Origin of the sequence: Arthrobacter sp. NPDC089319 (assembly GCF_040684925.1) — a bacterium.
In the GTDB taxonomy this organism is placed as follows: Bacteria; Actinomycetota; Actinomycetes; order Actinomycetales; family Micrococcaceae; genus Crystallibacter.
This window is the reverse complement of the sequence record NZ_JBFBGZ010000001.1, coordinates 1-226,653: the sequence shown is the minus strand read 5'-3', so window position 1 is coordinate 226,653 and position 226,653 is coordinate 1. Positions and strand designations below refer to the sequence as shown.

Sequence of the window (226,653 nt, the reverse complement as noted above, 5' to 3'; positions counted from 1 at the left end):
GGGAAGCTGCGCCGGGTCTATGACCTGCGCGACAACGGCTGACGGACCCAAGCAACATCCACGAACGACGGCGGGTGCCCGGCTTGGCCAGGCACCCGCCGGCCGCATTACCGACCTAACGGTCGTGGGAGAATAGAACAATGGTGAAGACAAAGGACCAGGAGACAGTCCGCCGCGGTCGCCCCGGTTATGACCAGCAGTCGGTGCTGAACGTCGCCGTCGGCGTCTTCAACAAGCACGGCTACGAGGCCACGTCGATGGGCATCCTCGCCGAGAACCTGGGCATCTCCAAGAGCGCCATCTACCACCATGTCCCGTCCAAGGGCGACCTGCTGCGGTTGGCCCTCGAGGAAGCCTTGGGCAGCTTGGAAGCCGTCCTGGAAAACCCGTCCGCTTCGGTTGGCCGGGCCGATGCACGGTTGGAGTTCGTGCTGCGCGGAACGGTCCAGGTCCTGTGCGACAAACTCCCGTATGTCACCCTGCTGCTGCGGCTGCGGGGCAACACCGAGATCGAGCGTGACGCGCTGGAGCGCCGCCGCACGTTCGACCATACGGTCGCCGAGTTGGTCGACGCCGCCCGCGCGGAAGGGTCCCTCCGCGGAGACATCGACCCGCGGACCACGGCGCGGCTGCTCTTCGGCACCATCAACTCCATCGTCGAGTGGTACAAACCGGGCGGTCCGCTGACGCCGCAGAAGCTTGCCGACGACCTGATCGCCATGATGTTCGACGGCCTCCACCTGCCCGCCGCCGCCCGGGTCATCGCCTGAGAAGAGCCGCCCTGCTCCCTCGCGGCAGCCGGCCCGGCGGGTCCGCTGCGGGCACTTCCGCTGGGCCCTAAGTTCCTGCTGATTTCCCGGTCCCAGCCTGCTAGGCTGGCGTCAACCAGTCGGCGTTATGGGGACGTGATCGATGTGGATGGGGTGTCCTGGTGGGTGTCGGCGCTTTATATGGCGCTCACCATTGCGGCCATTGTTTTGTTCGCCTACCGTGCGCCCTGGGCCTGGCTGCTGCCGGTGACCGCCACAGCCGTCCTGCTGGCCACCGGTGTCCCCAACGGGCGCTTGAACACCAGCACGGTTTTCGTGCTGGCGGCCGCGCTCTACGGCCTGTGGAAGTGGACCCGGTACCGGCGCGAAGGCATCCACGTACCGCTCCGCTCGGCGCACGGCCGTGAGTGGGGAATCGGTGCCGGCCTGCTGCTGCTGTTGTACCTGCTCAACGCATTCGCCGGTGTGACGCCGGTAGCGGAGATCGGGCCGCTGTATCTGTTCAACGCGCTGTTGGCCGCGCTTCCGGCGGTGATGTACTTGGGCTTCGCGCACGGGATCACGCAGTCTTGGTGGCTGGGCGTGGCGCTCTCGCTGGCCACTATGTTCCTCTCCAGCATCCAGAACGCACCGGTGTGGTTCTCCCTGTATGGCGCGATCGCGGCAGGACTCCAGGTTTTCGGTTACCTGACGTGGCAGCACGCGATGCGGCGGCCGGTGCGGAGCAAACATCGGCGGGCTCCAGCGCATCCCGGCCGTCCCGCCACGCCCGGCACCGGCGCATCGGGCCGGACCGTTTAGACCGCGGCGCGGAGGTCGGCAGCATGGACTGGATCATGGCGTTGAAGGTCCCGGACGGTTCTGCCGGCGCGCTGGTTTCCGTGGGTCATCTGCAGGCACTGATCGGGCTGCTCGTGGTCTTCCTGTTCGGGCTCCGCACACGCTGGGCCTGGCCCGTGCTGCTGGTCCAGCAGGCGATGGTCTTCCTGCTGCTGGTCATCCCGACTTTCGACGGCGGAGCAGCCTTCTTCGTCAACGCCTCCATAGCCGTGGCGCTCCTGCTGCCCTGCTACGGCGCCTGGCGCTGGCGCGCTGCGGCCCTCCCCGCCGCCCCGGACGACCCCGGCGCCGCACTGGCCGCGGTGCAGGTCCGCCGAGCACGCGGCCGGCACTGGGGTGTGGCCCTGCTGGTGCTGGCGGTCGGAACTTTGTTGTTCATGGCCAGCGACGTCCAAGCAGGCTTTCCCCTGCAAGGCGGCCTGGTGACCGTCCTGGTGCTGCAGGCGTTCTACGCGGCCGTGGTCGTGGTGGTGTATCTGGGCCTGGCCCACCGCATCTACGAGGCGTGGTGGCTGTGGCTGGCTTTCGCCGTGGTGCAGCTGGCCACCTCGCTGGTGTTTCCCAGTCCGCCGACCTCGCAACTGCTGAACGGCGCCACGGTGCTGCTGGTGCTGTTCGCGTTCTGGCGCTGGCACACCGTGGTCTACTACCCGCCCGTCCCCGGGGCCGAAGCCGCCGGGGACGCGGCAGATGGAGCTCCCGCTACTTCTCCACCAGCGTGAGCACGTCGTAGGTCGCCACGATCTCATCGTTCTGGTTGGCCAGCACGGCGTCCCAGGCGACCTCTCCGTACTCGTCCGTCTCCCGCGGCGTGATGCGCTTGGCGGTGAGCGTGACACGGATCGAGTCTCCAGCGGCCACCGGCGTGATGAAGCGCAGGTTCTCCAGGCCATAGTTCGCCAGCACCGGTCCCGGCGCGGGTTCCACGAACAGCCCGGCGCCCCAGGCGAGCAGCAAGTAGCCATGCGCCACGATGCCGGGGAAGAACGGGTTGGCGGCCGCGGCTTCTTGGTTGGTATGTGCGTAGAAGGTGTCGCCGGTTTCGTTGGCGAAGGCCGTGATGTCCTCCAGCGTGACCTGGCGGAGTTCTGAGCGCAGCGCATCGCCGATCTTCAGTTCGGCCAGGTTCTTGCGGAACGGGTGGACGTCGTCGAAATGCTGGTCGGCGCCGGTATGCCACACACCGGTCACGGCGGTGAGCATGTTCGGGGAGCCCTGGAGCGCGGTGCGCTGCATGTGGTGCAGCACGGAGCGGATGCCGCCCAATTCCTCGCCGCCGCCGGCGCGGCCCGGGCCGCCGTGCACCAGGTGCGGCACCGGCGAACCGTGTCCGGTGGACGTCTTGGCGTCCTCGCGGTTGAGGACCAGCACGCGGCCGTGGTGGGCGGCGATTCCGGTCACCAGCACGCGCGCGGCTTCCGGGTCGTTCGTTGCCACGGTCGCTACCAGCGAGCCCGCGCCCATGGCGGCCAACCGCACGGCGTCGTCCAGATCCTCGTAGCCGATCACGGAGGAGACCGGTCCGAAGGCTTCGAGCGAATGCACGGCCTCGGCTTCCGCGTCCGCCCAGGTCAGCAGCACCGGAGACATGAACGCCCCTTCGGAGTCGCCCACGGTCCCGTCGGCGCGGGTGACCTGCGGGGCGTCGAGCGTGCCGTAGGCGAGTTCGCCGCCGGCGTCGACCATGGCCTGGACCGCGGCGCGGACGTCGTTGAGCTGCTCCAGCGAGGCGAGCGCGCCCATGGTGACGCCCTCGGCCCGCGGATCTCCAACCACGATGCGCTGGTCAATCCGGGCGCGGACTGCATCGGCTACATCCTGGATGCGGTCCTTGGGGACGATGGCACGGCGGATGGAGGTGCATTTCTGGCCGGCCTTAGCGGTCATTTCGGTGACCAGCGACTTAATGTACGCGTCGAACTCCGGAGTGCCCGGCACCGCATCGGGGCCGAGGATCGCCGCGTTGAGCGAATCCGCCTCGGCGGTGAAGCGGATGCCACCCTGCGCCACGTTCGGGTGGGACTTCAGCAGGTTCGCGGTGGAGGCGGACCCGGTGAAAGCCACAGCATCGCGGTAGTCCAGGTGGTCCAGCAGGTCACGGGCAGAACCGGAGATCAGCTGGAGCGAACCGGCCGGCAGGATGTTGGACTCGATGATCATTTTCACCGCGGCGGCTGCAACGTAGCCGGTGGGAGTCGCCGGCTTGACGATGGTCGGCACACCGGCGATGAAGGCTGGCGCAAACTTTTCCAGCATGCCCCACACCGGGAAGTTGAAGGCGTTGATCTGCACCGCCACGCCCGGAATCCTGGTGTAGATGTGCTGTCCCATGAACGAGCCGTCTCTGGCCAGCACCTCGGCCGGGCCGTCCACCACGATCTGGGAGTTCGGCAGTTCACGCCGGCCCTTGGAGCCGAAAGTGAACAGGACGCCGATGCCGCCATCGATGTCGATCATGTTGTCGATCTTGGTGGCGCCCGTGCGGTGCGAGACTTCATACAGCGCGTCGCGCCGCGCGTTCAGGTACTGCGCCAGCTCCTTGAGCTTGAGCGCGCGCTGGTGGAACGTGAGCTTGCCCAGCGAGGCCTGGCCGACCGCGCGGCCGTGCTCGACGGCGGCGGCCAGGTCCAGCCCGTCGGTGCTGACCCGGGCCAGCAGATCGCCGGTGCTGGCATCGCGGACCTCGGTGCCGGAAACATCACCGGCGGGTGTCCACCAGGCATCCTGGATGTAGCTGGGAACAATCTCGACATCAACGGCGGTAGAGGTCATCGTTGACAGCCCTTTCTCTTCCCGGGCCGGACGCTGAGGAGCGGATGCCGGCGGGAACTTAAAATACTGAACGGTCGGTCGGTAACGTACCTAGCCTACATGACCGTGCTGCCGCGCACAGCCCCCGGGCCGGCGGACCCTAGGGCCACGGCAGCCCCTGCAAAGCAGCCGGACACGGACCAACGGCGGACCCCGCCCGGCTGGATGTTCTGCCGGGCGGGGTCCAATGGCCGCCGGATGCCGAGTGCTCGTCAGCAGCGGGCAGCCATCACCTTGTTATTGGTGCGGGTTGTTATTCGTGCGGGTTCCCGATCTGTTCGCCCCGCTCCCGGAGGTTTTCGACCGGCTCCAGACTGGCGGTCTCCCACGACCCATCGGCAACAGCCTCCAGCACCGCCTTGCCGGCCACCTCAGCGGTTTTGGCAATGTATCCATTGGACTTGGCATCGATCCCGCCGCGCATTTCGAACAGCACGGAGGCCGAGCCCAGCAATCCGTAGGCGTTGCGTGCGATGCCCGGCGTGCTGGTGCTCGGATAACGGGTGATGTTGGCGTAGCCGTACTGGTCCAGTTCGCCGAGCATCACCGACACGGCCCGTTGCGACCGCTCGATGGTCGCGGCGAACTCGTCGGCGATGCCGAGTGCCTCGGCCTCCTCAACCGCATTCGGCCACATCGTCGATCCGGTGATCATCCGACCGTCGTCATCCACGTACGTACCCTGGTGGTGGAAGTCCAGTACCAGATCCGGCCGGCGTTCCTCCCAGAGCAGGCGCATGGCGATTGCCTCGGGAACCGGGTTCAGGTTGTCATCGCCTGCCAGGTAGGGATGGTCGTAGGCATTCTCGCTGTAGGAGTGATAGCGGTTCATGTCATAGCCGCGGCCCACCGCGTAGAACGGATCGCACGGCGCCGCGGTGCAGCTCGGGTCGTAGTTCTGCCGCCACGGGGTGGTGTTTCCGGCCAGGTCCGTGACATCGGCGTCGAACCCGTCCACATTGACGCGGGGCACGATCGTCACGGTCAGCGCCTGACGAATGGCGCGGGCGTCGGGGTTGTTGCCGGAGATGCTCCGGACGAGATTGATCATCGCCTCGGAGACCACGTATTCGTCGCCATGCTGGTTGGCGATATACATAACATCCGTCGGCCCGTCGCCAATGGTGACCACCGGGATTTCCCGGCCGGTGTTGCTTGTCAGCGGCGCCGCCGAGAGGTCGAACGCCCCCTTGGCCCGGCCCTCTATGGTCTCCAGCGTGGACCACAGTTCTTCGTAACTGTGAATGGCGGCCAGACTGGAAGGGTTTTCGCCCGGCCAAGGACCGTTAGGTTTGCTCTGCGGTTCAGCCACCGCACTCGCTGCGAACCCCAGGGGCAGCACCGCGCCCAGTGCAACCGCAGTTATTACACGTTTTAGCCTCACATCAACCTCCGGATAACCGTTTAAGACTTGCTTGGCTCCATGAGTGTCGGACAGCGGGTTCGGCAAGGCAAGAGGTCAATGCTCCCGGCGGGAGCGGACCGGCAAATCAGCAGTCAGCAGGCCATCCGGACGCGCAGCGCCTCGACATCGGTTCGGGCCAGGCCGTGGCGCAGCAGGAACGGCTCCACCTCCAGTTGGGACAACACCTGCAACAGCGATCCGCGCATGTCCGCCACCCGCGCTTCCAGTTCGTGGCCGCTGATGTAGCTCTCCACCGGATGACGGTAGGGGCTGATCCGATGCCAGTCGTTGATCCCGCGGATGCCCAGCTCATGGGCGTCCGCGATCTGCTCGGCGGGAACTCCGGCCAGCTGCAACAGCATCATGGAGACCATACCGGTGCGGTCCCGTCCCGCGGAGCAATGGACGACGACGGCGCCCTCCGCGTGCGCCAGCGTGCGGAATACCTCGGCGATCAGGTGCGGGAAGATCCGCACGTTGTCCAGGTAGAAGCGCGGGTGGTTCATGTACGGCGCATCGGCCGCGAGTTGCGGGTGGCCGGGCTCTTCGGTGGGCCGGTTCAGCACCGTGAATCGCTCCAGCGCCGCCGGCGGAACCACCGGATCCGTCGGACGGCGCGAACGTTCACTCGGGTTGCGAAGATCCACAATGGTGCGCACCCCGTCGTCGTACGCCTGCTGCCAGCCGGCGGTCGTCAGCCATTCCGCGCGCCCCATTCGGAAAATATCCCCCGCCACGCGGCGTGCGTTGACCGCACCTTCCCAGGCGACGGCGCCGGAACCGGGCGTGCCCCACGTCGGTGTGGGTGCGGCGTCGCCTGCCTGCGGCGGGCCGGAGCCGGCGGGGTTGGAGTCCGTGGCCCGGCCGCTCACGGCGTGCGCGCCTTGTCCACCCGTTTCAGTAGCCGGGCCTTGACGTCCGGCCACTCGGAGTCCAGGACGGAGTAGACCACGGTGTCGCGGATCCGCCCGTCGGGCATCTTGGTATGTCGGCGCAGCATGCCGTCCTGCCGGGCGCCCAGCCGTTCGATGGCGTCACGGGACTGGCTGTTCAGCCGGTCCGTGCGGAACTCCACCGCACAGCAGCCGAGCGTTTCGAAGGCGTGGCCCATCAGCTGCAGCTTGCTGTCCGGGTTGGTGCCGGTCCCCTGCGTGCTGGCGCGGTTCCAGGTGTAGCCGATCTCCACCCGCGGCGCGGCCTCGTCGATATGGCAGAAGCTGGTCATGCCCAGCACCTTGTCATCGGAGAGCCGGCGAACGGTGAAGGGGAGCATCTGGCCTTGGTCCTGGAGTTCCAGCCGCCGCCGGATCTCCAGTTCCATGGTGTGCGGTGACGGAATCCGGGTATACCAGAGCTTCCACAGTTCACCGTCGCGCACCGCATCCTGGAGCTCAGGCAAGTGCCGCACGCGCAGGGGCTGCAGCTTCACCAAGCTGCCGGTCAGCGTCAGCGGTTCAAAGAGGGCCATTCCAGCAGCCTACAACCGAGCCCCGCTGAGGTGCTGCCCGGGTTAAACGGGCGCAGCCCGGCCGGAGGCCGGGATGCACCCGATGATCCCGGCGTGGGCTCCGGTTACTTTTCCCAGTCGAAGAATCCCTTGCCGGACTTGCGGCCGAGTTCCCCGCGGGCCACCTTGTCCCGCAGGATCTGCGGCGGAGCAAACCGGTCGCCGAGGGTCGAGTGCAGGTACTCGGCGATGCCCAGGCGGACGTCCAGCCCCACGATGTCGGTGGTCTTGAGCGGGCCCACCGGGTGCTTGTAGCCCAGCACCATGGCGGCGTCGATGTCCTCCGCCGATGCCACGCCTTCTTCCACCATCCGCATGGCTTCCAGCGCAATGGCCACGCCCAGCCGCGAGGAGGCGAAGCCCGGCGCGTCATTCACGACGACGGCGGTTTTCTTCAGCGCCTCGACCCAGCTTCGGGAGGCGGCGGCGAGCTCGTCCGAAGTCTTCGGAGCCAGCACTACTTCCACCAGCTGCGACGCCGGCACCGGATTGAAGAAGTGCAGGCCGCAGAAGTTGGCCGGCCGCTGCAGTTGGTCGGCGAGCTTGGTGATGGACAGCGAGGACGTGTTCGTCGCCAGCCACGCCGTCGGGGAAAGCTGGGCTTCCACGGCCTTCAGCGCGGTGGACTTGAGGTCGAAGTCCTCCGGCACGGCCTCCACTACCAGGCCGCAGGTGGCGAACGATCCGTAGTCGACGGACACGGACAGCCGTGACGTCAGTGCTTCCAGCGACTCGTCGGTGGTGCCGCGCTCCACGCTCTTGGCCAGCGCGCCGGCCACCCGCTCGTGGGCAGCCTGGGCGGCAGCGTCGTCGCGCTCCACCACCACGACGTCGGCTCCGGCGGTCAGGAACGCGTGGGCAATGCCGGCGCCCATGCGGCCGCCGCCGAGGACACCTACGTTGTTGGGAATACTCTGCACAGGGTTCATCTCGCTCACTTGGATTCGTTCTGCTTGGCGGCACTGCGGGCGGCGCTTTTGGCAGCGCTTTTGTCGAGAAACGACTGCATCCGGTCGAATTTGGCCTGGGATTCGAACAGAATGCCCTGGGCGACAGTGTCGATCACCGGGTGCGCTTCGCGCGGGGTGTGGAACACGGTCTTGGTGAGACGGACGGCCAGCGGGTCCTGCTTGCCGATCCGGTCCGCCAGCGCATGCGCGGCGGCGATCAGTTCGGCGGGCTCGTGGACTTCGGTGACCAGCCGCGCGGCCAGCGCTTCGTCGGCGTCCAGGATGCGGCCGGCCAGCAAGATCTCCTTGGCCAGCGGCTCCCCCACCAGTTCCTTCAGCCGCCAGGTGGCTCCCGCCGCGGCCATGATGCCCAGACCTGTTTCCGGCTGGCCGATCTTTACCGACGGCGTGGCGATGCGGAAATCCGCGGCGTACGCCAGTTCCGCTCCCCCGCCGAGGGCGAAACCGTCCAGGGCGGCGATAACCGGCAGCGGCAGTCGGGCAATGCGGTGGAAAACGGTGGAGTTGATGCCCGCCAGCGCGTCGTCGCGGCGCCGTTCACGCAGCTGGGAGATATCCGCGCCGGAGGCGAAGATCCCCTTGCCGTTGACCTCGGTGCCGGACAGAATCAGGATCCGCGGCTCGCGCTCCAGCACGGCGCACACGGAGTGCAGTTCGTCCACCATGGCCTGGTCGATGGCGTTGCGGACTTCCGGCCTGTTCAACGTCACGTGGACGCGGTCATCCCGCTCATCCACCCGCAGCGTACTGAAGGAGTAGTCGGCGAACAGCATCAGACCCGCTCGACGATCATCGACGTGCCCTGGCCGACGCCCACGCACATGGTGGCCAGGCCGCGCTGTGCGCCCTCGCGCTCCATCCGGCCCAGCAGGGTCACCACCAGACGGGAGCCGCTGGAACCGAGCGGGTGCCCCAAAGCGATGGCACCGCCGTCGTTGTTCACAATGCCCTGGTCCAGCTTCAGATCCCGCAGCACCGCGAGCGACTGGGTGGCGAACGCTTCGTTAAGCTCCACCGCGCCCAGGTCATCGATGCTCCAGCCCGCGCGGTCCAGCACCTTGCGCGTGGCGGGCACCGGTCCGATGCCCATGATTTCCGGCGCGACGCCGGCCGACGCGCCGTCCACAATGCGGGCACGGGGCGTGAGGCCGAACTTGTTGACGGCGGCCTCGGACGCAATCACGATCGCCGAGGCGCCGTCATTGAGCGAACTGGAGTTGCCCGCGGTGACCACGCCGTCCGGCTTGATGATGGGCCGGAGCCCGGCCAGGACCTCGAGCGTGGTTCCGGGGCGCGGGCCCTCATCGGTGTCGACGACGGTGTCGCCCTTCCGGCCCTTGACCGTCACCGGGACGATTTCCTCCTTGAGCCGGCCCGCCTCGATGGCTGCGATGGCACGCTCGTGCGACTGGACGGCGAACGCGTCCGCGTCCTCGCGGGAAATGCCGTACACGTCGGCCACTTCCTCCGCGGTCTGCGGCATGGAGTAGGTCATCTTGCCGCCGCGGCTGAGGTCGCCCTTGGCGAAACGCTGGTTGACGAAGCGCCAGCCGATGGAGGTATCGAAAATTTCGCCCGGCTTGGCGAAGGCCTTGGCCGGCTTCTCCTGGACCCACGGGGCCCGGCTCATCGATTCCACGCCGCCGGCGATGACGATGTCCGCCGCGCCGGCCTTGATCATGTGCGAGGCCTGGATGATGGCGCTGAGGCCGGAGGCGCACAGGCGGTTGACCGTGATGCCGGGGACGTGGTCGGCGTAGCCGGCCAGCAGCCAGGCCATGCGGGCCACGTTGCGGTTTTCCTCACCCGCGCCGTTGGCGTTGCCGAGGATGACTTCTTCGACCGCATCCGGATCGATGCCGGCCCGGATGACGGCTTCCTTGACGACCAGCGCCGCCAGATCGTCGGGACGGACTGCGGACAGTGCGCCTCCGTAGCGGCCAACCGGGGTCCGCGCCCCGCCAATCAGGAATGCCTCAGCCATAGAAATAATCCCTCGCTTGATCGATCAACGATAACGGTGAGCGGCCGCTCCGGCTGCCTGACAGCAGGGAAATTACCGACCGACCGTTCTATAAAGAATCCCACGCCGCTCTGGGCCGGTCAACTGGTGTGACGGCCAGCGGCGGAGTTGCAGCAGCCCGTCGGCAGACCCCGGGCTACACCAGCCGGCCATACTCTTCCACCAGTTCTTCGATGGACCGGCCGGGCGCGAGGCCCGCGGGCTTACCGTCAAGCAACGATCCCAACTGCTCAAGGCACTGGTGCCAGCCCGCTGCCACCCTCGCCGTGCACGCAGAATCCTGCAGCGAATTCGCCAGGGACAGCGTGCTGTGGCCCGGTTCCGCCTGCTCCACCGTCCACCGCAGGACCTCCTGGTCCCAGCTAAACGCCAGGGTCTGCCCCGGCATCACCTCCAGCACCTGGCCGGCGTCCGGGTCTTCGCCGGGGAACAAGAACTGGATGGTTCCGCCGACCCTGAGGTCCAGCCTGACACCGCAGGGGAACCAGGCCGAGAGCTCGTCGTCGTCAGTGAGCGCGCGCCACAGCCGGTCGGCGCCGTGGTCGAATTGTTGGCGGATCAGCAGGACCGGCTGCCCGGGTCTGCTGCGGTCCACGCTGACCTGAGGGTCACTGCCTGCGGTCATGGTCTCCTCCCGATCCGGCATCACGCGGCGGCTTGGTCCCGGCCCTCGGCCTTGGCCGCGATCTCCTACAGGTCCCTGGCCATCTGCTTGCGCGTGATGCCCATTGCGAGCTTCCCGAAAACCGCCAGCATCACTTTCGCAAGAGCCCCGGGGCTCTCCATCTCGGCGCCGAAGAACATGGTGAGCCGGGTGCCGCCCTCTGCAGGCGCGAGCGTGAACCGGGTGGTGTAGTCGGCGCCGTTCGACTTCGCCTTGACCGTGGTGGAGGTCGGCGCAACCACCTCCGCCACCCACATCTCCTCGGTGGCTTCCTTGCCCATCATCTTCCGGGTCTCACGCCACCGGTAGCCCTCGGCGTAGTCGCCAGGCGTCATGATCTCTATGCGGGATATGGAGCTCAGGGTCCGGGCGGAACCAGGGATGTCGGTGAGGACGCGCCAGACGGCTTCGGCCGGCGCGTTGACGTGCTGGACTAGTTCAAGGTGATGGCCCACAGTGGCTCTTTCGGCAGGAGTCGTTGGTCTGCCAACAGCCTAATGGAGTGGGTCTTCGAGGGCCTAGCGCCCGCTCGAGGGCTGTCGCCTGCCCAGTCAGCCCTGATCCCGCTCGTTGCGGGGCAGAGAACGGTAAACCTGCCGGGGAGATCCTTCCGCTATCGGGGACAGATACCGTCCGCGTCCCTCTACCGCAAGCGGGCCGGAGCCCCTACGCTCTACGCCATGACGTACAACATCCAGATGGCGGTTGACTGCAAGGACGCGCATGCCCAAGCCGATTGGTGGGCCGAAACGCTGGGCTGGGCGGTGGAACCCACCAATCAGGACTTCGTCACCAGCATGATCGAGCAAGGCTACGCCACCGACGCCGACACGATCGTCCACAACAACGTTCGAGTATGGAAGGACGGGGCGGCGATCTGCCCGCCTGATCAGGTGGAGAGCAAAGCCCGGCAGCGGATCCTGTTCCAGCCTGTCCCGGAGTCCAAGTCGGTCAAGAACCGGGTCCATTGGGACGTCCGCCTGGCTGGGGAAGACAAGGACGAGGTCCGGGCACGCTTGGAAGCCCGGGGTGCCACCTTTCTGTACTCGGAAACGCAGGGTCCGCAGGGCTGGCACACCATGGCCGACCCGGAAGGCAACGAGTTCTGCATTGCCTAGGGGTTCTGCCTTTCCCAGGACCGCGGACCTGCGGGAGGCCCCGGGGATAAATTCCCCGGGGCCTCCCGCAGAGACCAACACCTAGCGATCAGTGGCGATTGCCGCCCCTGACATCATCATCGGCCTCAACTTCTTCCTTGCGCACGTCCGTGGAAACGGTCTCCTGGTCGGTGACCGTATCTTTATCGAGCCGAACCCGTTCAACCGGGACGGTTTCCTTGTCCACCACCGGCTTTTCCGCGTGCAGAGTCACTTCGTGCTCAGCCTCGCTGATCTCTGGGCCGGCGAGCGCCTCGCCACGGTTGGCGTCAGTAATCGGTTCACGCTCGAGGCGCACCTCTTCATGCTGAACGGGGACCGTGCGGGTGACGTTCTCGGTGACCACGTACTTGCGCAGCCTGGCCTTCCCGACTTCCTGGGATTCGGTACCCACCCGCACCCGCTCTTCCGAACGGGTCATAGCGTCGTCGGCCCCTGCACGGGAGGTGTCATAGTCCGTTCCGCGCCGGCCGGCGGTTTCGTCAACTCCGCGTGTGCCGGCGGTTTCGCGGGAGGTGTCCCTGTCCCTCAGGCCGGTTGTCCCGGCTGTGCCAGTGGTCCCGGCGGTTCCGGTGCGGGCCTGGCCGGCGTTTCCGCCGTAGGCTGCGTTGCCTGCGTTGCCTGTATGTCCAGCGTTGCCTGCGGACAGGCCGTAGTGGCTGTAGAGACGGTCCTCTTCGGCCACGTCCAGATGTCCCTCGGGATCCACCCGCGGGGCGTCCTTGATTTGGTCCTTGGTATAGGGCACGCGGAGGTCGCCGCCCTCGGTGGTGGCGTTGTCCAGCGGGACGAAGCTCTCGGACAGGCCGAACAGGCCGGTCTTGACCGTGGCCCAACTCGGCTCATTCGTCCGGTCGTCGAGGTAGAGTTCCCCGAGCGATCCGATCTTGCTACCTTCGGAATCGATCACATTGGCGTTGCTGCCGACCAGACGGTCGATTTTATCCTTGGCGATCATTTCATCTCCTTATTTGTTTCCACCTGCCACGGTTTGACCGCGGCGAGTACGCTCCGGAGGCACGGTTGTGCACCGGGCATGATGATGGCTTTGATGGTTCTGCCGCACCGCGAGGCGGTCGGGCCAGCGAGGCTGCCGGCCGTGGTTCCCAATCCTCAGCGGGCTGCGGCCCCAATCTGATGGGAGGCCGTGAAGGGTTCACCGTGGTTCTGGTGACCTCTTCGGGAAGGTTGCTTACGTTGTAAGCAAAGCATGCTTAGCATTCACCTGCAACCCCCACGGCCGAAAAATTTTGGTGCAGCCTGCTCGCGCCGGCGGCCTCCGCGGCAATCCGGTCACGCCGCGCGGGATGCCGCGGCGAGCAGCCTTTGAGGTGGCGCGGGGCCGGCATGGCCGGAGTGGACCGGAGCCGGCGTCCCGGCCGGAGTCGCAGCCGGGGTCCCGGCCGGATCCCGGCCGGGATCCGGGCAGAAGACCCCGGCAGAAAGTCCGGCAGAAGACCCCGGCAGAAGACTCGGCAGAAGGTCCCCGCAACCGCAACGATAAACTCGAGTGGTGACTTCCGAGACCCCCATCCCAGCCCGCACCACCTCCGCCAGCAGCACCGGCCAGGCGCAGCCTGACCTACCGGAGAAGGTTTCCGACCTCTTCGACCCGCAGCGCTGGCGGGTAGTGGAAGGCTTCGACTTCCAGGACATGACCTACCACCGCCAGGTGGAGCGCGACGCCGACGGCGCCGTGGTCCGCGATCTGCCCGCCGTGCGCATCGCGTTCAATCGACCAGAGGTCCGCAACGCCTTCCGCCCCGGCACAGTGGACGAGCTTTACCGGGCGATGGATCATGCTCGGATGACGCCGGACGTCGCCACGGTACTGCTGACCGGCAACGGCCCCTCCGCCAAGGACGGCGGCCACTCCTTCTGCTCCGGCGGCGACCAGCGCATCCGCGGCCGCGACGGCTACCGGTATGCCGCTGGCGAGACGAAGGAGACCATCGACCCGGCCCGCGCCGGCCGGCTGCACATTCTGGAAGTCCAGCGGCTGATGCGCACCATGCCCAAGGTGGTCATCGCCGTCGTCAACGGCTGGGCAGCCGGCGGCGGGCACTCGCTGCACGTGGTCTCCGACCTGACCATCGCCTCCAGGCAGCACGGCAAGTTCAAGCAGACCGATGCCACCGTGGGCAGTTTCGACGCGGGCTACGGCTCGGCCCTGCTGGCCCGGCAGATCGGCCAGAAGGCGGCGCGGGAGATTTTCTTCCTGGCCCGCGAATACTCCGCCGAGGACATGGTCCGCATGGGCGCGGTGAACGAGGCGGTCGACCACGAGCGTCTCGAAGAGGTGGCGCTGGAGTACGCCGCGGACATCGCGCGGCAATCGCCGCAGGCCATCCGGATGCTCAAGTTCGCCTTCAACCTGGCCGACGACGGGTTGGCCGGCCAGCAGGTCTTCGCCGGTGAAGCCACTCGGCTGGCGTATATGACGGACGAAGCCGTCGAAGGCAAGGAAGCGTTCCTGGCCAAACGCGACCCGGACTGGTCTTCGTTCCCCTACTACTTCTAAGGCTGCCGGAATGGACATCGAGCCGGCCCTGTCCGCGCTGACAGCGGCGCTGGGCGGCGAGGGCCCCGCCGTCGAAATCGCGGCCGACGGGACGCCGCGGCCGGTGACTTCGCCCGGGCTGGCTCCGGAAACCGCCGCGATTGTCCGGACCTCGGGTTCCACTGGCACACCCAAGGCCACCATGCTGGGGATCGACGCGCTGGCTGCGTCGTCGATGGGCACTGCGCTGCGGCTGGGCGGCGAGGGTCAGTGGCTGCTGACGCTGGCACCGAATTACGTCGCCGGCCTGCAGGTGCTGGTCCGCTCGCTCTACGCCGGCACCCGGCCGTGGGCCATGGACCTGTCCAATGGCTTTACCGCGCAGGCGTTCACCGACGCCGCCGCCGCACTGACCGACCGGTTCCGCATCACCTCGCTGGTACCGACCCAACTGCACCGGTTGCTCACTTCCTCGGCGCCGGAAACGGTCAAGGCGCTGCGCCGCTTCGACGCGATCCTGCTGGGCGGGGCCCGGCTGCCGGCGGCGCTGCGGACGGAGGCGGCCAAACATTCACTGAAGATCGTGCGCACCTACGGCATGAGTGAGACCTGCGGCGGCTGCGTGTACGACGGCGTGCCGCTTCAGGGCGTTACGCTGCAGATCCAAGAGGGCCGGGTGCTGATCGGCGGCGACGTGGTCGCCGGCGGCTATCTGGCGAATCCGGAGCTGACCGCGGCGCACTTCAGCGAGTCAGGCGGCACCCGGTGGTTCCGCACCGAAGATCTGGGCGAGGTCGACGACGACGGTGCGCTCACCGTGACCGGGCGCGCTGACGACGTGCTGATCACCGGCGGCGTCAAGGTATCCGCGGCTGCCGTCGCCGAGGCCATCGAAGGGCTCCCGGAGGTGCGGGCGGCTCTGGTGGCCGGAATCTCGGATCCGGAGTGGGGCACCAGGGTGTGCGCCGCCGTCGTTGGTTCCGCCACCGTGGATCAGATCCGGGCGCGCGTCCGCGCGGCCTTGGGAAGTCCGGCCGTCCCGCGCCACATTGTGCACTTGGATACCCTGCCGCTGCTGTCCAATGGCAAACCGGACCGTCTGGCCGTGGCGGACATCCTGCGCCGGTCGGCGGCGGAGTCCGCGCCGCACGGCGACGGGCAGCCGGGAGCGGAACCGCCGCAACCGTGACATCCGGCACTCCTGCTCCGCCAACTGCACGGCCCACCGGCCCCCATGGGCGAGAATAGAACCTTGCTGCGGATGCCCGCAGCCCATGATGTACCAGTCCCCCACAGGTAAGGATCTTCCACAGTGGCTACAGCCGGGCAATGGCTCGAAGGGGCACGGCCCCGCACGCTTCCGATGTCGATCGCGCCGGTGATCATCGGCAGCGCGGCCGCCTACGAACTGGGTTCCTTCCGGCCGCTGCTTGCCGTGCTGGCCGCGCTGGTCGCGATCCTGTTCCAGGTGGGGGTGAACTACGCGAACGACTATTCGGACGGCGTCCGCGGCACCGACGACGTGCGCGTCGGCCCGCTGCGGCTGACCGGCTCCGGGCTGGCCACGCCGCAAGCGGTCAAGGCCGCTGCGTTCGGCAGCTTCGGGCTGGCCATGGTCGCCGGGCTTGCACTGATCATCCTGTCCCAGACCTGGCCGCTGCTGCTGGTGGGCGTCGGCTGCGTGATCGCGGCCTGGGGATATACCGGCGGCAACAACCCGTACGGCTACCGCGGGCTGGGCGAGGTCTACGTGTTCCTGTTCTTCGGCATCGTCGCCACCATGGGAACCACCTACACCCAGGCCCTGCAGGTCAGCTGGCAGTCCTTCATCGGCGCGGTCGGTACCGGCTTGATCGCCACCGCCTTGCTGATGGCCAACAACGTGCGGGATATCCCCACAGACCGTGAGGTGGGGAAAATGACGCTGGCGGTCCGCCTGGGCGACGAGGTTGCGCGCATCAGCTACGTCATGATGCTGGCGGTGGCCATCCTGCTGCCGCTGCTGCTGGTCTACGACTACCCGTGGATCCTCTTGGTCCTGCTGCTGGTGCCGGCGTGCCTCACCCCGAGCTGGCTGATGCTCAAGGGCAAAAAGCGCGAGAGCCTGATTCCGGTGCTGAAGCAGACCGGCCTGATCAACCTGGGGTTCGCCGTGGCCTTCGGCCTGGGCCTGGTGCTCAGCGAGATCATGTAGGCAGCTGCCGTGGGCCGCAAACGGGCCGGTTGCCGGAACGGGTCAGCGCTGCTGGTCCTCGGACCGCGGTTCGTTAGGTTGCTGCGGTGCCGACTGCTGCTGGGCAGGCTTGGGCTTGCGGTCCGAATCCACCCGAAGTTCGCCGTGCTGCTCGACGGCGGAGTCCTCGGCCAACGCATCGGAGATCTCCGTGGAGGTCCGCGGCGCCGCCACTCCCTTGTTGAAACGGCTGGCTAGCGCCCTGCCGGCTTCGTCCCTCATCTTGCGGAAGAACAGGTACGTAATGCACCAGCCCATGACCGCGGCCGCTAAGGCGGAGTAGACGATGCCCAGCCTCAGGAACAGGCAAATAACAAAGATGACGGCCATGATGCCGAGCCGCAGGGCACTGAATTTCCAAAAAGCCACGCCTCAAGTTTACGCTGCCCGCGAGATCACCCGGGCAGTCCAAGGTTTCCGCAGTCCCCAGGGCAGCGCTCACCTACAATTAAGTCATGGTCCGTCTCTATATCCTGCTCGCGGTACTGGCTCTATCGGTGGTGATCTATGCCCTGATCGAGTGCATCCGGTCCGGGTCCCACGAGGTGCGCAGTATCTCCAAACCGGGATGGATCGTCACCATCATCTTGGTCCCGCTGATCGGGGCCCTCATGTGGTTCATGTGGGGCCGCCCCCGCGCGGCCGGCCGGCAACCCCAGCAGGCACCCCGCCCGGCGGCTCCCGACGATGACATTGCCTTCCTGCGCACGCTCGATGCAAAGCGCCGCGCCAAACAGCGCGAAGAGGAATTGCACCGGCGTGAGCAAGAGCTGAAGAAGACCGAAGACCCGCAGCACGGGAACAAGGACAAACCCGCCACCCATGACGGCCGGCAGTTGAGCGAAGACGACCCGGACAACGGGCCGCACTAATTCAAGCCGAGACCCTCTTTCGAAGAAGGCCCGCAGCCCTGAGTGATTCCAGAGCTGCGGGCCTTCTCTCGTTATGGAGGCGGGGAACGATGCCTGTCGGCGAGCCCCCGTCCTTTGAGTCCTAGACTCCGGCGTAGCTGTGCAGGCCGGCGAAGAAGACGTTGACGATCGTGAAGTTGAAGACCACGCAGAGGTAGCCCACGATCGACAGCCAGGCGGCGCGGGTGCCGGTCCAGCCACGGGTGGCGCGGGCGTGCAGGTAGCCGGCGTAGACCACCCAGATCACGAAGGTCCAGACTTCCTTGGTGTCCCAGCCCCAGTAGCGGCCCCAGGCCTCCTCGGCCCAGATGGCGCCGAGCACCAGGGTGAAGGTCCACAAGACAAACGAGACCGCATTGATCCGGTATGCGGCGTTCTCCAGCGACAGTGCCGAGGGGACCAGCCGCATGAAGCCCAGCTTGTCCGCCTTGCCGGCCCGGCCGCGGGCTTCGCGGTTTCCCTGGATCAGCTGCAGCACGGACATGGCGAAGGTCAGCGTGAACAGTGCGGACGCCAGCACCGCCACCGAGACGTGGATGATGATCCAGTAGCTCTGCAGGGCGGGAATCAGGTGGGCCACCGGCGTCGGGAATCCAATGGTGGCAGCGATCAGCATGATCACCACGAGCCCAATGACGAACGAGCCGAGGAACCGCAGGTCCTTTCGGGTCAGGGCAATCAGGTAGACCACCGCTACCATCAGCGCGCCGGTGGTGCAGAATTCGTACATGTTGCCCCACGGCACACGGTGCGCGGCCATCCCCCGGGTCACCACACCAGCGGCCAGGATGACTGTTGCCAGCACGGTGAGGGCCACGCCGATGCGCGCGGCCGCGCGGCGTTCCTTGCCGTAGTTCATCGAGTCCGAGGCCATTTCGACCGCGTGCGCCTGGTTTCCGTTGCCCCCGGCGTTGCTGACGGCTGCGGAGCCGGAGGTGGCTCCGGCCGCGCCGACCAGCACCGCCGCGTCCGCAGGGGCGTGCTCGGCGGCCAGCCGGTCTTCGACAGCCTTGATGGTCTTGCTGGATTTCGCCAAATCCCAGCAGAAGGCGATGAAGGCGACGGTGAACGCCATCGCGCCGAGCAAGATAAACAGCTCGCTGTACTGGGCCAGTGTTTGGTCAATCGTGGGCATGGGAAGAGGTGTCCTTAGGAGTTGTCAACGCCGGCGGCGCTCTTGCTATTGTGCGCCTGTGGGCCGGCATCCGTCAGCCATTGGTCGCGGAGAAGTTTACTGATGGTCGCTGCTTCAGGGGCCAGCCGGTGGTCTTCGCCGCGGGCCAGCAAGCCCCACTCCACCATCGTGCGTCCGTCGTCGTGCGTGCCGGCGCGCACCCACACGCGGCGTCGACCGATGAACAACGAGGCGCCCAAGCCGGCCATCGCCAGCGAGGAGAAGACGAGCGCCCCGAGCTTGCCCGGATCGTGGTGGATGTCGAGCGCGGCATAACGCACCAACCCGTCGAAGGTGATGCTGCCCATTCCGTTGGGCAGTTCCTTCGTCTCGTACGCGGCGAGCTCGATGCCGCCGCTGTCCTGGTTGCGGTCGTTGAGCACGTTGAGGTTGCTGGTGTCCAGGACAAAGACATTTTTCGGATCGCCGTTGTCCAGGCCCAAATCGCCGTAGTAGGAGTTCAAGTACAGCCGCGGATTCATTGGGTCCGGGTCGCTGCCGTAGGCCACGCCGTCCTCGCCTTCCATCGCCGTCGGCAGGAAGAAGCCCACGAAGCCCAGCTGCTCCGGCTTGGCGTCCGGCACCTTGATCACCATTGTGGAGGTGTAGGCGCCGTCGTTGGGAATGGCGACGACGGGGCCCTGGTGGGCAATGTTGCCGTCGCCGTCCCGGATGGTCACCACGGGCGCGTAGCCGTTGCCCATCAGGTAGACGTTGCTGCCGCCGATGGTCAGCGGGTGGTTGACCTTCAGGACCTGCTGCTCGGCGGGCGCCCCCGGCTCATCCCGCACGGACATGGTGGCGGTGAAGTCCAGCGGCTGCCCGTAGTGGGTGGTCGATTCGCGGTCGAACACCACCTCGAACTTGTCCAGGGTCAGGGAGAACGGGTCCAGCCGGTCCTCGGTGAAGCCGGTCCCCGGGTTGAAACTGTCGTAGCCGATCAGCGAATTCACGAATGTTTCGCCCTCGACCAGGACCCGCTGGCCGGTGTAGCCGAACTGGCCGCCGACCGCCACGGAGACCAGCACGCCGATCAGCGAGGTGTGGAAGATCAGGTTTCCGATTTCCTTGGCGAAGCCGCGTTCGGCGCCGACCGAGGGCCGGTCGGTGTCCGCGTCGCGCACATTGACCCGGTAGCCCCGGCGCTTCAGCAGCCGGGCGGCCTCTTCGACAGCGGAGCGTGCGGAGACGCCGGCTTCGGCCGGGACCGCCATGGAACCGTATTCGGGCAGCCGGGACAGCCGGCGCGGAGTCCGCGGCGGCTGCGACCGCATGGCCTTGTAGTGCTGGATGGCGCGCGGGATAACGCAGCCAATCAGCGACAGGAACAGCAGCAGGTAGATGGCGGAGAACCACACCGAGGAGTACACGTCGAAGAGCTGGAAGCGGTCCAGCCACGGCCCGACCTCCGGATTGTCCGTGAGGTACTGGGTCACCACCGCCGGGTTGGCCGGGCGCTGCGGGAACAGCGAGCCGGGGACCGCGGCCACCGCCAACAGCAGCAGCAGGAACAGCGCGGTCCGCATGCTGGTCAGCTGGGTCCACGCCCAGCGCAGCATGCCCAGGAAGCCCAGTGCGGGAACGGCGACGTCGTCCCGCTTGCGGTTGGGCTTGCGGTCGGTGCCGGCACGGCCCTTGCCGCCACCGGTGCCCGGTCCGCCCGGTGCGGGTGCACCGGCGTCGTCATGGCGCTGTGCGCCGTCGGGGGTCTGACTCATCAGATCGGGAGCCTCACTTCATTTGCAAACCAATCCTGCAATTGCGTCACCCAGTCCCCCCAAAGCCCGGTGGCCATCAGCAGGCCCAAAACTACCAACATGGCTCCGCCCGACCGCTGCAGGAACAGCCGGTGCTTGCGGAAGAACGCCATGGCGCCCATCCCCCGCCGGACACCGAGCGCGATCAGCAGGAACGGGATGCCCAGGCCCAGGCAGTACACGAAAGCCAGGAAGGCGCCCTTGGCCGCGTCAGCACCGCCGGAGTACGCCAGCGCCTGGACCGCGGAGAAGGTGGGGCCGATACACGGCGCCCAGCCCAGCCCGAACGTCATGCCGAGCACCGGGGCACCCCACAGCCCCGCGGGCGGGCGGGAGTGGATTTTGCGGTCCCGCTGGAAGAAGGACAGTCCGCCCATGAAAATGATGCCCATGACCACGACGACGACGCCGAGCAGCTGGGTGATCCAGTCCGCGTCGCTGCCCTTCAGCCAGGCGCCCAGCTGGCCGAAGACCGCCCCGATGAACACGAAGACGATGGAAAAACCGAGCACGAACAGGCCGATGCCGGCGAACATCCGGCCGCGGCGCTGGCGTTCCAGGTCCACGCCGGTCAGGCCGGTGACATAGCCCATGTAGCCGGGCACCAGCGGCAGCACACACGGGGACAGGAAGGAGACCAGCCCGGCCAGCATGGCCACGGGGATGGCGAGCAGCACGGAGCCGTTCAGCACCGTGTCGCCGAAGGCGCCCCCCAAGGTCATCGGCAGCGAGGCCGTCGCCCATCCCACGGCTACGCGGCCACTGCGTCTTTGATCAAGGCCTTGAGTGTGCCCTTGTCCGCCACGCCCAGGATCCGGGCGGCAACTCGGCCGTCCTTGTCCAGCACCAGCGTGGTGGGGACAGCCTGCGGCGGCACGTAGGACGTCATGGCCAGCAGGATGCCACCGTCCTTGTCCATGAAGCTGGGGTAGGTGATGCCGAAGTTGCGCTCGAAGGCCTCGGCGGTGGGCCGCTCGTCCCGAATGTTGACGCCGTAGAACTGGGCGCCGTCGGCGAACTCCTCGCTGAGGGCCTGCAGGTCCGGGGCTTCCAGCCGGCAGGGCGCACAGGAGGCGTACCAGAAATTCAGCACCGTGACGGTACCGGCCCAGTCGGCGGCATCGACGGACGTGCCGTCGAGGAGCTTGCCGGTCAGCTGCACCGGTTCGCCGCGGGATCCGAGCGCATACTCGGTCACCGAGCCGTCTCCGGCGATGTAGTTCTTGTTGTCTCCGGCGTTGGCCTGCTGGGCCAGCGGATCCTCGACGGAACAGGCCGCCAGCGAGAGGGCGCCAAGCAGCCCCGCACCGACTTTGAACACGGTACGGCGGTTGAACGAACGGGGATTATCGGCAGTCACAGTCACACTCTTCTTCGTGGGGTTGCGGGCATCCCACTTCTACAACGCGTAGTAATTCTATTATGCTCCCGGCAAGTTCGCCGCACCGGGCAGCAAGTCGGCGCAGGGCTCGGCATAACGCACCGCGCTCAGGCGCCCGCCGTCGAACTCAAGGGAGGTCACCGACGCCAGCGTGCACTGCCGGCGGCGGGGGTCGTGCCAGAGCGGTTTGCCCTCGCTGGCCAACCTGGTGACCCAGATGGGCAGCTGGTGGCTGACCAGAATCGCCTCGGCCCCCGGGCCGCCACGTTCGACCGCCTGACGCTGGGCGTCAAAGATGGCTTCACGCATCCGGGCGACCTGCGCCGTGTACGGCTCCCCCCAAGACGGCCGGAACGGATTGTAGAGGCGCCGCCAGTAGCGCGGCTCGCGCAGGTGTGAGCGGATGTCGCTGAGGCCCTCGAAGTGGTTCTCGGCTTCGATAATCCGCTCGTCGGTGACAATCTCGAGGCCCAGCGCCTCCGCGGTCGGTCCGGCGGTCTCCTGCGCCCGGGTCAACGGCGAAGCGACCAGATAACTGATCGTGGCGCCGTCCTTCCCGCGCTCGGAAAAGTAGTCGGCGGCACGCCGGGCCATCTCCTGCCCCAGCTCCGACAGTCGGAAGCTCGGCAGCCTGCCATAAAGCACACGGTCGGGGTTGTGGACCTCGCCGTGGCGGAGCAGATGGACAGTGGCTTCGGGCATGGGTACAAGTGTCTCAAACTGGGCGTGTTTGCCCAAAAGCCCCATCGGCCGCCGGACCCAGCGGTCCGGCTGCCGGCGGGCCGGCCTGTTCGGCTGCCGGCGGGCCGGCCGGTTCGGCTGCCGGCGCGCCGGCCGGTTCGGTTGCCGGCGGGCCGAAAATCATCCTTCCGGGCGACCGACACGGCGCTGACCTGCATTGTAGTGTGGCAGTAACAGCTGCCAAGAGCCTCCGCGGCCGGCAGATCCGGCCCGAGTGGATGAGATGAAAAGGACCCGGCCATGAGCACCCCCCAGAACGAACCGAACACACCCGGTGACGGGGAAGGCCGGCCCAACGGCCAGCAACAGCCTCAGTACGGACAGAACCTGCCGCAGTACGGGCAGAATGCTCCGCAGCAGCCCGGCTCCGGCCAGCCGCAGTACGGGCAGAACGCTCCGCAGTATGGGCAGGGCCAGCCGCAGTACGGCCAAAACGCACCACAGTACGGCCAGCAGCCCTATGGCCAGGGTCAGCAGGGCCAGTCGCCATATGGCCAGCAGTACGGGCAGCAGCCGTACGGCTACCAGAACGCCGTGCCCGGTCAGTACGGTTACCCGAGCGGCCAGCCGCAGACGGGCGCCAAGCCCACCCGGCCGCGCGAAGTGGTCATCGCTTTCTGGCTGATCATCACGGCGGCGGCGATGACCGCCCTCGAGATGCTGACCGAGCTCTCCAACCTCGATGGCACCATGGCGGCGGTGCTCCAGGACCCGTCGGTCCGTGAGGCCCTCGGTGAGCAGGGCGGTCAGTTCTCCGACGCAGAGCTCTCACAGATGATGAGCGGCACGGCGGGAGTGATCATCGTCATTACCGCGGTGATCGCCGTCGGGCTGTACCTGCTGGTGGCCTTCGGCGTGAAGGCAGGCAAGAACTGGGCCCGGATCACCGGCACCGTGTTTGCCGCGCTGTCGCTGTTTGGGCTGTTCAACATCTGGTTCGGCACCTTGTCCGTGCTGCTGGGCATCGCGGCGATCGTGCTGCTGTTCCTGCCGGCATCGAACCAGTTCTTCCAGGCCACCAAGGCCCACAAGTACGGCATTTACGGCCGCTAAGCGGCTACGCAGCCGGCACCACGCCGGCTAGGGACGGGCGCTGGACTCGGAGTTGCTCTCCGTCTCCTGCGCCCGTTGTGCGTGGTAGGCCAGGATCTGCAGTTCGGTGGCCATGTCCACCTTGCGCAACTGCACGGACGGCGGGACCTGGAGCACCACCGGCGCGAAGCTGAGGATGCTCATTACTCCGGCCGCGACCAGCCGGTCGCAGAGTCCTTGGGCCACGCCGGCCGGCACGGCCATCACTGCCATGTTGGCTCCGGTCTGCCGCAGAACGGATTCCAGTTCGGCGATGGGGCTGACCCGCAGCCCTGCCACCTCCGACCCGACCACGAGCGGGTCCGCGTCAAAAAGGGCCACGACGCCGAACCCTTTGGTACTGAAACCGGAGTAGCCGGCCAGCGCCCTGCCCAGGTTGCCGACGCCGACGATGGCCACCTTCCACTCATGCATCAGGCCCAAGGCCGCCGAAATCTCCTGGCTGACCAGCCGGACATCGTAGCCCACGCCGCGGGTGCCGAACGACCCCAGGTGGGACAGGTCCTTGCGCAAGGTGGGTGGGCTGACCCCGGCGAATTCGGCCAACTGCTCGGACGAGATGCGTTCCGTGCCTGCGGCCATCAGCGAATTCAGCGCCCGGAGGTAGATGGTCAGGCGTGCGAGCGCTGCCGGCGGGATCTCCTGGCCGGAAGGCTTGGCCGCCTCTGTCTCCGGGAGGTGGGTCACTGTTCTCGCTCCGATGCCTGCTGCGGGCTCCGGCCCAGGCTGTCTCCAGCCGTTCCGGATCATGACTGCCCCGGCGGTTGTCCGACCGATGGCTGGTGTTCCCCTAGATTAAGCTCCGCCGCGCCGGTCTCCAACTCTGATGACGCCGGGGCGGTAGCGCTATTGCGTGAGCAGGCGGCGCAAACGCTCCGGATCGATGTGCCAGAAATCCCGCTGCACTCCGTCGATCATCACCACCGGGATCTCTTCGGCAAAGCGGCGCTCCAGCTCCGGGTCTTCGAGAATGTTTTTTTCCTCCCAGGGCACACCGAGGTCCCCCGCAACACGCTCCACCGTCTCCCGCGCGGCCTGGCACAGGTGGCAGCCGGGTTTGGTCAGCAGCACCAATTCGTGGCTGCGGTCCTCGGATCCGTTCATGCCTCCCACGGTAGCCCTCGGCGGCGGTGAACAGGGAATCCCCGGCGCCTCGTTAGACTCGAAGTATGTCCAAGTCCGCCGCCGGCCATGCACAGCGCGCCTCGGTCTCCGCCGACCCGGGGACGGAGGCGGCATTTTTCGACGTCGACAACACGCTGATGCGCGGTGCCAGCTTGTTCCACGTGGCCCGCAAGATGTACCAGCGGGGCGCCTTCCGGATGCGCGACGCCGCCAGCTTCGGTTTCAAGCAGGCACGGTTCCTGATGCGCGGGGAAAGCCTGAAGGACATCCAGTCCATCCGGGAGACGGCCTTGGCCCTGGCCACCGGCCTGTTGAGCGACGACTTCAAGCAGTTGGGCGACGAGGTCTACGACGAAGTGATCGCCTCCAAGATCTGGCCCGGCACCCGGGCGCTGGCGGACCAGCACCTGCGCGTGGGCCGGAAGGTCTGGCTGGTCACGGCCACCCCGGTGGAGGTGGCCGCCGTGATCGCCGACCGGCTGGGCTTGACCGGCGCTTTGGGCACGGTCGGCGAAATCGAGAACGGGGCCTACACCGGACGGCTGATCGGGGACATCTTGCACGGTCCGGCCAAGGCCGTCGCGGTGGAAGAACTGGCTGCCCGGCAAGGCCTCGACCTGGCGCGCTGCTGGGCCTACAGCGACTCGTACAACGATGTCCCGCTGCTGACTCTGGTGGGCAATCCAGTGGCCATCAATCCGGATGGCAGGCTGCGCCGGCACGCCCGGGAGAACAACTGGCCGGTCTACGATTTCCGCAGCGGACGCCGCGCGGCCACGCTCGGGCTCAAGGCCGCCACCGGCGCGGGCGCGGTCTACGGACTCTGGCGCGGCGTGAGCAAATTCCGCCGGCCGGCAGCCTAAGCACCGTCCCTCCCCAGCCAGGAATGACGTTAAAATGCACACGGCCCGCCAGTTTCCTGGCGGACCGTGGAAGACAGGGAACCGGCTAGCGGGTCCTACTTCTTGTTGCGGCGCTGGTGGCGGGTCTTACGAAGCAGTTTACGGTGCTTCTTCTTGGCCATACGCTTGCGGCGCTTCTTGATAACTGAACCCACGAGTCCCTCATTCACTGATAGTTTCCGTGCTGCCGGCGCCCGGCGGGGCACACACCAACTTACGGTTTTTCGACGATGACGTAAAACGTTCCTTAACAGGGTACAGCTTCCGCGCACCCGTCATTGACCGCCGGACGCCGCGGAGCCGGTGCCCGGGGGTCAGGCGGTGCCGGTTTCCCGGTCGATCACCGCGCCGCGCAGGTACTCCTCCACGGCAGACTCGGGCACCCGATAGGAACGTCCGAAGCGAACAGCGGGCATCTCGCCCGAGTGCACCAAACGGTAAACGGTCATCTTGGACACGCGCATGACTGCGGCCACTTCCGACACCGTCAAGAAGCGCACATTCGAGAAGTTGTTCTCGTCAGCCATTTCGCACTGTTCCTTTACTGTAAGCAACGACGACGGCGTGCCGCCTTGCCCTGCCCCAAACCTTCTTCCTAGATACTTTAGAGGCTGTTGTGGCGAAAGTGAAAGCGGCCACTGTAGCTTAAGGGTTTTATTGCTGCACGGTTTTTGTCCGCGGGGAATCCTTAACGCCGCGATGTCCTGCGGCCGCCGCCAGTTGGGCCAGCACTTCGGCCGTCACGTCCCACTCCATGCAGGCGTCGGTCACGCTTTGACCGTAGACCAGCCCGGCCCCGTCGGCGTTTTCAGCCACGTCCATTTTCTGCGCTCCGCCCACCAGGAAGCTCTCCAGCATGATGCCGGCGATGGCGCTGCCGCCGGCTTCCAGCTGCGCCGCGATCTCCAGCGCAACCTCGGCCTGGCGGTGGTGGCTCTTGCCGCTGTTGGCGTGGCTGGCATCCACGATCAGCCGGGGATTCACTCCTGCTTTCGCCAGCGCTTCGGACGCCGCGGCAACATGGTCGGCGCCGTAGTTCGGGCCGCTCTTGCCGCCGCGCAGGATCATGTGGGTGTCCGGGTTGCCGTTGGTGGCCACCAGCGCCGCACGCCCGTCGCCGTCGATGCCCAGGAACGCCTGCGCGGCGGACGCCGCCTGGCAGGCGTCGAGTGCCACCTGCAGGCCGCCGTCGGTTCCGTTCTTGAAGCCCACCGGCATGGACAGGCCGGACACCAGTTGGCGGTGGATCTGGCTCTCCGTGGTCCGTGCACCGATTGCGCCCCAGCTGACCAGGTCGGCCAGGTACTGCGGGCTGATCGGTTCCAGGAACTCCGTGGCCACGGGCAGGCCCAGCTCCGCCACCTCCAGCAGGAAGGTCCGGGCCAGCCGCAGCCCGGCGGCGATGTCGTGGGAGCCGTCCAGCCGTGGGTCGTTGACTAGTCCCTTCCAGCCCACCGTGGTGCGCGGCTTCTCGAAGTAGGTGCGCATCACAATCAGCAGCTCTTCGCGGTGTTCCCGCGCCACCTGCGCCAGCCGGCGCGCGTAGTCCAGGCCGGCTTCCGTGTCGTGGATGGAGCAGGGACCAACGATCACCAGCAGCCTGTTGTCCACGCCGTCCATGACCGCACGGATTTCCTCCCGGCCGCGGGCCACGACGGCGGCGGCCTCGACGGTCAGCGGCTGCTCAGCCATGAGCTCCACCGGCGTCGGCAACGGACTGAAGCTGCTCACCCGCAGGTTGTTGGTGCCGCGCGGCGTGGTGAGTCCGCCGGACGCGTCGCCCGCGCCCAGCGCCGTCGCGTTGGACTGGGCGGCCGCTTCCAAGAGGTGGCTGGCAGGTGCGTTCATGGTGGGGATCCCGTCTGTTGGTGGCGGGACCTGGAGATTCAGAACCCGCCGGAGAAATGGCGAAGGGCAGAGAATCATCTCTGCCCCGTTGGCTCTGAAGGTTGATATGCGTACGCGCTAAGCGGTTACGTCAGGCCCCTCCAGAGCCAACGCAAAATACGCATACCAACGAGTCGTCATACCGGCACTGTACGCCGAACCTGTCGGAGCCTAAAAACCGGCCGCCGCGACATGACCGATTATGACGACGGCGGCCCGGCCACCGCGGGGCGCTGGCCGCGGCACCCGGGAACACCGTGCAACATCGCGGCAAGGGGTCGGGAAGTTGTGCCTAGGCCAGCCCCGCCAGGACGTCAATGCCGAAGACCGGCTCCCGGTCCAGCGGTTGGATGTCGGTGATGCCGTGCGGCTCCAGCGCCGCGGCTACCGACCGCTGGAAGCGCCGGACGTTGACGCCGAGGCCGCCGCCCAGGACCACCGGACCGGTTAGGCCGAGACGATCCGCGACCAGGCGGATCTGGCCGGCAAGATCCGCCGCGGCCCGGTCAACGATTGCTATTGCCGGCGGCTCGCCGTCCTCGGCGGCGTCCACCACCACCCGGGATTTGCCCGCCCAGAACCGCCGGTCCGTGTGCGGCGAGTGGAACAGCGCTATCAGGTCCACCGGTTTCTGCAGTCCGCAGTCTGCCAGCAGCAGCGCAGACAGCCTGTCCGGAGGCAGGCCGGCGTCCAGCCGGGAGAGGACATGCCGGACGGCTTCGCGTCCCAGCCAGTAGCCGCTGCCTTCGTCCCCCAGCAGGTGCCCCCAACCGCCGGCGCGGGCTTCCTCGCCGGCGCCGTTGACGCCCCACACGGACGATCCGGTGCCGGCGACCACACCGATCCCCACCCTCCGGTGTCCGGCGGCCAGCACCAGCCGGGTGTCGTGGACAACATGGACGTCCGCTCCGGGAGCCAGCGGGGCGACCAGCGCCCGCAGCGCCTCGGCGTCGCCGTCGGTGTCGATTCCACCGGCTCCGGCGTAGACCGCAGCGACGCGTGCTGCGCCGAGCCGGGCGAACACTTCGGACAGGGCGGTTGAGGCCTGGGCGGGACTGGTGTTCTGCACGTTGGCACTGCCGGCTGTCGCTTCGGCGGCTACCCGGCCGTCGTCCAGCCGGATACCGTGCGTCTTGCTGCCGCCAATATCCAGCCCGATCAGTGTCTGAACCATGGACCGAGCTTACAGTTCTGGCCAGAAAGCAAGACGACGGTGCCCGCCTGACTGGCGGGCACCGTCGTCGTGATCAGGACGTCGCTGGGTCAGCGGGCTTAGATGAGCCCCTGGGCCAGCATGGCGTCGGCAACCTTCTTGAAGCCGGAGATGTTGGCGCCGGCCACATAGTTGCCGGGCATGCCGTACTTGTCGGCGGTCTCCGCACAGCGGTCGTGGATACCCACCATGATGTCGGTCAGCCGCTGCTCCGTGTACTCGAAGCTCCATGCGTCGCGGCTGGCGTTCTGCTGCATTTCCAAGGCGGAGGTGGCCACACCGCCGGCGTTGGCCGCCTTGCCCGGGCCGAACAGCACGTTCGCCTCCTGGAAGATGGAGGCAGCCTCGCTGGTGCAGGGCATGTTGGCGCCTTCGGCCACGGCGATCAGGCCGGATTCCACCAAGCGGCGGGCGGACTTGTCGTCCAGTTCGTTCTGCGTCGCGCTGGGCAGGGCAACGGTGCAGTCGACGTCCCAGACGTTGCCCTCGGGCACATAGTGAACGGATGCGCCACGGCGGTCGGCGTAGTCGGAGATGCGGCCGCGCTCAACTTCCTTGATCTGGCGCAGCAGTTCGACGTCGATGCCGGCCTCGTCCACCACGTAGCCGCCGGAATCGGAGGCGGTGACCACCTTGGCACCCAGTGCCTGGGCCTTTTCGATGGCGTTGATGGCCACGTTGCCGGAACCGGAAATCACCACACGCTGGCCGTCGAAGCTCTGGCCCCGGGTCTTGAGCATCTCCTGGGTGAACAGCACGGCGCCGTAGCCGGTGGCCTCGGGCCGGACCAGCGATCCGCCCCAGCCGGTGCCCTTGCCGGTGAGCACGCCGGACTCGTAGCGATTGGTGATGCGCTTGTACTGGCCGAACAGGTAGCCGATCTCGCGGGTTCCCACGCCCATGTCGCCGGCTGGAACGTCGGTGTATTCGCCGATGTGGCGGTACAGCTCGGTCATGAAGGACTGGCAGAAGCGCATCACTTCGTTGTCGGAACGGCCGCGCGGGTCAAAGTCGGAGCCGCCCTTGCCGCCGCCGATGGGCATACCGGTCAACGCGTTCTTGAAGATCTGCTCGAAGCCCAGGAATTTGACGATGCCCAGGTAGACCGACGGGTGGAAACGCAGGCCGCCCTTGTACGGGCCCAGTGCGGAGTTGAACTCGACGCGGAAGCCGCGGTTGATCTGGACGTTGCCGGCGTCGTCCATCCACGGGACCCGGAAGATGATCTGGCGCTCGGGCTCGCAGATGCGCTGCAAAATGGCGGCGTCGGTGTATTCGGGGTGCCGGGCGGAGAGCGGCTCCAGAGTGTCAAAGACTTCGTTGACGGCCTGGTGGAATTCCGTTTCGCCTGGATTGCGGCGGAAGACTTCGTCGCGGACTTCAAGCAGATGGGCATCCATGGGTGCGTCCCTTCCCTAGCTGACGTATTGGGGCACTCAACTTGCTTCAGGCCCTCACAAAGAAAACCACACGGAGGCGGGAACCAAGAAACACATCTGACATATCGTCGAAGCGCCTCGTAACGCGCCGACCTGCGGTGTTGCCGGCAGTCTGTACCTCCGGAAGCGGAGGATTCCGAGGCTGGCCGGCGTTCCGTGGCGCGGATTGTGCGGGCGGTCACGCCCGTCCGGGGCAGCCTGCGCGGCTCGGAATGTGCGGGTCATCACCGCCCGGGGCCCGATGCCGGCCGTTGCCGGGGCGGGGTTCAGCTGCGGCGTCGGCGCGGCAGTTTGGGCAGATGCGCGAAAAGATCGGCAGCCTTGGTTGTTGCCTTGTTGGCGGCCTGGCCCAGCGACCGGCTGAGGTTGGCCGGAACCGGGACCTCCAGGCTCCGCCCCGAGACGGCATGGCCCGGCTCCTGCGGAGCAACGACGGCCGCCGCCACCGCCGGTGCCACCGGTTCGGCCGCAGGCATCACATCCACTCCGAAAGCGACGATCCATTCGGCCACATCCTGCAGCGGCCGGGTTTGCAGCGAGTAGTAGCGCTTCTGCCCCTGGGCGCGCATGGACACCAGGCCGGCCTCGCGCAGCACCTTCAGATGCTTGGAGACCGTCGGCTGGCTGACTTCGAGTTCGTCGACCAGCTCTCCGACCGCTTTGTCTCCGCCTCGCAGCGAGCCGAGTATGTCCCGGCGCGTACCTTCGGCAATTACTGCAAAGACGTCATCGATGGCCATTCCATTACCCTAATCGCATATATGCCCTGCAGGCACCCCCGGCGGCGGTCCGCCACGCGCCGAATGGCGAAATCGTTACACCAAGCCGAACAGGACGGCGGCAGGGGCCGTGCGGGGACCGTTCAGTCGAACCACGGATCGAGGCCGTGGTAGGGAAAGATTTCCTTGCGGGTCGCCATCACCGTGCGGTCCACGCTGTCGTTCGGGTCGTAGCCGACTTCCCACGAACGCCACCACAGGTCGGCGTCATCGCCCATGTACAGCGGAGCCTGCTGGCCGTACCGGACCTCCACATATTCGTGCCAGGACTGCGGCACCTCGCTGTGCAACGGGATGGGACGGCCGGCAACAATGGCGAGCATGTGGGTCCAGGACCGCGGCACCACGTTGAAGACGTCGTAGCCGCCGCCCCCGGTGGCGATCCACCGGTCGCCGGCGACCTCGCGGGCGAGATCGGCCACGTCCAGCATCATCTGCCGCTGCGCGTCAACGCTCAGCTTCAGGCTGCTCAGCATGTCGCGGGCGTGGTTGTCGCAGCCATGCTGGCTGACGATCACTTCCGGCGCGAAGGCCCTGACCAGCTGCGGGACCACCGCATGGAAGGCGCGCAGGAAGGCGGCGTCGCCGGTGCGGGGCGGCAGGGCCACATTCACCGAGCTGCCCAGCGCGTCCGGGCCACCGCTTTCGTTGGCAAAACCGGTTCCCGGAAACAGGTGGGTGCCGGTCTCGTGCAGCGAGATGGTCAACACCCGCGGGTCGTTGTAGAAGATGGACTGCACGCCGTCGCCGTGGTGGGCGTCAACGTCCACGTAGGCGACCCGCTGCACACCGCGGTCCAGCAGGTGCTGGATGGCCAGCGCGCAGTCGTTGTAAATACAGAATCCGCTCGCCTTGCCGCGCGCTGCGTGGTGCATGCCGCCGGCAAAGTTCACCGCATGCAGCGCCGACTCGTCCAGAATGGCGGCCGCGGACTGCAGCGAGGCTCCCGCTATCCGGGCGCTGGCCGCATGCATGCCTGGGAACACCGGGTCGTCTTCGGTGCCGAGCCCCCGCGCTTCATCCACCGCCGCCGGGTTGTCGCTGACAGCCTTCACCGCGGCTACATAGGCCGGATCGTGGACAGTTTCCAGCTGGGCGTCCCCAGCCGTCTCGGCTGCGGCGAGGGTGACGTTCGGCCGGTGGAAGATGGCGTATTCGTCCGCCAGCCGCGCGGTCAGTTCCAGCCGGATCGGGGACATGGGATGGTGCGCGCCGAAATTGTAGGCCAGGAGGGAATCGCTCCACACCGCCAGAGTGGGAACCGCGGGAACTGGGGTAGCTGACATCACAGACAGGCTACGCGAATCCGCTGCCCCGCACGCATTCGTCCCGCCCCTGCACGGATAAATGATGATTTACTACTGCAAGGAACACATCAGCGATTTCGGAGCCGGACAGAAGCGATCGGAATGACCAGACAGCAGCCGTCGTGGCTGGCCGAGCGGGAGCACGGACGATTCTGGCTCCTGCGTACGCTCCGCGACTTTGTGGACAGCGTCGCCAACAGCTCACCGGCGCGGCTGGCCCTGATCGTCTACGTGGCGGTAATCCTGGTCTTCACCGGACTGCTGTCCTTGCCCGCGGCTTCCCGGGACGGGCAAATCACCCCGCTGTACGACGCCTTCTTCACCGCCGTCTCGGCCGTCTGCGTCACGGGACTGACCGTGGTTTCCACCGCCATACATTGGACCTTCCTGGGCCAGGCCGTGATCCTGCTGGCCATTTTCATCGGCGGTTTGGGCACGTTGACGCTGGCCTCGCTGCTGGCCCTCATGGTGAGCAAGCGACTGGGCGTACGCGGCAAGCTGATCGCCCAGTCCGCCATGAGCAACGCCGGTCGCCTCGGCGAGGTCGGCACGCTGCTACGCATCGTGATCACCACCTCGGTCATTATCGAGGTGGTCCTTGCGCTCATACTGTTTCCCCGCTTCCTGATGCTTGGCGAATCCTTTCCCCAGGCCGCCTGGCACGGCATCTTCTACTCCATTTCATCCTTCAACAATGCCGGTTTCACCCCGCACACCGACGGGTTGGTCCCCTACGAAACCGACGAGTGGATCCTCATCCCGTTGATGGTTGGAGGGTTCCTGGGCAGCCTCGGTTTCCCCGTGGTCATGGTGCTGCTGGAGCGCGGCTGGCGCTTCAACAAATGGAACCTGCACACGAAGATCACCGTCGAGGTGTCGCTGATCCTACTGGTAGTCGGCGCCTTGGTGTGGGGAGCCATGGAGTGGAGCAATCCGGCGACGATCGGCGGCATGAGCGTGTGGGACAAAACCCTCCACGCCGCGTTCGCCTCCGTCATGACCCGATCGCTCGGCTTCAACCTGGTGGACATGAACAACCTGGAACCCACCACCATGCTGTTCACCGACGCCCTGATGTTCGCCGGCGGCGGTTCCGCGTCAACTGCGGGCGGCATCAAGGTCACCACCATTGCCATTGTGTTCCTGGCCATCGTCGCCGAGGCCCGCGGCGACCGGGACGTGAAGATCCACGGCCGGACCATTCCGGAAGGCGCCATGCGGGTGGCCATCTCGGTGATCGTCATGGGCGCCACGTTTGTGGCCGTCGCGTCCGGCATCCTGCTGGCCCTCACCGGCGCAAGCCTGGACCGGGTGCTGTTTGAAGTCATCTCCGCGTTCGCCACCTGCGGCCTGAGCACCGGCCTGAGCGCCGAGCTGCCGCCTGAGGGCAAATACGTGCTCTGCGCGCTGATGTTCGCCGGCCGCGTCGGCACCATCACACTGGCGGCCGCGCTGGCGCTGCGTGAACGGCGCCAGTTGTTCCACTACCCAGAAGAGAGGCCCATCATTGGCTGACAAGTCCGCTTCGAGCAAACGCCCCGCCCACAACGCGCCCGTGCTGGTGGTCGGGCTGGGCCGGTTCGGCGCCTCGACCGCCGAACAGCTGGTCAGGCAGGGCCGCGAAGTACTGGCGATCGAACGCGATCCGGCACTGGTGCAAAAGTGGTCAGGCCAGCTGACCCATGTGGTGGAGGCGGACGCCACGAACATCGACGCGCTGCGCCAGCTGGGCGCCCAGGAGTTCAGCGCAGCCGTTGTCGGAGTGGGCACGTCGATCGAATCCTCGGTGCTGATCACCGTGAACCTGGTGGACCTGGGCATCGAACACCTCTGGGTCAAGGCCATCACGCCCTCGCACGGCAAGATCCTCTCCCGCATCGGCGCCAACCATGTGATCTATCCGGAGGCCGACGCGGGCCGCCGCGCCGCCCACCTGGTGGGCGGCCGGATGCTGGACTTCATCGAGTTCGACGACGGTTTCGCCATCGTGAAGATGTACCCGCCGAAGGAAACGCAGGGCTTCACGCTGGGTGAGTCACAGGTGCGCTCCAAGTACGGCGTCACCGTGGTGGGCGTGAAATCTCCGGGCGAGGACTTCACCTATGCGCGTCCGGAAACCAAGGTGTCCAGCCGGGACATGCTGATTGTCTCCGGCCATGTGGACCTGCTGGAGCGCTTCGCCGCCCGCCCCTGACCCGCTCCCGTCGCAGTGCAAACGGCTGTGCGGGCCCGCTGCCCGAGCAGGACAGGCCGAGCTCGGCCTGTCCTCAGGCCAGCTCGCGGGACAGTTCGGCCGCCCGTTCCGCGGCGGCCGCTGCCCCTCGCGCGATGATCTTGGACAGCCCGGCCTCGTCGAAGGCGGCGATCGCCCGCTCCGTGGTGCCGTTGGGGCTGGTGACATTGCGGCGCAGGACCGCAGGGTCGGCGTCCCGCTCCGTCAGCATGATGCCTGCGCCCGCAACCGTTTCCCGCGCCAGCGTCATGGACAGCTCCGGGGCCAGGCCCAGCTCCACCCCGGCGGCAGCCATGGCCTCGGCCAGGTAGAACGCATAGGCGGGACCGGAACCGCTGACCGCGGACACCGCGTCCAGCTGGTCCTCCGGAACAACGACGACGGTGCCGGCTCCGGCGAACACCTCACGGGCGGCGTCCAGCTGGGGATCGGTCACGTTGCTGCCGGCCGAGATGCCGACGGCCCCGCGGCCGACCTTGAGCGGCGTATTGGGCATGCTGCGCACCAGCGGCTGGCCTTCCGGCAGCGCCGCCTCCATGGTGGCAATGGTGACTGCCGCCGCCACGGAGACCACCACCGTCGTCGGAGCCAATGCGGGCCCGATGCTGCGGCACATCTCGGTTATCCCCACCGGCTTGACCCCCAGCACCGCAACGTCGGCGCCTTGCACAGCGGTGGCGTTGGCGCCGGCGTCGTCCTGTTCGGCCAGCACCGTCAGGCCCGGATAGCGGCCCCGCAGCTCCTCGGCGCGCTCGCTGCGGCGTACGGTTGCGGTCACGTTCTCCGCGGGTGTCCTGGCGGACAGCAGGCCCACGAGGATGGCTTCACTCATGGAGCCACAGCCCAGGAAGACGGTGCGGCGGGTGGATGGGGTCCCAGTGGCTTCAGCAGTCATGTCTGCCATTGAATCACGCGGGATCGGCCGGCCCGCGCCGCGACCGTTCCCCTTCCGCCGGTTAGCCGAAACAACTCACAGGTGCTTTTCAGGTTCTTAAGGGGGTTATCTCAACTTCGCCCCCTAATGTCTATAAGACCTCATCAAGGTGCGAGTGATGATGGACCGGATCTGCTGGTCCGGTCCGGGCGCCGGCGAACAGCGGTTGACTCCCCCAACCGACCGCAACGTTCGCCGGCGCCGCCTTTTAAGCCCCGAACTCCGTTCGCCTCGTGGTCCGCCCGCGGCCAGGGCCTATTGGCTTCCCACCGACTCGACGGCGGGGGCCGGCTCCACAGCCTTCTGCACCAGCATGGTGCCCACCGGGCTGACCGGCGCATCGCTGTCGTAGAGCAGGTGGTCGAACCGTTTGAGGATCAGGCCTTCGCGCAGCGCCCACGGGCAGATCTGCAAGGTCTCGATCCGGAACATTTCCATCGCCGCTTCGGCGACCATCGCGCCCGCCAACAACTGCGGCGCCCGCACGGCCGAGACCCCGGGCAGATTCACGCGGTCGCTGACCGGCATGGCGGCCAGCCTCCGGGCCCACAGGGACAAGTCGGTGCGGTGCAGTTCACGCCGCACGTACGGGCCGGCCGCAGAGGGAGCTGCTCCGGCGATCCTGGCCAGCGAGCGGAAGGTCTTCGACGTTCCCACCACCATGTCCGGGCGGCCCAAGACGGCGAACTCGGCCACCGCGGGTGCCAAGGTCTCGCGGATGTAGCCGTGCAGTTCCTTGAGGCTCTTCACGCTGGGCGGGTCCTCGGGCAGCCACTGTCTGGTCAGCCTTCCTGCTCCCAGCGGCACCGATACGGCCAGATCGGGCTGTTCGTCATGCCCCATTGCCATTTCAAAGGAGCCGCCGCCAATGTCCAGGTCCAGCACGGTGCCCGATCCCCAGCCGTACCAGCGACGGACCGCGACCAGGGTCATGCCGGCCTCTTCCGGGCCGGTCAGCTCCTGCAGCGTGACGTTGGCTTCGGCCTTGACCCGGTCCAGCACGGCCCGGCCGTTGCCGGCCTCGCGGATGGCGGAGGTGCAAAAGGCCAGCATGTCTTCGGCACGGTGCAGCCCGGCGAACCGCCAGGCCTCCTGCACGAAACCGATGAGTTCCTGCTGGCCTTCCTCGGTGATATTGCCGTCGGCGTCCAGATAGGCCACCAGCGACAACGGCCGCTTGTGCGACGCGAACGGCACCGGACGGGCGCCGGGGTGGGCATCCACCAACAGCAAGTGCACAGTGTTGGAACCGATGTCGAGGACGCCCAGACGCATTCTCATATTATGCAGCGCCGTTGCCCCGGCACTGCAACCGGACCCGGGCTTCGGCAGCAGCTGTCCGTGCTCCCGAAGCCCGCGATCGGCTACTTCTTGGCGGCTGCCTTGCGCCGGGCAGGTTTCTTGGCGGGCCCCTTCGCCGGTCCCTTGGCCCGCTTTTCCGCCAGCAGTTCAACCGCCTGTTCGCGCGTCAGTTCCTCCAGGCTGGTGGAACGCGGCACCGTAATGTTCGTGACGCCGTCGGTAATGTACGGGCCGAACCGGCCGTCCTTGACCACGATGTTCTTCTCCGACACCGGATCCACACCGAACTCGGCCAGCGGTGCGGCCGCGGTGCGGCCGCCGCGGGTCTTCGGCTGCGAGTAGATCTCCAGCGCCTGCTCCAGTGTGATGGTGAAGATTTCCTCTTCCGAACCGATCGACCGCGAGTCCGTCCCCTTCTTCAGGTACGGACCGAAGCGGCCGTTCTGCACGGTGATTTCGGCGCCCTCCGCATCGGTGCCGAGCACGCGCGGCAGGCTCAGCAGCTTCAGCGCGTCCTCGAGGGTCACCGTGTCCACGCTCATCGACTTGAACAGAGACCCAGTGCGCGGCTTGACCTTGACCGGTTTCTTCGGCGGCTTGGGCTTGCCGTTCTTGTAGTACTCCACCGGCTGCGCGGCCAGTTCCTCGGCCGTCGGCTCGTGGATGACTTCGGTGACGTAGGCGCCGTACCGGCCTTCCTTGGCCACAATGGTCCGGCCCGTCTCCGGATCCGTGCCGAGCTCGCGCTCGCCCGGGCCCTGCGTTTCCATCAGCTCCACGGCCTTCTCCGCCGTTAGTTCGTCCGGGGCCAGCTCGTCGGGAACGTTGGCACGCTGCGGCTCGTCCCCTTCGGCATTGCCGTTGCGCTCCAGGTAGGGCCCGAATTTGCCCACCCGCAGGGTGATGCCCTCGGCAATATCGATGGAGTTGATCTGGCGGGGATCGATCTCGCCCAGGTCGTTGACCACGGTGTTCAGGCCGGTTTCCTTGCGGTCGCCGTAGTAGAAGCCGGAGAGCCATTCGGTCCGACTTGCCTCGCCACGGGCAATCCGGTCCAGGTCCTCTTCCAGCTCGGCCGTGAAGTCATAGTCCACGTAGTCGCTGAAATGTTCCTCCAGCAGCCGGACCACGGAGAACGCGATCCAGCTCGGCACCAGCGCGGAGCCGCGGGTACGGACATAGCCGCGGTCCATGATGGTGGAGATGGTGGCGGCGTAGGTGGACGGGCGACCGATACCGCGGTCTTCCAACGTCTTGATCAGCGATGCTTCGGTGTAGCGCGGCGGTGCGGAGGTCTCGTGTCCGACGGCGTCGACCGCTTGGGCTTCCAAGGCATCGCCCTGGGCGAGGTTCGGCAGCCGGCCGCCGCTGGTGTCGTCGTCCTCATCCCGTCCGGCGTCCTTGCCCTCCTCGTAGGCGGCCAGGAACCCGGGGAAGGTGATCACGGTGCCGGATGCCGTGAATTCGGCGTCCCGGCCGTCACCGGCAATGGCACCCAGGCGCACCGTGGAGGTTGAGCCCTTGGCATCGGTCATCTGCGAAGCCACGGTGCGCTTCCAGACCAGCTCGTAGAGCCGGTACTCGTCGTTGGACAACTGGCTGCGGACCTGGCCGGGCGTGCGGAACGAATCGCCGGCGGGCCGGATGGCTTCGTGGGCTTCCTGCGCGTTCTTGTCCTTGCCCTTGTAGACCCGGCGGGAATCCGGGACGTACTCGGGTCCGTACAGCTCCGAGGCCTGCCGGCGGGCGGCGTTGACGGCCTGGTCACTCAGCGCCGGCGAGTCGGTACGCATATAGGTGATGTAGCCGTTTTCATACAGCTTCTGCGCCACCGACATGGTGGAGCGGGCGGAGAACCGGAGCTTACGGGCCGCCTCCTGCTGCAGGGTGGAGGTGGTGAACGGGGCGGCCGGGCGGCGGGTGTAGGGCTTGTTCTCCACGGCGCGGACGGAGAACTCGGCGCTGCGCAGCGAGTCCGCCAAGCCGGTGGCGGCGGCCTCGTCCAGGTGGACGGCCGAGCGGGCCTTCAGCCGGCCCAGATCGTCGAAGTCCTTGCCGACGGCAACCCGGCCACCGTCGACGCTCACCAGCTTGGCCTTGAATGCCGTCCCCTTGGAGGTGTCCTCGGGCTGCACCGTGGCCAGCAGGTCCCAGTAGGAGGCCGCGCGGAAAGCCATCCGCTCACGTTCACGCTCCACCACCAGCCGCGTGGCCACCGACTGCACGCGTCCCGCGGACAGGCCAGCCTTGACCTTGCGCCAGAGCACCGGCGAGAGCTCGTAGCCGAACAGCCGGTCCACGATCCGGCGAGTTTCCTGCGCGTCCACCAGGTCGGTGTCAACCTCGCGGACCTCGGTCAGGGCACGCTGCAAGGCTTCGCGGGTGATCTCGCTGAAGGTCATGCGGTGCACCGGCACCTTGGGCTGGAGCACCTGGAGCAAGTGCCACGCAATGGCTTCGCCTTCGCGATCACCGTCAGTTGCCAGATAAAGTTCGTCGGCGTCCTTGAGCATCGACTTGAGCTCGGACACCTTCTTCTTCTTGTCCGGCGACACCACGTAGTAGGGCTCGAAATCGTGCTCGATGTCCACCGCAAACTTGCCGACCGACGTCTTTTTCAGCTCAGCAGGCAGGTCGGAGGGCTGGGGCAGGTCACGGATATGACCCATGGAGGCCGTGACCTCGTAGCCCTCGCCGAGGTACCCGGCGATGGTCTTGCCCTTGGCTGGAGACTCGACGATGACGAGTTTCTTGCCGGTTTTTTCGCGGGCCTTGGCTGGCACTGTGCTCCTACGTAAAGAAAGAAAGGTCTTTTGATGCGCTTGTAAGTACGTCCCCCAACCCGGCGGGGCGGAGGACCGTCAGCACTAGGTTAGCCGCAACAGTACCGCGAACCAGAACACGCGATCTGGAGAAGCGGCTGGCTCCGGGCTGCGCGGGAGGCCGGCAGTGGCCCCGCCGGAGCCCTAGTCGTTGTCGATGTCGCCGGGCAGGAAGGAGAAGACATAGTAGAGTTTCTCCGCCCCTTCACCCCTGTTCTCCGGGTTGGTGGTCGGGCTGAATTCCAGCAGGATCTCGCCGATCCGGCGGCCGAGGTCCTTGCGCTGTTCCTCGGTCAAATAGAACCGCCCCGTGCTCAGCGCAGCCAGGTGTCCTTCCTGCCGCCAGGTGTCCGGATCCGGCGCCTGCTTGTCCCGTTTGACATATTTGGACAGACGTTCGCGAAGATCGTTCAGTTCCACGTCCACCACACCCAAGGTGGCGGCGCGGCTGTCCGCCACGCTGGTCACGTCCAACCGTCCGGCGGCCGCCTGCCAGTGCCGCTCCCGCCCGTCGCCCTGGTTGGCGCACCGTTTGACGAAGCCCCACTTCTCCAGGGCGCGCAGGTGGTAGCTCATCGCGCTGGGGGTCAGCCCGTGCCGCTGGGCCAATTCGGTGGCGGTGGCCGGCTGCTGGGTATCGAAGAGTTCCTCGATGACTTTCAACCGCACATTGTGGGCCAGCGCCCGGATGGCCCGGGCATCGGAGATATTGACCCGGTCCCCGGCGGCAGGCTCCCGCTGGGGCTCCGCTGCAACAGCAGCAGCCCGGCCGGTCGTGGTGGTTGAACCCTTAGTCATGATCAGTAAGTGTAATGCCGCTCACGGCCCATGGCGGCGGTGATCCAGATTCCCACAGGCTGCAATCAGGAAACCATCAGACCTACTGGCCGGTAGGCACCAGGAAGCCGTCGGCGACCAGGTTCCATACCTCCTCGGAAAGCTGCCGGGCGAAGTCGGCTTCCGGGCGGTCCAGCAGCGCGGCCAGGGCGCCGATGAGCTGGTCCACGCCGAGTTCGCCGTCGCTGGCGGAAACGAAGCCCGCCAGTTCGGTGCTCATCAGGTTGGTCCGGCGCAGTCCCGCGCCCTGGCGCAGCAAGATGACGCCGGGATGTTCTGCTCCGGGCCGCTGGTGCCGCTCCTCGGTCACGTCCTCGGCCACCTGGAGATGCTGGCGGCCGAAGTCCGCGGCGTGGGCGGCCAGCCAGTCCGACCGCTCAAGGGCTGCTGCCAGATGCGGCCCGATGGGTTGCTCGATCGGATAGGTGATCTCCTCGAACCGGCGCAACCTACCGTTGGCCGTCGCCCCGGGGTTGGCCGCGGAACGGCGCAGCCAGACCATGCCGAAGCCGATGGCCTCCACCGCGCGGGACTCGAAGTCGTCCAGGTAGGCGGCGTAGGCCGAGGCGAAGGCGGCGGGGTCGCGGTTCTCCGAAGCGTCACGCAGCCACGTTTCCGCATACTGCGCCGGGCTGAGCTGTTCGCGCTGGATCACCCAGGCGTCGGTATCCGGTGCCAGCCACAGCTCGAGCCTGGCATGCCAGCTCACCGCCCCGTAGGGGATTTCCCAGTTGCCCAACAGCTGCGCAGCCCCGCCGTCGGCCAGCACGGAAGGGAGCGTGCGGAAGAGGGAACCCACGATGTCGTCGCCGGGCAGCCCGCCGTCGCGGTAGGTGAATTGCTCCTCGGCGCGTTCCGAAGGCTGCCTCGGCGTGATCACGAACGGCGGGTTGGACACCACCAGATCAAACCGCTCCCCTGCCACCGGCTCCAACAGACTGCCCAGCCGCAGGCTGACCCGCGCCGCCAGGTGGTCCGGGTCCAGCCCCAGCGCACCGGCGTTCAGCACCAGGTTGAACCGGGTGAAGGCGAGCGCCCGCTCCGAGATGTCGGTGGCGGTGACGTGCCGGCAATGGCCCAGCAGATGGAACAGCTGGATCCCGCAGCCGGTGCCCAGGTCCAGCGCCCGCCCCACTTCTGTTCGGATAGTCAGCTGGGCCAAGGTCAGCGAGGCCTGTCCGATGCCCAGCACATGGTCGCGCCGGAGGACGCCGGGCCGCTGGTGCGCGCCCAGGTCGCTGGCCACCCACAATTCGGTGCCGCCAAAGGCGTACGGTCGGAGGTCGACGGCGGCACGCAACGCGCCGCCGTCGTGCTCCACCAACCCCAGCGCGGCGAGTCCGTCCAGACCCGTCCGCGGGAACGCCGGTGCCAGCCGCTCCGGCTCCACCGTGCGGCCCAAGAGCCAGCAACGCACGACGGCGGCCAGGCGCCGGTGTGCCGGATCCTCCAGCAAGCGGGCGGTAGCCAGCACCGCCGGGACCAGCTGGTCGCGGTCAAAGGCCGCCCAGGCCTGCTCGCCCAGCAGCGCCGCCACCCCATCCACGCTGTAGTCCAGTTCGGCCAGATCGGCGGCCAGCTTGGCCAGCAGCCGCGGGTCGTTGCTGGCCGGGGCGGCGGGCACATGGGAAAAGTCTGCAAAGTCCACCCGCCAAGTCTAGTGAGCCGGCCTGTTTCCCTGCCGTTCATCTGGACGCCGCACGCGTGTGGTACTGACTGGGGCATGGATTCACGTACCAACGCGGCGGCGCTGCCACCCGCGGACCGGCCGCAACGGGTCGGCGATTTGGGCAGCAAGGTCCCGGTGGTCCCCGCCGACGCCCTGATCATGGAGATCAACGGCTGGTTCCAAGCCGACCGCTCGCTGCCGGCCGTTGCGGTGGAGGCCGACGGGTCGCATTGGCTGCTCCTGCGGGAGCGGCTGGAGTCGGAGCTCAGTGGGCGGCTGGGCTATGGGCGCGCACTGCACAGCCGCACGCGGGTGGGCCAGCTGCGGCCGGACCGCTCGTTTGAGGTGGCCCCGGAGCTGTCCATGACGCAGGCCGCGCGGCGGATCCTGGCCCGGCCGCCCGGCGCCAGGTACGAGGACTTCCTGGTGGTCGGCCCCGACGGTCCGGGAGTGGTGGCAGTCTCGCGCATCTTCGAAGAGGTTTCGGCGCTGTTCCAGCACGACGCCATGCACGACCCGCTGACCGGGCTGCCCAACCGGCGGCTGCTCGACGAGCGCGGTGCGGAACTGGTCGGCGACTGCGATCCCGACCGCGTGGCGATCCTGTGTATCGACCTGGACCGGTTCAAGCACGTGAACGACACCTTTGGCCATCGGGCCGGCGACAGCATTCTGACCGGGTTCACGAGCCGGCTGCAGCGCACCGTGCGCGGCCGCGACATCGTGGCCCGGCTGGGCGGCGACGAGTTCGCGGTGCTGCTGGTCGACGTCGGCCCCGACCAAGCCCGCAGCATCGCGGACCGCATCCTGGCCGAAGCGGTTAAACCTTTCCCCTTCGACGACCACGAGCTGCACATCTCGGCGTCCATCGGCCTGGCCATGGCATCCGACGTGGTCGAGGAAGAGCAACTGAGCCAGTTGGACGTGCTGCTGCGGCAGGCGGACGGCGCCATGCTGGCGGCCAAACGGGCCGGCAAGGGCCGCGTGGTCTGGCTCAGCGCCCGCGGCGAAACCGCACCCGTGGCCAGGCAGGCCCAGCTGCGGCGCCGCCTCCAGCTGGCGGTGGCGGCGGGCGGCTTCCGGCTGCACTACCAGCCACTGCTGGACCTTGCCACCGACGGCAGCCGGGCAGTGGAAGCACTGCTGCGCTGGCACGACGAGGTCCTGGGACCAGTGCCGCCCTCGGAGTTCATCCCCGTGGCCGAAAGCGTGAACCTCATCCAGCAGATCGGCCAGTGGGTTTTCAACGAGGCCTGCGGCCAGGCCGCCGCTTGGCTGGAGGAAGGCAGCCCGCGGACGGTCTCCATCAATGTCTCACCGATCCAGCTGGCCGCGAACAAGGTGGTCGGCGAACTGCTGGCCGCCATGGCCGAGCACCGTGTTCCGGCGGAATTGATCCGAGTGGAGATCACCGAGAGTTCCGCAATTGCGGACTTCCCCCGCGCGATCAAACAGCTGGCCCAGCTCCGGGAGGCCGGCATCGGCGTCGATCTGGACGACTTCGGCACCGGGTACTCCTCCGTGGGGATGTTGCGGGACCTGCCGCTGAACACCGTCAAGATCGATAAGTCCTTCATTGACAACATCGACACTTCCGAGCGCGAAGCCGCCTTCGTGGGCGGCCTGATCGACATTGCCCACGCCTGGGGGCTGAAGGTGACCGCCGAGGGCGTTGAACGGCCGGAGCAGCTGGAGGTGCTGCGGGAGCTCGGCTGCGACACCGCGCAGGGCTACTACATCTCACGCCCCGCCAGCGCCTCCGATTTGCCGGGCGCCCAGGCCCTGGCCGCGCTCCGGCGGCCGGAGCCGGCGGCCGTGCTGTGAGCCCGACACCGCGGCCCGGTGGTTAAATGACTGCATGCTCGTCACCACCACCCACCTTGAACAAACCGATCCCGCCCAGCTGGTTCCCGGGTCGCGCCCGCTGCCGGACGACGCCGCCGTTGTGCACGTGCGCCGGATCAGCCCGGAGTTCAGCAAGTTCCTGTACCGCAGCGTAGGAAGCAGCTGGAACTGGGGCGACCGGCTGGCGCTCACCCGCAGCGAGTGGGAACAAGTGGTCCGCACACGCGGCTCGGAAACCTGGGTGCTCTACACCGGCGGCGCGCCGGCCGGCTACGTGGAACTACTGGGCCGCCCGGCCGAGGCGGGCACCGACGTCGAAATCATGTACTTCGGGCTGTTCCCGGAGGCGATCGGCCGCGGCCTGGGCGGAGCCCTGCTGGCCGAAGGCATCCGGCAGGCATGGCAACTGGACCGGCGTTGGGACCGGTTCCCGCCGGTGCGGCGGGTCTGGGTCCACACCTGTTCCTTGGATGGGCCGGCGGCCGTTACCAATTACCAGGCGCGCGGCATGAGCGTGTTCAAGACCGAAGTCGAGGAAACCGAACCGCAGGACGCCACCGGCGGGCTGTGGCCGGAGACCGCGGCCGCGTAATCCGCCGCGGCTATGCCGGGCAGCCGTCCGGGCAGCGCAGGGTTTGCGGGTCCGCCGCACACGCGGAGCAGTAAAGCGTCAACTGGCGGCATTCGGCATTAGAGCAGTTCTCGAACTTGCTGGTGGGCGCCTGGCAGCGGACACATTCTCCGATGGTTTTGGCATCCGGCGTGAACTCGAGGTGCATGCGCTGGTCAAAGACGTAGAGCGAACCCTCCCACAGCCCGGCGTCGCCGAAGGTCTCGCCGTAGCGGACAATCCCGCCGTCGAGTTGGTAGACCTCTTGGAAACCCCGGTTGACCATCAGGGAGGAGAGGACTTCGCAGCGGATCCCGCCGGTGCAGTAGGTGACCACCGGCTTGTCCTTGAGGTCGTCGTACTTGCCCGAGTCCAGTTCCTTGATGAAATCGTGGGTGGTGGCCACGTCCGGAACGATGGCGTCTTTGAACTTGCCGATCTGCGCCTCGAACGCGTTGCGGCCGTCGAAGAAGACCACGTCGTCGCCGGAGGCCTTCTTGGCATCGATCAACTGATGCAGTTCCTCCGGGCGCAGGTGCGTTCCACCGCCGACCACGCCGTCCTGGTTCACTTTGAGCTCGCCCGGGGCGCCGAAGGAGACGATCTCGTCGCGCACCTTGATACTCAGGCGCGGGAAGTCCTCCGCCCCGCCTTCGGACCATTTCACGTCGAGATTGCGGAACGCCGGGTGCTCGCGGGTGGTTTTCACGTATTGTTTCACCGCGTTCAGCTCGCCGCCGACGGTGCCGTTGATGCCGTCCTTGGAGATCAGGATCCGGCCGCGCAGGCCAAGTTTCTCGCCCAGCGCGCGCTGCCACAGCCGGATGGCATCCGGGTCCGGCAGCGGGGTGAAAGCGTAATAAAGCACAATTCGGTTCAAAGCCACCCATCAAGATTACGCGGTGGTGTGGAATCCAAAATTAGCCGTAGGCGTGGAATTTGGGATTGTGACCGGGTTGTCATCGCTTTCAGGTGCCGCCCGCGGCCGCTGTTAGGTACAGTCCTGCTATGGGCAACGATTACACGACTGACGTTCCGGACGACGTCCTTTCCGTCTGGGTTGCCGGCTGGTCTGCCTGCCGGGGTTACTCCTCCGAAGAGGTTGCCGGCCATCCCGCCGTGCTGCTGGCCGACAAGACCGGAGACTGGGAATACTTTGCGTTTGAGCCGGGCGACGAGGAATTCGCCGCGGTGGCCGGCGACACCACCAAGTCCCCCGGACGTATCTTCACGGTACTGACCCGCGACGCGCAGCGGATCCACCGGCTGGCCCCCCAGCATGGTCTCCGCGTGCACCACAATGCCCAGTCGCTGATGGTCACGGACATGTCCGGGCAGGACGCCGAGGATCCGTGGTATCGCGACGCCGATTTCAAAACCGAACTGGAAAAAACGGGCAACGTCCACCGGGTCCGCGTGGTGCATGAAGGCAACGAGGCCGCACACGGGGTGGTCGCCGTCGTCGACAATTTCGCTGTCTTCGACCACATCGAAACCGACCTCAACTACCGCCGTCGCGGTCTGGCCACACATGTAATGCGCGCGCTGATCGCCTCCACCTTCGAGCACGTGGTGGATACCGGGCTGCTGATCGCCTCGCACGACGGACAGATGCTCTACAACCACCTGGGCTGGGACACCGTCTGCGATGTGATGATCCTCAAGCCCGCGGCGGAGGGCTGACCACTTCCGGTTGACCCCGCGGGCGTGCGCACCGACGCACCGCTGCGCTTGGTCTTGGTCTTGGTCTGGGTCTTGGTCTGGGTCTTGGTCTGGGTCTTGGTCTGGGTCTTGGCCTCGGCCATCCCGGCGGTCCGGGTCGGCCTGCCGCGTTGCCTCCCCGGGTGATGACACAATATTCGGGTGGCGATGCACGACTCCTTGATTCCGCTGCTCGGTTCCGGTGCGGAGCCCGAGCAACTGGTGCACGTCCGCAAGCTCCCGGCGAGGGAGGCAGTAATCGAGCCTTGGCCGGACTGGGTCCACGACGATGTCCGCGCCGCCTACGCCATGCTCGGCGTGCACCAGCCGTGGCGCCACCAGGTTCGGGCGGCGGAGAGCGCCCACGACGGGCGGCACACCATCATTGCCACCGGCACCGCCTCCGGAAAATCGCTGGCCTACCAGCTGCCGGCACTGGACGCCATCCACCGCACGGGGCTGGCGGACGCCGTGAGCTTGGAGCCCAGCGGAGCCGTCGCCTTGTATCTGGCCCCCACCAAGGCGCTGGCAGCCGACCAGCTGGCCGCAATCAAATCGCTGAAGCTGCCCACCGTCAGGGCGGAAACCTACGACGGCGACACCGACCCGGGTGCCCGCCGCTGGATCCGGGACCATGCGAACTTCGTCCTGGCGAATCCGGACATGCTGCATTTCGGCATCCTTCCCAATCATGCTTGGTGGGCGCGGTTCTTCCGCCGGCTGCGCTACGTGATCATCGACGAAGCGCACAGCTACCGCGGCGTCTTCGGCTCGAATGTGGCCAACCTGATGCGCCGGTTGCGTCGGATCTGCGCCAGCTATGGGGCCGACCCGGTGTTCATCGGAGCCTCGGCCACCTCCGCGGACCCCGGGACCTCATTCGGACGGCTGATCGGCGCCGACGCCGAGGCAGTGACCGAAGACTGCTCGCCGCACGGATCCACTACGGTGGCGTTCTGGGAGCCCCAGCTCACGGAGCTCAAGGGCGAGAACGGGGCCAAAGAACGGCGCACCGTGGTCGCCGAGACATCCGATTTGATGGCCAATCTGGTCTCCGCACAGGTGCGCACCATCGCTTTCATCAAGTCGCGCCGCGGCGCCGAGACGATTTCCTCGATCACCAAGCGGCTGCTGGACGACGTCCATCCCTCGTTGCCGGGCCGGGTCGCGGCGTACCGCTCCGGCTACCTGCCGGAGGAGCGGCGGGAGCTGGAAGCCAAGCTTCGCTCCGGGCAGTTGCTGGGCGTCGCCAGCACTTCGGCGCTGGAACTTGGCATCGATATTTCCGGGCTGGATGCCGTCTTGGTCGCGGGCTGGCCCGGAACCCGCGCGTCGCTGTTCCAGCAGATCGGCCGGGCCGGCAGATCCGGCCAGGATGCGCTCGCCGCGTTCGTGGCCAGCGACGATCCGCTGGATACCTATCTGGTGCACCACCCCGAAGCGGTCTTCGACGTCTCGGTGGAAGCCACCGTGTTCGACCCCTCGAATCCCTACGTCTTGGGCCCCCACCTGTGCGCGGCCGCCCAGGAGCTTCCGTTGACCCCTGTGGACATCGGGTTGTTCGGTCCGGCTGCCCCGGGCTTGCTCGACCGGCTGACGGCCGAGGGCTACCTCCGCCGCCGGCCCGCCGGCTGGTATTGGACCCATCCGGAAAGCGCCGCCGCCATGGTCAATCTGCGAGCCGACGGCGGCGGACCGATCAGCATCGTCGAGTCGGAGTCCGGCACGCTGCTGGGGACCATGGACTCGCCGCAGTCGCACTATCAGGCCCACAGCGGCGCGGTGTACGTCCACCAGGGCACCACCTACGTGGTGGATGAACTCAACGAGCAGGACCACTGCGCGATGGTGACCCGGGCCAATCCGGACTATTACACGCAGGCCCGCGACATCACGCAGATTGAAGTGCTAGGAGCCGAACGGACCGAGGACTGGGGCGAGGTCCAGGCATGCTTCGGCGAGGTCAAGGTCACCACGAAGGTCATCTCCTTCCAGCGCAAAGCGTTCATCTCCAACGAGATTCTGGGCGAGGAACCGCTGGAACTCGGCGCCCGGGAGTTGTTTACCAAGGCCGTGTGGTTCACCATCGGCGAGCAGCAGTTGGCCTCCGCCGGTTTGGTTGCGGCCCGCGTTCCCGGCGCCCTGCACGCCGCCGAACATGCGGGCATCGGGCTGCTGCCGCTGGTGGCCTCCAGCGACCGGTGGGACATCGGCGGAGTCTCAACCGCCCTGCACGCCGACACCGGCAAGCCGACGATCTTCGTCTACGACGGTCATCCCGGCGGCGCGGGATTTGCCGAACGCGGCTTCGAGGCGGCGCGGACGTGGCTGGCCGCCACCAGGGACGCCATCCGTTCCTGCGAATGCGAAACCGGCTGCCCGTCCTGCGTGCAGTCGCCAAAATGCGGCAACAAGAACAATCCGCTGGACAAGTCCGGTGCGGTCACGCTGATCGAGGCGCTGCTGTCCCACGCCGGCCCTGCCCCGGCACAACGGCACCAGGCAACGGCGGTATAGCGGGACAGCCCCGCTGCTGTGTACTGGACTGCAACTGCTGCCGGACCGCCGCCGATCGTCTATCTCTCCGGCGGCGGTCCCGCCCGTGCGCGGCCTTCGGCATGCGTCCACTCCCCTTTGATCCATCCGAAGACGTCGGGCAGCGCGGTGCGGGTACGCACGTCGACCACAACACCGCCGGGCCCCGAACGGCTGCACGCGGACAGTTCGGCATCCTGCTTGCCTGCTACTTCCGCGGCAAGAGTGCAGGGGTCGCCAGCCAGCAGCCCGCGGGCTGCATCGGCGCCGGCCAAGGCAGCCAGGTCCGCCGCCTTGCCAGCCCGCGCCGATGCCATTCCCGCTTGCAGCACCGAGGCAACCACGGCGAGCATCAGGCACAGCAGCAGCACCAGTCCGACTGCGAGAACCGTTCCGGCCCCGCGGTCCTCGTGATGCAGGCAGAGTGGGCCGGCTGCCGGACGTCGTAACACCGCCCGGGCGGCTGGACGCTCGCTAGCCGTCACCGCTGCCTGCTCCCGCCGGATCCGCGGGGCCGCCGCCCAGCTCGGCCGGACCGGTGGCTTCGGCGGCCAGCGTCCAGCCGCCGAGCTCCGGCCAGGGGCCGGGCACCGACGCGGTGACCCGGACGGTCACCCAGCCGCCGCTGCTGTCCGCCGCCACGGCAGCACCCTCGCCCGCAATCGAGCGGACGGTGCGGGCGGCTGCTGCCTCCGTCTCGCCGCGGCCTAGTTGGCGGACCGCCGCCTGGGCCGCCTTCTCCAGATTCAGCTGGGCTGCCCCGGCTGCCGCCCCCGCCAGCAGGAAGGCCAGGACGACGATGACTGCCGGCAGGGCGACGGCGAATTCAGCCGTGACGCTGCCGCGTTCACCGGCGCGCCGGCCGTTGGCGGTCGCACCGCACATGGAGCGAAGGACTGGTCCGCAGCGGCTCGGCATCTGTCAGACCGCCGTGAGCGCCAGTTCCACCAGGCCCGTGAGCATGCCGCGGACTTCGCCGCTGCGCAGGATCAGGACCAAGAGACCGGCGAATGCTACGGCAGCCAGCGTTGCGATGGCGTACTCGGCGGTAGCCATCCCTGCTTCGGAACCGCCCAGCTGGCGCCAGCTCCTCCCGGCCCGGGCGCCCTGTCCCCCGCCGGGAAACGCAATCACCTCCGCCAGATTCTCGGGTTCATCATGCTCGGCTTCGGATCCTTCAGCCCGCGCCGGGCTCAGCGGCAGCCGGTTCGGGGTCGTCCGGTCCCGCCAATTAGCCAGTGACAATGACATGTTTTCCTCCTGGATGTGACCGCCGGATTGCGGTTATTCGAGCTTCCCGGACACGGTCTTGAACCCGGCAGGGCCGAACTGGTGCTGGTGCGCAATATGCGGCCTCGGCTGCACTGTGGAGGAATGCTCAGAGTGGGGGCACGAGGGCGACCAGCACCGGCACAACTCCCAGCGCGATGAAGGAGGGCAGGGCACACAGGCCCAGCGGGAGGACGAGTTTTGTGCCAAGCGCAGCCGCGCGCTGCTGTTCCTCCTGCCGACGGCGCCGGCGCAGCTGGTCAGCTTGGGCAAAGAGCACCGCTGCAGATGGAGCGCCCGTGGCCGCACCGAAGCGTAGTGAGTCGCGGAGCAGGTCCATCCCGCTTCCGCGTCCCCCAAGTGCCCAGGCCTCTTGCCAGTCCACGCCCAGCAACAGCGCCGAGGCGACCCGTTGCAAAGCTGTTTGCTGCGGTCCGCGAGCGATGGCAGCAAGGGCAGTCACGGCATGCGGCAGGGACAAACCCGCGGCCAGCATGGCTCCCAGCAGGTCCAGCTGCAGCGCCGGATCTTCGGGTGCTTCGTTTCCACCCTCATTCCCCCGGTCTGTGTTCGTCTGCCGTATGGCGGGTGGACCCGCTCCGGAGAGCCCCGGCCACAGCAACAAGGCCGCGCCGAAGAGCAGTGCGCCCGTCAGGACCGGGATCACCGGGCATCCGGTCCGGCGGCCCGGCGGACAAGGTCGCGCGACCAGAGGCGTGCACCAATCATCAGCATTGCCCCGCTGACGAGGACCGGCCAACCCGACGCCGACAGCAGCAGCGTGCCGACCGGGTCGGCTCCCATGGCGGTTCCGAGGCCGAGTCCCAGCAGCGGCAGCCAGCCGAGCAGGGTGGCCGTCGCCTTAGGTCCCGCCAGCGCGGTCCGGCGCCCCGCCCTGCCATCGAGCCGGTCCTGCAGGTGCCGTGCATAGTTCTCCAGCAGCAGCGCCAGCGGCGCCCCGGTCCTTTCGGACACCTCCCAGCAGGAGGCCAGATCCCGCCACATGCGTTCCGCTGCTGCGGCGGCGGCGGCGTCCACCCGTCCGCCGCGGGCCGGCTGCGGCCGGCGCAGAACCGGCCCGATACCCAGTCCCAGTTCCGCGGCTTGGGCCGCCGCCTGAAGACTGGGGAGCAACAGCGCCTCTCCTTCCGCCGACGCACCGGGCGCAGGTCCCGTCAAGTCCGGTTTTCGGCTGCCCGGCGGATCTCCGGCAAGGGGTCCCGGTACGGCGTAGACCGCGAGCATGTCCGGCCACAGCTGGGCCGGAGTACGTCCCGAGCGCAGCAGCGCGGCCAACTGCCGCACGAACAGCGGCAGCTGGTCCACTTGCGCCGCTGCGATCTGCCGCCTCCTGCCGTTGCTGAATGCCCGCCGCCGGATGCCCTCGGTGCCCTCGCCCTTGTCAGCTGGGCCGGTCTGCCTCCACGGCACCAACAGCAGGCATGCGGTCACCATCAGCAGGAACATGAGAAGCCCGGTCACGGGAACAACCGTCCGCGGAGCTCGTCCCAGCCATGGCCATGCCTCACGCCGGCCCCGGCTGCGGCCAAAGCCATGATGGTGTGCAATCGTCCGGCATCAGTGGTCTGCAGCAGGCAGACCTCCTGCACGCAACGTCCTGCCTCGGTCCGCTGCATCGAGATCACCAGATCCAATGCGCTGGCAGCCTGCAGCGCAATCGCGTCGGCGTTCATCCCTGCGAGCGCGCCCATGGCAGCCAGCCGGGCCGGCACGGCTGCCGCCGAATTCGCGTGGATCGTGCCCCCGGCACCGGTGTGGCCAGTGTTCATCGCCGCCAGAAATTCCCGGACTTCCGCGCCTCGGCACTCACCGACCACCAGCCGGTCCGGGCGCATGCGCAGGGCCTGCCGGACCAGCTCCGCCATGCCGACCGACCCTGTGCCCTCGACATTGCTGGTCCGGCTCTGCAGGCCCACCACATGCGGATGCCCCGGATTCAGTTCGGCAGCGTCCTCGACCAAGACCATCCGTTCCTGCGGGGAAACGCCGCCAAGCATTGCCGCCAGCATCGTGGTCTTGCCGGATCCGGTTGCTCCACAGATCAGGAAATTCAGGCGCTGGATCACGATGGCTTCAAGGTAAGGCTGCCACTGCGGGGCGGACACGAGCAGTTCCGAAAGCGTGAAGCGGCGCGGCCGGTGGAGACGGATCGACAGCAGTGTGCCGCCGGTGGAAACCGGCGGCAGCACGGCATGGACCCGGTAGCCCGCGAGGTGTACATCCGCGCACGGATTTCCGTCGTCGAGCCTGCGACCGCCGGCCGCAACCAAACGTACGGCCAGTGCCCGCACGTCCGCATCGCTGCCGAAAGCGACTTCGGCCCGACGCAGGCCTCCGTCGCCGTCGGTCCAGACGTCGTGCGGGCCGTTCACCAGAATGTCCGTCACCTGGGCATCGGCCAGCTGCTGCAGGGGCCCGAGCCCGCGCAACTCCGCGGTCAGGGAATCGACCGCCTGCAGCGTGCCGGCAGTTCCCAACAGCCGTCCGCTCGACTGGACCGCCGCCGCCAGTCGTACCCCCGTCACCGGCGACGGGTCCGACAACACTGCGCTGCGGAAGGGTTCCAGGCTGATCCCGGGGGTCCCGACCGGTACTGCCCGGCGCCCCCGACCAACGCCGTTCAAGGCCGCCGCCCCGATGTGTGCCCGATTTCCAGCCGCTCCAGCAAGCTGGCGCACAACGACCGGATCCGCCGGTTGGAGGCGAACTCCGGCAGCCGTCCGTCGCGCTGGCCCGCCGGCACAGCCCGAAGATGCGGCAGATACCCGGCCAGCGGCGCACCCAGCCCATCGGCAATGAGTTGTTCGTCGGTCCCCGCCGGCAACGGCCCCCTGACCACCACATGGACAGTGGCGCCGGTGCCTGCTGCGGCCCTGACCGCAGACGCGGCGGCCCGGCGGGAGCGGCAGTCTGCTCTGGTCAGCACAACGATATCGTCCGCCGGCGGCCCAACCTCACGCCCGGTCCGCAGCCGTCCGGCGTCGATCACCACCAAAGCGAAAGCGCCCGAGGCGGCTGCCATGACCGCCGCGGCAGTTTCGACCGCCGGCATCTCCGGCAGGTTTGCTTCCCCGGTCCCCGGCCAGGACAGCAGCGAGAAGCCGGCGATCGCGGGCAGCGACGCCGCCAGTTGCACCGGGTTCACCGTCCCCTGCACCTCCGCCAAATCCGGCCAGACCAATCCAGGAACGTCGGCGGCGCCCAGCGCCGAGGAGAGTCCGCCGCCCAGCGGGTCCCCGTCCACCAGCACCGTGGCCGTTCCGGACTGTGCCGCCGTGGCGGCCAACCATCCGGCCAGCGCCGATGTCCCCACTCCGCCGCTGGCCCCGTGCACGGCAACCAACTTTCCCGCAGTTTCCCGCCGCCTGGTCCGGCTCAGGTATTCGGCCAGCCACGCCGCGCCGTCGGGCAGCACTGCGACCCGGCCCGCACCGGTTGAGGCCGCCAGGTCCCAGAGCGCGGGCGCCTCATCGATGAAGCCGACCACGATGACTTCCGCAGTGGTCCGCGGTACCCGGGCATAGCCGGTTCCCAGCAGCACCGGGGTGGCTCCGGCAGCGGCCACCGGCGCGTCCCTCGGGGGCTCGGCGCGAAGTGCCAGCCCCGCCGCCGCAGCAATGCGAGCGATTTCATCACGCAACCGGTCCGTCCCGCCCAGGAGCACGACGTCGGTCGCTTCCGCCGGTCTCCAGGGCATCCGTCCGTTGACCGTGTGGTGTCTTGGCATGCTCCGATCCTTCCGTGAGCCAGGCTGGTGCAGGACCGGAGCGCCGGCCGATGTGTACGGCGGCGGCCCGCCGTGCCTGTGTGGAGGACAGGTCAAGGGAGAATTGAGGCGTGTACATCGTCCTGGCCTCCGCAGCTCGGAACATTCCCGTGCCCGCAGGGACGGAACCCGAAGCCTATCTGCAGCGCACCAACGCGCAGGGCGCACCCGCCGGGCCACCCGCCGTCGTGCCAGCCGGAAAATTGGCCGAGACGGTCCGGAGCTTGGATGCAGAGGAACCTCGTTGGGTGTTCGAATCCACCCGCGACACTTATCTGCCGCTGCTCGCCGCCGGGTCGGGCGTGGACCGGGGCCACGATCTAACGTTGGTCCGCAACATCCTGGCGCTGTCCGTCTACGCCCCGGATACCGAATACATCCGCGCGCTCCGGGAGGAGCCGGTGGCGCACCAGGATGATGAACTCCCCCGCCACCTGCCGCCGCTGCAGCAGTCCCCGGATCAGTTCACTCTCTTCGACGAGCCACGGGCCACCGGGACGGCGTTGGAAGACATAGTGGCCGAATTGCAGGACCAGCTGGCCGCTGTCGCTGCCTCGCCCCAGCGCGCTCGGCTGCAGCTGCTGCTGGCGGCCGAATCAGCCGGCGCTTTGATCGCTACCGAAATGGAGCACTCCGGCGTGCCGTGGAACGAGGACATCCACCTCGGCATCCTGTCTTCCCACCTGGGTGAGCGGCCGAGGGAAGGCCAGCGGCCGGAAATGCTGGAGGATCTCGCCGTCAAACTCGGCCAGGAGTTGGCGAATCCCAGCTTCAGCCCGGACTCCCCGCAGCAGCTCATCCGTGCCCTGCACCGGGCCGGCATCGAGGTCAAGACCACCAGTTCCTGGGACCTGAAGGAGCATTCCCATCCCGCGATCGAACCGCTGCTGCAGTACCGCAAGCTCTCCAGGCTGTTCACGACGAACGGCTGGGCGTGGCTCGATGCCTGGGTCCGGGACGGCCGATTCAGGACCGAGTACGTCGTGGGCGGCGTGGTCACCGGGCGTTGGGCGTCGCGCGGCGGCGGTGCCCTGCAGATACCCGGTCAGATCAGGGATGCCGTCCGTCCCGATCCCGGCCGCAAGCTCCTGGTCGCCGACGCAGCTCAATTGGAACCCCGGGTGTTGGCCGCACTGGCCCAGGACTCCGCGTTGGCCGCGGCGGGGCGGGGCAAAGACCTCTACCAGGGCATTGCCGACGCGGGCTTCGCCGGTGAGCGGGCCAAGGCCAAGATCGCTATGCTGGGTGCCATGTACGGGGCGACCACCGGTGAATCCGGCCGGCTGATGCCCCAGCTCACACGCACTTATCCGCAGGCCATCGCGGTGGTCGAACGTGCGGCCCGGGCCGGCGAAGCTGGCCAGGTGGTCAGCAGTTACCTTGGCCGCAGCTGCCCTCCGCCGTCCGACCGGTGGCTGGCCGCGCAACGAACCACCACAGCGGAAGAGCAACGGCGGGCCGATGGATTGGCCCGCAGCCGCGGCCGCTTCACCCGCAACTTCGTGGTGCAGTCCACCGCTGCGGAGTGGGCACTGTGCTGGCTGGCTGAATTACGACGCCGGTTGCGCGCCTGCGCTGCGGAGGGCACCTTTGTGGGGGACATGGTCTTCTTCCTGCACGACGAAGTCATGCTGCATGTCTACGAAGACCGGGCGGACATCGCCCGCCGGCTGGTCGAAGAATCGGCCGCGGCGGCCACCCGCTTGGTCTTCGGCCGGATCCCCGTGGAGTTCCCGGTCAGCGTTGCCATCGTGGATTCCTACGCCGACGCCAAGTAAATCCTCGGGCTGCTCGGGGTGGAAGGTTATCCACAACGCGGACCTTTGCCATGGCCGGTCTCCTCCTCACACCGTAGCGTTGTGCCCCTCGGCGGCGCGGCTGCCGGTCGGCGGCGCTGGAGGAGGGATGCCGATGGGAGTGCTCGCCATTGATACAGCCGCCTTGGAGCAGTCCGCAGCGGCAGCGGGAACGGCGGCCGCGGGCTACGAGGACGTGCGGGAATCGGCAAACGGGCGGTTGGGCGCGGGCGCCGGAATGTCGGGATGGGAGGCCGATGCTTCATTGTGGGGACACGCCTACGACCGGGACGCAGCGCTCCTGCTGCGCGGGGTTGAAGGACTTGCCGGCGCCTACGGCCGGCTCCGCTGCTCCACGCAGTGCGCCGCGGCACTCTACCGGTTCGCGGAACAGGCAGCCACGGGATCCCCGGCAGCCTTCGAACAACCGGCTCCCCCGCACGGCCAGCGCTGCCTTCCCCTGCCGGCGTCAGCCGTTGGGGGCACGATTCCGCTGCTTCCGGAACTAGGGCAGCTGATCGCCGACGCCGCCGGGGTGCAGTGGCCGTCCGGCGACGCCGCCGCGGTGCGAGGCGTTGCCGGCGTCTGGCAGGAGATCGGCCGGGAGACCAGGACACATGCGGCCGCCGCAGAAGGAGCGGCGACGCGCGCGCTGTCGGGCCTTCGCGGGATGGATGTGCTGCTGCTCCTCGAGGCACACGGCGAACTCATGAGCTGTGCGTCCATGGTGGCGGACGGTTGTGACGCCCTCGCCGAAGGATGCAACGACTATGCCGGGGCGGTGGAACTGGCGCATCGCCAACTGGTTGAGGAGGCCACCGCGTTCACCCGCGACGTCGCCCTGACGCTGGGCGTGAGTCTGGCGCTGGCGCCGGTCAGCGCGGGTCTCTCGGTCTTTATTTCAGGTGCCGCCGGTGCTGCGCGGCTAGCTGCAGCGGCCTCCATTTTCCGTTCGGTGGTCGGCACGCTGGGGGCAGCGTCCGCGAGGGCCGCGGGAACCAGTGCCGCGGCGATGGCACGGATCGCCGCCGCGTCACACCGTCTGCGCGGGATCGCTGCTTCCTCCCCCGCTATCGCAGCCCGCGGGGTTGCCATAGCCTCCACCCGCGCAAAGCTGGCCTTGGCCTCCCCGAACATGGCGGCGGCCCGGGCGCTGGCGCGCCGCCACGGAGACTCCGTCCTCGGCGTGCTGGCCGCCGGACCGGAAAGCCTGGTCCTGCAGCTTGCTGGCCAGACCGCCCAACGCCGGCTCACTGCGCAGCTGGCGCCGCGGCTCTTCTCCCCGCTGCCCGCTGTGAACCCTGTGACTTCCGTCCTCAGGCCGGGCCGGTTGGTGCCGTTCGTTTTCTCCGTTTTCACGGCCTACAACTGGGCACAGCGGGCAGACAGCGCGTGGACGCTATCGTCGAAGGATTCCTGGTTGAATCAAGTCCTGGGCGGCCGCGCTGTGCCGCCGGCACGGGACACTCACTCACCAGCGCCGCGCCCGGGACCCGCGCCGACCCCGGCACCACAACCGGGACCCGCGCCAGCCCGGGCACCTCGCCCGGGGACCCTACCCTCACCGGTGCCGCAGCCCAGACCCACGCCGCTGCCTCGTCCAGAGGCCACTGCCGGACCAGCGGATCCCTTCCGGTCGTCCGCCGGCCCTACTACGCGGCCAGTCCCGCCACCCGCGACGACTCCCCCGCCCCGCGCAGAACCGCCCACGCCAGGTATCCGGGATATCGTCAGTCGTCTTCCGGGAGCGGAGCGACCGGGGCCGGGATCTCTTGGGAGGTGTCCCATGCCAAAGTCCAGCCCAGATCATCAAAAAGATGGCTCAGCAGGATCGCGGTAAAGCCCCAAACCACCACTCCGTGGACCAGGAATGCCGGACTGCGGAAGATCTGGCCGCGGCGCCGGAGCACCGATATGCGCCGGTTGGCAGGATCCAGCAGGTCCGCGACCGGAACCCGGAAGACCTGTGCGGACTCAGCGAAATCCACCACTGCCACCGGCGAGGGAGAAGCCCACCAGGCAAGGACCGGAGTGACCAGAAAGTTGCTGACCGACAGCGGGATGTCCGGCAGGACTCCCAGAACCTCGACCCCGGCGGCGTCCAACCCGGTTTCCTCCACCGCTTCCCGCACCGCGGCGGCGACGGGGCCGTCGTCCTCGGGATCAATGGAACCACCGGGAAAGGCCACCTGGCCGGGATGCGAAGAAAGATTGGCGGCCCGCTCCACGAAGAGCACGTCAAGGTCATCCGGGACGGCGGACTCGTGAAAGTGGGCCGGTGCATCGTCCAGGGCACCGAAGAGCAGGAGCACTGCTGCCGGTCTGACCGCTTCCGCGTCCAAGGCGACGTCGTACCACCGCTCGCGTTCACGGACGGAGAGCCGCTGTTCCATCGGCAGCTCCATCAGCCGCTGCAGATCCTTTTTGGCGCTCACGGTCAGGCTCCCAGCGGATAGCCTGCGGCGCGGAGCTCCCGGCGGGTCTCACCTGCCATCATCCGGGCCAGGAGTTCTTCACGTCCTGGGGCCAGCTCGTACTTCAGCAGTTTGCGTGCCTTCTCCGGATCAACTTCCCCTTCGCCATAGGCCGGACACCATTGCGCCACCGGGCAGGCGCCGCAGGCCGGCTTGCGGGCATGGCACACGCGGCGGCCGTGAAAGACCACGTGGTGCGAAAGCATGGTCCAGTCCTTGGGTTCGAACAGCTCCGCCACATCGAATTCCACCTTGACGGCATCGGTGGAATCGGTCCAGCCGAAACGGCGCGACAACCTGAGGAAGTGCGTGTCCACGGTGATGCCCGGGATGCCAAAGGCATTGCCCAGCACCACGTTGGCGGTCTTGCGTCCTACGCCGGCGAGCTTGACCAGGTCATCCAGCTTGCCCGGGACCTCGCCGTCAAACTCATCGACGATCTGGCCGGCCATCTTGAGCAAGCTCTGGCTCTTGGCACGGAAGAACCCGGTGGGCTTGATCAGTTCCTGCAGTTCCGTCTCGTCTGCCTCTGCGAGCGCGCGGGCGTCAGGATAGCGAGCGAAGAGCACCGGTGTGGTCATGTTGACCCGGACATCGGTGGTCTGCGCGGACAAGATGGTGGCCACCAGCAACTCGAAGGGATTGCTGAAATCGAGCTCGGCCACCGCATAGGGGTAGTGTTCGGCGAGTTCCTTGTTGATCCGCCGGGCCCGGCGCTTGCGTGCCAACAGCGATTCTTCAGTCTTGCGCCGGCGGGTTGCCGGCGCCTTGTCAGGCGCGCTCAATGTTCGTCAGGTCCCTGAGGACCCCCACCCTGCCGTCCGTGTGCTGGACTAGGAACTCATCCCCGCGGTCCTGCAGCGCCAGGATCCATGACCCCGGCTCGACAGTGAACATGACCTGCCCGGTGTTCTCGTCCAGGACCGGCCGGGTGCGTCCAACGGCAAACCAGAAGGCTTCGTACTCTTCCTCGGCTTCCTCGTAGGGTTCACGCGTGGCGCTGATCGGAGACGACGCCGAGGCAGCCTCAGCCGCGGTACGGCCGGCGGAGTTCGATGCGACGGACGGCATGGCCGCGGTCGCCGCTTCCGGGACTGCGTCGGCACGAGTCGCACCGGTCCGGGCCGCGGTCGGCTCGGCGGCGGTAGCCCCGCCGGCATCGGCCGGCCCGGCAGCGGCCCCGCCGGCACCGGCCGGCTCGGCAGCTGCCCCGCCAACCGCTCCGCCGACCGGGACGGCCGTTTCCGCCTGCGGGTCGCCGCTGCGGGACTGTGCCGTGCCGTTGTCCCGCGCCTGGGCCTCGGCGCTGCCCGCTCCGGCCGGCTCCGGGATCCGCTGGCCGTCGGAGGACGGGGCGGGGCTGCCCACCACCGTTTTGGCGGAGTACCCCACATCGCGGGCAACGCCGCCTGCCGCGAGGGCACCTGCCCGTGTGGTCGACGAACCGCTCGAGTCCTCGGTTACCGGGATGCCCACGGCCTCCCCGTCTGCGGCGCCCGGCGCAACGGAATCGTCGGTTTCAAGTTCTGAGGCCTGCTGCACGGAGGCCGGGCTGGCAGCGGTTTCCCGCCCCGTGGTGCGCGTCGAGGCGTCTATATCTGATGTCGACGCTTGTGTTGCGTGGGCAGCTGCGGCAGCACCGGCCACCCCGGCGGCTCCGTTGCCGGACGGCGCGGCAAACTGGCCGGCGGACGGCTGTGGCGCGCCGCTTTGGTCCCAGCCCGCTGCTGCCTGGGCTGCGGAGCCATAGACACCGGTTGCGCCGGCCGAAACAGTTTGATGCTGGCCGGCAGAGTCCGACCCGTACTCGGCGGCCGCGACGCCCGGGGGCTGCGCGGCAGGCTGCGGCGCCTTCGGCCTGGGTGCGGCCGGAACGGCATCGCGCGCCACGGGGTGGGCCGGGGTCTCGGGGCGGCCCACAAAATCTGCGGCCAATTGCGGGATCCATCGTGCACAGACGGTCCCGGCGAAGAGCACCAGTGCGCCGATGAACCCAATGATTCCGCTGACGCTGTAGACCGTGACGATGGTCAGGAAATAGAAGGCCAACGCCAGAGATGCCACCACGGAGGCAAATTGGTCAACGGACAAGGATCCGATCCGTAGCGGCGTCTGCGGCGCCAAACGGCGCACCACAAAGAGCACCAGCACCACGGCAGGCAGCAGGATGCCAAGCGCCAGCTGGAACAGTCCCGCCGAGTTCCACAGGTTCACACCGATGCCGCGGAGCACTTCCAGCGGCAGCACTGAGGAGAGAAACAGCAGGATGACGCCGATGCCCACCACCAGGTCTCGCGCGGTGAAGGGCCCGGCCACCGCAGTTCCTGCAGTGCCGTGGGTCTGGGAGCTCTGTGACATCGTCGATCCTCCGGGTCGTTGCGGTTGCAGAGCGGGCCCAGCCCACCGTGCAACGTTCTGGCGCTGGTCTCAGCGTAGTCAAGGAACCCACCCTTCACTAGCCGGATCACCGCCGTCGAACGCACTTGCTGGTGCCGCTCGGCGCAGATTTGAGACCTTTTGCATCGAGCATTGTGACGGTCGACACTGCGGAAGGCGCACAAAGGATTAGGCTGAAAAGCAGCAAATGCGCCCGGCCAACCAAAGCCGGTGCACGCCAACGACCACAGCAAAACGAAGGGGCCTTCATATGTCTGAAGCCAACGGAACGCATACTTCCACCGCCGCCGGCGATGCTTTGGAGAATCTGCTCCAAGAAAACCGTAAGTTTGCGCCCAGCGCTGAATTCGCCGAGGCAGCGGTGGCCAAGCAGGATGTCTATGCGGAGGCAGAGGCTGACCGGCCGGCTTTTTGGGCCAAGCAGGCCCGCGACGTGCTGTCCTGGGACACCGACTTCACTCAGGCCTTGGACTGGTCCGAGGCGCCCTTCGCCAAGTGGTTCGTCGGCGGTGAGCTGAACGCGGCCTACAACGCGCTGGACCGGCACGTGGAGAACGGGCTGGGCGACCGGGTAGCCATCCATTTCGAGGGCGAACCCGGCGACACCCGAACCTACACCTACGCACAGTTGACCGAGGAAGTGAAGAAGGCCGCGAACGCGTTCGAGTCCCTCGGCGTGTCCAAGGGCGACCGGGTCGCCGTCTACCTGCCGATGATCCCCGAAGCGGTGATCACCATGCTGGCCTGCGCCCGGATCGGCGCCGTGCATTCGGTGGTCTTCGGCGGCTTCTCCGCCGATGCGCTGCGTTCCCGGATCGACGACGCCGAGGCGAAGCTGGTGGTGACCGCCGACGGCACCTGGCGCCGCGGCAAACCCTCGGCGCTGAAGCCGGCCGTGGACGAGGCACTCTCCGCCCCCGGCCACACCGTCTCGAACGTGGTGGTGGTCAAGCGCAACGGCGAACCGGTGGACTGGCACGAAGGCCGCGACCAGTGGTGGGAAGACACCGTGCAGACCGCATCCGCGGAACACACCCCCGTGCCGCACGACGCAGAGCACCCGCTGTTCATCCTCTACACCTCCGGCACCACCGGCAAGCCCAAGGGCATCCTGCACACCACCGGCGGCTATCTCACGCAGTGCGCCTACACGCACAAGGCCGTCTTCGACCTGAAACCGGAAACCGATGTCTTCTGGTGCACCGCGGACATCGGCTGGGTCACCGGCCACTCCTACGTCACCTATGCCCCGCTGATCAACGGCGCCACCCAGGTCATGTACGAGGGCACCCCCGATTCCCCGCACCAGGGCCGCTGGTGGGAGATCGTGGAGAAGTACAAGGTCTCCATCCTCTACACCGCGCCGACCGCAATCCGCACCATGATGAAGTGGGGCGACCACATCCCCGCCAAGTACGACCTGTCCTCCATCCGCGTGCTCGGATCCGTGGGCGAGCCCATCAACCCCGAAGCCTGGATGTGGTACCGGCGCGTCATCGGCGGCGACAAGGCCCCCATCGTGGACACCTGGTGGCAGACAGAGACCGGCGCACACATGATCGCCCCGCTGCCCGGCGTCACCGCCACCAAGCCCGGCTCAGCGCAGGTCGCCGTGCCCGGCATCGCCGTGGACGTGGTGGACGAACTCGGCGCCTCCGTCCCCGACGGGCACGGCGGTTACCTGGTGATCCGCGAGCCGTGGCCGGCCATGCTGCGCGGCATCTGGGGCGACCCGGAACGATTCAAGGAAACCTACTGGTCCCGGTTCGAGAACATGTACTTCGCCGGCGACGGCGCCAAGAAGGACGACGACGGCGACATCTGGCTGCTCGGCCGGGTGGACGACGTCATGAACGTCTCCGGCCACCGGCTCTCCACCACCGAGATCGAATCAGCCCTCGTTTCCCACCCTGCGGTTGCCGAAGCCGCCGTCGTCGGAGCGAAGGACGAAACCACCGGCGAAGCCGTCGTCGCCTTCGTCATCCTGCGCGGCGATGCGGCGGAAGACCCGGACATCGTCGCCACGCTGCGCAACCACGTGGGCAAGGAGATCGGTCCGATCGCGAAGCCGCGCACCATCCTGGTGGTGCCGGAACTGCCCAAGACCCGCTCCGGCAAGATCATGCGCCGCCTGCTCAAGGACGTGGCCGAAGGACGCGAAGTCGGCGACGCCACCACCCTGGCCGACAACACCGTCATGCAGCAGATCGCCGCGTCGCTGAAAGGCTGACGCCCGGCCCGGCAACGCGCCGGGGGCTGCCCGCTGACTGTCCCGGCGGGAAGCCCCCGGCGTGCCCGCGCTCGGCCCGGCCACGCGTAACAGGAGACCCCGCCTGCGGCGGGATTGAGGCATAGTAAGGGCATGACTGCAGACACTCCCGGATCCCGCCGCCTTCTGGTCCTGAACGGACCGAACCTGAACCTGCTCGGCACGCGCGAGCCCCAGGTGTACGGCACCGCAACACTGGCGGACGTGGAGAAACTCGCCACCGAGGCCGCAACGGCGCATGGCTGGAGCACCGAGTGCGTGCAGTCCAATCATGAAGGTGCGCTGATCGATGCGGTCCACGCTGCCCGGGACACAGCCGATGCGATCATCATCAACCCGGGCGGGTACAGCCATACCTCCGTGGCCCTCCGCGACGCGCTCTCCGGTGTGGCACTGCCGGTGGTGGAAGTTCACATCACCAACATCCACAAGCGCGAACAGTTCCGCCACCACTCCTACATTTCCGGCGTGGCCGACGCCGTGATAGCGGGCGCCGGCATTGCCGGTTACCGGCTGGCGGTCGAATACCTCGCCGAGGTCCTCTAGCGGATAGGCCCTAGCGGGTCACGCACTGGCCGGCGGAGATGGTCTCCTGGTAGCCAGGTGCCGCGTCCACAACCGGCTGGACCTCTTCCAGCGTCAGCGCATAACCCACCGGCACGTTCTGGGTGGACTTCGCGAACACCACACCGGCAACATTGCCGTCGGCGTCCAGCAGCGGGCCGCCCGAGTTGCCTTGCTTCACGTCCGCGGCCAGCGTGTACACCTGAAGCGAGGACGGGTCAGCACCGTAGATGTTCTGGACCAACACCTGGGACCGGCCTTGGACGGTGGCGGGGTTGCTCTGGAAAGGGCCACCGGCAGGATAGCCCTGGAAGGCAGCGAAGTCGCCTTCGGACAGTTCGCCGGCCAGTGGCAGCGGCCGAACGTTCAAGTCGTCCACGGCCAGCACCGCCAGGTCGCGCACCGCGTCGAAGAACACCACTCGGCCGGGCAGCACCCGTCCGTCCGGGATCTCCACCACTGGTTCATTGACGCCGGCCACTACGTGCGCGTTGGTCATCACCCGGTTCGGCGCCACCGCAAAGCCCGAACCCGTCTGGTTCTGTCCGCATTGGAAGGCGGTTCCGGCGATCCGGAGCACCGAGGCCGATGCCTGGTTCAGCGCCGCGGTGTCCGTACTGGTGTCGGGGACCTGCGCCGGTTCCCGCGGTGCCTGCGGATCGAGCACCAGCGGGATGCCGTCGGCCACCACGGCGGAACGCACCTGGGCAGCCCAGGCTTTCACGGGATTCGGGGTCAGGTGCTCGATCGTCGCGATCACCTTGGAGCCAGCGATCTGCTGGGAGATGAAGGGCACGCCCATGGTGCCCAGGCTGAACGCCAACATGGACATCACCAGCGCGGTCACGCCCAGGTTCATGGCACCGCCCAGCAAACGGTCCACCGGCCGCAGCGGCGGGAAGTCCATCCGCCGCCGGATGCCGGCGCCGATTCCGGATCCGAGGGCATGTCCCAAGACCACCAACAACACCGCCACGGCGATGGTTGCAGCCAGCCGCCATCCGCTGTCAGGCACCCACTGGCTGACCAGCGGGATCGCGAAGAAGGCAGCCACGGCGCCGGCGACGATGCCAATGATGCCGCCGAGCGTGACCACGAACCCCTTGCGCAGGCCTGAAATCAGGTAGGACAGGAGGATCAGAAGCAGGACGATGTCCAGAATGGTCAGGCCGAAAATCACACATTCTCCGTAGCGGTCGGATGTGCACTAGTCTAAGCCGTTCACCTGTGGGAATTATTCAGCCGGTCTGGCCGTTGAGCACTCCGGTAGATCCTGCGCGGCCCACGATGCCGCCGGTTTTCCCGTCCTCTGGGAGCGAAAAGCCTTGTGGAAGATGTCACAAACGCTTTACATACGGCAAAATGGAAGCCAGTGCCCCCACGGGAGAGCAGCCTGACAGACGCCGAACAGTACTAAATTGGAGAATTCATGGACGTAGAGATCCTTCGCCGCGCACCTCTTTTTGCCACCCTTGACGACGACGTGTTTGCAGCGCTGACCGACGAGTTGACCGAGGTCGACCTGTCCCGCGGCGCTTCGGTGTTCCGCGAAGGTGACCAAGGCGACCAGCTCTATTTCATCGTCTCCGGCAAGATCAAGCTGGGCCGCACTGCCAACGACGGCCGCGAAAACCTGGTGGCCATCCTGGGCCCGGGCGAACTCTTTGGCGAAATGGCCCTGTTCGACCCGAGCCCGCGCAGCACTTCGGCAACGGCTGTCTCCGAAACCCGCCTGGCTGGCCTGAAGAACGAGAACCTGCGCGGCTTGCTGGAGACCCGTCCGGAGGTCTCGGCGCAGCTGCTGCAGGCCTTGGCCCGCCGCCTCCGCCGCACCAATGACTCGCTGGCCGATCTTGTCTTCTCCGACGTTCCGGGCCGTGTGGCCAAGGCTCTGCTGGACCTGGCCGACCGTTTCGGCCGCCCCGCCACGGACGGCATCCTGGTGGCGCACGAGCTGACCCAGGAAGAGCTGGCCCAGCTGGTGGGAGCCTCCCGCGAAACCGTGAACAAGGCCCTGGCCGAGTTCGTCCAGCGCGGCTGGCTGCGCCTGGAAGCTCGCGCCGTGGTCATCCTGGACATCCAGCGTCTGCGCCAGCGTTCCCGCTGATTTTCCAATAAAAAGTACGACGGCGGGGGCTCACCATTAGGTGGGCCCCCGCCGTCGTACTTCCTGAGTGGTGTTGGACAGTTCGCTCAGCGACCCCGCTGAACGGCCCCGCCCTCGGCAGCAGCGCTGGCCACAACCTGCAACATGGGCACGCCATCCACGAGCACCAGCTCCGGGTGGTAGACCCGCTGGGGGCGCTTGTGCGAGAGGTAGGCAATGCAGCCGCGGGCCGACGCGATCTTCTCGACGATGATCTCTACCGCCGGCGAGGTCGCCTCGCTGAAGGTCAGTCCCCGGGTGTCCGGCTGGTCCACCAGATCGCCCAATGCCGTGGTGTCCCGCCCCGCCATCAGCTCCTGCGCCGACAGCCAGGCGGCCCACACGCCCTTGCTTTCCAGCAGGGACGGCCGTTGGTTGGCGGGCTGGGCGGCAGCGAAATAGCGCGTATCGAAGCGGCGGTGAGCGAAATCCGGGCTCAGCCAGTTGGACAGCGGCTTGAGCAAATCAGTGCGCACGCCCAGCCCACGCCGGGAAAGTGCCTCGGCAAAAGTCTTCTCCTGACCGGCCACGGCCTCGCGGGTACGCATCCAGTCGGCGCCGGAGGTCGATTCCGGCAGGCTGGACTCGTCCGGGCCGGCCAGCAGCACGCCGGTTTCCTCGAACAGCTCGCGGATGGCGGCCACCACATGGCTTTGGGCAACCCGATGGTCGTCGAGCCCCATCGACTCGGCCCACTTGGCCGGCGACGGCCCGAACCAGGTAACCGGCTCGCCGTCGGCATCTTCCACGCTTCCGCCGGGAAACGCCACAGTGCCCAACGGAGAGGATCCGGAGCGGTAACCGAGGTAGGTTTCCGTGCCGGCTGCCCCATCCCGGACCAGGACCACGGAGGACGCCAGACGCGGCTTCCGCGGTGAGCGTTCCCCGTGCTCGAACCAACTGTGGGCCGCCCCCAGCTGGTCCGGAGCCACTGGGAACAGCCGCTGCTCCTCGCGAAGCGGACTAGCTGAATTCGGCAATCAGTTCTACCTCAACCGGCGAATCCAACGGCAGCACTGCCACGCCGACGGCGGAGCGCGCGTGGGCGCCGGCGTCGCCGAGGACTTGTCCCAGCAGCTCGGATGCCCCGTTGATCACGCCGGGCTGGCCGGTGAAGGCGGGATCGGACGCGACGAAACCCACAACCTTCACGATCCGCGTGATCCGGTCCAAGTCTCCGATGACGCTCTTGACCGCTGCCAGCGCATTCACCGCGGCGGTCGCAGCCAGTTTCTTGGCCTCCTCGGCGCTGACCAGGCCGGCGCCGTCGCCCACCTTGCCCGCAGCCGGCAGTTCTCCCTTGATAAACGGCAGCTGCCCGGAGGTGTAGACGTAGTTTCCGGTGACTACCGCCGGCACGTAGGCGGCCACCGGGGCTGCGACCTCCGGTACGGAAAGGCCCAGGCCGGCGAGCCGCTCTTCGACGGCGGACATCCGGGCTTCGGTCGTTCCGCTCATGGCTACTGCTTCTCCCTCTTCAAATAGGCCACCGGGTTGGTCCCGTTCGGGCCCGGGAACACCTGGACGAGCTCCCAACCGTCGTCGCCCCACTGGTCAAGAATCTGCTTGGTCGCGTGGATAATGAGCGGAATTGTCGCGTATTCCCATTTGGTCATGAATGAAAGCCTAGCGCTTGCTTGTAAAGTGGACCCCATGGCCGCTCGCAAATCCCCCTTCTTCGACACTGCGACCACCCTCGGCAAGATCGTTGGCTTCCTGGGTATCAGTGCGCTCTGTGGCGTGCTCGCCGCGGGACTGCTGGTCCCGGCCGCTGCCGTAGCCGGTGTCGGAGCAACCTCCTCAATCGAGTACTTCGACCAGTTGCCGGACGAACTGCAGACGCAGCCGCTGTCCCAGCCGTCGCGGATCCTGTCCTCCGACGGCAAACTGATCGCTACGTTCTACGCCGAAAACCGCGTCCCGGTCAGTCTGGACAAGGTTTCCCCACATATGCAGAACGCCATCACCTCGATCGAGGACGTGCGCTTCTTCGAGCACAACGGCGTGGACCCGCAGGGCATCATGCGCGCGGCTGTGACCAACTTGGCGGGCGGCGATCTGCAGGGAGCGTCCACCCTGACCATGCAGTACGTGAACAACGTGCTCATCGACGCCGGCGCGTCCGAGGGCAAGGGCGCCGAAGAGCTCACCATCAGCGGCACCAAGGACATTGGCGACAAGCTCCGCGAGGCCAAGCTGGCCATCGCCGTCGAAAAGGAATTCAGCAAGGAAGAGATCCTGCAGGGCTACCTGAACATTGTGCTGTTCAGCGGCCAGGTGTACGGGATCGAAGCCGCTGCCAAGACCTTCTTCGGCGTCTCCGCCGCGAAGCTGACCATTCCGCAGTCGGCCATGCTGGCCGGCATGGTGCAGTCGCCGAACTACTTCAACCCGGTGAACAATCCGGAGGCCACGCTGGAGCGGCGCAACACCGTGCTGGCGGCCATGCTCAGCGCCGGCAAGATCACCAAGGCGGAATACGACGAAGCCGTTGCCACCGACTTGGACCTCAATCTCAAGCCCGTCCGTTCCGGCTGTGTGGCGGCCAACTTCGCCGATTACTTCTGCAGCTACGTCCAGCACGCGATCATGCAGTCGGACGCCTTCGGGAAGGACTCCACCGAACGCGCCAAGCTGCTGGCCCGCGGCGGCCTGACCATCAAGACCACGCTCGACTCCCGCCTCCAGAAGGAAGCCCAGAAGCAGATCGAGCAGGAAGTCCCGAAGGGCGATAAGTCCGGTGTTGGTTCCTCCATGGTCTCGGTCGAGCCGGGGACCGGCAAGATCCTGATGATGGCGCAGAACACCAAATACAGCCCCGAAGACGGGGCGGCCAACACCGAGCTGAATTACAACGTAGACGCTGACATGGGCGGCGGCAACGGCTGGCAGCCCGGCTCCACGATGAAGCCCTACACCACCGTCGCCTGGCTGGAAGCGGGCAAGGCGCTCAATGCCTCGGTCGATGCGCGCCGCACCATGTACCCGGCCCAGTACAACTGGCAGGCCAGCTGCCTGCCGCCGGACGCGTGGTTCAGCGAGTGGGACTTCCAGAACGCCCTGCCCGGCTACGAGCGCAGCATGACCGCCAGCCAGGGCCTGACCTGGTCGATCAACTCCGCCACCGCCGCGATGGCCGCGCAGTTGGACCTGTGCGACATCCAGGACGCGGCGACCCGCCTCGGGGTACGCACGGCCACAGACAAAGAGCCGATCAGCATCGAGCACCCGTCCTTCATCATCGGCACCACCAACGTTTCGCCGATGACGATGGCCGCCTCGTTCGCGGCCTTCGCCAATGAAGGTGTTTACTGCAAGCCGATCGCGCTGGCCTCCGTCAAGGACGCCGCGGGCAACAAGTACAAGGTCCCGAAGAAGTCCTGTGACCGGGCGATCTCCAAAGACGTCGCCGCTGCCATCAGCGTCCCGCTGGAAAACCTGGTCAACCTGCGGCTCGGCGGCATCCACCCGATCGGTGTTCCCTCCGCTGCCAAGACCGGCACCACTGACAAGTCCGAGTACACCTGGACCGTGGGCTACACCAAGGGCATCTCCACCGCTTCCTGGGTGGGCAACCCGCACGCTTACAAGTCGATCAACAACATCCCGATCAACGGCGTGACCCGCAGCTACGTTGACGGCGCGACCATCGCCGGCGGCCAGTGGACCGACTACATGGAGAAGGTCGCGGGCTTGTACAAGACCGGAGGCTTCGGCTCCGCGCCCAGCAGCATGCTCTATCCGCCGCAGCCCAAAAAGGTCGAGACCGACAACAAGAGGGACTCGGATTCCGGCGATAACGACGGCGGCGGTGACTCCGACAACGACTCCGGCGGCTCGGACAACGGCAACGGCGGCGGCTCCGACAACGGTGGCGGGAATGGAAACCGTAACGGGAACGACGACTGACCGTGGACGCTGACGCGCTGCGAGCACGGCTCCGCACCGCAGGCAAGCTGACCCTTGGGGCTGCTGCCGCGGGCGGGGCCGCGCTCGTTTACGGCTCAGTCATCGAGCGCAACCTCTTCGGACTGCGCGAAGAAACGCTGCCCATCCTGCCGGCCGGACAGCGGCCACTGAAGATCCTGCACCTGGCCGACATCCATATGTCTCCCGGACAGTCGCTCAAACAGAAGTGGCTGCGGCGACTGGTTGCCCTGGAACCTGATCTGGTGGTCAACACCGGCGACAACCTCAGCCACCGCCACGCCGTGAAGCCCCTGTTGGACTCATTGGCACCGCTGATGGACGTGCCGGGGGTTTTCGTTCCCGGCTCCAACGACTACTACGCCCCGGTGATGAAAAACCCGTTCTCCTACTTCACCGGACCGTCGAAACAGCCCGAGGACTACGGTTCACGGGAGCTGCCGTGGCGCGAAATGCACGCCGCTTTCGGCACCGCCGGCTGGATCGATTTGACCAACCGGAACCAGTCGTTGGTGGTGGGCCGAGTGCGGTTGGACTTCACCGGCGTGGACGATCCGCACCTGCAGCGGGACCGGTACGTGGGCTTTCCCAACGGCTCCAGCTCCGCAGACAGTGCAGCCCATCTGCGCATCGCCGTGACCCACGCGCCGTACCAGCGTGTGCTGGACCAGTTCACCGCCGGGAACGCCGATTTGATCCTTGCCGGACATACTCACGGAGGCCAGGTCTGCCTGCCCGGTTACGGGGCCTTGATCAGCAACTGCGATCTGCCGACCTGGCGCGCCCGTGGCCTGACCTACTGGGATCATCAAGGGCGCAGCGTCCCGTTGAACGTCTCCGCAGGTTTGGGAACGTCCCGGCTGGCTCCGATCCGGTTCGCATGCCGCCCGGAAGCAGTGCTGCTGACGCTGACGCCTTCTCCATCCGCCACCGCCAGGGAAGCCCCCGCCGGAGGGCTCCGGCTCGGCTGAAGGTGCAGCCCGCAGCAGAATAGAGCAGTAGCTGCCGGTTCGAGAATGCACGGCCTGACCGGTACAAGAACGCACAGCCTTTCAGATTGGCGCCGCCCGGATTCACCTCACCGTGCGGCTTGCTCCCGTGGCCGTCCCGTTCGTGGCCCGTGGCGGAGCGGCGGCGGGAGCGGAATCTGGGTTTGCCAGTAGGCGTTTCGCAGTGGTTTGCGGCGCGGATCGATGTAGTCCGGTGGAGTGAACCAAGGGATGCCTTCGAGGACGTTGATTTCCCAGTTGCCTTGCTCGATCAGGTCGTGGTGCAGGCCGCAGAGGCAGACTCCGTTGTTGACGTCGGTCCGGCCGCCGGCCCACCAAGGCACAATGTGGTGTGCCTCGGTCCACAGAGCCGGCATGCTGCAGCCGGGGAAGGCACAGCCTTTGTCCCGCGCTATCAGCGCCTTGCGGATCGCCCGGCTGAAAAAGCGTTGGGCTCTGCCCAGATCCAAAACCTCACCCTTGGAACCGAGGACCGCGGGAATGATTTCGGCGTCGCAGGCCATCCGGCGCACCGTTTTAGCCGAGAGCGACCCGTTGTAGACGGCGCTGCCGCCGCCCGCGACCAGCCCGGCGAGTTGTTCATAACCGCTGGTAACGATCATCTGCGTGCGCAGCCCGCCGGAGTCGGGAAGCTTGTCAACGTTCAGGGCAATACGGCAGGCACCGATCAGGCCGGCTAGAAGCTTCTGCGCCCGGGTGAACTGATCAAGACCCGTTAGGACCAGAGGATCCGCCTCCTCGGGAGCCATCCCTTCGGAGTCAGCGCCTTCTGGGACCTCGCCCTCGGGCCCCCTGCCTTCGGAATCGTGGCCCTCATCGCCGGCTCCTTCTGCGAGGGTGCCTGCGCCTCCAGATGCGGTACCGCGGGTGCCTTCAACCCCGGAGACGCCCGATAGCTCATCTTCTGGTGCGGCGGCGGCCGCTGGTTCTGCGCTTTCGGTGGCTGTGTTTACGGCCGTGCCGGCGTCCCCGTTGTCTCTTGCAGTGACGCCGGTTTCATCGATGGACGCCTGACCAGGGCCGATTGCTGCCGCTTCGATGGCTTCCGGGCAGATGCGAGGGTTCGCGGCGCTGTTCATTACCGTGGCCAGGAGTTCGTACTGGTCGTCAGTGGTGTTGATGACGAACTGGGGCAAGCCCCGCCGTCGTCCGCGGTAGAACATGCCCTGCCGTGCCCGCAGCTCCTCTTCGGACGGTTCGGCGCCGTCCTGGTCCACGGCTGTTTCCCAGTTCCTGGCGACCATCCCCAGCGTGTCAGTGTCGCTTTCAATGGCCTGGGCGACCAGCGAGGCTTCCATCGCCTCCAACGTGCCGCGATCAGCGGCGTGACCGGCCCGGCCGAGGGAATCGGCAATGAGGGCCGCGGCCTGGCCGCTGACGTCCCCACGGGCCATGGCTTCTGCCAGTACGGGCAGATCTGGTGCACCGGCCTCGCCGTCCAGCCTAACCGGGGCGCTCACGGCCTTGCCTACGCGCAGCCGCCGCCCTGCTTCGACGATGCCGATCCCCAGCCACGAGCGCAGGTACTCCGCGTTGTTCCGGAATTCGGTCTTGCGTCGGCGCTGCCGCTTCTCCGACCCAGCGGCATCAGGGCCGCCGGCGCCAGCAGGGCTCCCGGAGGGCTCTCCTCCGCCCGCAGTGATGACTGCAGCCGGATTGGCCCACTCCCCCGCGTTCCCGGGGGCGCAATCATCGGCGAAGGCTGCCGCGTGTGCGGTGGATTCCCCGTTGGCGGCGAGATCAGCGCACTCCACGGCATGCGCGCCCGCTGCCTGCAGGTATTCCAGGGTCTTTGAAACGTCCTCGACCGCCGCCACCCTGTTGGCCAGATCCCGGTTGGACAGCATCGGCGCTTCCGCTACAAAGCGGTCAGCAATGTCTTGCAGCACGGCGCGCACCTCGGCCAGAGACGTGTCCGTCTCCTCGGTCGGGTCCATCACTCCAAGCGCCATACCACGATTTTATTAGCACGTGTCTTCGACCCCTAGCGATAATCCGCAATGTGTAGGAGTAGTGAGCGCTAGCCGGGGCAGCCAGAGAAGCAGGGCGTGGGCCCCGAGGGTGACCGGCACCTCACTCGGCTCGTTAGGATAGTTGCTGCGGTGCACAAGGCACCAGTGACGAACCCACGCGATGAATCGATGAAATGACCGAGCTTTCCCTCTGGCGGACCATTGCCAGGCTCAAGGACTATGTACGGCCCATCCTGCCCCGGCTGATCCTGGGATTCTTCAGCGCCCTCGGTGCCAGCCTCGTGGCCTTGGCCATTCCGCAGGTGCTCCGCGGGCTCGTCGACACCATCCACACCGGAGGCGCCCCCTCCGAAGTCTGGGGTCCCGCCGTCGTCATTGCCGTGCTTGGCCTGGCCGAAGCGGGCCTGGTGTACCTGCGGCGCGTATTCGCGATCGCGCCGGCCACGGATGTGGAGATGGGCATGCGCACCCGCTTCTACAAGCATGTGCAGCACTTGCCGGCCGCCTTCCACGACCGGTGGGGATCGGGCCAGCTGCTTTCCCGGACGATGGCCGACCTGGGCCTGATCCGCCGCTGGCTGGCGTTCGGATCACTGATGCTGGTGGTCTCCTTCGTGACGGTGGTCGTGGGCCTCATGCTCATGTTCGCGCTGAACCAACTGCTGGGACTGATCTTCCTGGTCGCTGCCGTGCCGCTGGTCTGGCAGGGGTTCCGCTTCCGCACGGCGTTCGGCGCCTCCTCCCGGCTCAGCCAGGACCAGGCCGGGGACCTGGCCACCACGGTGGAGGAATCGGTGCACGGCATCCGCGTGCTCAAGGCCTTCGGCCGGGGCCCGTACGCACTGGACAACTTCCACGGGCAGGCGGAAGAACTGCGCCAGACCGAGCTGGCCAAGGCCCGCACGCTGTCCAAGTTCCTGGCCACCGTCGTTTCGCTGCCGGACCTGGTGCTGGGCGCCGCCCTGGTCATCGGCATCATCCAAGTTGCCGGCGGGCACATGACCGTGGGCGAGCTGGTCGCCTTCTTTGCCACCGCCGCGGTGGTGGCCGGGCCGGTGGAAGCGATCGGATCCCTGATGGGCATGACGCTGACGGCCAAGACGGCCCTGGACCGGCACTTCGATGTGATGGACACCGAAAACACCATCACGGATCCGGAAGAACCGCAGCCGGCTGGCTCCGTCCGCGGGGACCTGCGCCTGGCCGGCGTGGTCTTTCGCTATCCGGATGCCGGGCCGGGCACGGCACCGGTCCTCGACGGCGTGGACCTGCACGTGCGCGCCGGCGAAACTATGGCGCTGGTGGGCGTGACCGGCTCGGGCAAGAGCACGCTGCTGCAACTTGTCCCCCGCCTCTATGACGTTTCCGCCGGCACCGTGCTTCTGGACGGTACGGACATCCGCCGCTTACCGCTCACCGAGCTGCGCAGCCACGTATCGGTGGCCTTCGAAGACTCCACGCTGTTCTCCACCTCCGTTCGGGAGAATGTGCTGCTGGGCGCCCGGCCCGGCGGCGAAAATCCGGGCGAGCTGCTGGCCCGTGCGCTTGAGGTGGCACAGGCCCAGTTCGCCTACGATCTGCCGCACGGGGTGGACACGAAGATCGGTGAGGAAGGGCTGAGCCTTTCCGGCGGCCAGCGTCAGCGGATCGCGCTCGCCCGGGCCATTGCGGCCCGCCCGGCCGTACTGGTGCTGGATGACCCGCTCTCGGCCCTGGACGTGCGGACCGAAGAAGCGGTGACGCACCGGCTGCGCCAGGAGCTGCAGGGTACGACGACCCTGATTGTGGCCCACCGGCCCTCGACCGTGGCACTGGCGGACCGGGTGGCTTTACTGCAGGCCGGGCGCATCGCCGCCGTCGGCACCCACTCCGAGCTGCTGCGGACCAACGAACACTACCGCTACGTGATCGCCTCGCTGGCGGCCGAGCCCTCCGTCGAAGACGTCCTGGACGCGAAGGAATCCCGATGAGTTCCATGACCGGGGTCGCGGGCGAAGACAACATCAACCTGGACAAGGCCGACCGCAAAGCCGTCCGCCGGCGGTCGCTGCACCTGCTGGGCGAGCTGGTCGCCCCGCACCGGCGGCTGTTCGCGCTGTCCATAGTGCTGGTGGTGGTCAGCAATGCCGCCCGCGCGGCCGGCCCGGTGCTGGTGGCCTTCGGCATCAACAATGCCCTGCCGGCCTTGACCGGCGGCGACGCTGGCCCGCTGATGCTGGTGGCCGCCGCCTACGCGGCGATCGCGATCGCCGGCGGCACACTGCTGGCTGCCTACACCTATGTCACCGCCCGGCTCAGCCAGGCCATGCTGCTGGCCCTGCGCGTGCGGGTTTTCCGGCACACCCAGCGGCTCAGTCTGGAGTTCCACGAAACCTACACGTCCGGCCGGATCATCTCCCGGCAGACCTCTGATCTGGAAGCGCTGCGGGAACTGCTGGACAACGGCGTCACCCAGCTGACCTCCGGGGTGATGTTCATGGTTTTCACCGCCATCAGCATCGTCGGCCTGGATTGGAAGAGCGGCGTGATCATCCTGGTCGCCGCCATTCCCATCGCCTTCGTCACCCGGTGGTACCAAAAGGGGTCGGAGCTGGCCAACCGCGCGTCCCGGGTGGTCTCGGCCCGGCTGATCGTGCACTTCGTGGAGACCATGACCGGCATCCGGGCGGTCAAGGCCTTCCGCCGCGAGCGGGACAACGCCGCCCGGTTCGACGAGCTGGCCGGCGACTACCGCCGGGCCACCCTGCGTAACATCAAGTACTTCGGCGTGCTCCAGCCGGCATTGAACGGGATCGGCAACCTGACCGTGGCCGCGGTGCTGCTGATCGGCGGCTTCCGCGTGCTGGACGGCGACCTGGCCATCGGCACGCTGGTGGCGGTGCTGCTGGCCACCAAACAGGTCTTCCGCCCCACCGAACAGATCGCCATGTTCTACAGCTCGTTCCAAGCCGCCTCGTCGGCGCTGGAAAAGGTCTCCGGGTTGCTGGAAGAGGAACCCACAGTGGTTCCGCCGGCGACGCCGATCCCGCTCAAGAATGCCCGCGGCGCCATCCGGTTCCGCGACGCAACCTTCGGTTACGGCGACGGCCGGGTGGTGCTGCCGAAACTGAACCTGGACATCCCCGCCGGCCAGACCATCGCCGTCGTTGGGCAGACCGGAGCCGGCAAGTCCACGGTCGCCAAACTGATCGCCCGCTTCTACGACCTGACCTCTGGCTCGCTCACCCTGGACGGCGTAGAGCTGCGGCAACTGTCCAACGAGGACCTGCGCCGCGCCGTCGTCATGGTCACGCAGGAGGCGTTCCTGTTCAGCGGCAGCGTCGCGGAGAACATTGCCCTGGGCAACCCGCAGGCCAGCCGCGAGCAGATCGAAGCTGCCGCCCGCGCCGTCGGCGCCCACGAGTTCATCCTGTCCCTGCCGGAGGGCTACGACACCGACGTGAACAAGCGCGGCGGCCGCGTCTCCGCGGGCCAGCGGCAGCTGGTCTCCTTCGCCCGCGCTTTCCTGGCGGACCCTGCCGTGCTGATCCTGGATGAAGCCACCGCCTCGCTGGACGTCCCGAGCGAGCGCCAGGTCCAGGAAGGCTTGCAGACGTTGCTCGGCAACCGCACCGCGCTGATCATCGCGCACCGGCTGTCCACCGTGGAGATCGCCGACCGCGTGCTGGTGATCCATGACGGCCAGGTGGTGGAGGACGGGTCCCCCGCGGAGCTGATCGCCGGCAGCGGCCGCTTCGCGCAGCTGCACGCCGCGTGGAAGGATTCGCTGATCTGATCCGGACGGGCAGCCTGACGCCGATTTCTCGTTTCGGACCTGTCTCCGCTATCCTTGAACAGTTGCTTTCGCGGTCATCATAACGACGGCGGGGCACCGATATCGGGGTGTGGCGCAGCTTGGTAGCGCGCGTCGTTCGGGACGACGAGGTCGCAGGTTCAAATCCTGTCACCCCGACCAGATAAGAACTCCCGCTGCTCTTCGGAGCGGCGGGAGTTCTTGCTTTTCCGCCTCCCGACCCGATTTGTACCGCCGGGAAGTTGTGAACCCGCCCCAAAAGCGGGAAGTATGGACCCATGGCTTCTCAGCAGCGCTCGGCGCTCATCGTAGGGGCCGGAATCGCCGGACTCGCCACTGCGCGGGCCTTGCAGCGAACCGGCTGGAAAGTCCATGTGGTCGAACGCTCCGGAACGCTGCAGCCGATAGGTACCGGAATAACCATCTGGGCCAACGGGACGCGGGCCTTGGAGCGCCTCGGTTTGCTCGGCGCCTTCCAGGACGCCTCGCTGCCGGTCGGCGGCAGCTCCCACGACCAGTTCGGCAATGTGCTCGCCAGCTTCAGCAGCGATGACATGCGCCACCGCTACGGCCATCCGCTGCGGGCGATCCACCGCTCGGACCTCACCACGCTGCTGAACGACTCGTTGTACGTCAACACCGTCCACCTGGGCCTGCAGGCAGTCAAGTTCCGCCGCGATCCGCACGGCGGGACCGTCATGCTGAACAACGGTGGCAGCATGCACGCCGACCTGGTGATCGGCGCCGACGGCCTGCGCTCGCTGGTCCGGCACGACCTGGTGGGCGACGGCGCCCCCCGTCCCTCCGGCATCACCGCGATGCGCGCCGTCTGCCCCATCGGCGACCTGGATCCGGACTGGCTCCCGTGGGGCGAGTCGTGGGGCAACGGAGAGGTCTTCGGCATGGTCCCGCTGCCCGGCGGCCTGGTCTACTGGTATGCCACCATGCCGAATGCGGCGTTGGCGCAGGACGGCGACGTCCTCTGGCGCACCCTGGCACTGCAGCGCTTCGAGCGTTGGCACCCGGCCATCCGCGGGGTCATCCTCGCCACCAAGAGCCAGGACATCATGGCCCACGAGCTCTTCGACCGGAAGCCGGTCCTGGCTTGGTCCGGCAGCCATGCCACGCTGGTCGGCGATGCCGCGCACCCCATGCTGCCGTTCCTCGGCCAGGGTGCGGGCCAGGCCCTCGAGGACGCCGTCGCGCTGGCCGATGCGCTGGCCGCCGATTGGAACATCACCACGGCCCTGCGCAGCTATGAACAGGCGCGGGCACCCCACGCGGCCAAGGTGGTGAAGGGCTCCCGCAAAATGGCAAGCATGGCCCGGGAGCAGAAGCCCTGGAAGCAAAAACTCCAACGCTCGGTGATCAGCATGTTGCCGCAGGCAGTGGTTCACCGGCAGTTGGACGACGTCGTCGGCCGGGTCAAGAGCTGATCCGGCACGCACCGGCTGATGACCATTGACTGAAGCCCTCGTCCGTACTGCAATAGAGGTAACTCCGTCCCGCAGGGGTGCAGATGTTCCTCGCACAGTTCGCGCAGCTGGCAGTGGCCACCGTGGTGCTGGCGGCTGTGGTTTTCCTGACCTCTTACGCGGTGGAACGCGGCCTGCGCCGCTCCCCTGATGCCGATACGGCGTTCTGGTACTGCTTTTCCGGGCTCTGCTGCGCGCTGACCGTGGTGCTCGCCGCCGCTGCGCTTTTCCCGGCAGCCGTGCCGCTCTGGCTGCTGCTCGCCGCCGGTTGCGCCGCACCCGCCGTCTGGCGGATTACCCGCCGGGCCTCCGCGGCCGTCCGCTATCAGGACACGCGCGACTGGCATGAAGCGGCCGCCCGCCACGACGCGGCCCGAACCCGCTGGCTGGCGTACGAATTGGATCCAGCCCTGGTCATCGACTACCCGGATATGTCCGACGTCTTGCAGCCGGAGACGGCGGCCATGCTCCGCGCCATGAAACGCGCCGATGCGCTGCGTTCCCTGGGTCCGGATAACGACGGCGGTGCCGGCGCTTATCCAACGGCGGTCGCCGAAGCCACGGCCCGCCTCACGGCGGCCGAGCGGGCAGCGGGCCGCCCGCCGGAAACCGGCCTGCAGGGCCCGCTCCCGGAAACCGGCCGAGATTTCCTGCCGGTCAGGCGAACGTCCGGCCGGTGAGCCGCTCGTAGGCTTCCACGTAGCGGGCCCTGGTTTTCTGCACGATCTCCTCCGGCAGCGCCGGCGGCGGGGTGTCCGACTTCCGGTCCCAGCCCGAGGCCGGCGAGGTCAGCCAGTCCCGCACGAACTGCTTGTCGAAGGATGGCTGCGCCTTGCCCGGTTCGTACGTGTCTGCATCCCAGAACCGGGAGGAGTCAGGAGTCAGCACCTCGTCGCCCAAGGTGATGTCCCCCGTCGTCGGATCGATGCCGAACTCCACCTTGGTGTCAGCCAGGATGATGCCGCGTCCGCGGGCAATCTCCTCGGCGCGGGTATAGATCGCCAGGGTCAGCTCGCGCAGCCGGCCGGCGGTCTCCGCCCCCACGGTCTGGACCACGGCTTCGTAGGTGATGTTCTCGTCGTGCTCCCCGACCTCAGCCTTGGCCGACGGGGTGAAGATGGCCGGCTCCAGCCGGGAGCCGTCCACCAGGCCCGCGGGCAGCGGAAGCTCGCAGACCGTCTGGGACTGCCGGTACTCCTCCAGCCCGGATCCGGTCAGATAACCACGGGCGATGCATTCCACCGGGAACATGTCCAGCTTCTTGCAGACCATCGCCCGGCCGGCGACGGCTTCGGGCACATCCGTGGACACCACATGGTTGGCTATCGGGCTGTCTCCCGCGGAGAGTTGTTCGAACCACCAGAGGCTCAACTGCGTGAGGATGCGGCCCTTGTCCGGGATCTCGCTGGAAAGCACATGGTCGAAGGCGCTGATCCGGTCGCTCGCCACCACCAGGACGGTGTCGTTGCGCTGGTCCAGCAGGCCTTCGGCGGCGATGTCCTCGCTGGAGGTCTCCACCGGCTGGGCCGCGGCCGGCACATACAGGTCGCGGACCTTGCCGGAGTAGACATGCTTCCAGCCGGGCAGTTCCAACACGTCGGGGGCGAATGCCATGGCGTTCCTTAGTCTCTCTGTGCTTCGGCCTGGGGCAGGGCGTGCGTGGCCGGTTCGGGCACGGTTACGTCGCCCTGGGCTGCCAATAAAGCAATGTCGCTGCGGAACTGCGAGCCCTCGAGGCCGATGGTGCCGATGCCTTCGTAGGCCCGTTCGCGGGCTTCCACCAGGTCTTCGCCCAGGGCGACGACGGCGAGCACCCGCCCGCCGGCGCTGGTCACCTTGCCGTTCTCGTCCAGCGCCGTTCCGGCGTGGATCACATACACGTCGTCCAGGGCGTTGGCCTTCTTCAGGCCGCGAATCCGGTCGCCGGTGCGGGGCGTGTCCGGGTAATTCTCCGAGGCCAGCACCACGGCCACCGCGGACCGCTTGGACCACACCAACTGTTCGGCGTCGTCCAGCTCACCCTTGGCCGCGGCCAGCAGCAGTCCGCCCAGCGGGGTCCGCAGCCGGGCCAGCACGGCCTGGGTTTCCGGATCGCCGAAACGGGCGTTGAACTCGATGACGCGTACTCCGCGCCGGGTTACGGCCAGGCCGCAGAACAGCACGCCGACGAACGGGGTACCGCGGTTGGCCATCTCGCGGATCGTGGGCAGGGCAACCCGGTCCATCACTTCATCGACGAATCCGGCCGGCAGCCAGGGCAGCGGCGTGTAGGCACCCATGCCGCCGGTGTTCGGGCCTTCGTCGCCGTCGAAAATCCGTTTGAAGTCCTGCGCGGGCACCAGCGGGATGGCGCGTTCGCCGTCGGAAATCACAAACAGGGAGACTTCCGGGCCGTCCAGGAATTCCTCGATCACCACGGAGCCGCCGGCGTCGAAGCAGGCCTGGGCATGGGCGAGCGCGGCATCGCGGTCCCCGGTCACCACCACACCCTTGCCGGCAGCCAGCCCGTCGTCCTTGACCACGTACGGAGCGCCGAACGTATCCAGGGCCTCGGCTGCTTCCTCTGCATTGGTGGCAACATGCGCCATGGCGGTGGGCACATTCGCCGCGGCCATCACCTGCTTGGCAAAGGCCTTGGAGCCCTCCAACCGGGCGGCTTCCTTGCTGGGGCCGAACACCGGGATCCCGGCCGCGCGCAACGGGTCCGCCACGCCTGCGGCCAGCGGCGCCTCCGGGCCCACCACCACCAAGTCGGATTCCAGCCGTTGGGCCAGCGCCGTGACGGCGGCCGGATCGCTGGCGTCCACCTTGTGGGTGGGCACGATCTGCGCGATGCCGGCGTTTCCCGGGGCCGCATGGACCTCGGTCACCAACGGGTCGGCCAACAGGGAACGGATTATTGCGTGCTCGCGGCCACCGGGGCCGATCACAAGTACCTTCACAAAGAACTACCCTACTTGGCGCGGGGCGGAGCCTCGAAGTTGTTGCGCCGGACCTAAACTAAGTCCATGCCCGAGACATTCAAAGCCGCGGATGCCGTGGAACTGGCCGTCGTTGAACGCAACGGTTTCATCGAATCCCGCCATCTGGGCTCCGCCGTCGTGATGGCCGCGGACGGCACCGTGGTGACCGAACTCGGCGACATCACCGCCCCGATCTTCCCCCGCTCCACGCTCAAGCCCTTCCAGGCCCTGGCCGCGATGCAGTCCGGCGTTCCGCTGCGCGGCGACCAGGTGGCCCTGGCCTGTGCCAGCCACGTGGGATCACTGGAGCACATGGACGTGGTGGAGGGCATGCTCAAGGCCGCCGGCCTGACCGACGCCGATCTGCGCTGCCCGCCGGCCTGGCCGCAGGACGAACAGGCGCGCGGCTGGCTGGTCCGCACCGACCGGGGCCAGCAGCGGCTGGCCTTCAACTGCTCCGGCAAGCACGCCGCCTTCCTGTGGGCCTGCGTGGAGAACGGCTGGAACACCCGCAACTACCTGGAGCCGAACCACCCGCTCCAGCGCCGGGTGATGGAAGTCCTTGAGGAATACGCCGAAGAGAAGATCGAACACATCGCCGTCGACGGCTGCGGCGCCCCCGCGCCTGCGCTGTCCCTGACCGGCCTCGCCCGGGGCATCGGCAAGCTGGCCAAGGCCCCGGCGGACAAGAACGCCGATGCCCGCGCGGCCACCATCGCCACCGCCATGCTGGACTACCCGTGGGCGGTCCACGGGTACGGCCAGGAGAACACCGTGGTGATGCAGGAACTGGAGATCATCGCCAAGTTCGGCGCCGAAGGCGTGATCGTGATGGGTACGGAGTCGGGGGTCTCGGTAGCGGTGAAGATCCTTGACGGCAGCTCCCGTGCCGGCTCGCTGATCGCGCTGACCTTGCTGGCCGCCTGCGACGCCATCGACGTGGACAAGGTCGGCGCGGTGTTGGAGGACGTGGTCAAGCCGGTGCTCGGCGGCGGCCAGCCTGTTGGCCGGCTCCGGCTGGCACCGCCCATGGTCGCCCTGCTGGACTGAGCCGGGGCACCAGCAATGGGAGTACGACGCCGGATCGCGGCGGAAGAGGGCAACGCCGCCTTGGCTGCGTGGCGGGCGGGCGCCACCGACCGGAAGACCACTGCTACGGCGGTGCGGTACGCGCTGGAGGAACTTTCCGAGCGCGCTCCCGGCAACAGCGTGGAAGTACGGGTGCCGCCGTTCGGCGTCGCCCAGTGCATCGAAGGTCCGCGGCATACCCGCGGCACACCCCCCAACGTGGTGGAAACCGACCCCGTCACATGGCTGGCCCTGGTGACGGGTGCGCTGGGGTGGGACAGCGCCGTCGCCGAGGGCAAGGTCGCCGCCTCCGGCCTGCGGGCCGGGCTGGCGGATAGGCTGCCACTCTTCGCCCGGTAGGCTGGAACGTATGACCTCTGAGCAAGAACCGGCCCGCGACCACCGGCAGGCTGAGCCGGAAAGCCGGGACGTCACCGTCCGCCGGGCACCGAAATTCGTGCCCTTCGTCCTCATCTGGGCGCTGCTGGGCGTCATTGCCGCCGCCATCTCCGCCTACACCGGCCCGGAGAACCCCGACTTCACCCGCGGCACCATTTTCGCCTTCCTGGCCGTGCTGTTCGCGCTGGCCGGCGTGCTGATCGGATCGCTGCTGTTCCTGGTCATCGACCGGGTCAGCGTCAAGCGCGCCAAACCGGCGACGGCCGTTGCCGAGCCCGGGCAGGACGCCTCCGCAGGCCCCGTGTCGGACGACGGCCACTCGGCCGCTCCGGGTCTCGGCCAGCCCGCCGCCCCCGCGGACCGCCATGAAGTGCCCGGCGAGCCCGCGCAGCGGGACGGCGGCACCGCTGCCGGCGGCGAACCAGACGGCGAAGCCGAAGGCGAACGCCGGGCGTAACCTGCCGGCCAGGGGCCGTAATTCCCATCACCTCGGTGATGCTGCCCGCCGGGCACATGAGAGAATAAGCGGGTGGCACGCGGTGACGGAAAACTCTCCCATGATCTTCTCCCCGGCGAAAAGGGACCCCAGGACGCCTGTGGCGTATTTGGCGTCTGGGCCCCCGGTGAAGAAGTAGCAAAAATGACCTACTACGGCCTGTACGCTTTGCAGCACCGCGGACAGGAGTCCGCCGGCATTGCAACCAGCGACGGCAAACGCATCAACGTCTATAAGGACATGGGCCTGGTGTCCCAGGTCTTCGACGAAACCACGCTTAACACGCTGACCGGGCACATCGCCGTCGGCCATTGCCGCTATTCCACGACCGGCGGCTCCACCTGGGCGAATGCACAGCCCACCCTGGGCGCTACGGCCACCGGCACGGTGGCGCTGGCGCACAACGGCAACCTGACCAACTCCGCGGAGCTGTACGAGAAGGTGCTGGAGAAATTCGGCAAGCCCGACCGCGGCGAAATGGCCCAGGGCAACACCACCGACACCGCACTGGTCACCGCGCTGATGGCCGGTCAGGAAGGCCAGACGCTCGAAGAGCGCACAATGGAACTGCTGCCCAAGTTGCGCGGGGCGTTCTGCTTCACCTTCATGGATGAAGGCACCCTGTACGCTGCCCGCGACCCAGCCGGAGTCCGCCCGCTGGTACTCGGCCGGCTGGAGCGCGGCTGGGTGGTGGCCTCGGAGACCGCGGCGCTGGACATCGTCGGCGCTTCCTACGTCCGGGAAGTTGAGCCGGGCGAATTTATCGCGATCGACGAAAACGGGCTGCGCTCCCAGCGTTTCGCCGAGAAAAAGGCTGCAGGCTGCGTCTTCGAGTACGTCTACTTGGCCCGCCCGGACACCTCCATCAACGGCCGCAGCATCCACGCCGCCCGGGTGGAGATGGGCCGCAAGCTGGCGAAGGAACATCCTGTCGAAGCCGATCTGGTGATCCCCACGCCGGAGTCCGGAACACCGGCGGCCATCGGCTACGCCGAAGCCTCCGGCATTCCCTACGGCCAGGGGCTGGTCAAGAATGCCTACGTGGGCCGGACCTTCATCCAGCCCAGCCAGACCATCCGGCAGCTGGGCATCCGGCTGAAGCTGAACCCGCTCAAGTCCGTCGTGCAGGGCAAGCGGCTGGTGGTGATCGACGATTCGATCGTCCGCGGCAACACCCAGCGGGCCCTGGTCCGGATGCTGCGCGAGGCCGGCGCGGCCGAGGTGCACGTGCGGATTTCCTCGCCGCCCATCAAGTGGCCGTGCTTCTACGGCATTGACTTCGCCAGCCGGGCCGAACTGATCGCCAACGGAATCGGCGTCGAAGACGTCCGGGCATCGCTCGGAGCCGACAGCCTCGGCTACATCTCCGAAGAGGGCATGATCGAAGCCACCGAGCAGCCGCGCGAGCGGCTGTGCACCGCCTGCTTTACCGGCGAATATCCGATCGAGCTGCCGTCCGCGGACCGTTTGGGCAAGAATCTGCTTGAGCGCGGCGACGAACCGGAGCACGGCTCCTGCGACCCAGGCCCGGACTCGGACCTGGAGAACCTCCTGACCGCAGAAGACAAGAAAGAGCGAGTATGACCTCCCCCGAACAGGGCCAGATCACCTATGCCAGCGCCGGCGTCGACGTCGAAGCCGGCGACCGGGCGGTCGAGCTGATGAAGGGTGCCATCAAGGCCACTCACAACTCCAACGTGATCGGCGGGGTCGGCGGTTTTGCCGGACTGTACGATGTCTCGGCCCTGCTGAAGTACCGCAAGCCGCTGCTCGCCACCTCCACCGACGGCGTGGGCACCAAGGTGGCCATCGCCCAGGCCATGGACATCCACGACACCATCGGCTTCGACCTGGTCGGCATGGTGGTCGACGACATTGTGGTGGTGGGCGCGGAACCGCTGTTCATGACCGACTACATCGCCTGCGGCAAGGTGGTCCCCGAGCGCATCGCGGACATCGTGCGCGGCATCGCGGCCGCCTGCGAGGTGGCCGGCACCGCACTGGTGGGCGGCGAAACGGCCGAACATCCCGGCCTGCTGGGCGAGCACGAATACGACGTTGCCGGCGCCGCCACCGGGCTGGTGGAGGCCGACGCGCTGCTCGGCCCGGACCGGGTCAAGGACGGCGACGTCGTGATCGGCATGGCGTCCTCGGGCATCCACTCCAACGGGTATTCCCTGGTCCGGCGCGTGATCAACCACGCCGGCTGGGCGCTGGACCGGCAGGTGACCGAGTTCGGCCGGACGCTGGGCGAGGAACTGCTGGAGCCCACCCGCGTCTACGCGGCAGATTGCCTGGACCTGGCCCGTTTCGAAGCGGCCGGAGTCCACGGCTTCAGCCACGTCACCGGCGGCGGTCTGGCCGCCAACCTCGCGCGCGTGCTGCCGCAGGGGCTGATGGCCACCGTGGACCGCTCCACCTGGGAGCTGCCGGCCATCTTCAAGCTCATCGCCGAACTAGGCAACGTGCCGCAGGCCGATCTGGAGCGCACGCTCAACCTCGGCGTCGGCATGGTGGCCATCGTGGACGCCGCCGGGGCGGATGCCGCCCTGCAGCGGCTGAACGAACGCAGCATGCCCGCATGGGTGATGGGGCAGGTTGCTCCCATCGACGCATCGCTGGGCGGCGTCGACTTTGTCCAGGGCGCCAAGGGCGTCGACGGCGGCGCCGTCCACCTGGTCAATTCCTACGCCTAACCCGTCACTGACGCATAACCGCCCCTGCACCAGCCGGTGCAGGGGCGGTTATGCTTTGCCGGACAGGTCCACCACCCATACCCCGGTGGGACACTGGGCGTATGGGTGCGTACGTGGTCGTGGTGTTCATCAGGCCGGTGCCGGCCGGGCACACCTTCCCGCGGAGCAACTGGCCGCTGCACATCACACTGGCGCGCTTCGACAGCAAGGAGCCGCCCGACAGTCTGGGCGAACGGATCGGCCGCGCATTCGCCGGCCTGCTGCAGTTTGACGTACGCACCGGGGCGGACGATTTCTTCGGCAGAAACCATTCCGTGCCGGTCTCACTGGTGGAACCGCATCCGCAACTGCAGTTGCTGCACGACCGCCTGCTCGACGCGCTCGGATCGGATGTCCACCTGCTCAGCCCACACCACGCCCGGAAGAACTTCCGCCCGCACATCAGCCAACAGGCAGAAGGACGGCTCCATCCGGGCCACGTCGTCCACGTGCAGCAGGCAGCCTTGGTGGACATGCGGCCCGATGGAGATGCAAAGCACAGACGGGTCCTCGCCGTGTGGAACTAGGCAGGAAACCTGGTGCAAAGGGTTCGGCAGGGAGGTAGCGGCCGAGGTCGGCTAACCGACGTTGCGGCTGCCTTCGTCCTCGTCGTCGTCGTACTGATCCGCGTACTTGTCCTCATAACCCGAATAATCCGGCTCGGGCGGAATATCGGAAAATGCGTCGGAGGTGTGGCGTTTCGCAGCGCCGAGTTCGCGCTGGAGAGCAGTGAGGTCAGTGGCCGGGCTGAAATACTTCATATCCCGGGCTTGCCTGGTTGCTTTTGCCTTCTGACGGCCGCGCCCCATGGCGTGACCCCCTTTGTACGTCGATCCGGAGGTGGTCGCACGGTAAGGCGCACGAGGCTCCGGAATAATTGATCAATTCTGTCGTACCTCTAGGGTACATGGTTTTCCACGCTGCTCGTGGCAGGGCGGCCAGCCGCCGCGCATCGAATCCCCCACGGCCGGAAACGACAAAATCGTGCCGTACAACGGGATTGTTGGCTAAAGTCATCGTGGACCAGTTCTCCTTTTCTGCCGGAGGACAACACGCACGGAAGGCAAGTTTCCCCATGAGCGAACAGGACAAGCGGCCTGACGGCCGCGGGAGGCCGCCGCAGGAGGGCCCGGAGAGCCTCGACGCGGCGAACCTCGACGTGCCTGAACCAAATCTCCATATCAGTGCCGACGACGTCGAACTGACCGAACCGACCCTGCACGAGGCGCGGATCAGCGAGGAAACCGCGGCCGAGACGGACCTGGCGATCGCTGCCGCCGAAGCACAGGCGGTGGAGGAGGAAGCCGAGGCAGCCGGCCGGTTGGTCGGTGGCGCTCGCGAAGACGGGGACATTAAAGTCAGCGGCACCGCGCCGGCCGGAGCGGCGGCCGGCGATCAGGACCAGGTGGAAAGCCAGCTGGAAGGCACTGAGGCGATCCCGGACGCGGCGGTCCCGGCCGTTGACGCGCCGGGAGCCGCTCCGGCATCGCCCGGGGTCCAACCCACGTCGCCCGCCGCCCCCACAACGTCATCCGCGCTCCCGCCGTCGGATTGGGATTCCGCGCCGGCCAGCGCCGACGGTTCCGCACCGGAAAAGAAATGGTATTCAACTCCCGCCGGAGCCACGCCCCCGGACAGTGCGGGCGACGACGCCGCCGCTGAGGATCCCACTGCTGAGGATGCCGCCGCCGGCTCGGGGCGGAACATCGACTGGAAGCCGCTGGTCATCATCGGCGCGGTGGTCGTTGTAGCCATCGTGATCATCGCCGTCATCGTTTCCAGCCTGACCGGCAGCTCGCCGGCCGGCGGGGCGGCCAGTCCCTCGTCGTCGCAGAGCGAGGCGGAGACGGCCGACGCCGACGGAGTGATCGCCGAGGACGTCTCGCCGTTCGACTTCAAGCAGGGCCAGTGCTTCACTAAGTTCGAAGCCGTGATGCGCGACGCCACCGTGGTCACCTGCGACACCCCGCACACGGCCCAACTGGTCGGAACGTTCTCCTACGGCGAGGACGAAGAGTTCCCCGGTGCCGACGAACTGAACCTCAAGGCCCAGGCGGTCTGCACCGCCGTCGTCCTCAATGACACCGCGGCAGAGGCGCCCGAGCTCAAGGACTCCTACGGGATGCCATCCAAGGAAACGTGGGCCCAGGGCGACCGCAGGATCGATTGCTTCAAGATCGCCGAAGAAGGCGAACAGATCACCGGTACCCTGATCAGTCAGTAACGCAGCCGACACCGAAAAGTCCGGCGACCACCGCTGCTGCGGCGTCGCCGGACTTTCCTGTTTCGGGAGCGGCCCGGCCTCAGCCGTTCCGGTCCGCTCCCACCTTTGCCTGCACGGTGAGGCCGCCGACCCCGCCCTCCGCGCTGATCTCCGGCGCGTCCACCAGCACGGTGTCCCCGTCGCTGATCTCGCCGGCCAGCAGTCCGCGGGCCAGCTTGTCGCCGATCTCGCGCTGCACCAGCCGGCGCAGCGGCCGGGCGCCGAAGGCCGGATCGAAGCCGGTCAGCGCCAGCCATTCCCGGGCCGCGTCCGTGACCTCCAGGGCCAGCCGGCGGTCGGCCAGCCGGGCGCCCAGCGAGGCCACCTGCAGGTCCACAATCCGGGACAGCTCGTCGATGCTCAGCGGGTCGAAGATGATCACGTCGTCCAGCCGGTTGAGGAACTCGGGCTTGAAGCTCGCATGCACCACTCCCAGGACGGCCTCGCGCTTCTTCTCCTGGTCCAGCGACTGGTCCACCAGGAACTGCGAGCCCAGGTTGGAGGTCAGCACCAGGATCACGTTGCGGAAGTCCACGGTGCGGCCCTGCCCGTCCGTGAGGCGTCCGTCGTCGAGCACCTGCAGCAGGATGTCGAAGGCCTCGGGATGGGCCTTCTCCACCTCGTCCAGCAGCACCACGGAGTACGGGCGCCGACGGACTGCCTCAGTGAGCTGGCCGCCCTCTTCGTAGCCCACGTACCCGGGCGGGGCGCCGACCAGGCGGGAGACGGAGTGCTTCTCCGAATACTCGCTCATGTCGATCCGCACCATCGCGCGTTCGTCGTCGAACAGGAAGTCGGCCAGCGCCTTGGCCAGCTCCGTCTTGCCCACGCCGGTGGGGCCCAGGAAGAGGAACGAGCCGGTGGGCCGGTCGGGGTCGCTGATTCCGGCCCGTGCCCGCCGGACGGCGTCGGACACGGAAGCCACGGCCCGGCTCTGGCCGATCAGCCGGGAGCCGATGAACTCCTCCATGTGCAGCAGCTTCTGGCTTTCACCCTGCAGCATGCGCCCGGCCGGGATGCCGGTCCAGGCGGAGATCACCTCGGCGATGTCGTCCGCGGTCACTTCCTCGGAAACCATCAGGTCGCGGCCGGCGCCACCCTGCTCTTCGGCGGCCTGCGCGTTGGCCAGCTCCTTCTCCAGCGTCGGGATCTCGCCGTACAGGATCCGGGAGGCCTCGGCCAGGTCGCCCTCGCGCTGGGACTTGTCCGCCTGCGAGCGCAGCTCGTCCAGCTTGGCCTTCAGGTCGCCCACCCGGTTCAGCCCGGCCTTCTCCGCTTCCCAGCGGGAGTTGAGCCCAGCCAGCTGCTCCTTCTTGTCCGCCATGTCGGCGCGCAGTGCTTCCAGCCGCTCCCGCGAGGCCGCATCCGTTTCATTGGCCAGCGCCAGCTCTTCCATGGTGAGGCGGTCGACCGCGCGACGCAGTTGGTCGATCTCCTCCGGCGCCGAATCGATCTCCATCCGCAGCCGCGAGGCGGCCTCGTCCACCAGGTCGATGGCCTTGTCCGGCAGTTGCCGGCCTGAGATGTAGCGGTTTGACAGCGTCGCGGCGGCCACCAGCGCCGAGTCGCCGATCGAGACCTTGTGGTGCGCCTCGTAGCGTTCCTTGAGCCCGCGCAGGATGCCGATGGTGTCCTCCACGCTCGGCTCGCCCACATAGACCTGCTGGAAGCGGCGCTCCAGCGCCGGATCCTTCTCGATGTTCTCGCGGTATTCGTCCAGCGTGGTGGCGCCGATCAGCCTCAGCTCACCGCGGGCAAGCATCGGCTTGAGCATGTTGCCGGCGTCCATCGATCCCTCGGAGGCCCCCGCGCCCACCACGGTGTGGATCTCGTCGATGAAGGTGACGATCTGCCCGTCGGAGTTCTTGATCTCCTCCAGCACGGCCTTCAGTCGTTCCTCGAACTCGCCGCGGTATTTGGCGCCGGCCACCATGGCGGCCAGGTCCAGCGACATCAGCGTCTTGCCGCGCAGCGATTCGGGCACGTCGCCGGCCACCATCCGCTGCGCCAGCCCCTCCACCACAGCGGTCTTGCCCACGCCGGGCTCGCCGATCAGCACCGGATTGTTCTTGGTCCGGCGCGAGAGCACCTGGACCACGCGGCGGATTTCAGCGTCCCGGCCGATCACCGGATCCAGCTTGCCGGAACGCGCGATGGCGGTCAGGTCGGTGCCGAATTTCTCCAGCGCCTGGAACGTATTCTCGGGATCCGCACTGTTGACCTTGCGGTCCCCGCGCACGCCCGGCAGGGCGGCGAGCAGCGCCTCATGGGAAGCTCCGGCGTCGCGCAGGATTTTCCCGACGGCGGCGCTGTCGGTCGAGAGCCCCAGCAGCAGGTGTTCGGTGGAGACATAGGAGTCCCCCAGCTTCTCCGCCTCCTGCTGCGCCGTCTGGACCGCCTGGAGCAAGCCCCGGGAATACTGGGCCTGGGCCACGGAAGACCCCGACGACGACGGCAGTGTCTTGATCGCGGTGCTCGCCTGCACGCTGACCGAATCCGGATCCGCCCCGGCGGACTTCAGCACGGCGACGGCCACTCCGTCGCGCTGGTCCATCAAGGCCTTGAGCAGGTGCGCCGGCTCGATCTGCGGATTGCCCGCTGTCGACGCATTCATGGCGGCAGCCGACAGCGCTTCTTGGCTTTTGGTGGTGAATTTAGCGTCCAACGCTCATCTCCCTTTCCCTCCGTGATGGATCCGGCCAGCCGCAGCGGTGCTGGTTAAATTGGTTAACTTGAGTCTAGTCAACTCAACTTTGAAAGTAAAGTTATCCACAGGCTGCGGCACCCGTTGACACCTACCATCCTGTCCCTCCCCCGGGCTGCCCGGAAGTGCCCCGGACGCCTAGGCTGTAGGCGGGACGTGCTCAAATATTCTGAACCGAGGTGGGCGGTCAATGGAAACGATGCTGGAAACGGCCCGGTTGCTGCTGAACCAGCCGGCACCCGGAGACATCGACACCATGTTCCGCATCCTCTCCGACCGGCGTACCACGCGCTTCAACCCTTCGGACGCCCTGCAATGGAATGAGGAAGCCGACGGCCTCTTCCAGCGCTGGGAAGCCCAGTGGGAGACCCACGGAGTGGGCTACTTCGCCGTCCGCCTGCCGGGCCGCGAAGAGCCGATCGGTTTCGCCGGGGTTAAGCACGTGTCCTTGTCCGGCCGGCCGGTGCTGAACCTCTATTTCCGCTTTGACCCCGCCGTGTGGCACCGAGGTTACGGACGCGAGGCGGTGGCCGCCGTCGTCGTTCATATCAATGAATTCCTGGAACTGCCGCCCGTCCTGGCACTGGTCCATCCGGACAACACCGCCTCCATCCGCATCGTCACGTCGCTGGGCTTCAAACGCAACGCGGCGTCGACCATCAGCGGCCCCGACGGATACCAGGATGCATATGTGCTGAACTGGGACCGGCAGCTTTAGCATCCGGACAAGGAGTCCCATGGAAATCATCCCTGCAGCGTCGCTGAAGGAACAGCGGTGGCGGAACGGCGGCGGGGTGACCCGGGAGGTGGCGGCCGGCGCCGTTGGCGCTGACGGGCTGGCAGCCTGGCGGCTGAGCCTGGCGGACATTGGCGCTGACGGCAGCTTCTCCGAGTTTCCCGGCATGGACCGGATCTTCACCGTGGTGGACGGCGACGTTGCCTTCCTGACCGTGGACGGAACACAGCACCAGATGGAGCGCTTCCGGCCCTTCCGGTTCGACGGCGGCAGCAGCGCCGAATGCAGCCTGCCCACCGGACCGTGCCGTGCGCTGAATGTGATGGCCCGCCGCGGCATCTGGGGCGCGGGACTGTTGATCGTGGAACTCTCCAAAAAGCAGCCGCTGGCCGTTGCCGACGGACAGTTCCTGGTGCTGCTGCAGGGCCAGGCGCAGGTGACGGCGGACGGCGCGGCCCAATCGCTGAACACCTACGACACCGTGGCCGGCTCGGCGGTTCCCGCGGAGGTCAGCGGGCGCGGCTTCGCGGCGCTGGTCTCGGTATATCCTGCCGGGGACTGAGCAGGATTCCTTGGCTTACTGCCCGGCGGCGGGCTCTACCTTGACGGCGGAGACCTCGAATTCCAGCATCACGCGGTCCGAAACCAGCATGCCGCCCGAGTCCAGGGCCGTGTTCCACTTGACCCCGAACTCCTGCCGGTCGATGCGCCGGGAACCCTCGAACCCTGCACGCAGCTGGCCGCCCGGGTCCCGTTCCACGCCGATGAAGTCGATCGGCACGGCCACCTGCTTGGTGACGCCGCGAATGGTGAGGTCGCCGTTCACAATGAAGTTTCCGGCCTCCACCTGGTCGATCCGGGTGCTGACGAACGTGATCTCCGGGTAGTTGGGCGCGTCGAAGAAGTCGTTGGTCCGCAGGTGCTCGTCGCGCTGCGGGCTGCGGGTATCGATGCTGGCCACCTTGATGGTGAGCCTGACCGAGGAATCGGCAGGGTTGTCCACGTCTGCGTGGATGACGCCCTCAATGTCGTTGAACGCTCCCCGGACTTTGGTCACCATAGCGTGGCGGGTGGAAAAGCCGATCCGTGTATGCGCCGGATCAAACCGCCACTCGCCGGATAGATCCGAAGTCAGTTCGGACATGGCAGAGCCTCCTCCTCGTGGGCACAGGCGCTGCTCCCCCAGTGACTGATCGATTGCGTCTGGCCGTCCCCTTCAGCCGCGTGCGGCTCGTGTGGTAATTCCAACACATAATGGGGAGCAATGCACCACATTGGCGCTGAAATTCCCTGCACGTTCCCGCTGCTGGGCGCCTACCGACGGTGGAGCACCACCCCCGTCCCGGGCCCTGTCCCGGGCAGCCGGGGACCAATACACTGATGCCATGACCACCGCGAACGAAATGCCGTCATCAACCACCCAGTTGCCGGCGGACGATTGCTGGAAATTGTTCCGCAGCGCCGACTTCGGCCGGCTCGGAGTCATTGTCGAGTCCCACCCGGAGATCTTCCCTGTCAATTACGTAGTGGACCACGGAAGCATCGTGTTCCGATCCGCCCCGGGAACCAAGCTCGACGCCGCCCTGGCGAACGAGGTGGTGATGGAAGTGGACGGTTTCAACCCGGACACCAGCGTCGCGTGGAGCGTGGTGGCGCGGGGCAGCGCCCAGCGGATGACCAGCATCGACGACGTGCTGGAATCGGCCCTGCTGCCGCTGTTCCCGTGGCAGTCCGGCGAGAAGAACAATTTCGTCCGCATCGTCCCCTCCGTGGTGACCGGACGGCGGTTTGTGGTGCCGGCATCGGCCCGCCGCGGCCCGGGGCTCAGCGACAGCCACCGGCTCCGGATCGAGTAGGGCGCCGCCGGGCAGGCCGGGGGTTACTCGAGCGCGGGCCGGTCGCGGCGCTCAGCGCCAGTTGGCGGTGCCCGGCTGATAGCCGGCAACGAAACCGCGGAATGTCCGGTCGGTGGAGACAATCTCCTTGCCCAGCGGCGTAAGGGACACCGGAATCATTTTCAGGTTTGCAATCGCCAGCGGTATGCCGATGATGGTGATGGCCTGCGCGACGGCGGTCAACACGTGCCCGATCGCTATCCAGATGCCGGCAACCAGGATCCAGATGATGTTTCCCAGCGTGGACAGGAAGTAGGTGCGTCCGCCTCGGTCCACCACCATGCGCCCGAACGGCCACAACGCGTAGCCCGCAATCCGGAACGACGCGATGCCGAACGGGATGGTCACGATCAGCAGGCAGCAGACGATGCCGGCGAGGAAGTATCCCAGGGCCAGCCAGATGCCGCCGAAGAGCAGCCAGATAATGTTCAGAAGGGCCTTCATCCCACCATTCTGACCGCTGGCGCAGCCGGCCGCCATGCGGGACGCCCCTGAGCTGCCCCTGAACCTTGGCTTACGGCGGCCGAGCCCGTGCCCCCGGCCCGCGCCGGAGCACGACGAAGGCCGCGGGGCGGCCCGTCCAACTGGAGGGTCGGCCCTGCGGCCTTCGTTAGTGCAGATGGGTCCGGAGCCGGGCCCCGGCTTAGCTAGCTGGTGCGGCGCTTCTCCTGCGACGCCGGAGCCGTTGCGCGGCGCGGTCCACGCCGTGCCGGACGCTCCGCGGCCGGTGTTTCGGAGCGGTACACCGCACGGGTGCCGCCGGCCGCACGCTGTGAACCGCCGGCGGAGCGCTGGGCGCCGCCCGTGCGGCCGGCGCCGGAGCGTGCGCCCGAGCCGGCGCGGCTGCCTCCTGCGGCTGCGGCCTGGCCCTGACGTCCGCCGGAAGCGGAGTTGCCGGCGGCGCTGCGGTGGCTGCCATGGCTGGGGGCGGCAACGTCCTGCGAGCGGCCGCCACGATTCTCGCCGCGTGAGGACTGGCGCTGGCCGCCTTCGGACCGACCACCACGGGCGGCACCGGCCTGCTGGCGGGCATCGCCGCTGCGGGCTCCGCCAGCGCTGCGGGAGCCTCCGCCGCTGCGGCCGCTGCCGGTTCGCAGCGCCCGCTTGCGCTGGGCGTTGGCGCCGGTAGAGGTACCGCCGCCGCGCTGGGGCTGCTTGGATGCCTGCTGCTGGGCCCGCAGCTGTGGATCCACCGGTGCCGCGACCTCGCCCACCAGGTTCGCCAACAGCTCCGAGGAGGCGGTGACGCTTTCAAAGGCCACGTCCACCCCGGCGGCCTTCATCAACTTGACGACTTCGAGACGCTGTTCCGGCAGCGCCAAGGTCACCACGGTGCCGTCGGAACCGGCGCGGGCGGTACGGCCGGAGCGGTGCAGGTAGGCCTTGTGCTCGGTGGGCGGGTCCACGTGGATTACCAGTTCCACCTCGTCCACGTGCACGCCGCGGGCCGCCACGTCGGTGGCCACCAGCACGCGCACGTCGCCGCTGGAGAACTCGGCCAGGTTGCGGTCGCGGGCGTTCTGCGACAGGTTGCCGTGCAGGTCCACCGCAGGAATGCCGGCAGCTGTGAGGGCCTTGGCCAGCTTGCGGGCGTGGTGCTTGGTGCGGGTGAACAGCACGCGGCGGCCGGTGCCGGCGGCGAGCTTGTTGAGCACCTGCTTTTTTTCCGAAGCGTCGCGGGTCACCAGGACGTGGTGTTCCATCGTGGTGACCGCGGCCTGCGGGTCGTCCACGGAGTGGGTCAGCGGGCTGGAGAGGTATCGCTGCACCAGCTTGTCCACGCCGTTGTCCAGCGTGGCGGAGAACAGCATGCGCTGGCCTCCGGTGGGCGTGGTGTCCAGCAGCTTCTTCACTACCGGCAGGAAGCCCAGATCGGCCATGTGGTCGGCCTCGTCCAGGACGGTGATTTCCACCGACTCCAGCGTGATGATCTTCTGCTTCATCAGGTCTTCAAGCCGGCCGGGGCAGGCAATCACAATGTCCACGCCGGCGCGCAGCGCCTTTTCCTGGCGCTGCTGCGAAACACCGCCGTAGATCACCGTGGTGTTCAGGCCCAGCTCGGTGGCCAGCGGCTCGATGGTGTTGTTCAGCTGCGTGGCCAGCTCGCGGGTCGGCGCCAGCACCAGGCCCAGCGGGCGTCCGGGCTTGCGGAAATGGGCGGCTTCACGCTCGGCCAACCGGGCCACCAGCGGCAGCGCGAAGGCCAGCGTCTTGCCGGAACCGGTGCGGCCGCGGCCCAGCACGTCGCGGCCGGCCAGTGTATCGGGTAGCGTCTCGGTCTGGATCGGGAAGGGGGCTTCAATGCCATCGGCGGCGAGCTTCGAAGCGAGGGGCTTGGGCACGCCAAGGGCAGCAAAAGTAGTCATAATAAAGTGCGAATATCTTCCGGTCAGTGTCCCCGCGGCAGGTCAGCCCAGGGTCGCCGAAGAAAAATCAGACAGTGCCAACCGCCCCGGATCAGCCCGGTCACGTCATCAGACGGAAAAGCGGCGGTGCAAATGAAAGCGTTCATCGACGCAGGAAAACGCGTCAATTGCGTTTTCGAGTACCCCCAGTCTAACAGCACGGCCGGGCGGCACCCGCACTGGCGATACGCTGGTAGGGATGACCAGCAACTCCCCCACCCCTGATTCTTCCGCGTACGACGACGGTGCGCGCCTCGCGCCGCCCGTCCATCTGGCCCAGCCGGTCAGCTTTGTGCGCCGCGGCTCGCGGCTGCAGGGCCGCCGCCAGCAGGCCTGGGACGACTACGCCCCGAGGTTCGCCGTCGACCTCCCCCGGGACGGCGGCGACACCACCGTGGACCCGGACTACGTCTTCGAGGCGGCGGCTGCCTTCGGGCGCACCGCCCCGCTGGTGGTGGAGATCGGCTCCGGCCTGGGCGAGGCCGTTTGCCACGCCGCCGAGCAGTCTCCGGAACGGGACTTCCTGGCCCTGGAGGTCTACCGTCCGGGACTGGCGCAGACCCTGCTGCGGATCGGCCAGCGGGACCTGGCCAACGTCCGCGTCGCCCAGGTCAACGCACCGGATGCCCTGGCCACCATGCTGCCGGAGTCTTCGCTGTCCGAGCTCTGGGTCTTCTTCCCCGACCCGTGGCACAAGACCCGCCACCACAAGCGCCGGCTGGTGCAGGAAAGCTTCGTGGAGCTCGCGGCGCGCGTGCTGCGGCCCGGCGGGGTCTGGCGGCTGGCCACTGACTGGTCCGACTACGCAATGCAGATGCGCCGGGTCGTGGATGCCTCGCCGGACTTCAGCAATCTGCACGCCGGCGAGCGCACCGGCGCCGACAGCCCGTTGACCCAGGTCTGGGAGAGCGGTGTCGAAGGGGTCGTCGGCGGCGCGCCGGTCCGCGAGGGCAAGGTCCCGGTCAGCACCGGCAACGCCAGCACCGGTGAAGGCATGGACGAGCTGGGCGGCTGGGCACCCCGCTTCGACGGCCGGACCATGACCAGCTTTGAGCAGAAGGCGCACGACGCGGGACGGATGATCTTCGACCTGGCCTACCGCAGGAACTGAGTCCGTTCCGGCCAAACACGGACTCAGTTGGTGGTCACTGCCGCCAGCGTCGCATCCGCGTCGTTGCGCAGTTCCACCATGGCGATCTCTTCGGTGTCCATGGCGCAGGATGCGGTGAGGGTGGCCCGGCCGGCCGGCGTGGCCTGCCAGGAAGCCACCTGGTAGGTGTAGCCGGATTTGCCGGTTACCCACAGGGTCAGGATGCCGTCCTGGGGCAGCTTCTCCCCGGCCACGTCCATCTCCGTTCCCCAGGTCTTGGGCACCAGGGCCAGCTCAACCTGCAGGCCGCCGTCCGCAGTCATGGTGTAGGTATCCGACGGCGCCTGCTGCTGCTGGGCCAGCAGCGGCCCGACCGATGCCCCGGCCACCAGGCACACCCCCGCCACTGCCGCCACCAGCCCGGTCCACCGGCGTCGTTCCTTCCGGCGCCGCAGGGCCAGTTCATCGACGAGTTCGCGGGTGCGTTCCTCGAGTTCGTGCGGCGGCGGGGACTCCAGTTCCAGCGCCGCGTCGCGCGGCAGCGCATCCAGCAGATCCGGCAGCGAGTCCAGTTCGGCGGCGTCACGCCGGCACTCCAGGCAGTCCGCCAGATGCTCTTCGAACGCCGCCCGCTCATGACGGTCCAGCCCGCCCAGGATATAGAGGCCGAGCAGTTGGTGCTGTTCCTCGCTGGTGTTCACGGCTGACCCACCCCCATCTCATCCAGTACCGACCGCAGGGCCTTCGCCGCGTAAAACGCCCGCGACTTCACGGTGCCCAGCGGAATGCCCAGCGACTGAGCGGCCTCGGCAGCGGTGAGCCGCTGGTAGTGCAGGGCCAAAATGATGTTGCGGTGGTCCGTACTTATTCGTGCCAGGGCTTCCTCCATGACTACGCGCAGCAAGAGCCGATCAAACTGGTCTTCTTCAACGGCGGGCTCGTCCTCGCCCCAACCGGTCTCCTCCGGCCGCCGGCTGCGGCGCCGGTATCCGTCGATGATGACGCGCCGGGCGGTCTGGTAGAGGTAGCCGCGCATGTTCTCCGTTTCCGGGCCGCGCTTCCACACCCGCAGGATCGTTTCCTGGACAACGTCCTCCACTTGGTCCGCGTTGGAGGTGGCGGCGCGCACGAACCGCCGCAGTGCCGGAGCATGCTCGCGGTAGAGGCGGGCCACAGCCTCGTCATCGAGTGACACGGCCGCCTCCTCCCCTGCCGGGAACCCGCCCTGTCGGTCACCGGCGGCGCCGGTGCCGTCCCGGCCCTTCTACCCAGTACGACGACGGCGGCGGCCTTCCGGTTCAGCCGCGCCCACAATCTCCCGCGCTAAAAATCTCATTTGCGCGGCGTTGAACCATTGTGGGCGCCTGCGCCGTCTTTTCCAATAGCGGGTCGCGCCCCGCGGCACCGCACCCCGGGCAGCACCCGGGAGGACGGCAAAGGAACCCACATGAAAATCACACAGACAGCCCGGGCCGCCCTGCTGGTCGCTGGCATGCTGGTCCTGGCCGGTTGCGGCGGCGGCTCCGGCACGCAGGCGCCCGCCACGACACAAGCGCCGCCGGCGAGCGAATCCGGAATGGCCACAGAATCGTCGTCACCCCAGATGTCGGAGGGCGGGCAGTCCGGCGGCGAAATGGCCGGCACTACCGACACGCTGGCCACCGCGGACACCAACCTCGGCAAAATCGTCGTGGACGGGGCCGGCATGACCGTCTACTACTTCACCAAAGACGTTCCCGACTCGGGCAAGAGCGCTTGCACTGGCGATTGCTTGGCAGCGTGGCCGCCGGTGCTGGCCGAGACAGAGCCGAATCTCGACGGGGTTACCGCCAAAGTGGGGCTTATCGACACTCCCGACGGGAAGCACCAAGTCACCCTCAACGGCATGCCCATCTACTACTGGGCCCAGGACAAAGCCCCCGGCGACACCACCGGGCAGGACGTCAACGAGGTCTGGTACGTGGTTGCCCCCAACGGAGACATGATCAAGTAATCCGCGCCACCATCCGCCCGCAGCTGCCCAGTTTCGGGCAGGGTAGCTGCGGGTTCCCTTCCCTCGGCCCGTCCGACTGCGCTCCCCGCTCCGTGCCGGGGCAGGCCCCGCCGGCGCAGTCTGCCTCCACAGGCGCGGATCGGGAAACGGATGTGCACATTCACCAGGCGCGGGCCGGTTGGCAGGGCGGCCGCGGTCTTACCGTGAAGCCATGAACAGCCATACCAGCATTGCCGAGATGCCCGAAGAAGACCGGCCGCGGGAGCGCCTTGCCCGATTCGGAATGCGCCGGCTGCGCGACGCCGAAGTCATGGCGCTGGTGGTCGGCTCCGGATCGCGGACGGCCAGCAGCGTCGAACTGGCGCACGTGGTCCTGAAGAAACTGGGAGGTCCGGCCGGGCTGCGGCAGGCCTCGGTCGAGGATCTGCTGGCCGTCCCGGGGGTGGGCGGGGCGCTGGCCGCCCGGATTGCCGGAGCCATGGAACTGGCGCGACGGGCGGCCGCCCGCGAGCGGATCAGCGCTGCGGGCGCCAAACCACCATCGCCTGGCTGCGCGGACGAGGCCGCTGGCCGCGGACCAGACTGACCACGTCGCCGGCCAGCCCCGCGGCGAACACACGGCTGGAGTCGGTGCGGCGCTGCCTGGCCATCAGCTCCTCGGACAGGTCCTGGACCTGGGCCCGCAGGGCTGCGACCTCGTTCTGAAGCTGGAGGATCCGCTTGATCCCTTCCAGCGAGACGCCTTCCTGGGACAGCCGCTGGACTTCGCGCAGCGTGTTCACATCCTGCTGTGAGTAGCGGCGCTGCCTGCCCCGCTGGCGCGATGGGGAGACCAAGCCGAGGCGGTCGTACTGGCGCAGGGTCTGCGGGTGCATGTCGGCCAGTTCGGCGGCCACCGAAATCACGAAAATCGGCGCATTCATATCTATACCCACGGTGCTCTCCCTCCTGCGCTCTGCGCGTTAGCCGCCCGGCCCTTCCGGTCTGCTGAAACTCCGACCCGCTACAACCGTGCCTTCGCGGCAAGGTTGCCGCGCGGATCGGAACCGGCGGTCGCCGCCGCGAAGGCGTTGACCGCGTCTTCGGCCTCCTTGCCAAGATTCTGCGGAACCACCACGTCGATGGTGACCAGCAAGTCGCCGGTGTTCTTTGCGGTCTTCACTCCGCGCCCCTTCACGCGCAGCGTCCGACCGGACGGCGTTCCGGCCGGGACCTTGACCTTGACGAATTCACCGGCCAGCGTGGGCACTTCGATCTGAGCCCCCAGCGCGGCCTCCGGGAAGGTCACCGGGACGTGGATCCGGATGTTGTCGCCGTCGCGCTGGAAAAAGGTGTGAGGCTTGACGTTGACGGTCACCATCAGGTCGCCTGCACCGGCCGGACCCGGCTGGCCCTTGCCGCGGACGCGGACCTTCTGCCCGTCCTTAATGCCGGCGGGGATCCGCACGTCGATGACTTCGCCGCTGGGCTCGCGCAATCCGATCGTGGTGCCGTTGATGGAACCGGCAAAGGAAATGCTGGTGCTCGCGGTGCGGTCCGCACCCTTGCGCGGCGCCTGCTGCTGGTAGCCGCCGAAACCGCCGAACAGGTCGGCGAACTCCGGCGGAACGTTTCCCGGGGAGCTGGTGCGGGTGCGGGTGCCTTGGCCGAACAGGTTGCCGAAAATGTCCTCGAAGCCGCCGGCGCCCGGCCCGCCGGCTCCGCCCGGGCCTCCGGCGCTGAAGCGGGCGCCGCTGCCCATCGCCCGGATCGCGTCGTATTGTTCGCGTTCCTCCGGGTCGGACAGCACGGAGTATGCCTCGGAGACGTCCTTGAACTTCTTCTCCGACGCGGCGTCGCCCGAGTTGGTGTCCGGATGGTGCGTCCGGGCCAGTTTGCGGTACGCCTTCTTGATGTCGGCGTCGGACGCATCTTTGGAGACACCGAGGATCTTGTAGAAGTCTTTCTCGACCCAGTCCTGGCTAGCCATGCAGGCGCCTCCTCTCAGTTTCACAAAAGTCTATGGGCCTTCCGGCCCGGACGATGACGGGTTGGCCTCCGGCGGACCGGAAACCAACCCGTCATCTGTTCTGTAGCGTCATGGCACCCTGGCGGGCGTCATTCAGCCGGTACAGCCACTACTACCTGGGCGGCGCGCAGCACCCGGTCGCCCGACTTGTAGCCCAGGCGCAGGATCTGGCTGACCGAGTCCACTTCCACCTCTGCGTCGGGCTGCTGCATCAAGGCCTCGTGGATGTTCGGGTCGAACTCCACACCGGTCTCCTCGATACGGGTCAGGCCGTAGGTCTTGAGCACGCCGTCCAGCTTGGTGGCAATGGCCGCGAACGGGCCGTCGGCGAGGTCGCCGTGCTGGCGTGCCGCGTCGATGTCATCCAGGACCGGAAGCAGCGAGTTCAGCACCCCGATGACAGCCATTTCGCCGGCCACCGCACGGTCGCGTTCCACCCGCTTGCGGTAGTTCACGTACTCGGCTTGCAGCCGGAGCAGATCGTTCTTGAGCTCCTCGGCTTCCTGCGACGTGGTGCCTTGGGCGACGGACTCCCCCGCCGGGACCTCGGCCCCGTTGAGGATCTCCTCCGCCTGGGCCAGCGCATCCGCGTCCGCACCCTGACCGGCTGCGGGGGTCTCTCCGGCAGCCGGGTCCGGATTGCCACTGCCGGCATCGGCAGCCGCTCCGCGGACCTTTCCGGTCTCCGGATCGACCTTGCGGTTGTCCCGGAAGTTCACCGGCTCAGACTGGCGTTCTTCTTCGTTACCGTTTTCCGCCATGGTTACTTCTTCTCGTCTTCTTCGTCGACCACTTCGGCGTCCACGATGTCCTCGTCGGCGCCGGCCTCGGAGGCACCCTCACCGGCGGGAGCCCCGTCGGCACCGGCTGCGCCCGACTGGGCCTGCGAGTAGATGGCCTCGCCTAGCTTGGTCTGGGATGTCTGCAGCTTCTCGAACGCGGCCTTGACCTCGTCGTCGTTGTCCTGCTTTTCCAGGGCGGACTTCAGGGCGTCGACGTCGGCCTTGACCTCGGTCTTGACCTCTTCCGGCAGCTTGTCGTCGTTGTCGGCGAGCAGCTTGTCAACGGAGTAGGCCAACTGCTCGGCCGAGTTGCGGACGTCGGCGGCCTCGCGGCGCTTCTTGTCTTCGGCGGCGTGCTCTTCAGCTTCGCGGACCATGCGGTCGATGTCGTCCTTGGACAGCGCGGTGCCGCCGGTGATGGTCATCGACTGCTCGGCCCCGGTGCCCTTGTCCTTGGCGGAGACGTGCACAATGCCGTTGGCGTCGATGTCGAAGGTCACCTCGACCTGAGGCACTCCGCGCGGAGCCGGGGCGATGCCGGTCAGCTCGAAGGTGCCCAGCGGCTTGTTGTCGCGGGTGAACTCGCGCTCGCCCTGGAAGACCTGGATGGCCACGGACGGCTGGTTGTCGTCCGCCGTCGTGAAGGTCTCGGACCGCTTGGTCGGGATCGCCGTGTTGCGCTCGATCAGGTGCGTCATGATGCCGCCCTTGGTCTCGATGCCCAGCGACAGCGGGGTGACGTCGATCAGCAGCACGTCCTTGCGCTCGCCCTTCAGGACGCCGGCTTGGAGGGCTGCACCCACGGCCACGACCTCGTCCGGGTTCACGCCCTTGTTCGGCTCCTTGCCGCCGGCCATTTCCTTGACCAGGTCAACCACGGCCGGCATGCGGGTGGAGCCGCCCACCAGGACGATGTGGTCGATGTCGGAAACCTTGATGCCGGCTTCCTTGATCACGTCGTGGAAAGGCTTCTTGGTCCGGTCCAGCAGGTCCTTGGTCAGGTCCTGGAACTTCGCACGGCTGAGGTGCTCGTCCAGGTGCACCGGGCCCTCCGGGGTGACCGAGAGGTACTGCAGCGAGATGTTGGTGGAGGAGGCGGAGGAGAGTTCCTTCTTGGCCTGCTCGGCTGCCTCCTTCAGACGCTGCAAGGCGATCTTGTCCTTGGACAGGTCTGCACCCTTGGCCTTGGCCTGCTGCAGCAGGAAGTCCACTACGCGCTGGTCCCAGTCGTCGCCGCCGAGGCGGTTGTCGCCCGAGGTGGCGCGGACCTGGATGGTGGAGAAGTCGTCCTCGTCCTTGCCGACTTCCAGCAGGGACACATCGAAGGTGCCGCCGCCGAGGTCGAAGACCAGGATGAGTTCGTCTTCCTTGCCCTTGTCCAGGCCGTAGGCCAGCGCGGCGGCGGTCGGCTCGTTGACAATGCGCAGGACGTTCAGGCCGGCAATTTCGCCGGCTTCCTTGGTGGACTGGCGCTCGGCGTCGTTGAAGTACGCCGGCACGGTGATCACCGCGTCGGTGACCTTCTCACCCAGGTAGGACTCGGCGTCGTGCTTGAGCTTCTGCAGCACACGGGCGGAGATTTCCTGCGCGGTGTAGTTCTTGCCGTCGATCTCCACCTTCCAGTCGGTGCCCATGTGGCGCTTGACCGAGGAGATGGTGCGCTCAATGTTGTTCACGGCCTGGCGCTTGGCGATCTCGCCAACCAGCACCTCGCCGGACTTGGAAAAAGCGACAACGGACGGAGTGGTGCGGCCACCCTCGGCGTTGGCAATGACGGTGGGTTCGCCACCTTCCAGAACAGAAACAACGGAGTTGGTGGTTCCGAGGTCGATACCTACTGCACGAGACATACGCGTGTCCTTCCTTTGCGGCCGCTGCGGCGGCCTTGTTCACTGTGGCGGCCCGGTCGTCGGGGTTGAACCGACGGCTGCCGCCGGGGAACGGCGGCTGTTGAGCCTTCTGCACTCAAGTTTACTCGCGCCCATGGCTTTGTCAACCAAGTTGAGCGCACCTCGCTCAACTTTGCGGATTTGACGTGGGACGACGACGGCGGGGTGCTGGTGGTTCCCCTCGCCCTCCGCCGTGGATCAGCGGCCCGCCGCCGCGCCGGTCTCAGTCCGCGGCGTGTCCGCTGCCCGCTCCCACCAGTTCGCGCTCCCGCGACTCTTTCCGGGCGAGCTTGGACGGCCACCAAATGTTCGGCCCAATGTCGTACGACAGCGCCGGGATCAGCAGCGAGCGCACCAGCACCGTGTCCAGCAGGACGCCCAAGGCCACGATGAACGCGAGCTGGCCCAGGAACAGAATCGGGATGACGCCGAGGGCGGCAAAGGTAGCAGCCAGCACCACGCCGGCCGAGGTAATCACGCCACCCGTGGAGCCGAGGCCGCGCAGGATGCCTGGCCGGGTGCCCAGCCGGAGCGATTCTTCCCGCACGCGGGTCATCAGGAAGATGTTGTAGTCGATCCCCAGCGCCACCAGGAAGACGAAGCCGTACAGCGGCACCGTGGCATCCGCGCCTGGGAACCCGAAGACATGGTTGAAGACCAGCGCGGAGACGCCCAGCGCAGTCAGGTAGGACAGCGCCACGGACAGGATCAGCAGCACCGGCGCCAGGATGGAGCGCAGCAGCAAGATCAGGATGAGCAGGATGACGCTGAGCACCATCGGGGTGATCTTCAGCAGGTCGGCCTGAGCCGTGACGTTCGTGTCCAGCGCTACCGCCGTGACGCCGCCGACCAAGGCCTGCGGATCGGCCGCGTCCAGCGCGGAGCGCAGGTCGGCAACTGTGGCCTCGGCCGCGTCGGAATCCGGCACATCCTCCAGCGTCGCATTGATCATCACCCGGCCGTCAAGCTCCACCACCTGGTCGTCACGGGTGAAGAACTCGGCGGAGGCGACCCCGTCCTCGCCGCGGACCACCTCCAGCACCTGATCCCGCTTGCCGCTGTCGGCGACGACGACTGCCGGGCTGCCGGCGCCGGCGTCGAAATGCCGGACCAGGGCGTCCTGCCCGTCCGCTGAATCCGTCTTCACCAGGACCAGCTCCGACTGCGGGACACCGTGGGCCTGCAGTTGCAGCACACCCGTCGCCCCGGCGACCAGCAGCAGCACCGAAACCATCCAGGTGGCCCGGGGCCTGCGGGCCACCAGGTTGGCCACCCGGAGCCACAACCCGCGCATGCCCTCGGTGCCGGCCACCGCGTTTTCGGACCGGGCCACGTGGGCGTGGTGCCCCGGGCGGGGCACGATGGGCCAAAAGGCGCTGCGGCCGGTCAACAGCAGGACCGCAGGGAGGAACGTCAGCGCCGCCAGCACCGCGAACACAATGCCGATGGCGGCGATCGGCCCCAGGCTTCGGTTGGAGTTCAGGTCGGAGAACAGCAGGCACAGCAGTGCCAGGATCACGGTGGCTCCGGAAGCGGCAATCGGTTCGACCGCGCCCCGGTAGGCGGCCTTCATCGCCGCCCACGTCGACTCCTGTTCCCCCAGCGCTTCGCGGTAGCGGGCCGTCAGCAACAACGCGTAGTCGGTGGCGGCGCCGATCACCAGGATGGACAGGATGCCTTGGCTCTGGCCGCTGAGCTGGATCCAGCCCTGCAGGGCAAACCAGTACACCACCAGGATGGCCGCGCAGAGCGCGAACACGGAGGTCAGCAGCACCAGGAACGGCAGCAGGAGGGCACGGTAGACCAGCAACAGGATCACGAACACGGCACCCAGCGCCACGCGCAGCAGCAATCCGTCAATGCCGCCGAAGGCCTCCACCAGATCGGCGATAAATCCGGCCGGGCCGGTCACATAGCCGGTGGCGGATTCCGGAAGCTCCGCCGCCAGCACCGCGCGCAGGTCGGTGACCACTTCGCCGGCATCCAGGTCCTCCTGCACCGGCACGATGAACTGCACCGCCTGGAAATCCTCGGACGGGATCGGCCCCACCACCTGATTCGCACCGCCGCGCTCCAGCCCGGCCGCCTCCGCCAACTGCCCGGCCAGCGGGGCATAGTCCGCCAGTTGCTGCGGCTGGATCGGCTCGTCGAATTCGACGACGGCGATGGCCGGCACCGCATCAGAGTCGCGGAAGCGCTCCTGCCATTCGCCTGCGGCGGTGGACTCGGCGCTGGCCGGCAGGAACCCGGCCTGGTCGTTGGTGGAGACGTCGGAGAGCTTGCCGAAAGTCGGCCCGCCGAGGCCGGCGGCAGCCAACCAGGCGACCACCACCAAGGCGGGGAGGAGCATTCTGAGCCAGCGGGCCATGGCGATCGATCCTTCGGAATCTAGGCGGCGGAAAACAAACTCCACTATAGAGTAGTTCCACCTTAGAGATAAACCCTGAGTGAACTATCCTGTTGATGGAATTGATCGAAGGGAGGGGCCCGTGGAACAACGCGCAGACCGGCTGATGCTGCTGTTGCAGGAGTTTGTCGTTGAAAGCGAGCGCTACGTTGAGGCGGTCAGCGAGCGGGATGCCCTGCACCGCACCGACCTCAACGCCCTCGCGGCCATGGTCCGGGCCGCCGCGGCCGGCCGGACCGTTACTCCCGGCCTGCTGCGGACCGAACTCCACCTCAGCTCTCCCGCTACCACCGCCTTGGTCGACCGGCTGGACCGCTCCGGGCACGTCAATCGGACGCGCAGCGATACTGACCGCCGCAAGGTGCATCTGGAGCTGACGGACAAGGCCCGCGCCACCGGCGGCGCGATGTTTGCCCCGCTGGCCCGAAACATCGGCCAGGTGCTGGAAGGGTACCCGGCGGAGGACCGCCAGCGGCTTGCGGGTTTCCTGGCCGACATCATCACTGCAACATCGGCCGCCTGCGTGGAGGTCGCCGGCCGCGACGGGACGGCGGACGGCGATGGTCCCCCAGCCGCCGGCAACACGGGCCCAGCCGGCGGCCGGGAGCCGACCGGGCCCCCCGGCGTCGACCAATAGCGCAACATTCCGGCACGGCGGCTACGTGGCCGCAGGGGCGCAGAGTAGTCTCCCACTATGAAGGACGAGGTCTACTCCCACGGCCACCACAAGAGCGTGGTCAACGCCCATGCGATCCGCACCGCAGAGGACTGCGCAGCCTATCTTCTGCCCGAGCTCAAGCCCGGCATGATGTTGCTGGACGTGGGCTGCGGCCCCGGCAGCATTACCGTCGATTTGGCCGAACGGGTGGCGCCCGGGCAGGTTACCGGCCTGGACCGGTCCGACGATGTACTGACCCAGGCGGCCGAACTCGCGGCGCTGCGCGGCATCGAGAACGCCACGTTCGTCAGCGGCAACATCTACGACCTTGAGTTCGACGACGACACGTTCGACGTAGTGCACGCCCACCAGGTCCTGCAGCACCTGACGGATCCCGTGGCCGCGCTGTATGAGATGCGGCGGGTGGTCAAGCCCGGCGGCATCGTGGCGGTGCGGGACGCCGATTTCCACGGCATGAGCTGGTACCCGGAACTGCCGGAGCTCACCGACTGGATGGACACCTACCAGCAGATTGCCCGGGGCAACCGCGCAGAGCCGGACGCCGGCCGGCACCTGATTTCCTGGGCGCAGGCCGCGGGCTTCCGCGAGATCACGCCGTCGTCGTCCAATTGGCTGTACGCCACCGAAGAGCAGCGCCGCTGGCAGGGCGATGTATGGTCCGAGCGCGTCCTGCACTCGGCCTACGCGGAACAGTCCCTGGAACGCGGGCTGCTGGACCAGGCCGGGCTGGAGCGGATCGCGCAGGGCTGGCTGGCCTGGGCGGACGGCCCGGACGCCTGGTTCCTGATTCCCAACGGCGAGATCCTGGCCCGCAAGCCCTGACCCGGACGAGGGGACCGGCAGACATGCGCGGACAGTATGACGTAGTGGTCATCGGCGGCGGCCACAACGGCTTGGTCGCCGCCGCCTATCTGGCCCGCGCCGGGCAGAGCGTGCTGGTGCTCGAGCGCGAAGACCGGCTCGGCGGGGCCGCCGTCTCGGCGGAAGTCTTTCCCGGCACCGGGGCCCGCATCTCCCGCTACTCATATCTGGTCAGCCTGATGCCGCGGCGCATCATCGAGGACCTGGAGCTGGACCTGCGGCTGCTGCGCCGCCGCTACTCGTCCTACACCCCGCTGCCGGGCACGTCCGCCGGGCTGCTGGTGGACAACCACGACCCGGAGGCGACCCGCTCGTCCTTCGGCGCGGTGGGCGCCGCGGCAGACTTCGGCCCGTTCACCGAGTTCTACCGGCGCACCGGCAGGCTGGCCCAGGCAGTGTGGCCAACGGTCACCGACCCGCTGCCCCGCCGCTCCGACCTGCGCCGCCGGCTGGGCGATGACGAGTCCTGGAACGACTTCATCGAAACGCCGATCGGCGACGTCCTGGAACGCAGTTTTTCCTCGGACCTGGTCCGCGGCGTGGTCCTCACCGACGCGCTGATCAGCACGTTTACCCGCGCCAACGACAGCGACCTGCAGCAGAACAAATGCTTCCTCTACCATGTGATCGGCGGCGGCACCGGCGACTGGGACGTGCCCGAGGGCGGCATGGGCGCCGTCACCGCCGCGCTGGAAACGGCCGCCCGCAAGGCCGGTGCTGAACTGCGGACCTCGGCGGAGGCCACCTCCGTGACTCCGGGCGGAGAGGTGCGGTACGACGCCGGCGGGACCGAGGCCGTCGTCTCCGCGAAGTGGGTCCTCGCCAATGTCTCGCCCGCGGTCCTCAACGGACTGCTGGCCGCCGGCGGCGAGGAACCGGCTACGCGGCCCGGTCCCCCGCCGGAGGGCGCGCAGGCCAAAGTGAACCTGTTGTTGTCCCGGCTGCCGAAGCTGCGGGAGGGCGCAGTGGCGCCGGAGGCGGCCTTCGGCGGAACCTTCCACATCAACGAGCTGTACTCACAGCTGGAGCGGGCCTTCGCGGAAGGCGCCGCCGGACGGATCCCGGATCCGCTGCCCGCCGAAATCTACTGCCATTCCCTCACCGACCCGTCCATCCTCCCGCCTGGGCTGCAGGCATCCGGCGCCCAGACCCTCACCGTGTTCACGCTGCAGACCCCGCACCGGCTGCTCACCGAGGAGAACAACGACGCGACCCGTGCCCGGCTGCAGCAGGCCGTGCTGGACTCGCTCAACTCAGTGCTCGCCGAGCCGATCGAAGACTGCATCCTGCGCGACAGCCTCGGAGAGCCGTGCATCGAAACCAAGACCACGCTCGATCTTGAGCAAGCGCTCAACCTGACCGGCGGGAGCATTTTCCACGGCCCGCTCGACTGGCCGTTTGCCGAAGACGACGAGCCGCTGGACACCCCGGCGCAGCGCTGGGGAGTGGCCACGGCCCATGAACGGATCCTGCTCTGTGGAGCCGGTGCCCGCCGCGGCGGCGGTGTCAGCGGCCTCGGCGGCCACAACGCGGCGATGGCCGTGCTGGAGACGGGCGGGCCGGAAACGGACCTGCCGGAAGCTGGCGCGTAACCTCGTCGAGCCCCTGAGCGGGTTGTGCCGGCCTGCCCCGTAGGATCATCTGGTGCAATTCTCGTTATGGCTGGCGCTGCTCGGCGCCACGGTAGTGATTAGTTTCACCCCTGGTGCCGGTGCCATCAACACCATGAGCAACTCGCTCAATGCCGGCTTCCGCCGGTCCATCTGGGGCATCCTGGGCCAGCAAGCCGCCCTGGTGATCCACGTGGCGATTGTGGCGCTGGGCCTGGGCCTGCTGGTCTCCAACTCCCCGGTGCTATTCGCCGCGATCAAATACGCCGGCGCCGCCTACCTGATCTATCTGGGCCTGCGCCAGTTCCTTTCCAAACCGACAGGCGACGCGGAGGTCGAAGCTGCGCGTCGCGACGAGCCGGCCTTCTCCATGTTCCGGCGCGGCATGTGGGTCAACCTGCTCAATCCGAAGGCCATCGTCTTCTTCCTGGCCTTCATGCCGGGCTTCATCCGGCTGGACCAGCCACAGCTGACGCAGTACCTGGTCCTGATCGCCACGGTGCTGGCCGTGGACATCCTGGTCATGTGGTTTTTCTTCGCCGCGGCGGCCAGGTCCTTCCAGCGGTTCACCCGGACGGTGCGCGGGCTGACCCTGATGAACCGGGCCTTCGGTGTACTTTTCATTGCGGTCGGCCTGATGCTGGCTTTCCTCTAGCCGCCTTCTCATAGACTCTTCTCATGTACCGCATCATCGCTGTCTGCACCGGAAACATCTGCCGCTCGCCCATGGCCGAGCGGATGCTGGCCCGCGCGCTTCAGGAAGCAGGACTGGGCGGCCAAGCCAGCGTGGACTCCGCCGGCACCACCGGCTGGGAGCTGGGACGGCCGATCGACCAGCGGGCCGGCCAGCGCCTGCAGCAGTCCGGCCTCAGCGCGCTGGACCACCGGGCCCGCAAGTTCGAGGCAGCCTGGTACGACGAGCGGGACCTGATCCTGGCCCTGGACGTGGACCACTATGACCAGCTGCGCAAGGGTGCGCCGAACGAGGCCGCCCGCGGCAAGGTCCGGCTGTGGCGCTCCTTCGACCCCGCCGTCAGCCATCTGGCTTCGTCGGATCAGGGGATCTACGATCCGTGGTTCGGCGAGGCCTCCGATTTCGACGCCAGCTGGCAGATGATCGACGCCGCACTGAAGGGGATCATCGAGTTCGTGCGCCAGGAACTCGATGCCCGCTAAGCCCGTCCTGATCGCCGTCGACGGTCGCTCCGGCTCCGGCAAGACCACCTTGGCGGTGGAGCTGGCAGCGCTGCTGCGGGTCCACCGCACGGTCACGCTGTTCCATCTGGAGGACATTTATCCGGGCTGGCACGGCCTGTCCGGCGGACAGCGGCGCTACTTGGAGACCGTGCTGCGCCCCTTGGCGGCCGGCCAGGCCGCGCGTTGGACCGCCTGGGATTGGACCAAGGACGACGACGGCGCCGCCCGCACCACGGAATCCGCGGACGTGGTCATCCTCGAGGGCGTTGGGGCGGCGCACGCCGCCGCCCGCGGCCTGCTCGATGCCGTGGTGTGGCTGCAGGCACCGTCCGCCGACCGGCGGAGCCGGGCCCTGTCCCGGGACGGTTCCACATATGAGCCGTTCTGGGACATGTGGGCGGCGCAGGAGGAGGCCTGGCTGGCCGGGGACGACGTGGCTGCCGCCGCGGACATCGTTGTCGAATCCGGCCCCGCCGGATCCGCCGCCCCCGAACAGGTCCTGCTGGCACTGGCGTCGCTGCCGGCGCTCGAACACGCGCTGGCCCCGGAGCGTGCGGCCCGCGAGGGCATCCGGCTGGTGGCCGAACGCGTGGACGCCTACCCGGATGCCGAGGCGGCCTACCGCCGCCTGTACGCCGGCGCGGTCCGCAGCGTCTGGCTGGACAGTTCCAATGTCCACGAAGCGGCCGACCGGAACCGGATCAGCATCATGGCCGACGACGGCGGCAGTTTCGGCCAGTGGGCCGAACACCGCAACGGCATCACGCTGGTGAACCGGCACAACACCACCGAACGGATCGGCGGCGGGTTCTTCCGCTGGCTGGACAGCGCCTGGGCACACCGCCCGATCACCGCCGCCGGGGACGTGCCCGGCGGCTTCGCCTTGGGTTGGCTGGGTTATCTGGGCTACGAGCTCAAGCGTGAGACCGGCGGCAAGGACACCGGGGCCCTGGCGCCGGACAGCCTGCCGCGCGGCGCCCACGGCAACGCACCGGATGCCGCGCTGGTGTTCGCCGGCCGCGCCGTCCTGCTGGACCATGTCCGGCGGTGCACGTGGCTGCTGGCCCTGGCCAGACCGTCCCACCCGGAGGAGGCCGCCGAGTGGATCGCCGGCACCGCAGCAGTTATTGGCACCCTGCCGTCTGCCTCCGGCCCGCCACCGGAACCGGCACGGCGGCCCGCTTCCCTAATCTTCCAGTCGCGTGACTCGCGCGAGGCCTATCTCGCCAAGATCCGCGAAGCGCAGGCGGAAATCAGCGAGGGCAACACCTACGAGGCCTGCCTGACCACCCAGCTGCACGCCACCGCGGCGGAGCCGCTGGATCCGCTCGAGACCTACTTGGCCCTCCGCCGCCGCAATCCCGCACCGTTTGCCAGCCTCCTGCGGTTCGGCACGCTCACCGTGGCGAGCACGTCGCCCGAGCGGTTCCTCAGCATGGCGGCCGACGGCGCCCTGCGGGCCGAACCGATCAAGGGCACCCGGCGGCGCCTGGCGGATCCGGACGCCGATGCGGCAGTCGTCCGGGAACTGGCCGGCAGCGCCAAAGACCGGGCCGAGAACATCATGATCGTGGATCTGCTGCGCAACGACCTGAGCCACTTCGCCGTGCCGGGTTCGCTGCAGGTCAGCCGGCTGTGCGCCATCGAGTCCTACGCCACCGTGCACCAGATGGTTTCCACCATCGACGCCCAGCTGCTGCCCGGGGCGGTCCGGGCCGAAGCCGTGGCGGCGGCTTTTCCCGCCGGCTCGATGACCGGGGCACCGAAGATCAGCACCATGGACATCCTGGACCGGCTGGAGACCGGACCGCGCGGCGTCTACTCCGGCGCCGTGGGTTACTTTTCGCTGGACGGGGCCGCCGACCTGTCCGTGGTGATCCGGACGCTGGTGATGGACGGAAATTGGCTCAGCCTGGGCGTCGGCGGGGCGATCACAGCTGACTCCGTGCCGGACGACGAGTGGGACGAAGTGCGGGCCAAAGCCTACGGAGTGCTCTCGGCACTGGGAGCTGTGTTCCCGGACTAATACTCCCGGCTACTGCAAGGTGGCGGTCAGCCGGGCCACGTTATCCACGTAGCGCTGCCAGCGCGGCCGCTGCCGCCATTCCTCAAGGGTGAGCTCCTTGGAGATCGCCCGATAGCTGTCCTGGATGTCGGACAGCTCCTCCACGATGTTGTCGCCGAGCATCATCACGGAGACCTCCAGGTTCAGCGAGAAGGACCGCATGTCCATGTTGCTGGAGCCGATGACGGCAACTTCGTTGTCCACCGTGAAGTGCTTCGCATGCAGCACCAGCGGCCTCGGGTAGCGGTAGATCCGCACGCCGGCCTCCAGCAGCGCCTGGTAGTAGGACTGTTGGGCGTGGTGGACCAGCGCCTGGTCGCCGACCTCGGACACGAAGAGCTCCACCTTCACCCCGCGCTGCGCCGCCGTCGTAATGGCATAGAGCAGCGAATCATCGGGCACGAAGTACGGGCTGCAGATGGACAGCCGCTCGACCGCCGCATATATCAGCGTGTTGAACAGGCGCAGGTTGTTTTCGGTGACGAAGCCGGGGCCGCTCGGCAAGGCCTGGCAGGTCATTGGCCCGGGCTCACGGAACGGCACCGGAGTGAACAGCTGGGTTTCGAGGATGTCGTCGGTTTCACTCAACCAGTCGGTGGCGAAGACAACGTTCAGCGCGGTGACGATGGGGCCTTCATAGCGGGCCATCAGTTCCACCCACTTGCGGCCGATCTTTTCGCTGGAGGTGCGCCGGTAGCCGGGTTCGATCAGGTTCTGCGATCCGGTGAAGGCCACGCGCCCGTCCACCACCAGGATCTTGCGGTGGTTGCGCAGATCGATCCTGCGCCATTGGCCGCGGACCGGCAGCACCGGCAGCGAACGGCGCCAGTCGATCTGGGTGGTGTCCAGCCAGCGGCGGAACTTGCGGTAGCCGGTCACGCGGAGGGCTCCGATGTGATCGAACAACAAGCGCACGCGGACGCCCCGCGCGGCGGCTTCTTCCAGCGCGGCGAAGAGTTCGCCCGTGGTGTCGTCCCTGCTCATGATGTAGAACTCGATGTTCACGTACTCGCGGGCCTCGCGCACGGCCTCGGTCATGGCGGCAATCGAGGCGTCGTAATCCGGGTACAGCTCCACGTGGTTGCTGTCCACTATGGGGAAGGCTCCGAGCCGGCGGTTCAGTTCTGCCGCCGAATGCACCCAAGCCGGTGCCTCCCGTTCGCTGCGGGGCTCCTCCAGATCTTGGGTGGCGGCCCAGACACGGCGGTTGATCTCCGCCTGCTTGGCGATCCGGCGCTCCGAGAGCCGGAAGCTGCCGAACATGAAGAACAGCGCCAGGCCGATCAGCGGGATAAAGAAGATGGCGAGCAGCCAGGCCATGGCGGTGTTGGGCCGGCGGTTGCCGGGAATCACACCCAAGGCGATGATGCGGATCGCCATGTCTATCACGCCGAGAATGGCGACGACCCAGTCGGGGAATGTGCCCAGCCCCGCAAACGACCACAGCACGCGGCTGCTCCTCCCCTCCCGCCGTGTGCCGGCGCAATCCTCCCCAGCCTACCCGGCGGCCAGCGACAAACTAAGCTAGGCGTATGACAGTTCTGGTGTTCCTCGACCCTGCCTACGAGGCGGGGCGCATCGCCGATGCATCACAGCCTCAGCTCATGGCCACCGATCAAGGGGCCACCCGCGGGGACGGCATTTTCGAGTCCTTGCTGGCCGTGAACGGAATACCGCGCAAGGTGCAGGCGCATCTGGACCGGCTGGCGACGTCCGCCCAAACCATGGATTTGCAGCTGCCACCGGCCGACGCGTGGGAGCGTGCGATCAAGACGGCGATCGCGGAGCACCCGCCCGTCGAGGAGCTGGTGATCAAGCTGTTGGTGACCCGTGGCGTGGAAGGCGCCACCGCTCCCACCGCCTGGGTCCAGGCCTCGCTGCCGCCGTCGGCCGGACAGCGCCAGCGCACCGACGGAATCTCGGTGCTGCTGCTGGACCGCGGCTATGACAGCTCGCTGGCCGAACGCGCCCCGTGGTTGCTGATGGGCGCCAAAACGCTCTCCTACGCGGTGAACATGGCGGCCCTGCGCTACGCCCGCAAGAACGACGCCGACGACGTCATCTTCACGTCCAGCGACGGCCGCGTCCTCGAAGGACCGACCTCCACCGTGCTGATGGCCCGGGTGCGCGATGGCGTGCGCACTCTGGTCACGCCGCTGCTGGAGAGCGGCATCCTGCCGGGCACGTCCCAGGCAGTGCTGTTCAAGGCGGCCGCCGCGGCCGGATGGCAGCTGGGCTACGGTCCGCTGGAACCGGATGACCTGTATGAGGCCGATGCCGTCTGGCTGGTTTCCAGCATCCGGCTGCTGGCGCCGGTGAAGAGCATCGACGGCAAGGAAATCCCAGTGGCGCCTGAGCTCACCGAGGAACTGACCGCACTGCTGGCCGAAGGCAGCCGGGAGTAGCTTTCCTGCAGCCGCCTACTGTTGCGGCTCTGCCTGTTCCTGCTCTGCGCGATAGACGTGGACAAGCGCGTTGGCGTGGCCGTGGCCGAAACCGTGCTCGGTCTTCAGCCAGTTGACCTGCTCGGAATGCTTCCGGCCTCGGACTGCCTGCAAGGCGGTCATCCAGTGCTCAATCGGGTGCCCGTACTTTTCCTCGATGGAGGGAAAGTACGACTTGGGTCCCTTGACTGATTCGCTCATGGAGTCATTCCAGCAGCGCCCGTCCCCCCGCCGCAAGAGCCAGGGCGGCACTCTTCAAGGACCGCCGGCAGGTCACACGAAGATGAAGTTCCAGGTTCCGGCGGCTATGGCGGCCGCGGCCGCCGCAGCGGCGATCAGCACGCCGCCCAGCAGCACCCAGACATCCACCGTGCTGTAGGTGGACTCACGCGCCCAGGTCCGCCGGCCCGCTCCAAAACCGCGCGCCTCCATGGCAACCGCCAGCCGGGTGGCCCGCCGGATGGCCTGCACGATCAGCCCGAACGCCTGGCCCACGAACGCGCCGGCCTTGGCGATGGGCCGGTTCTCGGCACCGACGCCGCGGGCGCGGCGGGCCAGGCCCAGCGTGCGCCACTCCTCCACCAGCAGCCCGACCAACCGCATGGCGGCCAGCGCCCCCAGGACAAAGCGGTGCGGAAGCTTCAGTTTCTGCGCCAGCGCGTCGGCCAGGTCGGTGGGGTCGGTGGTCAGCAGCAGGAAAATGCCCGGCAGCGCGACGGCGAGCGAACGCAGGCCGATGGCGATGCCGCCGGCCACCGAATCCTCGGTAAACGCCACCGGACCGAGCTGGAACAGCACGGCCCCGGTCTTCTCCGCCAACAGCGCCGTGGCCCAGGCGCCGGTGGCCGCCGCCGCCAGCAGCGGCCAGCCACGCTTGAAGAGCAGCCCCGGGTTCACCCCCAGCACGGGCATCAGCAGCAGCTCGGCCGCGAGCACCACCGACGCGCTCACCCAGTCCACGCTGAGCATGACCACCACGGTGATCACGGCGGCGGCCGCCAGCTTGGACACCGGATTGGCGCGGCTGAACGGCGAAGCGGCCAGCCGCGGGGTCATCAGATCCACGCTCATGCTGCCCTCCTCAGCGTCCGCACCGGCTGGACTCCGCCGCCGGCCACGCGCACGGCACCACCGCCGAGCGCTGCGGTGAAGTCGGCATCGTGCGTGACCGAGACCACGCTCTTGCCGTCGGCCACCAGCTCGGCCAGCAGGGTGACCAGTTCCGCCCAGGTTGTGGCGTCCTGCCCGAAGGTCGGCTCGTCCAGCATCAGGATGTCCGGGCCGGTGGCCAGCATGGTGGCCACCGAGAGCCGGCGCTTCTCGCCGCCGGACAGGGTAAAGGGGTTGGCCTGCAGCAGCCGGGTCAGCCGGAGCCGTTCGGCGATGGTGTCCACCCGCTGCCGGACCTCCGCCTCGGGCAGCTTCGCCACCCGCCGCGGACCGAACTCGAGCTCATCGAGCACCGTGCTGGTCAGGAACTGATGTTCCGGTTCCTGGAACACGCTGCCGATCCGGGCCACCAGTTGGGCCGACTTCCATTTCACCGGGGACTGCGCCGCGCCACGGTGCAGCGCCGGGGTGGCGGTCAGCTCCCCCCGGGCGGGTGCCAGCAGGCCGCCCAGCGTGAGTGCCAGCGTGGACTTCCCGGCGCCGTTCGGGCCGATGATGCTCAGGGCCTGCCCGCTGAGCAGGTCCAAATCCACGCCGCGCAGCACCGGTCCGGCCTTCCGGCTGCGGGCCACGTCCAACCCCACCGCCTGCAGCAACGGTCCGCCGGGGGCCGGAGCGGCGGGCAGCTTGAGCCCAGGAGTGTGTCCGGGAACCCAGACGCCGGCCTGCACCAGCCGGGCACGGGTGGCGCGTTCGGCCAGCACCTTGTCCGGCGGGCCGTCTGCCAGCACACCGCCGCCGGCCGCCAGCACGATCACCCGGTCCACCACGTCCGCCCAGACGGCCACCCGGTGCTCGACCACCACCAAGGTGGCTCCGGTCCGGCCCAGCACCCGGGCCACGGCGTCGCGCACTTCCTGCACGCCCTCCGGGTCCAGGTTCGCGGTCGGTTCATCGAGCAGCAGCAGTCCCGGCCGCATGGCCAGCACCGATGCCAGCGCCAGCCGCTGTTTTTGCCCGCCTGACAAGGCCGCGGTGGGATGGTCCAGCGGCACGTCCAGGCCAACATCGGCAAGGGATTCGCGGACCCGGTCCCAGATCTCTGTGCGCGGCACGGACAGGTTCTCCGCCCCGAAGGCCACCTCGTCGCCCACGCGGGCCAGCACCAGTTGGCTTTCCGGATCCTGCAGCACCAGCCCGGCCCGGCCGCGGGCATCCGAGGGACGCTGCCCGGCCACGGTAAGCAGCCCGGCTTCCTCGCCTTCCCCATCGTCGCCCAGCACGCCGGCCATGGCGTGCAGCAGCGTGGATTTCCCGGCGCCGGAAGCCCCCAGCAACAAGACTCGTTCGCCGGGTGCGATGCTGAAGCTGGCACCGCTCACGGCCGGGTCCTTGCGGCCGGCATGGCGCCAGCCCCAGCCCTCGGCGAGGACCGGCACCGGGCCGGCCACCGTCGTCGTACTCTGCAGTCCCATGGAACGGCTCAGACGTCTGCCGTGCGGCCCGCCGCGAAGGAGGACAAGACGCCCGTCCTCGCCAGGCCTTTGACCGCCAGCCAAGGCAGCAGCCCGGCAATCACCACGCCGGAGACGGAGGCGAAGACCACGTAGGCCAGCTGCCATTCGGGCGCCCAGAGCATGTTGTACAGGATGTTCTCGCTGATCGAGAGCGCCAGGCCGGCGCCGAGCCCGGCCAGCATCGCCACGACCACGTTGAACTTCCGGTACAGGAAGAGCAGGAAGATGATTTCGGCGCCCAGGCCCTGGATCAGGCCGGACACCAGCACGCTCATGCCGAAGCTGGTGCCCAGCAGGCCTGAGACAATCGCCGCCAGCATCTCGCAGTAGATCGCGGCGCCGGGCTTGCGGATGATCAGCCCGCCCAGCACGCCGGCCATCAGCCAGCCGCCGGTGTAAAGGCCCGCCGAGGGCGGGAAGGCAATGGTGAGGCCCTCGACCAGCGGCCAAGCCGCCGACCAGGCCCAAAAGATGACACCAACGGCCACGGCCACCACCGAGGCGACGACGATGTCCACCACCCGCCAGCCGTAGCGCTGCTTGCGTGCGGGCGTGGGGGTGGTCGGTGCATTCGAAACGGTACTCACGAGAATCCTCCTGGGTGCAGGAGGGGAGGGCGGCCGTGTGGCACGCCCCGAGAACTCGACTCCCTTCGCCGGTACTAACCGGAGCAGGTTCGAGGGTCTGCGGTCTTTCCGCACTCTCAGCGTCCCTCCCGGTGCCCGGCGTGTGCCGGTCGGTCGGACGCTCCCCTGTCGTTATTGGTGCTGTCTAGCAGCACGCACCAGTCTACACTCGCCCGGCTTGGCGTCCCATTCGGCCGGCATCCGTTGGAAAATGCACGACGGCGGCGGGACGGACGGGTGCCGGGCAGTAGGCTGGGAGCGGAAAGAGCTGATGGCACGGGGACGCGGCGCCCCGGGAAGGAGCAGACATGACGGTTGTATTGAGGCTCTTGGGCACCCTGGTGAGTATCGGCGCGGGCCTGGCGGCCACCCGCGTGCTGGGCTTCGTGTGGAAGAAGGTCACCGGCCGCGACGCACCGCAGTCCGACGATGACCTGGAGAACAGCCTGCAGGCTGCCGTGGTTTTCGCGGTGGTCTCCGGCACGGTGGGCCGGGTGATCCAGGTACTGCTCAAGCGGGCCACCGCCAAAGCGGTCCTGCACTACGAAAAGACCCCGGAAATCGTCTAAGCCGGCACGGGTGGCGGGCACACCGGCGGGGGCGGGGCTGCGGCACCGCCCCCGCCGGCGCGTCTAGTCCTTGCGCGTCCCGGTAGCGTCCTGGTCTTGCCCGATCGGGCCGGCCGTGGTTGCAGCCGCGTCGGCCGCGGTGGGGCTGGCCGTTAGGGGGTCTATCTCCGGGTCGTCGCTCTCTGCGGCGCTGGCGTCACCGGTGAGGACGTCACCGGCGTCGATCTCCACTTCGGGCTCTTCTTCCGCTGCCGCTTCCACCACCGCGTCGAGGTCGTCCACGCTGAGGATTTCCCGGCGCAGGTGCTTGGTGCGGTATCCGGCACGGCCCACCATGTGCGCCGAGACCGGCACGGTGAGCAGTTGGAACAGCCACGCGATAAGCAGCAACGGCACCGCCGCCCAGCTGCCCAGCTGCAGCCCCAGCCCGGTCAACAGCAGCAGCAGGCCGAAAACCTGCGGCTTCGTGGCGGCGTGCATGCGGGAGAGCAGGTCCGGGAATCTCAGCAGGCCGATGCCCGCCGCCAGGGACATCAGCGCGCCGGTGATCAGGCAAACAGCGGTGACGACGTCGAGGATCAGGTCAGTGTTCACGTGCCCGCCCGTCTGTGACGAACCGGGCCACCGCAACCGAGCCGATGAACCCGACCAGGCAGATCACCACCACCAGCGTCAGATTGTTCGTGTGGCCGCCGGCGGCCATGTCCACAATCAGGCCGGCGCAGACAACTGCCAGCAGCACGTCGATGGCCAGCAACCGGTCCAACAGGGACGGCCCGCGGGCCAGGCGGACCAGCGCCAACACCGCGGCCAGAGCCAGGATTGCGCTGACGATGATTTGGGCAACAGAGATGACTTCCACGTTTACGCTGCCCCTCCTCGGCCGGCACCTTCAGCTTTGACCAGTTCGAGTTCTTCCTTGGTCCCCATCATCCTGATCAGGCCCGCCTCGATGTTCCGCACCTCGGCCTGGAAATCCTCGGCGGCTTCCTTGGTGGCCACGTTGATTACGTGCAGGTAGAGCGTGGACGTGGACCGGTCCACGTCCACCACGAAGCTGCCCGGGATCAGCGAAATGGCATGCCCGGTGGCCGTTACCAGCAGGTCCGAGTGGCTTCGCAGGTGCACCGCCACCACCGCGTTGCGCAGCTTCGGGCCGGCGGTCAGGGCCAGCCAGAGCACCTGGAAGCTCGCTACCGCCACTTTCCAGACGAAGGTCGCGGCGAAGACCACCGCCGCCAGCGGGTTGAAGCGCCCGCTGAGTTCGACCGGGGGCAGATAGAACAGGTTCACGATGGCCAGCGCGATCAGCAAACCGAAGATCAGGTTGCCGGGGCTGAAATCCTGCCACAGGGCTCCCCAGAGGAAGACCAGCCACGCCAGCAGGGGCAGCTCGACCCAGATGGAGATGCGCGGTTTCCTCACGGGGCGACCCCCTGCATCGCGCCTTCACCCAGGACCGCCTCGATGTACGGTGTGCGCTGCAGCATCTCCCGCGCCGCCTGGTCGCTCAGTTCGAAGAGCGGCCCGGCGAAGACCGTGAGGGCAACGCCCATCACCACCAGCCCGATCGTCGGCCAAACCATTGGCATCGGCAGCAGTTGAACGATGCCCCGCCCGGTGAACCGCCCGTGCGGACGCTCCTCCACATGGCGTGTGGTCCGCACCGCCGACCCGTCGGGCTTGGTCGCCACCAGCACCGGATCCGGATGCTCGGCGTCTTCCGGGCGCCGCCAGAACACGCGGTTCCAGACCCGGGCCAGGGCAAGCAGCGTCAGCAGCGACGTGATCATGCTGCCCGCCACCAGCACCCAGGCCACCGGGGTGCCCAGGTCCACGCCTCCCTGCACCAGGCCGATCTTGCCCAGGAAGCCGGAGAACGGCGGAATGCCGGCCAGGTTCATGGCCGGTACAAAGAACAGGATGGCCAGCATCGGCGACAGCTTGGCTAGGCCGCCCAACCGATCCATGTTGGTAGTGCCGCCGCGGCGCTCAATCAGGCCCGCCACCAAGAACAGGCTGGTCTGCACCGTGATGTGGTGCGCCACGTAGTAGACCGCTGCGCCCAGCCCCACCACCGAGGACATCGCCAGGCCGAACACCATGTAGCCGATGTGGCTGACCAGCGTAAACGAGAGCATACGCTTGATGTCGATCTGGGCCACCGCGCCCAGGATGCCCACCAGCATGGTCAGCACGGCCACCACCATCAGGAACGTGTTCAGGCGGTCGCCCGGGAACAGCAGCGTCTCGGTGCGGATCAGGGCGTAGACTCCGACCTTGGTCAGCAGGCCGGCGAACACCGCGGTGACCGGCGCCGGCGCCGTCGGGTAGGAGTCGGGCAGCCAGAAGGACAGCGGGAAGACCGCCGCCTTGATGCCGAAGGCCACCAGCAGCATCAGGTGCAGCGTCATCTGCGTTGACGGTTCCAACTCGCCGAGCTTGATCGCCAGGTCGGCCATGTTGATGGTTCCGGTCGCCGCGTAGATCATCGCGATGGAGACAAGGAACAGCATCGAGGAGATAACGCTGACGACGACGTAGGTCACCCCCGCGCGGATGCGCGGGCTCGTGCCACCCAGCGTCATCAGCACGTAGCTGGCAGTGAGCAGCATTTCGAAGCCCACATAGAGGTTGAACAGATCACCGGTCAGAAAGGCATTGGAAACGCCGGCCACCAGGATCAGGTAGGTCGGGTGGAAGATCGAAACCGGGCCCTCTTCGTCGCTGTCCGCCATGCCCTGGCCGGAGGCATAGAGCAGCACCGCCAGGCTGACGGCCGAGGAGACCACCAGCATCAGCGCGGACAGCTCATCGACCACCATGGTGATCCCAAAGGGCGGAATCCAGCCGCCGATATTCACCGCCTGGGCACCGTTCGCCCAGGCCGAGGCCAGCATGACAACCTCCAGCGCCAGGGTCACGGTCAGCGTGATGGCACCGGTCCGGCGTTGGGCATTTGGATGGCGGATCAATACGAACGCCAAGGCAGCGCCCAGCAGCGGCAGGACTACTGCCAGCGGAGCTATCTGTGCGGCGTTCACTTCTCCCCCTCCGTCCGGGCCCTGTTGGTTGCGGGTGTTTCCTCCGCTTCGTCCGGCGGGACGAACTCGGTGGTTTCCGCAGGGATCTCGGCGTCGTCTTCCGCATCGAAGGTTGGCTGATTGGCCACGCGGCGGTCTTCGATATCGTCCTGGACCTCGTCCTGCCGTCCCAGCACCCAGGAACGGTAAATGATGGCCAGCATGAACGCCGTGACCGCAAAGGAAATCACTATGGACGTGAGGATCAAGGCCTGCGGCAGCGGATCGTTGTAGGTATCGGCGGGGACGTCAACGCCGAAGATCGGCGCCAGGCCAGCGGGTCCGCCGGTGCTCAGCAGCAGCAGGTTGGCGCCATTGGTGATCAGCATCAGGCCGAGCATCACGCGGGTCAGGCTGCGTTCCAGGATCAGGTAGACGCCCACGGCGAACAGCACTCCCATCACCAGCAGCAATGTCAGGTTGACCGTCATTTGGACACCTCCTCCTCGATCGTTGCCGGTGCATGGAGCTCCGGGCTCTTTCGGCCGCGGGAGGTACGTTCTTCGGTTCGTTCGTCGATTTCCGAGCCGAAGCTGCGCAGCACGTCCAGCACCAGGCCGACCACAACCAGGTAGACGCCGATGTCGAAGATGGTGGACGTAACGAACTTGTGGTCGCCGAAGACCGGCAGGCTGAACTCGATGATCGCGCTTTGGAAGACCTGGCCGCCCAGGAAGAGCGGGACGACGGCCGTCAGGGCCGCGGCGGCAAGCCCCACGCCCAGCAGCAGGCCGGCGCTGACGGGAGTGGCTTCAGCCAGCTCGACCCGCCCGCCGGCCAGATAGCGGATGGTCAGCGCGATGCCGGCCAGCAGCCCGCCGGCGAACCCGCCGCCGGGCAGGTTATGGCCCGCCAGCAGCAGGTAGACGGAGAAGATCATCACGGAGTGGAAGAGCAGCCGGGTGATCACTTCGAAGATGATGGACCGGCGCTCCGGCGCCAGCGTCCGGCCGGCCACGAGCCAGGCGTCGCGCGGCACAACGGCAAACTTGCGGGCGGTGGCCAGGGCCGCTGCCTCGCGGTCCGAGTGCGCCACCATTTCGTAGCCCCGGCCCACCGAGCCGCTGGCGACGGCGTCGACGGACGGCGGGCGCTGGTCTCCGCGGCCGCGGATGAAGATCAGGCTGGCCACACCGGTAGCCGCCAGCGCCAGCACGGAGATTTCCCCGAAGGTGTCCCACGCACGGATGTCCACCAGGACAACGTTGACGATGTTCCGGCCGCCGCCGCCCTCGTAGGCCAGCTTCGGCAGGGCCAGCGATACCGGATCTGCCGTGCGGGCAGCCATCGCCGTCATCGCGATCACGATCATGGTCAAGCCAAAGGCGGCCCCAATGACGGCGCGCAGCAGCTTGAACCGGCCGGGGGTGCGCAGCCACAGCCGCGCCGGCAGCGAACGCAGCGCCAGCACGATCGCCACCAGCGAGATCGTTTCCACCAGCATCTGGGTCAGGGCCAGATCCGGGGCGCCCTGGATGGCGAAGATAAAAGCCAGCCCATAGCCGGTGACCGAGACCATCAGCACCGCCATGAAGCGCTTGTTGGCGCGGATGGCGCCGAGCGCTCCCGCCGCCACGATCAGCCCCGCGATGGCCTGCGCCGGCGTATCGAACCAGACCAGACTGTCCGGCAGCGGGGCATCCATCAGCACGACGGCGGTCAGCGGCGTCACGATGGCCACGATCAGGATCACGCACAGGTAGAAGACCAACGAACCGCGCTGGGTGCGGCCGGTGACCCAGATGGCCACCTCGTCCAGCACGCCGATGATGCCGCGGTAGATCCGGTCGGCCTCCGGAATGAAGTGGATCTTCGCTTGGAAGGCGGCAACCGGGGTGCGCAACAGGAACAAGGCGACGCCGGCGGCCAGCGTGATCGCCGTGAGGCCGAGGGCCGGTGTCAGACCGTGCCAGAGCGCCAGATGCGTGGCGACAGTATCCAGCGGGAAAAGCCCGGCATACGGCTCCACGGCGTTTTCCACCGGCACCGGCCACAGCCCGAACAAGAGGGTGGCCACGGCCAGGATGGCCGGCGCCGCCAGGAAGGTCCACGGAACCGGCTTGAACTCGATGGCCGCCAGTCCCGGTTTGGCGGCGAACCCGCCCCAGATAAAGCGGGCACTGTAGGCGAACGTCAGGATGGATCCCACCACAATGCCGGCCAGCAGCAGACCGCCCACCCAGCCGGAGGCCTCCTCGCGGTGGATGAAGGCTTCGTAGACCGATTCCTTGGCGACAAAGCCCAGCAACGGGGGAAGGCCGGCCATGGAGGCGGCACCGATGAGGGCCACCACAAAGAGCTTCGGGGCCTTGCGGTACAAGTGGGACAGCTCGCGGATGTCACGCGTTCCGGACTGGTGGTCAATGATGCCCACCACCAGGAACAACGTGGCCTTGAAGAAGCCATGGGCCAACAGCAAGCCCAAGCCGGCCAGGGCGGCCTCCTGGGACCCCAGTCCGACCACGAGGGTCAGGAAACCCAGCTGGCTGACCGTGCCGTAGGCCAGGATCAGCTTCAGGTCGTGCTGTCGAAGAGCCTGCCAGCCGCCCACCAGCATGGTCAGCAGTCCCAGTCCCAGCACCACGGCGTGCCAGTACTCGGTGCTGGAGAATCCGGGAGACAGCCTGGCCACCAGGTAGATGCCGGCCTTCACCATGGCCGCTGCGTGCAGGTAGGCGCTGACCGGTGTGGGCGCGGCCATGGCGGCCGGGAGCCAGAAGTGGAACGGCACCAACGCCGACTTGCTGATCGCCCCAACCAGCATCAGCAGGATGGCTATATCGATGATCTGTCCGTAGGCCATGAGCGAGCTGGCCTCTGCGAGGATCTCCGAGATCCGGTAGGTGCCGGCGGTCTGGCCGATCATCAGGATGCCGACCAACATCGCCAGGCCACCCAGGGTGGTGACCATCAGGGCCTGCAACGCCGATCTACGCGCCGACAGCCGGTGCCTGGCGTACCCGATCAGCAGGTAGGAGAGAACACTGGTCAGTTCCCAGAAGATGTACATCAGGATCAGGTCATCGGCGGTGACCAGACCGAACATCGCGCCGCTGAAGGCCAGCAACTGTGCGCCGAACGGACCGATGTCGGGATCGTTTGCCTTGAAATAGCGGGCGCAATAAAACAGCACCAGGGCGCCGACGCCGAGGATGAGGATGCAGAGCACCGCAGCCAGCGTGTCCATCCGGAAGGCCAGTTCCAGCCGCAGGCCCGGCACCCAGGCATAGACTTCCGACGGCGGCGCGTTGGGGGCGCCGTCCAGGGCTTTCTGGTTTGCGTCGGTGTAGTTGCCGAACGTGGCGATCAGCCAGATGAATCCGGCGGCGGGTACCGCAGCCAGGATGTAGAAGGTTGACCGACCGAGCTTCCGGAAAATCAAAGGCGCTACAAAGGCCACCGCAAAAAGCATGGTGAGCACAATCAGCACGTGGATACTCCGGAACTTCCTTCAGAATTGCCAAGGATTAGGCGGACAAGGGCATGCTTCATTCTACCCATGGCATAAATGCTCCCGCGCCCGCGGGGCACTGCATCCGGGCGCCGGACTTGCCCCGCCGGGCCTTCGGCTCCACGGTATGGCAAAGATTCATGGGGCTTGCGGCGCTGCTCAAAGTTCGCACCGGGCGAAACGGATAGCATCGCGGTATGACTGACTCGGCCGGCATGCCGGTAACCCAAGACGCGGGCGGTGCGGCAGCGGAACGGCTGAACAAGAAGCATGTCCTGGCCTGGGCGTCCTGGGACTGGGGGTCGGCGGCCTTCAATGCCGTGATGACAACGTTTGTCTTCACTGTCTACCTGACCAGTGACGCCTTCGGCGGCGAGGCGTTCGCTTCGGAAATCCTCGGCTACGGATTGGCCATCGCAGGCCTGGCCATCGCGCTGCTGGCGCCGGTGACCGGCCAGCGTTCGGACACCGGCGGCCGCCGCAGACTCTGGCTTGGCGTCAACAGTGTGGCGGTGGCTGTACTCACCGGCCTCTGCTTCTTCGTCTTTCCGTCGCCTGGGTTCCTCTTCCTGGGCGTGGCGCTGATCGCGCTGGCGAACATCTTTTTCGAGTTCGCGAATGTGAACTACTACGCCATGCTGACGCAAATTTCCACCCCGTCGACCATCGGCAAGGTGAGCGGATTCGGCTGGGCGATGGGTTATGTTGGCGGCGTCGTGGCGCTGGCCCTGGTGCTCGTCGGGTTTGTCCTGCCGGAAACCGGATGGTTCGGGGCCACGGCGGACAACGGGCTGAACATTCGGCTGGTGGCGGTGTTCTGCGCCGTCTGGTTCATGGCCTTCGCGCTGCCGGTGCTGTTTGCCGTTCCGGAGATCCCCCGGCAACCGGCGGCCGCGTCGCTGGGTTTCTTCGCTTCCTACGGCCTGCTCTTCCGCCGCATCAAGGCGATCTTCCGCTCCAGCCCGCACACGATTTTCTTCCTGATCGCCAGCGCCATTTTCCGTGATGGGCTCGCCGCGGTGTTCACCTTCGGCGGGGTGATTGCCGCCGGGACCTTCGGCTTCTCGCTCAGCCAGGTGATCGTCTTCGCCATCGCCGGGAACGTGGTCGCTGCGCTGGGTGCGGTGTTCGGCGGGGTGCTGGACGACCGGGTGGGCCCGAAGAATGTCATCGTCTGGGCCCTGTCCGGGCTGATCGTCGCCGCTGCCGCCATCTTCATCCTGGGCGCCGGCGACCATGTCTTCTTCGGCAACGTCTGGACCGGCGATACCACCTTCTGGGTGTTCGGCCTGCTGCTGTGCCTGTTCGTCGGACCGGCCCAGTCGTCCTCCCGCGCCTATCTGGCCCGGCTCGCGCCGCGCGGCGAGGAAGGCGAATTTTTCGGCCTCTACGCCACCACCGGCCGGGCCGTCAGCTTCCTGGCGCCATCGCTGTTCGCACTGTTCATCACCGTGTTCGGCGAACAGCGCTACGGCATCCTGGGCATCTTGGTGGTACTGCTGGCCGGCCTGTTGCTGCTGCTTCCGGTCAAACCACCGGCGAAAATCCAGCGGGCCACCACTCCCGCGGCCTGAGTCCCGCGGGCTCGGCCTGGGTCCGGCGGGCAACTGCCCGGGCGCTCAGCCGCCGGGCAGCGGCCGGATCAGCGTTCGATGACCGTGCGGTGGAAATTCTGGTAGCTGCGCGATGCCGTGGGGCCGCGCTGGCCCTGGTAGCGGTTGCCGTACTCGCCGGAGCCGTACGGGTGCTCGGCCGGCGAGGACAGCCGGAAGAAGCACAGCTGGCCGATTTTGGAGCCCGGCCAGAGTTTGATCGGCAGTGTTGCCATGTTGGAGAGCTCAAGCGTCACGTGTCCGGAGAAGCCGGGATCGATGAACCCTGCCGTGGAGTGGGTCAGCAGGCCCAGCCGGCCCAGCGAGGACTTGCCCTCCAGCCGGGCGGCGATGTCGTCGGGCAGCGTCACCGTCTCATAGGTGGAGCCGAGGACAAATTCGCCCGGATGCAGGATCAGCGGCTCCTCCGGGTCCACCTCCACCAGCCGGGTCAGCTCGGGCTGCTCCAGTTGCGGGTCGATGTGTGCGTACTTGTGGTTGTCGAACAGCCGGAAGAACCGGTCAAGCCGCACGTCCACGCTCGAGGGTTGGATCATGTCCGGCTGGAACGGATCAAGAATGATGCGTTCGGAGTCCACTTCGGCACGAATATCACGGTCGGAGATCAGCACACTCTAAAAATACACGGGAACGGGCCCCTCCCCTGCCGCATGACGCCGCCCTCGGACGGGAGCATCCGGGCTCAGGCCCTGTCCCGATCCGCGAAGGGGTGCGACCATGGAATCAGTTGGGCCGCGCGGGATCCGAAGGCGGCCGCCCAAGCCATCAGGCCGCTGCCGGCGGGGGAACGAACGGCCTCCGCCGGCAGCCCTCGTCCACGCCCCTATTCGACCGGTCCGGCCTTGCCAATCTCCGTGCGCACCGCATACAGCTCGGGGAAGAACGTGAGTTCCAGCGCCCGGCGGAGGAAGCCGACGCCGGAGGATCCGCCGGTGCCGCGCTTCATGCCGATGGTCCGCTCCACCGTTTTCAGGTGCCGAAAGCGCCAGAGCTGGAAGTTGTCTTCCAGATCCACCAGTTCCTCGCAGGCCTCGTAGACGTCCCAATTCAGCCCGGCGTTCTCATAGACCGAGGTGAAGGTCTCCACCAGTTCCGGGTTGAAAACGTGGGCCTCTGTCACGTCCCGGTCCAGCAATTCCGCCGGGATGGGATAGCCATGCCGGTGCAGGTAGGCCAGAAACTCGTCGTACACGCTGCTCTGCTCCAGCAGCTCGGCGAGCAAGGCCTGCGCGGCCGGATCATTCGCAAAGACGTCCAGCATGCCCTTGTTCTTGTTACCCAGCAGGAACTCCACCGCCCGGTACTGATAGGACTGAAAGCCGGACGACGACCCCAGCGCACCGCGGAATTCGGCGTATTCGGACGGGGTGAGTGTTGCCAGCACCGACCATTGCTCGGTCAGCGAGCGCTGGATGTGTTTGATCCGGGCGATGCCCTTCATCGCAAAGCGCAGGTCGTCGTCGCGCAGTTTTTGCCGTACCGCGCGCAACTCGTGCAGCACCAGTTTCAGCCACAGCTCGGAGGTCTGGTGCTGGATGATGAACAGGAGTTCGTCGTGGTGTTCCGGACGGCTGACCGGGTGCTGAGCGGCGAGCAGCTGGTCTAAGGACAGGTAGGAGCCATAGCTCATCTTGTCCGAAAAGTCGGTCTCGATATTGTCTTCGAGCCGGCGGGTGTTCTTATCTACGGTCATAGCGGCTTCCGTCGGTACCCCTGCCTCTTTGCAGGACTGCTACCAGCCTACGGCCCGGGCCGCGCTCCCGCCCGGTGCACTCCCCCTCAGCCGCGTACCGACGAGTCCCAACGCCACTGCTGCCCGCGGGTTTCCGGGGTCCGGCCGCTGGCCCCCAACAGGTCCTGCCAGGGATCGCCGGTCCGCTCGGCAGCCGGGAAGATCCGGTCCAAGACCCGAGCGATCACCACTTCATCCGGACGGTAGCTGATCCCCTGTGCAGCGAGGATATCGAAGCCGTGCAGGACGGCCTCGGCCACCCCCATCGCGGCGAAACCGGACGCATCCGAGGTTCCTGCCGGATGGTAGCCCCGGTGGCCTGCCGGCGCGGTGGCCGTGACGGCATAGAGCAGCCCGGCCGCGGCGTCGAAGCAGCTGACGATTCCGGCGGTCCCCGTGGCGGGATCGGGCCAGAACAAGATCTCCGGCCCGCCCGCTTGCCACGCGGGCGGATCCACCAACGCCACGTAGTCATCCTGCGGCGGTCGACGGCCGGACAATTGCATCGCATAGAAGGCGAAGTCGTCCATCAGATGTGCGGCTGTCTCGCGGCAGTCCCAGGCCAGCTCAAGCGCAGGCTTGCCCCAGGCATCGTCCGGCAGTTCAGCGAAGCGGCCGGTCAGGTCGTCGGTGATGGTGCGGAAGTCGTCCGCCGTCGGTCCCATCCGACGATCCTCCCGCAGGTTGGCGTACGGCGCCACCATTCGGCCGTCGGCGGTAGAAAGTCAGCGATAGAAGTCAGCACTGGAAAGTCAGCGCGCCCGGCGTTCACCGGCTTCCACCGGGGCCGTGATGACGTTGCCGTCAACCGGCATCGGGCAGGTACCGAAGTCGGTGAAAGCGCTGGGGAAATTCGTGGCGCGGTTGAAATCGATCAGGACGGTTCCGTCGGGGCCGGGCCGGCGGGTGGCGACGGAACGCCAGCCCGCGGTGGTCTCCCCGTTGGTGGCGTCATGGAAGTTCAGCGACAACGCACCCAGTCTCTCCGGCTCGGCCACCAGCGTGTGCCGGGTGCCGTCCAGGTCGAAGCTGACCGTGCCCACCGCGGTGATGGCACCGGGAACGTCTGGATTGGACGTGGCGATCGGCAGGGTCCGCGGTTGGTCGTATTCATCGAATCTGCCGGCCACCACCAGATCCGGGTTGTAGTCGAAGACCGGCACGGCCTCGAAGTCAGCATGCACCGGCGAGGCATTGTCCCGCGTCCGGATGGCATAGCGGTCGCCACGGGCGGCGAGTTCGACGGCGATGCTGCCGCGGCGTACCCAGAGCAGCGATTCCTCGTTGCCCAGCGTGGCCGTATACGTTCCGACCGCCGGCTCGCCGGATTCCACGAAGTACAAGCCGTCGTCGGCGCTTGCCGTCAGGGTGGCGTGTCCGCCCGCGGATGCCGGACCGTTGGCGCTCCACAGGCCAGTGATCTTCTCCAGCGGTGCCGGCTCGGCGGGCAGCCACTGCAGCGAGGTCAGCGTGAGCCAGCCATGCTCGACGGCCAACGCCTGGTTCCGGTGGTCCCGGAAGCGCAGCCAGCTTTCCCGCCGCCGGGCGTCGTCAGTTGAATTCGCCATGCTCGCCTTCCCTCACGCTACGCCCGCAGTTGCCGGACGGTATGCGGCACAACGTTCGATCTGGCCCACGGTATTCCTTCGGCCAGCCGGTTCCTAGGCCGCGCGGGCCATGGCGCATTTGCCTGCGGGAGAATACGCTCTATTTCTACGAGGCTGCGTGGCACATATGAGCGACAGAAGCCGGGCAGCCGGAGCGTCTACCAGAACGTGGAGGCCAGTGCCGATGCCCAGAGACGGATACCGGCCGCGCTACCGGCGCGGCACAGCTCGAACCGGAGCGGCAGTGGTGCTCGCGCTGGGAGCCACGCTGCTGGCCGGTTGCAGCGCCGAGGAGGGACCGCCCACCCTGACCTGGTACATCAACCCCGACGCGGGCGGCCAGGCGGCGATCGCCGAAAAATGCACCGAGGCCGCCGGCGGCGAGTACCGGATCGAAACCTCGCTGCTGCCCAACGACGCCGCATCGCAGCGGGAGCAGCTGGCCAGGCGGCTGGCAGCAAGCGACTCGTCTCTGGACATCATGAGCTTGGACCCACCTTTCATCCCCGAGCTGGCGGAGCCGGGCTTCCTCGCTCCGGTCCCGGACACCGTGGCGCAGCGGACCACGCAGAACGTCGTGGAGGGCGCCCTCACCGGGGCCACGTGGAAAGACAAACTCGTGGCCGTTCCGTTCTGGGCCAACACTCAATTGCTCTGGTACCGGAAGTCGGTGGCCGAGGCAGCCGGCCTGGACATGACGAAGCCGGTCACCTGGCAACAACTGATCGACGCTGCCGCCAAGGAAGACAAGTTCCTGGGCGTACAGGGCCAGCGCGGCGAGTCCATGACCGTCTGGCTGAACGCCCTGGTTGAGTCCGCCGGCGGCCACATCCTGGAAAACCCCGAGGCCAAGGCCGACCAAATCGAGCTGGGCCTGTCCAGCAAGGCCGGCACGGAAGCTGCCCAAGTCATCTCCACCATCGGCAAGGACGGACTGGGCGGACCGGGGCTGCCCACCCAGGACGAGAACAATTCGATGATCCTGTTCCAGGGCGACAAGGGCTCGTTCATGGTGAACTGGCCGTTCGTCTGGCCGGCTACCAACGCCTCGGTGGAGGACGGCACCCTGGATGCGTCCCTGATCGACGACATCGGCTGGACCCTGTACCCGCGGATGAACGAAGGCGAGCAATCTGCGCCGCCGCTCGGCGGCATCAACCTGGGCGTGGGGGCGGCCAGCAAGCACCCAGATCTGGCCTATGCCGCCATTGAGTGCATTGTCAGCCCGGAGAACCAAGCCGAGTACTTCATCTCCAACGGCAACCCGCCCTCGAACACCGAGGCTTACAACGATCCGCGGATCAAGGATGCCTTCCCGATGGCGGACACCATCCGCGAATCTCTGGAACTGTCGGCGCCGCGTCCGCAGACGGTGTTCTACAACGAAGTTTCCACCAGCCTGCAGCAGAATTTCGCCCCGCCGGATGAGGTTGATCCCGCGATCACGCCGCAGGAGACGTCGGACTTCATCGTTTCCGTCCTACGGGGGGAGAACCTGCTGTGAGCACCACGACCGAAACGCCCACGCTCCCGAGCGGCCAAGCCGGGGGCACCGGCCGGCGCCGAGCCGTCCAACAGTTCAGCGAGCGCGCCAGGGCCGAGCGCCGGCTGGGCTGGTGGCTGGCGGGCCCGGCCTTCGTCGTCATGCTGGCCGTCACGGCCTACCCGATCCTGCAGGCGTTGTATGACTCGCTGTTCAGTTACCGGCTCACCGCCCCCGATGAGCGCGCGTTCATCGGGCTGGCCAACTACGGCGTGATCCTTACGGACGTGGTCTGGTGGCGGGACCTCGGGGTGACGCTGCTGATCACGGTGGTGACCGTCGTCGTGGAACTCATCCTGGGTTTCGCTTTGGCGCTGGTGATGCACAAGGCGCTCAAGTCGGTGCGCGGCTGGCTGCGCACTGCCATTCTGGTCCCCTACGGGATCATCACCGTGGTCTCCGCATTTGCCTGGTTCTATATGTTCGATATCAACTCCGGCTTCGTGAACACCTGGTTCAACTGGGTGCCCGGCATCGATCCGGACCTGAACTGGTTCGCCGGAACGTGGACTTCGCTGTTCGTGATCATGGCCAGCGAAATCTGGAAGACCACGCCGTTCATTTCGTTGCTGCTGTTGGCCGGTCTGGCGCAGGTGCCGGACGAGCTGACCGAAGCCGCGGAAGTGGACGGCGCCACGTGGTGGCAGCGGATGCGCCGGGTGATCCTGCCGAACATGAAGGCCGCGATCATGGTGGCCGTGCTGTTCCGGGCGCTCGATGCATTCCGAATATTCGACAACGTCTTCATCATGACCAACGGCGCGTTTAACACCGAAGTGCTCTCGCTGCTCGCCTACCGGACGTCCATCGGGCGGTTGGAAATCGGCCTCGGATCCGCGGTGTCGGTGCTGCTGTTCGTGTGCGTGCTGCTGATCTGTTTTATCGCCATCAAGCTGTTCAAAGTGGACCTGGCCAGCCAGAGAGGAGGCAAATGATGAAAGCATCACGAACCAAGGAGCGGGTGACGTGGATCGTCATCTCCGTCCTGGTGCTCATCTACGCGCTGTTTCCGGTGGCGTCCATTCTGGCCACCTCGTTCAAGCTGCCCAGCGAGCTGACCTCGGGCAAGTTCCTGCCCGACTCGTGGACGGGGTCCAACTATGAACAGATCCTGGTCGGCTCGGCGCAGGACCTGTTCCTCAGCTCGCTGCGAAACTCCATCGGCATCGCGCTGATCGCCACGTTCATCGCCGTTGTCCTGGCCACGCTCTGCGCCTACGCCATTGCCCGGCTGGATTTCCCGGGCAAGAAGGTCATTCTCACCACCGCCCTGGCGGTATCCATCTTCCCGGTGATCTCGATCGTCACCCCGTTGTTCAACCTGTGGCGGAACATCGGGCTGTACGACACGTGGCCGGGCCTGATCATCCCCTATCTCTCGCTGACCCTGCCCATCTCCATCTGGACCCTGGCGGCGTTCTTCCGCCAGATCCCGTGGGAACTGGAGCAGGCAGCGCAGGTGGACGGGGCCACCACCTGGCAAGCGTTCCGCAAGGCGATCGTGCCGCTGGCCGCACCCGGCGTCTTCACCACGGCGATCATCGCTTTCTTCATCGCCTGGAACGACTTCGTCTACGGCATCTCGCTGACCTCGACCGAGGCCGCACGCCCGGTCCCCGCGGCGCTGGCCTTTTTCACCGGCGCTTCCCAGTTCGAGTCCCCGGTCGGCGCGATCTCCGCGGCGGCCATCATCGTCACCATTCCCATTGTGCTGCTGGTCCTGTTGTTCCAGCGCCAAATCGTCTCCGGCCTGACCCAAGGCGCCGTCAAGGGCTAGGCCCGCGGCAGGAAAGGACATCCCATGGCATCGATCACGTTGCAGAACCTCGTCAAGCAGTATGGCGACGGCTTCCCCGCAGTCAACGACGTCAGCATTGACATCGAGGACGGCGAATTCATCATCCTGGTGGGTCCCTCCGGCTGCGGAAAGTCGACGCTGCTGCGCATGATCGTGGGGCTCGAGGACATCACCTCCGGCGACCTGCTGATCGACGGCAAGCGAGTCAATGAGAAGGCGCCCCGGGACCGGAACCTGGCCATGGTGTTCCAGAACTATGCCCTCTACCCGCACCTGACCGTGTTCGAGAACATCGCGTTCCCGCTGAGGCTGGCCAAGGGCAAGCACACCGAGGACGACATCCGGAAGCTGGTCACGGACGCCGCCAAGACCCTGGAGCTGACCGATCATCTGGAGCGCAAACCGGGCAACCTCTCCGGCGGCCAGCGGCAGCGCGTGGCAATGGGACGCGCGATCGTCCGGCAGGCCGATGCGTTCTTGTTCGACGAGCCGCTGTCCAACCTGGACGCCAAGCTGCGCGGCCAGATGCGTTCGGAAATCTCGCAGATGCAGCGCCGGCTCGGCGTCACCAGCGTCTACGTCACGCACGACCAGACCGAGGCGATGACGCTGGGCGATCGGGTGGCGGTGCTGAAGAAGGGTGTGCTGCAGCAGATCGCTTCCCCGCGCGAACTCTACGAACAGCCCGTCAACCTGTTCGTGGCGGGCTTCATCGGATCCCCCTCAATGAACTTCCTGCCGGCCACTTTGGAGGGCGACGTCCTGAAGACGCCGATTGGCGACATCCCGGTCACCGAGGACAAGGCACGCGCCGCCGCGGGCAAAAAGGTAGTGCTGGTGGGCCTGCGGCCGGAGTTCTTCGAGGATGCTTCGCTGGTGGAGGAGCATAAAAAGGACCTGGGGTCCTCGTTTATGGCCGAGCTGACCCACACCGAGTGGCTCGGCAACGAACAGTACGGCTACATCAACTTTGACCCGGATCCGGAGGTCCGCGAGCTGCTCAATTCGCTGGCTGCGGAGATGGACGCCGACGAGTTGCGGCCGCAGATCGTGGTCACCCTGGACGCGGCCAGCCGGATCCGTGGCGGGCGCTCGGCTGAATTGTGGCTGGACACCCGCAAGATGCACCTGTTCGACCCCGAGACCGGCGACAACCTGACGCGTGACGCCGAAGCCGGGGCCGCGCTGACCCAGGAGGCCAACACCGCCCGGGCCGAAGAAATCAGCGAAGCCCGCGAGCGTGAGGCCTCCACGGCCGGGCAGCCGGTCTGAATTCCGGCTGGCCGCTGACCTGGGGTAAACTCGGTTTCGTTGTTTGACCGGGTCCGGCTTCCTCGCCGGATCCTGTGCGGGCGTAGCTCAATGGTAGAGCGCTAGCTTCCCAAGCTCGATACGCGGGTTCGATTCCCGTCGCCCGCTCCACTCGCACCGCGCACCCCGGCCTATCGGCCGGGGTGCTTTTCTTTTCCCGCCGGGGCCCGCTGGGTGGTGCTACTCGATGTCCTCGTCGGGTACGAAGCCGGATCGGTCAACGGCGCGGTGGTAGCGCATGCCGGTGGCGCCACCCAGCAGTGCCCCGGCCAGGCTGGCCAGCAGCACTATTGCCAGCGCGATCAGGCCCGGAAGAGTCAGCTCTTGGACGGGGCGCTCAACGACCGGCACGGGCGCCGGCCCGGTCAGCACGCCCAAACCGCCGGCGGCCAGACCGATCAGTCCCGCAAGAACAGACATCACGATGCCCCACAGCCATACCGCCAGACCCTGCCTGACGCCGTCGAACCGTGCCATCCGTCCTGCCACGTAGCCGCCGCCGAAATACGCCAGCAAGACGATGACCGCCAGCGTTATCCCTGCGGTGATGGCTGCCGCGCCGCTGCTTTGGGTGATGTCGTCCATCCAGCCGCGCACTTCGGCCGCAGTGGCCATCCCGAAGGCCGCGGCAACGCCCACCACCGCCGAGGTGATCAGCACAACCAGTCCCGCTGCCGTCAACCAGCCAAAAAACGCCGACCCCAGCCTCACCCCGCCGTAGGCATTGTGTTCCCGCAGGTACAGCGACTCCGCGTCGAGGGCGGCCTCGGGTCGGTACGCGCTGGTGTCGCTATAGTTCCGTTCGGCTGCTATTGCCCCGTTTGGGCTGCCGGCATCCGGGTCCATGCTGTCTGCGGTGAACCGGCGGTCGAAGACTGCGGTCTGTTGCTGGTCCGGGCTCGCAACAGACGTCGCCTGCGTGGGCGCAGGTGCCGGTGGTGTCGCTGCGGGCATGGCCTGGGTGGGCGGTGCCGACGCCTCCATCGGCGCTGGTCCGGGTTCTTGAGGTTCCCCCGAACCTGCCGGAGCGTCGGCTCCCGGCCGGGGACCACCGTCGTCGTACCGATCTCTGCCGATCTCCGAACTCATGATGCCTCCTGCTTCGACGGATCACATCGCTGCTTTCTGGTGGCTTTACCCTAGTCTCGGGGCCACCGGCAAACCAGAACCGGATGCGTTTCATCGGCGGCCGGAGGGAGACTAAACTTGAACCCGATGATGCGCAAAATGTTCAAGTCCAAGATCCACCGTGCGACGGTGACGCACGCCGATCTGCATTACGTCGGGTCCGTGACCGTGGACCTCGACCTGCTGGACGCCGCCGACATCCTGCCCGGCGAACTGGTGTCCATTGTGGATGTCACCAACGGGTCCCGGCTGGAGACCTACACCATCGCGGGTGAACGCGGTTCGGGCGTCGTCGGCATCAACGGCGCCGCCGCGCACCTGATGCATGAAGGCGACCTGGTCATCCTGATCACCTACGCCGACATGACCGACGAAGAGGCGCGGTCCTTCGTTCCTTCCGTCGTGCATGTGGACGCGGACAACAAGATCGTTGAGCTGGGCTCCGACCCCGCCGAGTCCGTGAACGAAGGGCTGATGCGGCCGCCCTACGCGGTTAAGTAGCTTCCCCGGTCCCAGCCGGCAGGGACCCCTGCCGGCAGTCCGTTCGGCACCGGTGGAACCGCTGGTGCAACCCGCGGACCTCGTCCGCCAACTCGGCGGACGGCCCGCCCACCTCGATCCCCGGCGCCACTGTCTGGATCGGCAACGCGGCCACCGGCGCCGGGCCGATGCCCCATTCCGCCAGCCACCGGCCCAGCTGTTCCGACGACGCAGCGTAGACGATCCGCCCCAGCCCCACCCAAGCATGCGCGGCCGAACACATCGGGCAGTGCTCCCCCGAGGTGTAAACGGTCGCCCTCCGCCGTTCCTCGGGTGGGATGTTGCCCGCCGCCCAGCGGGCGATCTCGAACTCCGGGTGCCGGGTCTGGTCCCCGTCCTTGACCCGGTTGCGGTCCTCGAACACCACGCTGCCGTGCGCATCGACCAGTAGCGAGCCGAACGGTTCGTCGCCGTCATCCAGGGCTTCACGAGCCAGTTCCACGCAGCGGCGCAGATGCCTGAGGTCCTCCGGTGCCAGTTCCATGCGCTGATTATGGCAGAGACCGGCGCGGCCGGGTCTATGGCTAACAACCCGCGTGGTCTACGCTGCTGCCATGGTGCGGACTCCGGCAGAACATGTGGAAGCTATCCGGCTGGGTTACAGCTTTGACGGGGCAGCCATCCATCTGGGCGCGGCGCTGGTGGACGGCCAGGTGCATCCGGAGGCGGCCGTACGGCTGCCGCTGTCCATGATGAACCGGCATGGCTTGATCTCCGGTGCCACCGGCACCGGCAAGACGATCACGCTCCAGGTCATTGCCGAGCAGCTCTCCGCGCACGGCGTCCCGGTGTTTCTGGCGGACATCAAGGGCGACCTGACCGGCCTCTCCACCCCGTCGGCCGGCAGCACCAAACTCGCCGAGCGGACGGCAAGCGTCGGGCAGGACTGGAAGTCGTCCGCCTACCCGGTGGAGTACTTTTCGCTGGGCGGTGACGGCACCGGTGTCCCGGTCCGCGCGCGGATTTCCGACTTCGGCCCGCTGCTGCTGTCCCGGGTGATGGAACTGAACGAGACGCAGGAATCGAGCCTGCAGCTGGTCTTCTACTACGCGGACAAGAACGACCTGGAGCTTTACAACCTGGCCGACCTGCGTGCCGTGATCCAGTTCCTGGTCTCCGACGACGGCAAAGAGGCCCTGGAGAACCTGGGCGGACTGTCCAAAGCCACCGCCGGAGTCATCCTGCGTGAGCTGGTGTCCCTGGAGGGCCAGGGCATGGACACGTTCTTCGGCGAGACGGAGTTCGACACCGCCGAGCTGCTGCGTACCGCCGGTGACGGCCGCGGCATCATCTCCTGCCTGGAGCTGTCCTCGCTGCAACAGCGCCCGCTGCTGTTCTCCACCTTCATGATGTGGCTGATCGCCGACCTCTTTGCTGAATTGCCGGAGGTCGGCGACGCGGAACAACCCAAACTGGTGTTCTTCCTGGACGAGGCGCATCTGCTGTTCCGCGACGCCTCCAAGGCGTTCCTGCAGTCGATCGCCACCACGGTGCGGCTCATCCGCTCCAAGGGCGTCGGGATCTTCTTTGTCACCCAGACACCGCGCGATGTTCCGGCGGACGTGCTGGGCCAGCTGGCCAACCGCGTGCAGCACGCGCTCCGCGCCTTCACTCCCGAGGACGCCAAGGCGCTGAAGTCCACCGTCTCCACCTTCCCCGTCAGCGACTACGACCTGGAGGAAGTGCTGACCGGCGCGGGGATCGGCGAAGCGGTAGTGACCGTGATGAATGAGAAGGGCGCCCCGACGCCGGTGGCCTGGACCCGGCTCTGCTCCCCCGGCTCCACCATGGGCCCCTCCCCGGCTGCCACCGTGCAGGCCATCGTGGACGGGTCGTCGCTGCTGCCGGTCTACGGGCCGGTGGTGGACAGCCGCTCGGCGTTCGAGAAACTCAGCGGCGCCCGGGTGCCGGCCGGCACGACGGCGGACGGACCGCCCCCGCAGTCGACCACCCCACAGACCCCGGCAGACATCGACGCCGAGGCCCGCCGGATTGAGGAAACCATCCTCGGCCGACCGTCTACGCGTCCGGCCAGCCCCACCTCGACGGCACCGGACAGCCGGGAACCCTCGCCTGCCACGGTGCCGGACAGTGCACCACCGAGGCAGTCCGGCCCGGGCAACGTGCCTTCGTCCCGGCCAAAATCTTCGCCGCAGGGCAGTGCCAACAACGACGACCTGAAGGATTTCGCGCTGCAAACCGCCTCGGTGCTGGGGCGTGAACTGATGCGCGGCCTGTTCGGGACCAGGCGGCGCCGCCGACGTTGATGGGGGGGCGCGCCGCCGTCTTCGGCACTGAAGGGGCCGCAGCCGCCGCCGGCGCAGTAACCTGAATCATGCCGATCCCGGCAACCGTCCCGCCAGCGGGTAACGTAGGGTTAGTGGGAAATTCAAAAGTACTGAGGACCGTAGCCACGTGGCTGCTGTGCTTGATGCTTGCCGTGGCCGCTGCCGCGCTGACTATTGTGCTGGTCAATGCGTTCGTGTTCAGTCCGCAGCACCAGGTCAAGGCCTACTTCAACGCTCTGGAAGACGGCAACGGCGGGACCGCGCTGGGTCTGCTCCACGCCACCGTGCCCGACGCCAATGCCGCCATGCTCGACGGCGCAGCGCTCAAGGCCTCGGTGGACACGCTCGAAAACCTGGAAATCCAGGATCCGGTTCCGGCTGGCGACAACAGGGTGGACCAGCCGGTCAGCTACACGGTCGACGGCGTTGCCCACACCACCACCTTCACCCTGGAAAAGACGGGCACCACGTGGCTCTTCTTCAACCAATGGTCCTTCGTGCCCAGCACACTGCCCACCATCAGCGTGGACGTGGTCAACGGCAACGAGGCCTCGCTGAACGGCACCAGGGTGGCCCTGCCGGAAGGCAAGAGTTCGTTCGCCGTGTTCTACCCCGGCAGCTTCGAAGCCCACTACGCCAGCGACTACTTCGCCGCACCGGTGGTCGAATCCGTGCTGACCGGCCCGCAGAACGCCCCGGACGCCCGGCTCTCGCTGGCAACGGAGGCCACGCCCAAGCTGGTCGACGACCTGAGCGGCCAGGTCAACGCCTTCCTGGACTCCTGTGCGGAGCAGCGCGTGCTGCAGCCCTCCGGTTGCCCGTTCAGCGCATCGATGGACCGGGTCCAGGACGACACCATCGACTGGTCGATCGAAGAGTATCCCGAGGTCAAGGTGGAGCCGTTCAAGGGCAGCTGGGTACTCAGTCCGCTGCGCGGGGTGGCGAAGCTGAACGTGGTGGAAATTGACCTGTTCACCGGCGCCTCCGTGGAACGCGAGCTGAAGCAGGATTTCGACTTCACCGGCCGGTTGTCCGTCAACGACGGACACGTCACCCTGACCCCCGTGGTGGAGTACTAGCCACTTCACCGCCCGGACCCGCGCCAAGCGCTACCCGAGGGCGCCGGCCAACGCTTTGAAAACCCAGGCTCGGTAGGCTTGGGCGACCAGCACTCATCGGCGGCGTCGGCCGGGACGCCGGGTACGTGGTGGGAAGAATTGCCGCAACACTGCAGGCTGGCGTGCCGTCGGACCGCTGACGCTACATCAGATGCCGGAGGCGGACAGGACTCCCTGTCCGCCTCCAGCATCTTTGTGCTGCGTGCCCGTTTAGTCCAGCCCGCGCAGGTCCAGCGTCAGGTCGCCGGTTCCCGAGCCGATGACTACCGGGATGCCCCAGTCCTGCTGGTACAGGTGGCAGGCGGCGTGGTCTGGAATCTCGCCGCCGGGTTCGCCGTCGCACGCCGCCGCGCGGGCGGTGATGTGCAGGACGCCCTCGGTGACCTCGTCGGACAGCACCAGCTCCCGAAGCAGGCCCACCGAAGTGCCGCCGCCGGAGACCAGCAGGTTCTCCGGCGAGGAGGAGATCTTCAACTGGGTGGGATCGCCCCAGCGGTCGTCCAGCTTCTGGCCCTTGGGGGCGGCGAAGCGGACGGTCAGCGCCAGCGGGCCGGCCGACACCTCGGTCTTCGGCCGCTGCGTCTGCGAGGCGCCCTCGTCCACGGTCAGCGCTTCCTTGGGGACGGGCAACCGGATGAGCTGGTGCTTGTTCGCTTCGACCACCAGCAGCAGCGGTTCGCCGCCGTCCGCCACGGCCGTGGTGTCCAGCAGCACGTCTGACGGCTCGGCCAGGCCCCGCGCCAGCGTGGAGACGGTCTCCGTGGCCGGATCGTAGCGGCGCACGGCGCCGTTGTAGGTGTCCGCCACCGCCACCGAACCGTCGGGCAGGACCGCCACGCCCAGAGGATGCTGCAGCCGCGCCTCGGCGGCCGCGCCGTCGCGGAAGCCAAAGTCGAAGAGACCGGCGCCGATGGCGGTGGACACCTGCACCCGGTTTTCGCCGTTGACGTCCACGAAGGAGATCTTGCGCAGCGCCGACGTTTCCGAATCCGCGACCCAGATGTTGCCGGCCGCGTCACCGGCGAGCCCGGAGGACTGGGCGAACCAGGCCACGGTGGCGTCGCCGTCCTGCAGGCCCTCCAGGCCGGTTCCGGCCAGGATGGCCACCTTGCCGGAGACCGGGTCCAGGGTGAAGATCTGGTGCACGCCGGCCATGGCGATGACCACGGCGTCCAGCTGTGTGGACCAGTAGACATCCCACGGCGAGCTGAGCGAGACAGCCAGCGGATCGGCGGCGAACTGTGCCCAGTTGGACGCGATCGCTTCGGCAAGCTCCTCTTCCAGCGCCGCGCCGGAGGGGGCTTCGTCCGCGACCGATCCGGGACCCGCTTGCTCCATTCCCGGAGCAGTGCGCTGGGTGTTGGCATCGAGCAGGCGCTGCACACCGTTGCCTGCCACGGTGGTGACCTCTCCGGTGGCCAGCGACAGCCCTCGCAGCCGGTGGTTCACCGAGTCTGCAATCACCACGTCGTAGCCGGCCTGGCTGCGGACCTCTTCGGGCAGCAGGGCGAGGCCCTGGGGTTCATTGAACTTGGCCTCGCCGGCGGCTCCGTCCTGCCAGCCCTTCTCGCCCGAGCCGTAGGTGGCGAGCACCGTGGACAGGTCGGCAGCCAGCTCCACCAGCCGGTGGTGTCCGGTGTCGGTGACCAGGAAGGAGCCGCCCTCGGACCCGACGCCGTCCGGCAGCGGGATGACCTTGCCCGGGAAGCGCAGGTCCCCGGCGGTGGACTCCGCGGGAACGTAGGGGCCGTCGCCGCGGTGCAGCGTGCCGTTGGCTTCATGCTCGGCCACCAGTTCCTTCACCAACGACTCCAGGCCGCCGGCGTGCCCCTCGCCGGAGAGGTGCGCCACAATGTAGCCCTCGGGGTCGACGACCACCAGCGTCGGCCACGCCCGGGCGGCGTAGGCCTGCCACGTATCCAGCTCCGGGTCGTCCAGCACCGGATGCTGGATCTCGTAGCGCTCCACGGCCGCGGCCAACGCCACCGGGTCCGCTTCATGCTCAAACTTGGGCGAATGCACGCCGACCGTGACGAGCACGTCCTTGTACTTCGCTTCCAGCGGCCGCAGTTCGTCCAGCACGTGCAGGCAGTTGATGCAGCAGAACGTCCAGAAATCGAGCAACACTATCTTGCCGCGCAGGTCTTCCAATCCCAGCTGCTTGCCGCCGGTGTTGAGCCAGTTGCGGCCCACGAGGTCGGAACCACGGACCCGGTAGTTAGTGCGGATGGTCTCGGCTGCCTCAGTCATCTGGATTCTCCTTGGCTCCGGCCGGCGTTATCCGGGTCCGGAGCGGGCTCCTGCCCGTTTGTGGTTTTCGGTGCGTCTTGGTGGTCCCCGGACGCGCGGTGGCCGGCCGGCCTGCCGGCCCCGGGCGGGACCATGCGTTCGTCCTGCCGGGCCATCTTGGCAAACATATCGTTATAAGCCGCCAGTTCGGCGTCGTTATTCCTTTCGGCTGAACGATCTTTACGCTTTGTTTCCCGGGCGTCTGAGCGCGACCACATGATCGCCACCCCGACGGCGACGCAGAGCGTGGGTATTTCGCCGACGCCCCACATGATGGCTCCGCCGACTTGCTGATCGTCCATGGCCGAGAGCCCCCACTCGCGGCCCATACTGCCGAACCAGGAGGCCTGGATCAGGGCCGTCGAGCTGGTGAGAGCCACGCCGAAGAAGGCGTGGAACGCCATGGTGGCGAAGAGGATCAACAACCGCATGGGATACGGGGCCCGCCGCGGCAGCGGGTCCTGGCCGATCATCGTCAGGATGAAAATATAGCCGGTCAAGAGGAAGTGCAGGTTCATCAGCTCGTGGCCGGTGTGTTCATCCAAGGCAAACCGGAACAGCGGCGAGTAGTAGAAGATGATGATCGAGCCGGCAAAGTTCGCCGCGGCAAAGAGCGGGTGCGTGATGACCTGCGAGTATTTCGAATGCACCAGCCAGAGGATCCATTCGCGCAGGCCCTTGCTCCCGTCCCCGCGGGGCGGCAGCGCCTTCAGCGCCAGCGTGATCGGCGAGCCCAGGACCAGGAACAGCGGCACCACCATGGTCAGCGCCATGTGGTCGAGCATGTGCGCGCTGAAGAGCACCATCCCGTACACGGCCGGGGCGCCGGAGGTGACATAGGTGAGCGCCAGCAAGCCCACAATCCAACTGACGGTCCTCGCCACCGGCCAGCGGTCGCCGCGGCGGTGCAGCTTGACGGCGGCCACCAGGTACGCAATGCCGGCCACCAGGGCGAAGGTGACCCACAACCAGTCCCAGCGCCAAACGGTCAACCAACTGCCGTTGACAAGTTCCGGCGGCAGGTCGTAACCGGTCAGGATGCGGGCCGGGGACGCGTCCACCGGCAACTCTTCCGGCGTGGGCGGCGCCGTGCGCGCCAGCGCCGTGGCGATCCCGAACACGGCCGCCATGACCAGCAGCTCCACCGTGATGAGCTGCCACAGGACCCGCTTGCCGGACTTGGTGCCCAGCTCCGGAATGATCCACTGCCGGTGCATGAAGCCGATCGCGCCCAGCAGCAGCGTGGCCAGGGCCTTGATCACCACCAGCACGCCATAGGGGCTGGAGAGCTGGTCCAGCGAGGTGATCCGGATCGACGCGTTGATGATGCCGGAGAAGAAGACCAGGAAGAAGCTGATCAGCGCCAGCGAGGAATAGCGGCGCAGCACCTGGCCGGTGATGTCCTTGGTGCCCAGCGTCCCGGAGATGACCGCGAGCACAATGATGCCGCCCACCCAGAGGCAGGCGCCCAGCAGGTGCAGGCCGATGGAGTTGACGGCTCCGTAGTGGTCGTCGCCGCCGGCGGAGTGCCCGATCAGGGCCATCGGCAGCAGTCCGCCGACGGTAGCCAGCGCCAGCGTCATGCCCAGCCCCGGCAGTGAGCGGATGCCCAAGATGAGCGTGGCGACGATGGCGGCCACGATGGTGATGGTCAGCCACGCCTGGCCGGTGCCGATATCCGTCATAAATCCCACGAATCCGGCGGTGTAGCTGGCATCCCCGCTGACCGGCAGGCCGGCGATGTCGGAGAAGCTGAAGACCAGCACGGCCATCGCGGCCAGCGTCCAGACGACCGCCGCGATGGCGGCCAGCCTCAGCGCCGCCGTAAACGCCGGATGCTCGGGTCCCTCCTCGCCTTTGCCCGGCCTGCGGTTGGGCCGCAGCTGCTTGGGCAGGATCCCGACGGCGAACAGCAGCGAAGCGATGACCACGGACAGTGCCGTGTTGTTGGCGGCCTTGGCCACTGGCAGTGCCCAGCGGGTCAGGGCGCCGGGATCGGACAGCTGCCGGGCGGCGGCAGCCCCGGAATAGAGCAGGGCGGCAACCAGCGCCAGGACCAGGACAACGGCTCCGGCCAGGACCCATCCCCTGCCGATCCCGTCGGCGGTAACCGCCGCGGGACGTTGCTTAACCGGCGGAGCCAAACGCTCAGCCACGAGCGTCCGTTCCCCCGCCACGCTTGCTGATCACAAACGCGGCCAGCCCCGCGGCGATGGCCAGCGCGCCGGCGCCCAGCGCGACGAAGAGTCCGAGGTTGCTGGGGCCCTCCTCTTGTCCGGCGGCCTCGGAGGTGCTGCCGGCGGCAGAGGACGCTGCGGGGCTCGCTGCCGCTACGGTGAACTTCAGCGTGCCCTCGATCGGGTGGCCGTCGCTGGAAACCACGCGCCAGCCCAGCTGGTAGTCGCCGTCCGGCATGCCGTCCCGCAGCGGAATACTGACCTGGCTGCCGCTCAGCACCGGCGCGCCGGCAGCCCAATCGGTCCCCTCGCCGTCCAGCACCTGGGTAGTGGCGCCGATGTCCATCACGTTGGCGCTGAACTTGAGCGTGACCTCCGTCGGCGGGGTGTCCAGGACGGCACCGTTCTCCGGCGTCGAACTGATGAGTTCGTCGTGGGCGGCGGCGGGGCGTGCCAACGCCAGCGCCAGCGCCAACCAGAGCAGCATGGCCATCAGGGCAGCCGCGAGCAGCCGACGGGCCATCGCTTGCCGGGCGGCACGGAGGCCTTCCTCCTGGCGACGCAGGGAGACCGAAGACCCGTCTGTACTGATACGCACAGGGGCAGGAATGTTCAGAGGGCGGTTCATCACGTTCTTTCGTCAAGGGATGCGCAGTGCGCGGGTCAGAAAGCGTGACGCAACGGCGGGCCCCGGTGCCGCATGGACAGGAGCGGGATGCCGAGGGCTGCGAATGGCTGGATCAGCAGTTCCACCGGGGCGGCCAGCCGTGCCCGAGGCATCGGGCGCCAGCTGCCCAGCCTGCGCGGCTCGGCCAGGGCCACCGCTCCGGCCAGCGCAGCCGCAGCATGCTCGCCTCGGCGCAACAGCAGCACGGTGGCGACGGCCGCAGCCAGATGGGCCGCCGCCATGGCAGGAGTAGCCGCGGTTGCCTCGTGAGGGGACACATCGGGGACCAGCGATCCGGCCGGCAGCAGCGCGAGGTGATGGCCCGCATGGCCGACCGTCGGGACATCCGCCGGTGCAGCGTGGCCCAACTGGAAGAGCAGGTGGTAGATCGCTTGGCTGATCCCCACCGCGGCCAGCAGGCGTGCCCAGGACAGCGACTTGCCGGCCAAACCGACGCAGACCAACCCGGCAAGGGCAAACGCCAGAAGCCACACGGTCGGCGCGGGGACGTGCCCGCCGCCAACCAAGTGCGAGAACGAGGCGAGGGAAGTGGCAACGGCAGCGCCCAGCCAACCGCGCAGCAGCCGGCCTTTCCGCTGGACCATGCCCTCAGTCCTCCGTCCTGATCAGTCATCGGATGCGGCGCACACCCGGCCCCTATTTTACCGCCCGTAGAAGCCAACGGGTTAAACAGCAGGACCGCCACCGGTTGCCGGTGACGGTCCTGCGGAAGTAAGGGTGTGGACTACTTCTTGGAGACAGCAGCCTTCAGCTTGGAACCAGCGGTCAGCTTGACGCTGTGGCCGGCCGGGATCTGGATGGATTCGCCGGTCTGCGGGTTGCGGCCGGTGCGGGCAGCACGGTCGGTGCGCTCGACTGCGAGCCAGCCCGGGATGGTGATCTTCTCGCCCTTGGAGACGGAGGTTGCGAAGATGTCGAAGACAGCGTCCAGGACACCGTTCACTGCGGTCTGGCTGGTGCCAGCCTTCTCTGCAACAGCTGCAACAAGTTCACTGCGGTTGATAGCCAATTTTTGTCCTCCTGGACTGCTTTGGTTTGGTCAGAGCCTCCGCGGCTGCGGAAAGCTACTGTGCGAAAACTTACCAGCTTGGCCACCCAGATCCGGCAAAATCCGCGGATTCTGGCGGAATTTTTAGCGAAATACCCGGAATTGAGCCGATTTTGCCTCCGGAGGCCCGCATTTTCCGCCCAGAGCATATGATGTGCGCGCTCGGCGCGCCGCTCGCATAGCGCCGTTCCCCCGCAGCCGCGGGCGTCGCCGTCGTGATGTGAGGTCATCTGAGGATGTTCCCGGGAGCCGCGAGGCTGCTCCAAAGACTGCTCAGGGCATGAAAAAGGGCGGCGGCCCCGGACTGGGACCGCCGCCCTTCAAGCAGCTTCATGCTGAAGCCAACAGGTTTTTACCAGCTGGACTTCTTGATGCCCGGCAGTTCGCCGTTGTGCGCCATGGTACGGAAGCGCACGCGGGAGATGCCGAACTTCTGGAGCGTGCCGCGGGGGCGGCCGTCAATCTGGTCGCGGTTGCGGACGCGGACCGGAGAAGCATTGCGGGGCAGCTTCTGCAGGCCCAGGCGGGCCTCTTCGCGGGCCTCGTCGGTCGCGTTGGCGTCGACCAGGGTCTTCTTCAGCTCGGCACGCTTCGCGGCGTAACGCTCGACAACGACCTTGCGCTGCTCATTGCGAGCAATCTTGGACTTCTTGGCCATGTTTAGCGCTCCTCTCGGAATTCGACGTGCTTGCGGATGACCGGGTCGTACTTCTTCAGGACAATGCGGTCCGGGTCGTTACGACGGTTCTTCCGGGTCACGTAGGTGAAGCCGGTGCCAGCGGTGGACTTCAGCTTGATGATGGGACGTACGTCCTTGTCCTTTGCCACTAGAGCTTCACACCCTTCGCGAGGAGCTCGGTGACGACTGCGTCAATGCCGCGGACGTCAATGGTCTTGATGCCGCGGGCCGAAACCTGCAGCGTGACATTGCGGCGCAGGGACGGAACCCAGTAGCGCTTCTTCTGAATGTTCGGGTCGAACCGGCGCTTGTTGCGGCGGTGCGAGTGCGAAATGCTGTGGCCAAAGCCGGGCTCGGCTCCGGTCACCTGGCAGTGTGCTGCCATGATCTCTCCTCCAGTTGTAGTAAATATGACGGACCTGACGCAGAGACGAAGTAAAGCGGCCTGCGAATCTGCGTGTAAGAGCGCCCGCCACCAGTTGTGACACCGTTATTACTGCGACTTTCCGGAGGTGAACCTGGCGGGGTGAGATCCAGCCGAAGTGCCTCGCCGCGGGGAAGACGGTGAAGTCAGGTGCAAATAAACCACTTCTTCCCGGGGGAAGAACGGCCTATCCGCGATCCTTATTTCTAGGTAAACACGGACGCCACGCAATGCCCGCACCGCCCTACCTTGGCAAGGGGGTGCCGATACTGCGTGACTTAACGCCTTTCCATCTTAGGGGCAGCAGCCGTTTGGATCAAACCAACGACGGCGGCGGCCCCCTCGGCGGCGAATGCGCCCCTCAGGCGTTCAGTCGGGGCTCGCGCAGCACCCAACTGCCGGGCTCCAACTGCTGCACAATCTTCTTGCCGATCCGCTCCAGGTCCTGCACGTCCCGGCGGTCCAAGCCATCGAAAACCGCCTGGCGGACGGCTTCGACATGCCCCGGCGCCAGGGACTGGATCGCTTCCATCCCCGCCTCCGTGAGCAACGCCATGGTGACCCGGGCGTCATCCGCGCACTGGGCCCGCTCGACCCAGCCGCGGCCCTGAAGCTTCTTCACCACGTGCGACAGCCTGGAGAGCGAGGAATAGGTCCGGGAGGCCAGCTCACTCATCGGCAGCGAGCGGTCCGGCGCCTCGGACAGCATGGCCAGGACATGGTAATCAAACAGCGTCAGCTTGCCTTCGCGGTACAGCGGGGCGTCGAGCGTGCCGGGCAGCAGGGTGGACACCGCCAGCAAAGCCAGCCAGGCCTGGCGTTCTTCGGGATCGAGCCAGCGTGCAGAAGTCATACCTCCATTCTGCCACAAAACTTGATCCTTCAACTGTTAGGCAGAAGGAGAGCCGGCAGGACGCGCCTGCCGGCTCTCCTCATTACACGAGGGCGTCCGAATTCCTGGGTCAGACCCGGGCGGGCTGCTTGGCCCCGCGTCCGTCCGGCCCCATGCCCGGTTCCGGAATCCGCTCCAGCGGCATGTGCTCCGGACCGAGCAGCGGGTTTCCGTCCTGCCCAGCGACCAGCTCACGCGCCTCGGCCTGGCTATCCACCGACGGCATCGAGCCCGGCATCGGGCGGCAGGAGCTTTCCGGCATCCGCCAGATGGCCACCAGGCCCAGCAAGGACATGGCCACCAGGTAGTACGCCGGCATCAGCGTGTTCCCGGTGGCGTCGATCAGCGCCTGGGTGATCAGCGGGGTGGTGCCACCGAAGATCGCCACCGCAAAGTTGTAGGCAATGCCCATCGAGCCATAGCGGCTGGCGGTGGGGAACATGGCCGGCAGCGCCGACGCGAGGATGGAAACGTAGAAGGCGGTGGCGCAGCCCAGGATCGCCAGGCCCAGCAAGGTGGCCCAGATTTCCCCAATGCCAATCAACATGAATGCGGGAACGCCGAGCACCAAGGTAATGGCGGAACCGGTCATCAGCACCGGGCGGCGGCCGACCTTGTCCGAGAGCTTCCCGGCGAACGGAATGGCGGCCGAGAGCAGCACCAGGACAGGGATCGTGAGCAGCGTCCCCTGGAACGCGTCGTAGCCCATGGTGTCCTGCAGGTACGTGGGCATGTAGGAGGTCAAGGTGTAGCCCACCGTGTTGGCGGCGGCCACCACCAGCATGGCCAGCAGGATCGGGCGCCAGGATCCGGTGATGATCTGGCGGTAGCTCTTGGGCCCCTCCGCGACGGCTGCCTTGGTCTTGTCTTCCTGCGCATCCTGGGCAGCCTGGAAAGCCGGCGACTCTTCGATCTTCAGCCGGAAGTACAGCCCCACCAGTCCCAGCGGCCCGGCCAGCAGGAACGGCAGCCGCCAACCCCACTCCAGCATCGCTTCGCTACCGAGCAGGATCTGCAACCCGGACACCACGCCGGCACCGAGGGCGAAGCCCAGATAGCTGCCCGTGTCCAGCAGGCTGGCTAGGAAGCCGCGGCGCTTGTCCGGGGCGTATTCGCTCACGAACGTGGTGGCGCCGGCATATTCGCCGCCGGTGGAGAAGCCCTGCACCAGGCGGCACAGCACGAGCAGCACGGTGGCCCATCCGCCCACGGCCAGGTACGTCGGCAGCAGGCCGATGGCGAAGGTGGAGGCAGCCATCGCGATCATGGTCAGCGCCAAGGTCTTCTGCCGGCCAATCCTGTCGCCCAGGCGGCCGAAGTACAACCCGCCGAGCGGCCGGACTACAAAACTGGCCGCAAAGACGGCCAGGCTGCCCAGCAGTCCGTCGCCCTCCTGGCCACCGGCGAAGAACAGCTGGCCCATGGTGACGGCCAAGTAGCCGTAGATGCCGAAGTCGAACCATTCCATGCCGTTGCCCACCACCGTGCCGCCGACGGCTCGGCGCAGCATCGGCCGCTGGACAACGGTGACATCGTCCACGCGCAGTCGCCGGCGGCGTAGTCGGGGCAGTCGTGCGGCGGAATTGGCAGGGTTTTTTCCGGCAGGAAGATCTGGCGCTTTTTCTCGCGCGGCGGGCGGATTGTCCTTCAGCATTTGGGCTTCTCTCATAGAGGTCATTTGCTTGTGACGCGTCTTACGCCCCGCGCATTTCGGCCCGGGGCAGGCCCAAGACGTTACCGGCTGCGACCTCCTAGGTCCCAGCCGGGACCTCGAAAAACGCGCCCCGAAGGCAGCGATTGAGTCCGCTTCGACTCCCCTGGGCGGACCTCGAAAAGGTGATCCCGGCAATCGCCGTTTTCCCGCAAGATTCCGCGCGAATCTCGGCAGGCGCCCGGCTCCGTTTCACACTGGCTGCTGAAGACGGCAGCACACGAATTTTGTGAAATGCGCCACCGGGTGCCCGAATCGGGCCTTAAACCACCCCGGTGCCGCCCAGCCAGGTGCCGATCAGCAGCGTGGCCACGAGTGCAAGTGCGCCGCCGATCACCACTCGGCAAGCCGCCCAGAAGACCTTGGCGCCGCCCAGCCAGGCGCCGGTCGCCCCGGTGGCGGCCAAGGCCACCAGAACAGCGGCGAAGGTGATCGGGATCCGCAGGTCGGCCGGCGGCAGCAGCATGGCCAGCATGGGCAAGGCAGCACCGAGGAGGAAGGCTATTGCGGAGGCAAAGGCTGCATGCCACGGGCTGACCAGGTCGTCATCCTGCATGTTCAGCTCCGCGTGCAAATGGGCTGCCAGCGCATCGTGGGCGGTCAACTCCTTGGCCACCTGCATTGCCGTCCCCGGCGTCAACCCGCGGTCTTGGTAGAGCGCGGCCAGTTCGGCAAGCTCTTCCTCCGGCTGTTCCTGCAGTTCCCGTTTTTCCTTGGCAATCAGCGCTTTCTGGCTGTCGCTGGAACTGGAAACGGAGACATACTCGCCCAAGGCCATGGAGATGGCGCCGCCGATCACCGCGGCAAGGCCTGCCGTCAGCAGGGCCCCGAAGTCACTGGTGGCGCCCGCGACGCCCACCATGAGCGCGGCAACGGAAACAATTCCGTCGTTTGCGCCGAGAACACCGGCGCGCAGCCAATTCAGGCGGGCGGCGAGACCGACGACGTCGTGCGGTTCATCGTCGTGGAACTCGGGTTGGTCCGCTGGCTGGATCCGGGCATCTGCGTCCATGGTCCAAGCCAAGCACTCCTGGCGCCAAGCTTCCAGACAGGACAGCCAACCCTCAGCAGCGGGCCGCGCATTTTTGCCCTGTCCGCCCTTCGTTCAGGCGGTGGCGTGCAGCCCGGTCAACTGGGCGTACTTTGGCGTGAGCGAATCGCCGGAGGAGGTGCCCCGCAGCCGCCGCCCGATCCACGGGCCCAGGTAATCGCGCGCCCAGCGGACGTTGGCCACCATGGCAGCGCGGCGGGAGAGCACCGCCAGGTCCGGCAGCATCGGCAGATCGATCACGTCCTCCGCCTGCAGCAGTTCCAGTACCTTCTTGGCCATCAAGGTGTGGCCCGCGGTGGACATGTGCAGCCGGTCGGCGTCCCAGTAGCGCCAGTCGCGGAATTCGCGCATCCGCCAGTAGTCAACGATTTTCGCTCCGTGCAGGTCGGCAATCTCCCGCACCCATTCGTTGTAGATCGCCGTACGCCCCCTGGTCTTGCCGAAGACCGCCGAGGCGACGCTGTCAAAGCCGGTGAACAGCACGACGTTGGCGCCGGTGGCGGCCAACTTGGCCACGCCGGCCTCGTAGCCGGCCATCAGGGCGTCGATGTCCACCCGCGGCCGCAGGATGTCATTGCCTCCGGCGTAGAGGGTGACCATGGTCGGCTTGAGCCCGACGGCGGCGTCCACCTGTTCGTCCAGCACCTGGGCAATCTTCTTGCCCCGGATGGCGAGGTTGGCGTAGCCCCAGCCGGAGTCGGCCAGCATGAGCTGCTCGGCCACCCGGTCCGCCCAGCCGCGCACGCCGTTGGGCAAAGTGGGGTCGTAGTCCCCCACCCCTTCGGTGAACGAATCCCCCAGGGCCACAAAACGCTTCGTAAATGTCACCGGAACAGATTAACAAACAACTGCCCCGGCCGCGGCCCGGTGCACCGTTCCTGCGGCAGGCTTGGTCCGTCAGCTGCCGCTGCGCGGGGCGTACATGATCACTGCGACGCCGGCGAGCGCGATTCCGGCGCCGATGTAGTCCCAGCGGTCCGGCTGAAATCCGTCCAGCAGCATGGCCCACGCCAGCGATCCCGCGATGAACACGCCGCCGTACGCGGCCAGCACCCGGCCGAAGTTGGCATCCGGCTGCAGCGCGGCAATGAAACCGTACAGGCCCAGCGCCATCACGCCCAGGCCCGCAAACCACCAGGCACGGTCCTCGCGCACGGCCTGCCACACCAGCCACGCGCCGCCGATCTCGGCAACGGCGGCCAGGACAAACAGGATGGCGGATTTAGCGAACGTCATGCAGCCATTGTCCCAAGCCGCCTGCCGGCCCGGCGCTTCAGTGGCCGGTCAGCTCCCGGATGGCTTCTTCGAAGATCCCGTGGTGCCGTTCAACGTCGGCGCTGGTGGTCTGCGGGCACATCAGGGCCATGTTGTGGAACGGAGTGAGCAGGATGCCGCGGTTGGCCAGATACAGGTGCAGGAAGTCTTCCAGCGCCGCGTCGTGGCTGGCCGCCGAATCGGTGCCGTTCCGCGGGGCCGGGTTGGCGAACCGGTACTCGGCACGTGCTCCCAGTTGAGACACCGACCAGGGCAGCGAATAGGCGTCGATTACTCGCTGCACGCCGGCGGCGAACTCCGTGGCCCGGCCGATCATCGATTCGAAGGCCTGGTCCGTCAAGACGTGTTCCAGCGTGGCCCGCATGGCCGCCACGGACAGCGGGTTTCCGGCCAGCGTGCCGCCGACGCCGCCCATGTCCACCAGGTCCAAGTCGGTCCGGCCCAGGGCCCGCTCGGCCAGTTCGGCACTGAGCCCGTAGGCGCCGCACGGAATGCCGCCGCCAATCGACTTCCCGATCACCACGATGTCCGGTTCGAGTTCCCACGCTGCCGTTGCCCCGCCGGGACCGGCGGAGAAGGTGTGCGTCTCGTCGATGATCAGCAGCGTCCCGTGCCGGCGGGTCAGCTCCCGCACACCCTGCAGGTAGCCCGGTTCGGGCAGCACGATGCCGATGTTGGTCAGTGCCGGCTCCATCAGCACCGCCGCCACGTCGCCGCGGGCCAGCTGCCGTTCCAGCGCAGCGAGATCGTTGAACTCCGCCACCCTGCTGGTCTCCGTGACATCCACGGGCGCCCCGACATTGCCCGGGCGGCTCATCCCCTCGCCGTCGGAATCTGCCACGATCAGCGACTCGTCCACCGACCCGTGGTAGCAGTACGGATTGAAGAGGATCTTGTCCCGGCCGGTCAGCGCGCGGACCAGCCGGATGGCCCAGCGGTTGGCATCCGTGGCGGTGAGCGAGAAGCTCCAGCGTTCCACGCCGAACCGCCGCGCCAGCTCGGCGCCCACCCACTCTGCATCGGCCGTGGGCAGCATGGTGGCCAGTCCGCCGTCGTCGGCAACTCGCCGGATGATGGCGTCGACGGTGGGCTGCGGGGAATGGCCGGCCATCGCGCCGGTGTCCCCCAGCGCGAAATCGACGTACTCCAGCCCATCCACGTCCCACACCCGGCAGCCGCGGGCGCGCTCCAGGTAGATGGGGAAGCCGCCCGCCTTCTTGTTCATCCACGTCATCGGGACCTTGCCGAAGAGGTGGGCGGCGCCGTCGTACAGCGCCTTGGACTGCGGGTGCTTGGCTTCGAAGTCCTGCAGCTCGCGGTCGAACAGCTCGGCCAGCCGGTTCCGGTCGATCATGAATACTCCTAGCTACGGGCCGGCAGCGCGCCGGGCGGCGGGCGTCAGCGGGCGGCGAGCATTTTGGCGCGGCGGTGCGCCAGGATCTGGCCGCCGATGACGATCAGCAGCGCGACGATGAACATCGCCGAGCCGATCACATTGGCTTGCGCCGGAATGCCGCGGGTGGCGGCCACGTAGATGAACTTCGGGAAGGTGTCCACGTTGCCGGAGTTGAAGTTGGTGATGATGAAATCGTCGAAACTGATCGCGAAGCTCAGCAGGCCGGCCGCCACGATTCCTGGCAGCAGCAGCGGGAAGGTCACCCGCCAGAACGCCTGCATCGGCGAGGCGTACAGGTCCGCCGCTGCCTCCTCCAGCTTCGGGTCAAGGCTGGCCACCCGGGCCTTGACCGTGACCACCACAAAGGAGATGCAGAAAACGGTGTGCGCAATGATGATGGTTCCCTTGCCCAGCTCAGCGCCCACATTCAGGAACTGCGCCAGCAGCGAGGCGCCGAGGACAACCTCCGGGGTTGCCAGCGGCAGGAAGATCAGCATGTTGGCGGTGGCATTGAACTTGAACCGGTAGCGGACCAACCCAATGGCGATGGCCGTTCCAAGGACGACGGCGATCAGCGTCGCCGTGGCGCCGATCTGCAGGCTGTTGGCCAGCGCCGAGCAGACTTCCGGGGCGCCGCACGGGTTGCGCCAGTTGTCCCAGGTAAAGCCGCGCCACGTGAGGTTGGTGCGCCCGGCGTCGTTGAAGGAAAACACGAAGACATAGGCAATCGGGACCAGCAGAAAGACGAACGCGAGTCCGCCAATCACCGGGACCACCCAGCGGCCGAGAGAGTTTTTCACCGTGTCTTCCCCCTACAGCAGTTCTTTGGTGCCGAAGCGGCGGACGTAGATGAAGACCAGGGCGAGGATCGCCAGCATCAGCACGAAGGACAGCGCCGAGGCGCCGGGATAGTCGACCACCCGGAAGAACCTGGAGTCCACGACCTGGCCGATCATGGTGGTGTCCCGGTTGTTGCCCAACAGCGCGGCGTTGATGTAGTCGCCGGCAGCGGGAATGAACGTCAACAGCGTTCCGGCGATCACGCCGGGCATCGACAGCGGCAGCGTCACCGTCCGGAAGGTGGTGAAGCCGCTGGCATACAGATCATTGCCGGCCTCGATCAGGCGGATGTCCAGCCGTTCCAGGTTCGCGTAGATGGGCAGGGCCATGAACGGCAGGAAGTTGTAGGTCAGGCCGCAGACCACGGCAAACGCGGTGGCGGTGAGGCGTCCGTCGTCGGGCAGCAAGGCAAACGTGCGGAGCACGGAAACCACCGGCCCCTCGTCGGCAAGGATCTGCTTCCAGGCCTGCGTGCGCAAGATGAAGCTGGTGAAGAACGGAGCGATGATCAGCACCAGCAGGATGCCGCGCAGCAACGCATGATTGCGCAGCCTGACAGCAATCAGGTAGGCCATCGGATAACCGATCGCCAGCGCCGCGGCCGTCGCGATCAGGGCGAAGCCGAAGGAACGCAGCAGCTCCGGCCAGTAGCTGCCCAGCATCCGCACGTAGTTGTTGAATTCCAGCGCCGGCACAAACTGGCCGATGTCCGCTCCCGGCGGCTTCGCGTAGAGCGACGTGGCGAGCAGCGAGAACACGGGCAGCACAAAGAACAGCAGCAGGAACAAGAACCCCGGCAGGATCAGCCAGTACCCCATCCTCCCCCGGCGGCGCTCCGCCTTGAGCTCACCGCTGCCGGGTCCGCTGCCTCCGCGCCGCTGGTCCGGCGCCGGTGTCGCCTCCTCCGTGGCCTGGACGCTCATCAGTCGTCAACCTCAGGCGCCCCGTACTGCGCGTCATCGGCGCCGTCCAGGCCGAAGGCATGCTCGGTGTCCCAACTGAGCACCACGCCATCGCCCGGCTGGGCCAACTGCTGGCCGTGGTTCTGGCTGAAGACGCCCACGGTGCCGATTCCCGGCACCTCCACCAGGTAATCGGTGCTGACCCCGGTGAACGAGGTGTCCAGCACCGTGCCGTGCAGGACGTTGGCCGCATCGGCCGGTGCGTCCTGCGGCCACATCATCCTCAGCTTTTCCGGCCGGATGCCGATCAGGGCCTTGCCCTGGTGCACGGTGGAGCGCTCCTTGAGCACGGCCAGTTTGTTCCCGTTGGCATTGACGACGACGGCGTCGCCGCGGTCCTCCACAATCTCGCCGGCGACCAGATTGGACTTGCCAAGGAAGTTCGCCACGAAGACGGTGCGCGGCAGTTCGTACAGTTCGCGCGGGGCACCCATCTGCTCCACCTTGCCGGCATTCATGACGGCCACGGTGTCCGCCATGGTCATGGCTTCCTCTTGGTCGTGCGTGACGTGCACAAAGGTCAGGCCGACCTCGGTCTGGATCTTCTTCAGTTCCACCTGCATCTGCCGGCGCAGCTTCATGTCGAGGGCACCCAGCGGCTCATCCAGCAACAGCACGGCCGGGTGGTTGACGATCGCGCGCGCCAAGGCCACCCGCTGCTGCTGTCCGCCGGAGAGCTGGGCCGGCCGGCGTGTGGCCAGGTGCGACAGCTCGACCAACTCCAGCGCCGCCTCCGCTTGTGACCGGGCATCGCGGACCTTGCGCCGCCGGAGCCCGAAGGACACGTTGTCCAGCACGCTCATGTGCGGGAACAGTGCATAGTTCTGGAATACCGTGTTGACCGGCCGCTGATGGGCGCCGGACCCGCTGATGTCCTTGCCGCCAATGCTGATGGTCCCGGAAGTGGGCTGTTCCAGACCGGCCACCATCCGAAGCGTGGTGGTCTTCCCGCAACCGGAGGGCCCCAGCAGGGCAAAAAACTTCCCTGCCGGGATGGTCAGGTCAAGATCCTCCACCGCGACGAAATCGCCGAACCGCTTGGTGATGGCTCCCAGCACCAGGTCCGCTCCGCTCTCCTCGCCGACGGCGTTGGCATTCTCAGTCTGCAGGGGTGCTTGAGTCATCAGTTGCCAATCGTCTGCTGGAACCGGTCGCTGAAGTCGGTTTCTTCATCGGCTTCCAGGCTGCGGAACACGCTGACCCGGGCCAGGTCCTCCTCGGATGGGAAGATCAGCGGATTGTCCACGAGTTCCGGATCGATCTTCTCCATGGCCTCCTTGGCACCCTCCACCGGGCAGATGAAGTTGACGTAGGCGGCGACGGTCGCTGCGTTCACCGGATCGTAGTAGTAGTCCATCAAGGCTTCGGCATTCTTCTTATGCGGCGATCCGATCGGCACCATCAGATTGTCCGACCACAGGGTGCCGCCGGCTTCCGGAATGGCGAACTCCCACTTGTCGCCTTCCTCGAAGTTCAACTGGGTGATGTCGCCGGACCAGCAGATCACTGCGAGGGCATCGCCGGAAATCAGGTCTTCCTTGTAGGAGTTGCCCTTGACCTGCCGGATCTGGCCGCTGGAAATCTGCTTCTGCAGCACTTCCAGCGCGGCGTCGTACTCGTTCGCGCCCCAGGAGCCGGAGATGTCCACGCCGTTCTCCATCATGAGCAGGCCCATCGTGTCGCGCATTTCGTCCAGCACCTCCACGCGGCCCTTCAACTCCGGCTTCCACAAGTCGGCTACCGTCTTCAGCCCGCCCGGCACGGCTTCCTTGTTCCAGGCGATGCCTGCGTAGCCGGACTGCCAGGTCAGCGAATTCTTCCGGCCGGGATCGAAGTCCACATCCTGCAGGGGCTTCAGCAGCTTGGCCATGTTGGGGATGTTTGCGTGGTCCAGTTCCTGCGTATAACCCAGCCGGATCAGGCGCGCGGCCATCCAGTCGGTCAGCGTGATGATGTCCTGTCCGATGTCCTGTCCGGCGGCCAGTTGGCCCTGGACCTTGCCGAAGTAGGTGTCATTGCCATCAATGTCCTCGGAATACGACGCCTTGATGCCGCTCTTCTGGCTGAAGGCCTCGAGGGACGGATACGTCTGGTTGGAATCGTCGTAGTCCAGGTACAGGGTCCAGTTGGCCCAGTTGACTGTCTTTTCCTGGTCCGAGAGGTCTTCCGCCGGCGTCAGTCCGCCCGCTGCGCTGGTATTCGATGAGCTGCCGGTGCCGCCGGTGCCGCAGGCGGCCAGCAGCCCTGCCAAGGTGAGTCCTCCGGCACCCATGAGTACGTTGCGGCGGGACATCTGCGCGGCGATGAGGCTGCGCAGGCGTGGGTCTTCAGGTAGTCGTCTCGGCATCTGATGCTCCCCAGTCGTCGGAGTGGACCTCGGTGCGTTGATACTCCCAGACACCGGAGGGCCCGACAATAGTTTCAGTTGTAAATTTTTGGTTACGCGACGGAATCCGAAGCGGATCACGCCCCTTGGTTTGCGATTGCTCCGACCCTGCCCGATGCACCCGCGAAGTATGCATCGCTGGACCGGACCGCCTGCAGCAGAAAAGGCCTGTGATCCGCTTCACATCAGATAGTAGCCGCAAGAAGTTCGTATTTCGATAGCTGTAGCTGCATATTTTTTCGAATCCACTACTTGCGCAAGCCGCAGACAACGGATTCAATAGCAATCAATCCCGCCGATGGCGGAGATCTGTTTCACAGGAGGTGGATACGCTTGACCTTGCTCCCCGGTGCCGGGCACGGCCACAACGGCAACTCCCACAGCGCTGCGGTTGACGAGGTCTCCAAAGCCATCATCGAACAATTGCAGGAGGACGGCCGTCGCTCCTACGCTGCCATCGGAAAGGCCATTGGCCTCTCCGAAGCGGCGGTGCGGCAGCGTGTGCAGAAGCTGACCGATGCCGGCATCGTGCAGATCGTTGCGGTGACCAACCCGCTGCAGTTGGGCTTCGCCCGGCAGGCCATGCTGGGCATCAAGACCGCCGCCGACCTGCTGGAGGTGTCGGACAAGATCGCCGCACTGGACCAGGTGGACTACTGCCTGGTCACCGCCGGGTCCTTCGACATTCTGGCCGAAGTCATTTGCGAAAACGACCAGGATTTGCTGCGGCTGGTCAACCAGATCCGCGGCATTCCCGGCGTCCTGAGCACTGAAACATTCATGTACCTCTCGCTGCGCAAGCAGGAATACAACTGGGGAACCCGATGACACAAACATCCGCATCGCCAAGCACCAGCATTCCGGGCCAAGGCACACCGGCCGGGACCACCACCGACGCCTCGATGCGCCGGACGTACACCACGCCGATGGGAACGGACCGCCAGCAGGCTGCCCGCGACCATCTGTGGATGCACATGGCCCGGCATTCGCCGCTGGCCGCCGGCGGCAACGTCCCGGTGATCACCCGCGGCGAAGGCCACCTCATCTACGACGACCAGGGCCGCGAGTACATTGACGGCCTCGCCGGGCTCTTCGTGGTGCAGGTGGGCCACGGCCGCGAAGAACTGGCCCAGGCTGCCGCCCGCCAGGCCAAGGAACTGGCCTTCATGCCGCTGTGGTCCTACGCCCACCCGGCCGCCATCGAACTGGCCGAGCGCCTTGCCCACCATGCCCCGGGAGACCTGAACCGTGTCTTCTTCACCACCGGCGGCGGCGAAGCGGTGGAGTCGGCGTGGAAGCTGGCCAAGCAGTACTTCAAGCTGCAGGGCAAACCCAACAAGACCAAGGTGATCTCCCGCGCCGTCGCCTACCACGGCACTCCGCAGGGCGCGCTCTCCATCACCGGCATCCCGGACATGAAGGCGCCGTTCGAACCGCTGGTCCCCGGCGCCTTCCGCGTTCCCAATACCAATCAGTACCGCGCACCGGCGGGACTGGAAGACCCGAAGGCGTTCGGCCGTTGGGCTGCCGACCGGATCGGCGAAGCCATCGAGTTCGAGGGTCCGGACACCGTGGCCGCAGTGTTCCTGGAACCCGTGCAGAACTCCGGCGGCTGCTTCCCGCCGCCGCCCGGCTACTTCGAGCGGGTGCGCGAAATCTGCGATGAGTACGACGTCCTGCTGGTGTCCGACGAGGTCATCTGCGCGTTCGGCCGGATCGGTTCCATGTTCGCCTCCACCGATTTCGACTACGTGCCGGACATGATCACCTGCGCCAAGGGGATGACCAGCGGGTACTCCCCGATCGGCGCGATGATCGCTTCCGACCGGCTGTTCGAACCGTTCAAGCACGGCGACACCACGTTCTACCACGGCTACACCTTCGGCGGGCACCCGGTCTCCGCCGCCGTCGCGATGGCCAACCTGAACATCTTCGAGCGCGAGGGCCTCAACAACCACGTCAAGGAGAACGCCCCGGCCTTCCGCAAGACCTTGGAGAAGCTGCTGGACCTGCCGATCGTCGGCGATGTCCGGGGCGAGGGCTACTTCTACGGAATCGAACTGGTCAAGGACAAGGCCACCAAGGAAACGTTCAACGACGAAGAATCTGAGCACCTGCTGCGCGGCTACCTGTCCAACGCGCTGTTCGACGCCGGCCTGTACTGCCGCGCCGACGACCGCGGAGACCCCGTGGTCCAACTGGCACCACCGCTGACCGTGGGCCAGCGCGAGTTCGACCAGATTGAGCAGATCCTGCGCTCTGTGCTGGTGGAGGGCATGAACCACCTCTGACCAGCGATCCCCTTGACCCCCAAGGGGCGGGATCTCCACGCGGCCGGATCTCCACGCGGCCGGATTTCCACGCGGCCGCGAGCGGCCTTGGTCGATCACCGGGCCTTGGTCGATCACCGGGACCCTGGACGAGAAGGCGGCGGGTGGCCGGTTCACAGCCGGCCACCCGCCGTCGTTGTTAAACTTCGCCGCGGACCTGCCGCAGCCAGACGCGCCGCGCGTCCAAATACGGTTCGATGTTGTCCACTCTCTGCAGCGCCACCTGATCCGGGTCGAGCCCGGCCGCCTCGATCATGATGCCGTAGCCGTCACGCTCGGCGCCGGCCCACCATTTGCCGCCTTCCTGCCAGAGCGCAAACTCCACCTCGTCGCCGTCGACGGCGATGCCCACCATCCTCGGTTCCTGGAGCTCCAGCTCGTTGAGTTTCTGCCGGAACGAGTCCTTGTCCGGCACCATCGGTCCCGCCCCCAGCCGCATGGTTCGGATGCTCTGGTTCACGCCGTGCACTGTGGTCAGGACCTGGGCATGGGGCAGGCCCAGTCCCGGATCGCCATGCAGCAGCCCGTGCGGGCCGTTATCTTCAATCCATTCCCCCACCATGACGGGACCGTTCCACTGGGCGAGGGCGAAACAGGGCAGCTCGGGGAAGGTCTCCCGGATGCGCTGTTCACCTTCGGCCACCATGGCCCAGAACCCGTCCGGCTCCACCTGTCCGTCAACGTCCATGGATTCAGTATGGCAGCGGCGGGGTCAGCCGCGCCCGGAAACTTTATCCGCCACCCGGGCAATCAGCGAGGTGGATTCCAGCCGGCCGTCCTCGGCGCGGTCGGCCGCGTGGTAGGCGGCATACATGGCCTGGACGGCGATCCAGCGCAGCGGTTCCACCTCCCAGCGGCGCACCTTCCGGTTGACCCACGGCATCCGCGTCAGTTCGCTGTCCGGATCGACGATGAGGTCGCGCAGGGTGCGGGCGGCCAGGTTGGTGGCGGCGACGCCGGTGCCCACGTAGCCGCCGGCCCAGCCCAGCCCGGTCTGCGGGTCCAGGCCGACCGTGGCCTTCCAGTCGCGTGGGACGCCCAGCACGCCGGACCAGGCATGCTCAAGGCGGGCGGAACGGGTGGCCGGGAACATCGAATGCAGGATAGCGGCCAGCTGCGCGACGGTTTGCGGCTGCGTGGCGCCGTCCGTGTCCAGGGCGGAGCCGTACCGATAGGGCACACCCCGGCCGCCGAGCGCAATCCGTCCGTCCGCGGTGCGCTGGGCGTACATGTAGGCGTGGGCCATATCGCCCAGGGCTTCTGCCTGTTCCCAGCCGATCTCCGCCCAGACGTCCTCCGGCAGCGGTTCGGTGACAATCAGCGACGAGTTCATCGGCAGCCAGTCCCGGTGCGCCGATTTCAGCCCCGCGGTGAACCCTTCGGTGGCGCGCAGGATGTACCGCGCGTGGACGGTCCCGCGGGCGGTGCGGGCCTGTCCGGGCAGGAGCTCGGTGACGGTGGTTCCTTCGTACAGCCGCACCCCCATCCGCCGGACGGCGTCGGCCAGCCCGCGGACCAGCTTGGCCGGCTGGATCCGCGCGCAGTGCGGCTGGAACAGCGAACCGACTGCCCGCTCGACCCGGATCCGCCGGTTGGTCTCCGTCCCATCCAGCAGCAGGGCGCCGGTCTCCGGCCAGACCGACTCGGCCGCCGCCCACTCCTGCAGCCGCTGAAGCTGCGCCGCATTCCGGGCCACGATCAGTTCGCCGCCCTTGTACATGTCCGCGTCGATGCCTTCGGCGGCGGCCACCCGGATGACCTCGTCCACGGTCTGGTTCAGCAGTGTCTGGAACCGGCCGGTCAGCTCGCGGCCATGGCTGGTGGCGTAGCCGTCGCGCCCTCCGGTCATGCTGTTGGTCAGCCAGCCGCCGTTGCGACCCGACGCCCCGAAGCCGGCGAAGCGGCTCTCCAGCACCACCACGTCAAGATCCGGCCGCGCCTGCTTCAGGTAGTAGGCCGTCCACAGCCCGGTGTAACCCGCGCCGACCACGGCGACGTCCGCCGTCGTGCTCTCCGTCAGTGCCGGGCCGGGTTCGGGCAGCCCGCCGTTGGCATACCAAAAAGACACTTCGCCGTTGACAATCGCCACACCAACTCCTTGTCCCGGCCGCCGGAGCAGCGGCCCGCTAGGGACAGGCTAATGGCAACCGCTACAGCTCGGCTTTACCGGCCCGCCAGTACCCCATGAAGGCCACCTGCTTGCGGTCCACGCCCACGTCCCGGACCAGGTAGCGCCGGAGCTCGCGGATCACCGCCGCCTCACCGGCTATCCAGGCGTAGAACGGCCGGGTGGAACCGGTGGTGGTCTCCCACAGGATCGACTGGTCCACATCCACCTCCTCAGGGTCCTCCCCCGCCACCGGGGCCAGCCCTGCCCCGGGAACAACGACGGCGGTGCGTACCGCCTCGTCCAGCAGCTCGCCGTGCGGACGGTCGCCTCGCGCCAGCCAGGCAATCTGCACGTCTGCGGCCGAACGGATGTCCTGGAAGTCTGCAGGGTCGGGCACCTCGAGCACGGCGTTGCCGGTCATGTCCTCCGGGAGGCTTTCCAGGATGGCCGCGATGGCCGGCAACGCGGTTTCGTCGCCGGCCAGCAGCACGTGGGAGGCCAGTCCGGGACGCCACTCGATGCCGCCGTAGGCTTTCGCCGTCGCGCACTTGGCGGCCTCGACGTTCGGGCCAATGATGGTGACTTCGTCGCCCGGGACGGCGGCCGCCGCCCAGCACGATGCCGGCCCGCCGTTGCCCTCGGGATCGAAATGCAGCACGAAGTCAACGTCCAGTTCGGCACCGAGGTTGCCGGCCGCCGGACGGAACTCCCGGACCGTGTAGGTGCGCATTGAACCGCGTTCGGCCGGGTCCATCGCCAGCCATTGCTGGTACCAGCCGCCGCCCAGTTCCACCGCCGTGTCCGTGTTGGTCCCACTCCCCGGCACGCCGTCGATCGAGCCCACGCCGTCGATCGAGCCCACCCCGTTGATCGAGCCCACCCCGTTGGTCGAGCCCACCCCGTTGGTCGAGCCCGCCCCGTTGGTCGAGCTTGTCGAGACCCCAAACGGAGGCAACGGGAGCCGTCGGCCATCCGCGCCGAGCGACGGGATCATCACCTTGATGCGCAGGTCCAGCGTCGGCCCGTCCACCCCGAAGCGCCGCAGCGATTCGCCGGAGAACGTGATGCGCCGGTAGCTCGGCGAGAGCTCCTCCACCCGGCTGACGGCAACGCCGAAGGCCAGCACCGGCACCACCGCGGACGTTTCAGTTGCTACAGCAGTCATCGTGCTCCGTTCTCCGTTTCTGTTTCATCGACTATTCAGCAGGCGCCCGTTTCAGCTCTGGGAAGGGCGGCTGCTGAATAGTCATTTGTCCGTGCGAGTGCGGGCGGTTGCGCACAGGCGGGTCCGTGCGCTCATGCCGCGGACTCCTTGACCGCGGGGGCGGCCGGGGCCTCGCAGTGGTGCCTTCCCACCGGGACCACCATCGGCGTGCCGGAGACCGGATCCTGGATCACCCGTGACTCCAGCCCGAACACCGCGTGCACCAACTCCGCCGTGACCACCCGGGCAGGCGCGCCCTCGGCCACCACCTGGCCGGACTTCATCGCCACCAGGTGGTCGGCGTAGCGGGCGGCCAGATTCAGGTCGTGCAGCACAATGGCCACCGAGGTGCCGCGGCGCCGGTTCAGGTCGGTGATCAGGTCCAGCACTTCCACCTGGTGCGACACGTCCAGGAAGGTGGTCGGCTCGTCCAGCAGCAGCACGTCGGTCTGCTGCGCCAGCGCCATCGCAATCCAGACCCGCTGCCGCTGCCCGCCGGAGAGTTCGTCCACATTCCGCTCGCCCAGTTCCAAGGTGTCGGTCGCCGCCAAAGCCGCGTTCACGGCGTCGTCGTCCTGCCGTGTCCACTGCCGGAACCAACCCTGGTGCGGATACCGGCCCCGGCCCACCAGTTCCGCCACCGTGATTCCCTCTGGCGCGGCCGGGCTCTGCGGCAGCAGGCCCAGCACCTTGGCCACCTCGCGGGTGGACTGCCGGTGGATGTCCTTCCCGTCCAGCAACACCGATCCACCGGCCGGCTTCAGCAGCCGAGCCAACCCGCGCAGCAGCGTGGACTTGCCGCAGGCGTTGGCCCCAACAATGATCGTCACTTTGCCCTCGGGCAGCCGGATGGTCAGGTCCTGCACCACCGTGCGCTGGTCGTACGCCAGCGTGAGATTTCGGGATTCGAGCGTACGCACTTAGCCTCCTTGGCCTCGGCGGTTGGTGCTGACCAGCAGCCAGAGCAGGAATGGCGCGCCCAGCGCACCGGTCACCACTCCCACCGGCAGCGTCGTGCCGCTGGTCAGATACATCGGAATGAGGTTGGCCGCGGCAAAATCGGCGGCCAGCGCGATCACGGCGCCCACCAGCGCCGCCGCCGGTAGCGATGCCGCACCGCCCAGCAACCGGCGGGCGATCGGACCGGACAGGAACGCGATAAATGCCACCGGCCCCGCCGCGGCGGTGGCGACGGCGGCCAGCAGCACCGCCACCACCAGCAGGCCCAGCCGGGCCGGGGCCACGCGGACGCCCAGCGCCGCCGCGGTGTCGTCGCCCATTTCCAGGCCGCGCAGGCTGCGCGCCAGCAGCGCCACCGCCATCACCAGCACGGCCAGTCCGGCCACCAGCACCACGGCGCGGTCCCAGTTGCTGGAGTTCAGCGAGCCGTTCAACCAGACCAGTGCGCCCTGCGCGGTGCGGATATCCGTGCGGGTCAGCAGGTAGCTGACTACGGCTTGCAGCACGGCCGCGAAGCCAATGCCCACCAGGATCAGCCGCGAACCGGCAGCGCCGGAGACGGTGGCGGACCGGTAGGACATCGCGTAGATCCCCACGGCCACCACCAGCGCACCGGCCATCGCGGCGGCCGAGACGGCAAGGCCGGCCGCACCGAACACGACGATAGCCGTCACTGCGGAGGCGCTGGCGCCGTAGCTGATGCCGATGATGTCCGGGCTGGCCAGCGGATTGCGCAGCATGGTCTGGAAAATGCTGCCGGACAAACCGAAAGCCAGCCCCACCAGCAGCCCAATCACGGCCCGCGGCAGCTTGTGCTCCATCACAATGAAGCTGGCGCCGGGAATCTGCTCGCCGGCCAGCAGCCGGAAGAAATCCGGGACGGTCACCGTGTAGCTGCCCAGCAGCACGGTGACAAAGAACAGTACGACGACGGTGCCCGCCAGGGTGCCGAGGACCGCCCGGCGCCGGCGGGAGCGGCCCGCCCTGTTTGGCACCGTCCGCCGACCGCCGTCCTCGCGAGGGCGGGGTATTTCGTCGAGGGCACCGTCCATGGAGGGTGCCCTCGACGATACACCCTGCCCTGCGCGGTCTGCGCGCGGAAGGTCCAGCTTGCTCACAGGCCGGCCGCCTTCCGCCGCCGGACCAGCCAGATGAACACGGGTGCGCCGATGACGGCGGTGGTGATGCCGGCCTCAATCTCGCCCGGCGGCGCCACGAACCGGCCCACCACGTCGGCCGTCACCAGCAGCACGGGCGCCAGCAGCATGGAGTAGGGCAGAATCCAGCGGTAGTCGGGGCCGGTCAGTGCTCGCACCATGTGCGGGATGACCAGGCCAACAAAGGCGATGGGGCCGGCAATGGCGGTGGCGGCGCCGCAGAGGATTACCACGCCGAGCGCAGTGACCGCGCGGGACAATGCCACCTTTTGGCCGAGGCCGCGGGCCACGTCGTCGCCCAGCGAGAGATTATTCAGGAGCCGCCCGGTGAACAGCGTCAGCACCAAGCCCACGGCAATGAACGGGGCTACCTGGCCGATCAGGTCCCAGCCGCGGCCGGAGACGGATCCCACCTGCCAGTACCGGAAACCCTCAAGGGTGTCCTGGTTGGTGACCAGCACGGAAAACATCAGCGAGCTCAGCCCGGCCGACAGCGCCGCACCGGCCAGCGCCAGCTTGACCGGGGTGGCACCTTCCCGGCCCATGCTGGCGACGCCGTAGACCAGCACGGCGGCGAGCGCGGCGCCGGCGAAGGCGAACCAGATGTAGCCGGACAGTTGGGTGACGCCGAACAGGAAGATGCCGGCAACCACCGCGAGCGCGGCACCGGCATTCACGCCCAGGATGCCCGGATCCGCCAGCGGGTTGCGCGCCACGCCCTGCATCGCGGCACCGGCCACACCCAGGGCAGCGCCCACTAGCAGGCCGGTGACGGTGCGCGGGATGCGTGAATGGACCACGGCGTGGTCCCCGTTGGAGGGGTCGAAGCCGGTGAAGGCCTGGACGAAGGTCTCCAGGCTAATCGGACGGGCGCCCAGTGCCAGCGAGGCAAAGCAGACCACGGCCAGCACCACCAGAGCGGCCGGAATGCCGACCAGCATCCTGCGGGTATTCCGCCGTCCGGCACCGGGAGACGAAGCCTGCCGCCCGCTTCTGATCCTGCTGGCGGGGGTGCGGGTGCTGGGTGCACGGGCGCCTGGCGCGAGGCCGGTGGAGCCACCGGGTCGCTGCTGCTGGGAAGCCGCTGCTGCCGCCAGATCAGCTGGCATGCGCACCCCCCTTTGAGCCGAAACTAAGCAACTCAGGTAAGGCTAGCCTATGCTTCCGCAGATTAAGAAACGCTTTGGTGCCCTATTTGCCGGCCCGTAGGCCGTCTCGGCGGCGCCTGCCTGTTCCACCTCGGCCGCGCGCCGGCCCGTGCATAATCAAGTCATGCCACACCCCATCGTCCTGCTCCACGGCTGGGCCTGCTCCGCCGCTTACTGGAGACCGCTGGCGGACCGGCTCTCCGCCGGCGGCCGCACGGTGGTGGCCGCTGACCTGCCCGGCTACGGCAGCGACCCTCGCGCGGACTTCGACTGGACGGTGGAGAACGCCGCCACCGCCCTGGCCGAACAGTTCGGCGGCGGACCCGCGCACTGGGTGGGGCACTCGCTGGGCGGCAGCATTGCTGCCACCATCGCGGCACGCTTCCCGCGCACGACGGCGTCGCTCACCTTGATGGGGATGGTTCCGGTGGCACCGTCGGCAGCAACCGTCGATAAGCTGACCCGGCTGTTCGGCGGCGGATCGTCCGACCCGGCAGCAGACCTGGCAGCCGGCGAGGAACTGCTGGGCGGGTGGTTTCGGGGCGGCACCGAGCCGCAAGGCGACGACCGCGAAACGTTCCTGGCCGCCTTGAGGCGGGACCCCGCCGTCGTCCGCCGCAGCCTGCGGGCCGGAGTGACCGGCGCGGCACCGGAGGTGGCGCAGCTGGTCTCGGCCCCCACTCTGGTGGTAACCGGCACGCGGGATCCCACCCGGCCGGTCGCCGCCGTCGCGGATTTCCTGGCCGGGCACCCGACTTGGCGGCACACCTCAGTGCCGGATGCCGGGCACATGGTGCATTGGGAGCGGCCGGGCGCCTGCGCCGAGGCGATCCTGCGGCATGTTGAGGCCGCAGAGAACAGCTAGGGGCGTTTGGCCGGATGGGTTTCGCGCTGGACCACCGGCATGACTTCGGTGGCGAGCAGTTCGATGGAACGGGCGGTGTCCGCGAACGGGAGTCCGCCCAGGCCCACCTGCGCCATGTAGCGGTCGTGGCCGAACAACTGGTACTGCTCCATGATCTTGTCAATCACTTCCTGCGGGCTGCCGGCCAAGAGTCCACCGCCCGGGCCGGCCCACGCCTCGAAGGTCTCGCGCGGGAAATGCCCGGCCGGCCGCGGCATGTTCTGCTCGAAGTAGGAGCGGTAGTACGGGTAGAACGTGTCGCGCGCCTGTTGGGAGGTGGGTGCCACGAAGAAGTGGCCGCCCGTGCCCACCGGCAGCGTGGCCGGGTCGTGCCCGTGCGCGGCGGCGGATTCGCGGTAGTACTCAATGTGCCGGGTGAAGTGCTGGGGCCCGGAGAGCAGCGCCAAGTACAGCGGCAGGCCCAGTCGGCCGGCCCGCTCGAAGGAGGAGGGCGTGCCGCCCACGCCTACCCAGACCGGCAGCTTCTCCTGCAGCGGCCGCGGCGCCACATCCATGCCGCGGATGCTGTGGTGGTGCGTTCCGTTCCAGCTCAGGCTCTCCTGCTCGCGGGCGGCCAGCAGCAATTGCAGCTTCTCTTCGAACAGGCCGTCGTAATCGGCAGTGTCGTAGCCGAACAGCGGATAGGACTCGGTGAAGGCCCCGCGGCCGGCGATGATTTCCGCCCGGCCACCGGAGAGCAGGTCCAGCGTGGCGAACTGTTCGAACAGCCGCACCGGGTCCTGGGTGGACAGCACCGTGACGGCGGTGGCCAGGCGCAGCGAGGTGGTCTCGCGGGCGATGGCGGCCAGCACCACTTCGGGGGCCGAGATGGCGAAGTCCTTGCGGTGGTGTTCACCGAGACCCAGGAAGGAGATGCCCGCCTGATCGGCAATCTTCGCCAGCTGGACCAGCTCCTCCAGCCGCTGCCGGGGCGACAACGCCCCACCGTCCGGGCCGTGTGTCAGTTCGCCGAAGGTGAAGATGCCGAAGTCCATGAGTGCTCCCGGGGTCGCGTGCAGTGTTCCATTAGTTGAAGCTTCAGGTAATCCGGGATATTCCCCCAAGCCGAAAAAGACCCTCGGCAAAAGAGCTACCGGGAAGTAACATGAGGGGACAGCACAGGGCCTGAAGCCCGGCAGGCCCGCGTCGAAGGGGACTGCCATGAGCGCCGAGACCGATCAGAAAAAAGCCAGTGCTGCCCAGGACGCCGCCGCCGGACCGTTGCCGGCAGAGGCAGGCACGGCCGGCCCGGCGGAGACCAGCGAACGGGACGCCCGCGAACTCGCCGAAGCGTCGCGTGAAACGGAATGGACCCGGCCGAGCTTCGCCAAGGGGCTCTACATGGGCCGGTTCGATCTCGACCTGATCCACCCGTATCCGCTGCCGACCCCGTCCGAGCGTGAGGCCGGCGAGTCGTTCCTGGCGACGCTGGAGGAGTACGCCCGCAGCATGGACGGCGGCCGGATAGAACGCGACGCGAAGATCCCGGACGAATACATCGCCGGTTTGGCCAAACTGGGCACCTTCGGCATGAAGATCCCGGTCGAATATGGCGGCCTGGGGCTGTCACTCCTTTATTACGGCCGCGCCCTGATGCTGCTCGGATCCGTCCATCCTTCGCTCGGGGCGCTGCTCTCGGCCCACCAGTCCATCGGCGTTCCCGAGCCGGTCAAGGTGTTCGGCACCGAGGAGCAAAAGCGCGAGTACCTGCCCCGCTGCGCGGCCGGCGCCGTGACCGCCTTCCTGCTGACCGAACCCGACGTCGGCTCCGACCCGGCGCGGCTCGGCACCACCGCCACTCCCACCGAGGACGGCGAGGCTTACCTGCTCAACGGCAGCAAACTTTGGACCACCAACGGCGTGATTGCGGAACTGGTGGTGGTGATGGCCAAGGTCCCGGAGCATGACGGCCAGCACGGCGGCATCTCGGCGTTCGTGGTGGAAGCCGACTCCCCCGGCATCACGGTGGAAAACCGCAACGCCTTCATGGGCCTCAAGGGCATCGAGAACGGCGTCACCCGGTTCGACAACGTCCGTGTCCCCGCGGCCAACCGGCTGGGCCGCGAAGGCCAGGGCCTGAAAATCGCTTTGACCACGCTGAATACCGGCCGCCTCTCCATCCCCGCACTGTGCGCGGCCGGCGGCAAATGGTCGCTGAAGATCGCCCGGGAATGGTCCAACGCCCGCGTGCAATGGGGCAAGCCCGTCGGCAAGCATGAGGCAGTCAGCAAGAAGATCGCCTTCATCGCCGCCGGCTCGTTCGCTCTCAACGCCGTCTTCGAACTGTCTGCCGGACTTGCCGACGCCGGCATGAAGGACGTCCGGATTGAGGCAGCGCTGGCCAAGCTCTGGTCCAGCGAATTCGCTTACAAAATTGCCGACGAATTGGTCCAGATCCGCGGCGGCCGCGGTTTTGAGACCGCCGATTCGCTGGCTGCCCGCGGTGAACGCGCCGTGCCGGCCGAGCAACTGCTGCGCGACCTGCGGATCAACCGGATTTTCGAAGGCTCCACCGAAATCATGCATCTGCTGATTGCCCGCGAGGCAGTGGATGCGCACTTGTCCGCCGCCGGAGACTTGGCCTCGGCCGACGCCGATCTCCAAGCCAAGGCAAAAGCGGCCATGGGCGCCAGCGGTTTCTACGCCAAATGGCTGCCTCAACTGCTCGCCGGCCAAGGCATGAACCCCACGGCTTATAAAGACTTCGGCCTGCTGGCCAAGCACCTGCGCTACATCGAGCGCTCTTCCCGCCGGCTGGCCCGGCAGACCTTCCTCGGCATGGGCCGATGGCAGGCGGGGCTGGAGAAGCGGCAGGCGTTCCTGGGCCGGATCGTGGATATCGGCGCCGAGCTCTTCGCCATGGCCGCCAGCTGCAGCCATGCCGAGATGCTGCGCGGCCAGGACCAGGCACAAGGCAAGGCAGCGTACCAGCTGGCTGATGCCTTTTGCCTCCAGTCCAGGGAGCGGATCCACCAGCTCTTCGGCGAACTGTGGCGCAATTCGGACGCCAGCGACGGCAAACTGGCCTCTCGCGTGCTGGCCGGCGACTACATCTGGTTCGAAGCCGGCGTCCTGGATCCTTCGGAGGGCACCGGCCCGTGGATCTCGGAGCGCCCAACCGGCGTCTCCAGCAAGGAGAACCTGCACCGCGCCTACCGCTGATTCACACCTTCCTACAGCACCGGCCACACGCGGCGCTGGGTGTCGAAGACGTCCCAGGCCCGCGGCACCAGGCCCAGCGACACGTCGCACATCTGCCGCAGTTGCTCCATGCTCCCCGCACGGAATGGCGAGGTGCCGGATTCGCTGAACGGATCCGGATAACGCGCTCCCCCGACCGCCGCCCATTCCAGTCCGTGCGAGTGACCGCTGCAGAACTGCCAGACATACATTAACGACGGGGGCAGGTCCTCGGTCCGCAGGTCCTTCAGGATGGAGGTCTGGGTACGGTTTTTGGTGGCATAGCCCCAGGAATTGTCGGCCTTTCTGGCGAAAATCGGCGGCAACTCCAGCGACTCCGCCACCTCGTTGACCGTGCGGCGCAGCCCGTTGAAGTATTCCATCGCCCGGGCATGCCGTTCCGGCCGGAAGTCCGCCAGATAGGCATCCCAGAACGACGCCGCGTTGAACACATCCCGGGCAATGAGCACCAGACTGCGCCGGGCCCGCTCGGGGCCCTCGGACGGCAGAAGCGCCCACAACACTGTGGACGTGCATTCGATGACCGTCCGCACCAACGAGTACGGCGCGTGCGTCTGCAACCGGTATTCCGCCGGCCCGTGCCCGCCATGTTCCTCGAACAACAGCCGGCGCAGGGCCAGCACATTGTCGGTGGCGGCTGCCAAGGACTGGCGGAGCAGGCTGCTCACGCTCTGGGCCGCGGTGAATTGTTCGTCCAGCTGTGCCAGCGGGGACCCCGGCTCCACGGCGGCCTCGCCCCGCCCCAGCCACGGTTCCACGTCCTGCAGCATCTGCAGGATGGTTAGCGCCGCCCGGCCTTCCGGATCCGTTCCGCCAACCGGGCGCATCTGGCCGAAGGAGGCACCGCCGTCGTCCATTGGCCCATGGTAGCGCCGCAACCGCGCCGGATTCCTGCCAGAGGTTATCGTGGGAGCAACCGGCTGCCATCGAGCCGGAAACCTTGTTCCGAGCGAAGGGGCTCCACTTGTCCGCCGAAGCCGATCTGATCAATCTAGACTCGCTGCTGAGTGATGCCGAGCTCACACTGCGCAACGACGTGCGTTCCTTTGTGGACAGCGCGATCAGGCCGAACATCGCCGGCTGGTACGAGAACGCCGTGTTCCCGCTGGAGATCGTGCCCGAGATGGCCAAACTCGGCCTGCTCGGCATGCACCTGGACGGCTACGGCTGCGCCGGCCGTTCCGCCGTCGAATACGGTCTGGCCGCCGCCGAACTCGAAGCCGGCGACTCTGGCCTGCGCACCTTCGTCTCCGTCCAAGGCTCGCTGGCCATGAGCGCCATCCACAAACACGGCTCCGAAACACAAAAACAACAGTGGCTGCCGCAGATGGCCGCCGGCGAAGCCATCGGCTGCTTCGGCCTGACCGAACCCACCGCCGGCTCCGACCCCGCCACCATGAAAACCTTCGCCCGCCGCGACGGCTCCGGCCCCGACGCCGACTGGGTGCTCAACGGCTCCAAACGCTGGATCGGCCTGGCCTCGGTGGCCAAGGTCGCGATCATCTGGGCCCAAACCGACGACGGCGTGCGCGGCTTCATCGTCCCCACCGACACCGCCGGCTTCACCGCCACCCCGATCGAACCCAAGCTCTCCATGCGCGCCTCCATCCAGTGCGACATTGAACTCGCCGACGTCCGCCTGCCCGCCGACGCGCTGCTGCCGAACGCCAAGGGCCTGCGCGGGCCGTTCGAGTGCCTGAACGAGGCCCGCTACGGCATCATCTGGGGCGCGATGGGCGCCGCCCGCGACGCCTGGCAAGCCGCCCTGGACTACTCCAAGGAACGCCTGCAGTTCGACAAACCGCTGGCCGGCTACCAGCTCACCCAGGAAAAACTGGTCAACATGGCACTGGAAATCAACAAGGACTTCCTGCTCGCCCTGCACCTGGGCCGGCTCAAAGACGCCGGCCAGCTCCAGCCGCACCAGATCTCGGTGGGCAAACTCAACAACTGCCGCGAAGCCATCGAAATCACCCGTGAAGCCCGCACCATCCTCGGCGGCAACGGCATCACCCTGGGCTACTCACCGCTGCGCCACGCCAACAACCTCGAATCAGTCCGCACCTACGAAGGCACCGACGAGGTCCACACCCTGATCCTCGGCCAGAAAATCACCGGCCTCCCCGCCTTCCGCTGAGGAGGCGGCGGGGCGGTTTCCGGCTCAGCCGGCCGAGCGCGGCCGGCCGACCCGCCGCGGTTGGCCCGCTCGCGCAGCAATCAGCAGTCCGGCGCCGGTCAGCCCGATGCCCAGCAGTGTTTCCGGGCCAACAACGCTGCCCGCCGACGGCCAGAAAATATCCACGGCCAGCGCTCCCACCAGCTGTCCGCCGATCACGGTCAGCGTCATCAGCAGCACACCGGTGCTCGCCACGCAGATGGTGGCCGCTGCCAGGATCATGGTGCCCAGCGGACCGCCCAGATACAGCCACCACTGCCCGGTGAGCAGGTCGGCCTGCCCGATGATCGCCGCCTGCACTACCCAGACTGCCAGCAGGGCCACCGTGCCCACTCCGAAGTTCAGCAGCGTGGAGATCACCGGGCTGCCATGCGCCGTACCGATCTGGCCCAGGACGCCCTGCTGCACGCTCTGCAACAGCCCTGACAGCAGCGGGATCAGCATGAACAACACCAGCGGGCCTACCGCCTTCGAGGACCCGAAATGGGCGCTGGCAGCAAGGACCGCTGCCAGGAAGGCAAGCACCGCACCAGTGATCCTGGCCCCGCTGACCGCAATCTTCCGACCGGCTCCGATGCCCAGCCGGTCCATCAGCAGGCCGGACGCCATCTGCCCGGTCACGATCGCTATGGTGAACAGGGACAAGCCGATCGGCCCGACCGTTGCCGCCTGTGCGAACACGTAGAGAGCGCCGACGACGCCGGCCAGCAGGTACCAGCGCGGGTACACCCGCCGTCGCAGCAGTCCGGGGACGGCACGCAATTTTGCCCGCAGCTTCGGCCGCACGAACGCAAAAAGCACCACCGCCGCGAGGCCCGTGCCGAAGCTGACCAAGGCTGCTCCTACACTGTCCTGCAGCTCGATTCCCAGCTGGCTGTTGAGCCGGCTTTGAAGGGCCAGCCCCGAGCCCGCGATCAGCGCCAGCAGCAGTGCCAGCGGGACCGGCAATTGGATGCCTTCGGGTTGGGTGGGGGCGGGAGCGTTCCCGCCAGGCAGGCGCACCCTGCCGCGGCTGCCGCGGGGAGAATCTGCCGGCCGGTCTGCGTGCACGTGCCGATGCTATCCCGTCTGGCTGATCCTGTCTCCGCCTGCTTCTGCTTCTGCTTCTGCTTCTGCTCACCGCACGGTGCGCCCTTGAATCCACCACCACGTGCCTTGACCTTGACGTGTCGTCAAGCTGCATAGTGGTTGCTATGGGCATGAAACCGCTGGTCACAACGTACTCGATTCACGAAGTCGCCAAGGCTGCCGGGACTACCAGCAGGACCTTGCGGCACTACCAGGACATCGGACTGCTCGAGCCGAGCCGCACCGGCCACAATGGCTACCGCTATTACGACGACGAGGCCTTGGTTCGGCTACAGCGGATCCTCCTGCTGCGCCAGCTTGGACTGGGGCTGCCTGAGATCAACAAGGTGCTGGAAGGCACACGGGACACCACGGCCGCCCTACGAGGGCATTTGGAACTTCTCCTGCAGGAGCGCGACCGGCTTGAAAAGCAGATCGCCTCCGTCAAGACCACTATCGACAAGACGGAAAGGGGCGAACAGCTCATGGCCAATGAAATGTTCGACGGATTCGACCACACCCAATTCAAGGAGGAAGTCGAAGAGCGCTGGGGAAAGGACGCTTACGCCAAAGGCGACCAGTGGTGGCGCGGCATGTCCGACGCCGAGCGGACGTCCTGGAAGGAACGCTCAAAGGAGTTGATGGCAGATTGGATTGCCGCCGGCCAAACCGGATTGGCTGCCAATAGCGATGAAGCTCAGGCCTTGGCACAGCGTCAGTTCGACTGGCTCGCCAGCGCCAACGGCGGCCAGGAAGTGTCCTTCGGATATTTCACCGGCTTGGGCGAAATGTACGTGGCAGACCCACGGTTCGGCGCCAACTACGGCGGTGAGCAAGGTGCCGGCTTCGTACGGGATGCCATGAAGGTCTACGCCGACAAGCACTTGGCATAGGTTCCGCAGAAGCGGCATGGGAACCAGCCGCTCTGGTTGTCCCCACGCCGCTCTAGTTGTCCCTACGGCGCTCTTTCCCGTTACGCTGCCGGGCGAATCAGTTCTTCCCGCGGGATACGGACAACCGCCCAGCCACTCTCAGCACTGCGGCCAAGGCGGCCACCGTCAGCGCCCGCTTGCCGGAGGGCACCCTCCACCAAGAACCGCGCCCTCCTGACGGCTTGCGCCCCACGCGGCGTAGCCACTGCCGCTGCCGTCGGTCCGCTCGGCGTAGTGCCGGGAATGGGCAGCGTCGTCGGACTGCTCACGATGGTGCCGGGCAGGGGCGGTGCGGTGGAGGTGTAGGTGTGGCCGGTCGGAGTGGTCATCTCGACGCTGTGCCGGGGCCCGTCGACGGGTTTCGCGGACCAGCCGTGGGCTTCTTTCGACTGGTTGCAGCGCTCACACAGCCCTTGCCCGTTGGCCAGGGAGGTGGGTCCGCCCCCGGACCAGGCGACGATGTGGTCGATGTGCCGGATCGGTGCATCACACCAGAGGCCGGAGCAGAACGCATCCCGGGCCATGACCATCCGCCGGATCCCGTCCGGGAACTTCCGGGCCTTCGAGTCCATGCCCAACAGCTGCCCGGTTCCCGGGGCTGTGTACAGCCGCCGGATCCACACATCCTCCACGCCGCCGACTTTCAGGTCCCGCAGCCTGACCTGCCTGGCCTGCTCGCGGGCGGTCTTCCAGCCCGGCTCGGTCCCCGCCGGCGGGGCCTTGTGCCCGAAGCCGCTGCCCGGTGGGCCGGGCGGTTTGTCGCCTGACGGGCTTTGGCCTGCTTGGTTCCCACCGGCATCGGCATCGGCCCCCTCCGGTGGGTCCTGCGGCAGACGGATCAGGTCCCGGGCGTACTGGGCCGGGACGATGCCATACCCGGTCAGCCGGGCCGGTTCACTCTCGCCCTGCAGCAGCGCCCGGTCCGTCATCACCAACTGGACTTCGAGGGTGGCCGGGTCGACAGTTGTGCGGCCGGTGACGCGTTCAAACACGGTATCGGCCATCATCTGGCCCCGGGATCTGGGGTCCCCGGCATTGCGCAGCCGCTCCGCTTCCTGATGCAGGGCAGCCATCACCGCAACCCCCTGAGTTACCGGCAGCAGCGTCCGGACCGAGACCATCACATCGGGTTCCGGCCGGGAGGAAACATGCCGGTCTGCTTCGGCCTTCGCCGCCCGCTTCACCACCGCGGGCGCATCCAGCCGGTACGCGATGCGTTGGGCTTCGGCCTCGAGCTGCCGGTTGCCCAGCCCGTGCAGGCGGTCCGGGTTCCCGGCCAGTTCCTCATCCACCCGGGCCCGATGCTCCGGGGTCAGGCAGTCGGTTTCACGGACCAGGATTGCCGCCCGCCATTCATTCAGCTTGCCCGCCTCGAGTGCTTTGAGCGTGTGCGGCATCTCGTTCACCAGAACCTTCGCCCGTCCCAACAGGACGGCGCCCTGGTTCGGGGACTCCCGCCTCGCCAACCCAATCTGTTTGGCGATCCCTTCGCCCCGCCGCTCGGCCCGAACCCCAGCGGCGGCACGCTCGGCCCGCATCCGCTGATCCAAAGCGACCATCAGCCTGGCCTGGTCCGCGGCGATCGCGTCCTTGGCGTTCTCCCGCGCGGTGATCTGGTCCACCAACTCGGCCGCGGACGCATCCAGCTTCACCGGCGGCAGCGGGATCGCAAACCCGTTCACGGCCGATGATCCCACCGGCCTGGCAGAGCCGGGCGGACGAATCGTGGCGGCCGAAGGCATCGCGCCGGGCGCGGCATCGTGCCGGGCACAACTTGGGCGGCGGCAGGTGGTTCAGGTGCTGCCGGATCAAACATGAGCGTCTCAATCTTCTGCATGCCCACTCGGGCACGGCATCGACTACGAACGGTCGCGGAACAAAGCCCGCAGACGCCACCGGAAATCCCCACCCGATGGCCAACGTTTGGTACTGAACTGCTACTGAAAACAATCTATAAGCCGGGTCTGACATTCTCGGAGGGCCCAGAAAATTAGGCACCGCGCGGGTGCTGGGGGTTGATCCGGGTGTTCACAGTCCTACCAGTGGGTGGCCCCGTGCGGATGGCACGCGCTGCCGTTGGTGCACATACGAGTGGCACACGTCTACCGTTGGGGCAGCTGCGGGTGGGACACCGGGGTGCACATGGTCAAGAAGAACATGGCGCTCAGGAGAAACCACGGCTGACGGCGTGGCCACCGGACGAAACAGCCCAGTACCAGTGGCCTTTATGGGGCTTCCTTATTCGCTGCCCTGGGCAGATTGTCCTTGTCCGGCGATGCCTACTGGTGTCTGTCGGCAGGCTTCGACGAAAGGCCTGAGCAACGCGTGGAGTTGCCCGTCGGGTGAGCCGGGCTCTTCGGGATGCCATTGCACGGCGAGCAGCCAGCCTTCGTCGGGGCGGGCGAGTTCCACGGCTTCGACCACGCCGTCGGCCGCGGTTGCGACCACGCGCAGCCGGTCGCCGAGCCGACGGACCGCCTGATGGTGGCCGGACTGGACGGTGATGGCTTCGGTGCCAAGGGCGGTGGCCAGCAGGCTGTCGGGCGCAATCTGCACCGGATGGCTGGCCATGGGCGGCTGCGGCTGGTGGATCTTGTGGAGCGACTTCGGACCGAGGTCTTCAACCAGCGAGCCGGCGAAGCCGACATTGATGAGCTGCAGTCCGCGACAGATTCCGAACACGGGTCGACCGTTCTCGATGGCGCCGTTGACCAGGTCGATCTCGGCTTCGTCCGCTCCGGTATCCACGCAGTGAAGGGTGGGTTCGTCGGCGTCGCCACCGTAGCGGGCCGGGTCCACGTCGCCGCCACCGAGGATCACCACGCCGTCGTAATCCAGCGCACTGAAGACGCGGCCGGAGGCAGAATCTACGACGACGGGTTCCGCTCCGGCGGCGCTCAGGCCGTCAGCCGCCCGCTGGGCCAAATCCGCCAGTCTCTTCGAAAACCAGGCGGGATGGGACGGCGCGTCCCACACGTAGCTGACGGCAATCCGCGGGCGGGCGGCGTCGTCACCCAAGGGGCGGGCACCGCCGTCGTCACCCAAGGGGCGGGCACCGCCGTCGTCACCCAAGGGGCGGGCACCGCCGTCGTCACTCACGGAACGGGCACCGCCGTCGCCATTCACCGGGCCGGACATTGCGCTCAGGCGGGGTAGAGCGGATTGTGGCCGGGGATGACACGTTCGGACTCCCGCACAGGGCCCGGCGCAGACCCGTTTCCGAACGGGCTGCCGCCGAGGGCTTCGCGGCCGTGCTCGGTCAGCCAGCCGGAGAGATCCGGGCCTTGCGGGACGATCCGGGTGGGGTTGATGTCCTCGTGCACGATGTAATAGTGCTGCTTAATCTGCACGAAGTCGGTGGTGTCGCCGAAGCCCGGGGTCTGGAACAGGTCGCGGGCGTAGCCCCACAGCGCGGGCATCTCGCTCAGCTTGTTCCGGTTGCACTTGAAGTGGCCGTGGTAAACAGCGTCGAAACGGGCCAGCGTGGTGAAGAGGCGGACGTCGGCTTCGGTGATGGTGTCGCCCATCAAGTAGCGCTGGTTGGCCAGGCGCTCCTCGAGCCAATCCATGGCGGCCCAGAGCCGGTCGTAAGCGGCGTTGTAGGCCTCCTGTGAGCCGGCGAAACCGCAGCGGTAGACGCCGTTGTTGACCTCGGTGTAGATCCGCTTGATGACCGGCTGCATCTCGTCGAGCTTGTCGGCCGGGAGCAGGTCCGGGGCGCCGTCGCGGTGGAAATCCTTCCACTCAGTGGAGAAGTCCAGGGTCATCTGCGGGTAGTCATTGGTGACGACGGCGCCGCTCGCCTCCTCGACCATGGCCGGCACGGTGATGCCGCGGGGGTAGTCCGGGAAGCGCTTGAAGTAGTTCTCCTGCAGTCGCTCGGTGCCCAGCACCGGGTCGCGGCCGTCAGCGTCCAGATCGAAGGTCCAGGATCGGGCGTCGTGGGTGGGGCCAGGCAGGCCCAGCGAGATGGCGTCTTCGAGCCCGAGCAGGCGGCGCACGATGATGGCGCGGTTGGCCCAGGGGCAGGCGCGGGCTGCAACCAGACGGTAGCGGCCGGCCTCCACCGGCCAGGCCTTGGCGCCGTCGCCGAGCCCGCCGTGCGGGTTGCCGATAGTGCCGCCGGTCGGTCCGTCCGAGGCACGGACTGCATCGGGGTCGGCCACAATCCGGTCCTCGATGTAGCTGGTGTCCCGGTCGAAATCCTCGCCGCTGTGGACGTAGGCGCCCTTGGTGCTGAATTGTGCCGTATCGCTGGTGTGGCTCATGCTTCCACCATATCCGCGGGCGGCCCCGGGTGGGATGGGTGCCCGCGTTGGTTAGCTGCGCAGCTTGTGCAGCAGCAGCGCAACGTGGAGCGAAGTCCGCGACTCGGCGTCGTCGAGCGGGACGCCCAGCTTCTCCTGCAGCCGCGCCAGCTTGGCGTAAAGCGTGGGGCGGCTGAGGTAGCCGTTACGGGCCAGCTGAGCCTTGTTCCCTCCGGATTCCAGGTAGTGCAGGAGCAGGTCGAGGGCTTCGGCGTCCCGGGCAATGGGGGCGAGTTCGGCGTCCGCGAAGGCGGCCGCGCGCGGATCGTCGCGCAGCATGGAGAGCAGTCCGCGCAGCCGGACATCGGCCGATCGGTAGAACCGCCGGCCGGCGCCGAGCCCGGCGGCGGAGCCAAGCCCCGCCGCGGATTCGGCCACGTGCGCGGCTTCGTCGAGCCCTGCCGCGGCAGCCAGCAGGTCCGGCCGGCCGCGGCCAACGCCAACTGTCCAGTCGATGACAGCATGCTCGGCCAGTTGCCCGCACAGCCGCTCCAGCACCGGGTCCTCAAGCTGCCGGGCGGGCAGGCCGACCAGCAATCCGATGGTTCCGGACTGCAGGCTGGCAGGCAGCCCGGAGACCCGCGCGCCCGCCAGTACCCGCTGCAGCAGTTCCAGCAGCGCCCGCTCGCGCCGCTGCAGCTCTATCGGTTCCTCGCCTGGCTGCTTTACGAGCCGGAAGACCACTGGCAGGTAGTCGGGAGCGGGTAGCAGCCCCAGTGCCGCCGCCCGAGTCACGGCGTCGCTCTCTTCAAGGGCTCCGGGCCGGCGGAGTTCATGCAGCAATCCGGCGCGCGCTTGATGGCCGAGTTCGCGCTGGTCCCGTTCGGCCATCCGGTTGATGGTCAGCGCCTGGCCGGCCCGTTCCAGCACCATGGCAGCTCCGGCATCGGTGTGGAGGTCCGGTCCGGAGTGGCCGACGGCGGGGACCCGAGCGTCCGCGGGCACCACCAGACGGCCCCAGCGTTGACCACGCAGGCCCACCGGAGTCTGCAGCCAGCCTTCCGTACCGGCATGCGTCGTTTCCTCGCGGTAGTGCACCAGCCGAGAGCGATCCGTCCAATCTGCCAGCAGTTCCGGTGCGGGCACACCGGACGTCGCGAACGCCAGCACCATGTGCGCCACGTCTTCCAGCACCACCGGTGCACCGAGCAGCTCAGCAGCGCGGTGCACAATCTGCTCCGGTGGCGCATTCTCCAGGCTGAGGTTGGTGAAGACCTCGTGCACCTGCCGCGACCGTTCCAGCTGCGCCAGCTGGCTGGTCACCAGCAGGCGGTGCACCACTTCGGTAACCTCAACAAATCGGATTCGCTGGGCCAGCAGGATCACCGGCAGCAGGGCATTGCGGGCGGCTTGGCGCAATGCGGCAGCAGTTTGGGGCCGATCGGAGGTAATTTCGACGACGACGCCGGCCGCCCCGGCCGCTGTCAGCTCGGCGAGGTAGCGCCCGGCTTCAGCAGCGGAGTCCTCGAACGCCAGGCCGGTGGTGAGCACCAGCTCGCCGCCTTCCAGCAGACCGGCCAGGCTTTTCAGCTCGGCCACATGTACCCAGCGAACCGGGGCGGCGAGCGAGTCCGCTCCGGCTAGCACTTCCGGTTCGCCGGCGCGCACCACCTCCAGCTCAAGGACGTCCCTGACGGTCAATTGCATTGACACAGTGTAAGCCGTATCCGGTTTTTGGGAACAGGATGTCAGCCACATTGCCGGGAACGCGGGTGTTGCCAAGCCTCCGTCAGAACGCTTCTGCTGAGTGGAAGGCAAGCCTTTCCCGGCTGGCCGAGTCCTGTCTCACTGAGTACCACCCCTGCATCCTGGCCAGTCGGGGCAGCTCCCCCGACACCGTCCCACCGTTCCCGGGCAGCGCCGCTCGAAGCTGGAAGGACCAACGATGTCTCCGTCTTCTACCCCCCGCTCGCTCCAGTTCTCGACCCAGGGGATTCCACAGCCCAGCCGGATGGAGCTCTGGTCGATCCACAATTCCAAGGCGCTCATTGCCCTCGACATCCGGACCATGGACGAGTCCCCGCTCACGGCTGCAGAGATCAACCTGCATTTCCCATCGCTTCGGCTCGCCCAAGTCCGCGGGAGTGCCCAGGTCATTGAGCGCAACGAGAGGTATATCCGGAAGCACCCCATGGATGTGGTCGGCGTTTTCTTTGCGCTCAAGGGCGAGGCGTTCTTCTACTACCCCGGCGGCTTCGAGACGCTGCGCCCGGGCCAAGCAGTCATCTACGACGCCGACCAGCCTTTCATGCGCGGATTCCACGGCGGGGTCGAGGAAATGGTCCTGACCATCCCGCGTGACGAATACCTTGCCCTCTCGGGCGGCAAACCCCCTACCAAGCCAGTCGTCTTCGACTTCCGGGAAACAGGTCCCGCGAACCGGCACATGCTCGCGCTCGCGAGGCTCGTCCGGAACACCCTCGCGGCGGCAATGGGCAGCGATGCTGACCCGGCGCCATCGACCGCCTTGGATCCGGTGACGGTCGAGGGCTCGGCCATCGAGCTGCTGCGCCTTCTGGTTGCCGGGTCGGGAGCAGGCATGCCCGAGGGCTACCTCGCCGCAGCCAGATGCTTCATCCAAGACCACCTTGGCGATCCAAATCTGTGCCCCGCCCAGATCGCCCAGGCGGTGGGTATCAGCGAGCGGCACCTCACGCGCGTTTTCGTGGAGGCCGGGAAGCCTCCCGGCGCCTACGTTCTGGCTCGGCGGCTTGAGCACGCCGCAGCGCTTCTCGCGGACCCCGTGGAGGCGAAGACGCCGATCGGGGCCATCGCGGTCCGCTGCGGATTCACCTCGCAGGCCTACTTCACGCGTGTCTTCAAAGGTCATTTCGGCACGACGCCGCTCAACGCCCGTCGTGACGCATGCACGGACGGACTGGCCCTGCCGCATTGACCTCTCCGTTGATGGCGCCAAGTATTTGCGGCAGCTGCGGGGACGGCTTTCGGTCGGTTTTTGTACTCCCCGGACACTTTTTTGCAGCCCGCGGACAGATGCCGCAGGAATGCCCCGGGCAGCAAATGTGACGTGGAACACTCGTGTGACGTTGGCAGAGAGACCGGACCACACGAGGAGAACCCGACATGATTACCTCCCCCATCGACCCAAAGGAGCTGCGGCACGCCTTCGGGCGCTTCGGCACCGGCGTCACGGTTGTCACCACCCAGAATGACGACGGCGAGACCCATGGCGCCACCGTCAGCGCATTCACTTCGGTCTCCTTGGACCCGCCGCTCGCGCAAGTCACCCTCATGCGCGAATCAAAGCTCGCCGACTGCGTGGTGGGGCAACCGTTCGCGATCAATGTCCTGAGCCTCGGGCAGCAGGACACCTGCCTCCATTTCGCCGGTCGCCCGATGAAGGGCGGACCCGTTTGGGGCAAGAGCGTCACCGGCGTCCCGGTACTTGCGGGCAACACGGCGACGCTCGAATGCCGGCCGTGGAACGTCTACGACGGCGGCGATCATCTCATCGTCATCGGCGAGGTCGCGGCACTTGACGTTACGCCGGTACCCCCGCTGCTCTTCTTCGGCGGAAAATTCCACCACCTGGGTGGCCTCGTCGGAGGCGCGCCGTGGGATTTCTGCGGCGACGGCCACGGGGCCCACTTCACATCCTTTCCCGCACTCGCATCCGCCTGAGCGTTCCGCAATCGACCCATCCACGCCACGGCCCCGCGGCCGAGGCCGCCGAAAGGAAATACACCATGACTGACATCCTCGACCAGCCCACCGCCACAGAATCCGACATGAGTGCCCGCACCACACCGGCGAACCCGCTCAAGCCGCAAACCGGCGACGAATACATCGAGTCGCTCCGCGATGGCCGCGAAGTGTGGATATACGGCGAGCGCGTCAAGGACGTCACAACCCACCCGGCCTTCCGCAACTCGGTGCGCATGGTCGCCCGTCTCTACGACGCCTTCCACCGCGAGGAGACGGCGGACAAGCTGCTGGTGCCGACCGACACAGGTTCGGGCGGTCAGACCCACCCCTTCTTCAAGGCCGCCCGCAGCGTCGAGGACCTCAAGGCCTCGCGCACCGCAATCGAGACTTGGGCGCGGATGTCCTACGGGTGGCTCGGCCGCTCGCCGGACTACAAGGGTTCATTCCTCGGCACGCTCGGCGGCAACCCCGAGTACTACGAGCCGTACCAAGCGAATGCCAGCCGGTGGTACAAGGAGTCCCAGGAGAAGGTTCTCTACTGGAACCACGCGATCGTGAACCCGCCGGTGGATCGCCACCTTCCGCCGGAGCAGGCCGGCGACGTGTTCATGAAGGTGCAGAAGGAGACGGACGCCGGACTCATCGTCTCCGGCGCAAAGGTGGTTGCCACCGGCTCAGCCATCACGCAGTACAACTTCATCGCCCACTACGGCCTGCCGATCAAACGCAAGGAGTTCGCACTCATCTGCACGGTCCCGATGGACGCGCCGGGCGTCAAGCTCATCTCCCGCGCCTCTTACTCGCATCAGGCCGCTGTTATGGGCACTCCGTTCGACTATCCGCTCTCCTCGCGACTCGACGAGAATGACGCCGTATTCGTCTTCGACAACGTGCTCGTTCCGTGGGAAAACGTCTTCTCCTACGGCGACGTCGAGAAGATGAACAATTTCACCCCGGCGACCGGCTTCCTCAACCGCTTCTCGTTCCAGGGCGTCATCCGCCTAGCCGTTAAGCTCGACTTCATCGCAGGCCTGCTCCTCAAGGCGCTCGAGATTACGGGCACCAAAGACTTTCGGGGCGTGCAGACGCGGGCCGGCGAGGTGATCGGCTGGCGCAACATGTTCTACGCTCTCGCCGACGGGATGGCGCTCAACCCGGACGCGGGTCCCAACGGCACGGTCCTGCCCAAGGTCGACTACGCCATGGCCTACCGCATGTTCATGTCGGTGGGCTACCCGAGGATCAAAGAAATCATTGAGCAGGACGTCGCCTCCGGCCTCATCTACCTTAATTCCAGCGCACTCGACTTCAAGACCCCCGAGATCCGCCCGTACCTTGACAAGTACATCCGCGGCTCCGAGGGCGTCCAGGCCGTTGACCGCGTCAAGCTCATGAAACTCTTGTGGGACGCGATCGGCACCGAGTTCGGCGGCCGGCACGAACTCTACGAGCGCAACTATGCGGGCAATCACGAAGCAGTCAAGCTGGAGACGCTCATGCTCGCCGAGGCCAACGGCACCACTGCGTCGATGAAGGGCATGGCGGAGGCCTGCATGGCCGAATACGACCTCGATGGTTGGACCGTCCCCGACCTCATCGGAAACGAGGACGTGAGCATCTTCCACAAGCGCTGACTCCGCCATGGGCGCCCTGGATCGGTTATTCCCAGCCGATCCAGGGCGCCTCGGCGTTACTGATCGGTGGGGCTACACAATGTAAACCGCACCGGCGTACTTCCGACAGGGTGTCAGTGGTGCGGTCCGGGCGTGGTGCTGGACGATGAATAAAACCCCCGCTATCCGAGGAGCACCATGCAGACCATCCAGCACTGGATCGACGGCAGCTACGTTAATCCTGATCCGGACAGCCGGCTGGGCGAGGTGACCAACCCGGCCACCGGCAAGGTCTCCTCCCGCGTGGCCCTGGCGAGCACCGCCGTCGTCGATCAAGCGGTGCACGCAGCGGCGGCAGCGTTTCCGGCGTGGCGGGACACGTCGCTGGCGCGCCGGGTGCAGATCCTCTTCACCTTCCGCGAACTGCTGAACGCCCGCAAGGGCGAGCTCGCCGCGATCATCACGGCCGAGCACGGCAAAGTGCTGGACGACGCGCTGGGCGAGGTGTCGCGCGGGCTGGAGGTGGTGGAGTTCGCCTGCGGCATCCCGCACATGCTCAAGGGCGGCTACACGGAGAATGCTTCCACCAAGGTGGATGTCCATTCGCTGCGGCAGCCGGTGGGGCCGGCGGCGATCATCTCCCCGTTCAACTTCCCGGCGATGGTGCCCATGTGGTTCTTCCCGGTGGCCATCGCCGCCGGCAACACGGTGGTGCTCAAGCCGAGCGAGAAGGACCCGACGGCGGCCACCTGGCTGGCCGAGCTGTGGAAGGAGGCCGGGCTGCCGGACGGCGTGTTCAATGTGGTGCACGGTGACAAGGAGTCGGTGGACGCGCTGCTGGAGCATCCGGAAATCAAGTCCGTTTCCTTCGTCGGTTCGACGCCGATCGCCCGCTACGTCTACGAGCGCGGCACGGCCTCCGGCAAGCGGGTGCAGGCGCTGGGCGGGGCGAAGAACCACATGTTGGTGCTGCCAGATGCGGACCTGGACCTGGCCGCTGACGCCGCGGTCAACGCCGGCTACGGCTCCGCCGGCGAGCGCTGCATGGCGATTTCCGCGGTGGTAGCGGTGGAATCGGTCGCCGATGAACTGGTGGCCAAGATCGCTGAACGCACGGCGAAGCTGCGCGTGGGCGACGGCATGCGCGGCACGGACATGGGGCCGCTGGTCACGGCAGCGCACCGGGACAAGGTGGCCGGCTACATCTCGGCGGGCGAGGACGCGGGCGCCGAACTGGTGCTGGACGGTCGCACCGTGGAACCGGATGCCGAGGGCGATGGCTTCTTCCTGGCCCCGACGCTGTTCGACCGGGTGACGCCGCAGATGTCCATCTACACCGACGAGATCTTCGGGCCGGTCCTGTCCGTGGTGCGGGTGCCTGGCTACGATGAGGGGCTGGCGCTGATCAACAACAACCCGTACGGCAACGGCACGGCGATTTTCACCAACGACGGCGGGGCCGCCCGCCGCTTCGAGAACGAGGTGCAGGTGGGTATGGTGGGCATCAACGTCCCGATCCCGGTGCCGATGGCGTACTACTCGTTCGGCGGCTGGAAGAACTCGCTGTTCGGCGACAGCCACGCACACGGTTCCGAAGGCGTGCACTTCTTCACCCGCGGCAAGGTGGTGACCACCCGCTGGCTGGACCCGAGCCACGGCGGCATCAACTTGGGTTTCCCGCAGAATGCTTGATTCGGCCGGGCCGGCACGCGCTTGCCGCAGCTGCCCGCCGAGCCAACCGTCCGCCGTCGTAGTTTAAGGAGAGTCAGATGACCACCACCACCACCGGCACCGCGTTGAGCGCCGAGGAACTGGAAGCCGGCCGCCGCGCGTACCAGTTGGACCGCCAGCACGTGTTCCATTCCTGGTCCGCGCAGGAACTGATCACGCCCATGGTTATTTCCCGGGCGGAGGGCTCCTGGGTCTGGGACGGCGAGGGCAACAAGCTGCTGGACTTCTCCTCCCAGCTGGTCAACACGAACATCGGCCACCAACATCCCAAGGTGGTGGCAGCGATCCAGGAACAGGCCGGGCTGTTGTGCACCGTGGCGCCGCAGCACGTGAACGCCGCCCGCTCGGAGGCCGCCCGGCTGATCGCCGAGCTGACCCCCGGCGACCTGAACCGGATCTTTTTCACCAACGGCGGCGCGGAGGCCGTGGAGCATGCGGTGCGGATGGCCCGGCTGCACACCGGCCGCTACAAGGTGCTCTCCGCCTACCGCTCCTACCACGGCGGCACCGCGCTGGCCGTGAACATCACCGGCGACCCTCGGCGGGTGGCCAACGACTACGGGAATGCCGGCACGGTCCACTTCCATGCCCCGTTCCTGTACCGCAGCCAGTTCCATGCCGAGGACGAAGCACAGGAATGCCAGCGAGCGCTGGAGCATCTGGAAACCACCATCCAGCTGGAAGGAGCCGACCGCTTCGCTGCGATTGTGCTGGAGTCCATCCCGGGCACCGCGGGCATCATGGTGCCGCCGGCCGGCTACCTGCAGGGTGTCCGCGAGCTGGCGACCAAGTACGGGATCGTGTTCATCGCCGACGAGGTGATGGCCGGCTTCGGCCGCTCCGGCAAGTGGTTCGCGATTGACCATGCGGACGTGGTGCCGGACCTGCTGACCTTCGCCAAGGGCGTGAACTCCGGCTACGTGCCGCTGGGCGGCGTGGCGATCTCCGAGGCGATTTACTCGACCTTCGCCGAGCGGGTCTATCCGGGCGGCCTGACCTACTCCGGACATCCGCTGGCCTGCGCCGCGGCGGTGGCAACGATCAACGCGATGCGCGAGGAGCAGATGGTGGAGCATGCCGCTTCGCTGGGTACCGAGGTGTTCGGCCCCGGGCTCGCGGAGCTGGCGGCGAAACATCACTCGGTCGGCGAAGTGCGCGGCGTCGGCGCCTTCTGGGCGGTGGAGCTGGTGCGGAACCGTGCCACCCGCGAGCCGCTGGCGCCGTACGGCGCCTCCAGCCCGGCGATGAACGAGCTGATCGCGGCGTGTAAGTCCCGTGGGCTGCTGCCGTTCGCCAACTTCAACCGGATCCACGTGGTGCCGCCGCTGAACATCAGCGTCCAGGACGCCCGGACCGGCCTGACCATCCTGGACGAGGCGCTGACGCTGGCGGACGCGCACACCGCGGGCTGAGGCTCGGCGGGCCGGACCGGGGAACTGCCGGTACCGGCCCTCGGGGGCCGGCCTTGGTAGGTTGTTCTTCAGCCACACACACCTACCGCAGGAGAACCACGCGCGCATGGGCATTCATTGGGACCGGTTGGACGAGCGGCTGCGGGCGCAGGTGGAGGCCAACACCGCGCAGTACGAGCGGGTCCGCCCGGCGCTGGCGACCGTCACGTCCCAGTTGCAGTCGGGCATCCGGGACATCTTCCGCACCGCCGAGCTGACGCCGCTGTTCGTCACCGCGCGGACCAAAAGCGTCGACTCGTTCCGTGACAAGGCGTCGCGGATGCTGCAGCCAGCCGAACCGGGTGATGCCCCGGCACTGGAGTTCCCCGATCCGCTGCGGGAGATCCACGATCTGGTCGGCGTCCGGGTGATCGTGAGCCTGCCGCACGAAATCCGGGAGGCCGCGGCGCTGATCAAACGGCAGCGCAGCGACTTCGACTGCCGTGCCGACCGAGAGAAGGACATCGGCTCGATCGAGTCCGGAACCTATGGCTACGCCAGCCGTCACCTGATCCTGCGCACGCTGCAGAACAACACGGTCAAGGCCTACCAGCAGGCCTTGGGCGAACCGGCCCGCGCCACCGGCAGCTACCTCTTCGAGGTCCAGATCCGCACGATCCTGTCGCACGCGTGGTCCGAACTCGAGCACGATATCCGCTTCAAGTCCTCGGATCCGCGCGCCTGGAGCCCCTACTTCGACCGCCAGTTCACCGCCACGGCAGCCATGTTGGAGGCGGTCGAGTCGGCCTTTGCCGAACTGCACGAGCGGTATGAGACGGTCACCGGCTACTGGGACGAAGAGGGCGAAGGCGCGGCACCGCTGACGCCCCGCCGGGTCCGCGAGGTGTGGCAGACCCTGCTGCCGCATGTGGACCGCAAGTCCGACGACGACTGGGGCTGGGCGGCGGAACTGCTGGCCGCGCACGGTCTGAAGACCACCACCGAACTGGCCGCGTTGTTGAATCCGGAAACCATCACCGATGTCCGCGCCGCACTGGAGCACCGCTACTCCCCGGGCCCGGACCGGCTGTTGGACGACCTGCTGCTCTGGCGCTTCGGCCGGAGCCACATCGAACTCACCGCCGGCGAGGACGTCCACCGGCGCGAGTCGCTGCAGCGCAGGTTCCGGCAGCTGGAGACGTACCGCTTGGGCATGTAAGGGCTCCTCCGGCACCTGGCACCTAGGTTTCGTGGCGGCGGTTGCCTACGCTGTGGTGAAACGTTGATGATCCGCGGCGAGGTGGCTGCGGATCCGAGCAGGAGGTGCCATGTCCCCCATCAGCCAGAAGACGCGATCCAATCCGGTCTCCGCCGCCATGCGGCCGGTCAACTCCCTCGTTGAACGGTTCATCCCCAGTGCGCTGGTCTTCGCGATAGTCCTGACCGTCGTCGTAGCGATCATGGCTCTGGTCCTGACCAGCTCCAGCCCGGTGGAGGTAGTGCAGGGTTGGGGCGACGGGCTGTCCGGCCTGCTGTCCTTCATGACGCAAATGGCGCTGATCCTGCTGCTGGGCCACACGCTGGCGAACACCCGGCCGGTCCGCCGCCTGCTTTCCTTCCTCGGCGGTGTGCCGCGCGGCCCGATCCAGGCCTACGTCTTCGTCTTCGTGGTGGCGGCCGCGGCGTCGCTGCTCACGTGGGGCCTGGGCCTGGTGGTCGGCGCCCTGCTGGCCAAGGAAGTCGCCGCGCAGTTGAGGGCCAAGGGCATCCGGCTGCATTTCCCCATGTTGGTGGCCGCCGCCTTCTCCGGCTTCGTGGTCTGGCACATGGGCTACTCGGGTTCCGGCCCGCTGACCGCCGCGACGGAAGGTTCCTTCCTGGCCGAGCAGATCGGCCGTACCATTCCGGTCAGCGAAACCACCTTCTCGCTCTGGAACATCCTGGCCGCCATCGCCACCGTGATTGTGGTGGGTGCGGCGCTCTCCCTCGTGGCTCCGCGCGGCGATGACAAAATCGTGGAACTGGAAATCGATGCCCGCGACGGTGAGGCGGACTACGACGACGAGGTGGTCACCCCGGCGGACCGGCTCGATGCCAGCCGCATCCTGACCCTGCTCGTCGGGCTGGCACTGGTGTCCTATCTGGCCATCCACTTCGGCACCGGCGGCACGCTGACGCTGGACATCGTCAACTGGTCCTTCCTGGCACTGATTTTCCTGCTGGTACGCAACCCGTTCGAGCTGATCGCCCTGATCAAGAATGCGGCATCCAACGTGGGCGACATCCTGCTGCAGTTCCCGCTCTACGCCGGGATCATGGGGATCATGACCGCCACCGGGCTGATCACGGTGCTCTCCGACTTTTTCGTGGACATCAGCACGCCGCAGACGTTCGGGGTGTTGGCGCTGCTCTCCGCCGGGCTGGTGAACTTCTTCGTCCCGTCCGGCGGCGGCCAGTTCGCCGTCCAGGGCCCCATCATGCTCGACGCCGCGGCCCGGCTGGACGTGGACCCCGCCGTCGCCATCATGGCCGTATCCTACGGCGATCAGTGGACCAACATGATCCAGCCGTTCTGGGCCCTGCCGCTGCTGGCCATCGCCGGGCTGAAGATGCGGGACATCCTCGGCTACACCATGGTCACCCTGATCGCCTCCGGCCTGGTGTTCGCGGCCACCATGCTGATCGTCGGCGCGGGCTAGCCGGCGAAGGCGAAGCGGTCCCGCCCCACCAGCAAGCCGGTCGCCGCCTGCAGGACCGCGATGACGCAGAGCAAGGTCAGGGAAGCCGCCCAGGCTCCGGACGCGGCGAAGAGTCCGCCGAAGATCGGCGGACCCGCCGCGGCCAGCAGATAACCGATCGACTGGGCCATCCCGGAGAGGGCGCTCGCTTCGCGGTGCGTGCGGGTGCGCAGGCCGAAGAGCGAGAGCGCGGTAACCAGGGAGCTGCCGCAGCCGAAACCGGCCACCAGCACCCAGAACAGCATGATCTGGGGCATCAGCAGGATGCCCAGCACCCCGGCCAGCACCAGCAGCGGCGGGCCCGAGGCGGCCAGGCGCTGCGTCGGCCCGCGGAGCGCCACGGGCGTCATCAGGCTGGACACCACGCCGATCAACTGGAACATCATCAGGTCCCAGCCGGACGCCAGCCCGCTGCGGCCGTGGAAGCGTTCCAGCGTGGGCAGCCAGGTAATGAGGATGTAGAAAATCATGGACTGCAAGCCCATGTACAGCGTCACCTGCCAGGCGATCCCGGACTTCCAGACCGAGCCCCTGACCAGGGCCGGCGCGGCGGCCGCTTCACGGGCCTGGCCGGCAGGCCGGCTGCCCCGGCGCAGGCGGGGCAGCCAGAGCAGCACGGCAGGCACCGCCAGCACCACGAAGGCCGTCAGCGCGAAGCGCCAGCCGGCCGGTTCGCCGCCGATCGGAACCAGCGAGAGCGGCACGGCAAGTCCGGCGCCCAGCGAGGCACAGCCGCCGAGCACGGCGGAATAGCCTCCGGTGAGCGAGGCCATCCGCTCCGGAAAGTCGCGTTTGAGCAGTGCCGGGAGCATCACGTTGCAGACAGCGATGGCGGCGCCGATCAGCATGGTGCCGATCCACAGGTTCGCGAGCGAGCCCGGGATGGGGCGCAGCAACGTGCCCGCCACCAGCAGCAGCAGGGCACCGAAGACCGTGCGTTCGACGCCGAACCTCTCGCTCAGGCCGTGGGCCAGCGGGGACACCGCGCCGAAGGCCAGCAGCGGCACCGCGGCCAGCACGCCCAGGGCGGCAACGCCCAGTCCCGTCTCCGCGCCGATCTGGTCCAGCAGCGGGCCCACGCTGGTCAGCACCGGGCGCAGGTTGGCGGCCACCACCAGAATGCCGGCAATCAGCACCCCGGCCGACAGCGCCCGGCTGGTCCCGCGGGTTTCCCGCACCGCCACTCCCTTCCACGGTAGGTAGTCTCAGGCAACTGTATGCGACGGGACACAGAAAGGGGCACCCTGTCCGCGCAGGAACCGGAGTTCCGCGCGGCGGGTGCCCCTCCGTCGTCGTACTGGAAGGGAAAGCGGGGCAGTTACTTGGCTGCGTCCGCCGCGTCAGCGGCCTTGCCGAGCATCGGCAGGAAGGTGTCCAGCGCCCACGGCAGGCTCAACGGCGAGGCCGCGGAGATGGACAGCGTCAGGGTGTTGTCCGAGTCCGCCACCAGCGCATCGTTCTTGATGGCGGGGATCTGCCCCAGCAGCGGGTCGGTGGTGATCTGCTGCGCGGTCTTATCGTCCGGGACCCAGGTCACGAACACGTCGGAAGCCAGCTCGTTGGCCTTCTCTGCGGACCACGGGATGAAGAACTCGCCGGAGTCCTTGGTGGCGTCGGTGACCACATCCGCCTGCACCATGCCGATGCTGGTCAGGAACTTCGGCCGGTTGTCGTTGGCTGTGTAGACATTGACGCCGTCACCCTTGGCCGGCTCAAGGTTGCCGTAGATGAAGCTCTTGCCCGCCAGCTGCGGGTACTCGGAAGCCTTGGCCACAATGGTCTGCTCGGTTTCCGCGACCAGGTCCTCGGCCTGCTGGCTCAGGCCCAGCGCCTGGCCGATCATCCGGGTGGAGTCCTGCCAGTCGGTGCCGTACGGGGTCTCCGGGTAGGCGATGACCGGGGCGATCTTGCTCAGCGTGTCATAGTCCTCCTGGGTCAGGCCGGAGTACGCGGCCAGGATGACGTCAGGAGCCAGCTCGGCCACCTCGTCGAAGGCGATTCCGTCCACCTCGGAGTACTGCGTGGGCGCGTTCTCGGTGCCAATCGCCGCGCCGAGCTCCTCCAGCTTGGCGTCCCGCCAAGGAGTGGAGCCGTTCTCATTGCCGCCCCAGTCTTCCTTCGGCATGCCGACCGGAACCACGCCCAAGGACAGGGCCACATCGGAATTCACCCAGGATACGGTGGCCACGCGCTCGGGCTGCTCTTCGATCACCGTCTCACCGAACGCATGTTCAACGGTGACCGGGAACTGGTCCGTCGCTGCGGCTGACTGCCCGCCTTCGGAATCTCCGCCGGCGGGGCCGGTGGAGCAGGCGGTCAGGGACAACAGGACGACGGCGGCGGCAGCTACCAGACCGCGCATGCGTGAAACGCCCACGTGGGGCCTCCTCGAATCAAAGGGGAACGAACAAAAGTAAGGGTAGCCTATGCTCAGTTGGAATAAGCAACTACTTTGTTGCGTATTTCGACGGCGGTGCGCCACTGCCGTGCCGGGGCCGGGATTTCCGCCACCGGCAGCAGGAGCCGACCACGGAGCCGGATCGAAAACCGTTGACAAAGTTCTCCGCCCCCTGTGTCATAAGTGAAACTCGTTCATTTCCGGCACAGGCCGGGGACCCAGGAGCGGCCATGGCGGCAGGTTGGATTTTCCACTCCGGCAGGATCTTCGATGGCCTGCGCCTGCATCCGGCGGCCACCGCGGTTGCCGTCTCGGACGGTGTGGTCACCGTCGTCGGATCCGATGCAGAAGTCCGGGCTGCCGCGGGGCCGGATGCCACGCCCGTTGACCTGCGGGGCCGGTTGCTGGCACCGGGCTTCACCGACGCGCATGTGCACGCGGTAATGGCGGGGCTGGAACGGCTGGGCTGCGACCTCTCACACTGTTCCGGAGCCGAGGCCGTGCTGGCGCACGCCGCATCCGCCGCAGCCGGATCCGCGGGGCCCGACTCTTCGACGCCCGGCAACGCTTGGATCACCGGCGGAGGCTGGCACAAGGCCGATTTTCCGGGCGGCTATCCCACCCGCGAGGTGCTGGACGCGGTGGTTCCGGACCGGCCCGTCTATCTGGTCAACGCCGACCACCACAGCGCCTGGGTCAACACCAGGGCGCTGGAACTGGCCGGACTCGACGCCGCGACCCCCGATCCCGAGGACGGAGTGCTGGAGCGCGACGCCGCAGGCTTCCCGAGCGGGACGCTGCATGAGGGCGCCATGGACCTGGTGAACCGGGCCATTCCGCGCGCCACCGTCGAGGAGATGCGGGCCGGATTGTTGGAAGCCCAGCGCTACCTCCACTCGGTGGGCGTCACCGGCTGGCAGGAGGCGATCCTGGGCGACTATGCCGGCTATCCGGAGGCCAGCGCCGCGTACCGGACGCTGCTGGAGCAGGACCGGCTGACCGGCCGTGCCGCGGGAGCCCTCTGGGTGCCGCGGTCCACCACGCTGGAGTCGGTTCCGGATCTGGTGGCCGAGTTCGTCGCGCGGCGGGAGCAGAATGCGGCCGCCGGTTTCCGCACCACCAGCGCCAAAATCATGGTGGACGGAGTGCCGGAGAACCGGACGGCGGCCATGCTGGAGCCGTATCTTCAGCCGTGCGCCTGTGAAGGGATGGCAGCGAACGACGGCGGTGCCTCCGCAGACCGCGGGCTGAGCTACCTGCCCAAAGACGTGTTGGTGGCGGTGGTGGCGGCGCTGGATGCGGCCGGGTTCGACCTGCATCTCCACGTGATCGGCGACCGCGCCGTGCGCGACGGGCTGGACGCCGTCGAACATGCCCGCCGGGTCAACGGCCGCGGCACCGGGCGTCATCACATGGCGCACCTGCAGATCATTCACCCCGCCGACGTGCCCCGCTTCGCCGAACTGGACGTCACCGCCAACCTGCAGGCGCTCTGGGCCTGCAACGACGCCCAAATGCGCGAGCTGACCGTGCCGTTGATCGGCGAGGAGCGAGCCGGCTGGCAGTACCCGTTTCGCTCCCTCGCGGAGTCCGGCGCCCGGCTGGCGATGGGTTCGGACTGGCCGGTTTCCTCGCCGGATCCCTGGCAGGCCATCCACGTGGCGGTCAACCGCAGCCACCCCGACGACGGCTCGGACGGACCGCTGCTGCCGGGCGAGGCGCTTTCCCTGGCGGCAGCACTGGCGGCCTACACCTCCGGCTCGGCCTGGCTGAACCGCCATGACGACGGCGGCCGGATCGTTCCCGGTGCGCCGGCCGATCTGGTGGTGCTGAGCGCCGATCCGTTCAGCTTGCCGGCGGCGGAACTGCATACCGTCGGCACGGACATGACGTTCGTGGCCGGCGAACCGGTGTTCGAGCGACAGGCGGTGCGGGCATGAAAACGTTCTACGACCGGGCAGAAGAAGAGATCCCCGCCGCCCGGATCGACGCGGCGCTGGCCGGGGCGTCCGCCACGCCCTATTGGCTGGACGATCCTTCCCGCCCCGAGTCGCTGCCGCCGCTGCGTGGCCCGGTGACGGCGGACCTGGCGGTGGTCGGCGGCGGCTACACCGGCCTGTGGACCGCGCTGCTGGCCAAGGAACGCGACCCGGACCGCTCGGTGGTGCTGCTGGAGGGCAACCGGATCGGCTGGGCCGCCTCCGGCCGCAACGGCGGATTCTGCGAGGCCAGCCTGACGCACGGCAGCGCTAACGGACAGAAACATCTGCCGGAGGAGACCGAACTGCTGGGCAAGCTGGGCCTGCAGAACCTGGACGAGATCGAACAAACCCTGGTCCGGTACGGAATCGATGCCGGTTTCGAGCGGACCGGAACACTCTCGGTGGCCACCGAAGAGCACCACGTGGCATGGCTCCGGGAGGAAGCCGCCGAAGACCCGGCGCTGGAGTTCCTGGACCGGTCCGCCGTGCAGCGGGAGGTCGCCTCGCCGGCCTACCGCGCGGGATTACGGGACCGTCTGGGGACGGCGCTGGTGCACCCGGCCAGGCTGGCGTGGGGACTGCGCGACGCGTGCCTGAGCGCCGGCGTCGAAATCTATGAACACACCCCGGCCCGTTCCGTGGCAGGGCGCGCGGGGTTGATGGCGCTGCGCACGGACTTCGGCTCGGTGGCAGCCGGGCGGGTGGCGCTGGCAACCAATGCCTTCCCGTCGCTGCTGGCGCGCACCCGGCCGCACACCGTCCCGGTGTACGACTACGCCCTGATGACCGAGCCGCTCACCGGCGTGCAGCGCGAAGCCCTCGGCTGGGCCGAACGGTTCGGCCTCTCGGACAATGACAACCGGTTCCACTACTACCGGCTGACCACCGACGCCGGCGGGCGGGACCGGATGCTGTTCGGCGGCTACGACGCCGTCTACCACTACGGCCGGTCGCTGAGGCACAGCCACGAACAGCGCCCGGAAACGTTCCGTCGCCTGGCCGCCCATTTCTACGCAACCTTCCCGCAGCTGGCCGACGTCCGCTTCAGCCACGCATGGGGCGGCGCCATCGACACCTGCAGCCGTTTCTTTTCCTTCTTCGAGACCGCGTACGGCGGCCGGGTGGCCTACTGCGCCGGCTTCACCGGGCTGGGCGTAGGGGCCTCGCGCTTCGGCGCCAACGTGATGCTGGACCTGCTCTCCGGCCAACCGACCGAGCGCACCCGGCTGCAGCTGGTGCGGAAGAAGCCGCTGCCGTTCCCGCCCGAACCGCTCGCCTGGCTGGGCGTCAAGCTCACCACCGCGGCCATGGTCCGCGCCGACCGCAACCAAGGACGCCGCGGACCCTGGCTGAAAGCCATGGATGCGGTCGGCATGGGCTTCGACTCGTAATCCGCTAGTCCGCCCCGATCGCCGCGGCGTCGGCGGGCACCGTGTGCGGGTCGGCCGGCGCCTCACGCTTGCGCAGCAGCAGCATGCCGGCGGCCACCAGGCTGCAGGCAGCCGCCGCCCAGAACGGGGCGGAAACGTTCCCGAACCATACGGCCACGTGCCCCACGAGGATGGCCGACGCGGCGCCGCCGAGCCAGCGCATGAAGTTGTAGCCGGCGCTGTTCACCGCCCGCGGTCCGGAACCGGCACTCATCGCGCTGCCGGTGAACAGCGTATTCAGCACCCCGGAGACAATGCCGGAGACCACCACGCCGGCCACCACCACCGACTTGATGCCGGTGGACATGGCCAGCAGGATCACCGCATAGAGCACGACGGCGGCGATCGCACCACCGCGCTCCCCCAGCCAGCCGGCGACCTTCGGTGCCAGAACAACGCCGGACACGGCCACGCACAGGCCCCAGCCGAAGAATACGAAGCCGATGAACAACGCGCCCTCGTCCAGCACGAATGGAGCCCAGGCGATGATCGCGAAGAAGGCTGCGGTGTAGAACGCCGAGCCGATCGAGGTCAGCAGCAGGCTGCGGTTGCGCAGTGCCAGCAGCGGGTCCACCAACCGCACCGGCTGCCGGTCGGACTTGTCTCTGTCCTTCTCCAGCATGCTCACGCAGAGGATGGCACCGACGGCCATCAGGATGGCAGTTCCCGCGAACGGTCCGCGCCAGCTGATGTTGCCCAGCACGGCGCCGAGCAACGGACCGATCGCCAGCCCCACTCCCAGTGCGGCCTCGTAGAGCAGGATGGCACCCTGCTGCCCGCCCGCGGCCGCTCCGACAATCACTGAGAGCGCGGTGGCGATGAAGAAGGCGTTGCCCAGGCCCCAGAGTGCGCGGAGCCAGACCAGTGTCTCGATGTCGCCGGCCGCCGCGCACAGTCCGGCCGCGATGACGATCAGCACCAGCCCGGCCACCAGCGTCCGCTTGGCCCCGAACCGGTAGGACATCATGCCTGTCAGCAGCATGGCCACCACCTGCACGCCCAGATAGGACCCGAAGAGCAGGGTGGTTTGTGACGGCTCGGCGCCCAGTGACTCGGTGATCACATTGAGGATCGGGTCCACCAGGCCGATGCCCATGAAGGTGATGACCGCGGCGAAGGCGGTCACCCAGACGGATTTTGGCTGGCACCTCAGCGCATCGGTGAGTTTGGCGTGTTGTTGCGGCGCCGCAACGTTGGTCATGATTGTTCTCCTCAGTGTTCGGCCGGTGATTGTTCGGCCGGCAGCCCGTTTGCTGCTTCCACCGCCAGCAGCCGGGACATGGCCGGCGCGGCGGCGGCCAGCAGGTTCCGGTCTTCGGGCCGGAGGTCTGCCAGCAGGCGGGCAAATTCCTGGTCCCGCTCGGCGGCGAGCGCAGCGATCTGCGAGCGCCCGTCGGAGGTCAGGTCCACCAGAACGCGGCGCCGGTCATTCGGATCGGCCAGCCGCTCCACCAGACCGATCCGGACCAGTCCGGCCACCACACTCGTGGCGGTCGGCATTTTTACACCTTCAAGCGCGGCTAGTTCGCCCATCCGCAGTTTTCCCTTGTCCATCAGCGTGGTCAGCACCGACGACTGCGCGGCGGTCACATCCCAGCCCGGGCTGCGGCGGCGGACCATCTGGTAGATCCGGGTCAGCAGCGGCCTCAGTTGGCGGGACAGCTCGAGTTGTTCATGCTGCATATTTAGATGGTCTAACTATTAGCTCCCTGAAGCAAGTCGGGTGTCGATGGACGTAACAACCGGACTGGTGTGTCCGTCCGCTCCGGGAGTCAGGCGGCGGTAGGCTGGCCCGGATTGCCCCGCACCGGGCGGCGGCTGGATGAGGGGACGCGGCATGTCGGTGTATCCGGTACTCGGGGTGTTGTACGTGGTTTTCCTGCTCGGCTTGGCTGTGCTGGTGGTGTGGATCCTGATCCTGCTGATCAGCTTCCTCCGCCTGAAGAACGCCGAACTTCGCGCCGCCGCGGCACGGCGGGAGTCCGAGTAAACAACCGAAGCCTCACGTTTCGAAGCGCGGAAACGTCTGCACAGGAGAGAATGGAAGCGGACGAAGGAGCGCCATGACCCGCGTGCACACCCTCATCGATACCCCGCTCGGGGAGCTGACGGCCGTCGCCGAGGACGGTTCGCTGACTGCGCTCTACTTCCCCAGCCACAAACGGATGCCGGACTCTGCGACGTTCGGTGAGCGCACCGCCGTCGGCTTCGAAGCGGTCACGGAACAGCTGGCGGAGTATTTCGCCGGCCAGCGCAGGGATTTCGACCTCCCGCAGGCGCCTCAGGGAGACCCCTTCAAGCGACGCGTGTGGGCTTTACTGCGGGAGATCCCGTACGGCCAGACCCGCTCCTACGGGCAGCTGGCGTCCACCCTGGGCGATGTGCATCTGGCGCAGGCAGTGGGCCACGCCAACGGCAAGAACCCGATCTCCATTGTGGTGCCGTGCCACCGGGTGGTCGGCGCGGACGGCTCCTTGGTCGGCTACGCCGGCGGGCTGGAACGCAAGCGGTTCCTGCTGGAGCTGGAGGAGCCGTCCGAGGTGAAAGCCGGCAAGCTCTTCTGATGCCCACCTCACGAAGCCGGGCCGGCAGCCGTCTACCGGGTGTGCAGATGAAACCCTTCGAGCAGCTGGTCACCGACCATGGCCCCACCGTGCTGCGCGTTTGCCGGACGGTGCTGGGCCCCGGCCCAGATGCCGAAGACGCGTGGTCGGAAGCCTTTCTGTCCGCGCTCAAGGCCTACCCTGAGTTGCCCCAGGATGCGAACCACGAGGCGTGGCTGGTGACCATCGCCCACCGCAAGGCCATCGACGTCATCCGGCGGCGGGCCCGGACCCCCACGCCCACCGAGTACCTGCCCGAAGCGCCCTCCTCGCTGGGCCTGCCCGGAGAAGACGACGACGAGCTGCGCCAGGCCGTCGCAGCCCTGCCGCTCCGTCAGCGTGAAGCCGTGGCGCTGCACTATCTGGCCGGGCTGCGGTACGCCGAGGCCGCCGAACTCACCGGTTCCAGCCCGGACGCTGTCCGCCGCGCGGCCGCCGATGGCATGGCCAAGCTGCGGGCGTTCTACCGGAGCGGCCGTCAGCGCGCCGCGGACGTGGCCGCACCCGATGCAAGCGAAGGAGCATTCCGATGACTGCCGATGGAAACGCGGTCCAGGACACCGTGGCCGGAGAGGAACTGGACGTGCTGACCCGCCTCCACCCGGCCCAGCTGGAGCGACTGCATGGCCGGCTGGAACACGAGGCGGCAGCCGCCGGCGCCGTCGACCTTGTCTACACCAGCACCGACACCCCGGTCGGAAAGCTGCTGCTGGTCGCCACGGACGAAGGCCTGGTCCGTGTGGCCTTCGCCAGCGAGCAGCACGATGACGTGCTCGCCGCGCTGGCGGGCACGATCAGCCCGCGCATCCTGCGCTCGCCGGCCCGGCTGGAGCCGGCCCTCCGGCAGCTGGACGAATACTTCGCGGGCAGCCGGCGCCTCTTCGACCTCCCGCTGGACCGGCGGTTGTCCAAGGGATTCCGCGCGGAGGTGCTCAACCACCTGCCAGAGATCCCGTATGGCCGGACCGAGAGCTACGCGCAGGTGGCCGCCGCCGTCGGGAATCCCAAGGCCGTCCGCGCCGTGGGCAGCGCCTGCGCCACCAACCCGCTGCCCGTCGTCGTGCCCTGCCACCGCGTGCTCCGCTCGGACGGCGCGTTCGGCGGTTACCTGGGCGGGCCGGAGGCAAAGGCCTACTTGCTGGGGCTGGAGTCCGCGGCATGAGCACGCTGTTCGGCGACACCCCGGCCGGTCCCCGCGAGATCGCGCCGGGGGCGGTGCATGTGCCGGGCTGGCTGAGCGTGGAGCAGCAGCGGGAACTGGTCGAAGCCTGCCGTGAATTTGGCCGCGGACCGGTCCCCTACCGGGCGGCCAAGCTGCCGGGCGGGCACGAGATGAGCGTGCGGACGCTGTGCCTGGGCTGGCACTGGGCGCCGTACAAGTACACCCGGACGGCGGACGACGTGAACGGCGAGCGCGTGCTGGACTTCCCCGACTGGCTGGCGGAGTGGGGCCGGCGGGCTCTCGTCGATGCCTACCGGGACCCGGCTGCGGATCGGGATTACGCGCCGGATGCCGCGCTGATCAATTTCTACGACGACACCGCCAAGATGGGCATGCACCAGGACAAGGACGAGCAGGCAGACTTCCCCGTGGTGTCGCTCAGTATCGGCGACGACTGCCTGTTCCGCTTCGGCAACACCGAAACCCGCACCAAGCCCTACACGGACCTCCGGCTGCGTTCCGGGGACCTGTTCGTCTTCGGCGGACCGTCCCGGTTCGCCTACCACGGCGTCCCCAAGATCTACCCGGCCACCGCCGACCCCGCCTGCGGGCTGACCGGAGGCCGACTCAACCTGACCATGCGCGTGACCGGTCTGGGCTGAACTACCACCACCTTGGCCCCCTCACCCAATTCATTATTCAGCACCCGCCCTTTTCAGCGCTGGGAAGGGCGGTTGCTGAATAGTGAATCGGAGCAGTAGCAGAAGCAGGACACCACCCGGCGCACTAGGAGAGAATCGGCCCATGGAGAAAACCGCTACCGGCGTCGTGCTCTGCGAGGACGGACTGGCCCGGCCGGTCTGGGCCGCCACGGATCCGCTGCTGCGCGAGTACTACGACACTGAATGGGGCATGCCGGTCCGCGGCGAGCAGGGCGTCTATGAGCGCATCACGCTGGAGGGTTTCCAGGCCGGGCTGTCCTGGGCCACCATCCTGCGCAAGCGGCCGGCTTTCCGGAGCGCCTTCAACGACTTCCAGGTGGACACCGTCGCCGGTTTCACCGAGGAGGACGTCGAACGGTTGATGCAGGACGCCGGTATTGTGCGCAACCGCGCCAAGATCCGCGCCGCCATCACCAACGCCAACGCCACCATCGAGTTGCGGGCGGAAGGCGGTTTGAGCGACTTCGTCTGGTCCTTCCAGCCGGAGAGCACACCGTCGCCGAAGCACATCGGGGACGTACCGACCACGTCGCCGGAATCCATCGCACTGTCCAAAGCGCTGCGCAAACGCGGCTTCGCGTTCGTCGGGCCCACCACCATGTTCGCCCTGATGGAGGCCATCGGCATGATCGACACCCATCTGGTGGACAGCCACCGCCGCGGCACCTCCGGCGTCTGGGCCTGAGGCTTGCGCTTTCACAATCACTTCATGCATCCGCCCGCACGCTGAGATGCATGCCACAATAAGGTCCACCCGCTGGCTTCGCGGGACCCGGACGTGCCCGCCCGGCCGCAAGCCAGACACTGCAGGAGTTATCCGGTAAGGAGACCACGTTGACGATTCTTGTTGCCTACGCACCGCGTCCCGAGGGCCGAGCGGCCCTGAGCAAGGGCATCCAGATGGCCACCCAGAACAACGAGAAGCTGGTGGTCGTCAACGCCAGCCCCGGCGGCTCGCACAAGGACGAGTCGTTCTCGGACGCCCACGACGCGTCATGGGTCCAGAAGGAACTTCACAACTCCGGCCTGGACAGCGAATTCAAGCAGTTCGTCCGCGGCAAGGACGCCGTGGAGGAGATTGTGGACCTGGTCGACGAACTCTCTGTCTCGCTGCTGGTCATCGGCCTGCGCAGGCGCTCTCCGGTGGGCAAACTCATCTTGGGCAGCACCGCCCAGGAAATCCTGCTGACCGTCGATTGCCCGGTCCTGGCGGTCAAGGCCCGCTGATCCATGCAGGTCAACCTGCCGCTGGCTCCCCCGTTCGACGCTCCTGCCGCGCTGGCCGCCCTGGCCGCCCACGCGGTACCCGGCCTCGAGCGGGTCGATCCAGCGGCCGGCACCTGCAGCCGCCTCTTCAACACCGGCGCCGGCCCGGTGCCGGTCACCGCCACCCTGTCGCCTGACTCCGTCAGCCTCGAGGTCGGCAGCACCTCTGCCGCCATCCTGGCGGAGATAACGACGGCGGTGCGCGGCTGGCTCGACCTGGAGCTGGAACCGGAGCGGGTGGCGGCGATGTTGGGCGCCGACGCCGTGGTCGGCCCGCTGGTTGCCGCCCGCCCCGGGCTCCGCATCCTCGGCTGTCCGGACGGTTTCGAGGGTGCCGTTTCCACCGTGGTGGGCCAGCAGGTGTCGCTGGCGGCGGCCCGCACCTTCACCGGCCGGCTGGTGTCCACCTTCGGCTCCGCGGCTGGCGACCTGGCCGTGTTCCCCACCGCGGAGACGCTGGCGGCAGCCGGACCGGATGCCATCCGCGAGGCCGTCGGCCTGACCAACGCCCGCGCACGCACCGTCCTGGCCCTGGCCGAAGCCTGTGCCGGCGGGTTGCGCATCACCCCTGACGCCGACCACACCGATACCCGCCGCCGCTTGTTGGCGTTGCCCGGCATCGGCCCGTGGACGGTCGAGTATCTGGCCATGCGCGCGCTGCACGACCGCGACGCGTATCCGGAGGGCGACCTGGTGCTGCAACGGGCCCTCGAGGTAAAGACCGCCAAACAAGCCCGCGAGATCGGGCAAGCGTGGGCCCCGGTCCGCGCCTATGCGGTCTTCCATCTCTGGACGGCCTCCGCCTACCTGCCGTAAACAGCCCGAGGCGGACGCGCGTGGTCAGTCCCCGTGCAGCGTCATCAGCGGGATCCGGCCCGTTCAATCCGTTCGAGCAAATCCGCTGGCAGCTGGAGATGGGGAACCCGCAGGTTGGAGCGGAGATGACCCGGCTTCACCGTGCCGATGACGGCGCTGGAGACTCCCGGATGATTCAGCGCGAAGGCCAGCGCAATCTCGCTGGCGGCGAGGCCGTCGACGTCGTTGATGAACCGGTATTTGCGTCCCTGGACAAACTTGTGCCGGTGGTTCTTGAGCGCCCGGAGCAGGTACCAGACGTCGCTGGGTCCGCCGATCTTGAAGATGTCCCGCGAGTACAGGGTCTGTGCCAGCGGAGACTTGAGCTTGACGCCCACCCCGGCTTCCTGCGCCTCGGAAATCAGACCCTCCAGCGAGCGGTCCACGATGTTGTACTCCACCATCAGCGCGTCGAAGATGCCCAGCTTCAGCGCTTCCTTGGCTCCGCCGCGGCCGGTGGAGACACCGAGCGCGCCGACCGTCCCCCGCTCCTTAAGCTTCAGCACCGTTTCGATGGCGGGGTCGGCCGGGTGCGGGAATCCGTGGAAATGCAGCAGCGGCAGGTGGTCGATCTGCAGCCGCCGCAGGCTGGCGTGCACGCTGTTTTCAATCGCCCGGGGCGAGTAGTCCTTCACATTGCGGTTGTTGATCCAGTGCGATCCCGCTTTCGTGGAGATGACCAGGTTCTCCGTCCGGCCCTTGAGGATGCGGCCCAGCCGCTCTTCGGCGTTGCCGCGGCTGTAGTTCGGGCCGGTGTCGAAGACGGTGATGCCGCCTTCGAGGGCCTGATCGACCAGCTGCGCGGCCTGCCGTTCAGGGAACGCCTTCATTCCCCAGTAGCCGCCGGCCCCGAAGCTGAGTTCGGAAACCTGCAAGCCGGACCGTCCTAGCGCGCGTCGTTTCACCATGCCCCTTTCCGCGGTCAGCGGACCGCCACAAACCATCCAGCCTAGGCTATCGGGGCCCAGACGTAGTTCAGCGAACGACGCCGGTGCGGTTGCCGTAGGCGCGCAGGGCGAACCCCAGCACTGAGCAGAGCAGGTAGCCGGCGCCCACCAGCAGCCAGCCGATGTGGAAGTTGCCGGTGGCCTCCAGCAGCAGTCCCATCAGCAGCGGCCCGGCCGCAAAACCGGCATACATTCCCATCGACACGATGCCGGAAGCCGCCCCGACCCGCTGGGCCGGAACCACACGCATCACGCCGGCCATCACCACCACGTTGGCACCCAGCACGGTGGCGCCGTGCAGGATTACGCCCAGCCAGAGCAGTGCCGGTACGTCCAGCGTGCCCGCCGCGAGGAAGGCAGCCGCCCCGGCGAGCGCGCCGAACCCCAGCAGGATGAGCAGGGTGGAGGCCCGCACGCCCTTGGCCATCCGCCGCCCCCACAGCACGCGGGAGGTTACACCGACGACGCCCGACACACCCGCTGCCACGCCGCCCATGACCAGGCTGAAGCCCAGTTCCCGGACGGTGAACAGCGGCAGGTAGACGTTGGTGGCCTGCATGCCCAGGCCGGCGAGCAGGGAGTAGCCGGCGAACAGCCAGACCGAGAGCGGGAACCGGCCCTGTGCACCGGAATCCTTCGGCGTTGCCGCGGACCGGGCCGAGGCGGAGTCGGCACCAGGCGGCGTGACGCGCGGCGGCCCAGTGGCTGCGGACGGGGCGTGCACCGCCGTCGTGAGGGGGTTCTCCGGGAGTTTGCGCAGGCCGTAGAGCAGCAGCCCGACGGCGACCACGGCGGCCAGCGCGGTGGCGCCCTGCCAGCCGGCCCACAGGGCGACGATGGGGAAGAACAGGCCGGCGAACAGCTGGCTGCCTTGGACGCCGGACTGCTTCACGCCGATCCAGCCGGGCCGCTTGTGCGCAGGAACCTGCGCGATGATGATGCGGTTGGTGGTCGGGTTGGAGATGGCCTGGGCGGGACCGGCCAGCAGCGCTGCGATCACCAAGACCAGGTAGCTGTGGGCCAACGATGCGAGCACCAGGGCCACGGCCGTTCCGGCAAAGATCAGCACCAGCTGGGCCCGGTTGGAGATCCGGTCACTGAGTTTCCCCAGCCACATGCTGCATACCGCGGCGCTGGCGAAGATGGCGGTGGCCAGCAGGCCGAACTGGCCCTCGCTGATGTCCAGGTCCTCGATGACCAACGGGCTGACGGTGCTCAGGCCGTAGTTGAGCAGCGGGCCCACGCCCATGGCGCACGTGAGGACAAAAAGCAGCGCGCCGCTGGGCTGTTTGGACATGCTGCACTCCTTGCTGGCGGATCGGGCTCCGTCCAGCAGGGTACTCCCAGTGCCGGCCCTTCCCCGCGGCAGGTGTCGCGGCAGTCCGGGCCTGCACCGTAACAATGGAGAGCTAGCTCACCTTTTCCCGCGCCGGTGCGCCGGACTCAGGCGGCTAGCAGCGGTCCTATTTCTTGCCCTTCTGCGTATCCGCATGCGCGTCCACGAAGGCCCGCCGTGGATGCCGGGTGGCGCCCATCGAGGTAATGTCGCGGTCGCCCAGGATCAGCGAACTCCAGCCGGCCAGCAGGCGCCACTTGTGGATCCAGGTGGGCAGCGCCAAGCCGTGGTAGCCCATTGCCGCGTACCAGGCCGGCTTGCCCTTGATATCGCGGCCCAGGATCTTGGCCGCGCCCCGGCCCACGCCGTAGGTCGCAACCGTTCCCAAGGTCTTGTGCCGGTACTCCGCCGGCCCTTGGCCCTGCACCGCGTTGACCACGTTCTGGGCCAGCACCTTGGCTTGGCGCACGGCGTGCTGGGCGTTCGGCGGGCAGTAGGCGGGTTGCTGTTCGGCGGCCAGATCGGGCACCTGGGCGCAGTCGCCGGCGGCCCATGCCCCGTGAACCACCTGGCCGGCGTCGTCGATGACCTGCAACCGGGCGTTCGCGTTCACGTGCCCCTTCGGCCCGCGCGGGACATTGGTGTCGTCCAGCACCGGGTTGGGCTTCATGCCGGCCGTCCAGATGATCAGCCCGGCCGGAATGCGTTCTCCGGTGCTGAGTTCGGCGACCGAGTCTTCGCAGGACGGCATGGTGGTCTTCAGCCGCACGTCCACGCCGCGCTCGCGCAAGTGGCCCAGCGTCCACCTGGACAGATCCGGCCCCACTTCGGGAGCCACCCGGTCCAGCGCTTCGATCAGCACCCAGCGCAACTGGGAGCGGTCCAACTCCGGATGTGCGTCCACGGCGAGCTTGGACAGATCGCTCAGTTCCGTCAGCGCTTCGACACCGGTATAGCCGCCGCCGATCACCACGAAGGTGAGTGCCTTGGCCCGCTCTTCCGGGTCGCTGGTGCCGGCGGCCAGGGCCACGTTGTCCAGTACCTTGTCCCGGCAGTAGATGGCCTCTTCCACGGTCTTGAAGCCGACGCCGTGTTCGTCCAGCCCCGGAGTGGGGAACGTCCTGGTCACCGCGCCGACGGCGAACACCACTTGGTCGTAGTCCAGCGAGCGTTCACCGCCGCCGATTTCACTCAGCTTGGCCGTTTTGGCCTGGACGTCCAGCGAGACGAGCTTGCCGCGGACAATGTCCACGTTCTTGAGCGCACTGCGCAGGTTGACGGTGACGATCCGCGGTTCGATTTCGCCGCCGCCGACTTCGGGCAGCAGCGGCTGGTACGTCATGTACGAGTTCGGCTCAACTACGGTAATCCGGGCCGCCTCCGGCCCCAACCGCTTGCGGATCCCCCACGCCGTGTACAGGCCGACGTAACCGCCGCCCAAGATGAGAATGTGAGGCGTCGCTGAAGTGGACATAGTCCAGGCTCCCTCCCTGTTGTGGACAGTGATTCAGTGGTCCTGGTGCATCCTTCGCCGGAAGCCTTCCGGCCCGGCCTGCGGCCACACTAACACCGGACCGGGCGCAGCTAAACCCTCGGTCCGGGCGCAGCCGCCGGCAAGGCGGCATTCCCGCGGGCCAACCCACCGGCGTGCCCTGCCGGTTCCGGCGCCGGCAGCGACCTACAATGTGCTCAAGTGCCTCCGTCAGTGGGGCTGTTTCGGGGGAGCAGGAAGCGGTGGAGGCGGCAAAGCACACGGTGCGCGGGCGGTCGCTCCGTACCTACCGCCGGGCACGCACCACGCTGATCTGCGTAGCCATTTTCTGGCTTTGGCTGCTGCTGGGCGCCGCCGCGTTCGTCGCGGGCATGTTCGACTCCCCCACCAAACTTTTCCTGGCCATGTACGCAGGCGCCGTGGCCGTGTTGGTCTCCATCCCGATTGGCCTGCTCGCGGCTATCTTCATGCTGCACCATCGGCCTGCCGCGGAAGACCGCCGGGCCACCGGGGAACGGCTGTCCGCGGCGGCCCGCTCCGCCGGCTCGGCCGTCGCCGCACTTCCGTGGGCGGCCGCTGCCGGCCGGGCCAAAGAGCTGGGCAGCAGGCTGGGTCCGGCGGCCAGCGGGCTCGGCACCGCCACCAAGGCCGGCGTAAGTCAGCTCCGTTCGGGTGCGCAGCAATGGCGCGGAGCCGGGGAACAACTGCGTGCACACACCGCGCGGCAGGCTGACGCCGGGGAGCAGCAGCCGGTCAAACGTTTGCCCAGCGTGGCTGCCAGTGCCGCGCAGAAGCCACAGGTTCCCCGCCGGCCGCCGATGCCGCCGCGGCGTCCGTCCGGCCCGCCAAGTGGAGGCCGGTCAGGCCGGGACAGCCCGGACGGCCGCCGCCTGGATGATTTGGCGTCCTAGCACTCCACCACGTTGACGGCGAGGCCGCCGGTGGCGGTCTCCTTGTACTTGTCGCTCATGTCCCGTCCGGTCTCGCGCATGGTCACGATCACCTGGTCCAATGACACCCGGTGCGTGCCGTCGCCCATCAGCGCCATCTTGGCCGCGTTCACGGCTTTGGCGGCCCCGATCGCATTCCGCTCGATGCACGGGATCTGCACCAGCCCGCCGATCGGATCGCAGGTCAGGCCCAGGTTGTGCTCCATGGCGATCTCGGCCGCGTTCTCCACCTGCATGGGGGTTCCGCCGAGCACCTCGGCCAGGCCCGCCGCCGCCATCGACGACGCCGACCCTACCTCGCCCTGACAGCCGACTTCGGCGCCGGAGATGGAGGCCTGTTCCTTGTAGAGGACGCCGACGGCGCCGGCGGTGAGCAGGAACTTCACCACCACCTGTTCCTTGTCCTCGCGGGTGGCGTGCTCCATCCCCGGGGCGTAGTGGGTGGCGTAGAACAGCACGGCCGGGATGATCCCGGCGGCGCCGTTGGTGGGTGCGGTAACCACCCGGCCGCCGGAGGCGTTTTCCTCGTTCACGGCCAGCGCCACGAGGTTGACCCATTCCTGCCAGTACTTGTGGTCCCGGTGGGGGTCTTCCTTGCGCAGCCGCTCATGCCATCCGGGGGCACGACGGCGCACGTTCAGTCCGCCGGGCAGGTCCCCTTCGCGGCGGATCGCCGAATCCTTGCATTCCTCCATCACATCGAAGATATGCACCAGCCCGGCCTCGATCTCCTCGCGCGGGCGGGCATCCTGCTCGTTGAGCATCATGATGTCGCTGATGTTCAGGCCGGTGCTGCGGCAATGTTCCAGCAGTTCGGCCGCGGTGCGGAACGGATAGGGCAGCTGCTTTTTGGAGGACTCCAGTTCCTCCTGGGCCGCTTCCTCCTCACCGTCGCGGACAATGAACCCGCCGCCCACGGAGAAAAAGGTGGCTTCGTGCAGAACCTGGGCATCGCCGTCGTCCGCTGCTGCCAGCACCTGGAAGCGCATGCCGTTGGTGTGCCGGGGCAGCACCGTCAGCGGGTGCAGCACCATGTCCTGCACGCCGTACTCGAGTGGCCGCGCGGTGGCGCCGGGCACTTCCCCGCCCAACTGCAGCCGGCCGGTCGCGGCGATGTCCGCCAGCCGCTCCTCCACTTGCTGCGGCAGGATGGCCTCCGGTTCGAAGCCCTCCAGTCCCAGCAGCACGGCGGTGAAGGTGCCGTGGCCGCGGCCGGTGGCGGCCAGCGACCCGTACAGGTCCACGCGGAGCCCGCCCGCCTTCTCCAGCAGGCCGGCGTCGGCCACCTCGCGCACGAACACGGCCGCGGCCCGCATGGGGCCCACCGTGTGCGAACTGGAGGGGCCGATGCCCACGGAGAAAAGGTCAAAAACGCCTACAGCCATGTCTTCCCTGTCCTAACGCGAGTGGGAGGTACGGCGGTGCCGTCCCCGCGGAGGCGGGGACGGCGGGTGCCTTGGTGGCGGGAGCGGCTACTGTTCCCGCCGGTAGAAGGGCAGTTCGACGACGTCGAACGGCTCCGGCTTGCCGCGCAGGTCCACGTCCACCCGGGTTCCGGGCTCGGCGTACTCGGCGTCCACGTAGGCCAGCGCGATCGGGTAGCCAAGGGTGGGGCTGGGCTGGCCGGAGGTGACTTCGCCGATGGTCCGGCCGTCCTTCAGCACAGGGTAATGGGAGCGGCCGGCGCGCCGGCCGGCGCCCTTGAGGCCCACCAGTTTGCGCGCCGAGCCCTTTTCCTTCTGCGCCTCAAGCGCCGCGCGGCCTACGAAGTCGCTGTCCTTCTTGAGCGAGACCACACCGCCCAGCCCGGCGTCGAAGGGGCTGGCCTGCAGGCTGAGTTCGTTGCCGTACAGCGGCATGCCGGCTTCCAGCCGGAGCGAATCGCGGCAGGCCAGTCCGGCCGGCAGCAGGTCCGCGCTCTGCCCGGCTTCCAGCAGGGCGTTCCAGAGCGAGCCGGCGTTGGCGTTCGGGACGTAGATCTCGAAGCCGTCCTCGCCGGTGTAGCCGGTGCGGGCCAGCAGCAGCTTCAGCGGCGCTCCGGCCACGGTGAAGTCCACCTCGTCGGCAGAGTAGTACTTCATCTCCCGCACGGTGGCGTGCTGGGCCGCCGGCACCAGCTGGAGCAGGATCTCCACCGATTTGGGGCCCTGGACGGCCACCAGCGAGGTGTTGGCGGTGGCGTCTTCCACGGTGACGTCGAAGCCCTTCGCCCGCGCCGCCAGCTCCGCGGCGACCGTCGGGGCGTTGCCGGCGTTGGGCACCACTAGGTAGCGGTCCCCATCCTGGTTCGCGGGACGCCGGTAGATGATCAGGTCGTCGATGATCCCGCCGTCGGCGTTGCAGATCAGCGAATACTTGGCTCGGCCCTCGGCGACGGCGGAGAGCTTGCCGGCCAGGGCGTAATCCAGGAACTTTCCGGCTTCCGGGCCGTTAATCCAGACTTCGCCCATGTGCGAGAGGTCGAACAGCCCGGCGCTGTTGCGCACGGCATGGTGCTCGGCCAGTTCGCTGCTGTACTTCAGCGGCATCATCCAGCCGCCGAAGTCGGTGAAGGAAGCACCCAGCCGCTCGTGTTCCTCGTAGAGCGCGGTGTGTCGGGGCGTGGTGGTCTCGGTAGTCAAGGGGTGCAGACCTTTCCTAGTTCTCGAAAGCTTCGGGCGGCGGGCAGGAGCAGATCAAGTGGCGGTCGCCGGCTGCGCCGTCGATCCGTCCCACCGGGGCGAAGTACTTGTCCACCTGCAGGCCGTGGACCGGGAAGGCGGCCTGTTCGCGGGTGTAGGGACGGTCCCAGTCGGAGCTGATCACGGCCGCGGTGGTGTGCGGGGCCAGCCGCAGCGGGCTGTTCTCCAGCGGGAAGTCGCCGTTGAGAACCTGGTCGATTTCGCCCCGGATCGAGATCATCGCGTCGATGAACCGCTCGATCTCCTCCAGGTCCTCGGACTCGGTGGGTTCCACCATCAGCGTGCCGGCCACCGGGAAGGACAGCGTGGGCGCGTGGAAACCGTAGTCGATCAGCCGCTTGGCCACATCTTCGGCGGTCACGCCGGACTTGGCAGTCAGTTCGCGCAGGTCCAGGATGCATTCGTGCGCCACCAGGCCGTCATTGCCGGTGTAGAGCACCGGGAAGTGCTCGTTCAGCCGCTTGGCCACGTAGTTGGCGGCCAGCAGCGCACTCTTGGTTGCCTCGGTCAGCCCCTCGGCGCCCATCATGGCTACGTAAGCCCAAGAGATCGGCAGCACGCCGGCCGAGCCGTACTCGGTGGCGGAGACCGGAACGCCCTTGCCCTCATGCTCCGCCAACGCGGCGTTGCCGGGCAGGAACGGCACCAGGTGCTCGGCCACGGCTACCGGGCCAACGCCGGGGCCACCGCCGCCGTGCGGGATGCAGAAGGTCTTGTGCAGGTTCAGGTGCGAGACATCGCCGCCGAACTTGCCCGGCTGGGCCAGTCCAACCAGCGCGTTGAGGTTGGCGCCGTCAATGTAGACCTGACCGCCGGCCGCGTGCACCGCGTCGCAGACGTCGCGCACATCTGCGTCATACACCCCGTGCGTGGACGGGTAGGTGATCATGATCGCGGAGAGCGCGTCTGCGTGCTGGTCGATCTTGGCGCGCAGGTCGGCGTGGTCGATGGTGCCGTCCGGTGCGGTGGCGACCACCACTACCTTCATGCCGGCCAGCACGGCCGAGGCCGCGTTGGTGCCGTGCGCGGAGGCGGGGATCAGGCAGACATCGCGCTGGTCGTCACCGTTGGCCAGGTGGTAGCGGCGGATGGCGAGCAGGCCGGCGTATTCGCCCTGCGAGCCGGCGTTGGGCTGGATCGAGACGCCCGCGTAGCCGGTGATCGCGGCGAGCCGGTCTTCCAGGTCGGCGATCAGTTCGCGCCAGCCGGCGGTCTGGCTGGCGGGAGCGAACGGGTGGATGGAGGCGAATTCCGGCCAGGTCATCGCTTCCATTTCCGCCGTGGCGTTCAGCTTCATGGTGCAGGAGCCCAGCGGGATCATGGTCCGGTCCAGCGCCAGGTCGCGGTCGGACAGCCGGCGCAGGTAGCGCAGCATCCGGGTTTCGGAGCGGTAGCTGTGGAACACCGGGTGGTCCAGGTAGGAGGAGCTGCGCAGCAGGTCTTCCGGCAGCTCGAAGCCAGCGGCGGCCTCGGCGGTCTTGCCGGCCGCGTCCTCCACGCCGAAGGCCTCCGCGACCAGGGCGAGGTGCTCCGCCGTCGTCGTTTCATCGGTGGAAATGCCCACGTGGTCGGCGTCGATGCGGCGCAGGTTCACGCCCTTGGCCTCGGCGGCGGCGGCGATCTCCGCGGCCTTGCCCGGAGCCTTCACCGTGAGGGTGTCGAAGAACTGGTCGGCAACCAGGCTGAAGCCCGCGCCGGTGAGCGCGCCGGCCAGGGTGCGGGCGGCCTCGTTGGTGTGCTGCGCAATCGCCTTCAGCCCCTCGGGGCCGTGGTAGACCGCGTACATGCTGGCCACGACGGCCAGCAGTGCCTGCGCGGTGCAGATGTTGGAGGTGGCCTTCTCACGGCGGATGTGCTGCTCGCGGGTCTGCAGCGCCAGGCGGTAGGCGGGGCGGCCGGCGTCGTCCTTGGACACACCCACCAGGCGGCCGGGCAGCGAGCGTTCAAGTCCCTTGCGCACGGCCATGTAGGCGGCATGCGGGCCGCCAAAGAACAGCGGGACGCCGAATCGCTGGGTATTGCCGACGGCGATGTCCGCACCCTGCTCCCCCGGCGGGGTGATCAGGGTCAGCGCCAGCAGGTCTGCGGCCACGGTGACCATGGCACCCCGTTCCTTGGCCTGCGCGATCACCGGGGCGTGGTCGAAGACGCGGCCGGAGGCTCCCGGCTGCTGCAGCACGATGCCGGAAATGTCGCCGTCGGGCAGCCCGGCGGCGAGGTCGGCCACCTCCACCTCGAAGTCCAGCGCCTTGGCCCGGCCCTTGACCACGGCGATGGTCTGCGGCAGCAAGTCGGCGTCCAGCACGGTCTTGCCGGCGGCCTTGGATTTGTTGGAGCGGCGCATCAGCAACACGGCCTCGGCCACGGCGGTGGCTTCGTCCAGCAGCGAGGCGTTGGCGATCGGCAGCGCGGTGAGGTCCTGCACCATGGTCTGGAAGTTCAGCAGCGCCTCCAGTCGGCCCTGCGAGATTTCCGGCTGGTACGGCGTGTAGGCGGTGTACCAGGCCGGGGCCTCCACCACGTTGCGGCGGATCACGGCCGGAGTGATGGTGTCGTAGTAGCCTTGGCCGATCATCTGCACGGCCGTCACGTTCTTGGCGGCCAGGGCGCGCAGGTCGCCCAGCACCTGGGCCTCGCTGCGGGCGGCGGGCAGGGCCAGCGGTTCCTGCTGGCGGATGTTTGCTGGCACCGCAGCGTCCACCAGATCGTCGATGCTTCCGTAACCCAACTGCTTGAGCATGACTTCCGCGTCGTTCCGGCGCGGACCGATGTGGCGGTCTGCGAAGGAGGTGCTGCCGGGCCGGGTGTCGAGGTTGGCTTTAGCCGTCATTGAGGAACTCCAGTTGATCCCCGGCATGGGGTGGCCATACCGGTAGTGAAGGGTTCCTCCCCGCTCTGTGACTGGACCTGAGAGATTCCGCAGGCGGACGGCCCGGGGCCGGTTCCTGCTTGCACCGTCGGTGAGCCGGTCCTTGGAGGGTCCGGCTGCTTTCCAGAGTTGCCTCTCCGCGGCGGTACAGGGGCCTGAGAGATTCCTGGGGAGGTATTGCTCCTACGGCGCCTGCTGACCTAGTGCTCAGCAGGACTCTCCCGCCGCATGTCGAAGGCTGTATGCAGTTGTTTCTAACTCCTTGAATGGTAGTCCAGCCGCTGGCGGGCAACAAGGTGATGACCGCGCCGGAACCGCCACGGTCAGCCGGGCCAGCCCGCTAGACTTCCCCGCGGGCGAGCATGCCCCTGATGTACGCGGCCTGGCCGACGTGCTCCAGGCAGTCGTCTAGGACGCTCACCAGCCGGACGCCCAGCTTCACGTGCGGGTCCCACCGGGTATCAACAATCCGGTCCAGATCGTCCTCGGTCAGCCCGGCCAGATAGCTCAGCGTGCCCGCATGCACGTCGTCGTAATAGTTGCGCAGCAAGTCGGCCGATTCCACCCGGACGGCCGCCACCTGCTCGGACGTATGGCCGTAGCCATGGTCCTTCTCGGCCAGCGGCAGGTCGAAGCGCTCCCACCAGCCCGCCAGCCAGTATTGCCGGGTGCCTGCGACGTCGGCAATGTGATCGTCCTGGATGCGGGTCAAATGCCAGACGAGCCAGGCGATCGAGTTGCTGTCGCCGCCCGGCCGGGCAGCCAGCTGGTCGGCGTCCAGGCCTTCCAGCACGTGGTGGACCCGTTCCTGGATCCGCCCGTAGGCATCGGCCAGCAGGTCGTTGAACTTCATGGTGCCTCCTCGTGACGGACTGTGCGTCAGCCTACCGGCGCCGGGCCGACCGGGGAACGAGCGGCCGCATCAGTCCCGGGCCGCGTCCTCCAGATACCGCGGCCGGCTTACGATGACCAGGCCCACCGCCAGCAGAAGAAGGGCGGCGCCCAGCAGGCCGAAGGAAGCCGCCCAGTCGCCGCTGACGTCGCGCAGCAGTCCGAAGGCCAGCGGACCGGCGCAGGCGACCGTGTAGCCGATCCCTTGCGCGAACCCGGACAGTGCACCGGCGCCGGCGGTGGTCCGGGTCCGCAGGTTGACCAGCAGCAGGGCCAGCGCGAAGGTGCCTTGGCCCAGGCCGGCCAGGGTAATCCAGAGCCAGGTGCCGAACGACGGCGACAACAGCAGGCCGGCGTAGCCGGCCGCATAGAAGCCGATGAAGAGCAGGCCCAGTCCCAGCGGATTGCGCAACCGCGCCGCGATCAGCGGCACCAGCAGGCTGGTCGGCAGGGCCAGAATGGCGTAATAGGCCAGCATGGTGCCCGCCATGGGCGGCAACATTCCGCTGTCCACCAGCAGCGGCGGCAGCCACGTGAACATCGAGAACGTGTTCGACGAGGTCCCGGCGAACACCAAAGCCAGGCCCCAGGCGAGCGGCGAACGCCAGACGCGCACCGCCGTCGTTCTGGTGGTTGCGGTGATGGCTTGCACTGTGGCCGGCGGACCTGGCGCGGGACCGTCCAGGCCCGCCATGGAAGACGCACCGGCTCCGCCCACCCCTACCGCGGCCAAGGCATGACGCGTCTGCGCCCCGTCGTGCTGATCCGGTTCCAGGCCCCCGGGCCGGTAGGGCTGCAGCACCAGGCGTGAAATCTTGCGCCGGGAATGTTCCGTCCATGCGGTGACCAGCCACGGCACCAGGGCCGCCACGCTCACGGCCGCCCAGACCCCGATCGAGAAACGCCAACCGGCCGCCTCCTCGAGCGGCACGGCCAGCAGCGGGCTGAACGCGGTACTGACCGCCAGCAGCGTCACGTAGAGCGCGGTAATGAGGCCGATTCGGTCGGGGAAATAGCGCTTCACCAACGGGGGCAGAAGGATGTTGCCGACGCCGTAGCCGGCCATGGTCAGGCCGGACAGGACCAGGAAGGACGGTACATCGGAGGCCATCGCCCGGCCCAGCTGGCCCACCGCGGCCATGACGATGGCCACCAGCAGCAGGACTTCCAAGCCGATCCGCCGCATCAGAACCGGCACGGCGAATCCGGCGGCGGCAAAGGCCGCGGTGGGCAACATGCCCAGCACGCCGGTGGAGGCGGTGCCGAATGGCAGCTCTGCGGCAATGCCAGCCAGCACCGGCGAGACGCCGGAGACGGCCAGCCGCAGGCTCAGCGCGAGCAGCAGGATGCCGGCGAGGACCGTCAAGCGGCCAGTAAACGGGGAGGTCTTCCGGGGCGCCGGGCCATGGCTGGAGCGGGAGCGGTCCTCGGAATGCGGTCGGGTATCGGCAGTCTGTGGTGCGGGCGAGGTCAAGCGTGGTCCAGGGGGTCGAACGGCGGGGCGGGACGGCCGAGTGGATTCGGCCGGGTTTCACCCTATCCCTTCACGGCGCCGCCTCCCGGCAGACCCGCAGACCGGCTACGAACTCTCCGGCGCCAGCTCCTCGGCGAGGATCCAGAAGGTCCGGCGCAGCCTCTCCACGGCGGCCTCGGGCTGGCCGCGCTGCAAGTACTGCACCGTCTCGTCCCAGCCATCGGTCCAGATGGGATAGGCCACGGCATGTTGGAAGAGGTGCAGCCGGGCCAGCGAACGGCCGAGCACATGGGTGTTCACGTCCCGCAGTTCCTGATGGTCGCCGGCCTGAAGGATGATGCCCACCAGGCCGTCATTAGCCCGGTGCGACGCCAGCATGTCTTCGTGCGCCAGGGCGGTCCGCAACTCGCCCACCAACGTTGCCATTCGGTCGATCTCGCCGGCCGACAACCGCGGGGCAGCCCGTTCGAACAGTGCCACCAGCACCACGCCCATCACGTCCAAGAGCTGCACGGCCTGCTGCCGGCCGAGGTTGGCAATGCGGTGTTCATGTCCCTCAGCCTCGATCAGGCCCTCGTCTGCGAGGGCCGAGACGGCCTGGTGCATCAGCGCGTCTTCCGTGCCAAATCGACTAGCCAGCCCGGACACGGTCACCGTGGTGCCGGGTGCCAGTCCGCCGGACAGGATCTCGTCCCGCACCCCTTGGACCGCCTTGTCCACCTTCGCCCGATCGGCCGCGCTGCCCATCATGAAGACCTCCTGCCGGTAAGTGATTATGACTGGCGTCACATACGAGTAATGTACGTGAAAAGGTGGATCGGGGTCAGGCCGCTGGTTAGTCTGATGAGACCTGCGGCACAGCGTCGTGCGGCAGGTTCTAAACGTGCAACAGGAGGTGCCGGTTGAACGCCATGTTTGGTGCTCGGATCAACATGAACGCCACCTATACGGCCTCGGCCACCGCCAACAGCAAGAATCCACACGACTGGGGCCGGGCCATGGCCGTTGCGCTGTCCGATTTGGTGGAGCAGAGCGAAAGTGATGCCGCATCGCCCGACGAACTGTACGGCGAAGATTTGCGCCTGGTCATCGAGGAGACGGAGAGCGGCGTGCAGATCCATCTGTCCTGGTCGCCTGGCGGCCAGGAATTGGAAGCCGGGGACGCCGAAGGCTGAGGCGCACCGGCCAACCGCCGGCGGACCAAAGACTGTTCCGCAGCGGCCGATACTGCCAAGATGAGCTCATGGTCTATCGCCAGCCGTATGTCCATGACCTCACCGGAGTCTTTGCGGCTCCGCTCCAGGCGTGGAGCGAACCGCACGGGCAGATCCGGGGCCATGGTGCGCAGGGCGTGTACTTCGGGGACGACCGGGTGCTGGCCCGCTGCCTGCTGACGGTCAACGGCCAGGAGCCGGAATGGATGTCCACCCAATCGCGGTCCGCGGGCCGGGCCGATTTCATCTCCTTCCTCCGGACCGCAGCGGAGGGGACTGACCCGCTGGTCACCCTGAACCGTTCCCGGACGGTGCAGGGCGGCCGGCTGGGCGAGACGTTAACCTTTACCTCCGCATTGCAGGACGAGCTGGAACTTCAGGTCCGGGTTGATCTGGTCGCGGATGCCATCCCGCTGGAGCAGGTGCGTGCCGGGGCGGCGGGCGAGGCCGGTTCGGTGGCGCCCGGCGAGGCCCGGTGGAGCTGGCGCGACGGTACGCGCGCCGTGCTGACGGCGGAGGGCGCCGAGGCCGACTTCGACGGCAGCCTGGTCCGGCTGGAGTGGACGGCGCTGCTCACGCCGGGCACCGTCGTCGTCCTCTCCTGGAGTATCGATTACGACGACGCCGGCGCTCCCCTCACTGCCGCATCGGCACCGGTGCTGCGCACGCCGTCAGTGACGGGAGACTCGCGGCTGCAGCGGCTGATGAGCCGCTCCCTCACAGACCTCAACAGCCTGCGCATGGCCGGCAGGGATGCCCCGGCCGACGTCTTTTTGGCAGCCGGTGCTCCGTGGTTCCTGACGCTGTACGGCAGGGAGTCGCTGGTGGCCGCCCGGCTGCTGCTGCCGATCGATTCCGCCGTCGCGGAGGGGACGCTGCGTTCGGTGGCCCGGTGGCAGGGCACCGTGGAAAGCGAAGAGACCGGCGAACAGCCCGGCCTCATGGTCCAGGAAGTGCGGCAGCGCCGGCTGTCGATGGCCGTGGACGCCGTGGTCCGGGAGCTGCCGCCGGTCATCTTCGGTTCGCCGGATGCCACGCTGCTCTGGATCGTCCTGTTGCACGATGCCTGGCATTCCGGCATGCCCGAGGACGCCGTCCGCGACCTGCTGCCCCAGCTGGACGCGGCACTGGATTGGTTGCGGCGACACTCGGACCCCGGCGGCGACGGCTTCATCCGAATGCCGGTCCCGCCCCTCCAAGGCCCCGGACACCAAGGTGCCGGGGACACCCGCGGCGCCTACCGCCATCTGGACGGCAGCGCGGCAACCGGAGTCGTTGCCCCGGCCGATCTGCAGGCCTACGGCTACGAGGCGGCACGAGCGGCATCGGTGCTGCTGGACTACTTTGGCGAGGCCGACGCCGGCGAGGAGTGGCGGGACTACGCGTCGCGGCTGGCTACTAATTTCCGCAACCGGTTCTGGTGTGCGGACGACGCCGGACCGTACCCGGCGATGGCCCTCGACGACCGGGACCGGCAGGTGGCAGGCGTCGGATCCGGCATGGGACATCTGCTGGGCACCGGGCTGCTGGACGCCGAGGAAACCCGGACGGTGGCCGGCCGGCTGATGGACCGGACGCTGTTTACCGGCTACGGCATCCGCACGCTGTCCACCGCGAACCCGGGGTACTGGCCCACCCGCCGCCGCGCGGGGGCGGTCTGGAGCCAGGACACGGCGTGGATAGTGATGGGACTGCTGCGCACCGGCTTCCAGGCGGAGGCCGCGCAATTGGCGGCGGGCCTGCTGGATGCCGCGGAGGGTTTCGACTACCGGCTGCCGGAACTCTTCAGTGGCCAGGCCGCATTGGAGGTCCGCCCGCCGCTGCCCTACCCGTCGGCCTGCCGCCCGCATGCCGGTGCGGCCGCGGCCGCGGTGCCCGTGGCGCTGGCCCTGGGCGGCTTCAGGGCCAGCGCGCGTTAATACCGGTCAGGCTGCGGCGACGCTTCTCTGCCAGGCGGTCCAGGCTGCGTAGCTGCCGTCGAGTTCCGCAACATCGTACCCGGCCCGGCGCAGCGCACTGGCCGCCACGGAGTTCCGCACGCCGGACTGGCAGTAGGTCACGATGGTGCCGTGGGCGGGCAGTTCATCCAGGTGCCACATGACGCGTCCGCCGCTGAGCTGGTGCGAGCCGGGTATGTGCCCGTCGGCGTACTCCGTCTTGTTGCGGACGTCCAGGACCATGGCGGCGTCGAAGCCGTCGAGTTCCCCGGGCTGGATCAGCTTCGGGACAGCGGTGGGCAGCCCGTCGATGCCGGTGACATAACCGGCGACGTTGTCGATGCCCACGCGGACCAGATGGTCCCACACCTCCTGCGCCGCATCCCGGTCCGGGGCCAAGAGGACCAGCGGGGCCTTATCCGTCTCCGGGTTAACCACCCAGGCGCCGTAGCTCGCCACGGACTTGCCCGCCGGGACATTCAGTGACCGGACCACCGTGCCGGAGTGGACATCGCCGTTGGAGCGGGTGTCAATGAAGGTCAGCTTGTCTTCGGCCAGACCCTTGGCGACGTCCGCGGTGTCCAGTTCCACCAGCGGGGCGCGTTCGCCCATCACCGCCGGGCCTTCGCGGTTTTCGCGTTTCATCCGCCCAAAGTAGGCGTGCGCATCGGGCTGGCCGTCGAGGAGCTCATCGATGAAGCCCTGCTCATCGTTCGCGGCAAGGTAGCGCCCCCACCAGGCGTAAAGGCGTTCGTAGCCGACGGTGGAGGACGGGATGGCGCCCAAGGCCTTGCCGCAGGCACTGCCGGCGCCGTGCGCGGGGTGGACCTGTACGTAGTCGGGCAGGGTGAGGAACTTGTCCCGCAGGCTGGCGAAGAGCTGCTTGGCACCCTCGAAACGGGTGTCAACGCCGCCGGCGGCCTCGTCCAGCAGATCGGGGCGGCCCAGATCGCCGGAGAAGACGAAGTCTCCGGAGAGCAGGTAACCGGGCTGGTCGCTGAAGGCGCCGTCAGTGACCAGGAAGGCCAAGTGTTCCGGGGTGTGCCCGGGGGTGTGGACCGCCTTGATGCTGATGTTGCCCAAGGCGATGGTGTCGCCGTCGAACAGCCGTTCGCCGTCGAATTGGTATTGCCAGTCCGGCCCGCCCTCGCCCGAGACGTAAATCTTCGCGCCGGTGGCGGCGGCCAATTCGCGGGTACCGGAGAGGTAGTCGGCGTGGATGTGGGTCTCCGTGACGGCCACGATCTTCATGCCGTTCTTCGCGGCGAGATCCTGGTAGACGGCGATGTCGCGGCGGCCGTCCACCACGATCGCCTCGCCTTTGGCCTGGCAGCCGATCAGGTAGCTGGCTTGGGCGAGGTCGTCGTCGTAAATGCGCTCGATAAGCATCTGGTGCTCTCCTTCAAATGAAAGGGTCTGGGAGGTTTGGGTAGGGAGGTTTCGGTTCTGGATTGGGGCCCGGAGTCAGGCGGTGACGGTGCCGGCGGTGACCCACCCCGCGACGGCGAAGATGAGTACTGCAAATGAGATGCGGACGTGCTTGTCCTTCAGCCGGCGGGCCAGCCGGGCCGCGACGACGGATCCCACGACGGCGGGAACTGCGAACGCAAGGGTGGTGGGCCAGTCGATGCTGAAGCCTGCGGCGTGGGCGCTGAACCCCGCGGCTGAGTTGATGACGATGACGGCCAGGGAGGTTCCGACGGCCTGCTTCATGCGCAGCCCCAGGAAGATGGTTAGCGTCGGGATGATGAGGAAGCCGCCGCCCACGCCGAGGAGTCCGGTGAGGAACCCGACCAGCAGTCCCACTGCCAACGCCTTGGGGGCACACGCCCGGAGGGCCCGGCCCGGCCCCGTGCCGCAGGACCCGTCGGTTTCGCGGGTCCCAGCGAGCATCCGGATGCCTGCGAGCACCATAATTGCTGAGAATGCCAGCATCAGGACGTTCGGGTCAAGGACTCGGCCGACGGCGGCGCCGCCCCAGGCGGCTGGGATGCCGGCCGCACCCACCAGGGCGATGACCGGCCAGTTCAGGCCTTCCCGGATCCGGGGCAGCAGGGCCGCCAGCGAGGACACTCCCACCACCAGCAGCGACGTGGGAATCGCCTGGGCCGGACTCATGCCCACCCCATACACCAAGGCCGGGACGGCGATGATCGCCCCGCCGCCGCCCACCAAACCCAAGACAACCCCGACGAGCAGCCCCAGCAACAGGGACAAGGTCATGCCGCCGGAGCTCCTGCAGTTGCGGGAACGGGGAACTGCAGGATGGCACTCTCCCGGGTGGGCTCCTTGGCGGCCTTGTTCCAGGGCATGACCGAGAGTGCCTTACCCATGGCACAAGTGTTGGTCGCCGCGGAGAACGTCAGGCCGGTGCCAATCGCTCCGGCCAGCATCCGGACCTTGGGGGAAACGAACTTGCCTCCAGCCAGGCCCAGCATCACCAAGGAGCCGGCAGCGAGGCGGACCTGCCGTTCCAGGTCCCAGCGCGCTTTGCCCTTGACGACGTGGCCGCCGGCGGACGCGTAACCGGGCACTCCGCCGGTCAGGACATAGGCGGTGTTCACTCCGGAGGCGCCCAGGCGCTGGCGGGCCTGCTCGGCGCGCGCTCCGGACTGGCAGACCAACACCACCCGGCTGCCCAGGCGGGCGGCGAGTTCGTCGGTGTGTTCGGACAGCAGCGGCATCGGCACATTGTAGGACCCACGGATGTGCAGGGACTCGAACTCAGCGGCTGAGCGGACGTCGATCACGATCAGGTCCTGGTGCTCCGACATCCAGGAGCGCAGGGTCTCCGGAGCGAGTGCGGTAACGGCATGGGCCGAAGAAGGGGAAGCCATGGCTGGCCTTTCGATGGGGAACTAATGGATACCCCACCGAGTATTACAGATACCCCAGGGGGTACGTCAAACACCCTAGGGAGTATACACTTATGGCAGATCCGCCGCCCACATTTGGAGAAACATCTTGGAACTGAATCCGTCAGAACTCACGCCGGTGATCAACCGCATGAAGCGGGCCCAGGGCCAACTGGCCGCCGTGACCCGGATGCTGGAAGAAGGGCGGGACTGCAAAGACGTCGTCACCCAACTGGCGGCCGTCTCCAAGGCACTTGACCGCGCCGGGTTCGCCATCATCGCCACCGGCTTGGAGCAGTGCCTCGTCCAGAAGGACGCCAGCATGGACAAGAAAGAGCTGGAGAAGCTCTTCCTGTCGCTCGCATAACAAGCAACTTCGAGCTTTCCGTGGAGCACCATGACCTCTAGCCCAGCCAGAACGCCGCAGGGCGGAGCGGGCCGCGGCCTGCTCATCCACTCCGCCGGCCCACTCGAGCAGGAAGCCCTCCCCGGCATCCTGCGCAGTGCCGCCAATGCCCGTGCCGCGCTTGGCCAGGAAACCTACATCGAAGTGCTCGTGCAGGGACCCGGCGTCGCCATGCTCGCCACCGGCCCACCGGCCTCCGAAGCCATCGACAACGCCCGAAAACTAAACGTGCGCATCCTCGCCTGCGGCAACAGCATGCGGTCAGCAGGCCTGGAAGATGGAGACCTTGTCCGCGGCGTCGAGGCGGTGCCTTCGGCCATCGCCCATCTGGCCCAGCGTCAATGGACCGGCTGGGCCTACGCCCGGCTCTGAACGCTTAGGCAGCGGGCACCGGACGCCGATGTTTCGGTACCAGCGCCCGCCGGCTTCCCGCGACCGGGCTAGCCTCGGGGAACGTCCGGGCCGGTGGGCCAGCGAAGCAAGGCCGCAATGCTCTTGCCGCCCGGCAGCGCACCTGCTGGGACCATGGCCACCCGGGCGTCGGTCAGCGCCGCGGCCCGTACCAGCGCCGCCGGCGCCGGAATCTTGGCCAGCAGCTCGCCGTTGACCGGTTGCTCGCCGGCGGTGGCGATCCAGGGTTCCACGTTCAGCACATTCACGTGGTGGTCGGCGAGCGCATTGTCGTTCATGATCAGCGTGCCGACCTGCGCCTGCTGCAGGGCGCGGATGCACTCGCCCAGGCCCACGGTCCACTCCGGATGGGCCTGTCCCGTCTGGTTCGCCAGCCGGTTCAGGATGGCTTTGCGCTGTTCGGTCCAGACATGGGCCACCCGGGCGGCGATTTCGGCCCGGAGTGCCTCCTTGTCGGCACCGCCGGTGCGGGTGTGCGATTCAAAGGTGGACTCGATCGCCCGGCTGGCTTCGGAGAGCTGTTCGACCACCAGCTCACGGGCCCGGATATCGCCGGCGATGATCAGCAGCCGCGCCTTGCTGGCCTGTACCACGCGATCAATTTCGGCCGCGATCTCATCGGCGTTCTTGCGCCAAATTTCCTCGGTGCGGTGCTGGTAGCGGCCTTGCGACCACCCGCCGCCGGGGATCTTGGTGAGGTTCTCCCGGTCGCCTTCCACCGTCGTCGTTTCCGCCACACCGTTTCGGCGCGCGTACTGCAGGTGGACCTCACCGCCGTCCCGGCCAACCTCTGCCACAACATACGGGAAGTCCTCACCGCGCGCCTTCAACAGCGGCACCAGGTCCGGAATCGGACCTGCTTCGACGACTTCGGGGCCGGACATGGCCCCTGGAAGCACCTCGTTGACCTCTGCCTCGCCCTCGCGGACCAGCACGTAGCGGCTGACCGGCGACGGCATGCCCGTGGCGGGGGAAACGGCGTCGATCACGGCCCGGATGTCCGCTTTCGCGGCGCCTTGCCTTTCGAGCGATTCACGCAGTCTGTCCGGCAGCACGTCCCCCGCACGGAGCGTTTCCGCGGTCCCGGCGCTGGCGTCAACATAGACCGTAATCCACGGCCCCGGCTTCTTGTACAGCTCGGCGTACCTCTTGTTCGCAGCGTGGGTCGTATTGACCTGCTCGGCCATCATGATCACCTTCCCGGGCGAATAGGAAATGCGGGGTTTTCTTGATCAGTAGCCCTCACGGTAGCACCGGAAGTTTTGCCCTTGAAGGGGCTGCAGAACTTATCCGGATGGGTCCGGCCAATCAGTCCACGAACCCCGTTTCCGACGTCGGTTAACGGCTGCCGGGGCGTGAATTTTCGCCGTCCGGGCCCTGCCCGCGGCCCCTTCTGGCGGCCGCGGCCCGGCCCCCGCTGACGGCTGCGCCCAGGGCCACGCCGATCGCAATCCACCACCACTGGCCGGTCACCGAGGACATCACCACGCCCAGCAGGATCCCGAAGATCAGGCCCATCATCAGTGGGTTGCCGGGCTGCCCGCCCGTCCTGCGTTCATCAGCCATGGTTCCACCGTAGGCCGCTCCGGAGGAGCCGCACCAGGCCCCTCCGGAGCGTGGCCGGCCTAGCCCCTCTGGTACTCGGCGTGCTGGCGGTGTGCTTCAGCCACTTGTTCGCGGATCTTATCCACGTCCTTGGCCTTGTTGCGGTACTTCGGCTCCATTTGCTCGATCTGGCGTTCTTCCTCCACCAGCAGGCCGTAGATCCGTTCGCGCTCGGCTGGATCTGCGGTGTAGGAGAGATCGATGTAGCTGACCGCGTGGCGGCGCGCATTGTTGATGGCATTCTGCGCCTTGCCGGCCTTGCTCACCAGCGAGGCGACCACGGTGATGACCAGGACGCCGATGATCACGGTGAGCGAGAGTCCCGTCGAGATCTCGACGACTGGCACCGGGTTGCCGTCGTTGATGAAGGGCAGGTTGTTCTCATGCAGCGCGTGCAGGATCAGCTTCACGCCAATGAACGCAAGGATGGCTGCCAGACCGTAGGACAGGTAGATCAACCGGTCCAGCAATCCGTCGATCAGGAAATACAGCTGACGCAGGCCCATCAGCGAGAACGCCGTGGCGGTAAAGACGATGTACACGTTTTGCGTCAGGCCGAAGATTGCGGGAATGGAGTCCAGAGCAAACAGGATGTCCGTGCCGCCGATGGCCACCATGACCAGCAGCATGGGGGTCAGAGCACGCTTTCCATTCTGGATGGTGAACAGCTTGTCGCCGTCGTAGTAATCGGTGGTGTGGAAGAAGCGCTTGGCCACCCGGATGATGAAGTTGTCCGCCTCGTCGCCCCCGTGGGAAGGCTTGAGCAGGTTGCCGGCGGTGATGATGAGGATCAGGCCGAAGGCGTAGAAAACCCACGCGAAGGAGTTGATCAGTGCGGCGCCCAGGAAGATGAACCCGGTGCGCGCGATCAGCGAGAAGACGATGCCGAACAGCAGCACCTTCTGTTGGTCTTCGCGGGGCACCTTGAAGCTGGCGATGATGATCAGGAAAACGAACAGGTTATCCACCGAGAGCGCCTTCTCGGTGATGTAGCCGGCGAAGTACTCCGAGCCCATCGCAGAACCGCCAAAGATCAGCACCAGAATGCCGAAGACGATGGCGATGCCCACGTAGAGGGCGGACCAAATGGCGGCTTCCTTCAGCGACGGCACATGCGCTTTGCGGATGTGGAAGAAGTAGTCGAAGGCGAGCAGCGCGAGGATAACGACGATCGTGATGCCCCAGATCAGGGGAGAAACGCTCATGGTTCCCTTTCGTAAGCGGGTAGCGGTTTGGCCCGCAAGTCTCTCCTCCGGCATTGCCGGTCGCTGCAGCCGGCCGGGCGTCGGTGCCCTACGTGTTGACGGCTGCAGCGCATGGGGGATACTCCCTTACGCAGTTGTCAGTCTAACGACGACGGCGGTGCTCGCCTAATAATGCAAGGGAAATCCAAGGTGGTCCGGACAGGATCTGTTTATGGAACGGGTCCTACCGCTGCTGACCGCTGCCGTCCTGCTCGCTGCCCTGGCCGGCTGCTCCGCAAACGCGGACGGCGCGACGGTGCCGCGCGCGGCCGAACAGGGACTATCCCGGAGCACCGCGGCGACGGACGGAGCGGCGTCCGTCAGCACCTCGATGACGAATGCGGCTTCTGCAGGCAACTCCCCCGGCGTCGCCACGGCCCGTACCAGTCCCCCGGTAGCGAGCTACGCCCAAAGCCGGCCCACCGGCGAGGCCAGGGCCCGGATCGTTGCTGGCACCGGCGGCGCCCTCGGCCAGACCGGGCACGGTGCCTATGTCTGTAAGCTCATCAGCACCCCCACCGTCAGCCTGTATTCGGCCGGGGGCTCCATGTCCGGCGGCGGTGATACGCAGGCCGTTGATGCCAATGAAAGCGGCACCACGGTGCTGGAATTGCCAGCCGGCGAAATCAACCTAGCGGCCTACTGCGCCGACCCCGGAGGGGTTGGACCCGACTTCACCGGCACCAGCGCAGCCTTCGTCGTCACAGACGGCGGCAGCATCGACGTCGAAATCGCTGCCGCACCGCAGCCGTGACCATCCGATGCCCTGTCCCGGGCATGTCGGGTCCTGGCCGCCCAATAACTCAAGCATCTGGTCCCACGCGCCGCGGGCCACGGCCACCCTCTAGGACGAGGCCGGGCCAGGTGATAGCTTTCGACGAACTGTCGGCCGCGCCCGACGAATTCGACGCCGGCCAACGCTGAAGGGAGTACGACCATGTCCTATTACGTGGAGTATGTCGTTCCGGCTGATCCGGACGAGGGGAACTTCGAGTTTCCGGTCAGCGAAGAGCAGCGCGGCTATACGGTTCCACTGAGCGAAACCGACGCCGACCTCATCAGCACCGATAACCTGCCCGTCCGAACCGAGGTGTTCGGCGCGTCCCTGGCGGAAGCCAAAGAAGCTGCGGAGTCCATCCTGTCCCACAGCAAGGCGGACCAGGCGCGGCTCTTCGACGACCCCGACGACTCAATGCAGCCGGGAGCTGGCACCCTGGTCGCCAGTTACACGGAGGGCGACGGCTGGCAGGATCACGAGTAGCCCTTAGACCGTCCCGAGTGCCGGCTCCGTAGCTCAAGTCGCGGCGGCGCCGGCCCCCCACCATGTCTTCTACTGCCGCCTCGGAACTTTCCCGCTCCATCAGGTCCCCTTAGCCCTGCTTTCGACTCTCGCCAGGGTCTCCTTCGCCCTCGGATGTCCCACCAACGCCTTCCTCCGCGAACTCTGAGGTCCGCATTGGGGGCGAGCCCAAATTGTCGTACCCGGCTGGTTGAGTGGGGTCATGGAGGAGAACGCGGAGCGGGAACCGGTTTCTGGGGAGGGCCGGAGGTTGCCTACGCAGGAGGAGCGTGAGGCGGCGATCGCGGCGATTCTGGCGCGGATGAAGCCGGCCCGGAAAGACCCGGTGCCGGTGCAGGTGCGGTGGGCGGAGCCCGTGTTCGAGCCGGGCCCGGACCCGTACGCGGGCCTGGTGTCCCGCCGGCCGCGGATGAGGACCTTGACCAGGGCAACCGGGCGCACCGGGAGGACTTCGCGGCCTGGGAACTCGACGACGCGACCGATCGGCCG

General features: G+C 67.4%; 213 protein-coding genes, 2 tRNA genes, 1 pseudogene and 2 riboswitches (1 of these 218 only partly in view). Of the genes and pseudogenes, 89 read left to right on the top strand and 127 right to left on the bottom strand.

Annotated features, from left to right (window positions below; genetic code table 11):
- The 4 genes from paaK to AB0N75_RS01065 form a co-directional block, all read left to right on the top strand.
- A protein-coding gene (gene paaK / locus AB0N75_RS01080) for a phenylacetate--CoA ligase PaaK (RefSeq protein WP_364643863.1) crosses the window boundary here: on the top strand, window positions 1-42 show its 3' end. The gene continues 1,296 nt to the left of window position 1, outside the view; only the last 42 of its 1,338 coding nucleotides appear in the window; its start codon lies beyond the left edge, outside the window; its stop codon occupies window positions 40-42.
- 98 nt (window positions 43-140) lie between these two features.
- Window positions 141-770: a TetR/AcrR family transcriptional regulator gene (locus AB0N75_RS01075; RefSeq protein ID WP_364643861.1), complete on the top strand. Its 630-nt coding sequence runs from the start codon at window positions 141-143 to the stop codon at window positions 768-770.
- Between the two features lie 135 nt (window positions 771-905).
- A complete protein-coding gene (locus tag AB0N75_RS01070; protein WP_364643858.1) occupies window positions 906-1,571 on the top strand; it encodes a nicotinamide mononucleotide transporter in 666 nt (221 codons plus the stop codon).
- A gap of 23 nt (window positions 1,572-1,594) precedes the next feature.
- Window positions 1,595-2,332 (top strand): nicotinamide mononucleotide transporter, encoded by a 738-nt coding sequence (locus tag AB0N75_RS01065; RefSeq protein WP_364643855.1) that lies wholly within the window; start codon window positions 1,595-1,597, stop codon window positions 2,330-2,332.
- On the opposite strand, the gene paaZ is transcribed toward AB0N75_RS01065, so the two are convergent.
- The 9 genes from paaZ to AB0N75_RS01020 all read right to left on the bottom strand — a co-directional run bounded on the left by paaZ (window position 2,313) and on the right by AB0N75_RS01020 (window position 11,446).
- Window positions 2,313-4,382, bottom strand: a complete 2,070-nt coding sequence (paaZ, locus tag AB0N75_RS01060) for a phenylacetic acid degradation bifunctional protein PaaZ (RefSeq protein WP_364643852.1) — start codon at window positions 4,380-4,382, stop codon at window positions 2,313-2,315. The genes AB0N75_RS01065 and paaZ overlap by 20 nt on opposite strands.
- Window positions 4,383-4,674: 292 nt before the next feature.
- On the bottom strand, window positions 4,675-5,733 hold the full coding sequence (locus AB0N75_RS01055; protein ID WP_364643849.1) for a M14 family zinc carboxypeptidase: 1,059 nt from the start codon (window positions 5,731-5,733) through the stop codon (window positions 4,675-4,677).
- Between the two features lie 185 nt (window positions 5,734-5,918).
- Window positions 5,919-6,698, bottom strand: a complete 780-nt coding sequence (locus AB0N75_RS01050; protein WP_364643846.1) for a tyrosine-protein phosphatase — start codon at window positions 6,696-6,698, stop codon at window positions 5,919-5,921.
- A complete protein-coding gene (locus AB0N75_RS01045; RefSeq protein ID WP_364643843.1) occupies window positions 6,695-7,294 on the bottom strand; it encodes a GNAT family protein in 600 nt (199 codons plus the stop codon). The genes AB0N75_RS01050 and AB0N75_RS01045 overlap by 4 nt, the downstream gene beginning before the upstream one ends.
- Before the next feature lie 104 nt (window positions 7,295-7,398).
- Window positions 7,399-8,262 (bottom strand): 3-hydroxyacyl-CoA dehydrogenase family protein, encoded by an 864-nt coding sequence (locus AB0N75_RS01040; protein WP_364644791.1) that lies wholly within the window; start codon window positions 8,260-8,262, stop codon window positions 7,399-7,401.
- A gap of 5 nt (window positions 8,263-8,267) precedes the next feature.
- Window positions 8,268-9,077, bottom strand: coding sequence for an enoyl-CoA hydratase/isomerase family protein (locus AB0N75_RS01035; protein ID WP_364643840.1), 810 nt, complete (start codon window positions 9,075-9,077; stop codon window positions 8,268-8,270).
- Window positions 9,077-10,288 carry an acetyl-CoA C-acyltransferase gene (locus AB0N75_RS01030; protein WP_364643837.1) on the bottom strand — a complete coding sequence of 404 codons (1,212 nt, stop codon included), beginning with the start codon at window positions 10,286-10,288 and terminating at the stop codon, window positions 9,077-9,079. The genes AB0N75_RS01035 and AB0N75_RS01030 overlap by 1 nt, the downstream gene beginning before the upstream one ends.
- Window positions 10,289-10,463: 175 nt before the next feature.
- On the bottom strand, window positions 10,464-10,952 hold the full coding sequence (locus tag AB0N75_RS01025) for an SRPBCC domain-containing protein (protein WP_364643834.1): 489 nt from the start codon (window positions 10,950-10,952) through the stop codon (window positions 10,464-10,466).
- Between the two features lie 65 nt (window positions 10,953-11,017).
- A complete protein-coding gene (locus tag AB0N75_RS01020) occupies window positions 11,018-11,446 on the bottom strand; it encodes an SRPBCC family protein (RefSeq protein ID WP_364643831.1) in 429 nt (142 codons plus the stop codon).
- Between the two features lie 225 nt (window positions 11,447-11,671).
- On the opposite strand from AB0N75_RS01020, the gene AB0N75_RS01015 reads away from it, so the two are divergent.
- Complete coding sequence (locus tag AB0N75_RS01015) at window positions 11,672-12,109, top strand: VOC family protein (RefSeq protein WP_364643828.1); 438 nt, start codon at window positions 11,672-11,674, stop codon at window positions 12,107-12,109.
- A gap of 88 nt (window positions 12,110-12,197) precedes the next feature.
- On the opposite strand, the gene AB0N75_RS01010 is transcribed toward AB0N75_RS01015, so the two are convergent.
- Window positions 12,198-13,106, bottom strand: a complete 909-nt coding sequence (locus tag AB0N75_RS01010) for a PRC and DUF2382 domain-containing protein (RefSeq protein ID WP_364643825.1) — start codon at window positions 13,104-13,106, stop codon at window positions 12,198-12,200.
- Window positions 13,107-13,679: 573 nt separating this feature from the next.
- On the opposite strand from AB0N75_RS01010, the gene AB0N75_RS01005 reads away from it, so the two are divergent.
- From AB0N75_RS01005 to AB0N75_RS00995, 3 genes are all read left to right on the top strand, one after another.
- Window positions 13,680-14,669, top strand: a complete 990-nt coding sequence (locus AB0N75_RS01005; protein ID WP_364644788.1) for a 1,4-dihydroxy-2-naphthoyl-CoA synthase — start codon at window positions 13,680-13,682, stop codon at window positions 14,667-14,669.
- A 10-nt stretch (window positions 14,670-14,679) separates the two neighbouring features.
- Window positions 14,680-15,837, top strand: a complete 1,158-nt coding sequence (locus tag AB0N75_RS01000; protein WP_364643822.1) for an AMP-binding protein — start codon at window positions 14,680-14,682, stop codon at window positions 15,835-15,837.
- A gap of 123 nt (window positions 15,838-15,960) precedes the next feature.
- Window positions 15,961-16,842 (top strand): 1,4-dihydroxy-2-naphthoate polyprenyltransferase, encoded by an 882-nt coding sequence (locus AB0N75_RS00995; protein WP_364643819.1) that lies wholly within the window; start codon window positions 15,961-15,963, stop codon window positions 16,840-16,842.
- A gap of 42 nt (window positions 16,843-16,884) precedes the next feature.
- On the opposite strand, the gene AB0N75_RS00990 is transcribed toward AB0N75_RS00995, so the two are convergent.
- A complete protein-coding gene (locus AB0N75_RS00990) occupies window positions 16,885-17,250 on the bottom strand; it encodes a DUF4229 domain-containing protein (protein ID WP_364643816.1) in 366 nt (121 codons plus the stop codon).
- A gap of 86 nt (window positions 17,251-17,336) precedes the next feature.
- Between AB0N75_RS00990 and AB0N75_RS00985 the strand changes: the two genes are divergently transcribed.
- On the top strand, window positions 17,337-17,753 hold the full coding sequence (locus AB0N75_RS00985; RefSeq protein WP_364643813.1) for a PLDc N-terminal domain-containing protein: 417 nt from the start codon (window positions 17,337-17,339) through the stop codon (window positions 17,751-17,753).
- Window positions 17,754-17,874: 121 nt separating this feature from the next.
- On the opposite strand, the gene ccsB is transcribed toward AB0N75_RS00985, so the two are convergent.
- The 5 genes from ccsB to AB0N75_RS00960 all read right to left on the bottom strand — a co-directional run bounded on the left by ccsB (window position 17,875) and on the right by AB0N75_RS00960 (window position 22,806).
- Window positions 17,875-18,927: a c-type cytochrome biogenesis protein CcsB gene (ccsB, locus tag AB0N75_RS00980; protein ID WP_364643810.1), complete on the bottom strand. Its 1,053-nt coding sequence runs from the start codon at window positions 18,925-18,927 to the stop codon at window positions 17,875-17,877.
- Between the two features lie 14 nt (window positions 18,928-18,941).
- Entirely contained in the window at window positions 18,942-20,525 is a 1,584-nt protein-coding gene (locus AB0N75_RS00975; RefSeq protein ID WP_364644785.1) for a cytochrome c biogenesis protein ResB, read from the bottom strand.
- A 158-nt stretch (window positions 20,526-20,683) separates the two neighbouring features.
- Window positions 20,684-21,445 carry a cytochrome c biogenesis protein CcdA gene (locus tag AB0N75_RS00970; RefSeq protein ID WP_364644782.1) on the bottom strand — a complete coding sequence of 254 codons (762 nt, stop codon included), beginning with the start codon at window positions 21,443-21,445 and terminating at the stop codon, window positions 20,684-20,686.
- A 29-nt stretch (window positions 21,446-21,474) separates the two neighbouring features.
- Window positions 21,475-22,089, bottom strand: coding sequence for a TlpA disulfide reductase family protein (locus AB0N75_RS00965; protein ID WP_364643807.1), 615 nt, complete (start codon window positions 22,087-22,089; stop codon window positions 21,475-21,477).
- 54 nt (window positions 22,090-22,143) lie between these two features.
- A complete protein-coding gene (locus AB0N75_RS00960; protein WP_364643804.1) occupies window positions 22,144-22,806 on the bottom strand; it encodes a histidine phosphatase family protein in 663 nt (220 codons plus the stop codon).
- Window positions 22,807-23,085: 279 nt separating this feature from the next.
- On the opposite strand from AB0N75_RS00960, the gene AB0N75_RS00955 reads away from it, so the two are divergent.
- Window positions 23,086-23,898: a hypothetical protein gene (locus AB0N75_RS00955; RefSeq protein ID WP_364643801.1), complete on the top strand. Its 813-nt coding sequence runs from the start codon at window positions 23,086-23,088 to the stop codon at window positions 23,896-23,898.
- A gap of 27 nt (window positions 23,899-23,925) precedes the next feature.
- Here the strand turns inward: AB0N75_RS00955 and AB0N75_RS00950 are convergent, their stop codons facing one another.
- On the bottom strand, window positions 23,926-24,624 hold the full coding sequence (locus AB0N75_RS00950; RefSeq protein ID WP_364643798.1) for a redox-sensing transcriptional repressor Rex: 699 nt from the start codon (window positions 24,622-24,624) through the stop codon (window positions 23,926-23,928).
- 159 nt (window positions 24,625-24,783) lie between these two features.
- Entirely contained in the window at window positions 24,784-25,041 is a 258-nt protein-coding gene (locus tag AB0N75_RS00945; protein WP_364643795.1) for a glutaredoxin family protein, read from the bottom strand.
- Between the two features lie 65 nt (window positions 25,042-25,106).
- Here AB0N75_RS00945 and AB0N75_RS00940 point away from each other — a divergent pair, with 65 nt between their 5' ends.
- The gene (locus AB0N75_RS00940; protein ID WP_364643792.1) at window positions 25,107-25,925 is read left to right on the top strand and encodes an HAD-IB family hydrolase; all 819 of its coding nucleotides are present in this window, start codon (window positions 25,107-25,109) and stop codon (window positions 25,923-25,925) included.
- A gap of 95 nt (window positions 25,926-26,020) precedes the next feature.
- Here AB0N75_RS00940 and AB0N75_RS00935 read toward each other — a convergent pair whose 3' ends face one another.
- The 7 genes from AB0N75_RS00935 to AB0N75_RS00905 all read right to left on the bottom strand — a co-directional run bounded on the left by AB0N75_RS00935 (window position 26,021) and on the right by AB0N75_RS00905 (window position 32,568).
- The gene (locus AB0N75_RS00935) at window positions 26,021-26,119 is read right to left on the bottom strand and encodes an AURKAIP1/COX24 domain-containing protein (protein ID WP_003792170.1); all 99 of its coding nucleotides are present in this window, start codon (window positions 26,117-26,119) and stop codon (window positions 26,021-26,023) included.
- 159 nt (window positions 26,120-26,278) lie between these two features.
- Window positions 26,279-26,491 (bottom strand): helix-turn-helix domain-containing protein, encoded by a 213-nt coding sequence (locus AB0N75_RS00930; RefSeq protein ID WP_127512893.1) that lies wholly within the window; start codon window positions 26,489-26,491, stop codon window positions 26,279-26,281.
- A 127-nt stretch (window positions 26,492-26,618) separates the two neighbouring features.
- A complete protein-coding gene (locus tag AB0N75_RS00925) occupies window positions 26,619-27,812 on the bottom strand; it encodes a 3-deoxy-7-phosphoheptulonate synthase (protein ID WP_364643789.1) in 1,194 nt (397 codons plus the stop codon).
- A gap of 331 nt (window positions 27,813-28,143) precedes the next feature.
- Window positions 28,144-29,025 (bottom strand): BadF/BadG/BcrA/BcrD ATPase family protein, encoded by an 882-nt coding sequence (locus tag AB0N75_RS00920; protein WP_364643786.1) that lies wholly within the window; start codon window positions 29,023-29,025, stop codon window positions 28,144-28,146.
- Window positions 29,026-29,123: 98 nt separating this feature from the next.
- The gene (gdhA, locus tag AB0N75_RS00915; protein WP_364643783.1) at window positions 29,124-30,464 is read right to left on the bottom strand and encodes an NADP-specific glutamate dehydrogenase; all 1,341 of its coding nucleotides are present in this window, start codon (window positions 30,462-30,464) and stop codon (window positions 29,124-29,126) included.
- 305 nt (window positions 30,465-30,769) lie between these two features.
- Entirely contained in the window at window positions 30,770-31,243 is a 474-nt protein-coding gene (locus AB0N75_RS00910) for a metalloregulator ArsR/SmtB family transcription factor (RefSeq protein ID WP_364643780.1), read from the bottom strand.
- Between the two features lie 122 nt (window positions 31,244-31,365).
- Window positions 31,366-32,568, bottom strand: coding sequence for an acetoin utilization protein AcuC (locus AB0N75_RS00905; RefSeq protein ID WP_364643777.1), 1,203 nt, complete (start codon window positions 32,566-32,568; stop codon window positions 31,366-31,368).
- A 123-nt stretch (window positions 32,569-32,691) separates the two neighbouring features.
- Between AB0N75_RS00905 and AB0N75_RS00900 the strand changes: the two genes are divergently transcribed.
- Together AB0N75_RS00900 and AB0N75_RS00895 are read left to right on the top strand one after the other, a co-directional pair.
- Complete coding sequence (locus AB0N75_RS00900) at window positions 32,692-34,104, top strand: potassium transporter TrkG (protein ID WP_364643774.1); 1,413 nt, start codon at window positions 32,692-32,694, stop codon at window positions 34,102-34,104.
- A 40-nt stretch (window positions 34,105-34,144) separates the two neighbouring features.
- On the top strand, window positions 34,145-34,783 hold the full coding sequence (locus AB0N75_RS00895) for a TrkA family potassium uptake protein (protein ID WP_127512900.1): 639 nt from the start codon (window positions 34,145-34,147) through the stop codon (window positions 34,781-34,783).
- Window positions 34,784-34,856: 73 nt separating this feature from the next.
- Here the strand turns inward: AB0N75_RS00895 and proC are convergent, their stop codons facing one another.
- The 5 genes from proC to AB0N75_RS00870 form a co-directional block, all read right to left on the bottom strand.
- Window positions 34,857-35,717, bottom strand: a complete 861-nt coding sequence (gene proC, locus AB0N75_RS00890) for a pyrroline-5-carboxylate reductase (RefSeq protein WP_364643771.1) — start codon at window positions 35,715-35,717, stop codon at window positions 34,857-34,859.
- Window positions 35,718-36,011: 294 nt separating this feature from the next.
- Window positions 36,012-37,031, bottom strand: a complete 1,020-nt coding sequence (locus tag AB0N75_RS00885; protein ID WP_364643768.1) for a Ppx/GppA family phosphatase — start codon at window positions 37,029-37,031, stop codon at window positions 36,012-36,014.
- Window positions 37,032-37,120: 89 nt separating this feature from the next.
- Window positions 37,121-39,841: a type I DNA topoisomerase gene (topA, locus tag AB0N75_RS00880; RefSeq protein ID WP_364643765.1), complete on the bottom strand. Its 2,721-nt coding sequence runs from the start codon at window positions 39,839-39,841 to the stop codon at window positions 37,121-37,123.
- A 183-nt stretch (window positions 39,842-40,024) separates the two neighbouring features.
- Window positions 40,025-40,678 (bottom strand): metalloregulator ArsR/SmtB family transcription factor, encoded by a 654-nt coding sequence (locus AB0N75_RS00875; protein ID WP_364643762.1) that lies wholly within the window; start codon window positions 40,676-40,678, stop codon window positions 40,025-40,027.
- A gap of 82 nt (window positions 40,679-40,760) precedes the next feature.
- On the bottom strand, window positions 40,761-42,365 hold the full coding sequence (locus AB0N75_RS00870) for a methyltransferase (protein WP_364643759.1): 1,605 nt from the start codon (window positions 42,363-42,365) through the stop codon (window positions 40,761-40,763).
- Between the two features lie 75 nt (window positions 42,366-42,440).
- Here AB0N75_RS00870 and AB0N75_RS00865 point away from each other — a divergent pair, with 75 nt between their 5' ends.
- Window positions 42,441-44,210: a bifunctional diguanylate cyclase/phosphodiesterase gene (locus tag AB0N75_RS00865; RefSeq protein ID WP_364643756.1), complete on the top strand. Its 1,770-nt coding sequence runs from the start codon at window positions 42,441-42,443 to the stop codon at window positions 44,208-44,210.
- Window positions 44,211-44,244: 34 nt separating this feature from the next.
- Window positions 44,245-44,823 (top strand): GNAT family N-acetyltransferase, encoded by a 579-nt coding sequence (locus AB0N75_RS00860; RefSeq protein WP_364643753.1) that lies wholly within the window; start codon window positions 44,245-44,247, stop codon window positions 44,821-44,823.
- Between the two features lie 10 nt (window positions 44,824-44,833).
- Here AB0N75_RS00860 and AB0N75_RS00855 read toward each other — a convergent pair whose 3' ends face one another.
- Complete coding sequence (locus AB0N75_RS00855) at window positions 44,834-45,727, bottom strand: rhodanese-related sulfurtransferase (RefSeq protein WP_364643750.1); 894 nt, start codon at window positions 45,725-45,727, stop codon at window positions 44,834-44,836.
- A 122-nt stretch (window positions 45,728-45,849) separates the two neighbouring features.
- Between AB0N75_RS00855 and AB0N75_RS00850 the strand changes: the two genes are divergently transcribed.
- Genes AB0N75_RS00850 through AB0N75_RS00840 form a run of 3 tightly spaced genes read left to right on the top strand, consistent with a single transcriptional unit; the run spans window position 45,850 to window position 49,059 of the window.
- Window positions 45,850-46,524 (top strand): GNAT family N-acetyltransferase, encoded by a 675-nt coding sequence (locus AB0N75_RS00850; RefSeq protein WP_364643747.1) that lies wholly within the window; start codon window positions 45,850-45,852, stop codon window positions 46,522-46,524.
- 24 nt (window positions 46,525-46,548) lie between these two features.
- The gene (locus AB0N75_RS00845) at window positions 46,549-46,689 is read left to right on the top strand and encodes a hypothetical protein (RefSeq protein ID WP_364643744.1); all 141 of its coding nucleotides are present in this window, start codon (window positions 46,549-46,551) and stop codon (window positions 46,687-46,689) included.
- Between the two features lie 15 nt (window positions 46,690-46,704).
- A complete protein-coding gene (locus tag AB0N75_RS00840; RefSeq protein ID WP_364643742.1) occupies window positions 46,705-49,059 on the top strand; it encodes a DEAD/DEAH box helicase in 2,355 nt (784 codons plus the stop codon).
- A 59-nt stretch (window positions 49,060-49,118) separates the two neighbouring features.
- On the opposite strand, the gene AB0N75_RS00835 is transcribed toward AB0N75_RS00840, so the two are convergent.
- From AB0N75_RS00835 to ssd, 7 genes are all read right to left on the bottom strand, one after another.
- Window positions 49,119-49,562, bottom strand: a complete 444-nt coding sequence (locus tag AB0N75_RS00835; protein WP_364643739.1) for an Rv3654c family TadE-like protein — start codon at window positions 49,560-49,562, stop codon at window positions 49,119-49,121.
- Window positions 49,552-49,962 carry a TadE family type IV pilus minor pilin gene (locus tag AB0N75_RS00830; RefSeq protein WP_364643736.1) on the bottom strand — a complete coding sequence of 137 codons (411 nt, stop codon included), beginning with the start codon at window positions 49,960-49,962 and terminating at the stop codon, window positions 49,552-49,554. Before AB0N75_RS00830 ends, AB0N75_RS00835 begins: the two co-directional genes overlap by 11 nt.
- Before the next feature lie 36 nt (window positions 49,963-49,998).
- The gene (locus AB0N75_RS00825; RefSeq protein WP_364643733.1) at window positions 49,999-50,328 is read right to left on the bottom strand and encodes a DUF4244 domain-containing protein; all 330 of its coding nucleotides are present in this window, start codon (window positions 50,326-50,328) and stop codon (window positions 49,999-50,001) included.
- A gap of 127 nt (window positions 50,329-50,455) precedes the next feature.
- On the bottom strand, window positions 50,456-51,013 hold the full coding sequence (locus AB0N75_RS00820) for a type II secretion system F family protein (RefSeq protein WP_364643731.1): 558 nt from the start codon (window positions 51,011-51,013) through the stop codon (window positions 50,456-50,458).
- On the bottom strand, window positions 51,010-51,828 hold the full coding sequence (locus AB0N75_RS00815; protein WP_364643728.1) for a hypothetical protein: 819 nt from the start codon (window positions 51,826-51,828) through the stop codon (window positions 51,010-51,012). Before AB0N75_RS00815 ends, AB0N75_RS00820 begins: the two co-directional genes overlap by 4 nt.
- Window positions 51,825-52,940 carry a TadA family conjugal transfer-associated ATPase gene (locus AB0N75_RS00810; protein WP_364644779.1) on the bottom strand — a complete coding sequence of 372 codons (1,116 nt, stop codon included), beginning with the start codon at window positions 52,938-52,940 and terminating at the stop codon, window positions 51,825-51,827. Before AB0N75_RS00810 ends, AB0N75_RS00815 begins: the two co-directional genes overlap by 4 nt.
- A gap of 47 nt (window positions 52,941-52,987) precedes the next feature.
- Window positions 52,988-54,094 carry a septum site-determining protein Ssd gene (gene ssd, locus AB0N75_RS00805; RefSeq protein ID WP_364643725.1) on the bottom strand — a complete coding sequence of 369 codons (1,107 nt, stop codon included), beginning with the start codon at window positions 54,092-54,094 and terminating at the stop codon, window positions 52,988-52,990.
- Between the two features lie 110 nt (window positions 54,095-54,204).
- Between ssd and AB0N75_RS00800 the strand changes: the two genes are divergently transcribed.
- Window positions 54,205-55,911 carry a bifunctional 3'-5' exonuclease/DNA polymerase gene (locus tag AB0N75_RS00800; RefSeq protein WP_364643722.1) on the top strand — a complete coding sequence of 569 codons (1,707 nt, stop codon included), beginning with the start codon at window positions 54,205-54,207 and terminating at the stop codon, window positions 55,909-55,911.
- 1,748 nt (window positions 55,912-57,659) lie between these two features.
- On the opposite strand, the gene AB0N75_RS00795 is transcribed toward AB0N75_RS00800, so the two are convergent.
- The 3 genes from AB0N75_RS00795 to AB0N75_RS00785 are packed head-to-tail and all read right to left on the bottom strand — an operon-like array spanning window position 57,660 to window position 60,761.
- Window positions 57,660-58,334 (bottom strand): CoA pyrophosphatase, encoded by a 675-nt coding sequence (locus AB0N75_RS00795; protein WP_364644776.1) that lies wholly within the window; start codon window positions 58,332-58,334, stop codon window positions 57,660-57,662.
- 32 nt (window positions 58,335-58,366) lie between these two features.
- Entirely contained in the window at window positions 58,367-59,188 is an 822-nt protein-coding gene (gene nth / locus AB0N75_RS00790) for an endonuclease III (RefSeq protein ID WP_364643720.1), read from the bottom strand.
- Entirely contained in the window at window positions 59,175-60,761 is a 1,587-nt protein-coding gene (locus AB0N75_RS00785; RefSeq protein ID WP_364643717.1) for a hypothetical protein, read from the bottom strand. Before AB0N75_RS00785 ends, nth begins: the two co-directional genes overlap by 14 nt.
- 289 nt (window positions 60,762-61,050) lie before the next feature.
- On the opposite strand from AB0N75_RS00785, the gene acs reads away from it, so the two are divergent.
- Both acs and aroQ read left to right on the top strand, forming a co-directional pair.
- A complete protein-coding gene (gene acs, locus AB0N75_RS00780) occupies window positions 61,051-63,030 on the top strand; it encodes an acetate--CoA ligase (RefSeq protein WP_364643714.1) in 1,980 nt (659 codons plus the stop codon).
- A gap of 132 nt (window positions 63,031-63,162) precedes the next feature.
- A complete protein-coding gene (gene aroQ, locus AB0N75_RS00775; RefSeq protein ID WP_364643711.1) occupies window positions 63,163-63,615 on the top strand; it encodes a type II 3-dehydroquinate dehydratase in 453 nt (150 codons plus the stop codon).
- A gap of 10 nt (window positions 63,616-63,625) precedes the next feature.
- On the opposite strand, the gene AB0N75_RS00770 is transcribed toward aroQ, so the two are convergent.
- Window positions 63,626-64,810: a MarP family serine protease gene (locus AB0N75_RS00770; protein ID WP_364644773.1), complete on the bottom strand. Its 1,185-nt coding sequence runs from the start codon at window positions 64,808-64,810 to the stop codon at window positions 63,626-63,628.
- Between the two features lie 252 nt (window positions 64,811-65,062).
- On the opposite strand from AB0N75_RS00770, the gene AB0N75_RS00765 reads away from it, so the two are divergent.
- Window positions 65,063-65,740, top strand: coding sequence for a Crp/Fnr family transcriptional regulator (locus AB0N75_RS00765; protein ID WP_127512919.1), 678 nt, complete (start codon window positions 65,063-65,065; stop codon window positions 65,738-65,740).
- Window positions 65,741-65,826: 86 nt separating this feature from the next.
- Here the strand turns inward: AB0N75_RS00765 and AB0N75_RS00760 are convergent, their stop codons facing one another.
- The 3 genes from AB0N75_RS00760 to AB0N75_RS00750 are packed head-to-tail and all read right to left on the bottom strand — an operon-like array spanning window position 65,827 to window position 67,395.
- The gene (locus AB0N75_RS00760) at window positions 65,827-66,759 is read right to left on the bottom strand and encodes an NUDIX hydrolase (protein ID WP_364643708.1); all 933 of its coding nucleotides are present in this window, start codon (window positions 66,757-66,759) and stop codon (window positions 65,827-65,829) included.
- Window positions 66,743-67,237, bottom strand: coding sequence for a RidA family protein (locus AB0N75_RS00755; RefSeq protein ID WP_364643705.1), 495 nt, complete (start codon window positions 67,235-67,237; stop codon window positions 66,743-66,745). The genes AB0N75_RS00760 and AB0N75_RS00755 overlap by 17 nt, the downstream gene beginning before the upstream one ends.
- Before the next feature lie 2 nt (window positions 67,238-67,239).
- Entirely contained in the window at window positions 67,240-67,395 is a 156-nt protein-coding gene (locus AB0N75_RS00750; protein WP_127512922.1) for a DUF4177 domain-containing protein, read from the bottom strand.
- Between the two features lie 37 nt (window positions 67,396-67,432).
- Here AB0N75_RS00750 and AB0N75_RS00745 point away from each other — a divergent pair, with 37 nt between their 5' ends.
- Window positions 67,433-69,688 (top strand): transglycosylase domain-containing protein, encoded by a 2,256-nt coding sequence (locus tag AB0N75_RS00745; RefSeq protein ID WP_364643702.1) that lies wholly within the window; start codon window positions 67,433-67,435, stop codon window positions 69,686-69,688.
- A gap of 2 nt (window positions 69,689-69,690) precedes the next feature.
- Window positions 69,691-70,677, top strand: coding sequence for a metallophosphoesterase (locus AB0N75_RS00740; RefSeq protein WP_364643700.1), 987 nt, complete (start codon window positions 69,691-69,693; stop codon window positions 70,675-70,677).
- 107 nt (window positions 70,678-70,784) lie between these two features.
- Here AB0N75_RS00740 and AB0N75_RS00735 read toward each other — a convergent pair whose 3' ends face one another.
- On the bottom strand, window positions 70,785-72,668 hold the full coding sequence (locus tag AB0N75_RS00735; protein ID WP_364643697.1) for a DUF222 domain-containing protein: 1,884 nt from the start codon (window positions 72,666-72,668) through the stop codon (window positions 70,785-70,787).
- A 194-nt stretch (window positions 72,669-72,862) separates the two neighbouring features.
- Here AB0N75_RS00735 and AB0N75_RS00730 point away from each other — a divergent pair, with 194 nt between their 5' ends.
- From AB0N75_RS00730 to AB0N75_RS00710, 5 genes are all read left to right on the top strand, one after another.
- Window positions 72,863-74,659, top strand: coding sequence for an ABC transporter ATP-binding protein (locus tag AB0N75_RS00730; RefSeq protein ID WP_364643694.1), 1,797 nt, complete (start codon window positions 72,863-72,865; stop codon window positions 74,657-74,659).
- Window positions 74,656-76,464: an ABC transporter ATP-binding protein gene (locus AB0N75_RS00725; RefSeq protein WP_364643692.1), complete on the top strand. Its 1,809-nt coding sequence runs from the start codon at window positions 74,656-74,658 to the stop codon at window positions 76,462-76,464. Before AB0N75_RS00730 ends, AB0N75_RS00725 begins: the two co-directional genes overlap by 4 nt.
- A gap of 103 nt (window positions 76,465-76,567) precedes the next feature.
- Window positions 76,568-76,644, top strand: a tRNA-Pro gene (locus AB0N75_RS00720).
- 116 nt (window positions 76,645-76,760) lie between these two features.
- Window positions 76,761-77,918, top strand: coding sequence for an FAD-dependent oxidoreductase (locus tag AB0N75_RS00715; RefSeq protein ID WP_364643689.1), 1,158 nt, complete (start codon window positions 76,761-76,763; stop codon window positions 77,916-77,918).
- Between the two features lie 83 nt (window positions 77,919-78,001).
- Entirely contained in the window at window positions 78,002-78,637 is a 636-nt protein-coding gene (locus AB0N75_RS00710) for a hypothetical protein (protein ID WP_364643687.1), read from the top strand.
- On the opposite strand, the gene AB0N75_RS00705 is transcribed toward AB0N75_RS00710, so the two are convergent.
- Window positions 78,615-79,571 (bottom strand): phosphoribosylaminoimidazolesuccinocarboxamide synthase, encoded by a 957-nt coding sequence (locus AB0N75_RS00705; RefSeq protein ID WP_364643685.1) that lies wholly within the window; start codon window positions 79,569-79,571, stop codon window positions 78,615-78,617. The genes AB0N75_RS00710 and AB0N75_RS00705 overlap by 23 nt on opposite strands.
- An 8-nt stretch (window positions 79,572-79,579) precedes the next feature.
- A complete protein-coding gene (purD, locus tag AB0N75_RS00700) occupies window positions 79,580-80,899 on the bottom strand; it encodes a phosphoribosylamine--glycine ligase (protein ID WP_364643682.1) in 1,320 nt (439 codons plus the stop codon).
- Between the two features lie 66 nt (window positions 80,900-80,965).
- Between purD and AB0N75_RS00695 the strand changes: the two genes are divergently transcribed.
- The 6 genes from AB0N75_RS00695 to AB0N75_RS00670 all read left to right on the top strand — a co-directional run bounded on the left by AB0N75_RS00695 (window position 80,966) and on the right by AB0N75_RS00670 (window position 86,145).
- The gene (locus tag AB0N75_RS00695; RefSeq protein ID WP_364643679.1) at window positions 80,966-81,970 is read left to right on the top strand and encodes an asparaginase; all 1,005 of its coding nucleotides are present in this window, start codon (window positions 80,966-80,968) and stop codon (window positions 81,968-81,970) included.
- Window positions 81,971-81,985: 15 nt separating this feature from the next.
- On the top strand, window positions 81,986-82,348 hold the full coding sequence (locus AB0N75_RS00690) for a sterol carrier family protein (protein WP_364643676.1): 363 nt from the start codon (window positions 81,986-81,988) through the stop codon (window positions 82,346-82,348).
- 10 nt (window positions 82,349-82,358) lie between these two features.
- Window positions 82,359-82,844: a hypothetical protein gene (locus AB0N75_RS00685; RefSeq protein WP_364643673.1), complete on the top strand. Its 486-nt coding sequence runs from the start codon at window positions 82,359-82,361 to the stop codon at window positions 82,842-82,844.
- A gap of 72 nt (window positions 82,845-82,916) precedes the next feature.
- Window positions 82,917-84,467 (top strand): amidophosphoribosyltransferase, encoded by a 1,551-nt coding sequence (gene purF, locus AB0N75_RS00680; RefSeq protein ID WP_364643670.1) that lies wholly within the window; start codon window positions 82,917-82,919, stop codon window positions 84,465-84,467.
- Window positions 84,464-85,579 carry a phosphoribosylformylglycinamidine cyclo-ligase gene (gene purM, locus AB0N75_RS00675; RefSeq protein ID WP_364643667.1) on the top strand — a complete coding sequence of 372 codons (1,116 nt, stop codon included), beginning with the start codon at window positions 84,464-84,466 and terminating at the stop codon, window positions 85,577-85,579. Before purF ends, purM begins: the two co-directional genes overlap by 4 nt.
- 101 nt (window positions 85,580-85,680) lie before the next feature.
- Complete coding sequence (locus tag AB0N75_RS00670; RefSeq protein ID WP_364643665.1) at window positions 85,681-86,145, top strand: 2'-5' RNA ligase family protein; 465 nt, start codon at window positions 85,681-85,683, stop codon at window positions 86,143-86,145.
- 51 nt (window positions 86,146-86,196) lie between these two features.
- Here AB0N75_RS00670 and AB0N75_RS00665 read toward each other — a convergent pair whose 3' ends face one another.
- Window positions 86,197-86,427 (bottom strand): DUF3073 domain-containing protein, encoded by a 231-nt coding sequence (locus AB0N75_RS00665; RefSeq protein WP_364643662.1) that lies wholly within the window; start codon window positions 86,425-86,427, stop codon window positions 86,197-86,199.
- Window positions 86,428-86,693: 266 nt separating this feature from the next.
- Between AB0N75_RS00665 and AB0N75_RS00660 the strand changes: the two genes are divergently transcribed.
- Window positions 86,694-87,842, top strand: a complete 1,149-nt coding sequence (locus AB0N75_RS00660) for a septum formation family protein (RefSeq protein WP_364643660.1) — start codon at window positions 86,694-86,696, stop codon at window positions 87,840-87,842.
- A gap of 79 nt (window positions 87,843-87,921) precedes the next feature.
- Here AB0N75_RS00660 and clpB read toward each other — a convergent pair whose 3' ends face one another.
- On the bottom strand, window positions 87,922-90,546 hold the full coding sequence (clpB, locus tag AB0N75_RS00655; protein ID WP_364643657.1) for an ATP-dependent chaperone ClpB: 2,625 nt from the start codon (window positions 90,544-90,546) through the stop codon (window positions 87,922-87,924).
- Between the two features lie 229 nt (window positions 90,547-90,775).
- Here clpB and AB0N75_RS00650 point away from each other — a divergent pair, with 229 nt between their 5' ends.
- Together AB0N75_RS00650 and AB0N75_RS00645 are read left to right on the top strand one after the other, a co-directional pair.
- Entirely contained in the window at window positions 90,776-91,303 is a 528-nt protein-coding gene (locus tag AB0N75_RS00650; RefSeq protein WP_364643654.1) for a GNAT family N-acetyltransferase, read from the top strand.
- 19 nt (window positions 91,304-91,322) lie between these two features.
- Complete coding sequence (locus tag AB0N75_RS00645) at window positions 91,323-91,883, top strand: HutD family protein (protein ID WP_364643651.1); 561 nt, start codon at window positions 91,323-91,325, stop codon at window positions 91,881-91,883.
- A 15-nt stretch (window positions 91,884-91,898) separates the two neighbouring features.
- On the opposite strand, the gene AB0N75_RS00640 is transcribed toward AB0N75_RS00645, so the two are convergent.
- Window positions 91,899-92,465 (bottom strand): YceI family protein, encoded by a 567-nt coding sequence (locus AB0N75_RS00640; protein ID WP_364643648.1) that lies wholly within the window; start codon window positions 92,463-92,465, stop codon window positions 91,899-91,901.
- A 241-nt stretch (window positions 92,466-92,706) separates the two neighbouring features.
- On the opposite strand from AB0N75_RS00640, the gene AB0N75_RS00635 reads away from it, so the two are divergent.
- On the top strand, window positions 92,707-93,177 hold the full coding sequence (locus AB0N75_RS00635; protein ID WP_364643646.1) for a pyridoxamine 5'-phosphate oxidase family protein: 471 nt from the start codon (window positions 92,707-92,709) through the stop codon (window positions 93,175-93,177).
- Window positions 93,178-93,228: 51 nt separating this feature from the next.
- On the opposite strand, the gene AB0N75_RS00630 is transcribed toward AB0N75_RS00635, so the two are convergent.
- On the bottom strand, window positions 93,229-93,660 hold the full coding sequence (locus tag AB0N75_RS00630; RefSeq protein ID WP_364643644.1) for a YccF domain-containing protein: 432 nt from the start codon (window positions 93,658-93,660) through the stop codon (window positions 93,229-93,231).
- A 203-nt stretch (window positions 93,661-93,863) separates the two neighbouring features.
- Window positions 93,864-95,582, bottom strand: coding sequence for a DEAD/DEAH box helicase (locus AB0N75_RS00625; protein ID WP_364643641.1), 1,719 nt, complete (start codon window positions 95,580-95,582; stop codon window positions 93,864-93,866).
- 238 nt (window positions 95,583-95,820) lie between these two features.
- Here AB0N75_RS00625 and trmB point away from each other — a divergent pair, with 238 nt between their 5' ends.
- Complete coding sequence (gene trmB, locus AB0N75_RS00620) at window positions 95,821-96,732, top strand: tRNA (guanosine(46)-N7)-methyltransferase TrmB (RefSeq protein ID WP_364643638.1); 912 nt, start codon at window positions 95,821-95,823, stop codon at window positions 96,730-96,732.
- Window positions 96,733-96,755: 23 nt separating this feature from the next.
- Here trmB and AB0N75_RS00615 read toward each other — a convergent pair whose 3' ends face one another.
- Window positions 96,756-97,412: a zf-HC2 domain-containing protein gene (locus AB0N75_RS00615; RefSeq protein WP_364643635.1), complete on the bottom strand. Its 657-nt coding sequence runs from the start codon at window positions 97,410-97,412 to the stop codon at window positions 96,756-96,758.
- Window positions 97,409-97,906: a sigma-70 family RNA polymerase sigma factor gene (locus AB0N75_RS00610; RefSeq protein WP_364643632.1), complete on the bottom strand. Its 498-nt coding sequence runs from the start codon at window positions 97,904-97,906 to the stop codon at window positions 97,409-97,411. The genes AB0N75_RS00615 and AB0N75_RS00610 overlap by 4 nt, the downstream gene beginning before the upstream one ends.
- A 252-nt stretch (window positions 97,907-98,158) precedes the next feature.
- On the opposite strand from AB0N75_RS00610, the gene AB0N75_RS00605 reads away from it, so the two are divergent.
- Both AB0N75_RS00605 and AB0N75_RS00600 read left to right on the top strand, forming a co-directional pair.
- A complete protein-coding gene (locus AB0N75_RS00605; RefSeq protein ID WP_364643629.1) occupies window positions 98,159-98,704 on the top strand; it encodes a hypothetical protein in 546 nt (181 codons plus the stop codon).
- 211 nt (window positions 98,705-98,915) lie between these two features.
- On the top strand, window positions 98,916-99,290 hold the full coding sequence (locus AB0N75_RS00600) for a UPF0758 domain-containing protein (protein ID WP_364643626.1): 375 nt from the start codon (window positions 98,916-98,918) through the stop codon (window positions 99,288-99,290).
- On the opposite strand, the gene AB0N75_RS00595 is transcribed toward AB0N75_RS00600, so the two are convergent.
- The 5 genes from AB0N75_RS00595 to AB0N75_RS00575 all read right to left on the bottom strand — a co-directional run bounded on the left by AB0N75_RS00595 (window position 99,220) and on the right by AB0N75_RS00575 (window position 105,751).
- Complete coding sequence (locus AB0N75_RS00595) at window positions 99,220-99,639, bottom strand: MerR family transcriptional regulator (RefSeq protein WP_364643623.1); 420 nt, start codon at window positions 99,637-99,639, stop codon at window positions 99,220-99,222. The two genes, AB0N75_RS00600 and AB0N75_RS00595, sit on opposite strands and share 71 nt — an antisense overlap.
- A gap of 68 nt (window positions 99,640-99,707) precedes the next feature.
- Window positions 99,708-100,673 (bottom strand): DnaJ C-terminal domain-containing protein, encoded by a 966-nt coding sequence (locus AB0N75_RS00590; RefSeq protein WP_364643620.1) that lies wholly within the window; start codon window positions 100,671-100,673, stop codon window positions 99,708-99,710.
- A gap of 128 nt (window positions 100,674-100,801) precedes the next feature.
- Window positions 100,802-101,473: a nucleotide exchange factor GrpE gene (locus AB0N75_RS00585; protein WP_364643617.1), complete on the bottom strand. Its 672-nt coding sequence runs from the start codon at window positions 101,471-101,473 to the stop codon at window positions 100,802-100,804.
- Window positions 101,474-101,475: 2 nt separating this feature from the next.
- Window positions 101,476-103,344, bottom strand: coding sequence for a molecular chaperone DnaK (dnaK, locus tag AB0N75_RS00580; protein ID WP_364643614.1), 1,869 nt, complete (start codon window positions 103,342-103,344; stop codon window positions 101,476-101,478).
- 262 nt (window positions 103,345-103,606) lie between these two features.
- Window positions 103,607-105,751 carry an MMPL family transporter gene (locus AB0N75_RS00575; protein ID WP_364643611.1) on the bottom strand — a complete coding sequence of 715 codons (2,145 nt, stop codon included), beginning with the start codon at window positions 105,749-105,751 and terminating at the stop codon, window positions 103,607-103,609.
- Between the two features lie 121 nt (window positions 105,752-105,872).
- On the opposite strand from AB0N75_RS00575, the gene AB0N75_RS00570 reads away from it, so the two are divergent.
- The 6 genes from AB0N75_RS00570 to pabB are packed head-to-tail and all read left to right on the top strand — an operon-like array spanning window position 105,873 to window position 112,163.
- A complete protein-coding gene (locus tag AB0N75_RS00570) occupies window positions 105,873-106,427 on the top strand; it encodes a MarR family transcriptional regulator (protein WP_364643608.1) in 555 nt (184 codons plus the stop codon).
- A 57-nt stretch (window positions 106,428-106,484) separates the two neighbouring features.
- Window positions 106,485-107,291, top strand: coding sequence for a methyltransferase domain-containing protein (locus AB0N75_RS00565; protein ID WP_364643605.1), 807 nt, complete (start codon window positions 106,485-106,487; stop codon window positions 107,289-107,291).
- A 23-nt stretch (window positions 107,292-107,314) separates the two neighbouring features.
- Window positions 107,315-108,922 carry an NAD(P)/FAD-dependent oxidoreductase gene (locus tag AB0N75_RS00560; protein WP_364643602.1) on the top strand — a complete coding sequence of 536 codons (1,608 nt, stop codon included), beginning with the start codon at window positions 107,315-107,317 and terminating at the stop codon, window positions 108,920-108,922.
- Between the two features lie 52 nt (window positions 108,923-108,974).
- Window positions 108,975-109,595 (top strand): LysE family transporter, encoded by a 621-nt coding sequence (locus tag AB0N75_RS00555; RefSeq protein WP_364643599.1) that lies wholly within the window; start codon window positions 108,975-108,977, stop codon window positions 109,593-109,595.
- Window positions 109,596-109,618: 23 nt separating this feature from the next.
- On the top strand, window positions 109,619-110,116 hold the full coding sequence (locus tag AB0N75_RS00550; RefSeq protein WP_364643596.1) for a low molecular weight protein-tyrosine-phosphatase: 498 nt from the start codon (window positions 109,619-109,621) through the stop codon (window positions 110,114-110,116).
- The gene (pabB, locus tag AB0N75_RS00545; protein ID WP_364643593.1) at window positions 110,106-112,163 is read left to right on the top strand and encodes an aminodeoxychorismate synthase component I; all 2,058 of its coding nucleotides are present in this window, start codon (window positions 110,106-110,108) and stop codon (window positions 112,161-112,163) included. The genes AB0N75_RS00550 and pabB overlap by 11 nt, the downstream gene beginning before the upstream one ends.
- 9 nt (window positions 112,164-112,172) lie before the next feature.
- Here pabB and cls read toward each other — a convergent pair whose 3' ends face one another.
- Window positions 112,173-113,651 (bottom strand): cardiolipin synthase, encoded by a 1,479-nt coding sequence (gene cls, locus AB0N75_RS00540; RefSeq protein ID WP_364643590.1) that lies wholly within the window; start codon window positions 113,649-113,651, stop codon window positions 112,173-112,175.
- Window positions 113,652-113,734: 83 nt separating this feature from the next.
- On the opposite strand from cls, the gene AB0N75_RS00535 reads away from it, so the two are divergent.
- Entirely contained in the window at window positions 113,735-114,607 is an 873-nt protein-coding gene (locus tag AB0N75_RS00535) for an aminodeoxychorismate lyase (protein WP_364643587.1), read from the top strand.
- A gap of 15 nt (window positions 114,608-114,622) precedes the next feature.
- Here AB0N75_RS00535 and AB0N75_RS00530 read toward each other — a convergent pair whose 3' ends face one another.
- The 4 genes from AB0N75_RS00530 to AB0N75_RS00515 all read right to left on the bottom strand — a co-directional run bounded on the left by AB0N75_RS00530 (window position 114,623) and on the right by AB0N75_RS00515 (window position 117,860).
- A complete protein-coding gene (locus AB0N75_RS00530; protein ID WP_364643585.1) occupies window positions 114,623-114,847 on the bottom strand; it encodes a DUF4287 domain-containing protein in 225 nt (74 codons plus the stop codon).
- Window positions 114,848-114,919: 72 nt separating this feature from the next.
- Window positions 114,920-115,717: an energy-coupling factor transporter transmembrane component T gene (locus AB0N75_RS00525; RefSeq protein WP_364643582.1), complete on the bottom strand. Its 798-nt coding sequence runs from the start codon at window positions 115,715-115,717 to the stop codon at window positions 114,920-114,922.
- Window positions 115,714-117,231, bottom strand: coding sequence for an ATP-binding cassette domain-containing protein (locus AB0N75_RS00520; protein ID WP_364643579.1), 1,518 nt, complete (start codon window positions 117,229-117,231; stop codon window positions 115,714-115,716). Before AB0N75_RS00520 ends, AB0N75_RS00525 begins: the two co-directional genes overlap by 4 nt.
- 8 nt (window positions 117,232-117,239) lie before the next feature.
- Window positions 117,240-117,860, bottom strand: a complete 621-nt coding sequence (locus tag AB0N75_RS00515) for an ECF transporter S component (RefSeq protein WP_364643576.1) — start codon at window positions 117,858-117,860, stop codon at window positions 117,240-117,242.
- A gap of 43 nt (window positions 117,861-117,903) precedes the next feature.
- A riboswitch (TPP riboswitch) is annotated at window positions 117,904-118,037 on the bottom strand.
- Window positions 118,038-118,207: 170 nt separating this feature from the next.
- Here AB0N75_RS00515 and AB0N75_RS00510 point away from each other — a divergent pair.
- Complete coding sequence (locus AB0N75_RS00510) at window positions 118,208-118,468, top strand: DUF4235 domain-containing protein (RefSeq protein ID WP_364643573.1); 261 nt, start codon at window positions 118,208-118,210, stop codon at window positions 118,466-118,468.
- A gap of 243 nt (window positions 118,469-118,711) precedes the next feature.
- Here the strand turns inward: AB0N75_RS00510 and mnhG are convergent.
- The 6 genes and pseudogenes from mnhG to AB0N75_RS00480 all read right to left on the bottom strand — a co-directional run.
- Window positions 118,712-119,047, bottom strand: a pseudogene (mnhG, locus tag AB0N75_RS00505) (monovalent cation/H(+) antiporter subunit G); the annotation flags it as partial.
- Between the two features lie 4 nt (window positions 119,048-119,051).
- Complete coding sequence (locus AB0N75_RS00500; RefSeq protein WP_364644770.1) at window positions 119,052-119,321, bottom strand: monovalent cation/H+ antiporter complex subunit F; 270 nt, start codon at window positions 119,319-119,321, stop codon at window positions 119,052-119,054.
- A gap of 11 nt (window positions 119,322-119,332) precedes the next feature.
- Window positions 119,333-119,893, bottom strand: a complete 561-nt coding sequence (locus AB0N75_RS00495) for a Na+/H+ antiporter subunit E (RefSeq protein WP_364643570.1) — start codon at window positions 119,891-119,893, stop codon at window positions 119,333-119,335.
- The gene (locus AB0N75_RS00490) at window positions 119,890-121,512 is read right to left on the bottom strand and encodes a Na+/H+ antiporter subunit D (protein WP_364643568.1); all 1,623 of its coding nucleotides are present in this window, start codon (window positions 121,510-121,512) and stop codon (window positions 119,890-119,892) included. The genes AB0N75_RS00495 and AB0N75_RS00490 overlap by 4 nt, the downstream gene beginning before the upstream one ends.
- A complete protein-coding gene (locus tag AB0N75_RS00485; RefSeq protein WP_364643565.1) occupies window positions 121,509-121,982 on the bottom strand; it encodes a Na(+)/H(+) antiporter subunit C in 474 nt (157 codons plus the stop codon). The genes AB0N75_RS00490 and AB0N75_RS00485 overlap by 4 nt, the downstream gene beginning before the upstream one ends.
- Window positions 121,979-124,981, bottom strand: a complete 3,003-nt coding sequence (locus tag AB0N75_RS00480) for a Na+/H+ antiporter subunit A (protein WP_364643562.1) — start codon at window positions 124,979-124,981, stop codon at window positions 121,979-121,981. Before AB0N75_RS00480 ends, AB0N75_RS00485 begins: the two co-directional genes overlap by 4 nt.
- Before the next feature lie 236 nt (window positions 124,982-125,217).
- On the opposite strand from AB0N75_RS00480, the gene AB0N75_RS00475 reads away from it, so the two are divergent.
- Complete coding sequence (locus AB0N75_RS00475) at window positions 125,218-126,576, top strand: MFS transporter (protein ID WP_364644767.1); 1,359 nt, start codon at window positions 125,218-125,220, stop codon at window positions 126,574-126,576.
- Window positions 126,577-126,644: 68 nt separating this feature from the next.
- Here the strand turns inward: AB0N75_RS00475 and dcd are convergent, their stop codons facing one another.
- The 4 genes from dcd to AB0N75_RS00455 all read right to left on the bottom strand — a co-directional run bounded on the left by dcd (window position 126,645) and on the right by AB0N75_RS00455 (window position 129,915).
- The gene (gene dcd, locus AB0N75_RS00470; RefSeq protein ID WP_127512972.1) at window positions 126,645-127,226 is read right to left on the bottom strand and encodes a dCTP deaminase; all 582 of its coding nucleotides are present in this window, start codon (window positions 127,224-127,226) and stop codon (window positions 126,645-126,647) included.
- Between the two features lie 212 nt (window positions 127,227-127,438).
- Window positions 127,439-128,308 (bottom strand): tryptophan 2,3-dioxygenase family protein, encoded by an 870-nt coding sequence (locus AB0N75_RS00465; RefSeq protein WP_364643559.1) that lies wholly within the window; start codon window positions 128,306-128,308, stop codon window positions 127,439-127,441.
- Between the two features lie 86 nt (window positions 128,309-128,394).
- Window positions 128,395-129,012 (bottom strand): DinB family protein, encoded by a 618-nt coding sequence (locus AB0N75_RS00460; RefSeq protein ID WP_364643556.1) that lies wholly within the window; start codon window positions 129,010-129,012, stop codon window positions 128,395-128,397.
- An 87-nt stretch (window positions 129,013-129,099) separates the two neighbouring features.
- Window positions 129,100-129,915: a DUF1684 domain-containing protein gene (locus AB0N75_RS00455; RefSeq protein ID WP_364643553.1), complete on the bottom strand. Its 816-nt coding sequence runs from the start codon at window positions 129,913-129,915 to the stop codon at window positions 129,100-129,102.
- A gap of 223 nt (window positions 129,916-130,138) precedes the next feature.
- Between AB0N75_RS00455 and AB0N75_RS00450 the strand changes: the two genes are divergently transcribed.
- The 5 genes from AB0N75_RS00450 to AB0N75_RS00430 all read left to right on the top strand — a co-directional run bounded on the left by AB0N75_RS00450 (window position 130,139) and on the right by AB0N75_RS00430 (window position 134,717).
- Window positions 130,139-131,458 carry an extracellular solute-binding protein gene (locus tag AB0N75_RS00450; protein WP_364643550.1) on the top strand — a complete coding sequence of 440 codons (1,320 nt, stop codon included), beginning with the start codon at window positions 130,139-130,141 and terminating at the stop codon, window positions 131,456-131,458.
- Window positions 131,455-132,432, top strand: coding sequence for a sugar ABC transporter permease (locus AB0N75_RS00445; protein ID WP_364643547.1), 978 nt, complete (start codon window positions 131,455-131,457; stop codon window positions 132,430-132,432). The genes AB0N75_RS00450 and AB0N75_RS00445 overlap by 4 nt, the downstream gene beginning before the upstream one ends.
- Complete coding sequence (locus AB0N75_RS00440; RefSeq protein ID WP_364643544.1) at window positions 132,432-133,274, top strand: carbohydrate ABC transporter permease; 843 nt, start codon at window positions 132,432-132,434, stop codon at window positions 133,272-133,274. Before AB0N75_RS00445 ends, AB0N75_RS00440 begins: the two co-directional genes overlap by 1 nt.
- Window positions 133,275-133,298: 24 nt before the next feature.
- Complete coding sequence (gene ugpC / locus AB0N75_RS00435; RefSeq protein WP_364643541.1) at window positions 133,299-134,567, top strand: sn-glycerol-3-phosphate ABC transporter ATP-binding protein UgpC; 1,269 nt, start codon at window positions 133,299-133,301, stop codon at window positions 134,565-134,567.
- Window positions 134,568-134,643: 76 nt separating this feature from the next.
- Window positions 134,644-134,717: transfer RNA gene (locus AB0N75_RS00430), tRNA-Gly, on the top strand.
- A 69-nt stretch (window positions 134,718-134,786) separates the two neighbouring features.
- On the opposite strand, the gene AB0N75_RS00425 is transcribed toward AB0N75_RS00430, so the two are convergent.
- Window positions 134,787-135,695: a hypothetical protein gene (locus AB0N75_RS00425; RefSeq protein WP_364643538.1), complete on the bottom strand. Its 909-nt coding sequence runs from the start codon at window positions 135,693-135,695 to the stop codon at window positions 134,787-134,789.
- Window positions 135,696-135,821: 126 nt separating this feature from the next.
- Here AB0N75_RS00425 and panD point away from each other — a divergent pair, with 126 nt between their 5' ends.
- Complete coding sequence (gene panD, locus AB0N75_RS00420; RefSeq protein ID WP_364643535.1) at window positions 135,822-136,235, top strand: aspartate 1-decarboxylase; 414 nt, start codon at window positions 135,822-135,824, stop codon at window positions 136,233-136,235.
- Here panD and AB0N75_RS00415 read toward each other — a convergent pair.
- The gene (locus AB0N75_RS00415) at window positions 136,228-136,758 is read right to left on the bottom strand and encodes a nucleoside deaminase (protein ID WP_364643532.1); all 531 of its coding nucleotides are present in this window, start codon (window positions 136,756-136,758) and stop codon (window positions 136,228-136,230) included. The two genes, panD and AB0N75_RS00415, sit on opposite strands and share 8 nt — an antisense overlap.
- Before the next feature lie 70 nt (window positions 136,759-136,828).
- Here AB0N75_RS00415 and AB0N75_RS00410 point away from each other — a divergent pair, with 70 nt between their 5' ends.
- Both AB0N75_RS00410 and AB0N75_RS00405 read left to right on the top strand, forming a co-directional pair.
- Entirely contained in the window at window positions 136,829-138,541 is a 1,713-nt protein-coding gene (locus tag AB0N75_RS00410) for a helicase HerA-like domain-containing protein (protein ID WP_364643529.1), read from the top strand.
- A gap of 113 nt (window positions 138,542-138,654) precedes the next feature.
- Window positions 138,655-139,641 (top strand): hypothetical protein, encoded by a 987-nt coding sequence (locus tag AB0N75_RS00405; RefSeq protein ID WP_364643526.1) that lies wholly within the window; start codon window positions 138,655-138,657, stop codon window positions 139,639-139,641.
- A 249-nt stretch (window positions 139,642-139,890) separates the two neighbouring features.
- On the opposite strand, the gene AB0N75_RS00400 is transcribed toward AB0N75_RS00405, so the two are convergent.
- The 18 genes from AB0N75_RS00400 to AB0N75_RS00315 all read right to left on the bottom strand — a co-directional run bounded on the left by AB0N75_RS00400 (window position 139,891) and on the right by AB0N75_RS00315 (window position 157,459).
- Window positions 139,891-141,930 (bottom strand): NHL domain-containing thioredoxin family protein, encoded by a 2,040-nt coding sequence (locus AB0N75_RS00400; RefSeq protein ID WP_364643523.1) that lies wholly within the window; start codon window positions 141,928-141,930, stop codon window positions 139,891-139,893.
- Window positions 141,927-144,125, bottom strand: a complete 2,199-nt coding sequence (locus tag AB0N75_RS00395; RefSeq protein ID WP_364643520.1) for a cytochrome c oxidase assembly protein — start codon at window positions 144,123-144,125, stop codon at window positions 141,927-141,929. Before AB0N75_RS00395 ends, AB0N75_RS00400 begins: the two co-directional genes overlap by 4 nt.
- Window positions 144,118-144,744 carry a copper resistance CopC family protein gene (locus tag AB0N75_RS00390; RefSeq protein WP_364643517.1) on the bottom strand — a complete coding sequence of 209 codons (627 nt, stop codon included), beginning with the start codon at window positions 144,742-144,744 and terminating at the stop codon, window positions 144,118-144,120. Before AB0N75_RS00390 ends, AB0N75_RS00395 begins: the two co-directional genes overlap by 8 nt.
- Window positions 144,745-144,809: 65 nt before the next feature.
- Window positions 144,810-145,418, bottom strand: coding sequence for a hypothetical protein (locus AB0N75_RS00385; RefSeq protein WP_364643514.1), 609 nt, complete (start codon window positions 145,416-145,418; stop codon window positions 144,810-144,812).
- A 140-nt stretch (window positions 145,419-145,558) separates the two neighbouring features.
- On the bottom strand, window positions 145,559-145,843 hold the full coding sequence (locus AB0N75_RS00380; RefSeq protein WP_127512987.1) for an HU family DNA-binding protein: 285 nt from the start codon (window positions 145,841-145,843) through the stop codon (window positions 145,559-145,561).
- Window positions 145,844-146,234: 391 nt separating this feature from the next.
- Complete coding sequence (rpsN, locus tag AB0N75_RS00375) at window positions 146,235-146,540, bottom strand: 30S ribosomal protein S14 (protein ID WP_127512988.1); 306 nt, start codon at window positions 146,538-146,540, stop codon at window positions 146,235-146,237.
- Between the two features lie 2 nt (window positions 146,541-146,542).
- A complete protein-coding gene (gene rpmG / locus AB0N75_RS00370; RefSeq protein WP_127512989.1) occupies window positions 146,543-146,710 on the bottom strand; it encodes a 50S ribosomal protein L33 in 168 nt (55 codons plus the stop codon).
- The gene (gene rpmB, locus AB0N75_RS00365) at window positions 146,710-146,946 is read right to left on the bottom strand and encodes a 50S ribosomal protein L28 (protein WP_127512990.1); all 237 of its coding nucleotides are present in this window, start codon (window positions 146,944-146,946) and stop codon (window positions 146,710-146,712) included. The genes rpmG and rpmB overlap by 1 nt, the downstream gene beginning before the upstream one ends.
- A gap of 400 nt (window positions 146,947-147,346) precedes the next feature.
- Window positions 147,347-147,838 carry a MarR family transcriptional regulator gene (locus AB0N75_RS00360; protein WP_127512991.1) on the bottom strand — a complete coding sequence of 164 codons (492 nt, stop codon included), beginning with the start codon at window positions 147,836-147,838 and terminating at the stop codon, window positions 147,347-147,349.
- Window positions 147,839-147,947: 109 nt separating this feature from the next.
- A complete protein-coding gene (locus AB0N75_RS00355; RefSeq protein ID WP_364644764.1) occupies window positions 147,948-149,531 on the bottom strand; it encodes an MFS transporter in 1,584 nt (527 codons plus the stop codon).
- Between the two features lie 319 nt (window positions 149,532-149,850).
- Entirely contained in the window at window positions 149,851-150,600 is a 750-nt protein-coding gene (locus AB0N75_RS00350) for a VIT family protein (protein ID WP_364643509.1), read from the bottom strand.
- Between the two features lie 93 nt (window positions 150,601-150,693).
- Entirely contained in the window at window positions 150,694-151,467 is a 774-nt protein-coding gene (locus AB0N75_RS00345) for an SGNH/GDSL hydrolase family protein (protein WP_364643506.1), read from the bottom strand.
- Window positions 151,468-151,536: 69 nt separating this feature from the next.
- Window positions 151,537-151,875, bottom strand: a complete 339-nt coding sequence (locus AB0N75_RS00340; protein WP_364643504.1) for a YnfA family protein — start codon at window positions 151,873-151,875, stop codon at window positions 151,537-151,539.
- A 37-nt stretch (window positions 151,876-151,912) separates the two neighbouring features.
- Window positions 151,913-153,268 (bottom strand): transaminase, encoded by a 1,356-nt coding sequence (locus tag AB0N75_RS00335; protein WP_364643501.1) that lies wholly within the window; start codon window positions 153,266-153,268, stop codon window positions 151,913-151,915.
- 44 nt (window positions 153,269-153,312) lie between these two features.
- Window positions 153,313-154,110, bottom strand: a complete 798-nt coding sequence (locus AB0N75_RS00330) for an ABC transporter permease (RefSeq protein WP_364643499.1) — start codon at window positions 154,108-154,110, stop codon at window positions 153,313-153,315.
- 12 nt (window positions 154,111-154,122) lie between these two features.
- On the bottom strand, window positions 154,123-155,073 hold the full coding sequence (locus AB0N75_RS00325; RefSeq protein ID WP_364643496.1) for an ABC transporter permease: 951 nt from the start codon (window positions 155,071-155,073) through the stop codon (window positions 154,123-154,125).
- Window positions 155,073-156,236, bottom strand: coding sequence for an ABC transporter ATP-binding protein (locus AB0N75_RS00320; protein ID WP_364643493.1), 1,164 nt, complete (start codon window positions 156,234-156,236; stop codon window positions 155,073-155,075). Before AB0N75_RS00320 ends, AB0N75_RS00325 begins: the two co-directional genes overlap by 1 nt.
- A complete protein-coding gene (locus tag AB0N75_RS00315) occupies window positions 156,236-157,459 on the bottom strand; it encodes a spermidine/putrescine ABC transporter substrate-binding protein (protein WP_364643490.1) in 1,224 nt (407 codons plus the stop codon). Before AB0N75_RS00315 ends, AB0N75_RS00320 begins: the two co-directional genes overlap by 1 nt.
- Window positions 157,460-157,831: 372 nt before the next feature.
- Here AB0N75_RS00315 and AB0N75_RS00310 point away from each other — a divergent pair, with 372 nt between their 5' ends.
- Together AB0N75_RS00310 and AB0N75_RS00305 are read left to right on the top strand one after the other, a co-directional pair.
- The gene (locus AB0N75_RS00310) at window positions 157,832-158,326 is read left to right on the top strand and encodes an Lrp/AsnC family transcriptional regulator (RefSeq protein WP_364643487.1); all 495 of its coding nucleotides are present in this window, start codon (window positions 157,832-157,834) and stop codon (window positions 158,324-158,326) included.
- A 74-nt stretch (window positions 158,327-158,400) separates the two neighbouring features.
- Complete coding sequence (locus tag AB0N75_RS00305; RefSeq protein WP_364644761.1) at window positions 158,401-159,789, top strand: aspartate aminotransferase family protein; 1,389 nt, start codon at window positions 158,401-158,403, stop codon at window positions 159,787-159,789.
- 178 nt (window positions 159,790-159,967) lie between these two features.
- Here AB0N75_RS00305 and AB0N75_RS00300 read toward each other — a convergent pair whose 3' ends face one another.
- The 6 genes from AB0N75_RS00300 to AB0N75_RS00275 form a co-directional block, all read right to left on the bottom strand.
- On the bottom strand, window positions 159,968-160,516 hold the full coding sequence (locus tag AB0N75_RS00300; RefSeq protein WP_364643484.1) for a hypothetical protein: 549 nt from the start codon (window positions 160,514-160,516) through the stop codon (window positions 159,968-159,970).
- Between the two features lie 24 nt (window positions 160,517-160,540).
- Window positions 160,541-161,911 carry an FAD-dependent oxidoreductase gene (locus AB0N75_RS00295; RefSeq protein ID WP_364644758.1) on the bottom strand — a complete coding sequence of 457 codons (1,371 nt, stop codon included), beginning with the start codon at window positions 161,909-161,911 and terminating at the stop codon, window positions 160,541-160,543.
- 67 nt (window positions 161,912-161,978) lie between these two features.
- Complete coding sequence (locus tag AB0N75_RS00290; protein ID WP_364643482.1) at window positions 161,979-163,103, bottom strand: SIP domain-containing protein; 1,125 nt, start codon at window positions 163,101-163,103, stop codon at window positions 161,979-161,981.
- A gap of 131 nt (window positions 163,104-163,234) precedes the next feature.
- Entirely contained in the window at window positions 163,235-164,062 is an 828-nt protein-coding gene (locus AB0N75_RS00285) for an ABC transporter ATP-binding protein (protein ID WP_364643479.1), read from the bottom strand.
- Window positions 164,063-165,220 (bottom strand): iron chelate uptake ABC transporter family permease subunit, encoded by a 1,158-nt coding sequence (locus AB0N75_RS00280; protein ID WP_364643476.1) that lies wholly within the window; start codon window positions 165,218-165,220, stop codon window positions 164,063-164,065.
- The gene (locus AB0N75_RS00275) at window positions 165,217-166,200 is read right to left on the bottom strand and encodes an iron chelate uptake ABC transporter family permease subunit (RefSeq protein WP_364644755.1); all 984 of its coding nucleotides are present in this window, start codon (window positions 166,198-166,200) and stop codon (window positions 165,217-165,219) included. The genes AB0N75_RS00280 and AB0N75_RS00275 overlap by 4 nt, the downstream gene beginning before the upstream one ends.
- Before the next feature lie 331 nt (window positions 166,201-166,531).
- Between AB0N75_RS00275 and AB0N75_RS00270 the strand changes: the two genes are divergently transcribed.
- Entirely contained in the window at window positions 166,532-167,272 is a 741-nt protein-coding gene (locus tag AB0N75_RS00270; RefSeq protein WP_364643473.1) for an alpha/beta hydrolase, read from the top strand.
- Here the strand turns inward: AB0N75_RS00270 and AB0N75_RS00265 are convergent.
- The gene (locus AB0N75_RS00265; protein ID WP_364643470.1) at window positions 167,269-168,306 is read right to left on the bottom strand and encodes an LLM class flavin-dependent oxidoreductase; all 1,038 of its coding nucleotides are present in this window, start codon (window positions 168,304-168,306) and stop codon (window positions 167,269-167,271) included. The two genes, AB0N75_RS00270 and AB0N75_RS00265, sit on opposite strands and share 4 nt — an antisense overlap.
- A gap of 166 nt (window positions 168,307-168,472) precedes the next feature.
- Between AB0N75_RS00265 and AB0N75_RS00260 the strand changes: the two genes are divergently transcribed.
- Window positions 168,473-170,473: an acyl-CoA dehydrogenase family protein gene (locus AB0N75_RS00260; RefSeq protein WP_364643467.1), complete on the top strand. Its 2,001-nt coding sequence runs from the start codon at window positions 168,473-168,475 to the stop codon at window positions 170,471-170,473.
- Between the two features lie 11 nt (window positions 170,474-170,484).
- On the opposite strand, the gene AB0N75_RS00255 is transcribed toward AB0N75_RS00260, so the two are convergent.
- Complete coding sequence (locus tag AB0N75_RS00255) at window positions 170,485-171,369, bottom strand: hypothetical protein (protein ID WP_364643464.1); 885 nt, start codon at window positions 171,367-171,369, stop codon at window positions 170,485-170,487.
- A gap of 107 nt (window positions 171,370-171,476) precedes the next feature.
- On the opposite strand from AB0N75_RS00255, the gene AB0N75_RS00250 reads away from it, so the two are divergent.
- On the top strand, window positions 171,477-172,649 hold the full coding sequence (locus AB0N75_RS00250) for an acyl-CoA dehydrogenase family protein (protein ID WP_364643461.1): 1,173 nt from the start codon (window positions 171,477-171,479) through the stop codon (window positions 172,647-172,649).
- Between the two features lie 24 nt (window positions 172,650-172,673).
- Here the strand turns inward: AB0N75_RS00250 and AB0N75_RS00245 are convergent, their stop codons facing one another.
- Complete coding sequence (locus AB0N75_RS00245; RefSeq protein WP_364643458.1) at window positions 172,674-173,738, bottom strand: DMT family transporter; 1,065 nt, start codon at window positions 173,736-173,738, stop codon at window positions 172,674-172,676.
- Window positions 173,739-173,881: 143 nt separating this feature from the next.
- Here AB0N75_RS00245 and AB0N75_RS00240 point away from each other — a divergent pair, with 143 nt between their 5' ends.
- Window positions 173,882-174,649 (top strand): MerR family transcriptional regulator, encoded by a 768-nt coding sequence (locus AB0N75_RS00240; protein WP_364643455.1) that lies wholly within the window; start codon window positions 173,882-173,884, stop codon window positions 174,647-174,649.
- Between the two features lie 80 nt (window positions 174,650-174,729).
- Here AB0N75_RS00240 and AB0N75_RS00235 read toward each other — a convergent pair whose 3' ends face one another.
- The 4 genes from AB0N75_RS00235 to AB0N75_RS00220 all read right to left on the bottom strand — a co-directional run bounded on the left by AB0N75_RS00235 (window position 174,730) and on the right by AB0N75_RS00220 (window position 180,642).
- Entirely contained in the window at window positions 174,730-176,370 is a 1,641-nt protein-coding gene (locus tag AB0N75_RS00235; RefSeq protein WP_364643453.1) for a DUF222 domain-containing protein, read from the bottom strand.
- 556 nt (window positions 176,371-176,926) lie between these two features.
- Window positions 176,927-177,826, bottom strand: coding sequence for a gamma-glutamyl-gamma-aminobutyrate hydrolase family protein (locus AB0N75_RS00230; RefSeq protein ID WP_364643450.1), 900 nt, complete (start codon window positions 177,824-177,826; stop codon window positions 176,927-176,929).
- Window positions 177,827-177,831: 5 nt separating this feature from the next.
- Entirely contained in the window at window positions 177,832-178,956 is a 1,125-nt protein-coding gene (locus tag AB0N75_RS00225) for a glutathione S-transferase C-terminal domain-containing protein (RefSeq protein WP_364643447.1), read from the bottom strand.
- Between the two features lie 51 nt (window positions 178,957-179,007).
- Window positions 179,008-180,642, bottom strand: a complete 1,635-nt coding sequence (locus AB0N75_RS00220) for a PucR family transcriptional regulator ligand-binding domain-containing protein (RefSeq protein WP_364643444.1) — start codon at window positions 180,640-180,642, stop codon at window positions 179,008-179,010.
- 238 nt (window positions 180,643-180,880) lie between these two features.
- Between AB0N75_RS00220 and AB0N75_RS00215 the strand changes: the two genes are divergently transcribed.
- The 7 genes from AB0N75_RS00215 (at window position 180,881) to AB0N75_RS00185 (ending at window position 190,095) form a co-directional block, all read left to right on the top strand.
- On the top strand, window positions 180,881-181,891 hold the full coding sequence (locus tag AB0N75_RS00215; RefSeq protein WP_364643441.1) for an AraC family transcriptional regulator: 1,011 nt from the start codon (window positions 180,881-180,883) through the stop codon (window positions 181,889-181,891).
- A gap of 188 nt (window positions 181,892-182,079) precedes the next feature.
- Window positions 182,080-182,637: a flavin reductase family protein gene (locus AB0N75_RS00210; protein ID WP_364643438.1), complete on the top strand. Its 558-nt coding sequence runs from the start codon at window positions 182,080-182,082 to the stop codon at window positions 182,635-182,637.
- A 65-nt stretch (window positions 182,638-182,702) separates the two neighbouring features.
- On the top strand, window positions 182,703-184,295 hold the full coding sequence (locus tag AB0N75_RS00205; protein ID WP_364643435.1) for a 4-hydroxyphenylacetate 3-hydroxylase N-terminal domain-containing protein: 1,593 nt from the start codon (window positions 182,703-182,705) through the stop codon (window positions 184,293-184,295).
- A gap of 177 nt (window positions 184,296-184,472) precedes the next feature.
- The gene (locus AB0N75_RS00200; RefSeq protein ID WP_364643432.1) at window positions 184,473-185,966 is read left to right on the top strand and encodes a CoA-acylating methylmalonate-semialdehyde dehydrogenase; all 1,494 of its coding nucleotides are present in this window, start codon (window positions 184,473-184,475) and stop codon (window positions 185,964-185,966) included.
- 77 nt (window positions 185,967-186,043) lie between these two features.
- The gene (locus AB0N75_RS00195; protein ID WP_364643430.1) at window positions 186,044-187,417 is read left to right on the top strand and encodes an aspartate aminotransferase family protein; all 1,374 of its coding nucleotides are present in this window, start codon (window positions 186,044-186,046) and stop codon (window positions 187,415-187,417) included.
- A 106-nt stretch (window positions 187,418-187,523) separates the two neighbouring features.
- Complete coding sequence (locus AB0N75_RS00190) at window positions 187,524-188,615, top strand: RelA/SpoT domain-containing protein (protein WP_364643427.1); 1,092 nt, start codon at window positions 187,524-187,526, stop codon at window positions 188,613-188,615.
- A gap of 109 nt (window positions 188,616-188,724) precedes the next feature.
- On the top strand, window positions 188,725-190,095 hold the full coding sequence (locus AB0N75_RS00185; protein ID WP_364643424.1) for a TIGR00366 family protein: 1,371 nt from the start codon (window positions 188,725-188,727) through the stop codon (window positions 190,093-190,095).
- Here the strand turns inward: AB0N75_RS00185 and AB0N75_RS00180 are convergent.
- Window positions 190,092-191,312, bottom strand: coding sequence for an MFS transporter (locus tag AB0N75_RS00180; RefSeq protein ID WP_364643421.1), 1,221 nt, complete (start codon window positions 191,310-191,312; stop codon window positions 190,092-190,094). The two genes, AB0N75_RS00185 and AB0N75_RS00180, sit on opposite strands and share 4 nt — an antisense overlap.
- Before the next feature lie 140 nt (window positions 191,313-191,452).
- The gene (locus tag AB0N75_RS00175; protein ID WP_364644752.1) at window positions 191,453-192,496 is read right to left on the bottom strand and encodes an iron-siderophore ABC transporter substrate-binding protein; all 1,044 of its coding nucleotides are present in this window, start codon (window positions 192,494-192,496) and stop codon (window positions 191,453-191,455) included.
- A 266-nt stretch (window positions 192,497-192,762) separates the two neighbouring features.
- Here AB0N75_RS00175 and AB0N75_RS00170 point away from each other — a divergent pair, with 266 nt between their 5' ends.
- Window positions 192,763-194,472: an amidohydrolase gene (locus AB0N75_RS00170; RefSeq protein ID WP_364643418.1), complete on the top strand. Its 1,710-nt coding sequence runs from the start codon at window positions 192,763-192,765 to the stop codon at window positions 194,470-194,472.
- Window positions 194,469-195,905: an FAD-dependent oxidoreductase gene (locus tag AB0N75_RS00165; RefSeq protein WP_364643416.1), complete on the top strand. Its 1,437-nt coding sequence runs from the start codon at window positions 194,469-194,471 to the stop codon at window positions 195,903-195,905. Before AB0N75_RS00170 ends, AB0N75_RS00165 begins: the two co-directional genes overlap by 4 nt.
- 4 nt (window positions 195,906-195,909) lie before the next feature.
- On the opposite strand, the gene AB0N75_RS00160 is transcribed toward AB0N75_RS00165, so the two are convergent.
- Both AB0N75_RS00160 and AB0N75_RS00155 read right to left on the bottom strand, forming a co-directional pair.
- Window positions 195,910-197,145: an MFS transporter gene (locus AB0N75_RS00160; RefSeq protein WP_364643413.1), complete on the bottom strand. Its 1,236-nt coding sequence runs from the start codon at window positions 197,143-197,145 to the stop codon at window positions 195,910-195,912.
- Window positions 197,146-197,156: 11 nt separating this feature from the next.
- A complete protein-coding gene (locus tag AB0N75_RS00155; RefSeq protein ID WP_364643410.1) occupies window positions 197,157-197,627 on the bottom strand; it encodes a MarR family transcriptional regulator in 471 nt (156 codons plus the stop codon).
- A 154-nt stretch (window positions 197,628-197,781) separates the two neighbouring features.
- On the opposite strand from AB0N75_RS00155, the gene AB0N75_RS00150 reads away from it, so the two are divergent.
- From AB0N75_RS00150 to AB0N75_RS00115, 8 genes are all read left to right on the top strand, one after another.
- Window positions 197,782-197,934 carry a hypothetical protein gene (locus tag AB0N75_RS00150; protein ID WP_364643407.1) on the top strand — a complete coding sequence of 51 codons (153 nt, stop codon included), beginning with the start codon at window positions 197,782-197,784 and terminating at the stop codon, window positions 197,932-197,934.
- Window positions 197,935-198,007: 73 nt separating this feature from the next.
- On the top strand, window positions 198,008-198,508 hold the full coding sequence (locus tag AB0N75_RS00145; protein ID WP_364643404.1) for a methylated-DNA--[protein]-cysteine S-methyltransferase: 501 nt from the start codon (window positions 198,008-198,010) through the stop codon (window positions 198,506-198,508).
- Window positions 198,508-199,080, top strand: a complete 573-nt coding sequence (locus tag AB0N75_RS00140) for a sigma-70 family RNA polymerase sigma factor (RefSeq protein ID WP_364643402.1) — start codon at window positions 198,508-198,510, stop codon at window positions 199,078-199,080. The genes AB0N75_RS00145 and AB0N75_RS00140 overlap by 1 nt, the downstream gene beginning before the upstream one ends.
- On the top strand, window positions 199,077-199,709 hold the full coding sequence (locus AB0N75_RS00135) for a methylated-DNA--[protein]-cysteine S-methyltransferase (protein ID WP_364643399.1): 633 nt from the start codon (window positions 199,077-199,079) through the stop codon (window positions 199,707-199,709). Before AB0N75_RS00140 ends, AB0N75_RS00135 begins: the two co-directional genes overlap by 4 nt.
- A complete protein-coding gene (locus AB0N75_RS00130; RefSeq protein ID WP_364643396.1) occupies window positions 199,706-200,371 on the top strand; it encodes an alpha-ketoglutarate-dependent dioxygenase AlkB in 666 nt (221 codons plus the stop codon). The genes AB0N75_RS00135 and AB0N75_RS00130 overlap by 4 nt, the downstream gene beginning before the upstream one ends.
- 142 nt (window positions 200,372-200,513) lie before the next feature.
- Window positions 200,514-201,116, top strand: coding sequence for a DNA-3-methyladenine glycosylase I (locus AB0N75_RS00125; RefSeq protein ID WP_364643393.1), 603 nt, complete (start codon window positions 200,514-200,516; stop codon window positions 201,114-201,116).
- Between the two features lie 149 nt (window positions 201,117-201,265).
- Window positions 201,266-201,658 carry a universal stress protein gene (locus AB0N75_RS00120; RefSeq protein ID WP_364643390.1) on the top strand — a complete coding sequence of 131 codons (393 nt, stop codon included), beginning with the start codon at window positions 201,266-201,268 and terminating at the stop codon, window positions 201,656-201,658.
- A gap of 3 nt (window positions 201,659-201,661) precedes the next feature.
- Window positions 201,662-202,513 carry an AlkA N-terminal domain-containing protein gene (locus AB0N75_RS00115; protein ID WP_364643387.1) on the top strand — a complete coding sequence of 284 codons (852 nt, stop codon included), beginning with the start codon at window positions 201,662-201,664 and terminating at the stop codon, window positions 202,511-202,513.
- A gap of 44 nt (window positions 202,514-202,557) precedes the next feature.
- Here the strand turns inward: AB0N75_RS00115 and AB0N75_RS00110 are convergent, their stop codons facing one another.
- From AB0N75_RS00110 to AB0N75_RS00100, 3 genes are all read right to left on the bottom strand, one after another.
- Window positions 202,558-203,427 (bottom strand): aldo/keto reductase, encoded by an 870-nt coding sequence (locus tag AB0N75_RS00110; RefSeq protein ID WP_364643384.1) that lies wholly within the window; start codon window positions 203,425-203,427, stop codon window positions 202,558-202,560.
- 100 nt (window positions 203,428-203,527) lie between these two features.
- Window positions 203,528-204,796: an MFS transporter gene (locus tag AB0N75_RS00105; protein ID WP_364643381.1), complete on the bottom strand. Its 1,269-nt coding sequence runs from the start codon at window positions 204,794-204,796 to the stop codon at window positions 203,528-203,530.
- Between the two features lie 166 nt (window positions 204,797-204,962).
- Entirely contained in the window at window positions 204,963-206,309 is a 1,347-nt protein-coding gene (locus tag AB0N75_RS00100; RefSeq protein ID WP_364643378.1) for an FAD-dependent oxidoreductase, read from the bottom strand.
- A gap of 260 nt (window positions 206,310-206,569) precedes the next feature.
- Here AB0N75_RS00100 and AB0N75_RS00095 point away from each other — a divergent pair, with 260 nt between their 5' ends.
- On the top strand, window positions 206,570-207,238 hold the full coding sequence (locus AB0N75_RS00095; RefSeq protein WP_364643375.1) for a hypothetical protein: 669 nt from the start codon (window positions 206,570-206,572) through the stop codon (window positions 207,236-207,238).
- Here the strand turns inward: AB0N75_RS00095 and AB0N75_RS00090 are convergent.
- From AB0N75_RS00090 to AB0N75_RS00065, 6 genes are all read right to left on the bottom strand, one after another.
- Window positions 207,235-208,662: an L-serine ammonia-lyase gene (locus AB0N75_RS00090; RefSeq protein ID WP_364643372.1), complete on the bottom strand. Its 1,428-nt coding sequence runs from the start codon at window positions 208,660-208,662 to the stop codon at window positions 207,235-207,237. The genes AB0N75_RS00095 and AB0N75_RS00090 overlap by 4 nt on opposite strands.
- A gap of 87 nt (window positions 208,663-208,749) precedes the next feature.
- Window positions 208,750-209,898 carry a glycine cleavage system aminomethyltransferase GcvT gene (gene gcvT / locus AB0N75_RS00085; protein WP_364643369.1) on the bottom strand — a complete coding sequence of 383 codons (1,149 nt, stop codon included), beginning with the start codon at window positions 209,896-209,898 and terminating at the stop codon, window positions 208,750-208,752.
- A 16-nt stretch (window positions 209,899-209,914) separates the two neighbouring features.
- On the bottom strand, window positions 209,915-212,788 hold the full coding sequence (gene gcvP / locus AB0N75_RS00080; RefSeq protein ID WP_364643367.1) for an aminomethyl-transferring glycine dehydrogenase: 2,874 nt from the start codon (window positions 212,786-212,788) through the stop codon (window positions 209,915-209,917).
- 172 nt (window positions 212,789-212,960) lie between these two features.
- A riboswitch (glycine riboswitch) is annotated at window positions 212,961-213,061 on the bottom strand.
- A gap of 106 nt (window positions 213,062-213,167) precedes the next feature.
- A complete protein-coding gene (locus tag AB0N75_RS00075) occupies window positions 213,168-213,680 on the bottom strand; it encodes a DUF664 domain-containing protein (RefSeq protein ID WP_364643364.1) in 513 nt (170 codons plus the stop codon).
- A 69-nt stretch (window positions 213,681-213,749) separates the two neighbouring features.
- The gene (locus AB0N75_RS00070) at window positions 213,750-215,084 is read right to left on the bottom strand and encodes an MFS transporter (RefSeq protein WP_364643361.1); all 1,335 of its coding nucleotides are present in this window, start codon (window positions 215,082-215,084) and stop codon (window positions 213,750-213,752) included.
- 213 nt (window positions 215,085-215,297) lie between these two features.
- Entirely contained in the window at window positions 215,298-215,981 is a 684-nt protein-coding gene (locus AB0N75_RS00065; protein WP_364643358.1) for a GntR family transcriptional regulator, read from the bottom strand.
- 113 nt (window positions 215,982-216,094) lie between these two features.
- Here AB0N75_RS00065 and AB0N75_RS00060 point away from each other — a divergent pair, with 113 nt between their 5' ends.
- Window positions 216,095-216,367, top strand: a complete 273-nt coding sequence (locus tag AB0N75_RS00060; protein WP_364643355.1) for a hypothetical protein — start codon at window positions 216,095-216,097, stop codon at window positions 216,365-216,367.
- Between the two features lie 68 nt (window positions 216,368-216,435).
- On the top strand, window positions 216,436-218,325 hold the full coding sequence (locus AB0N75_RS00055; protein WP_364643353.1) for a glycogen debranching N-terminal domain-containing protein: 1,890 nt from the start codon (window positions 216,436-216,438) through the stop codon (window positions 218,323-218,325).
- Window positions 218,326-218,331: 6 nt separating this feature from the next.
- Here the strand turns inward: AB0N75_RS00055 and AB0N75_RS00050 are convergent, their stop codons facing one another.
- The 3 genes from AB0N75_RS00050 to AB0N75_RS00040 all read right to left on the bottom strand — a co-directional run bounded on the left by AB0N75_RS00050 (window position 218,332) and on the right by AB0N75_RS00040 (window position 221,180).
- Window positions 218,332-219,732: an MBL fold metallo-hydrolase gene (locus tag AB0N75_RS00050; protein WP_364643350.1), complete on the bottom strand. Its 1,401-nt coding sequence runs from the start codon at window positions 219,730-219,732 to the stop codon at window positions 218,332-218,334.
- 75 nt (window positions 219,733-219,807) lie between these two features.
- On the bottom strand, window positions 219,808-220,566 hold the full coding sequence (locus tag AB0N75_RS00045) for a sulfite exporter TauE/SafE family protein (RefSeq protein WP_364643347.1): 759 nt from the start codon (window positions 220,564-220,566) through the stop codon (window positions 219,808-219,810).
- Window positions 220,563-221,180 (bottom strand): rhodanese-like domain-containing protein, encoded by a 618-nt coding sequence (locus tag AB0N75_RS00040; protein WP_364643345.1) that lies wholly within the window; start codon window positions 221,178-221,180, stop codon window positions 220,563-220,565. The genes AB0N75_RS00045 and AB0N75_RS00040 overlap by 4 nt, the downstream gene beginning before the upstream one ends.
- Window positions 221,181-221,307: 127 nt before the next feature.
- On the opposite strand from AB0N75_RS00040, the gene AB0N75_RS00035 reads away from it, so the two are divergent.
- Both AB0N75_RS00035 and AB0N75_RS00030 read left to right on the top strand, forming a co-directional pair.
- Window positions 221,308-221,565, top strand: coding sequence for a metal-sensitive transcriptional regulator (locus tag AB0N75_RS00035; protein WP_364643342.1), 258 nt, complete (start codon window positions 221,308-221,310; stop codon window positions 221,563-221,565).
- Between the two features lie 30 nt (window positions 221,566-221,595).
- A complete protein-coding gene (locus tag AB0N75_RS00030) occupies window positions 221,596-221,976 on the top strand; it encodes a DsrE family protein (RefSeq protein WP_364643340.1) in 381 nt (126 codons plus the stop codon).
- A gap of 68 nt (window positions 221,977-222,044) precedes the next feature.
- Here the strand turns inward: AB0N75_RS00030 and AB0N75_RS00025 are convergent, their stop codons facing one another.
- The 3 genes from AB0N75_RS00025 to AB0N75_RS00015 form a co-directional block, all read right to left on the bottom strand.
- Window positions 222,045-223,202, bottom strand: coding sequence for a Vms1/Ankzf1 family peptidyl-tRNA hydrolase (locus AB0N75_RS00025; RefSeq protein ID WP_364643337.1), 1,158 nt, complete (start codon window positions 223,200-223,202; stop codon window positions 222,045-222,047).
- 151 nt (window positions 223,203-223,353) lie between these two features.
- Window positions 223,354-223,581, bottom strand: coding sequence for a hypothetical protein (locus tag AB0N75_RS00020; RefSeq protein ID WP_364643334.1), 228 nt, complete (start codon window positions 223,579-223,581; stop codon window positions 223,354-223,356).
- 59 nt (window positions 223,582-223,640) lie between these two features.
- Window positions 223,641-224,825 (bottom strand): TerC family protein, encoded by a 1,185-nt coding sequence (locus AB0N75_RS00015; RefSeq protein WP_364643331.1) that lies wholly within the window; start codon window positions 224,823-224,825, stop codon window positions 223,641-223,643.
- Window positions 224,826-225,036: 211 nt separating this feature from the next.
- Here AB0N75_RS00015 and AB0N75_RS00010 point away from each other — a divergent pair, with 211 nt between their 5' ends.
- On the top strand, window positions 225,037-225,618 hold the full coding sequence (locus AB0N75_RS00010) for a hypothetical protein (RefSeq protein ID WP_364643328.1): 582 nt from the start codon (window positions 225,037-225,039) through the stop codon (window positions 225,616-225,618).
- A 183-nt stretch (window positions 225,619-225,801) separates the two neighbouring features.
- Window positions 225,802-226,125: a hypothetical protein gene (locus tag AB0N75_RS00005; RefSeq protein ID WP_364643325.1), complete on the top strand. Its 324-nt coding sequence runs from the start codon at window positions 225,802-225,804 to the stop codon at window positions 226,123-226,125.
- Window positions 226,126-226,653: the final 528 nt, after the last annotated feature.

Coding starts and splice junctions, on each gene's coding strand:
- AB0N75_RS00730 (WP_364643694.1), top strand. CDS start 72,863: ATGACCGAGCTTTCCCTCTGGCGGACCATTGCCAGGCTCAAGGACTAT.
- AB0N75_RS00875 (WP_364643762.1), bottom strand. CDS start 40,678: ATGACTAAGGGTTCAACCACCACGACCGGCCGGGCTGCTGCTGTTGCA.
- AB0N75_RS00300 (WP_364643484.1), bottom strand. CDS start 160,516: ATGGACGTTGACGGACAGGTGGAGCCGGACGGGTTCTGGGCCATGGTG.
- AB0N75_RS00460 (WP_364643556.1), bottom strand. CDS start 129,012: ATGGGACCGACGGCGGACGACTTCCGCACCATCACCGACGACCTGACC.
- AB0N75_RS00315 (WP_364643490.1), bottom strand. CDS start 157,459: ATGCCGAGACGACTACCTGAAGACCCACGCCTGCGCAGCCTCATCGCC.
- AB0N75_RS00520 (WP_364643579.1), bottom strand. CDS start 117,231: ATGGGACTGCAGAGTACGACGACGGTGGCCGGCCCGGTGCCGGTCCTC.
- AB0N75_RS00690 (WP_364643676.1), top strand. CDS start 81,986: ATGGGAGTACGACGCCGGATCGCGGCGGAAGAGGGCAACGCCGCCTTG.
- AB0N75_RS00665 (WP_364643662.1), bottom strand. CDS start 86,427: ATGGGGCGCGGCCGTCAGAAGGCAAAAGCAACCAGGCAAGCCCGGGAT.
- AB0N75_RS00030 (WP_364643340.1), top strand. CDS start 221,596: ATGACCTCTAGCCCAGCCAGAACGCCGCAGGGCGGAGCGGGCCGCGGC.
- AB0N75_RS00940 (WP_364643792.1), top strand. CDS start 25,107: ATGTCCAAGTCCGCCGCCGGCCATGCACAGCGCGCCTCGGTCTCCGCC.
- AB0N75_RS00900 (WP_364643774.1), top strand. CDS start 32,692: ATGACCAGACAGCAGCCGTCGTGGCTGGCCGAGCGGGAGCACGGACGA.
- AB0N75_RS00565 (WP_364643605.1), top strand. CDS start 106,485: ATGAAGGACGAGGTCTACTCCCACGGCCACCACAAGAGCGTGGTCAAC.
- AB0N75_RS00850 (WP_364643747.1), top strand. CDS start 45,850: ATGGGCAACGATTACACGACTGACGTTCCGGACGACGTCCTTTCCGTC.
- AB0N75_RS00305 (WP_364644761.1), top strand. CDS start 158,401: ATGCGCCGGACGTACACCACGCCGATGGGAACGGACCGCCAGCAGGCT.
- AB0N75_RS00960 (WP_364643804.1), bottom strand. CDS start 22,806: ATGCCCGAAGCCACTGTCCATCTGCTCCGCCACGGCGAGGTCCACAAC.
- AB0N75_RS00905 (WP_364643777.1), bottom strand. CDS start 32,568: ATGTCAGCTACCCCAGTTCCCGCGGTTCCCACTCTGGCGGTGTGGAGC.
- AB0N75_RS00660 (WP_364643660.1), top strand. CDS start 86,694: ATGAGCGAACAGGACAAGCGGCCTGACGGCCGCGGGAGGCCGCCGCAG.
- AB0N75_RS00755 (WP_364643705.1), bottom strand. CDS start 67,237: ATGAGCGGAACGACCGAAGCCCGGATGTCCGCCGTCGAAGAGCGGCTC.
- pabB (WP_364643593.1), top strand. CDS start 110,106: ATGCCCGCTAAGCCCGTCCTGATCGCCGTCGACGGTCGCTCCGGCTCC.
- AB0N75_RS00150 (WP_364643407.1), top strand. CDS start 197,782: ATGTCGGTGTATCCGGTACTCGGGGTGTTGTACGTGGTTTTCCTGCTC.
- AB0N75_RS00485 (WP_364643565.1), bottom strand. CDS start 121,982: ATGACGGTCAACCTGACATTGCTGCTGGTGATGGGAGTGCTGTTCGCC.
- AB0N75_RS01000 (WP_364643822.1), top strand. CDS start 14,680: ATGGACATCGAGCCGGCCCTGTCCGCGCTGACAGCGGCGCTGGGCGGC.
- AB0N75_RS00045 (WP_364643347.1), bottom strand. CDS start 220,566: ATGACCTTGTCCCTGTTGCTGGGGCTGCTCGTCGGGGTTGTCTTGGGT.
- AB0N75_RS00825 (WP_364643733.1), bottom strand. CDS start 50,328: ATGTCATTGTCACTGGCTAATTGGCGGGACCGGACGACCCCGAACCGG.
- AB0N75_RS00200 (WP_364643432.1), top strand. CDS start 184,473: ATGCAGACCATCCAGCACTGGATCGACGGCAGCTACGTTAATCCTGAT.
- AB0N75_RS00040 (WP_364643345.1), bottom strand. CDS start 221,180: ATGGCTTCCCCTTCTTCGGCCCATGCCGTTACCGCACTCGCTCCGGAG.
- AB0N75_RS00255 (WP_364643464.1), bottom strand. CDS start 171,369: ATGGACGACGGCGGTGCCTCCTTCGGCCAGATGCGCCCGGTTGGCGGA.
- AB0N75_RS00275 (WP_364644755.1), bottom strand. CDS start 166,200: ATGCTGGTCGGCATTCCGGCCGCTCTGGTGGTGCTGGCCGTGGTCTGC.
- AB0N75_RS00600 (WP_364643626.1), top strand. CDS start 98,916: ATGAACAGCCATACCAGCATTGCCGAGATGCCCGAAGAAGACCGGCCG.
- AB0N75_RS01010 (WP_364643825.1), bottom strand. CDS start 13,106: ATGATCGCCAAGGATAAAATCGACCGTCTGGTCGGCAGCAACGCCAAT.
- AB0N75_RS00400 (WP_364643523.1), bottom strand. CDS start 141,930: ATGACTGAGGCAGCCGAGACCATCCGCACTAACTACCGGGTCCGTGGT.
- AB0N75_RS00645 (WP_364643651.1), top strand. CDS start 91,323: ATGGAAATCATCCCTGCAGCGTCGCTGAAGGAACAGCGGTGGCGGAAC.
- AB0N75_RS00160 (WP_364643413.1), bottom strand. CDS start 197,145: ATGACCAACGTTGCGGCGCCGCAACAACACGCCAAACTCACCGATGCG.
- AB0N75_RS00575 (WP_364643611.1), bottom strand. CDS start 105,751: ATGGCCCGCTGGCTCAGAATGCTCCTCCCCGCCTTGGTGGTGGTCGCC.
- trmB (WP_364643638.1), top strand. CDS start 95,821: ATGACCAGCAACTCCCCCACCCCTGATTCTTCCGCGTACGACGACGGT.
- AB0N75_RS01025 (WP_364643834.1), bottom strand. CDS start 10,952: ATGACCGCAGGCAGTGACCCTCAGGTCAGCGTGGACCGCAGCAGACCC.
- AB0N75_RS00130 (WP_364643396.1), top strand. CDS start 199,706: ATGAGCACGCTGTTCGGCGACACCCCGGCCGGTCCCCGCGAGATCGCG.
- AB0N75_RS00265 (WP_364643470.1), bottom strand. CDS start 168,306: ATGGACTTCGGCATCTTCACCTTCGGCGAACTGACACACGGCCCGGAC.
- AB0N75_RS01040 (WP_364644791.1), bottom strand. CDS start 8,262: ATGAACCCTGTGCAGAGTATTCCCAACAACGTAGGTGTCCTCGGCGGC.
- dnaK (WP_364643614.1), bottom strand. CDS start 103,344: ATGTCTCGTGCAGTAGGTATCGACCTCGGAACCACCAACTCCGTTGTT.
- AB0N75_RS00750 (WP_127512922.1), bottom strand. CDS start 67,395: ATGACCAAATGGGAATACGCGACAATTCCGCTCATTATCCACGCGACC.
- AB0N75_RS00975 (WP_364644785.1), bottom strand. CDS start 20,525: ATGCTGCGCTGGGCGTGGACCCAGCTGACCAGCATGCGGACCGCGCTG.
- AB0N75_RS00685 (WP_364643673.1), top strand. CDS start 82,359: ATGACCTCTGAGCAAGAACCGGCCCGCGACCACCGGCAGGCTGAGCCG.
- AB0N75_RS00005 (WP_364643325.1), top strand. CDS start 225,802: ATGTCCTATTACGTGGAGTATGTCGTTCCGGCTGATCCGGACGAGGGG.
- AB0N75_RS00910 (WP_364643780.1), bottom strand. CDS start 31,243: ATGGCCATCGATGACGTCTTTGCAGTAATTGCCGAAGGTACGCGCCGG.
- AB0N75_RS00350 (WP_364643509.1), bottom strand. CDS start 150,600: ATGGACGCAGATGCCCGGATCCAGCCAGCGGACCAACCCGAGTTCCAC.
- AB0N75_RS00015 (WP_364643331.1), bottom strand. CDS start 224,825: ATGAGCGTTTCTCCCCTGATCTGGGGCATCACGATCGTCGTTATCCTC.
- AB0N75_RS00440 (WP_364643544.1), top strand. CDS start 132,432: ATGAAAGCATCACGAACCAAGGAGCGGGTGACGTGGATCGTCATCTCC.
- AB0N75_RS00860 (WP_364643753.1), top strand. CDS start 44,245: ATGCTCGTCACCACCACCCACCTTGAACAAACCGATCCCGCCCAGCTG.
- AB0N75_RS00105 (WP_364643381.1), bottom strand. CDS start 204,796: ATGTCCAAACAGCCCAGCGGCGCGCTGCTTTTTGTCCTCACGTGCGCC.
- AB0N75_RS00320 (WP_364643493.1), bottom strand. CDS start 156,236: ATGACTCAAGCACCCCTGCAGACTGAGAATGCCAACGCCGTCGGCGAG.
- proC (WP_364643771.1), bottom strand. CDS start 35,717: ATGACTGCTGAAGCCACTGGGACCCCATCCACCCGCCGCACCGTCTTC.
- paaZ (WP_364643852.1), bottom strand. CDS start 4,382: ATGACCTCTACCGCCGTTGATGTCGAGATTGTTCCCAGCTACATCCAG.
- AB0N75_RS00590 (WP_364643620.1), bottom strand. CDS start 100,673: ATGGCTAGCCAGGACTGGGTCGAGAAAGACTTCTACAAGATCCTCGGT.
- panD (WP_364643535.1), top strand. CDS start 135,822: ATGATGCGCAAAATGTTCAAGTCCAAGATCCACCGTGCGACGGTGACG.
- AB0N75_RS00765 (WP_127512919.1), top strand. CDS start 65,063: ATGGACGTAGAGATCCTTCGCCGCGCACCTCTTTTTGCCACCCTTGAC.
- AB0N75_RS00340 (WP_364643504.1), bottom strand. CDS start 151,875: ATGACGTTCGCTAAATCCGCCATCCTGTTTGTCCTGGCCGCCGTTGCC.
- AB0N75_RS00020 (WP_364643334.1), bottom strand. CDS start 223,581: ATGGCTGATGAACGCAGGACGGGCGGGCAGCCCGGCAACCCACTGATG.
- AB0N75_RS00450 (WP_364643550.1), top strand. CDS start 130,139: ATGCCCAGAGACGGATACCGGCCGCGCTACCGGCGCGGCACAGCTCGA.
- gcvP (WP_364643367.1), bottom strand. CDS start 212,788: ATGACGGCTAAAGCCAACCTCGACACCCGGCCCGGCAGCACCTCCTTC.
- AB0N75_RS00865 (WP_364643756.1), top strand. CDS start 42,441: ATGGATTCACGTACCAACGCGGCGGCGCTGCCACCCGCGGACCGGCCG.
- AB0N75_RS01045 (WP_364643843.1), bottom strand. CDS start 7,294: ATGGCCCTCTTTGAACCGCTGACGCTGACCGGCAGCTTGGTGAAGCTG.
- gdhA (WP_364643783.1), bottom strand. CDS start 30,464: ATGGATGCCCATCTGCTTGAAGTCCGCGACGAAGTCTTCCGCCGCAAT.
- AB0N75_RS00240 (WP_364643455.1), top strand. CDS start 173,882: ATGGGCATGAAACCGCTGGTCACAACGTACTCGATTCACGAAGTCGCC.
- AB0N75_RS00125 (WP_364643393.1), top strand. CDS start 200,514: ATGGAGAAAACCGCTACCGGCGTCGTGCTCTGCGAGGACGGACTGGCC.
- ccsB (WP_364643810.1), bottom strand. CDS start 18,927: ATGCCCACGATTGACCAAACACTGGCCCAGTACAGCGAGCTGTTTATC.
- AB0N75_RS00705 (WP_364643685.1), bottom strand. CDS start 79,571: ATGGCATTCGCCCCCGACGTGTTGGAACTGCCCGGCTGGAAGCATGTC.
- AB0N75_RS00830 (WP_364643736.1), bottom strand. CDS start 49,962: ATGTGCGGTGCGACCGCCAACGGCCGGCGCGCCGGTGAACGCGGCAGC.
- AB0N75_RS00530 (WP_364643585.1), bottom strand. CDS start 114,847: ATGAGCGAATCAGTCAAGGGACCCAAGTCGTACTTTCCCTCCATCGAG.
- AB0N75_RS00625 (WP_364643641.1), bottom strand. CDS start 95,582: ATGACTACTTTTGCTGCCCTTGGCGTGCCCAAGCCCCTCGCTTCGAAG.
- AB0N75_RS00425 (WP_364643538.1), bottom strand. CDS start 135,695: ATGAGTTCGGAGATCGGCAGAGATCGGTACGACGACGGTGGTCCCCGG.
- AB0N75_RS00640 (WP_364643648.1), bottom strand. CDS start 92,465: ATGTCCGAACTGACTTCGGATCTATCCGGCGAGTGGCGGTTTGATCCG.
- AB0N75_RS00050 (WP_364643350.1), bottom strand. CDS start 219,732: ATGCTTATCGAGCGCATTTACGACGACGACCTCGCCCAAGCCAGCTAC.
- AB0N75_RS00025 (WP_364643337.1), bottom strand. CDS start 223,202: ATGGCCGAGCAGGTCAATACGACCCACGCTGCGAACAAGAGGTACGCC.
- AB0N75_RS00735 (WP_364643697.1), bottom strand. CDS start 72,668: ATGGCGCTTGGAGTGATGGACCCGACCGAGGAGACGGACACGTCTCTG.
- AB0N75_RS00710 (WP_364643687.1), top strand. CDS start 78,002: ATGTTCCTCGCACAGTTCGCGCAGCTGGCAGTGGCCACCGTGGTGCTG.
- AB0N75_RS00335 (WP_364643501.1), bottom strand. CDS start 153,268: ATGATCGACCGGAACCGGCTGGCCGAGCTGTTCGACCGCGAGCTGCAG.
- AB0N75_RS01035 (WP_364643840.1), bottom strand. CDS start 9,077: ATGCTGTTCGCCGACTACTCCTTCAGTACGCTGCGGGTGGATGAGCGG.
- AB0N75_RS00355 (WP_364644764.1), bottom strand. CDS start 149,531: ATGCTGAAGGACAATCCGCCCGCCGCGCGAGAAAAAGCGCCAGATCTT.
- AB0N75_RS00360 (WP_127512991.1), bottom strand. CDS start 147,838: ATGACTTCTGCACGCTGGCTCGATCCCGAAGAACGCCAGGCCTGGCTG.
- AB0N75_RS00220 (WP_364643444.1), bottom strand. CDS start 180,642: ATGCAATTGACCGTCAGGGACGTCCTTGAGCTGGAGGTGGTGCGCGCC.
- AB0N75_RS00725 (WP_364643692.1), top strand. CDS start 74,656: ATGAGTTCCATGACCGGGGTCGCGGGCGAAGACAACATCAACCTGGAC.
- AB0N75_RS00535 (WP_364643587.1), top strand. CDS start 113,735: ATGACAGTTCTGGTGTTCCTCGACCCTGCCTACGAGGCGGGGCGCATC.
- AB0N75_RS00170 (WP_364643418.1), top strand. CDS start 192,763: ATGGCGGCAGGTTGGATTTTCCACTCCGGCAGGATCTTCGATGGCCTG.
- AB0N75_RS00955 (WP_364643801.1), top strand. CDS start 23,086: ATGAGCACCCCCCAGAACGAACCGAACACACCCGGTGACGGGGAAGGC.
- AB0N75_RS00985 (WP_364643813.1), top strand. CDS start 17,337: ATGGTCCGTCTCTATATCCTGCTCGCGGTACTGGCTCTATCGGTGGTG.
- AB0N75_RS00930 (WP_127512893.1), bottom strand. CDS start 26,491: ATGGCTGACGAGAACAACTTCTCGAATGTGCGCTTCTTGACGGTGTCG.
- acs (WP_364643714.1), top strand. CDS start 61,051: ATGTCTGAAGCCAACGGAACGCATACTTCCACCGCCGCCGGCGATGCT.
- AB0N75_RS00205 (WP_364643435.1), top strand. CDS start 182,703: ATGACTGACATCCTCGACCAGCCCACCGCCACAGAATCCGACATGAGT.
- AB0N75_RS00560 (WP_364643602.1), top strand. CDS start 107,315: ATGCGCGGACAGTATGACGTAGTGGTCATCGGCGGCGGCCACAACGGC.
- AB0N75_RS00670 (WP_364643665.1), top strand. CDS start 85,681: ATGGGTGCGTACGTGGTCGTGGTGTTCATCAGGCCGGTGCCGGCCGGG.
- AB0N75_RS00525 (WP_364643582.1), bottom strand. CDS start 115,717: ATGAGCGTGGATCTGATGACCCCGCGGCTGGCCGCTTCGCCGTTCAGC.
- AB0N75_RS00550 (WP_364643596.1), top strand. CDS start 109,619: ATGTACCGCATCATCGCTGTCTGCACCGGAAACATCTGCCGCTCGCCC.
- AB0N75_RS00175 (WP_364644752.1), bottom strand. CDS start 192,496: ATGCGCGGTCTGGTAGCTGCCGCCGCCGTCGTCCTGTTGTCCCTGACC.
- AB0N75_RS00970 (WP_364644782.1), bottom strand. CDS start 21,445: ATGACCTTGGGGGGCGCCTTCGGCGACACGGTGCTGAACGGCTCCGTG.
- AB0N75_RS00075 (WP_364643364.1), bottom strand. CDS start 213,680: ATGAAGTTCAACGACCTGCTGGCCGATGCCTACGGGCGGATCCAGGAA.
- AB0N75_RS00215 (WP_364643441.1), top strand. CDS start 180,881: ATGTCTCCGTCTTCTACCCCCCGCTCGCTCCAGTTCTCGACCCAGGGG.
- AB0N75_RS00745 (WP_364643702.1), top strand. CDS start 67,433: ATGGCCGCTCGCAAATCCCCCTTCTTCGACACTGCGACCACCCTCGGC.
- AB0N75_RS00465 (WP_364643559.1), bottom strand. CDS start 128,308: ATGACCGTAGATAAGAACACCCGCCGGCTCGAAGACAATATCGAGACC.
- AB0N75_RS00385 (WP_364643514.1), bottom strand. CDS start 145,418: ATGGTCCAGCGGAAAGGCCGGCTGCTGCGCGGTTGGCTGGGCGCTGCC.
- AB0N75_RS00290 (WP_364643482.1), bottom strand. CDS start 163,103: ATGACTGCTGTAGCAACTGAAACGTCCGCGGTGGTGCCGGTGCTGGCC.
- AB0N75_RS00945 (WP_364643795.1), bottom strand. CDS start 25,041: ATGAACGGATCCGAGGACCGCAGCCACGAATTGGTGCTGCTGACCAAA.
- AB0N75_RS00260 (WP_364643467.1), top strand. CDS start 168,473: ATGAGCGCCGAGACCGATCAGAAAAAAGCCAGTGCTGCCCAGGACGCC.
- AB0N75_RS01065 (WP_364643855.1), top strand. CDS start 1,595: ATGGACTGGATCATGGCGTTGAAGGTCCCGGACGGTTCTGCCGGCGCG.
- AB0N75_RS01030 (WP_364643837.1), bottom strand. CDS start 10,288: ATGGCTGAGGCATTCCTGATTGGCGGGGCGCGGACCCCGGTTGGCCGC.
- AB0N75_RS00270 (WP_364643473.1), top strand. CDS start 166,532: ATGCCACACCCCATCGTCCTGCTCCACGGCTGGGCCTGCTCCGCCGCT.
- AB0N75_RS00695 (WP_364643679.1), top strand. CDS start 80,966: ATGCCCGAGACATTCAAAGCCGCGGATGCCGTGGAACTGGCCGTCGTT.
- AB0N75_RS00010 (WP_364643328.1), top strand. CDS start 225,037: ATGGAACGGGTCCTACCGCTGCTGACCGCTGCCGTCCTGCTCGCTGCC.
- AB0N75_RS00230 (WP_364643450.1), bottom strand. CDS start 177,826: ATGTCCGGCCCGGTGAATGGCGACGGCGGTGCCCGTTCCGTGAGTGAC.
- rpmB (WP_127512990.1), bottom strand. CDS start 146,946: ATGGCAGCACACTGCCAGGTGACCGGAGCCGAGCCCGGCTTTGGCCAC.
- AB0N75_RS00605 (WP_364643629.1), top strand. CDS start 98,159: ATGAAAATCACACAGACAGCCCGGGCCGCCCTGCTGGTCGCTGGCATG.
- AB0N75_RS00225 (WP_364643447.1), bottom strand. CDS start 178,956: ATGAGCCACACCAGCGATACGGCACAATTCAGCACCAAGGGCGCCTAC.
- AB0N75_RS00325 (WP_364643496.1), bottom strand. CDS start 155,073: ATGAGCGTCCAGGCCACGGAGGAGGCGACACCGGCGCCGGACCAGCGG.
- AB0N75_RS00210 (WP_364643438.1), top strand. CDS start 182,080: ATGATTACCTCCCCCATCGACCCAAAGGAGCTGCGGCACGCCTTCGGG.
- ssd (WP_364643725.1), bottom strand. CDS start 54,094: ATGCCAAGACACCACACGGTCAACGGACGGATGCCCTGGAGACCGGCG.
- AB0N75_RS00195 (WP_364643430.1), top strand. CDS start 186,044: ATGACCACCACCACCACCGGCACCGCGTTGAGCGCCGAGGAACTGGAA.
- AB0N75_RS00190 (WP_364643427.1), top strand. CDS start 187,524: ATGGGCATTCATTGGGACCGGTTGGACGAGCGGCTGCGGGCGCAGGTG.
- AB0N75_RS00165 (WP_364643416.1), top strand. CDS start 194,469: ATGAAAACGTTCTACGACCGGGCAGAAGAAGAGATCCCCGCCGCCCGG.
- AB0N75_RS00885 (WP_364643768.1), bottom strand. CDS start 37,031: ATGCGTCTGGGCGTCCTCGACATCGGTTCCAACACTGTGCACTTGCTG.
- AB0N75_RS00510 (WP_364643573.1), top strand. CDS start 118,208: ATGACGGTTGTATTGAGGCTCTTGGGCACCCTGGTGAGTATCGGCGCG.
- AB0N75_RS00410 (WP_364643529.1), top strand. CDS start 136,829: ATGGTGCGGACTCCGGCAGAACATGTGGAAGCTATCCGGCTGGGTTAC.
- AB0N75_RS00715 (WP_364643689.1), top strand. CDS start 76,761: ATGGCTTCTCAGCAGCGCTCGGCGCTCATCGTAGGGGCCGGAATCGCC.
- AB0N75_RS00140 (WP_364643402.1), top strand. CDS start 198,508: ATGCCCACCTCACGAAGCCGGGCCGGCAGCCGTCTACCGGGTGTGCAG.
- AB0N75_RS00585 (WP_364643617.1), bottom strand. CDS start 101,473: ATGGCGGAAAACGGTAACGAAGAAGAACGCCAGTCTGAGCCGGTGAAC.
- purM (WP_364643667.1), top strand. CDS start 84,464: ATGACCTCCCCCGAACAGGGCCAGATCACCTATGCCAGCGCCGGCGTC.
- AB0N75_RS00785 (WP_364643717.1), bottom strand. CDS start 60,761: ATGTCACAGAGCTCCCAGACCCACGGCACTGCAGGAACTGCGGTGGCC.
- AB0N75_RS00650 (WP_364643654.1), top strand. CDS start 90,776: ATGGAAACGATGCTGGAAACGGCCCGGTTGCTGCTGAACCAGCCGGCA.
- AB0N75_RS00055 (WP_364643353.1), top strand. CDS start 216,436: ATGGTCTATCGCCAGCCGTATGTCCATGACCTCACCGGAGTCTTTGCG.
- AB0N75_RS00115 (WP_364643387.1), top strand. CDS start 201,662: ATGCAGGTCAACCTGCCGCTGGCTCCCCCGTTCGACGCTCCTGCCGCG.
- AB0N75_RS00145 (WP_364643404.1), top strand. CDS start 198,008: ATGACCCGCGTGCACACCCTCATCGATACCCCGCTCGGGGAGCTGACG.
- AB0N75_RS00135 (WP_364643399.1), top strand. CDS start 199,077: ATGACTGCCGATGGAAACGCGGTCCAGGACACCGTGGCCGGAGAGGAA.
- ugpC (WP_364643541.1), top strand. CDS start 133,299: ATGGCATCGATCACGTTGCAGAACCTCGTCAAGCAGTATGGCGACGGC.
- AB0N75_RS00925 (WP_364643789.1), bottom strand. CDS start 27,812: ATGAACGCACCTGCCAGCCACCTCTTGGAAGCGGCCGCCCAGTCCAAC.
- AB0N75_RS00635 (WP_364643646.1), top strand. CDS start 92,707: ATGACCACCGCGAACGAAATGCCGTCATCAACCACCCAGTTGCCGGCG.
- AB0N75_RS00090 (WP_364643372.1), bottom strand. CDS start 208,662: ATGGCTGTAGGCGTTTTTGACCTTTTCTCCGTGGGCATCGGCCCCTCC.
- aroQ (WP_364643711.1), top strand. CDS start 63,163: ATGACTGCAGACACTCCCGGATCCCGCCGCCTTCTGGTCCTGAACGGA.
- AB0N75_RS01075 (WP_364643861.1), top strand. CDS start 141: ATGGTGAAGACAAAGGACCAGGAGACAGTCCGCCGCGGTCGCCCCGGT.
- AB0N75_RS00630 (WP_364643644.1), bottom strand. CDS start 93,660: ATGAAGGCCCTTCTGAACATTATCTGGCTGCTCTTCGGCGGCATCTGG.
- rpsN (WP_127512988.1), bottom strand. CDS start 146,540: ATGGCCAAGAAGTCCAAGATTGCTCGCAATGAGCAGCGCAAGGTCGTT.
- AB0N75_RS00415 (WP_364643532.1), bottom strand. CDS start 136,758: ATGGAACTGGCACCGGAGGACCTCAGGCATCTGCGCCGCTGCGTGGAA.
- AB0N75_RS00795 (WP_364644776.1), bottom strand. CDS start 58,334: ATGGAGCTGCCGATGGAACAGCGGCTCTCCGTCCGTGAACGCGAGCGG.
- AB0N75_RS00185 (WP_364643424.1), top strand. CDS start 188,725: ATGTCCCCCATCAGCCAGAAGACGCGATCCAATCCGGTCTCCGCCGCC.
- AB0N75_RS00100 (WP_364643378.1), bottom strand. CDS start 206,309: ATGTCCACTTCAGCGACGCCTCACATTCTCATCTTGGGCGGCGGTTAC.
- AB0N75_RS00455 (WP_364643553.1), bottom strand. CDS start 129,915: ATGGCGAATTCAACTGACGACGCCCGGCGGCGGGAAAGCTGGCTGCGC.
- AB0N75_RS00155 (WP_364643410.1), bottom strand. CDS start 197,627: ATGCAGCATGAACAACTCGAGCTGTCCCGCCAACTGAGGCCGCTGCTG.
- AB0N75_RS01015 (WP_364643828.1), top strand. CDS start 11,672: ATGACGTACAACATCCAGATGGCGGTTGACTGCAAGGACGCGCATGCC.
- AB0N75_RS00920 (WP_364643786.1), bottom strand. CDS start 29,025: ATGGTTCAGACACTGATCGGGCTGGATATTGGCGGCAGCAAGACGCAC.
- AB0N75_RS00475 (WP_364644767.1), top strand. CDS start 125,218: ATGCCGGTAACCCAAGACGCGGGCGGTGCGGCAGCGGAACGGCTGAAC.